This window comes from Phycicoccus ginsengisoli (genome assembly GCF_054779295.1).
Genome location: NZ_BAAGYN010000010.1, coordinates 1 through 187,702, shown reverse-complemented (window position 1 = coordinate 187,702; position 187,702 = coordinate 1). Strand labels below are relative to the sequence as shown.

The following is a 187,702-nucleotide window of genomic DNA, read 5'->3' as shown; positions in this document are numbered from 1 at the left end:
ACAACCGCGGCCGGTGCCCGTTGCGTTCGGCCGTGCGCGCCTCGGTCCGCTCGTACCGGCCCGCGCCGATCACCTCGGCCGCCTCGGCCTCGATCAACTCCTGCAACACGGTACGGACCGACTCACGTGTCCCGCGTCAAGAACATGGCAGGGATTTCTCTGTTTGAAAGGTGGGGATCGTCGGGTCGGCGATTCCTAGGTGCACGTCCAGGGGCCGGTTCCATGCCAGGGCTTCGGGTGGCCTGATCGTGTTGTACTCGATCCGGTATTCCTCGGCGTGCTTGGCGAGCATGAGGGCGTCGTCGATCTCGTCGATGTAGAGCCGTTCGTACTTCAAGGTCCCGAACCCGCGTTCGCGTGACCCGTTCTGGCCGGGTGTCTTCACCCTTGTGCGGACGTGGTGCAGCTCAGGATGGTCGAAGATGAACCTCTCGAACCTGAAGGATCGGAACGGGCCGCCGTTGTCGGTCACGATCGTGACCACCGGCAGGATCTCGCCGGTCTCGACATCGACCTGGCACTCGTCGACGAGCGGGTGGCCGAACATCGCCTCGTAGTCGGCCAGGGCGAGCTCGACCGCGTCGATCGCGTCGTGCTGGTTCGCGGTCGGGGAGACGTGGAACGGGTGCTCGTACTTGCTCCAGTAGTCCCGGCAGCCGGCAAGCCGCCACGTTCCGCCGGTGGTGGTCTCGAACTCGGAGAAGTCCAGCTGCCAGACCTGGTTCGGCCCGGTCGGCTCGTTGGCGAACGCAGCCTTCCTCCGCTCGGCCAGCTTCCTGCGTTCCCGCTGGTAGTGCGCCGGCAGGATCAGACCCTCGTCGCGAAGCACCCGCAGCACGGTGGCCTCGGAAACGATGTGGCCCTCGTGGCGGACCATTGCCCAGATCTTGCGGTGGCCCCACGCCGAGTGCTTCGTGGCGTGCTTGAGGACCAGCTCACGGGCCTCGTCACGAGCCGGCTGCGGCCAGGGACCCTTCGGGCGACCACCGGCACGAGCCTTGGCCTGCCAGCGTCGCCATGTCCTCTCGGGCATGTCGATGAGCCGGCAGAACCTCGTGGTCGACATGCCCGCCTCGATGCGGATCACCTCGAGGTCCTCGAAGGGCCCAGTCTGCCCTCGGCTGACTTCTTCCAGACCCGCAGCTCGACCGCGGCCTCACCGAGGGCCTGGGTCAGGTCCGCGACCTCTGCTTCGAGCTGCTGCTCCCTCGTCGACGGGCCCGAGCGGCCAGCTGCCAGGGCGGTCTTGCCGGCTTCGAGGAAGTCGGCCTTCCACCGGCCGATGGACTGCTCGGACACCTTCTCCTTGCGGGCGGCCTGAGCGATCGTCATCTCGCCGGCCAGCACGCTCATCACGATCCGCGACTTCTGCTCGGCCGGGATCACAGGGGGTCTACCCATGGCTCAGATTCTCCTTCAGGACTGACTCAACGGTCCTGCCAGGAATCTTGACGCGCGACACACGGATCAAATCCACGCCATCGCCAGCGCGGAACGCCTTTAACAGCTCGGACAGGGCAGACTGGGACAGGGCCATCGGTGAGATCTCCTTCGATGAGTACTTGGCGGTACACACCGAGAATCACGCCGATGGCCCCCCTACACCCGGAGCCACTCCGCTACCCCAAACCCCACCACTCCTTGGGACGCTCGCTCGTGTCCCCCACCGTGTCTGCCCGTTCTCCTACGCAGTCGTTCCGGTCAAGCGCAACAGCGCCTTTACCCAGAACTCTAGGAGGGGGAACCGACACTCTGCGCCTCGACCTCACGCGCCGGCCAGGCGGCGCAATCCGTCCACCTGAGCGATTCGTCCACTTCAAGACCTGCGTCAATCCGCCGCGTGAAGACGTCCAGGAGCGTCGGGAGATGCGGGCGGCGACGCCGCGCCCTCGCGCGCCAGCGGATGATGGTGATGTGGACTCAGACTCGATCCCGTTGGTCAGGCATATCGTGCCGGGTGATCTCGACTGGGTTGCGGAGGTGTTGCTGAAGGAGTGGACGTCGACTTCGGTCGCGCGGCGTGGTCAACTCATCGAAGCGCCCGGCTTACCGGGCTACCTGGCTACGCTCGGTGGGCAGCGCATCGGGCTGGTGCTGGTCGACGTCAAGGGACGGGAGTTCGAGGTCGTGGCCATCGGCACCACGCGGCCACGGCGTGGCGTGGGGCGGGCGCTGATGGAGCGCTGTTTCGCTGAGGCGCGAGCTACGGGCTGCCGGCGGGTGTGGCTCGTGACCACGAACAACAACATCGCCGCGATCGCCTTCTACCAACGCATGGGGATGGATCTTCTGGCGCTGCACCGGAATGCGGTACGAGTGTCCAGGGAGCTCAAGCCGTCCATCCCGGTTCGGGACGACACCGGAGTACGGATCGACCACGAACTCGAGTTCGAGCTGCTCCTCGAAACCTGACCTCGATGTCGGCGCCCGGCGGCGACGGGGAGAACTTCGGAGACCCGCGACATAGCCGCGAGCTCGGTACCCCACGAGGCGCGGCTCGCCTGAGGCTCAGGCTGTGCCGTGGCCACCGCTCGAAGGCGCCGCACCGGCGGCCTCCATGGCGCGCTCGAGGGCACTCGGGAAGCGGGTCTCGAAGTCGAGCAGTCCGACCCATGTCGGGCTGATGTAGACCCGCGCCATACGTGGACAGATCGGTGCCAAGTTGGTGAGCCAGGCGTGCCCGGCCTCATCCCCCAGCGTTCGGAGCGTCATCAGCTCGTACGCGGGGGCGATTCCCTGGACTTCGTCCAACCGCACTCGTCCCCGTATCTCCAGAACCTTGTACGGCATCGAGTCGGTGTCGATGCACAGGGCGACGTGCTGGCCGTCTCGAAGGGCCTTGAGCTTGGGTGCGTCCACTGGGGTGCCGAGGACGAGTTCCTCGCCGTTCCAGTGGAAGCCGATGGGGACCACCCGAGGGGTACCGTCGATCCACTGGTAGGCGAAGCAGGCCGGAGTCTTGGATTGGAGCAAGGTCTGGGCGACGGGTTCCTTGAGTAGGTCAAGGCTGCCCTGTTGGCTGGTCATGGCGTCTCCTCTCGCCGTGCCCACACCGACCGGTTCCTTACACCGTCCGCCCATAGGCAGCAGTCGTCCTCGTGCATTTGCACGAAGTGGCGGAAAGCATCCCTGGGCAGGTTTGACGAGTTCTGCGTCCTAGATACCTGCGTCTCACCACCGCCGCCAGCCGGACGCCCTGTCCTGCCGAGCACTGGCTGGCGCCACCTCCTCCGCGGCCAGGCTGCGGCAACGCGCCTACTGGGCGAGCACCCAGCTGGTGGTGTTGGGCCTCGGCATCGAAGCTGTCATCCGCGCAGTCGGGTCTGATCGACTCGAAGTTGCTCGGCGCCGTTGTCTTTGTGGCCTGGGCGTTCGGGAAACAGTCCCAGATGCGTCACACCCGTCGATGTCAGAAGCCAGTCACGACCTCGCCGACATTTCGCTCACGCCCGGACCTCCCGCAGTCGGTCGTGGAGATGAGCGGTTGACACGTCCCGAACCACATCCTGGAGACGGCCGGAATGCTGAGCGGCCGGATCATCCCCCAGTCCCCGTGAGACACGCGTCGGGGTCGTCCGGTGTAGTGGTCCGCCCGTGCTCGTGCGGCCCGTGGAAGGCGAGCACCTCGCCGGGACCGTCCGGGATGAGCACGCTCCCGGCGCCCGAGTTCTGCGCCAGCCACCGGCGAGTGCTGGACCGGGCGCGCCGCATCAAGACCTCCGCGTGGCCGAAGTCGGCTGCGGGGACGGCCAGCGGGCACAACGGCGGGGCGACGTGCAGCCGCGCTGTGCCCGTGTATGCCTTCACCTGTCCGATCAGCTGCCGGTGCAGGAGCAGGTTCAAGGCCGTGAGGACCGCTCCCAGGGCGGTGGTGGGCGGTGGCGCCGCGCACGGGTAACCGGCCGGAAGCAGGTAGACGTCCTCGACGCCATACGCGTCGGCCAGCTCGAGGACCCCCGGGTTGCCCACCGCGCCGTCAACGACGCTGCGCCCACCCCACGACACTGCTGGCAACAGTCCGGGCACGGTGGCGCTCGCGGTCGCGGCGTCGACGACGGATCCGCTCGTCAAGAACAGGGCCGATCCCGTGACGATGTCGGTAGCGGTGACCGCCAGTTCCAAGCGGGCTTCGTCGAAGACTCCGTAGCCCAGCTGTGTCGCGAGGAGCTCGCGAAGAGGGCGGGAGGAGAACACCGACGGCACGCCGCCCAGGGCTGCGTGCACCCAGCGCTTGGGGTTGGCGACGAACACGTCTTTGCGGCGCATCTGAGTCCACAGGTCTGACAGTGCGGCCAGCCTTCCTTCGGTCGTACCTGGACCGGCGAGGTAGGCGGCGTTCACGGCCCCGACGGACGTGCCGACCACCACGTGCGGGTCGATTCCGTGTTCGTGCAGTGCCGCCATCATGCCGACCTGGACAGCACCGAGGCTGCCACCACCCGTGAGGACGAAGGCGGTCCTGCGCGCCCCTTCAGTGCTGCTCGTGCTCATTGCGGTCTCCAGGCGGACGTGGGTGCTCCCGCTGCCCCCGGCCGAGGGTCGTTGGCGGGGAGCCGGATACTGGCACCCTGTTAGCAGCGTCGCGCAGGCCGCGTCATACCACCGCCTGGTGGTCGTGCAGCTGTGCGCGCCACATCTCTTCTCGAGGGCGCTTCGGAGTCGTTATCAGTGCCGTCACTGGGGATCCGGGAAGTCGGCGGCAGGCCCTTCGTTGTGGTCCTGATCGCGTTGACCATTGGTTTCGCCCTACCGCCTTTGCGCCGCCGGCCGGCGCGGCTCTCGCGGCGTCGTCATGCCGGCGTCGAGCTCACCAGCAGGGCTCGTTGCGCACTTGGCGCGGGTCAGAGTGCTGGCAGCGTGAACTGCTATTCGGCGTGCTGGGTGACGTTGATGATCGCGCCGTTGGGGTCGCGCACGAAGAACCGTCGTAGCCCCCAGTCCTCGTCGGTGAGCGGGTAGGTAGGTGATCTGTGCGCCAGCGTCGACGGCCCGCTCGTAGACATCATCCACATCGTCGACCTCGATGGAGACGTCGGGATGTTGGTGTGCCTTGATGTCCAGAGCCATGACGCTGAGCTGGACCTCACGCTTGTCGGCGCCGAAGAAGAGGATCCAGTCGAGCCCATGTCCCCCATCGAGACCGATGACATCGTTGTAGAACCTGCGACTTGCCTCGAAGTCGCTCGCCAGGATGTTCGGCTTGATGCGCTTCACCGTCATGGCCCGACCATACGACGCGACCAGGGCATTTCTCCGGAGCCGCACCTCAACCTCGGCCGGTGCCATGAACGCGACCTCACGAACATGAGGCTCAACCGTATGGATCAGGCCCGCTCAGAGGCGATCGGGGCCGAACCGGCACGGTTCGGCCCCGATCCCTATGGGCTCAGCCGTTCGAGCGGTGGTTCGTCACGGCATTGAGGGCGTCAGCCTCACCGTTGCCGTACCACGACGTGTGGCCGACACCCGAGCCGGTGCACTGCTGCGGGGCACCACTTTGCGACCCGAGCCAGGTGGCATACGGACGACCCGCCTGCGAGCCCGAGGTGGCGTTGGGCAGCGTCTGCGGGCACGCCTGCGGATCCGCGGTCTGGGTGACGAACTGCTCGACCTGGCTCGGCCGCATCTTGCCGTTCTGCGGCGTCCTCAGGTCGCCGTACCGGCTGATCACCAGGGCCGCGACACCGGCGACGTGCGGGCTGGCCATCGACGTGCCCTGCAGGTAGCAGTAGACGGCCGTCGGGTACGTGACGTCGCCGGTCGGTTCCTTCACGTTGCGGCCGCACGGCAGGGTCGCCGGCCAGGTCGACAGGATCAGCCCGTTGACCGCCGCCGCCGGGTCTGTCACGTCGCGGAAGTAGAAGTCTCCGCCGGGTGCGGCGACGTCAGCAGTGCTGACGCCGTACGAGGAGTAGTAGGACTTCAGGTGGTCCGGGTAGGCCCCGGCCGACGTGCCCTGGCGGAAGCTGCCCGTGGCGGTGACGCCGATGACACCGGGGATCTCGGTCGGGATGACGACGCACGCGTTGGTCACGTCCCGGGACTGCGCGGTGTTCGGTGGGTAGTCAGGGCTGCTCTGGTCCATGGTCGGGTGGGAGAGGTCCTCGCTCTCGTTGCCCTCGGCCGCGACGACGGTGACGCCCTGCCCCATCGCGTACCGGATGGCGCGCTGCAGGGCCGTCCAGATGACGCGCTGGGTCGCGTCGTTGCGGCAGTTGAAGAGGTACGGGTCGACGTAGTAGCTGTTGTTCGTCACGTCGAGGTGCCGGTCGCCTGCCCACATGAACGCGCACACGACGGCCTCAGGGAAGAAGTACCCGTCGGCGTTGCCCGCCTTGATGCCCGCGACGCGCACGTTCGGCGCAACACCCACGATCCCGACGCCGTTGGCGGCCGCTGCGATCGTGCCGGCGGTGTGCGTGCCGTGACCGTTGTCGTCGTTCGCTGCGACGGCACCGGGTACCGCGGCGCCGCTGAGGCAGTTGGCGCTGTCGGCGTCCGAGACGTTCTGGCGCAGGTCGGGGTGTCGGTAGTCCAGGCCCGTGTCGATGTCTCCGACCACGACGGTCGGGCTGCCGCCGGTGATGGCGTGGGCCTGCGGTGTGTGCATCTGCCGCATGTCCCACTGCAAACCGGACAGCGAGTCGCTGTCGGCCGCCGGCGCGTTCGGCAGGTCTCCGGGCTGTGTAGCCGACTCGCCCCCGAGGGCACTGCCGTCGTCGCGCAAACGCGTGGCGTAGTCAGCCGTGGGTTGCGCCCCCTCGACCGACGCGTTGCGGCTGATGGTCGCGCCGAACATCGTGTTGCTGCTGCGTGCCACCACTACTCCGATGCGGCTGTAGTTCGCCACGACCGACCCGCCTGCGGCGGCCACCAGGTCCGTGGCGTTGGACGGGCTCGACGATCCGTTGAACAGCACGAGGTACGTGTCGGACTGACCGTCGGCAGACGCGGTGGCGGTCAGCCCCGGCGTCGTCACCGCCATCCCCAGCCCGGCCAGCGCCACGGTCAGCGCGACCCTGAGCTTTCGTCCTCGCGAGAATGATCCCTTCATCGCGGTTCCCTTCGCCCTTCGAATCTCCCGCCCCACGGCGGAGGCCGGGGACGCCGAGGCGTGCGCGAACAGCCTCATCGCGGTGGTCTACTCCTCGCCCTGTTCGGGGTCAATGGGGCAAGACGCGTATGCCGGCCTTGCCGGCCACCCGTGTCGGGACCTCGCTGAGGCGCCGCGCGCTACTGCCGCGATGTGCGCGGCTGTTCGTCAATCTCCCCGAATCGCTGCAACGACAACCGCGACCGCCGCGGGATCGGCAGTCGCGTCGTGGGTGAGGCCCACGTCGACGACCCCCTCGTCCTCCTGGTACAGCGAGAGGCGAGCACCGATCCCGGGCAGGAAGAAGGTCCTGCGGCCCTCGAGCTCGACCACATGGGAGTGCACGCCAAGGGCAGCAATCGCCTGCGCGGCATGAGCCAGGTCTCGCCCGTCGAGGGTCTGCCTGACCTCGGCACGCTCGGCCGAAGCCTCGAATGTCCAGCCCTCCACCCATGGGTTGAGCGCACCGGACAGCATCCACTCCACGGCAGCGGTGAACCCGGGCCCGACGCGTCGGGCGACGTCCTCGTCGCGAGGCAGGATGAACAGCGTCTCCGGATCGGCGGGGTCGAAGCACAGCTCATCGCCGTCGAACGTGTCCGCCACCACGACGCCGCTCTTCTGGAGTGCTTCCCGCGAGACCCCCGCCTCGCTGGTGTCCCAGAACCAGTACTCCGTGATGCGCTGGCGCCACTCCACCGTGAGATCGGGGAGTCTGGCCGGTTCGTGGACGCGAACGAAATGCCCGAGGACTCCCGGGCCGAGTCGTTCCACGTAGGCGGCGTACCCCGACGGCAGGCGGACACCGAGCGCAGCCTCGGCCCGGGAAGTCTCATCGGGCGGCGTGGGGCGAAGCTCCGAAGGGTTGACGAGCAGGACGTCATCCAAAGTGGTGCCGGGCATGGACGCAGTCTCCCAAACAGCGGACCTGCACAAGGGCGAATCGGCCGTTTCGCCTCACCCGTGCTGCGAGACCACCCCAGCCTTCCGACCAAAGCAGTGACAGGCCCCGATCCTCACGACGAACCCAAGTCAGGAGTCCGTGTCACGCCGCCACGAGCCGGCCCGGCTCGTGACACCACTGTCATAGCCGATGAGATGGCGTGCAGCCGCGCAGGCCGGGATGGCTCAAGGCGCTGGCGTCCATGAGGTCGCAAACAGAAGCGGGGTCATCCGCTCAGGCACTCGTGATAGCCGCAGGTGAACGCCACTTTCGTCCCGCGGTAAGCCACCCGCGATCGCTTGTGGGCGTCCGTGCGCGAGTTGAGGACGGGCACTCGAGTCTCCACCCAGTAGAGCTGGCCGAGTTTGGGATCTGGTGCCGGCGAGAGGTGAGCGGTGAGGTCGCCGAGTTCGGTACGGACCACAACTTTGGTGACATCGCTGGCAACCGCACCTGCGATGAACTCGTTGGCCCGGGCGCCGTCGGGGAGGTCGCCCTCCATGCTCCAGGCGTAGCCAGGACCGAACGCATTCGAGGGTGGCGCATCGGCGCGTCGGCATACCGACGGCGCCACCTCGCCGAGAGTGTCGACAGTGCCGATGCACAGCATGCGGCTCCGCGTCAGGTACAGCACCGGCCGCCCACCCGCACGGTTGCGCTGCTGGGACATGAGGTGTACCGCGCCCCACGTCTGCGACTCGTCGCTCTCGTAGGTCGGGTTGGAGGTAGGAGTTGCTGTCGGCGACGACGGCCGTGCTGGTGACTCGAGCGAGTGGCCTGACGGAACAGCCTCAAGGGCACGTGGCCCCCAACCCGTCAGCACCGAAGTGCCGGCGAGGGCCAGCACGGCGAGTGCGCCGGTGGCGATGGTGATCGCGCGGCGGCGGCGCCTGGTGGGCTGGGCGCTGGCGATGATGGGTCCGGGGTCCAGGTGCATCGCGGGTTCGGGGGCGCGCTCGATGAGGTCGAGGAGGTCATCGGACATGGGAGCCCTCCTGGGCGTGTAGACCGCGCAGCCGCGCCAAGCCCCGGGAAGCCGAGGACTTCACGGTGCCCACGCTCACCCCAAGGGTGATGGCAGCTTGGGCCTCGGACTCTCCGACGTGGTACCTCAACACGACCGCTTGCCGCTCACGCAGGGGCAGCTGGCGCAGCAGGTGCATGAGGTAGTCGCCCTCCTCCGGGCCGGCAACAGCGGGCGCGGGCCGCTCCGGCATGGCGTCCGTGAGATGCTCCCGGCGGGTGCGGCGGACATGGTCAACGTGCAGGTTCAGCACGATGCGGCGGGTGTAAGCAAGCGGCTCGCCTTCACGCACGCGCCCCCACTTCAGGTACACCCTCTCCAAGGACGCTTGCACGAGCTCCTCGGCGTGTACGGGATCTCCGCACAGCAGCCAGGCAGTACGCAGCAGGCGCGAGGACGCTCCCAGCACGAAGTCGGAGAACTCCTCGTCTTCCACCCTGCCCACCTACGCCCCCTCCAACTCTCAGCGACCCACCCCTTGCATCTTCAACGGTGCAGTCAAGCGAAACGTTGAGTGGCCCAGGAAACGTATCGCGCGAGTCGAGGAACTGAGTGGCACATCAATCACGGTCGAACAGCGGGACCGATCCAAGTAGCCGCGCCACCACCATGTAGTCCTCGGCGTTCGGGTCGAAGGTGCTTCTCTCGACAGTGAGCCCGACGCCCTGCAACGCCGACACGAGGTCGTCATACCGATATGGCCACGACGACAGCAGCTCAGAGCAGACATCGACCGATCCATCGGCCCCAAGCCTCGCCACGGCTATCTCGATACGGTGCTCCTGCTCCCAGTGCTCGGGGATCTCCCAGCGGTAGGCGACTACAGCATCGCGGCCGTTCCTGCGGACCAGTCGATCCCGGATGTCCAGCCGGGACCCGCCAGCGCGCACACGCTCCCAGTTGCGTGACGTGAGAACCAGCCGTCCGCCAGGACGCAGGACCCGCGACATCGCCTTCAGTGCGGCTGACCTGCCAGGCGCACCCTCTGCATGGTGCAGCGAGTTGCCGACGCAGAACACTATGTCGAAGCTTGCGACGTCGAAGTGAGCGGGCAACTCATCCCAGCCGGCTCGAACCGTCTGCAATGACGCACCGAGCTCTCCAGCCAACTCTGCAGTGCGCCGAACCATCGCGGCGCTGGCGTCGGTCGCCACAACCTGCAGGCCCCGGCCGGCGAGGCCGACCGCAAGCTGCCCGGTGCCGCACGAGCTGTCGAGCACGCGGGCGTTGGGCGGAAGGAGCGCGACCACGTCATCGAAGGCAGCAGCGAATGCGGCCGGTGTTGCCTTCGCATCGGAGATGAGCCACTCGTAGACCTCTGCGAGCGCGCCGTACCCCGCCACAACGACCACCTCCCTGAGCTCGGCAGATTCGGGACAGCGCCTCCAGTGCATCAGCGGCGCCCCCTCCGTCGCGATCGGATTCCCGTGAGAGCAGACGTCCGACCACGCACAGATCCGGCGTCGTGAGGTGCTACCGGTCGACCTGCCACGACGCATCGCTGGGAGGAACGCCATCGGAGACGAGGTGGCCCACAATCCTCAGCGCCTCACCCATGGGCACGGTGTCTCGGTCGGGATACTCGTCGACCTGACCGTTCTCGAGGACGAACCCACCGCTCGATCCGGCCCCGCCGTCGGGGTCGATCGCGTGCTCACCGGGGTCGCCGTCATCGTGCTCGAGGAGTAGCACCATGGCTCGTGAACCATTGCTCACGAGGGCGATCCGCCTGCCGAGGGAGCTCTCCAGCCAGGTGGTCATCGTGCCCGTTGCGACCCGGCGCTCGACCACCTCGGCCAGCGTGGTCGATTCGACCGTGAGGCCAGGTCGGTCCGAGATCCTCCATTGCTCCCGCACCAGGGGGACGCTACCCACGATTCAGCCGGTCCGACGCCACCCGCGTCCGACTGTCGCCCTCGTGGGGCCAGGCAAACACCTGTTTGTCGGCCGCTGGGTCTCACGAGGAACCGATCGACATGTCCAGTCGTCTGCGCACGACGCGGCGGCGCAGGGTGGGTGAGGCGACCACCTCGTAACCCGCCTCGAGGAAGACCTGCAGCAGCCCGACCGACGCCTCGTCCCAGATCACCGTCTTGCCCGGCGGCGGTTCCATCGGGTACCCCTCCAGGACCCGGGCGCCGACCTGTTCGCCGTACTCCACGGTGGCCGCGGCGAGCTCGTAGGTCAGCCCCGCCTGGCGCCAGCCCTTGCGCACGACGAAACAGGTCACCGACCAGACGCCCTCGAGCTCGGGGTCCATCCGCATCCACGGCTGTTTTCGGCTCCAGAGCCTGGGGTAGTTCTCGCGGGGCTCGACGGCGACCCAGCCGGCCGGCTCACCGTCGACGTACCCGATCAGCCCAGACGTCGGCCCGGCGGTGCCGCAGGCGGTCTGCTCGACCAGCGCGTCGTCCCTCTGCTCCTGTGTGGTGTCGCGCCAGATCCAGCCGGGCACCTTCAACGCCTGGCACCGGCACTTGCGCGCGCCCCCCGAGGCGAACACCGCCTCCACGTGCTCGGGTGCGGCTGCGTTCGCGGGCCGCCACGTGAACTCAGGCATGTGTTCCCCCTGTCGGTGACCCGAGCCAGCCCCTCGGCCTCGAGCCTGGATGTGCGTGATCAGCGTGCGTGGTTGCGCGGGTGGTTTCGGGCCGCGCGCTCGTTGCCCCGTCGGTAGTTGCCGGTGAGCCGGGCCATCAGCTCCTGTGGGTCCTCCCGCTCGACGTCGTCGAGGAACGCGATGGCGCGCTGACCGCGCAGCGTCGTGGCGTGTCTGCCGCGGTGAGTGATGAGGACGTCCTCGCCGCGCACCGTGTAGTCGAATCCGTGAGGGTCGGGCACCGGCTCACCGTAGCGAGCGGACACGGCGACGCCTACCGAGTTCCGGAACGCCGGGGTGGCGGGACCGGCCGACGGTTGAGGGCCTCTCGCCGGCGGCCCTAGTCCGTGACGAGCCGGATGGCATCGAGTATGCCGGGCAGGCTCGCCGGGTCGGCCAGCGTCAGACCTGCCAGGTCGCTGGGACGGAACCACTGGAGATCGTCGTGCTCCTCGGGGGCCGCGTTGACGGGTTCTCCTTCCCAGCGCGTGACGAGGAACGCGTACATGTCGAGGGTGGGGTCACTCACCTCTGCCGAGAAAGGGAGGGGGTCCTGGATGCGGACACCGAGCTCCTCGAGGCACTCCCGGACGATCGTCTGGTCGGGCCGCTCCCCCGGCTCGATGTGACCGCCCACGAGGTCCCAGCAGTCCGGATACCACCGGCGGGACGGGTGGCGGTGGACCAGGAGCACGAGCCCGTCGCGCACGAGGGCGGCGACCGCGATCGGGATGCGGGTGATCATGACGGCAGACTACGAAGCGCGGTGGGACAGCTTGTCCAGGTCGCGGAAGGCGAACCGGTGGTGGGCCCATTCCTCGTCGAGGACGGTGCCGAGGCACTGCCGCACGGTCCGGCCCCGGGCGTACGGCGGCCACCGGTCGTCGCCGGGGACCGGCGCGGTCTGAGCGAGATCCTCGGGCGTGACCCTCGCCAACCAGGCCTCGAGCTCCACGGCCTGTCGGGCTCGGACGGCGAGCACCTCGTCGAGGCCCGGTCGCGCGGAGGGGTCGAGCTCAGGCTCCCGTTCCATGACGCCCGTCGGACCGAGTCCCATGGCCGTGAACGGCTCGGTGACCCCGAGCACGCAGCGCCGGAACCAGGAGTCGTGCACGAAGACGAGGTGGCGCAGCGTCTCGACCACCGACCACTCCCCGTCGATGCCCTCGTGCTCGCTGCCCGCGGGCAGCGAGCAGACCCGGTGGGTGGTGGCCGCCCACTCGGCCGCCAGCCGCCGCCAGGCTTCGCGCAGGTCGTCGGGGTCGTCCGAGCGGATCAGCAGCCGCACGGGGTGTCGTCGGTCGAGCTCGGCCTCGACGTACGGCATGACGTCGACGCCGTTGACGACGAGGTGGGTGACCAGGCCGTCGATCTCGGCGTCCCGCATGACCACCCCGACCATCCGCGTCCTGCTCAGGTCGCACTCGCGGAACTCCGCGCCGGTGAGGTCCTCGTCCTGGAAGCGTCGCATCCGGACAGGCTAGGTCGCACCGCCGACGCCGCCCCGGGAGCTGCCGCCGATGCGCACCACCGGCTACGCAGCCGCGCGGGTGAGGGCGAGGAACTCGGCCCGGGTCCGGGGGTCGTCGCGAAGTACCCCGAGCAGGCTCGAGGTGACGGTCGTCGCGCCGGGCGCCTGGACCCCGCGGAGGGTCATGCACAGGTGCTCCGCCTCGATCACCACTCCCACACCCGAGGCCCCGAGCTGGTCACGCAACCAGGTCGACACCTGGGTCGTGAGGCGCTCCTGGACCTGCGGCCGCCGGGAGAAGTGCTCCATCACCCGGGCCAGCTTGGACAGCCCGACGATGCGCTCCCCGGGCAGGTAGCCGATGTGCGCGGTGCCGACGAACGGCAGCATGTGGTGCTCGCACAGGGACCTGACGGGGATGCTGCGGGCGACGATGAGCTCGTCGTAGCCGCCGTCGTTGGGGAAGGTCGTCATCTGGAAGGGCCGCGGGGTGAGCATCTCGGCCAGCGCCGACACCATCCGCTCGGGCGTGCGCAGCAGTGACTCGCTGTCCACGTCGATGCCGAGGCAGCTCAACATCACCAGCGCCGCAGCGGTCGCGCCGGGCAGGTCGACCTCCTCGACCGCCCCGGTCCCGGACCAGGCGCCACGACGGTGGCGTGGACCTGGTTCCGGGAGCGCGGGCAGGCTCATCAGGCCGCCCCACCGTGCTGCGGCGTGGCGCCTTCGCCACCGACGGCCGCCCCACCGACGGCAGCGCCACCGACGGCACCCGGGGCTCCGAGGCCACCCTCGGCTGCGGCCTCGGCAGAGGCCGGCTCCGTGGCCGGGCGTCGCAGCGGCCAGAGCACCGGTCGCGCGTCGTACATGGTCGCGAGTCGTTGCAGCGCAACGGCGGCCAGCAGAAGGCCGAAGTCGCGCAGTGCCACGTCGTAGTAGCCGGGGATGAGCAGCAGGTTGGCGATGATCCCGGCGAGCCAGGCCGCGACCACCAGGCCTCCGAGCCGGGGGTGGAGAAGCACCACCAGGCCGGCGATGACCTCGACCACGCCCACGGCATACATCGCCTGGTGCGGTGAGACGGGCAGCGGGTCGGACAGGACGGGAGCCAGGTAGCGGTCCCAATGGACCAGCAGGTTGGTGAACTTGTCCAGGCCGAAGACGATCGGCGCGATGGTGAACGCACCGCGCAGCACGGCATACGCCTGGTAGGAGGCGTCCCGGCCCACGCGGGGGTCGCGCATCCGGTGCTGCTGGGGGGTCCTGGGTGTGTACGTGGTCGCCACGGCTTGCTCCTTGCCTTGAGCGGTTTCCTCCCGCTCGCCACGGCGTCGAGGGCGCAGGACCCGCTGACACCGCCTCGAGGTGGTGGGAGGCTGACAGCGTGTTAGTCGCGCGGCCGCCCGGGTGTCATACCGACGTCGGTGTGGCCGGTAAGACGAGCGGCCCAGCCGGCAGCAAACAGGGCATGACCACCCATCCGAGCCACCCGACCTACAGGTGCTCCTCCCCCGGCCCGCCGGTCGACGTCCGGGCCTGGCGCACCTGCCGCCTCCTCGAGGCAGGCTTCCCCAGGGAGCTGGCCACGTCGCTCGCCGGCGGCCACGTCGACCTGCACGCCCTCCTGCAGCTCATCGACGCCGGCTGCCCGCCGGAGCTGGCCGCGCGCATCCTCTCGCCGCTCGACGAACCCGCGGTTCTCCCGTGAGCGCGCCCGGTCGCGACGGCTCGACCGAGCTGGGGACGACCCGCCTCCCGGAGTCGGCCGCCCGCGACGAACCGGCGGACTGGGTGCGCGCCCTGAGCGGCACCGGTGCCGAGCAGGACAGGGCCCTGAGGCAGCTGCACTCGCTGATGCTGCGCGCGGCCGGCCACCAGGTGAACCGCATGCGCAGCGCCCTGCCCGACGGCTCACCGGCGGCGGTCGACGTCATCGTCAACCAGGCGGCTGACGAGGCCATGACGGCCCTCCTCGGCAAGCTGCACACCTTCGAGGGGCGCAGCCGGTTCACCACGTGGGCCTTCAAGTTCGCGATCCTGCAGGTCGCCACCGACGTGCGCCGGCTCCAGTGGCAGCACCGCGAGGTGGAGCTGCGCGACCTCGACCTCGCGACCACGCCGGCGGGCGACCACCACAGCCCCGAGCGGCTCGCCGAGGGGAACGACCTCGCCTCGGCGGTGGCCCGGTCGATGCTGTCGGTGCTCACGCCGCACCAACGCCGCGTCGCCATCGCCCTCCTCGTCGACGGCGTGCCGATCGACGTCCTCGCCGAACGTCTCGGCACCAGTCGCGGCGCCCTGTACAAGACCGTCCACGACGCCCGGTGCCGGCTCCGCGCCGACCTGACGAGCAGGGGCTTCCTCCCGCCCGCCGCGTCGGCTCCCGAGTCCCCCGCCACCCGACCCCTGGCAGGCAGGCCATGACCACCACCCCACCGCCCGCTGGACAACCGCTCGCGCCGTATGCCGTGGAGGCGCTCCTCCTCGACACCACCCCGTGGCTGTCGTGCGACGAGTGCTTCGAGCGGATGGACACGTACGTCGAGTCCCTGCTGCGCACGGGAACCGGGACGGACCCCGCCATGGACCGGCACCTCCTGGGGTGCGTCGCCTGCAACGACGAGGCCCAGTCGCTGATCGACCTCCTGCGCAGCGACTCCCGCTGAGCCACGCGCCGCGGCGTCCCGTGAGGTGCCGGGGCTGCGATGAGTTCCGGTGGTGCGGCACAGTCTGTTCCTGCGCGGGTCCACCCACGGCGACAGGAGCTCAGACGTGACCAGACCGTTCCGGTTCGGGGTCGTTGCCCCCGTCCTCACCGACATGGCGACCTGGCGCGATCGCGTGCGCCGGATCGCCGACCACGGCTACTCGACGCTGCTGATGCCCGACGTCCCGCTGTGGCAGCCCGCACCGGCGCCCACCCTTGCGCTGGCGGCCGCCGAGACCAGCCTGCGCATCGGGACGTGGGTGTATGCCAGTCCCTTCCGGCCGGCGTGGAGCACGGCGTGGGAGGCCCACTCCCTCTCGGTCCTCACCGAGGGGCGGTTCGAGATGGGGATCGGGACCGGGCGGCCGGGGATCGAGGACGAGCTGCGGGATCGCGGCCTGCCCGCGCTCTCACCGGCGGAGCGCCTGGCCGCGGTGCGGGACACCGTGGCTGCCCTTCGTGACCTCGACGGCCCCGACCTGCACACGCCGGTGGTGATGGCAGTGCGGGGGCCCAGGGCCCGCGCGGTGGCGCTGGAGCTCGCCGACACGATCACCTTCGCCACCCTGGCGACCGACCGCCGCGAGGATGTCACGGACATGGCACGTGACGTGATGGCCCTGCGCGATGTGGAGCTCGCGTTGCACGTGCCGGTGGTCGGCGACGGGGTCGCACCGTTCATGGCGTCCCTCGCGGACACCGACGTGGCCGCCATGCGCGAGGCCGACTCCCTGGCGGTGCTGCCGGCGGACCCGACAGCCGCGGTCGAGGAGGTCCTGCGCCGGCGCGAGGAGATCGGCTACTCGTACTTCGTCATCGGTGCCGACTTCGCCGAGCTCCTGGCTCCGGTCGTGGCCGAGCTGTCCGGCCGGTGACACCCGCGCTGTGAGCGCCTCCGCACCGGACGGTGGCAGGCTGGTGGCGTGATCCTCCCTGCCGTCCGTGACCCCCGCCTGGTCACGATCCGCCGTGGCGGGACGCTCACCGACGAGGACCACCAGCTGCTGGCGACGTGGGCCGCACGCTGTGCTGAGCACGTGCTGCCCCTGTTCGAGGAGCACGTGCCCTCCGACCCTCGCCCGCGGGACGCGATCGAGGCGGCGCGGGCGTGGGCGAGCGGCCGGATGCGGATGATGGAGGCCCGGGCCCGCGGCGGCCACGCGATGGCGGCCGCCCGGCCGCTGCGAGGGGCAGCGAGGTTCGCCGCGTATGCTGCGGGCCAGGCGGCCTGCGTGGGCCACGTCGCGGAACACGACCTCGGCGCGGCGGCATACGCGATCAAGGCCGTTCAGGACGCGCACTCGACGGCCGCTGGGCGGCTCGAGCGCGACTGGCAGCGCGCCCAGCTCGACGACCGCGTCCGCGGCCTGGTCCTGGAGGACCAGGCCCGCCGCAACGCCATCTGCTGGGGTGTCTTCGCGGACTGACCATCCCACTCCCCACGGCAGCCGGCCCTGGACGTCCTAGACCGTCGTGCGAGGGGTGGGCCCACGGTCGGGGGCTGGACCGGCGTCGCGATGAGTTTCGGCAGCGCGCGCGGTCAGTCCTGCCATGGCAACCGTGATCATGCATGCAGTGGTGTCGTTGGACGGCTTCATCGCGGACCAGAACGACGAGGTGGGGCCGCTGTTCGACTGGTACTTCAACGGTGACCAGCCCCTGTCCGACGCGACGGGTGAGCAGCGGCACGCCGCGTTCCGCGTGAGCAGGCGGTCCGTCGAATACGTCAGCGGGTTCTGGCGCAGCATCGGCGCCACAATCCAGGGACGGCACCTGTTCGACCTCACCAACGGCTGGGAGGCGCAGCCGCCGGCCGGCGACAACCTGCTCGTCGTCTCGCACCGGCCCAAGCCCGACGGCTGGCACCCCGAGGCGGATGTCCCGTTCTTCGACGACGTCGCCGCCGCGGTCGACGAGGCGAGGCGCCGCGCGGGTGACCGCGTGGTCGCGCTGTGTGCCGGGGACGTCGGCGGGCAGGCGCTCGCGCTGGGGCTCGTGGACGAGGTGGCGATGGACGTGGTGCCGGTGGTCTTCGGCACGGGCAAGAGGTACTTCGGCCCGGTGGACTCACAGCACCTGCTCGACGACCCGGACGTCGTCATCCAGGGCGACCGGGTCCTCCACCTGCGCTACCGCGTCCGCCGCTGAGGGCTTGCCGTGGCCCCGGGGTGAGCCCCGCTGCTCCGTCACGGTGCGCGCGCCTGGGCCTGTCGATCGGGTGTGTCAGCCCTGGGAGGCAGCAGACGTGTCGGCGCAGACGACGCCTCGGTTGCCGTCCTGGTCGGCGATGACGGTGAGTGCGGGTGCATCGCTGTCGTCGACGACGGTCCCGCCGGCTGCGACGGCAGCGGTGATGCGCGCCTCGACCACCTCCGGTGGCACGTACACCTCGACGTGGAACCGCTGCGCCGGAGTCCCGTCCTCGTCGACATCGCCGAACCACAGGTTCGGCACGCGCACCGTGGCGTCCCGGATCTCGTCGCCGGGGGTCCCGCGGCCCTGGGACCCGGCGCTGCCGGTCAGCAGGACGGCCCACACGGGAGCGATGGTCGCGGAGCGTCCCGTGTCGAGCCCGAGCTCGACCTCGCTGACGGACGCGGGGTCGGCGGCGAGCCGGTGGTCGGCGGCGATCCGGGTGATCCGTCGGGCGAGGTCGACGTCCTGCTGCGTCACCCACTCGACGACGTGCTCGGCACCCTCGCCGTCGCGGTAGATGGCGTCGTCGGTGACGAGCTCGAGGTCCACGCACCCCGTGCCGATCGTCACGCGCGGGTGGTGTCCGAGCGCGTCACCCGCCTCCCCCACCGCGGCGACGAACCGGACAGCCGCGCCGAACTCGTCCACCAGGTAGCGCGCGTGCAGCCCCTGGGCCAGCTTGCGCCAGTCGGTGAGCCCGGCCTCGGCGATCTGTTCTCCCCTCAGAATGTCCATGCACCGGGAGCCTATGCCCCGCCCCCGTCACGGGCGGTGCTGGAAGAGCAGCCCTTCCGGTCGTCCCGGGGCCGCCACGGCTCGTGCGCGTGCGAGAGCCAGACGGCCGAGGGCTCCAGAGCACGGACCAGTCGTTGGCCCTCGGTGCGCGGCTCATCGAGCTCGGCGAAGAACACCGCCGTGTCACCGGCGATGATGACCGGACCGTCGTCGCCGGTCTCGACGACGACCACCTGCGAGCCCGGCGTGTGGCCAGGCGTCGGGACCAGCCGCACCCCCGGCAGCAGCTCGACCTCGCCGTCGACGGGCGCGTACTCCACGCCCGGCGCGTCGACCCACTCCCGGATCGTGTAGTCGTCTCGGCTGCGGGCCTCGTCGAGCTCCCGGCGCTGGACGCGGATGGGCCGGCCGGTGAAGAGGTGGTTGCCGCCGCAGTGGTCGTAGTGCAGGTGCGTGTTGACGACGATGTCGATGCCAGCCGGCTCGAAGCCGGCGTTGGTGCTCAGTGGCACCAGCTGAGGATCCATGTCGGCCACCAGCGGGTGCAGCTGCGTGATCCCGGTGTCGACCAGGACGCGAGCGTCGGGATGGTCGATGACGTGCACGTAGACCGGCATACGCTCGCCCTCTGCCAGCAGCTCGGCCACGAGCACCGGCGTGACGGTCGGTGCGGATGGAGCCATGGTTCTCGCCTTTCGGAGGAATGGTGCGGCCGCTGGGCTGCTCATGACGACTGTGACTTCAGCTCTGCCCAGAACTCATCGGGGTGGTCCGGAGCGCACTCGGCGCACGAGGTCCTCGGCGGCCTCCGGCCAGCGCGGGTGCTCGAACTCGAAGCCGGCGTCGAGCAGCCGGCCCGGGACCACCCGCCGGCTCTTGAGCAGCAGCAGCTCGGTGTCGGTGCGGAGCACGAGGGCCCCGATCTCCGCGATCCAGGCCGTGGCCGGCAGGCCGAGGCGCCGACCCCACGCCCGGCGCAGGTCGCGCATGAGGTCGCGCTGCGGGAGCGGCCCGGGCGCAGCCAGGTTGACCGGTCCCTCGAGGTCCTCCCGGTCCAGCAGCAGCTCGACGGCACGCGCGAAGTCGTGGTCGTGGATCCACGAGACGTACTGACCACCGCCGGCCACCGCGCCCCCGAGGCCGAGCCGAGCCATACGCAGCAGCACGTCGAACACGCCGCCACGGTCGGGGCTCATCACCATCGCTGCCCGCAGCGCCACCCGCCGCGTCCGCGGCAGGTCGGCCTCCAGCTGGGCCGCCTCCCAGCAGCGGGCGATCCGGACGCTGAACTCCCAGTAGTCGGGGACGCCCGCCTCGTGGCCGCCGATGACCCCGGTCGCCTCGTCGTGGGGGGCGTCGCGTCGGTCGGAGTAGATGGTGGCCGTGCTCATCTGCAGCCACACCCCCGGCGGGCGCGCGGACTGTGCGATGGCCGCACCGACCACGCGGGTGGAGTCGACGCGCGAGTCCATCATCTGCTTCAGGTTCTCGCTGGTGTACCGGCAGCTCACGGTGCGCCCGGCGAGGTTGACGACGGCGTCCGCACCGTCGACCTCCGCCGCCCACTCCCCCAGGCTGCGGCCGTCCCAGCCGAGGTGCCTCACGCCGGGCTCGAGCTCGCCCGGGTGCCTGCTGAGCACCACGACCTCGTCCCCGCGCGCCACGAGCGCCCGTCGCAGGATCCCACCGACCTGACCGGTTCCCCCCGGAATGACCACCTTCACGGCGCCGAGCATAGGGACCCGGCCGGCCGCGAGACCTGCCGGCACGCAGGGACGTTCGCCCCTCCCTCCGATCCGGGCGATCTGCTTGCGTGCTGATGGAGGGGTATGCCGATGGGCGCGCCCGGGTGGGACCGAGACCCGGTCGCCGGGAGAGAAGAAGGTGCCTGATGAGCGTGGACAGGGCTACGAGGACCTCCCCGAACATCCGCACGCCCGCCGAGCGCGGCGGTCACCGACCGGCGGTGAGCGCCACCGGGACCCGCGGGGTGACGTGGACCGTCCTGTGCGCGGTGACGGCGCTGGTGGCCTCCGTCAGCGGGCTGCTCATGCGCGGCGCCTACACCGACGCGCCCTCCACCGTGGAGATGCTGCGCGCCTACGACCTCGTCACGGCCGCCCTCGTCGTGCCGGCCCTGGCCCTCGCGTGCTGGCACGCCGCGCGGGGCTCGGAACGGGCGCGGGTGGTGTCGGCGGGTCTGCTCACCGGCCTGCTCTACACCTACGCCTACCACGCCTTCGGGACCCGCTTCGGCGACCTGTTCCTGCTCCACGCCGCCGTCATGGCCACCGGTGCGGTCGCCCTGGTCGTGACCCTGCGTGGCATCGACCTGGGCTGGTGTGCCGACCAGCTGCCCGGGCGCGCCCCCTCCCGGGTGGTGGCTGCCCTCCTCGGGCTGCTGGTGCTCGGCCTCGGCGGCATGTGGGTCTACGTCGCGCTGGACGAGGTGCTGACCGGGCGGACCCCGACCGGCAGCCAGCTGGTGGAGACCGACGCGGCCGTGCACCTGGGCATGGCGCTCGACCTCACCCTGCTCGTGCCGCTCTACGCGGCGGCCTCCGTGCAGCTGTGGCAGCGGACCGGCCTGGGCTACCTGCTCGGGGCGGTCGCCCTGGTGTCGGGGATCCTGCACCAGGTGGGCTACCTCGTGGGCATGCCGTTCCAGGTGGCGGCCGGGGTCCCGGGAGCGGTCTCCTTCGACCCCGGTGAGCCCGTGGTCGTGCTGGCGTATGTGGTGGGCCTGGCCCTGCTCCTCGCACCCGGCCGGCGCCGCACGGGTGGGGACGACTGACCGGCCGAGGAGGCCAGCGCCTTCAGCGGTGGCCGTCACCCTGGCCGGGGGTGACGAAACCAGCCTCGTACGCGAGCACGACCGCCTGCACCCGGTCGCGGACGCCGAGCTTGGCGAGGAGGTGGGTGATGTGGGTCCGGGTGGTGCCCTCCGAGATGAACAGGTGCCGAGCGATCTCCGCGTTGCTCTGCCCTCGCGCCATGGCGAGGAGGACGTCGGTCTCCCGGTCCGTCAGCAGGCTCAGCCCAGGATGCGCCCGCGGGGCACCGCGTCGCGCGAACTCGGCGATGAGCTTCCGGGTCACCGACGGTGAGACGAGCGCGTCCCCTGCCGCGGCTGCGCGGACTGCCCTCACGATGTCGTCGGCCGGGGAGTCCTTGAGCACGAACCCTGTTGCGCCCGCGCGAAGGGCGCCGTAGACGTACTCGTCGAGGTCGAACGTCGTGAGGACGACGACACGGGTCCCGGGCTGCTCCTCACGGATCGTGCGGGTGGCGGACAAGCCGTCGACGACCGGCATCCGGATGTCCATCAGGACGACGTCAGGCACCAGCCGCCTGCTGACGCGGACCGCCTCGTCCCCGTTGGCGCACTGGCCCACGACCTCGACCCCGTCCTCGAGGTCGAGGATCCGGGACAGGCCGGCACGCACCACCTCCTGGTCGTCGGCCACCACGACCCGGATGCCGCTCACGCGTCCTCCAGGGGGAAGCTCGCGTGCACTCGGAACCCGCCATCGGTCGCTCCCGCGTCCAGCACGCCGCCGTAGGCCTCCACCCGCTCCGCCATGCCCTTCAGCCCGTATCCGCCCGGCGAGGGGGACCCCGAGTGCCCGGCGAAGCGGCCACGACTCAGCACCTCGACGGCCAGACGGTCCTGGCTCCAGCGCAGCTGGACGTCCGCCCGGGCGGACACCAGGTGCTTGGCGGCGTTGGTGAGCGACTCCTGCACCACCCGGTAGACGACGAGGGCCAGTCCCTCGCCCACCCTTCGCTCACCCCCCTCGACCGTCAGGGTCGCGGGGACGCCTCGGGCACCTGAGCCGCTCACCAGCTCGCCGAGCTCGGTCAGACCCGGCTGCGGCATGACCGGCACGGCCGAGGTGTCGTCCACCCGCAGGACACCCAGGAGGCGACGCAGCTCCTGCAACGTCTCCCTGCCTTCGCGTTCGACGTCCTCGAGCACCTGGGCCGTCGCGGTGTCCCCCATCGAGCGGCGCTCGGCGGATGCGCGGACGACGATGGCGGTGACGTGGTGGGACACCACGTCGTGCAGCTCGCCGGCGATGCGGCTGCGCTCCTGCATCGCCTTCCGCTCCGCGAGGAGGGCGCTGCGCTCGCCCGCGAGCCGGACCGCTCGACCGGCGAGCCACGCCGCGAGGACGACGCAGCCGGCATACACGAAGTTGCCCGGACGAGCGTCCCCGCTGAGGGTCACGATGGCACCCACTGCCAGCATCGATGCCGCGAGGGCCGTCAGGGCCGTCGGGAGCGGGGTGTACGCGGCGGCCGTGCAGACCGCGAGCACCACCGTCAGGAAGCCTGAGAGACCCCCTGGCAACCCCGAGCCGAGACCGGCCTGGAGCAGCTGGGCGAGGAGGACCGACGCCAACACCGACAAGGGGTAGGTGCGCCGCACCGCCAACGGGGCCGCCACCAGCAGGGCAGTCGCTGCCAGGGGCGCCGGCTCCGCGGGGGTGGTCAACCCGAGGAACGCCTCGAGGAAGCCGACGACGGCCAGCGCTGCCGCCAGGGCCAGGTCCGCGGCCGGGATGCGGGTCACGCCACCCGACGATAGTGGCGGCCGGGTGGGCGCACATCAGCGTTTCCGCGGACTCCTGGAGCAGGTCCCTCCACCCTCGCGCGGACCCCGGAGTGGAGTCTGCACCGATGTGCGGTACCTGCCCGCGCGCCTAGCGTCGTCGTCACACCGACTCGACGTTCGACGGAGGACGCCATGACAGCCCGGACCCGAAACCGACTCTGCGCGCTCGCGCTCCTCATCGCCCCGGGGCTCATGCTCGCCGGCCACCTCCTGCAGGCGACGCCAGCACAGCACGACACCGCCTCGGAGCTCGCGGCGATCGCTGCGCACACGGGTCGGGCAGACGCCTCCGCCGCCGTGGGGTTCGCCGGCCTCCTCCTGTACCTGCCCGGGATCATGGGCGTCGCCCGGCCCCTGGTCGACCGCGGTGGCCGCCTCGCGGCCACCGCACGCGCCATGAGCATCGCCGGCCTGCTGGCGCTGGTCGCCCTCATCGGCTCGTCGCCGGTCACCTCGGCCATGGTGGCGCCGACCGCGGACCGGCAGCAGATGATCGCGCTCACCGACCGGTACGAGTCGGCGCCACTCGTCGGCGCGTGGGTGGCCCTGATGGTCGTCGGCTGGTCGCTGGGCCTCGTGCTCCTCGGCGTCGCCCTGTGGCGGGGTGGGTGGACCATCGCCATTCCGTTGGCCCTGGCCGCCGGACTGGCGCTCATGGTCGCCGATGCCGGACGCTGGCCCCTCGCAGCAGGTTTCGCGTGCACCTGGGTCGGGATGGGCCTGGCAGCGCACCGGCTCGCCACGACGGACACCGACGTCGCCCCGGACCCCGCCCCTGCCCTCGTCGCCTCGTGAGCGGGTGCGGCGCTGCTCCGGGAGCCGGGGCCGGGCGGTGACCCGGCGACCCGGCGACCCGGCGACCGGCTACCGGCGGCCCATGCCCAGCGGCCTGGTGAACACCTGCTCGCGTTCGGTCGCCTCGGTCAGGTCGTGCCTGCGCGCTGCCAGCAGGGACTGGACGTCGATGTAGCCCAGGACCTCGTCGTCCTCACCGGTGACGGCGGCCCCGTCGTGGCCGTGCTCGGCGAACACGTAGGCGACGTGGCGCAGGGTGTCACCCGCACCCACGACGTGGTGCGCGGCACCGGTCGCGAGCTCCCGGGCCCGGGCCATCGCCTCCGGCGTGGTGTGCATGGCATCGCTGGCGAAGAACGTCTCGAGCGGGTCCGTGGAGTAGTCGCGGGTGAGGTGCAGCCCCCGGCGTGCGATCTTCTCGGTGAGCACCGAGCGCTGGAGCACCAGCACCGACACGGCATACGCCGTCGAGGAGGCGATGAGCAGCGGTAGCAACGCATCCCACGCGTGCGTGAGCTCGAGCGTGAAGACGACGCCGGTGAGCGGCGAGCGCATGACGCCCCCGACGACGGCGGCCAGGCCGAGCATGGCCCAGAACCCGGGGAACACTCCCGGCAGCACGAGGCCGAGCGCAGCTCCCAGCGCCCCGCCGATCATGAACACCGGTGCCAGCACGCCACCCGAGGTCCCCGAACCCAGCGACAGCGACCAGATCAGCGTCTTGACGACGAGGATCCCGACGATGAGCCCGGTGGTCGCGCGGCCGGTGAGCAGCTCGTCGATGACGTCGTAGCCGACGCCGAGGGCCCGGGGCTCGACGAGCCCACCCAGGCCGATGACGAGACCGCCGATGGCGGGCCACCACATCCAGTGGATGGGGAGCCGCCTGAACAGGTCCTCGGCGAAGTAGACGAGCCAGGTGGCGCCCAGGGCCACGAGCGCACCGCTCACGCCGACGACGGCGCTGAGCGTCTGGGCCGTCCAGGCGATGTGCACGTCCGCGTGGGGCACCGGGAAGATCGGGCCCGAGCCGATGAGCGCACCGCGGACGACCGTCGCGACGGCCACCGAGGCGACGACGGGGACGAAGCTCCGGGGCCGCCACTCGAACAGCAGCAGCTCCACCGCGAGGAGCACGGCCGCGAGGGGTGAGTTGAAGGTGGCGGCCATGCCGGCGGCGGCGCCCGCGACGAGCAGGGTCTTGCGCTCGTCCGCCGTGAGCCGCAGGTGCTGCGCGAGGATCGAGCCGATGGCGCCACCGGTCATGATGATCGGCCCCTCGGCCCCGAACGGACCACCGGAGCCGATGCTGATGGCGGCCGAGATCGGTTTGAGCACAGCGACCTTCGGCTCGACCCTGCTGCCGCCGATGAGGATGGCCTCGATCGCCTCCGGCATGCCGTGACCCCGGATCTTCTCCGAGCCGTAGCGCGCCATCAGGCCGATGACCAGGCCGCCCACCACCGGCGCGAGCAGCACCAGCAGCCACGGGTGGTGCGTCGCGCCCGGCGCGACGAGGGACGTCTCGAAACGTTGGTAGAACACGAGGTTCGTCGTGAGCCCGATGAGCTTGAGGAGCACGTATGCCGCGCCCGCACCGAGGGCGCCCACCGGGAGCGCCCAGGCGGCGATGAGCAGCATCCGGGGCTGGACGTTGAAGTCGCCGAGCTCGGCCCGCCTCGTCGCGCTCACAGCGGCACCGGCCCGGTGAGGTCGTGGTGCCGGCGCCCGACCGCCCCGTGCAGGACGGTGAGGGCCTCGGTGAGAGCGGCGAGGGCAGGGGCGTCCAGGCTGCGCAGCGCGCGGCTCAGCTCCCGGGAGCGCCACGCCAGCACCGCGTCGATGACCTCGGCGCCGTGGTCCGTCAGCGCGAGGAGCACGCGGCTGCGGCTCTGGGGGTCGCCGGCCCGGGTGACGTGGCCGGAGGCCACGAGCCGGTCGGCCAGCCGCGTCACCGACGACCCGCTCACCCCGAGCATTTGGGCGAGGTGCGTGCAGGAGGTCTGGCCCTCGTCCCGCAGGGCGAAGAGCAACCGCATCTGGGGCAGCGACACCTCCCCCACCTCGTCGACGCTGCGCACGGCGAGGCCGAGCAGGTCGCGGGTGACCTGCTGGAGTGCCTCCACCGCGGTGGGAAAGGAACGCGATGCTTGCATGCGACAAGTCTTGCATGCGACAAGGCTGCCGTCGGAACCCGGCCGAGGGATGGACACGCGCCTCCCACCGGGAGGAGCCCCCGTGACATAGGTCCCTGTGCCCCGGCCGCGACCACTGCGACCCTCAGTGTCGCGGGGGCGTGCCGGAGCCCGGGCACCGAGCCCGGGCGGCGGGGGTGGTGCCATGGTTTCCTCGATGGGCGGGGTGGCAGCCGCGCTCGTCGCAGCGCTGCTGGGGGCCGGCGCAGCGCTGGCCGCGGGGACGCGTCGATGGCGTCCCTGGCTCGTCGTGCTCTACGAGATCAACGCCGGACGCAGGGGCTCCACGCTCGACTCGTTGCGCGGGGTGCGACCGGTCGACGTCACCCTGCTGGTGCTCGCGGCCGCCGCCTATGCGGGCTTCTGGCCGCGGCTCGGCACCGACCACCCGGTGTGGATGGCGCTCGCGATCGCGCAGCCGGTGCTCGGCGTCCCCCTGCTGTTGGCCACGCGGCACATCGGCCGGTCGGGGCTGATGGGTGGCGCCCTCGTCGTCGCGGTCCTCCTGGTCGTGGACGACGTGTGGCCCCTCGCCGGGTGGGTGGGGGCGGTGGGCAGCTGCGCCCTGCTCGTGGGTGACTTCGGGACGACCCCCCGCAGCAACCGCCTGCTGGCCTGGGCGATCGCCGGGGGTTACGGCGCGCTGTTCGTGTGGTTCTGGCTGGTGTCGTTCCTCCTCACCTGAGACCGCTGCCGGTGCCTCCAGGACCGGGCTCCACGTCAGCCGGTGAGGTCGGCGAAGAACACGGCCCCGGCGAAGGCGAGGTAGAGGCCGAGCAGCATGACGCCCTCGAGCCAGTTGGCCTTGCCGTCGTCGAGCAGGCTGCGGGTCAGGAGGGTGCCGATGATCAGGGCGCTGAGCTCGAGCGGGCTGAAGGCCAGGTCGAAGGGGTGGCCGGTCACCGCCCCCAGCAGCACGAGGACCGGCACGACGAACATCGCCAGCTGCATGCTGGCCCCGACGGCGATCTCGCTCGCGACCCCCAGCCGGTCCTTGGCCGCCAGGCCGAGCGCACTGAACTGCTCCGCCGCGTTGCCGACCAGCGGCAGGATGACGAAGCCGATGAAGCCGCTGTGCAGTCCGAGCGACGTGCCCGCCTCCTCGACGCTGCTCGCGACGATCTCCGCCGCGACTGCCACGAGGGCGGTGGCGACGGCGAGGACCACGACGGCCCCCTTGACCGACCACGTATGCCGCGAGGGCGCCTCGCCGCCCTCCTCGCCGCCGCGCGGCTCCGGGCCACGCGCTCCGCCGCCACGCGCCTCACCCTCCGGGGCCGGAGCCGCTCCCGTGTCGGCGGGCCCTTCACCGGGGGGCCCTTCGCCGGCGGACTCGTTCGCGCGGAACTGGTCCCGGTTGGTGCGCAGCATGAAGAGCATCGAGAGCGCGTACACGACGAACAGGATCAGGGCCACCAGCGCACTGACCTCGTCCAGCCGAGCGGTGGAGCTCTCGGGCCGGAACGAGAAGACCGTGGGCAGGAGCAAGATCCCCATGGCCAGGAAGAGCATGGTGGCCTGCACCCGGGACGTGACCGTGATGGGCACCTCGCTCTTGTCGTGGGCCGCCACGATCATCGAGACCCCGAGCAGCAGGAGCAGGTTGCCGATGATCGAGCCGGTGATCGAGGCCTTGAGCACCGCGATCTCCCCGTTGACCACGAGCAGGGCCGCGATGAGCAGCTCGGCGATGTTGCCGAACGTCGCGTTGAGCAGTGCGCCCTTGCTGCCGCCCACCCGCTCCGCCAGCACCTCCGTGGAGCGACCGACCAGACCGGCGAGCGGGATCACCGCCAGCGCGGCCAGCACGAAGAGCACGGGCGCGCCCAGGCCCAGCACCTCCGCGACGACGGCTGCCGGCAGGGCCACCACCATCAGGTCCAGGACCCGCCAGGGGCCCAGGGCGGCCTTCACGCCCTGCACCCGGTGTCCGGGGCGAACCGCATGGTCGCGTCCCGGCCGAACCGCCCGGTCGTCTCCCGGCCGAACGGTCCGATGGTCTCCCGGCTGAGCCCTCGCTCCGTCACGTGCTGCCGCCCTCCTCGGTCCGGTGATCCAGCGGCAGGGTCGGACGCCGGCGTCCTCACGCCGTGACCCGCTCGCCGGGTCATGCTCGCAGCGCTGGGACCACCTCGCGAGTCCGCCGAGGGCTCAGCGGTCGAGCTGGGCCACGAAGTCCTCGGCGAACCGCTTCACGGCATCCCACTCCGTGTAGACGTAGTCGCGGGACACGTCCACGCCGAGCTGTCCCGGCTTGTCCGCGGCGATCTTCCTCATGACGTGGCGCTTGACGAACCCGTACTGCGTGTACAGGAGGGCACCACCGAACAGCGCCACCTGGTCGGGCCGCCACCCCGTCTCCTCCTCGAACTGCTCGACGTAGCCGTGCGCCTCGTCGAGGTCGCCGTGCGCGGCGAGGCTGACCGAGAAGAAGGCGGAGGCCACCTGGTTGAGGCCGTCCCGGTTCGCCTGGACGAACTCCACGACGTGCCGGTCGTGCTTGCCCATGTGGATCGAGGCGCCGATCACCACCCCGCCGTAGGCCCCCGGGTCAAGGCCGTCCAGCCGCCGGACGTCGGTGAGCTCGACGTCGTGGCCCCGGTCGCGCACGACGTCGGCGATGACCTCGGAGATCTTGGCGGTCTGTCCCTCGGTCGTTCCGTAGGCGATGAGGACTGTGGACATGGTGGTCCCCCTAGGACTCGGGTCTCGATCGGAAGGCACCCACCCTCCCCGGCCGGCGGGCTCGCCGGCAGAGCCGGAGGTCCTCGCCAGCGCCCCGCCGACGGACGCCCGGCCGTCGGGCGCCGCGTGGCCGGGCAGGCGGCAGGGCTCCACCTGCCGGAACCGGCACGAATCGCCCCGCCACGACGACCGGTAGGACGACAACTGCCCGAAACGGCACGAGTCGCCCCTGGCGGGGCGCCGGACGGGACGCTCGCCGGGGGGCACGAGTCCTCGCGGCGCCGTGAGGTCGCGTGACTGGTGCCCGGCGTATGCCAGTCAGCCGGCCAGGTGAGCCGCGAACCGCTCCACGGTGCCGTCGACGTCGGTGAGCTTGTCGAGGCCGAACAGCCCCACCCGGAAGGTGGAGAAGTCGTCCCGCTCGCCGCACATCAGCGGGACGCCGGCGGCCACCTGCATACCGCCCCGCTTGAACTTCGCGCCGCTGCGGACCTCGGGGTCGTCGGTGAACGACACCACGACGCTCGGCGCCGCGAACCCCTCGGCCGCGACCGACGGGAACCCGCGCTCCGCGAGCAGCTCGCGCACCCGCGTGCCGAGGGCGACCTGGGCCTTGCGCAGGGTCGCGAGCCCGGCGTCCCGGGTCTCGAGCATGATGGCGGCATCCCGGGCGAGGGAGTCGGTGGGCATCGTGGCGTGGTACGGCGTCTGGCCCTGCGTGTAGGCCTCGGTGACCGTCAGCCACTTCTGCAGGTCGACGGCGAAGCTGGTGGAGGTCGTCGCCATCACCTGCGCCCGGCCGGCCTCGCCCAGCATGACGAAACCCGCACAGGGAGAACCGCTCCAGCCCTTCTGCGGCGCGCTCAGCAGGACGTCGACCCCGAGGTCGGTCATGTCCACCCACATCGCGCCCGAGGCGATGCAGTCGAGGACGAACAGCCCTCCGGCGGCGTGCGTGGCCGCCGCGATCGTGCGCACGTAGTCGTCCGGCAGCAGGATGCCCGCCGCGGTCTCCACGTGGGCGGCGAAGACGACCTCGGGGCGGTCGCGCTCGATGGCCGCGACCACCTCCTCGACCGGTGCCGGGGCCCACGGCGCCTGGGGCTCGTCGGACGCGGGCCGGGCCCGGCACACGGTCGTCTCGGCGGCCACGGAACCGGCGTCCAGGATCTGCGACCACCGGTAGGAGAACAGACCGTTGCGCACGACCAGGCACCGCCGCCCCGTCGCCAGCTGTCGGGCGACGGCCTCCATGGCGTAGGTGCCGCCACCGGGGACGACCGCCACCGTGTGGGCGGAGTAGGTCGAGCGCAGCACGTCGATGACGTCCTGCATCACGCGCACGAAGCGCTGGGACATGTGGTTCAGTGAGCGGTCGGTGAACACCACCGAGTACTCGAGGAGTCCGTCGGGATCGATGTCGGCGCGCGGGAGGCTCACCCCAGCAGGTTGCCACAGGACTCCCCCGCCCGCGGCCCGGGGCTGGCTCAGTCCGCTGACCGGAACGACGCCGCGTCGGCCGCGCGAGCCCGGCACCGCGATGAGTTCTGCGCGGGGGCGCGGGTCTGCCACCCTGTTCCCCCACACCCGACTGGACCGGAGGACCGCGTGCGCAAGGTCGTGCTCTACACCCTGATGTCCCTCGACGGTGCCGTCGACCACCCCGACCGCTACTTCGCGCCGGCGGGGGACGACGTCGACGTCCCGCAGTTCGACGACGAGATGGAGGCCAACGAGGCGCAGGTCATCGGCACCCAGGACGCGGTCCTGCTCGGACGGGGGATGTACGACCAGTGGGCGGGCTTTTGGCCCACGGCCGACTACCAGCCCTTCGCCGACTTCATCAACGGCGTCCGGAAGTACGTGCTGACCTCCACCCCGCTGACCACGCAGTGGCACGGCGCCGAAGCGGTGCACCGGCCGGTCGCCGACCTGGTCCGTGAGCTCAAGTCGTCCCCGGGCGGCGACATCGGCGTCCACGGGAGCATCGAGCTGGCCCGGTCCATGCTCGCGCAAGACCTGGTGGACGAGCTGCAGCTGGTGGTCGGCCCGACGATCGGCTGCGGCGGCCGTCGCCTCTTCGCCGACGGCGACGCCCCCCGGCGCATCGAGCTGGTCGGTGCGCAGTCCACACCCAGCTCGACCCTGCTTCTCGCGTACCGCGTGGCGAACCCCGGGGGGAGGGACGCGTGACCCACATCTAGCGCTTCGACCACGTCGGCGTCACATCGCCGACCTCGACCGGGCATCGAGTTCTTCACCGGCCTCGGGCTCGGGCTCGAGGCCGGATGCCCATCGAGGGAGACTTCCTCGACACCGTCATCGGGATGAGCGGCGCCCGTACCGAGATCGCGGACTGGTCGGTGACGTCGGTCAGTTCGAGAACGTCTGGCGGATGGCGTCCGTCCGCGGGCCCGAGGGCATCGTCGTCTCCCTGGCCGAGCGGGTGTCCTGACCCCGCGACGCCGTGCTCAGAGAGGACGCACCAGGACCAGCGTCGTCCCGTGCACGGGGTCGACCTCGGTGCTCCCCGTCTCGGTGAACCCCAGCTTCGCAAGCACCCGGCGCGAGGGGGCGTTCCAGTCCCACACGGTGGCCCAGATCCGTTGGTGGCCCACGGCCTTCGCCCGCCGCAGCACCGCCGACGAGGCCTCCGTCGCGTAACCGTGGCCCTGCGCGCGGCGCAGCAGCTCGAACGCGATCTCTGGCTCGCCCGGCGTTCCCCGGTCGCTGTCGACGAGCCCGCAGCAGCCGATGACGTCTCGGTCGCTCCTGCGCTCGACGGCGAGGAGCCCAGCCTTCCACCGGGGCTCGGCTTGGATGGCGTGCTCGAGCTCCTGGAGCGTGGGGCGACCCTCGGCGTCGATCCGGCGGTGCAGCGGCACCCGGCCGTCGCGCTCGGTCCACAGCTCCCGGAGGACGGACGCCTCGTCGGGGCGCCACGGCCGCAGCAGCAGGCGCTCGGTCCCCAGGACGACGTCGGGTCCGGGGGTCGCATCGGCCGTCATGCCCAGGACCCTCCCACACCACCCTGACGCGCCCCTCGCCCCGAGGGAGGCCGGGCAGGCGCGCGCTTGCCGATGACTTCAGGCCCCTGGCGGGGTCATGGTGGTATGCCGTGCAGCGTGAAAGCCTTCGACGTCACCACGGCGGCCGTGGACGGCACGACGGCAGGAGGGGCGCGTGGCCAGCATCGAGGACGTCCTGCCGCTGGGCAGCGAGCTCGAGCGCTCGTACCCCGTCCACGTGCTGGGAAGACTCAAGTTCCGGGTGGGCCAGATCGTCTACGTGGCGTTCTCCCGGGACGAGACAGTCATGGGCTTCGCGTTCCCCAAGGAGGAGCGCGCAGCCCTCGTCGCGAGCGACCCGCGGCGGTTCTCGATGCCGTCCACCTCGGACCTGCGGTTCAACTGGGTCCACGCCGAGCTGGGCACCCTGGAACCCGCCGAGGCGCGTGAGCTCGTCGTCGACGCCTGGCGCATGGTGGTGCCGCAGAAGCTGTCCCGCGCCTACGACCTGGCGCACCCGGAGGGGCCGGGCTGACGGTCACCGCACACCACCGGGAACGCCCGGGATGGGGCTCGCCGCACGCACCCGGCGCTCCCGGGTGCGTGCGGATGCCCTGGCAGGGCCCGGCACCTCAGCCGAGGACGACGACCGTGTACCCGCCGAAGACCTGGCCCTGCTGGCTCGCCGTCACGCGATAGACGTGCGCCGAGCCCGGTGGCGGCGGCTCGTCGGTCGTCGTCAGCCCGACCTGCTGGTGGTCGGAGGTGACCTCGTGCGTGGTGGCTCCGCCGATGGCGACTCCCCCGCCCCCGATGTCCCTCGGTGGCGTGAGCAGGACGTCGCCCGTCGGCGGCGCGCCGGCCGGGAACTGCCCCCGCACGCCCGTGCGCAGCTGGAGCCACGGCATACCCACTGGGACGACGCGCTCGACGGCCACGGTCGCCGGCTCGTCGTACAGCGGGCCCACCCGCAGCATGAGCGGCGCGTCCACGAGGGCGGCGGCAGCGACCGCCTCCAGGCCACCGCCTGCCCTGAGCCCCTGCCCCGCGCCGGTGGCGATGACGTGGATGTTGCGTTGCGCCACATGGCGGTTCAGCGCGGCGTCCCAAGGCGGCGTGCCCAGCCCGTCCGAGGTCTCGTCCCACACCCGCACGACGAGGCACTCGTGGCCCCCGTTGACGAAGGTCGGCACCCACACGGTCGGGCACTTGACCACCCGGTGGCTGCGGCCGCTGTCACGGGCGCCGAGCGAGACGATGGTCTCGCCGATCAGGTTGGCGCTTCCCGGGCCGATCCCGAGCGACGGGTCGCACCAGAAGAACTGGACGATGACGTTCGGCGCCTGCGCCCGGCCGAAGTTCCAGACGTGGGCGTAGAGCGTGTTGGGCATGCCGGCGAGTGCCGTCTGCCCGAGGTCGGGCGGCACCTCGGGAGCGAAGGCCGGCTCCACACCCGCGAGCAGCAGGATGTCCGGGCTCTCCCAGAAGGGACCGACGACCGGCCGCGCGCCCAGGTCGCCCGGGTTGGCGCGCATGAGGAGGAACGGCAGGTACATCTGGTCCCGTGGTCCGGGCCACTGGTTCGGCGGGTGGTGGTCGAAGTTGCCGGGCTGCACCACGCCACCGGGCAGCTGTCCGGTCGACGTCCCGCAGTGGTGACCGGGGCGCTTGGGGTTCTTCCACCCGACTGTCGTGCCGTCGTCACCGTGTCCGTCGTCACCGTGTCCGTGGTCCCCGTGTCCGTGGTCGCCGTGTCCGTGGTCGCCGTGTCCGTGGTCGCCGTGTCCGTGGTCGCCGTGTCCATGGTCGCCGTGTCCGTGGTCGCCGTGGTCGTGGTCGCAACCCCGGTGGTCGTGGTCGCCGTGGTGCCCGTGGGCGCCACCGCCCGCGTGGCAGGAGCACCGGCACCCGCAGCAGCAACAGCCGTGCTTCTCGTCGTCGTGGTGGTGACCGGCGTGGCCGCAGCAGTCGTGGCTCATCGCGGTTCGCCTCCCCCGTGGGTGCCCGGCCCGTGGTTCCCCGGCCCGTGGGTGGACGGGCCGTCGTGGGTGCCGGTGCTGGGGACGTCCGACCCCGGAGGGTCGACGTAGTGCAGCTTCATCGCCGGCTGCGGCCGCCACTTCGTGTGGGCCCCGTCGTAGAGCTGTGGCTCGACCAGGGGTGTGCGGTAAGGGATCCCGAGGTCGGTCTTGTCCGTCTGCTCACCGCGGATCCAGTCCCAGGTGAGGTACGCGTACGCGCGGTCGGCGTCGAGGTTGAACTGCGTGGAGTAGCCGGTCGGGTTCGCCAGCTGCCCGATGAGGTAGGCGGAGAACGGCACCGGGTCCCCGAGCGGGCTCTGCCGCACCCGCGCCTTGCCGATGAACGCCTCGTTGAGCTGGTCTGTCTGCCACGGCGTCTGCGCCCGCTCGTACCGGTACCGCGCCTCGCGGTCCGGTGCCGCCGTGGTCCGGAAGAACACCTCGTCCGGCCGCGTCCCCTCGGCATACGGTCCCGGTCGCATCGGCTTGTATGCCGTGGCCGGCCCCTTGGGGTCAGCGGCGCTCGGGTCGTAGGTCTCCGTGGGTGTCGTGATCTTGGTGTCGGAGCTGCCGCCCGTGTCGAGCAGGCTGGTGCTCGGGTACGCCCACGGGCGCCGGAACTCCCAGTCCTCCCAGTCCGACCCGACCGTGCCGTGGTAGCGCAGCACCGGGTAGTACGGGTAGTTCGGGTCGCGCGTCGAGTGGCTGACGATGACCGACGGGTCGGAGTCGAGGTGGCCCAGGGGGTCGATGGCGTCGGCGAGTGCCTGCTGGAAGGCACCGTCGACCGTGGCCCCGAGGGTGATGAGCGGCAGGTCGATCTCGTTCGGCAGTCGCAGCTCGCCGTCCTCGTACCGCTGCTCGCCGTGCGGCATGAGGATGCCCGTGTGGGCCATGACGTCGTGGGTCTTGGCCGCGATGTCCCAGATCTTCATGGCGAGCTCGTAGATGCCGAGCCGCACCGGGTAGGTCAGCGGGCTGAGAGCCATCTTGATGAGGTCGCCGACGAGCTTGATCGCGTCCTCGATCTCCTTGATCGCCCACTCGATCAGCGCGACGAACACCTCGCACACGTCCACGATCGGGTTCGAGGAGTCGACGCCGGAGAAGTCCGGTGGCTGGGCCAGGTTGGTGAAGTCGGAGGCCGGCGGCACGATGACGAAGTCGGGCTTGCGCGGCTTCTCCAGCTCCCAGGACCCGCTGAAGTTCAGCTTGTACAGCGTGATCATCAGCCGGTACATCGTCTGCACCTGCCAGGGCATCGGGAACCCCTGCGGCACAGGGAATCCCGGTGGTGGGGCGATGCCGTCGAGGATCTCCTGGAACGGCTTGTCGAGGCCGTGCCCCGTGACGTCCTTGACGACGGTCGTCAGCAGGCCGCTGTCGATCGTCTGCTGGAAGGCATCGCCCTGGTAGATCTTCGGGTGCGGGTGGTCCTGGAACGTCTCGAGCATCGCCTTGACGATCGCGTCGGCCATCCACCCCGGCATCTCGCCGTCGACGTCGAGCTGCTCCTTGCGGGTGTCGGGGTCGTCCGACAGCGGCGACGGGCGCTGGGCGCCACGTGGGTCGTCGGGCGTGAGCTGGACGAGGAACCACAGGGCGGACATCGACAGCTCGGGGTAGTCGTCGGTCTTGCCCCACGGGTCCTGCGGGATCGTGCCGCCCTCACCGGACTGCTGGTAGTTCCACGCGTCGATGTGGTTCTCGATGAGGTGGTGCCGGGTCGGGTGGTCGCGGTACGGGCCGCCGCACTGCTCGTTGACGAAGCTGTGGGCGATCGTGTCCGTGCCGACGTGGACGATGTAGCCCATCGCGAAGGCGAGGAACTGGTCGGACCGCTGCCTGCCCTCGTCCGTGCCGTCGTCGAGGGCCTGCGCCTGTCGGACGAGGGCCTGGCACATGGCCGAGGTGCGCCGGTAGTGCGCCATGTCGCTCCAGAGGAAGTCCTCCTCGGGCCAGCCCTTCTGGATCACCGTGTTCATCAGTCCCCAGATGTCCGCGAAGGAGGTGAGCTCCTCGAGGCCGATCTGCTTGATCGCGACGAGCAGCTCCTCCAGACCGGTCTGGATCTCGCCGAGGATGCCGCCGGTGAGGTCGTCGGCCAGCTCGCCCACGGTGTCGACGAGCGGGCCGAGGGTCTTGTCCCACCACTTCGTGAAGTCCTGCCAGATCTTGTCGAGCTTGATGAGGAAGCGGATGATCCCGGCCAGGGTGGAGTTCACCTCCTCCAGGATCACCAGAAGCGGCTCCCAGTCGTCCTCCTTGGCGGCGCAGAAGTAGTAGTACGTCGCCAGCGCCAGCATGATGAGGTCCGAGCGCGGCCCCAGGACGTCGTTGCTCCAGTCCTGGGAGAAGAAGTACAGGTCCGGGCCGATGGCCCCGACGGCCGTGAACTTCTCCCAGTCGTGCATGACCTGGGCGCACTTCTGCGGGCTGAAGGCCGAGGGGACGTCGTCACCGCCTCCCAGCCCCGGCCAGTCGTTGAAGTCACCGCTCGCCAGCAGGTCTGCGACCCGGCGCGCCGTGTAGATGTGGGTGAAGTGACCAGGCATGGCTGACCTCGGCTCGGCCGGTGCTGCGAACGGTGTCGGAAGTGCGGGAGATGCCCCGTTGAGTCGCCTCGTGCTGCGTTTGACTGTGGCAGCCCGAGTTGACCCTGTCCTCCACCGTTTGAGTGAGACGGCGTGCGGTCAGCCCGCCGGCTCCGACAGCCGCCGGAACACCAGTCCGCGGTCGAGCAGGAGCGGCAGCCCGCGCTCGTACCCGGCGGCAGTCCCGCCGCGCGGGTGGTTGACGTGCGAGATCACCACCGAGCCCGGGCGCGCGGTTGCCAGCTGGGAGGCCACCTGCGCGGGTGAGAACGTCGCCCCCGCGTCGCCGTTGACGTCGAAGCCGGCGACCTCCGCCCCCAGGTCGCGCACCACCCGCAGCGCGACGTCGTCGTAGTGCGCCGTGCCGGAGCGGAACCACCGCGGGGTACGGCCGGTGACCGCCTCGACCGCGTCGACGCCGCCGCTCACCTCGTCCCACACCTCCCCCACGTCGGCAGTCCCGCGGATCCCGTATGCCGCGCGTCCGGTGACGGAGAGCGGCACGTGGCGGACGCCGTGGCTCCCGACCTCGAACAGGGGGTCGCTCGCCAGCTCGGCCGCCACAGCGCGGTTGGCGCGGACCCACCGGGCGTTGAGGAAGAACGTCGCGGGCACGCGGTGGCGCCGCAGCAGGTCGACCAGACGCGCGTCGTACCCGCTGCCGTGCGGCCCACCGCACGCGTCGAACGTCAACGCCACCGAGCGCGCCGGGGCAAGGTCACTCGTGATCCCCGGGAGGTCCATCCCCCACGCGCGGGGCGACATCCCGGCATACCGGCGCACCTCGGTCGCGCGTCCGGGGCGGCTGAGCTGCGGAGCCGAGGGACGTGCTGCCGCTGCCCTGGCGGTCTGGCGCGGGTGCGCCACCTCAGCCGCCGCCGGCTGCCCACCGGCGGGGGGCGAGGACGTCGGCACCACCGATGCCTCCCGCTCCTCGAGTGCCCGGACGACGGTCGCGGCCACGCCGGCGGCGCCGCCGGCGAGCAGCAGTCGCCGGCCGATCCGAGAAGTCATCGGGCCTCGATTCCGTGGGACGGCGACGGTCAGGACGGACCGCGATCCCACGATGACAAGGGTGGCTGGGAGCGACCTCAAGACACGCCCGCGCCGTGATGAACCGTCCGTTCGGATGAGTCGATGTCGCACTCCGCCTGTCGCCCGCGACGGGGCTGCCCTACTCGAGTGGCAGGTCGAAGGTCTCCGTCCGCTCGGCGTCCGTGCGCGGTCCGAAGATCCGGCGCTCGTCCTCGGAGATGCGCAGGTCGTTGATCGACGCCTCCCGCCGGCGCATGAGCCCGTTGTCGTCGAACTCCCACAGCTCGTTGCCGTAGCTGCGGTACCACTGGCCGGCTGCGTCGTGGCACTCGTACTGGAAGCGGACGGCGATCCTGTTGCCGCTGAAGCTCCACAGGCTCTTGCGCAGGGCGTAGTCCAGCTCGCGTTCCCACTTCGCGGTGAGGAAGGCGACGATGTCCTCGCGGCCCGTGACGAAGGTGTCGCGGTTGCGCCACACCGAGTCGGGTGTGTACGCGAGGCTGACCCGGCGCGGGTCGCGCGTGTTCCAGGCGTCCTCCGCAGCCTGGACCTTCTGGCGTGCGCTCTCCTCGTCGAAGGGCGGGTACGGCGGGCGGCCCTCGGTCATCGGTCCACCTTTCTCTGCGTCGAGATCCTCTGCGTCCGGGACCCTCATCATCCACCCCAGGGCCGCGGCAGTGCCCCCGTGCGCACGCGGTCGTAGTGTGCTGGAAGGCCGGTCCACCCGTCCCGGACCCAGACCGCCCGCCCGACCAGGAGGAACGCCCATGTCCGCGAGGACGCTCGGCAACCAGCTCACCGTCTCTGCCATCGGCCTCGGCTGCATGGGGATCAGCCAGAGCTTCGGGCCCTCCCCCGAGCGGCCCGCCATGGTCGACTTCCTGCGCTCGGCCGTGGACCACGGCGTCACGTTCTTCGACACCGCCGAGGTCTACGGCCCCTACGACAACGAGGAGGTGGTCGGCGAGGCGCTGGAGCCCGTGCGCGACTCGGTCGTGATCGCCACGAAGTTCGGTTTCGCCTTCGACGAGAACGGCACCCAGAGCGGCGTCGACAGTCGGCCCGAGCACATCCGCGCGGCCGTGGACGGGTCGCTCCGCCGCCTGCGGACCGACGTCATCGACCTGCTCTACCAGCACCGCGTCGACCCCGACGTGCCCATCGAGGACGTCGCCGGCACGGTCAAGGAGCTCATCGACGCCGGCAAGGTCCGTCACTTCGGGCTGTCCGAGGCCGGCCCGACCACGATCCGACGAGCCCACGCGGTGCAGCCCGTGACCGCACTGCAGAGCGAGTACTCGCTCTTCTGGCGCGAACCCGAGGAGTCGGTGCTGCCCGCGCTGGAGGAGCTCGGCATCGGGTTCGTGCCGTTCAGCCCGCTCGGCCGCGGGCTGCTCACCGGGCAGGTCACCCGCGGCTCGACGTTCGGCGAGGGCGACATCCGGGCCACCCTGCCCCGGTTCAGCGGTGTGGCGCTCGACCACAACCTGGCCCTCGTCGACAGGGTGACGGCGGTCGCCGACCGGGTCGGCGCCACTCCCGGGCAGGTGGCGCTCGCCTGGCTCCTCTCCCGTCGGCCGTGGATCGTGCCCATCCCGGGCACCCGCCGGCTCGAGCGCCTCGACGAGAACCTCGCGGCGGCCGACCTCGAGCTGGGCGAGGACGACCTCGCGGAGCTGACCCGCGCCTCCGACACCGCCGACGTGCAGGGCGATCGCTACCCCGCCGCCATGCAGGCCATGATCGACCGCTCCTGAGCCTGGCGCGCTCACCGATGGCGACCGGCCCCGACCTCGTCCTTTCGTCCCGGGCAGGGCCGCCGCCGGCTGGCTACGATCCCAGCGTGGATCTCGCCGAGTGGTTCCTCAGCCCGGCCGAACGCGGCAACCCCGCGACCCGGCTGGACACCCGGCACCACCCGGCCACCGGCTGGACCGAGGGCAACCTGGTCCGGCCGCTCGTGCACGGGGCCACGTACTTCGCCGAGCTGGTCGACCGGGTGGACGCCATGGTCGAGGGCGACCTCCTCCTGTTCGTCGACTGGCGCGGCGACCCGGACGAGCGCCTCACCGGCGAGGCCGGCAGCGAGGTCGCGGCCGTCTTCGCGCGCGCTGCCCGGCGTGGCGTGGACGTCCGCGGGCTCGTGTGGCGGTCGCACTGGGACCGGCTCGCCTTCTCCAGCGCGGAGAATCGCACCCTGCAGCAGGACGTGAACGCCGCCGGCGGCCAGTGCCTGCTCGACATGCGGGTGCGCACGGGCGGCTCGCACCACCAGAAGTTCGTCGTCCTGCGGCACCCGGGGCGGCCCGAGCGCGACGCGGCGTTCCTCGGTGGGATCGACCTGTGCCACAGCCGCAGGGACGACGCCGCCCACGGCGGTGACCCGCAACGCCAGCCGATGGCCGCGGCATACGGCCCGCGCCCGCCCTGGCACGACGTCCAGCTGTGCCTGACCGGTCCGGTCGTGGGCGACGTCGAGACCGTCTTCCGGGAGCGCTGGGAGGACCCGCAGCGGACCAGCCGCTCGCCGCTGCGCTGGGCCGATGACGCACTGCACCACGACCGCATGCAGCCGACGCCGCTGCCGCCCCAGCTTCCCGACCCGGAGCCGACGGGACCGCACCCCGTCCAGCTGCTGCGCACCTACCCCCGGCGGGCCGGCGGCTACCCCTTCGCCCCGAAGGGCGAGCGCAGCGTGGCCCGCGGAGTCGCCAAGGCGATGCGGCGGGCGCGCCGGCTGGTCTACCTCGAGGACCAGTACCTCTGGTCGCCGCAGGTGGCCACGGTCCTGGCAGATGCGTTGCGCCGCAACCCGATCCTGCGCCTGGTGGCGGTCCTGCCGCACCGGCCGGACCAGGACGGCCGGGTCTCGATGCCTCCCAACCTCGTCGGCCGCGACCGGGTGATCCGGCACCTCCGGGACGTCGCGCCGGGACGCGTCGCCTGCTACGGCATCGAGAATGCCGAGGGCACGCCGGTGTACGTCCACGCCAAGGTGTGCGTCGTGGACGACGCGTGGGCCAGCGTCGGCTCGGACAACTTCAACCGGCGCTCGTGGACCCACGACTCGGAGGTGTCGGCGGCCGTCGTGCACGAGGAGTATGCGCGGGGCCTGCGGGACGAGCTGGTGCGCGAGCACCTCGGCCTCGGCCCCGACGACCCTGCCCCCGGGCTCGACGAGGTCTTCGACGCCTTCGCCGACCGGGCCCGTGCCCTCGAGGGCTGGCACCGCTCGGGGCGTGCGGGCGACCGGCCGCCGGGCCAGGTGAGTCCCGTGCACGACCCGCACCTGGGCCCGCGCACCTGCGCCTGGGCAGAGGTCGCCTACCGCTACGTCTACGACCCCGACGGCCGGCCGCTGTCGATGCGGCTCCGCCGAGGGATGTGACACCGCCGAGGGATGTGACTCCGCCGAGCGATGTGACTCTGGCGGGGGCTGTGGAGGGTCGGACGCGCGCGAGGAGCGAGGGCGCTCAGAAGCCCCAGGCGACCAGGTGCCAGGCCCCCAGCTGCACGGACAGGGCCGCCAGCCCGGCGACCAGCACGACGTCCCGGACGCGGACCCGGGTGCCCCACCAGCCCCGGCGCGCACCGAGGGCCACGAGTGCTGCGAGCGCCACGGTGAGGAGCGCCACCGCCAGGGGGAGGTGGAACGCCAGGCGCAGCGGGAGTGCGACGGCCGCCCACCCGAGGAAGCCGACGTCCACCAGCCCCGGGACCACCACGATCGCAGCCACTGACGCGAGGGCGGCGAGCGCCCCGACGACCGCGACGGCACCGGTGAGGCGCCGACCTCCACGGTGGCCCGGGGCGCCTGGGGCCGCCGGCGCCGACACCGGCGCTCCCCGCCTGCGCCCCCCGACCGACCCGACGGCTGCGACGAGCAGCCACCCCATGGCGACCAGGCCGGTCACGGCGAGCAGGGCCCACTGCCACGCCACGGGACCGTTGGTGACCGCGTGCAGCTCCAGGCCGTGCCAGGTCCGCGTCGCCGCGCGCAGGTCGAGGGTCTCGCCGTCGTCGGCGAGGAACACGCCCGGCTCGACCTCCGTCAGCCGGTTCCTCACCAGCGCCCCGTCCTCCCCTGCCTCGAAGTAGGGCACACCGGCCTCGACATGGAACCGTGAGGCCGGCTTCGTCGGGTCCATGGCACCCAGCTCGCCGGCGCGGTAGAACTCCGGGTATGCCGCCCAGCGCGCGGTCTGCTGCGCCGACGCCGGCAGGGCGAGCGCATGGATCCGCCGGCCCAGGTCGGCGGGCGGCACGAAGTCGCCGCCGTCCGGGAGGACGGCAGCCTGCGTCGGCAGGCTGCGCAGCCGCGCGGCATACGGGCTGTCCGGTGCGACCACGAGGTCGTTCATGATCCCCATCGCCAGGGACCCCTGCAGGGTGTTGTCGCTGGAGTTGGTGAGCACCGCGATCCCCAGGCCCACCTGCGGGGCGAACCACAGGTCCGAGAGGAACCCCTCCCCGCCACCGCCGTGGGTGAGGAGGTCGAGGTACTGGGCGGCCTGCCAGCGGGTCCTGGCTATCCCCAGGGCATAGCCGGCGGTGGTGCTCGGCGCGGTTGCCGGCACCGTGCGCATCCGCCGCACCAGGGACGCATCGAGGACGGTGCGGCCGTCGACGGTGCCGTTCCCGAGCTGGAACCGCAGGAACCTGGCCAGGTCGGCGGCGCTGGTCCAGAGCCCGCCGGCGCCCGTCATCGGGCTGTCGACGCGTGGGGGCACCGCATCCGGCTTGTGCCCGACGGCGCGGTCGGTGATGGCGTGCACCGTCGCCCGGTCGAAGGAGCTGTGGTCCATGCCCAACGGCGCCAGGACCAGGTCGTGCATGACGAGCGGGAACCTCGTGCCGTAGACCCTCTCGAGGAGGTAGCCGGCGAGGTCGAAACCCTCGTTGGAGTAGGCGAACCCGGTCCCCACGGGGAACCGCAGCCAGGTGTCGGAGATGCTCCGGACGTGGGCGTCGAAGGTGCCCACGGTGGCGGTGTAGTTGTTGCCGAGGGGTGGGTCGTGGGTGAACCCGGCGGTGCAGTCCAGCAGCATCCGCACGGTGATCCGCCGTTCGGGGTGCTGTTCGAAGGCGCTGTGGACGGTGAACCCCGGCAGGTAGGTCGTGACGGGCGCGTCGAGGTCCAGCCGCCCCGCCTGCACCGCCTCGAGGACGGCCGTCGTGGTGAACGTCTTGGACATCGACTGGACGCTGAAGACGGTGTCGGGGGTGATCGGCGTCCGCCCGTCCGTGTCGGTGGAGCCGAAGCCCTGCTGCCACAGCACGCGATCGCGGTCGACGAGGGCCACCGCGAGCCCGGGCACGTGCTGCTCGGCCATGAGCTGCGGGATCCTCGTCCGGTAGGCCTCGATGACGGCCGCGACGCCGCTCGCAGAAGGACCCCGGGAACCTGCCGCGGTGGCACCGCCGACCGAGACCCCGGCGAGCGTGGCGAAGGCGGCGAGGGCGGCGGCCGCGACCGTCGCCAGGACGGACCTGACCCCTGTGCGGGTGGGCATGGCAACCTCCCTCGCCCGTCCCCCCGCGAGACGGGCTGCGCTCCGACTGCGCCTCGCGCGCGTCCCGGCTCGACGTCACCGTCGCGCCGCGCGAGCCTGCCTCGCCAGAGCCCAACGTCCCACTCCCGGGCGTTCGAACCGCTACTTCGCCAGCCCGGCGACGAGGTTCACCGTGACGCCGATGACCACCGCACCGAGCAGGTACGACAGCAGCATGTGGCGCAGGATCGTGGCCCGGATGTCCTGGCGGCTGATGTCGGTGTCGGAGATCTGGAAGGTCATGCCCACCGTGAAGGCGAGGTAGGCGAAGTCGCTGTAGCGCGGGTCCTCCTCCTGGTTGAAGTCGATGCCGTGCCGCGAGTGCGCGTAGTACATCCGCGCGTAGCGCACGGTGAACAGCGTGTGCACCATCGCCCACGCCAGCGCCACGCTCACCACGGTGAGGACGGCCTCGACCACCTTCGCCGACCCGCTGCCCGAGGAACCCGTCCCGAGGAACAGGCCGACCGCACCCAGGCTCGCGACCGCCGCAGTGAGGACCGCGACGTCGACCGTCGCCTGGCCGGGGTCCTCGCGCAACGCGTGCTCCCGGGTCGCGGCGCCCGCCAACGGCCAGATCGTGGCCCACATCCAGGCCAGGTAGAGGGCGGAACCAGCCATCCACCCGACCAGCATCCCCAGCTGCCAGCCGGCCGGGGTCGCGGCCGTCCCGACGCCGACGACCGCGCCGACGAGCACCGCGGTGACGAGCCGGGTGCGAGCCCCGGCGCCGCGGATCCCTCGCCTCGGCGGCGTCGTCACGCGTGACGCCTGGGGCGGTGGGGACGGGTGCAGGCCGGCGGGGCGTCGAGGCGCATGCGCGCAACCTACAACGGGGCCGCGGCCACCGACCCGTGCCAGATGTCATCCGCGCCCGCGTCCCCCCGGGACGAGTCGCAGGTCGCTGCCGACGATCGCGGCCAGCCTCGCCACCTCGTCCTCGAGGCCGGGGACGGGTGGCGGCCGCTCGTCCATCCACGTGACCACCAGCTCCCCGCCCGTGCGCCGCCAGGTCCCGCACACCACTCCACCCACGACGACCGGGTTCGCCTTGCGGGTCACCGGTTCGCGGCGCGCAGCCGGGGTGACGTCGACGTCCTTGGTGCCGGGCCCCATGACCCACTGGTCGTGACCGGGGAGGAAGCGCACCGCCGCCGAGGGGCGGGCGGCCAGGAGCGGTTCGACGTCCTCGCGCAGGACGAGGGCGCGGGTGCCCTCCACGTCCACCGCGACCAGCCGGTCCCCGAGCGCCGCCATCCACCCGTCGAGGCGACGACGTCCCGCGCTGAGGCCGTTGCCGAGCCAGTAGTGGACCTGGTCGGCGGTCGCGGGCCCGTAGGTGCGCAGGTAGCTCGAGACGGCGTGCGGCCCCGCCACGTCGAGCTCCGGTATGCCGCGCCAGTGCGGGCTCGCGTCGAGTCGCTGGAAGGTCGCCTTCCCCTCGCGCGGCGGCCCGAACCCCATGTCCCCCTGCCACGTGAGCGGCTTGACGAGGGTGCCGGCACCCTCGTCGAAGACCGGCCGGAGGTGCCGGTATGCCGTGTGCCGCGTCACCGCCGCCCCCAGCTCCGCGACGGTCAGGGGTCCCTCGGCGAGCGCCTCCCGGACCGCCGTCCTGAAGCCGGGCCAGTCCGCAGCAGCCAGCCGGTAGTGCTCGACCCAGCTCGGGAGCTCCCACTGGCGGCCCGCTGCGCGGAGGGCGAGGTACGCGCCCCCGTCCCGTGCCGACAGGTAGTGCACCGCTCCGCGGAAGGCGAAGGCCTTGACCACGGTCCCCTCCACGAGCGCCGCGGCGAGCTCGCCCGGTGCCGACGTGGTGCGGCGGGTCCGGACGGCGAGCTCGGCAAGGGACTCATCCATCGACGGCACCGCGCCCAGCCGGCGGACCACCTCGGCCACCGGCTCGGAGCCCACGGGGTCGAGCAGGTGCCGCTGCAGGCGCCATCCCAGCGCCTGCGCCCACGTGGCCGTGGCCTCAGTCGTCCTGCTCCCGGTCGTCGCACCCATGACGGCAGGCTGTCACGGGTCCCGGACGTTCCGCGTCCCCATCGGCAGGAGCCGCGGGGCACGTCGCGATCCGAACCACAGGCGCGACACAGCGAGGACTGGCAGGCTGACCTCGTGCGATTCGTCACGGAGGAGTCGTGGGGTGCCCTCCAGCGGGCGGTCGCCGACACCCTCGCGGAGGCGACCGGCCAGGACACCCGGGAGAACCCGGTGCTCCCCGCCACGGGCGGTCCGGCCGGCAACGCGCTGCTGACCGCGTGGACGGCGCTCGTCCTGCTCGGGCTCTCCGTGGCCGAGCTGCTGACCCTCTTCGACGTGCGCGGCCTGATCTCTTGGCACGTCGCGCTCGGCGCTCTCCTGATCCCCCCGGCCGTCCTGAAGACCGCGAGCACCGGCTGGCGCATGCTCAGCTACTACGTCGGACGCACCCCCTACCAGCAGGCCGGTCCCCCGCCGCTGCTCATGCGCCTCCTCGGTCCCCTCGTCGTCGTGTCCACCCTGGGCCTGCTCGCGACCGGCGTGCTGCTGATCCTGCTGGGCCAGACGCAGGCGCAGCAGGACCTCGTCAGCCTCCTCGGCTTCCGCGTGAGCTGGGTGACCCTCCACCAGGGCTTCTTCGCCGTCTGGGCGGGCGCCGTCGGGCTGCACCTGCTCGGGCGGATCGTGCCGGCCCTGCGGACGACGCTGCTGCGGGGCCCCGGGCGCGACCGGTCGGTGCCCGGCCGGTGGGCGCGGGGCCTGTACTTCCTCGTCATGGTCGTCGGCGCCGCCGCGCTGGCCGTCGTGCTGGTCCACGCCGACACCAGCTGGGCGTCCCAGGGTTTCGGCGACCGTCCGTTCGGTCCCGGCGAGGGCGGCGAGCACTGACCTCGTAAGCCGGCGGGCATGGTCGCCGGCGGCCCCCTCAGCGGCGGGGCTCGGCCCGCCGCCCGCCGGCCCCGTCAGCCGCGCCCCCGGCCCGCCGCCCGCTGGGCTCGACGCGGCGGATGTTGGTCCAGCCGGTCCAGCCTCGCTCCTCGAACCGGTCGAGGATCCGCTGCGCTCCCGGGACCGAGGTCAGGAACACCCCGTCGAGCAGGGCCGCGAGGTCGTCGGGCAGGGGCTCGTCGTCCCACCCGTCCGCGGGGACCGCCTCGAACTGGGTGATGAGCCGGTCGGCCACCCTCACCAGCCGGGGGTCGTCGGCCGGCCAGCGGGCGACGTCGGCCAGCTCCCGGTAGAGGTCCCGGGTGCCGGCGTCGTCGAGCTGGGCCTGCTTGACCTGCATGTAGAACGGCATCCGCTCCGGCAGCTGGGCCGCCACCAGGATCCAGGCGTCCCGCTCGGCCTCGACCACCTCCTCCGGGACCTCGAGCCCGCGGAGCCGCTCGAGGTAGGCCACCGCCTCGGGCGGCAGCGCAAGGCTGTCACCGGCGGCCAGCCGCGCGATCCGCTCGCGGTGCCGCTGCCGCTCGCGGATCTCCGCCCGCAGCCTGCGGTCGATCTCCTCGACCGCCGCCGCGAACTCCTCGTCCCCGGCCGCCAGGAGCTCGCGCACCCGCGACAACGGGACGCCGGCATCCGCCAGCACGCGGATCCTAACCAGCTCCACGACCGACGTGGCGTCGTAGCGCCGGTAGCCGGAGGCGTCGCGCTCGGGCTCGGGCAGCAGCCCCTTGGCGTGGTAGTGCCGCACCGCGCGCACCGTCACCCCGGCATACGCCGCGAGCTCGCTGATGGTCAGCATGGCCCTATTCTCCCCACTGGGTTCCGCGGCGCCGCCCACCCGGGCGGGCGGCCGGCACCGTGTGTGGTATGCCGGGTCACGCGACCTTCGTGCGGTAGGTGCGCATCGCGAGCGCCCAGGCGACCAGGAGCAGGCCCACGCACCACCCGAGCGCGACCCAGCCGTCGCTCCCGACCGGCTGCCCGGCATACAGGGCCCGGATGGTGTCGACGATCGAGGTGACCGGCTGGTGCTCGGCGAACCACCGCACCGGCCCGGGCATCCCCGCGGTCGGGACGAACGCCGAGCTGAGGAACGGCAGGAAGATCAGCGGGTAGGAGAAGCCGCTGACCCCGTCGACGGTCTTCGCGGTGAGCCCAGGGATGACCGCGAGCCAGGTGAGCGCGAGGGTGAAGAGCACGAGGATTCCGAGGACGGCCAGCCACGCGAGGATGCCTGCCCCTGAACGGAATCCCATGACGAGCGCCACTGCCACGACGAGGACCAACGAGGTCAGGTTCGCGAGGAGCGAGGTGAGGACATGGCTCCAGAGGACGGCCGACCTCGTGATGGGCATCGACTGGAACCGCTCGAAGATGCCGCCCGAGACGTCGGTGAACAGCCGGAAGGCCGTGTAGGCGATGCCCGACGCCACCGTGATGAGCAGGATGCCGGGCAGCAGGTAGTCGACGTAGCTGCCGGAGCCGCCGATGTCGATCGCGCTGCCGAAGACGTAGACGAACAGCAGGAGCATGGCGATCGGGGTCACCGCGGTGGTGACGATGGTGTCGGGGCTGCGCAGGATGTGGCGCAGCGAGCGCTTCGTCAGGACCGTGGTGTCGTGGAGGAAGTCGGTCATCGGGCGTCCTTCGTGGTGAGGTCGTGGGCGGCGTCGTCGGACGCGCGCCCGGCCGTGGCCCGGTCCCTTGCTGGCCGCTGCGGGCCCCGGTCGTGGCCGACGATGGCGAGGAAGACGTCCTCGAGCGAGGGCTGCTTCTCGACGTACTCGACCTCGACCGGCGGCAGCAGGGCCTTGAGCTCGGCGAGGGTGCCGTCGGCGATGATCCGCCCCTCGTGCAGGACCGCGATCCGGTCGGCGAGCTGCTCGGCCTCGTCGAGGTACTGGGTGGTGAGCAGGATCGTCGTGCCGCGGCCCGAGAGCTCGCGGATCGTGGCCCAGACCTCGAGCCGCGACTGGGGGTCGAGCCCCGTCGTCGGCTCGTCGAGGAACAGGACCGCCGGGTCGCCGATGAGGCTCATCGCGATGTCGAGCCGGCGCCGCATACCGCCGGAGTAGGTGGCAGCGCGGCGCCCACCCGCCTCGCTGAGGTCGAAACGGGCGAGCAGCTCGTCGGCCACGCGTCCGGGGTCGCGCTCGCGGCGCAGCTGCGCGACGAGGACGAGGTTCTCGCGCCCGGTGAGGACCTCGTCGATGGCGGCGAACTGACCGGTGAGGCTGATCGACTCGCGGACCTTCGCGGGCTGGGTGGAGACGTCGTGCCCGTGGACCGAGGCGGTGCCGCCGTCGGCCCGCAGCAGGGTCGAGAGGATCCGCACGGCGGTGGTCTTGCCGGCGCCGTTCGAGCCGAGCAGCGCCTGGATCGAGCCGGCCGGGACACTGAGGTCCAGGCCCGTCAGGACCGCCTGGTCGCCGTAGGACTTCGTGAGCCCGACGATCTCGATGGCCGGGCGGGTGCCGTTGCCACGCGCTGGTGCGGGTGCTGGTGTGGTGGTCATGCGGCAAGCGTGCAGGCCTGACGCAGGGTCAAGGTCAAGCCGGAATCGCCGGGGTTTCTCGCACGGCCCTCGCCGGTGCACGTCGGGCCCCTCGGTCACATGGACGACGCCCCGGACGTCAGGAGGGAGAAGGCCCACGGGTGCACGATGTGCACGACAGCGGGCACGCCACCGGGCCACCGTGTCCGCCAGAACCAGGAGGAACCATGTCGTACACCGTCGACTTCGAGACCGTCTCCACCACCGGGCTGGAGACCTCGCCCGTGGCCCAGGCCCTCGCCGGCCTGCGGGCCAACGAGGCCCGCTACTTCCGGAACAAGTACGACCACACGTTCACCGTCGAGCCCGCCGGGGAGGCCGCCGACGTCGTCGACTGGGTCCACGGCATCCTGCTCAAGGAGCGCGACCTGGTCATCGCCGCCCGGCCGCTCGAGGCGACCGAGTTCGAGGTCGACGGCATCCGCTGGGCCTACGTCTTCTACGAGGACGGCCTGGCCGTCAACGTGTTGTACACGCTGGCCGACGAGGGGAAGCGCGCCGTCGGGTTCAAGCTGTCGGACGGCATGGAGGTGCCCGAGGAGCTCGCGAGCCGGTTCAAGTTCGCCCGGCAGAAGTCCAAGCTGGCCGGCACCATCCGTGGGTCCTTCTTCGTCGTCAAGGGCACGTACTGAGGCGGTGACGGGCGCGCTGCGAGCTGGGGAGCGGTCGAGCCGGGCAGCGGTGCGAGCCGGGCAGCGGTGCGAGCCGGGCAGCAGTGCGAGCCGGGCGGCTGTCAGCGGCGGGTGAGAGGCTGTCTGCCTGATGGCAGCAGACGTCCTCGACCGGTTCTCCCCGGCCACCCGCGCGTGGTTCACGGGTTCGTTCAGCGAGCCCACCCGGGCCCAGGCCGGCGCCTGGGACGCGATCAGCTCCGGCCAGCACGCCCTCGTCGTCGCGCCCACCGGCTCGGGCAAGACGCTCTCGGCCTTCCTCTGGGCCCTCGACCGGCTCGCGAGCGAGCCGAAGCCGCAGGAGAAGATCCGGCGCTGCCGCGTCCTCTACGTCTCGCCGATGAAGGCGCTGGCCGTCGACGTCGAGCGCAACCTGCGCTCCCCGCTCGTCGGCATCGGCCACGCCGCCACCCGGCTCGGGCTCACGCCGCCCGACATCACGGTCTCCGTGCGCTCGGGCGACACCCCTGCGAACGAGCGGCGCGCCTTCGCCCGCACGCCCACCGACGTCCTGATCACGACGCCGGAGTCGCTCTTCCTCATCCTCACCTCCCAGGCCCGCGACGCCCTGGCCGGCGTCGAGACGGTCATCCTCGACGAGGTCCACGCTGTCGCCGGCACCAAGCGGGGCGCGCACCTGGCGCTGTCGCTCGAGCGGCTCGACGCCCTGCTCGAGCGCCCCGCGCAGCGGATCGGCCTCTCCGCGACGGTCGAGCCGGTCGAGGAGGTGGCCCGCTACCTCGCCGGTGGCCGCCCGGTCGAGGTTGTCCGTCCGGAGTCCACCAAGGAGTGGGAGCTCGACGTCGTCGTCCCCATCCCCGACATGAGCCAGCTCGGCGAGGTCATCGAGGACGACCTGTCCGGACCGGCGGCCGGGGCGGAGCGCCGGGCCTCGATCTGGCCGCACGTCGAGGAGCGGATCGTCGACCTCGTCTCCTCGCACCGCTCGACCCTGGTCTTCGCCAACTCCCGCCGGCTGGCCGAGCGGCTCACCTCCCGGCTCAACGAGATCTGGGAGGACCGGCTCGAGACCATGGCCGAGCTGCGCGAGAAGGCCGGTGGGAGTGACGCTGCCACCGGCGGTGACCCAGCGACCGGAGCTGGGGCAGCGGCCGGGGGCGACAGCCGCGGCGCGGCGGCCACGCGGCATACCGGCGCCCCGCGCACGCCGGCCCAGCTCATGGCGCAGGCGGGCACGTCCGCCGGGGCTCCCCCGGTGCTCGCCCGAGCCCACCACGGCTCGGTGAGCAAGGAGCACCGCCAGCTCATCGAGGAGGACCTCAAGGCCGGGCGGCTGCCCGCGGTGGTCGCCACCTCGAGCCTCGAGCTCGGCATCGACATGGGGGCGGTCGACCTCGTGGTGCAGGTCGAGTCGCCGCCGTCCGTCGCCTCCGGCCTCCAGCGGGTCGGGCGCGCGGGGCACCAGGTCGGCGCGGTCTCCCGGGGCGTGTTGTTCCCGAAGTTCCGCGGCGACCTGGTGCAGACGGCCGTCGTCGTCGAGCGGATGCGCGCCGGCGCGATCGAGTCGCTGCGCATCCCCGCCAACCCGGTCGACGTCCTGGCCCAGCAGGTCGTGGCGATGTGCGCGCTCGACGAGTGGACCGTCGACGACCTCGAGAAGGTCGTCCGGCGGGCCACGCCGTTCGCCGGCCTGCCGCGGTCGATCCTCGAGTCGGTGCTCGACATGCTGTCGGGGCGCTACCCCAGCGACGAGTTCGCCGAGCTGCGCCCGCGCATCGTCTGGGACCGCGTCACCGGCACCCTCACCGGGCGCCCGGGTGCCCAGCGCCTCGCCGTCACCTCCGGCGGCACCATCCCCGACCGCGGCCTGTATGCCGTGTTCCTCGCGTCCGCCGAGGGCGCCGGCCGGCGGGTCGGCGAGCTCGACGAGGAGATGGTCTACGAGTCGCGGGTCGGCGACGTCTTCACCCTCGGCACCTCCACGTGGCGGATCGAGGACATCACCCACGACCGCGTCCTGGTCACGCCCGCCCCGGGGCTGCCCGGCAAGCTGCCGTTCTGGAAGGGCGACCAGCAGGGCCGTCCCGCCGAGCTGGGCAGGGCCGTCGGCGCGTTCGTCCGCGAGGTGGTGGGGCTCTCACCCGCCAAGGCGCGCGCTCGGGTGGAGAAGGCCGGCCTCGACGAGTGGGCGGCCGACAACCTGCTCGCCTACCTCGCGGAGCAGAGGGAGGCCACCCGCCACGTGCCCGACGACCGCACCATCGTCGTCGAGCGCTTCCGCGACGAGATCGGCGACTGGCGGGTGGCGGTGCACAGCCCGTTCGGCGGCCAGGTGCACGCTCCGTGGGCCCTGTGCGTCTCGGCCCGGATGCGCGAGCGTTTCGGGGTCGACGTCCAGGCGATGCACGGCGACGACGGCATCGTGTTCCGGCTGCCCGACCTCGAGTTCGAGGACGAGCCGGCGGACGGCGGCCCCGGCCGGTCGGGACGGTCCCGCGGCATCGGCGCCGAGCTGCTCGAGCTCGTCACGCTCGACCCGCAGGACGTCCACGACCTCGTGACGGCCGAGATCGGGGGCTCGGCCCTGTTCGCGGCGCGGTTCCGCGAGTGTGCGTCGAGGGCGCTGCTGCTCCCCCGCCGCCGGCCCGACCGCCGGCAGCCGCTGTGGCAGCAGCGGCAGCGGGCGGCCCAGCTGCTCGAGGTGGCCTCACAGTACGCGTCGTTCCCGATCGTCCTGGAGACCGTGCGCGAGTGCGTGCAGGACGTGTTCGACGTGCCCGGGCTGGAGGCCCTCATGCGCTCGGTGGCCTCGCGCGAGGTCACGATGGTCGACGTCGAGTCGCGCCAGCCGTCGCCGTTCGCCCGGTCGCTGATGTTCGGGTACGTCGCCCAGTTCCTCTACGAGGGCGACTCCCCCCTGGCCGAGAAGCGGGCCGCCGCCCTCGCCCTCGACCCCTCCCTGCTCGCCGAGCTGCTCGGCCGCGGTGAGGGGCTGTCGCTGCGTGACCTGCTCGACCCCGAGCAGGTGAGCCGCACCGAGTCCGAGCTCCAGCGACTGGTGCCCGAGCGGGCCTGCCGTGACGCCGAGGACGTCGCCGACCTGCTCCGCGTCCTCGGCCCGCTGCCGTTGGCCGCGATCCAGCAGCGGTCCCGAGAAGGCCTGTCGCACACCGAGATCGGCACGTGGCTGGTCGACCTCGAGGGTGCCCGACGCGTCATCCGGGTCCGGGTCGCCGGCGAGGAGCGCTGGGCCGCCATCGAGGACGCCGGCCGGCTGCGCGACGCCCTCGGCGCCTCGCTCCCCGTCGGCGTGCCGCAGGCCTTCCTCGAGCCCGTGCCCGACCCCCTCGGTGACCTCGTGGCCCGGTACGCCCGCACGCACGGACCCTTCCCCGCCGCCGACGTCGCAGCGTGGTGGGGCATCGGTCCGGCCGTGGCCCTCGACGCCCTGCGCCGGCTGGTGTCGGCCGGCCGGCTGGTCGAGGGAGAGCTGCTGCCGGTCGAGAACGGCGGCGGGCGGCACGGCATGGACTACTGCGACGCCGAGGTGCTGCGGATGCTGCGCCGCCGCTCGCTGGCCGCGCTGCGCGCCGAGGTCGAGCCGGTCGACGCCGTCGAGCTCGCCCGGTTCCTGCCGTCGTGGCAGGGCGTCGGCGGCGGCCTGCGTGGGCGCGAGGGCCTGGTCCGGGCGATCGAGCAGCTCGCCGGGGCGGTCCTGCCCGCCAGCGCGCTCGAGACGCTGGTGCTGCCCGCCCGGGTCGTCGGCTACTCCCCCGCCCTGCTCGACGAGCTGACGTCGAGCGGCGAGGTGCTCTGGCGCGGCCACGGGTCGCTGCCCGGCGACGACGGCTGGGTCTCGCTCCACCTGGCCGACACCGCGCACCTGACCCTCGCGCCCCCCGAGGACCGCGAGCTGACCGACGGCGAGCGAGTCGTCCTCGACGCGCTGTCCGGCGGGGGTGCCTATTTCTTCCGCACCCTGTCCGACGCGGCGGGCAGCACCGACGACCAGCAGCTGCTCACCGACCTGTGGTCGCTCGTCTGGTCCGGCCACGTCACCGGCGACACGCTCGCGCCCGTGCGGGCGCTGCTCAGCGGCGGCCGCACCGCCCACCGCCGCACCACGTCGGCTCCGCGGACCACCCGGTATGCCGGTCGCCGGGGTGCGCTCGGGACCCTGTCGGGCGGTCGGTCGCTGGGTCGGCCCCCTCTGCCGACCCGCGGCGGGCCCCCGACCGGGGCCGGTCGCTGGTCCCTGCTGCCCGAGGTCGAGGCCGACGCCACCGTCCGCGCGTACGCCACGGCGGAGGTGCTGCTCGACCGGTACGGCGTCGTCACCCGGGGATCCGTCGTGGCCGAGGACGTCCCGGGCGGGTTCGCCGGGGTCTACCGCGTGCTCGCCGCCGCGGAGGAGTCCGGCCGCGTGCGCCGGGGCTACTTCGTCGAGACGCTGGGCGCCGCGCAGTTCTCCACCACCGGCGCGGTCGACCGGCTCCGGGCCGGTGCCCGGCAGGCCGGCGACGACCCCGACACCGCGAGCCGGGCCGCTGTCGTGCTCGCCGCGACCGACCCGGCCAACGCGTGGGGCGCCGCGCTGCCCTGGCCTGACCGCGCCGGCCACGGCGGGCCGGACGGCGAGTCCCCGGCCGGGAACTCGGCGGGGGCGACCGGCAGCGGCTCCGGAGCGACGAGCGGCGGGTCCGGCGCGGGTGCCGACGGCAGCGTGGGCGGCAGGCGGGGGCACCAGCCGGGGCGCAAGGCGGGCTCGCTCGTCGTCCTGGTCGACGGCGACCTGGTGCTCTACGTCGAGCGAGGCGGCAAGACCCTGCTGTCCTGGACCGACGACGAGTCCCGGCTCCAAGCGGCGGCCGACGCGCTCGCCCTCGCCGTCCGCGAAGGCGCCCTGGGCCGGCTCACGGTCGAGAAGGCCGACGGCGGTCTGTTGCTCGGCTCCGAGCACCCCCTCGTGCAGGCGCTGGCCAACGCCGGGTTCCACGCGACCCCGCGCGGGCTGCGGCTGCGGCGCTGAGGGGGCCGGCCGTGCCCGAGGGCGACACCGTGTGGCGGACCGCGCACCGGCTGCACCAGGCACTGGCCGGTGAGGTCCTGGTGCTGTGCGACCTGCGCTTCCCCGAGATCGCGACGGTCGACCTCGCCGGGGCCACCACGACCGAGGTGGTCAGCCGCGGCAAGCACGTGCTGCACCGGCTCGACACCGGCGTCACGGTCCACTCGCACCTGCGGATGGAGGGCCAGTGGCGGGTCGAGCACGCCGACGCGGCCTCGCGCTGGCTGCGCCGGGCCGACCTCCGCGCGGCCCTGGGGACGTCCCGGTGGGCGGCGCTCGGCCTGCGGCTCGGGATGCTCGAGGTGGTGCCCACGGCGCGAGAGGGCGACGTGGTCGGGCACCTGGGCCCGGACGTGCTCGGCCCGGACTGGGACCCCGAGCGCGCCGTCGCGAACCTGGCAGCCGACCCGCAACCCATCGGCAGCGCGCTGCTCGACCAGCGCAACCTCGCTGGTGTCGGCACCCTCTGGGCCTCGGAGTCGCTGTTCCTCGAGCGGCTCAACCCCTGGACTGCCGCGTCGGAGGTGCCACGCGACCGCCTGACCTCGCTCGTCGAGCGGATCTTCCGCCTCCTCGACGTGTCCAGGCTGCACGCGGTGCAGTCGAGCACCGGGTCACGGCGCCGTGGGGACGAGCACTTCGTCCACGCCCGCTCCGGCCGTCCGTGCCGCCGCTGCGGTGGCACGGTCAGGGTGGCGATGACCGGCCCCCCGACCCGGGAGCGGACGATGTTCTACTGCCCCACCTGCCAAGAGGGCTTCGGGCCCACGGACGACCGCCGCCCGCAGCGGCCCATGGGCTCCTCGGGCGGCCGGGCGAACCCGTACCGCAGGACCTGACCCGGCCCGGGTCCGGTGGGTCCGCCACCGCGCCGCGCCGGCCGCGCCGGCTCACGGAGCGGGTGGCGCCGGCTCACGAAGCGGGCGGCGCCCCTGCCCTGGCGAGGATGGCCTCGACCACCTCGGACTTGGCGTTTGCGTAGTCCTGCACGTACCGCCACCGGCGGGTGGCCAGCTCGCGCTTGGTCGTGGCATACAGCTGCCGGTCCTGCGGGTGCGTGCGGAGCCGGTCGCGGAACATCCGCATCCGCGCCACCTCGGCGTCGGCCCGCCCCGGTGAGAAGACGTGCACGTTCACGTTGTGCGCGCTGCCGTCCTCCACCCGGCGGTAGAGGACGCGGTGCTCGAGCCAGTCGGGCTCACGGATGCGCAGGGTGTACCCGGCGGCCTCGAGCGCGGGCACGTACGCCGGCTCGTCCGCCGAGTCGGGGACCAGCAGGAGGACGTCGATGACCGGCTTCGCCGGCAGTCCCGGCACCGAGGTCGACCCGACGTGCTCCACGGTCAGGGCGGCAGGGCCCAGAGCAGCACGGATTGCGAGGCGCTCCTGCTCGAAGAGGCCCGGCCAGGCAGGGTCGTGGTCCTCGACGACCACGGCCACGGCATACGGCCGCACCTCCCCGACGATCGCCGCAGGGGGCGGGGGTCCGTCGTCGGCCACCGGGAGCTCCCGGAGCAGCGGGTCAGGCGGCGGAGGCGGAGACGACCTGCGCCGACGGCAGCGGCAGGGCGAGCGGCGCACTGAGCGCCTCGGTCTCCGCGACCCGCTCGGAGACCGAGCTGAGCACCTCGGACAGCGGCAGCCGCAGGGCTCCGCAGATGGAGGCCAGCAGCTCGGAGGAGGCCTCCTTCTCGCCGCGTTCGACCTCGCTGAGGTAACCCAACGACACCGATGCGGCAGCCGACACCTCACGCAGCGTGCGCCCCTGGGACTGGCGCTGCTCACGGAGGACGTCCCCGAGCTCGCGACGGAGCAGGATCATGGGCGCCTCCTTCGGTGGTCGTGCGGTGGTGCTGTGGAGTCCCACGTTACCCCGTGGGCTGCCCGCGGCGCGCGCGGGATTGGCCAATCGGCTCGACACGTCGAGGTCAACGGTCGCGCGGCCCCGCTTCTTCCACGCCGCCTTCCACGGCGTCGGCAGGCGACCCTGCCGACGGTTCGGCAGAGGGTTCCGCAGGGGGTTCGGCGGCCGGCGCGGACGCCCCCGCGGCCGGCGCGGACGAACCCGCGGCCGGTTCGGCCAGCAGCTCGGCGAGCAGCCCCAGCACTCCCGCCACGCTCCCGGTCCGGACGGCGGCCCGGTCACCGGGCAGGTCCAGGCGGCGCACCAGGGTGCGCGTGCCGCTCGCCACCGCCACGTACACCGTCCCGACCGGCTGGCCGTCCTGCGGGTCGGGGCCGGCCACCCCGGTGGTCGCCACGCCGACGTCCACGCCCAGGACGGTGCGGACCCCGCGGGCCATCTGCTCGGCGACCTCGGGCTGGACGGCCCCACCGCGGGCGAGGAGCTCGGCATCGACGCCGAGGACCGCGGCCTTGAGGTCCGTGGCGTACGCGACGACGGCACCGCGGACCGTGGCCGACGCCCCCGGGACGTCCGTCAGCGCCCCGCAGACCAGGCCGCCGGTGAGGGACTCGGCCGTCCCGACCGTCAGGTGCGCAGACCGCAGCGCCGCCACCACCTCGGCGGCGCGCGAGGGTAGGGCGGCGGTCACCGGGTCACCGGCTCGCCCGCTCCTGCCGGGCCGCGGCGCGCCGGGCCCGCTTCAGGGCGGAGCGTTCGCTCGTCTGCCGCATGCGCAGCGCCTTGACGAGGATGTCGACGCCCGTCACCACGGTGACCACGACCGCGAGCCCGATGACGATGCGGGCGGCGAGGACCCAGCCGTCGGCGCCCGGGAACGAGGACAGGGGCAGGGTCAAGAGCAGCAGCCCGAAGAACTGCAGGGTCGTCTTGACCTTGCCGCCGCGGCCGGCCGGCATCACGCCGTGACGGATCACCCAGAACCTCAGCACCGTGACGCCCCACTCCCGCACGAGCACGAGCACCGTGATCCACCACGGCAGCTCGCCCAACACGGACAGGCCGACGAACGCCATGCCCATGAGGGTCTTGTCCGCGATCGGGTCGGCGATCTTGCCGAAGTTGGTGATGAGGCCGCGCCGGCGGGCCAGGTCGCCGTCCACCCGGTCGGTCGCGGTGGCGACGACGAACACCGCCGTCGCCCACCAGCGCAGGGTGGTGTCGTCACCGCCGTGGGCGAGCAGCAGCCAGCCGTAGACGGGGACGAGCAGGATGCGGGCGACGGTGAGCGCGTTGGGCAGGTTCCACGAGCTCGGTGCCGGTGAGGCGACCGGGGTGGCTGCCGGGTCGGGAGCCGGGTGCGACTCGCTCAGCACGGCTCGGCCACGAGGTCGATGCCCTGCGTCCCGACCACGACGGCACGGACGACCGACCCCACCCGGGCGCCCGGCAGGAGGGCCGGGTCGACCAGGGTGACGCCGTCGACGTCCGGTCCCTGGTGCGCCGCGCGCCCGACGACGTACGCGTCGTCCTCGCTGTCCTCGTCGTACGCCGCGCCGGCCTCGTCCTCGCCGGTCCCGGCCGCCGGCACCGACTCCACGAGCACCTCGACGACCTCGCCGACCCGCTCCTCGGCGCGCTGGGCGGTGAGCTCCTCGATGAGCGCGGTGAACCGAGCGACGCGGGTCGCCACCTCGTCCTCCGGCACCTTCGCGGCATACCCCTCCGCCTCGGTGCCGTCCTCGTCGGAGTAGCCGAACACGCCCACGACGTCGAGCCGGGCGGCGACGAGGAAGGCCTCGAGCTCGTCGAGGTCGGCCTCCGTCTCGCCGGGGAAGCCGACGATGACGTTGCTGCGGATCCCGGCCTCGGGGGCCAGCGCCCGCACCTGCTCCACGAGCCCGAGGAACGCCTCACGGCCGCCGAACCGGCGCATCGAGCGCAGCAGCGGCGCCGAGGCGTGCTGGAAGGAGATGTCGAAGTAGGGGACGACCCCGGGCACGGACGTCATCGCCTCGAGCAGGCCCGGGCGGATCTCGGCGGGCTGCAGGTAGGACACGCGCACCCGCTCGATCCCCGGGACGGCCGTCAGCTCGGGCAGGAGCTTCTCCAGCAGGCCGAGGTCGCCGAGGTCCTTGCCGTAGGACGTGGAGTTCTCCGAGACGAGGAACAGCTCGCGCACACCGCGCTCCCCCAGCCAGCGGGCCTCGGCGATGATGTCGTGCGGACGGCGCGAGACGAACGCGCCGCGGAACATCGGGATGGCGCAGAACGCACACCGGCGGTCGCACCCGCTCGCGATCTTCAGCGGCGCCCACGGCCGGCCGTCGAGCCGGGCCCGGATCACCCTCGGACCGGACGCCGGGGCCAGGCCGTCGGGCAGGTCAGCCACGTCCGCCGCGCCGGGCGCGGCACCGGCGGCACCGGCACCGGCCTGCTCCGGTGACGTCGGGTCACCGGTCGTGCCGTGGCCGGGCAGCGCCACGCCGGCGGCGCCACCCTGGCGCTGCACCGGCGACAGCGGCAGCAGCCGGCGCCGGTCGGACGGCGTGTGGGAGGCGGGGGCGTGCCCGTCCAGCACCGCCCGCAGGTGGGTGGACATGTCGGCGTAGGAGTCGAAGCCGAGCACGGCGTCGGCCTCGGGGAGCTCGTCGGCGAGCTGCTGGCCGTACCGCTCGGCGAGGCACCCGACCGCCACCACGGCCTGGGTGCGCCCCTGCCCCTTGCGCGAGGACGCCTCGAGCAGCACGTCGATGGAGTCCTTCTTGGCCTGCTCGACGAACCCGCACGTGTTGACCACGGCGACGTCCGCGTCGTCCGCGTCGTCGACGAGGAGCCACCCCTCGGCGGCGAGGCGGCCGGCCAGCTCCTCGGAGTCGACCTCGTTGCGGGTGCACCCCAGGGTGACCAGGGCGACGCTGCGCTGTGCGGTCGTACTCATGCCGCCCACTCTAGGGGCGGCCCAGCCGTGCGAAGGCATCGGTAGCGTGGCCGTTATGACCTCCACCGCAGACCGCGTCGCCGCCCTGCTCGCCCGCCGGCCCGTCCTCGACGGGCACAACGACCTGCTGTGGGAGGCCAGGCAGCAGGTCGGCTACGACTTCGACCGGCTCGACGTCGGCGCCGGCGGGACCCCCACCCACACCGACCTCCCCCGGCTGCGCCGGGGCGGTGTGGGGGCGCAGTTCTGGTCGGTCTTCGTCCCGGCGAGCCTCGCCGGTGACGACGCGGTCAGCGCGACCCTCGAGCAGGTCGACGCCGGCCACCAGCTCGTGGCGAGGTATGCCGACGAGCTCGCGTTCGCGCGCACCGCCGCCGACGTGCGCGCGGCCTGGGACTCGGGGCGGATCGCCTCCCTGCTCGGGGCGGAAGGCGGCCACTCGATCAACAACTCCCTCGCGACCCTGCGGATGCTGCGGGTGCTGGGCGTCGGGTACCTGACGCTCACCCACAACAGCAACGTCGACTGGGCGGACTCGGCCACGGACGAACCGGTCCACGGCGGCCTGAGCGCGTTCGGCGTCGAGGTGGTGCGTGAGATGAACCGCATCGGCATGCTCGTCGACCTCTCCCACGTCTCGGCCGACACCATGCGCGACGCGTTGCGGGTGGCCGAGGTGCCGGCGATCTTCAGCCACTCCTCCGCCAGGGCGGTCTGCGACAGCCCGCGCAATGCCCCGGACGACGTCCTCGAGGCGCTGCGCGACAACGGCGGCGTCTGCATGGTCACCTTCGTCCCCACCTTCGTGAACCCGTTCGCGGCCGCCTGGCGCCAGGAGCTCAACGCCGTCGCCGCCGAGCAGGGGGTCACGCCCGCTGACGCCGACGGCTACACGGCCTTCTACGACGCGTACAAGGCGGAGCACCCGACGCCGAAGGCCACGCTCGCGGACGTCGTCGCCCACGTCGAGCACGTCCGCGAGGTCGCGGGCGTCGACCACGTGGGGCTCGGCGGCGACTACGACGGGGTGGCCGAGCTGCCCGAGGGCCTCGAGGACGTGACCGGCTACCCGCGGCTGCTCGAGGCGCTCGCCGACCGTGGCTGGTCCGACGAGGACCTGGGCAAGCTCACCAGCGGAAACATCCTGCGGGTGATGGAGCAGGCCGAGGAGGGGGCGCGGGCGCTGCAGGAGCAGCGCGGCCCCAGCCTCGCCACCATCGCCGAGCTCGACGGGGCGGCGGTCAGGTCCTCCGGCGCATGACCGTCAGGCCGACGACCCGGGCGATGAGCAGCGCGACGTACATGACGCCGGCCACCTGCTCGAGGATCACGACGGCCCGGGCGTGCGGCAGCACTGCGACGACGTCCGACAGCCCCACACTCGTCAGGTTGGCGAACGACAGGTAGAGCAGCTCCAGGAACGTCCGGGTGCCCTCGCCCTGGTAGGCGACGAACGACCCCGGGGACAGGACCTGCAGGGCCATGTACACGTACGCGAACATCCACGACACGACCGTGAAGTTCGCGCCCACCGCGAAGATCTCGTCCCGCGTCACCCAGGAGTCGTCGAACAGGTACCGGATCAGGCCGTAGGCGGTGTAGGCGTAGAACGCGGCGTGCAGCAGGGCGGACCACAGCCGCACCGCGTCGTTGTCCGGGGCGAAGCCCTCGGCGACGGTGAGGGCGACGACGGGGGCGCCGATCACCACCGCGACCCAGGTGAGCGCCGGGGTGGCGCGCACGGCATACAGGGCCACCAGCATGACGAGCACCCCGAAGACGCCGATGGCCGTGCGGCCACCCGGGTTGTCCCCGAAGAAGGGGTAGGCGAGCACCGCCACCAGCTGGGCTGCGAGCAGCACCCCGCTCGGGTGGCCCTTGACCGTCTCGACCCACGCGCGCATGGGGCCCACCCTAGGCACTGCGCTCGCGCGCCGCGTGGAGCGGTCAGGCGCCGGGGTCGACGAGCCGGTAGCCCTGGCCCGGCTCGGTGAGCAGGTACCGGGGGGCCGCCGGGTCTGGCTCGAGCTTGCGGCGCAGCTGGTTGGCGTAGACGCGCAGGTAGTTGGACTCGCGGCCGTAGCCCGGCCCCCACACCTCGCGCAGCAGGTCGCGCTGCGGCACCAGGTGGCCGGCGTGCCGCGCGAGGACCTCGAGCAGGCTCCACTCGGTGGGCGTCAGCCGCACCGGGGCGCCGCCCGCGACGGCGCGGCGCTCGGCGAAGTCGAGCTCGAAGTGGGACGTGCGGAACGCCGGCAGGGTCGACGGAGCCCCGCCCTCGGTCCGGCGCAGGGCGACCCTGATGCGCGCGAGCAGCTCGTCCATGGCGAACGGCTTGGTGACGTAGTCGTCGGCACCGAGGTCGAGCGCCTCCACCTTGTCGACCGAGTCGGTCCGGGCCGAGAGCACGATGACGGGCACGTCGAACGCCTCGCGGATGCGCCGCAGCACCTCCACGCCGTCGAGGTCGGGCAGCCCGAGGTCGAGGATGACGACGTCGACCGCGTCCTCGTGCAGCGCCTGCAGGGCGCTGCGGCCGTCGCCGGCGGTCACGACGGCGTGGTCGCGGGCGCGCAGGTTGATCGCCAGGGTGCGCAGCAGGTGCGGCTCGTCGTCGACCACGAGGACCCGGCTCACGCCTCCATCCTGTCAGGGCGCGGCCGTGCCGGGACGCCCTCGTCGCGGGACCGCGGCAGCTCCACGACGACGGTGAGGCCGCCCCCCGGGGTGTCCTCGGCGCCGATCATCCCGCCCATCGCCTCCACCAGCCCGCGCGCGACCGCGAGCCCGAGCCCGACCCCGGTCCCCCGCGGCGCGTCGCCGTACCGCTGGAACGGCGCGAAGATCGACTCCTTGGCCCCCTCGGGCACGCCGACCCCCCGGTCGACGACCCGCAGCAGCACCCGGTCCGCGGTCGCGGACAGGGCGACGACGACCTCGCCGCCGGAGTGGCGCAGGGCGTTCTCCAGCACGTTGGCGAGCACGCGGTCGAGCAGGCCGGGGTCGGCGAGGGCGGCAGGCATCCCCGGGTCCGCCGTGACCCGGATCCGCTGACCCTCCGGCAGGCCCGCGGCTGCCGTGGCGACCGCGGCGTCGAGCAGCACCGGACCGTGGCGTGGGACCACCGCCCCGCTCTGCAGGCGCGACAGGTCGAGCAGGTTCGTGACGAGCCCGGTCAGCCGGTCGGTCGACTCCTCGATCGTCTCGAGCAGGTCGGCCCGGTCGTCCTCGCCGAACACGACGTCCGGCTGGCGCAGGCTCGAGGCGGCCGCCTTGATGCTGGCGAGCGGGGTCCGCAGGTCGTGCGACACAGCCGCGAGCAGGGCGGTCCGCGTGCGGTTGTCCTTCGCCAGCGCCCGCCCCTCGTCGGCCAGCCGGACCAGCTCCTCGCGCCGCAGGATCGTGCCCGCCCGCTCGGCGAAGGCCGACACCAGGCGCCGGTCCTGCGACGACACCACGCGCCCGACGAGCACGAGCGACGTCGTGTCGTCCACGGGTGCCCGCACGGACGCGTCCCGGACCGCCTCGACCTCGAAGCCGCTGGTCGACGCGAGCACCTGCCACGGGTCGCGCACCGTCGGGCGGCGCACCACCGCGGCGGAGTCGACCCCGAAGAACTCCACGACCTGCCGCAGCACGGCGGGCAGCTGGTCGCGCTCCCCCAGGAGGGACTCGGCGGATGCCGCGAGCGCCGCCGCCTCCCGCTGCGCCTCTCGCGCGGCGGCGGCCCGGCGCTCGCTGACGTGGACCACCGAGGACACCGCCACGGCGACGAGCAGGAACACCGCGAGGGCGACCAGGTTCTGGGGGTCCGAGATCGTCAGCGTGTGCAGGGGCGGGGTGAAGAACCAGTTGATGGCGGCGCTGCCCAGGACGGCGGCGGCCAGCGCCGGCCAGACCCCTCCCACCAGGGCCGTGAGGACGGTGAGGAGGAGGAAGAGCAGCACCTCGAGCGGCAGGTCGTACCAGCCCGGGGTGAGGTGCAGGATCCCGGTCAGCCCCGCCGTCCCCGCCACCGCGAGCGTCCAGCCGAGGGCGGTGCGGCGACGCCCCAGCTCGGGGCCGAAGCGCCAGGGGGCCCGGACCGAGCGGGTGAGCTCGTGGGTGACGAGGTGGACGTCGATGTCCCCGGAGCGCTCGACCACCTCCTGGCCCACCCCCGGCGACAGCACCTCCTGCCAGCGTCTGCGGCGGGAGGCGCCGATGACGATCTGCCGGGCGTTGACCCCGCGCGCGAAGTCCAGCAGGGCGGTCGCGATGTCGTCGCCCTTGACGGTGTGGAACGTGCCACCGAGCTCGACCGTCAGCCGCCGCAGCTCCTCGAGCTGCTCGAGCCTGGCGTCGACGAGGCCGTCGGGCGGGGTGACGTAGACGGCGAGCAGCTCGCCCCCGGCACCGCGAGAGGCGATCTGGGCGGCGCGCCGCAGGAGCGTCCGGCCCTCCGCGTCCCCGGTGAGCGCCACCACCACCCGCTCGCGCGTCGGCCAGGAGTCGGTGATGCCGCGGTCGGTGCGGTACCGGTCGAGCCCCTCCTCGACCCGGTCGGCGAGCCACAGCAGCGACAGCTCGCGCAGGGCCGTGAGGTTGCCCTCGCGGAAGTAGTTGGCCAGCGCCGCGTCGACCCGTTCGGCGGCGTACACGTTGCCGTGCGCGAGCCGCCGGCGCAGGGCCTGCGGCGACATGTCGACGAGCTCGATCTGGTCGGCCCGGCGCACCACGTCGTCGGGGACGGTCTCCTGCTGGCGCACCCCCGTGATCGACTCGACGACGTCGTTGAGCGACTCCAGGTGCTGGATGTTGACCGTGGAGATGACGTCGATCCCGGCCGCGACGATCTCCTCGACGTCCTCCCAGCGCTTGGCGTGCGGGCTCCCCGGCACGTTGGTGTGTGCGAGCTCGTCGACGAGCACGACCTGCGGCCGCCGGGCGAGGACGGCGCCGACGTCGAGCTCGCTGAGCACAGCACCGCGGTGCTCGACCGTGCGTCGCGGGACCTGCTCGAGCCCCTCCAGCAGCGCCGCGGTGTACGCCCGGCCGTGGCTCTCGCAGATGCCGATGACGACGTCGGTGCCGCGCCCGCGCCGCCGGTGTCCCTCGGAGAGCATGGCGACGGTCTTCCCGACGCCCGGTGCGGCGCCGAGGTAGACCCGCAGCACTCCCCTGCTCACCTGCTGATTCTCTCCAATGCGAGGTTCAGCTCGAGCACGTTGACCCGCGGCTCGCCGAGGAAGCCCAGCGTGCGGCCCTGCGTCTGCTGCTCGACCAGCTGCGCGACCGTGGCGTCGGGGAGCCCTCGCGCGGCGGCGACGCGGTGCACCTGCGCCGACGCGTTGGCCGGGGAGATGTGCGGGTCCAGCCCGCTGGCCGAGGCGGTGAGGGCGTCGGCAGGGGCGAGCGCGCCGTAGGCCGCGCGGTACGACGCTGCGCGGTCACGCACCGCCTTCACCTGCTGGGCCGAGGAGGCGGCGAGGTTCGAGCCGCCGCTGGTGCCACCGGCATACGCACTGGTCGAGGGACGGCCGGTGAACCAGCGGTCGCCTCGGAAGTCCTGCCCCAGCAGGCTGGAGCCGACGACGACCCCGTCGCGCCGGATTAGCGAGCCGTCCGCCTGGCCGGAGAGGCCGATCCTGCCGACGGCCCACACGGCGGCCGGGTAGAGGACCCCGAGCAGGACGGTGAGGACGAGCAGCATCCGGGCGGACGCGAGCAGCTGGCGAGTGGTCGAGGACATGGTCAGGCCAATCCGGGAAGGAGGGAGACGACCAGGTCGATCGCCTTGATGCCGACGAAGGGGACGACGACCCCACCCACGCCGTAGACGAGCAGGTTGCGTCGCAGCAGGGCCGCCGCACTGGCGGGGGTATAGCGAACTCCCCTGAGCGCCAAGGGGATCAGCGCGACGATCACCAGGGCGTTGAAGATCACCGCCGACAGCATGGCCGACTCCGGGGAGTGCAGCCGCATGACGTTGAGCGCGTCGAGGCCGGGGAACAGCCCCACGAACATCGCCGGGATGATCGCGAAGTACTTGGCGATGTCGTTGGCGATCGAGAACGTCGTCAGCGCGCCCCGGGTGATGAGCAGCTGCTTGCCGATCTCGACCACCTCGATCAGCTTGGTGGGGTCGGAGTCGAGGTCGACCATGTTGCCGGCCTCCTTGGCCGCGGCGGTGCCGGAGTTCATCGCGACGCCGACGTCGGCCTGGGCGAGCGCGGGCGCGTCGTTGGTGCCGTCGCCGGTCATCGCGACGAGCCGCCCACCCTCCTGCTCGGCCCGGATGAGGTGCATCTTGTCCTCGGGCGTGGCCTCGGCCAGGAAGTCGTCCACCCCTGCCTCGGCCGCGATCGACTTGGCCGTGAGCGCGTTGTCGCCGGTGATCATCACGGTGCGGATCCCCATGCGGCGCATGACCTCGAAGCGCTCGCGCATCCCCGGCTTGACGACGTCCTTGAGGTGCACCACGCCCAGCGCCACCGCTGGCTGCGACCCGTGCTGCCGGGCCACGACGAGCGGGGTGCCGCCGTCGCCGCTGATCGCGTCGACCACGACCTGCGCCTCGGCCGGCACGCCGCCGCCCGTCTCCTCGACCCAGGCCCGCACCGCCGACCCGGCGCCCTTGCGGATGCGGGTGCCGTCGGGCAGGTCCACCCCGGACATGCGTGTCATCGCACTGAACTCCACGAACTCGGCACCCTCGCGCCCCAGGACCGCGGCCGTCCGGTCGCCGTCGACGCCGTATGCCGTGTGGGCCAGCTCGACGATCGACTTCCCCTCCGGGGTGGCGTCGGCGAGCGAGGACAAGTGCGCGGCGTCGGCGAGGTCGTGCGCCGTGGTGCCGGCCAGGGGGCGCAGGTCGGTGGCGCGGCGGTTGCCGAACGTGATGGTGCCGGTCTTGTCCAGCAGCAGGGTGGACACGTCACCGGCCGCCTCGACGGCGCGGCCCGACATGGCGAGCACGTTGCGCTGGACGAGCCGGTCCATGCCGGCGATGCCGATGGCCGACAGCAGCGCGCCGATGGTCGTGGGGATGAGGCACACCAGCAGCGCGACCAGGACGACGACCGGCTGGGCGCGGCCGGAGTAGGCCGCGAGCGGCTGGATCGCCATGACGGTGACGAGGAAGACGATCGTCAGGGTGGTGAGCAGGATCGTCAGCGCGATCTCGTTGGGGGTCTTCTGCCGCTCCGCGCCCTCCACCAGCGCGATCATCCGGTCGATGAAGCTCTCCCCCGGCCGGGTGGTGATCCGCACGACGACCTCGTCGGACAGGACGGTCGTCCCACCGGTGACGGCGCTGCGGTCGCCGCCGGACTCGCGGACCACGGGCGCGGACTCGCCCGTGATGGCGGACTCGTCCACCGTGGCCACGCCCTCGACGACCTCGCCGTCGCCCGGGACGACCTCGCCGGCGCCGACCAGCACGAGGTCGCCGATCCCGAGGTCGCTGCCGGGCACGGTCTCGACCGAGCCGTCCGGGCGGCGCCGGCGTGCGGTCGTCTCCTGCTTGGTGGCGCGCAGGCTCGCGGCCTGTGCCTTGCCCCGGCCCTCGGCGACGGCCTCCGCGGCATTCGCGAAGAGCACCGTGGCACACAGCCAGGCGGCGACGGACCACGCGAAGGTGCTGGGGTGCAGGGCGGCCAGGACGGTGGTGAGCACCGACCCCACCCAGACGACGAAGATCACGGGCGCGCGCCACAGGTGGCGGGGGTCGAGCTTGGCGAAGGCCTGCGCGGCCACGGTGGACAGGGGGACGGTCATGACAGGGCCTCCGCGACGGGACCGAGGGCGAGCGCCGGGAAGAACGTGAGCCCGGCGACGACGACGGCGATGCCGGACAGCAGCACGACGAACAGGGGGGTGTGGGTCGGCATGGTCCCGGCGGTGGCCGGTCGCGTGCGCTGCTCGACGAGCAGGCCGGCGAGCCGCAGCACGAGCAGCATCGGGAGGAACCGGCCGAGCAGCATGCAGGTCGCGAGCGTGAGGTTGTACCAGGGGGTGTCGGCCGTCAGGCCGGCGAACGCGCTGCCGTTGTTGTTGGCGGCCGACGCGTAGGCGTACAGCACCTCCGTCAGCCCGTGCGGGCCGGCGGCCAGCATCGTCGACCGTGGACCCGTCATGGCCAGCGACAGGCCGGCGAAGACGAGCACCAGCACCGGCATCACCAGCACGTAGAGCGCGGCGCAGGTCATCTCCCGCCGCCCGACGGTCTTGCCCAGGTACTCCGGGGTGCGGCCCACCATGAGCCCCGCGACGAACACGGCGATCAGGGCGAGCACGACGATGCCGTACAGGCCCGACCCCACGCCGCCGGGCGACACCTCGCCGAGCACCATGTTCGTGAGCACCACCCCGCCGCCGAGCGGGCTGTAGCTCTCGTGCATCGAGTTGACCGCGCCCGTCGAGGTGCTCGTCGTCGAGGCCGCGAAGAGGGTCGAGGCCCAGACCCCGAACCGCTGCTCCTTGCCCTCCATCGAGCCCGTCGCGGCGCTGCTCGCGTGCACCTCGGCCCACGTCGTCAGCGCGACACCCGCCCCCCAGAGGGTCGCGGCGAAGCCGCCCAGCGCCCAGCCCTGGCGGCGGTCGCCCACCATGAGGCCGTACGTGCGGGTGAGGGCGAACGGGATGACGAGGAGGAGGAACACCTCGAGCAGGTTGGTGAGCGGGTTCGGGTTCTCGAACGGGTGGGCCGAGTTCGCGTTGAAGAAGCCGCCACCGTTGGTGCCCAGCTCCTTGACCGCCTCCTGCGAGGCGACCAGGCCGCCGCGGACGACCTGCGCCACGCCGGACAGCCCGGTCACCGTCGTGGGCGCGGCGAGGTTCTGGACGACCCCACCGGCGAGCAGGACCACGGCCGCGACGAAGGCCCCCGGCAGGAGGACCCGGACGACCCCGCGCACCAGGTCCACCCAGAAGTTGCCCAGGTCGTGGCCGGACTGCCGCGCGAGTGCCCGGATGAGGGCGACGGCGACCGCGAGCCCCACCGCGGCCGAGACGAAGTTCTGCACGGTGAGCCCCACGGCCTGGACGAGCGGGGTCGCACCCACCTCACCGGCATACGACTGCCAGTTGGTGTTGGTGACGAACGAGACCGCGGTGTTCGCCGCGGTGGTCACGCCCATGCCGGCGGCTCCCTGGCGCAGCGGCAGGTGGGTCTGGGCGAGGACGAGCGCGAACAGGGCCGCGATGCCCACGACGGAGAACGCGACCACGCTCGTCGCGTACGCACGCCACCCCTGCTGGGAGTCCGGGTCGACCCGCACAAGGCGGTAGACCACCCGCTCGACCCGCCAGTGGTGTGTGTCCGTGAAGACGCGCGCCATCCAGGCCCCCAGCGGGTGGTAGGCCGCGGCGAGGAGCACGAGGAGCAGCGCGATGGTCAGCAGCCCGCTGACGGTCGCGGACATCAGAAGCGGTCCGGTCGGACGAGCGCGTAGACGAGGTACGCGAGGAGGGCGGTGCCGACGACCGCGGCCACGAGGTTCTCGATCACGGTGCCAGTCAACGACCGGGCCCCGGCGCCGCCGCGTCCCTTGACGGCGTGCTGACGGGCGTTGACGGCTTCTTGACGCGGGCCGGCGGCTGGCCGGCCCGGCGGGCCGGCGCGGCGGGCCTGCGCGTGGCATCAGGAAGGCGTCAAGACCCTTGACCCGCAACGGCGGACCGGCGCGTCATGGAGCTGTGCAGCTCGACGAGATCCTCACGAGGCGACGCTGGGTCGTCGCCACCGTCGCCCTGGTGGTGCCCTTCCTCGGGTGCGCCCTGCTGGCAGCCGCCGGCCGGCCCGTCCCCGACGCGAGCGCGGTCGTCGGGCTCGCCCTGCTCATCGTGGCTGCGTCGGCGACGGGGCTGCGCTCCGCGGGGCTGTGCGCCTCCGTCTCCAGCGCGGTCGGCTTCGACTACTTCCTGACCCGGCCCTACGAGAGCCTCGCGATCCACGACGCCGAGGACGTCCAGGTGGCCGTCCTGCTCCTGCTGGTCGGCCTCGCCGTGAACGAGCTGGCCCTGTGGGGCCAGCGCCAGCGCGCCGAGCTGGGCCGTGAGCGCGGCTACCTCGACGGGGTCATGGCGACGGCCGAGTCGGTCGCGGCCACGGATGGCGACCCCCTGCACGTCACCGCCGCGGTGGCGGCACGGATCCGCGACGTCCTGCGGGTGGACTCGTGCGAGTACCACGTGTCGGAGCACCTGCCGGGAGGGCCGGTGCTGGGCCGCGACGGCTCGGTGAGCCGGTCGGGCCTCGCCCTCGACGTCGACCGTGCCGGCCTGCCCGTCGACGAGGTGGTCCTGCTGCCCGTGCACGCGGGCGGGCGCCAGCGCGGCTACTTCGCCCTCACCGCCGCCTCACGCGTGTCCCGCCCGACGCCACAGCAGCGGAGGGTCGCCGTGCTGCTGGCCGACCAGCTCTCCGGGCTGCTCGCCGTCAGCCGCTGACGGCGGCCCGTCCGCGCAGCGTCAGCGCGGCAGTGACGGCGGCCAGCGAGGCGGTGACCGCCATGACCAGCGCCATCGGCACCGCCGAGCCGGAGCCCAGGAGGCCGATCAGCGGTGCGGCCGCGCCACCGATGACGAACTGGGCGGCCCCCAGCATCGCGGCCGCCGTGCCCGCCGCCTCGCCGTGCCGCGTCAGCGCCAGGGCGGGGGTGTGGGGCAGCGTCAGGCCACAGGCGAAGAGGAGGAACCACAGGGGCACCAGCACGCCCACGAGACCGCCCACCCCGGTCACGGCACCCGCCAGCAGGGCCAGGGCCGCGACGGTCGCGATGCCCACGCCGACCCGGACCAGCAGCTGCGGGTCGTACCGGCGCAGCAGGACGGGGTTGAGCTGCGAGCCCGTCAGGAAGCCGAGCGAGTTGAGGCCGAAGGCGAGCCCGAACTGCGCCACCGAGAGCCCGTAGATGTCCTGCAGGACGAACGACGAGCCGCCGATGTAGGAGAACAGGGTCGCGAACATCAGCCCGCTGATGAGCGTGAGCCCGACGAACGTCCGGTCCCGCAGCAGCGAGCCGTAGGTGCGCAGCACCGCGCGGGGCGCCAGCGGCCCACGCCGCTCCGGCGGCAGCGTCTCGCGCAGCGCCAGGGCCGCGATGGTGACGAGCACGACGCCCGCGATCGCGAGCAGCACGAACACCCCGCGCCACGACGTCCGCTGCAGGATGGCCCCGCCGAGCGTGGGCGCGAGCACCGGCGCGAGCCCCATGACCAGCATCAGCCGCGAGAGCATGGTCGCCGCGGCGTTCCCCTCGAACCGGTCGCGCACGATCGCCATGGACACGACGGCCACCGAGGCGTTGCCCAGCCCCTGCAGCACCCGCCCGACGGTGAGCAGCTGGATGGTGGGCGCGAAGGCGGAGAAGAGCGAGGCGGCGATGTGCAGCGCGATGCCGGCGATGAGCGGGCGACGCCGGCCCACGGCGTCCGACAGCGGCCCGATGAGCAGCTGCCCCAGGCCCATGCCGAGCAGGATGCCGGTGAGCGTGGCCTGGACCGCCGACTCGGACGCCGACAGGTCACGGGTGATCGACGGCAGCGCCGGCAGGTAGGTGTCGATGGTGAGCGGCCCGATGGCGATGAGCGCGCCGAGCACGAGCACGAAGCGCACGTATGCCGCGCCGGTGGGCGCCTCCTCGACGGCGCTCTCCGCCGTGCCGGCCGCAGCCGTGGCCGCGGTGGCGGCGGCGGTGGAGGCAGGAGGGGTCGGCTCGAGGGCGGCGGGGACGGCGACGGCCGGGGTGGTGGCGGTCTCGGGGGTCGAGGGGTCGAGGGCGGCGTCGGTCAGGGTCTCTGGCGCTGCGGTCACAGGGGGCGCAACAAGGGGTGCCCCTCGATCCATTCCGGAGCCGGCCTCCGTCTCACGCCGCGAGCAGGAAGTGCCAGCCCAGCCACCACCACACGAGGAGCAGGAGCAGCTGGCCGGCCCGGGTGCGTGCCGCACTGCGCACCACGTCCGGCACGGTCGTCACCAGGTCCGGCCGGCGCCGCGCCACCACGGCAGCGACGAGCAGGCCCACCAGCAGGATCCCGTACACCGCGACGGTCACCGCCCGGCTGCTCACCGCGACCCACCGGCGCGCTCGACCAGCACGCGCACGAGCCACCAGCCGGCCAGCACCCAGACGACCGCGACCACCGTCCTGCTCGGGTGGCCACCGAGCATCGGGTCCACGATCGCGCTGATGGTCGGGTGGTCCGGGTTGTCGGTCTGGGCGTCCGGCTGGGCGAGGAAGTTCGCGAGCTCCACCACGCTCCCGACGAGCAGGAGCGACACCCACACCCACGAGCGAGCCGCCGGCGTGGCCTCGAGGGCGGGCGCCCCGGCGCCAGCCCGCAGCACGAGGACGAGGGCGACCACCCCGGCCGCGGCCAGCGCGAGCTGCACGGTGACCGAGTCACGCGTCTGGGTGGCCACCGCGAGGCCGACGACCGAGGCCGCGCCCACCGCCGGCCACCGCGCGGAGAGCCACGACGGACCGCCACGGGTGGGCAGGTCCCGGCGCAGCAGCACGAGCATGAGCAGGCCCGTCCCGAGGAAGACGGCCACGTCGACGACGTTCTCCCGCACGACGTGGACCACGCCGGCGCACATGACGATCCCGAGCGCCGGACCGGGCCGTGCCCGGCGGTGCCCCGGTGGACGCTCAGTCCCGGCCGGTGAGCTCCCAGGCGTCCTGCGACTCCTCGACTTCCTCCACCCCGGCATACTGCGCCGCCACGGGGTCGTTCGCATAGCGCGGGTCGCCGCCCCCGGCATACGCCCGGGTGGGCACCTCGCCCGTCACCTCGGCGGCGTCCTGCTCTGCCGCAACGTCGAAGACGGGCTCGGGGTCCGGCACCTCGTCGCCGCGCATGAGCGCCAGCGTGGTCGGCAGGTCGTCGGGCTTCACGAGCACGTCGCGGGCCTTGGAGCCCTCGGACGGGCCCACGACGCCGCGCGACTCGAGCAGGTCCATGAGCCGGCCGGCCTTGGCGAACCCGACCCGCAGCTTGCGCTGGAGCATCGAGGTCGAGCCGAACTGCGTCGTGACGACCAGCTCGGTCGCCTGCAGCAGCAGGTCGAGGTCGTCGCCGATGTCGTCGTCGACCTGCTTCTTGGCCGCGACCACCGTGACGTCGTCGCGGTAGTTGGGCTTGAGCTGGTCGGTGACGTGCTTGACCACCTGCTGGATCTCGGACTCGGTGACCCACGCGCCCTGCACGCGCATCGGCTTGCTCGAACCCATCGGCAGGAACAGCGCGTCACCCTGGCCGATGAGCTTCTCGGCACCCGGCTGGTCGAGCACGACGCGGCTGTCGGCGAGGCTCGAGGTCGCGAAGGCCATCCGGCTCGGCACGTTGGCCTTGATGAGACCGGTGACGACGTCGACCGACGGGCGCTGGGTCGCGAGCACGAGGTGGATGCCGGCGGCCCGGGCGAGCTGGGTGATGCGGACGATCGACTCCTCGACGTCGCGCGGGGCGACCATCATGAGGTCGGCGAGCTCGTCGACGATGACCAGCAGGTAGGGGTACGGGTGGATGACGCGCTCGCTGCCCGGCAGCGGCTTGACCTTGCCGGCCTTGACGGCCTTGTTGAAGTCGTCGACGTGCTTGAACCCGAACTGCGCGAGGTCGTCGTACCGCGTGTCCATCTCGCGCACGACCCACTGCAGGGCCTCGGCGGCCTTCTTCGGGTTCGTGATGATCGGCGTGATGAGGTGCGGGATGCCCTCGTAGCCGTTGAGCTCGACCCGCTTGGGGTCGACGAGGACCATGCGGACCTCGTCCGGCGTGGAGCGCATGAGGATCGAGGTGATCATCGAGTTGACGAAGGACGACTTGCCGGCGCCGGTCGCCCCCGCGACGAGCAGGTGCGGCATCTTCGCCAGGTTGGCGACGACGTAGCCGCCCTCGACGTCCTTGCCGACGCCCATGACCATCGGGTGCTCGTTGCTGCGGGCCGCCTGGCTGCGCAGGACGTCGCCGAGGCTGACCTTCTCGCGGTCGGTGTTGGGGATCTCGATGCCGATCGCGGACTTGCCCGGGATCGGCGAGAGGATGCGCACGTCGGCCGAGGCGACGGCATACGCGATGTTCTTGGAGAGGGCCGTGACGCGCTCGACCTTGGTGCCGCGGCCGAGCTCGACCTCGTAGCGGGTGACGGTCGGGCCACGGGTGAAGCCGGTGACCTGGGCGTCGATGTCGAACTGCTCCATGACCTGGGTCAGGGCCTCGACGACCCGGTCGTTGGCGGCACTGCGGGTCTTGTGCGGCGAGCCGGGCTCGAGGATCGCGTTGTCGGGCAGCGTGTAGGTGACGTCGCCGGCCAGCGCGAGCTGCTCGACCCGCTGCGGCAGCGGCGTGGTCGGGGGCGCCTCCAGCGGCGCCTTGACCTCCACGGCCGGGCTCTGCGACGCGGCACCGGGCGTCCTGTCGCCGGCAGGCGGGAGGACGCCCGGCGCGGTGGGCCGCTTCTGGCCCGGGCGCAGGCGCTTGCCGTCCTTGTCCACGAGCGCGGCCTGCTCGAACGCCTCGTCGCCCACCAGCGGGCCCTCGGTCTCGGGCCGACGCGGGCGACGCGGCTTCTCGGCGACCGGCTCCGAGGCGGGCTCCTCGCGGTGCTCGCGGTGCAGCAGGTGGTCGCGCAGCTCGGCGAGCCGCTCGGGGATCAGGTGGACCGGGGTGGCAGTCATGACCAGCAGCCCGAAGAAGCCCAGCATGAGCAGGATCGGGACCGTGCCGTAGACGGAGACCGCGGCCTCGAGCGGGCTGGAGGCCAGGAAGCCGATGATGCCTCCGCCGTCGCGCATCGCGTCGGCGCCCTGGGGGGGCTCGGGTATGCCGGCCGCCACGTGCGTCAGGCCGGAGGCCGCGAAGGCGAGGGCGCCCAGGCCGATGCCGATGCGCGAGTTCGTCGCGTCCTCCTGCGGTGCCCGCAGGAGCCGGACGCCGAGGAAGAGCAGGGCCAGCGGCACGGCATACGCGACGCGGCCGAAGGTGCCCGCCACGACGGCGTGGATGACGTCTCCCACCGGCCCCTGGAAGGACCACCACTCACGGGCGGCGACGACGATGGCCAGGCCGAGCAGGAGGAAGCCGAACCCGTCGCGACGGTGCTCGGGCTCGAGGTCACGGGCGCTGGTCCCGACCCGGCGGACCGCGCCGCCGGCGACGTGCGCCATGCCCATCCAGGTGCCCCGCAGCGCCCGCAGCGGCAGCGGCAGGCCGCCGCCCTTGGCCCCCTTGGCCTTCCCGCGCGTGGCGGACGTGCGCGGCGCGGTCCCCCGGCGGTTCGCCGGACGGGTCGCGGTGCCACGGCCGCTCGAGGAGCGCGTGGAGGTGGACGGACGTGTCGCCATGGTCCGCAGGGTACGCGAACGCCACAAGCGACACACGCGTCACACGCCTCCCGCGAGTGAGACATTCCGCCTGCGGCCCTCCCCCGAACGGGTGAGCCGGCCGTCTCCACTTCGGTCCGCAGGTGGGTCCGGCCATTCCACCGGCGGCGGACCCGGTGCGACGCTAGGCCTTGCGTCTGGCGGGGCCTGCGCCGGCGAACCGACCACGAGTTCGTCGGCGCAGGGGTGCGCACGCACTCGCACGCAGGCGACACCGACCGACCAGCGGACGTCGCGTCTCGCATCGCGGGAAGGTCACCGCCGCGGTGGCCGGCCGCCGGCCGCCACCGCTACCGTCGACGCCAAGGTCATGAGTGTCAGCGTCAAGCCCCGGCTCGCTGACCAGCAACCCTCCTCCGCGGTGGGGTGCTCCGGGTGACGACCGGGCCGGCTGCGCCCGCTGCCGGCAAGCGCGGACCCTGCGAACGCCGGGTCCCCACCGGACCCAGGAGGCCCTCGCATGTCGATCGCGACCACCGACACCCACCGTGACGCGGACGCCGTCACCCGCCGCAGCGCGCCCCTCGCCCACGCCCGTGGCCAGCACCTCCGGCCGGTGCCGGACGTCCGCCCGGCGGGAGGTCGGCTGCTCGGGGAGGTGACCGCACTGCCGGCGGTGGTGTCGGAGCGGCTGCTCGTGCCGACGCTGACCGGTGTCGTCGACTACGCCAACTTCGACCACGCGGCCTCGACCCCGGCCCTGGTCAGCGTCAAGCAGGCCGTCGACACCGCCCTGCGGACCTACTCCTCGGTGCACCGGGGCAACGGCTGGGCCTCGCGCGTGACGTCCTCGTGGTACGAGCAGGCCCGGGCGGAGGTGGGGTCGTTCGTGGGGGCCCGCGACGGCGACGAGGTCGTCTTCACCCGCAACAGCACCGACTCCTTCAACCTCCTGGCACGCTCCCTGCCGCGGGACACCTCCGTCTTCGTCTTCGAGTCCGAGCACCACGCGGCCCTGCTGCCCTGGCCGGCCCGGCGCACGCACCGCCTGCCGGTGCCGGGCAGCGCCGCCGACGCCGCCGTGCTGCTGCGCGCAGCCCTGCGCGAGCACCCCGGCCGTCACCGGCTCGTCGTCCTCGCGGGGGCCTCGAACGTCACCGGCGAGGTCTGGCCGGTCGCCGAGCTGGTCCGGGTCGCCCGCCGGGCGGGCGCGCGCGTGGTCCTCGACGCCGCCCAGTACGCCCCGCACCGCTCCGTCGACCTGGCCAACCTCGACGTCGACTGGGTCGTCCTGTCGGGACACAAGCTGTACGCGCCCTTCGGGACCGGGGTGCTGGCCGGTCGCGCGGACTGGCTGGACGCGGCCGCCCCCTACCTCGCAGGCGGGGGCGCCACCAGGGCCGTCACCGAGCGCGGGGTGGTCTGGCAGGACGGCGCGGCCCGGCACGAGGCGGGGAGCCCGAACGTCATCGGGGCCGTCGCCCTGGCCGCTGCCTGTCACGCCCTGCGGACCCACCGCGAGGCCGTCGAGGCGCACGAGACGACACTCGGCCGACGGCTGCTCGAGGGCCTCGCGGCGATCGACGGCGTACAGACCTACTCCCTCTTCGGCCCGGACCACGACCGGGTCGCGGTGGCGACCTTCACCGTCGACGGCCTGGACCCCGCCCTGGTGTCCACGGCCCTGTCGGCCGAGCACGGCATCGGGGTGCGGGACGGCAAGTTCTGCGCCCACCTGTGCGTCGACGCCCTGCTCGACGACGTCGACGAGGACGCGCCGACGACCGCGGTGCGGGCGAGCGTCGGCCTCGCGACGACGGCCGCGCACGTCGAGCGGCTGCTCGCCGCCGTCGCTGACCTGGCCGCGAACGGTCCGGCCGCCGAGTACGTCCACGGCGCCTCGGGCTGGGCCCCCGTCGAGGACCCGCGCGCGCTCGACCTCGCCCGCCCCTGGTAGCCGCCCGCCGGCATACCCCCGGCGCCCCGCCGAGCACCCGCAAAACAACGGTTGCTCGACAACACGCGGGATGTTGAGGCGACCTATGTCGAGCAACCGTTGTTTTGCGGGCGCGGCGAGGCCGGGGAGCCGGGGCGGGTATGCCGGGTGCTCCCGTGGGTGCGCCTAGTGCGAGGGGGCGTCAGGCCTGGATGACGACCGGGATGATCATCGGGCGGCGGCGGATCTTGCCGCCGACCCAGCCGCCGACCGCACGACGCACGACCTGCTCGAGCTGGTAGGAGTCGGTCACGCCGTTGCCGGTCGCGTCCGCCAGCGCCTGCTCGATCTTGGGCCGCACCTGCTTGAAGATCTCGTCGTCCTCGGCGAAGCCGCGGGCCTGGATCTCCGGCCCCGCCGCGACCTTGCCCGTCGCGGCGTCCATCACGACGATCACCGAGATGAAGCCCTCGTCCCGCAGGATGCGCCGGTCCTTGAGCAGCGCCTCGTCGAACTCGCCCACCGACGAGCCGTCGACGTAGACGTAGCCGCACGGGACCGATCCCACGATCCGGGCCCGGCCGTCGACGAGGTCGACCACGACGCCGTCCTCGGCCACGACGATGTGGTCGCGGTCGACGCCGGTCTGCTCGGCGAGGGCGGCGTTGGCGACGAGGTGACGCCACTCGCCGTGCACCGGCATGACGTTGCGGGGCTTGACGATGTTGTAGCAGTAGAGCAGCTCACCGGCGCTGGCGTGGCCCGAGACGTGCACCTTGGCGTTGCCCTTGTGCACGACGTTCGCCCCGAGGCGCATGAGGCCGTTGATGACCCGGTAGACGGCGTTCTCGTTGCCCGGGATGAGCGACGACGCGAGGAGCACCGTGTCGCCGACGCCGACGTCGATCCGGTGGTCGCGGTTGGCCATGCGGGACAGGGCCGCCATCGGCTCCCCCTGCGACCCGGTGCAGACGAGCACCACCCGGTCGTCGGGCAGGTCGTTGAGCTTCTTGATGTCGACGAGCACGTTGTCGGGCACGTGCAGGTAGCCGAGGTCGGCGGCGATCCCCATGTTGCGGACCATCGAACGCCCGACCATCGCCACCTTGCGACCCGACTTCTCGGCCGCGTCGAGGACCTGCTGCACCCGGTGTACGTGCGAGGAGAAGCAGGCGACGATGATGCGGCGCTCCGCGTGCCGGAAGACCTTGTCGATCGCCGGGGCGATGTCGCGCTCGGGCGTCGTGAACCCGGGGACCTCGGCGTTGGTCGAGTCGGTCATGAACAGGTCGACGCCCTCCTCCCCCAGCCGGGCGAACGCCCGCAGGTCGGTGAGCCGTCGGTCCAGCGGCAGCTGGTCCATCTTGAAGTCGCCGGTGTGCAGGATGGTCCCGCCCGGGGTGCGCACGAAGACGGCGAGCGCGTCCGGGATCGAGTGGTTGACGGCCACGAACTCGCAGTCGAAGACCCCGAGCCGCTCGCGCATCCCCTCCTTGACGCCGAGCGTGTACGGCGTGATCCGGTGCTCCTTGAGCTTGGCCTCGACCAGCGCCAGCGTCAGCATCGAGCCGACCAGCGGGATGTCGGGCTTGCGCTTGAGCAGGTACGGGACCGCGCCGATGTGGTCCTCGTGGCCGTGGGTGAGCACGATCGCCTGGATGTCGTCGAGCCGGTCCTCGATGTACTCGAAGTCGGGCAGGATCAGGTCGACGCCCGGGTGGTGGTCCTCGGGGAACAGCACGCCGCAGTCGATGACGAGCAGCTGCCCGGCGTGCTCGATGACGGCCATGTTGCGTCCGACCTCACCGAGGCCACCGAGGGCCACGATGCGGACGCCGCCGGCGACGAGGGGGGCGGGGGTGGTCAGCTCGGGGTGGGGGTGGCTCACAGGAGACCCGACTCCTTGAGCCCGGCGCGCAGCGCCTCGAGGTGCTCGGGTGGCGACTCGACCAGTGGCAGCCGGACGGTGGCGTGCTCGATCACCCCGAGCTCCACCAGCGCGGCCTTGGCCATGATCGCGCCCTGCGAGGGCGTCATGATCGCCTCGACGGCGGGGATGAGGCGCGCGTGCACCGAGCGGGCCGCGGCGAGGTCTCCGGCGTCGACGGCGGCCAGCATCGCGGCATACTCGCGCCCGGCCACGTGGCCCACGACGCTGACGGTGCCGACCGCACCCAGGGCCAGCCACGGCAGCGTGGTGGCGTCGTCGCCGGAGAAGTAGAGCAGGTCGGTGGCGGCGAGGACCTTGCTCGTCGCGAAGGCGTTGCCCTTGGCGTCCTTGACGGCGCGGATCGTCGGCACCTGGGCCAGCTCGAGGAGCGTGGCGGTCTCGAACGGGGTGGCCGTGCGTCCGGGGATGTCGTAGAGCATCACCGGCAGCTCGGTGGCGGCGGCGACGGCCTTGCAGTGCGCGACGAGGCCGGCCTGGGTGGGCTTGTTGTAGTAGGGGCTCACGAGGAGCAGGCCGGTCGCTCCGGCCTCCCGGGCGCGGGGCGCCATCTCCACACTGTGGGCGGTGTTGTTCGACCCGACCCCGGCGACGACCTGGGCGCGGTCCCCCACCGTCTCGGCGACGATCCGCACGACGGCGATGCTCTCCTCGTCGGTCAGCGTGGCCGACTCCCCCGTCGTGCCGTTGACGACGATGCCGTCGTGACCGGTGTCGACGAGGTGGGTCGCGACCCGGCGGGCGCCCTCCTCGTCGAGGCTGCCGTCCGGGCGCATCGGGGTGACCATGGCCGTCAGGAGGCGGCCGAACGGGCTCTGCGTACTCATGCCTGCAGGCTATCGCCCCGCCGGGGCCGCCCGGTCCCCGCGCCGTGGCCGGGGACACGAGATCGGCCGGATCCGGGCGCCCGTTGGCGCTCTCCCCGCGGTGTTAGCGTTCCTCCGTGCAGCAGTACCTCGACCTCCTCGACCACGTCCTCACCACCGGCGTGGACAAGTCCGACCGCACCGGCACGGGCACGCGCTCGGTCTTCGGCTACCAGATGCGGTTCGACCTGGCCGAGGGCTTCCCGGTCCTGACCACCAAGAAACTGCACCTCAAGTCGATCATCGGCGAGCTCATCTGGTTCCTGCGCGGCGACTCCAACGTGCGCTGGCTGCAGGAGCGCGGCATCACGATCTGGGACGAGTGGGCCGACGAGAACGGCGACCTCGGGCCCGTCTACGGCTACCAGTGGCGGTCCTGGCCCACCCCCGACGGCCGGCATGTCGACCAGATCGCCAAGGTGATCGAGTCGATCCGCACGAACCCCGACAGCCGGCGTCACATCGTGAGCGCCTGGAACGTCGCCGACGTCGACGACATGGCGCTGCCGCCGTGCCACACGATGTTCCAGTTCTACGTCACCCCGGCGACCGAGGGCCGCCGCGCCCGGCTGTCGTGCCAGCTCTACCAGCGCTCGGCCGACGTCTTCCTCGGCGTCCCGTTCAACATCGCGTCCTACGCCCTGCTCACGATGGTGATCGCGCAGCTCACCGACCTCGAGCCGGGCGAGTTCGTGCACACCCTCGGCGACGCCCACCTGTACTCCAACCACGTCGAGCAGGCGCGGCTCCAGCTGACCCGCGAGCCGCTCCCCCTGCCGACCATGCGGATCACCCCGCACCCCTCGATCGACGACTACGACCTCGGCGACTTCGAGCTCGTGGGCTACGAGGCGCACCCCTCGATCAAGGCACCGATCGCCGTATGACCCGGGTCACCCTGCTCGCCGCCGTCGGCCGCAACCTCGTGATCGGGCGCGAAGGCCGGATGCCTTGGCACCTGCCGGCGGACCTGCGGCACTTCAAGGCCACCACCATGGGGCACCCGATGGTGATGGGGCGCAAGACCTTCGACTCGATCGGGCGCGCGTTGCCCGGCCGCCGCACCATCGTGGTCACCCGCCAGCAGGGGTGGTCCCACCCGGACGTCGAGACCGCCCACTCGCTCGCCGACGCGCTCGCCCTGGCCGGGCCGGCCGACGAGGTGTTCGTCGTGGGAGGCGGGCAGGTGTACGCCGAGGCGATGCCGTTCGCCCAGCGGATGATCCTGTCCGAGGTCCCGGACTCCCCCGAGGGCGATGCCTGGTTCCCCGAGTGGGTCACGTCCGACTGGCGCGAGGTGAGCCGCGAGCACGAGGACGGCTTCGACATCGCCACCTACGAACGGGCCTGAGGAAGCCTCGGCCTGGGAGGATGGGGGCCATGGCCCACGACCACTCGCACCCGCCCGGACCGCTCGCCGACGCGAGCGTGCGCACCGCCCGGGAGAGCGACGCACCCGCCGTCGGGCTCGTGCAGGCCACCGTCTTCCGCGAGGCGTATGCCGGGGTGCTGCCGGCCGAGGTCGTCGACGGCTTCCAGCCGCAGGCCTTCGCCAGCGCCTGGCGGCACTCGCTGGCCGCGCCGCCCGCCGGCGTCTACCGGCTGCTCGTCGCGTGTGCCGGAGACCAGGTGGTCGGCTTCGCCTCGATCGGCCCGAGCCAGGACCCCGACGCCTCCCCCGAGACCGGTGAGCTCAGCGTCCTGGGGGTCCACCCGCAGGCCCGGCGCAGCGGCCACGGATCGCGCCTGCTGAACGCGGCGGTCGACACCCTGCGGGGCGCCGGGGCAGAGGCCCTGAGCACGTGGGTGCTGGCCACCGACGAGCCCACGCGCGCGTTCCTGGTCGCCTCGGGCCTGCACCCGGACGGCGCCTTCCGGGACCGCGTCGTCTCCGCCGAGGGCGCCACGGCGCGCGAGGTGCGGCTCGTCGCCGACATCACGCCACCGCCACCCGCATGAGCGGTGCCGCACCAGCCGCCGGGCGCCGCCATGAGGTGCTGCGGCAGGCGGTGTCGGTCTCGGTGGCCACCGGGGCGTACGGCATCAGCTTCGGCGCGCTGTCGGTGGCCGCGGGACTCGGCATCTGGCAGACCCAGGTGCTCTCGCTGCTCATGTTCACGGGCGGGTCGCAGTTCGCCTTCGTCGGCATCCTCGCGAGTGCGCCGACCGGTGGCGTCGCAGCAGTCGCCACGGCCACGCTGCTGGGCATCCGCAACGGGCTCTACGGCCTGCAGGTGTCGCAGCTGCTGGGGGCACGCGGCCCACGTCGCCTGCTGGCCGCCCACCTCACCATCGACGAGTCGACCGCCGTCGGGGTCGGGCAGCCGGACGCCGACGCCGGACGGCTGGGGTTCTGGGCCACCGGAGCCGGGGTGTTCGTCTGTTGGAACGCCATGACCCTGGTCGGGGCCGTCGTCGGCGACCGGCTCGGGGACCCGCGCACCTACGGCCTGGACGCTGCGGCCGCCGCCGCCTTCTGCGCCCTGTTGTGGCCGCGGCTGAAGTCATGGGACGCGTTCGCGATCGCTGCCCTGGCCGCGCTCGTCGCGGTGCTCGTGGCCCCGCACGCCCCGGCCGGGGTGCCGGTCCTCGTCGCCGCCCTCACCGCCCTGCTCGCCGGCGCCTGGCGCCGGGCCCACCAGGACCCGCGGCCGCCGCACCACTGGGCCGGCGAGGAGGCGGCGCCGTGAGCCTGTGGGGCGCCGTCCTGCTCGGGTGCGCGCTGGCATACCTGCTCAAGCTCCTCGGCCACGTCGTGCCGGTGCGCTGGCTCGAGGGCCGGCGGACCGCCCGGGTCACCTCCGCCCTGCCCGTGGCCCTGCTGGCCGCGCTGGTCGCGGTGCAGACATTCACCGGGCCGGGCGGCGGCCTGGTCCTCGACGCGCGCGCCGCGGCAGTCGGCGTCGCGATCCTGGCGCTCCTGGCGCGGGCGCCCTTCCTCGTCGTCGTGGTGCTGGCGGCACTCACCGCGGCGCTGCTGCGCCTGGCCGGGATGGCCTGACCGGACGGGGCCGCTGGGCGGTTCGTGCCGGTTAGGCCACGAACCGTCCCCGGATCGACGGCGTCCGGGCCGTACGCACCGCTTCCGCCACGAATCGCCCCCGACCCCACCCGGTCCCGACCGAACGGGCGGGTCGGACGGCCCTCACGGCGTGGAGCGGACCGCCCTCAGCGCCACTCGAGCGCGTCCTCGACGAACCGGTCCCCCGTCTGGACCGGCACCACGCAGAAGAGCAGGTCGCCCGGGTCGGCCATCACCACGTAGCCCTCGTGCCGCTGGACCACCCGCGCACCGAGGGCCTCGAGCCGCGCCACCTCGGCCGGGACGTCGTCGGTCTCGATGTCGAGGTGGATCCGGGACGGGCCCTGCTGCAGGCGCTGGGTCTCAAGGCTCAACGTGCCGACCTCTCCCACCGAGGCGTACTCGCCGTCGGGGCGGGGCAGCACGCCCTGGACCCCCGCCCAGAACCTGGTCCCGGCGTCGTAGTGCTCGGGGTCGTGGTCGATCAGGACGAGGCCGATGCGCGAGCGGTGCATGCCAGCCACCGTATGCCGCGACGGCACCTGCGCGCGCCCCCTCGACGCCCGCGCCCGAGGGCTGACCCGCCTGCCGTCGCCCGCGTCAGGGGCGCTGGGCCCGCCAGGCCCGCACGGCCGCCCGGTAGTGCCGCTGCTCCCCCGCCCGGTCCTTGCCGACCCGGCACTCCTCCGCGCGCTCGAGCTCCTGCACCACCTGCGGCGTGGCGTTCCCGGCGTGCGCCTCGGCCAGCATCCGCGACCCGTCCCGGGCCAGCCGCACGAGCGGCACCATGGCCAGCAGGGCCACCACGGGCACGAGGACGACCGCCAGCCCCAGCAGCACCGGCACGAGCCGGCCGTCGCCGATGAGCGCGAACCCGCGCCAGCCGATGGTCGCGCAGTAGAAGACGAGGACGACCAGCAGGACGACCGCGGTGACCCGCTCGCGCACTCAGTCCCCCAGGCCGAGGTAGTGCTCGAGGCCCACGGTGAGCCCGGGGTGCGCGGCGACGGCGCGCACCCCCGCGAGGACTCCCGGCATGAACGACTCGCGGTCGAAGGAGTCGTGCCGGATCGTGAGGAGCTCGCCGGGGCCGCCGAGCAGCACCTCCTGGTGCGCGACGAGCCCACGCAGACGCACGGAGTGCACCGGTATGCCGTCGACGCGCGCCCCCCTCGCACCGTCCGGGTCGTGCGTGGTGGCGTCCGGCACGTCCCCGAGGCCGGCCTCCCGGCGCGCCTCGGCGATCATGCGGGCGGTGCGAGCCGCGGTCCCGGAGGGGGCGTCGACCTTGGCCGGGTGGTGCAGCTCGACGACCTCGACCGACTCGAAGAACCGCGCCGCCTGCGCCGCGAACCGCATCATGAGGATCGCGCCGATGGCGAAGTTGGGGGCGATGAGCACTCCCACGCCGGGGTGGTCGGCGAGCTGCTCCCGCAGCGTGGCCAGCCGCTCGTCGTCCCAGCCGGTGGTGCCGACGACGACGTGCACGTCGCGCTCGACGCAGTGGGCGACCACGTCCGGCGAGGAGTCGGGCACGGTCAGGTCGACGACGACCTGCGCGCCGCCCAGGTCGCCGAGCTCGTCGCCCCGGCCGTAGCGACCCACGAGCTCGAGGTCGCCGGCGGCCTCGACCGCCCGGCAGGCCTGCTTCCCCATTCGGCCGTTGGCACCGACCACCGCCACCCGGGTCGTGCCGCCCTGCGTCGTCTCGCTCACCGGCCCAGCCTAACGACGCGCGCCGAGCCCGGACGGTGCGGCCCGGAGTCACGGGGGACGCCGGCTGCGGCCCCACACGATGGACGGGCCCGCCCCCACCGTGGGGACGGGCCCGCCGTACCGCGCACGCGGCGTACCGCTCGCCAGGTCACGAACGGCTCTCGCTACTTCACGAAGGCCTTGAGGCCCAGCACGACCGGGTCGTGGTCCGAGGACCGGTAGGGGCTCGCGTCGTGGAAGTCGGTCGCGTGGTAGTTGAACCGGCTGTACTCCAGGGCCACCGACTCACCGGAGTTGATGTTCCAGTGGTCCGCGCCCGTCGACATCCTCAGGCCGTAGTCGTTGACGAGGATGTGGTCCAGCGAACCGGACAGGCCGCTGAAGGAGTACGAGTAGCTGCCCGGGTCGAAGGTCGAGCCGACGTCGGTGTAGCCGGCCCTGTACAGCACGTCCAGCGGGTCCTCCTTGGTGTAGGAGTTGTAGTCGCCGGCCATGACGACGGCCTTGGCGCCGTACTCGGCCGCCACGCCGGGGACCCAGTCGCGCAGGGCCTGCGCCTGCAGGATGCGGCTGGTGACCGAGGAGCCCTGCCCGTCGCCCGTGTCCTCGTCCCCGGGGAACGGGCCGGGCGAGCCCTTGGACTTGAAGTGGTTGACGACGAACAGGAACTTGTCACCCTTGCCGTACTTCGCCTTGAAGGTCTGGGCGATCGGCTCGCGGGCGTTGACGAACGCCTGGCCCGTGCCGCTCTGGTCGCCCAGCGCCCGGGACCGGTCGACCCGCATCACGGAGGCCGGCTTGTAGATCATGGCCGAGGTGATGACGTCCTGCTGGTCCAGGGGCGGCAGGTCCGTCGAGGACGGCACGAACGCCCAGGTGCCGGCGCCGGCCTTGGCGTTCAGGCTGCCCACGAGGGAGGCGAGCGCCGCGTCCCGGTCGTGGCCGAACTGCGCCGAGTTCTCGATCTCCATCAGCCCCACGACGTCGGCGTCGAGCGCGTTGATGGCCGACACCTCCTTCTCGGTCTGACGGGCGAGGTCCGCGCTGTCCCAGGCGCCGCGCTGGTCGCAGCCCGTGCGCACGCTGTCACCGTTGTCGTCCCGGTCGTAGTACGCCTGGCAGCTGGGGTCCTGGTCGCCGAGGTCGGTGAAGTAGTTCAGCACGTTGAACGAGGCGACCTTGAGGTCGGCCGTCCCCCGCTGGTTGATGTCCCCGGCGTCCGGGGCCGCGGTGCGTGTGGCGGCGAAGGACGCCGGCGAGGCCGCGTTGTCCGGGCCGACGACCTGCTCGGTCGGCTGGAACCGCCACAGGTCGTACCGGTAGTCGACGACCACCGGCTTGGTGAAGGTGGCGAGGGCGCCGACCCGCACCGGCTTCGTCGTGGAGACGTAGGCCGGGGTGAGGTCGCCGTTGAGCAGGCACGGGACCGGGCGGGTGTGGCAGTCCGAGACCTTGTAGCTGCTCGCCGTGAAGTTGCTCGACGAGCCGTCGTCCAGGGTCACCTTGCGCTCGGCGTTGTCCGCGACCACCGCTGCGGCCTCGGGGCTGCCGGGCGCGGCCACCTCGGTGTTCTGCAGGAGCGGGTGGTCGCCGACGGCCAGGCCCACCTCGCCGTACTGGTTGGTGCTGTACGTGTTGGTGACGGTGTAGTCGCCCGTGGGCTGGAACAGCATGCCCTCGAGGGACTCCCGGGCGGCGTCGGTCTTCGGCCACGGCACGGTCAGGGGCTGGACCGGGCTGAACTCCCGTCCCGCGTCGACGATGTCGGCGGCTGCCGCGGCGACCTCGGTGTGGCCGCTGAACTCGCTGACCTTCCCGGTCACCTGCACGTAGTTGCCGACGACCGCGTCGGCGTCCAGCGGTGTGCTGAAGCCGGACTGGAAGACGAAGACGCCGTCGGAGGCGCCGCTCGGGTCCGGCTCAGGACCGGTGCCCTGCGTCTGCAGGAAGAACCCGTGGAAGCCGCCCGTCGGGTAGGCCGCGGTGACCACGCCCTTGAGGATGACGTTCTGGCCCACCAGGGGTGACGTGTCGCCCGTGCCCTGCACCTCGGCGATGGTCTTCTCCACCGGCGTGCCGGGCGGCGGCGTCCCCCCGGCTCCTGGCGTGGGTGTACCCGCCTTGAAGTCGGCGGCGTTGTCGGCCGTGTTGGTGCTGGTGGCGTTGCGGGAGACCGAGGTCGCGTTGGAGGTGCCCGGCGCTGCGCCGGAACCCGCCCAGTCGCTCGCCGAGCCCCAGCCGACGAAGTCGACCACCTGGGGCAGGTTCGAGCAGGAGCCGGCCCCCTTGGCCGGTGCGCAGACGGTGGACGTCAGCAGGGTCTGGGTGCTGACGAGGGCGACCTTGCCGGTGCTCCCGCTCATCGCGATCGAGCCGTTGACGTCCGGGGTGATCCCGGGGAGCGTCTGGTCTGCCCCGTAGGCCTCGCCGACCAGGAGGCGACCGCCCGCCGGGATGGTGTCGGTGTCGCTGAAGTCGGTCTTGCCGGAGAACGAGCCGCTCGCCGAGGCGTACTGGACGGACCAGCCCTTCAGCGAGACGGGCGCCGAGGTCTTGTTGACCAGCTCGATGAAGTCACGGTTGAAGGCGGCTCCTCCGTTGCCGCCACCTCCGTAGACCTCGTTGACGACGACGGCCGCCGACGGGGACGGCGCCGCCTGGGCGCTCGTCCCGGCCGTCGTCACGACCCCTGCGGCGAGGGCTGCTGCCCCCACCGCTCCCCACACTTGCCTGCGATGTACGCGCACAGCACTCCTCCAGAAGCCCACACGGACGGCCGAGGACGGTGGTCCGGGCCGGAAGGGGCATCGAACCACGCGGACGGCGAACGCGGAACGTCCGGGAAGAGGAGGAAAGGTAAAGGTCAGGTCAGGTTTTCGAGCGCGACCGCCGGGTCCGCGAGGCGGTCGGGGTCCACGGCCTTCCTCGAACGGATCAGCGCCTCCACCGCGTCGCCGACGTCCCACACGTTGACGTTCATCCCGGCGGTGACCACGCCGTCGTGGAGCCAGAAGGCGAGGAACTCCCGCCCCGGCAGGTCGCCCCGCACCACCACGTCGTCGCCCGGGTCCCCCAGCCCCCGGTACTCCAGACCGAGGTCGTACTGGTCGCTGAAGAAGAACGGCAGCTCGGGCTCGGGGCCGTCCTGGTCGAGCATCGCGGCGACGACGACCTGGGGCTGGTTGAGCGCGTTCGCCCAGTGCTCGACCCGCACGCGCCGGCCGAGGAACGGGTGCTCGACGTTGGCGACGTCACCGACGACGAAGATGTCCGGGTCGCTCGTGCGTCCCACCGCGTCGGCCGTGACGCCGTTGTCCACGGCGAGGCCGGCCTGCTGCGCGAGCCCGACGTTCGGGGCCGCGCCCACCCCGACGACCACCACGTCCGCGTCGACGACGCTGCCGTCGCCGAGCCGCACGCCGCTCACGCGTCCGCCGTCGCCGAGGATCGCGTCGACGGTGACGCCGGTGCGCAGGTCGACACCGTGGTCGCGGTGCAGGTCGGCGAAGACGTGGGCGATGCGCTGGCCCAGCACCCGCACGAGCGGCAGGTCCAGCGCCTCCAGGACGGTCACCTCCGCCCCGGCCTCCCGGGCCGCCGAGGCGACCTCGAGCCCGATCCAGCCGCCGCCGACGAGCACGACCCGGCGGCCCTGCCTGAGCTCGGCGCGCAGCCGGTCACTGTCCTCGATGGTGCGCAGGGTGAGGACTCCGTCGAGGTCGACCCCGGGCAGGTCGAGGTGGCGCGGGCTGCTGCCGGTGGCGAGCAGGAGCCGCTCGTACCCGAGCCGCTCGCCCCCGTCGAGCTCGACCTCGTGGGCGTCGCGGTCGATCGCGCTCACCCGGGTGCCGGTGCGCACCTGCACGTCGTGACCGGCATACCAGTCCTCGTCGTGGACGAACGCGTCGTCGAGGCCCTCACCGGTCTTGAGGTAGTCCTTGGACAGCGGCGGCCGCTCGTAGGGCAGGTGCGGCTCACCGGCGATGAGCACGACCCGACCCTCGAAGCCGCGCCCGCGCAGCTCCTCCACCGACTTGGCGCCTGCGAGGCCGCCACCCACCACCACGAACGTCCTGTCGTCAGCCATGGGCCCATCCTTGGGGTCGAGCGCGCTCTCGGCAACGGGGAGACCACCCGACATGCCAGCGGGCCGGCACACCATGTGGTGTGCCGGCCCGCTGGTCGGATGGTGCGGGGGTCAGCCCGCGGCGTCCTCCGAGGTCGCGGGGGCCGCTGCCGGCTCCTCGCCACCCTCGGCGGAGTCGCCACGACCGCGACGACGGCGGTTGCGGCTGCGGCCGCCCTCGCGACGCTCACCACGGTCCTCGGAACGACCCTCGCCGCCCTCGGCGTCGGACTCGTCGTCGGAACCAGCGTCGGACCCTGCGTGGGACGCAGCGGCGGCCTCGGAGGCGGCGCTGTCGGACGCGGCACCGTCGGAGGCCACACCATCGGACGCAGCGGCAGCGTCGCCGCCCTGGCCCTCGGGGAGCACCGCAGCCAGCGAGAGCTTGCCGCGCGGGTCGATCTCCTTGAGCTCGACCTGGACCTTCTGGCCGACGGCCAGGACGTCCTCGACGGCGTCGATCCGCTTGCCACCGACGAGCTTGCGCACCTCGGAGATGTGCAGCAGGCCGTCCTTGCCGGGCAGCAGGGAGATGAACGCACCGAAGGTCGTCGTCTTGACGACCGTCCCGAGGAAGCGCTCGCCGATCTCCGGCATCTGCGGGTTCGCGATGGCGTTGACCATGGCGCGAGCCGCCTCCGCCGACGGACCGTCGGTGGCGCCGATGTAGACCGTGCCGTCGTCCTCGATCGAGATGTCGGCGCCGGTCTCGTCCTGGATCTGGTTGATCATCTTGCCCTTCGGCCCGATGACCTCGCCGATCTTGTCGACCGGGACCTGCACGCTGATGACGCGAGGAGCGAAGGGGCTCATCTCGTCGGGCGTGTCGATGGCCTCGTTCATGACGTCGAGGATGTGCAGGCGGGCGTCGCGGGCCTGGGTCAGCGCGCCGCCCAGCACCGAGGCGGGGATGCCGTCGAGCTTGGTGTCGAGCTGGATGGCCGTGACGAACTCGCGGGTGCCGGCGACCTTGAAGTCCATGTCGCCGAACGCGTCCTCGGCGCCGAGGATGTCGGTGAGCGCGGCGTACTGCGTCTCACCGTCGACCTCCTCGGAGATCAGGCCCATCGCGATGCCGGCGACCGGGGCGCGCAGCGGCACACCGGCGTTGAGCAGCGACAGGGTGGAGGCGCAGACCGAGCCCATGGACGTCGAGCCGTTGGAGCCGAGGGCCTCGGACACCTGGCGGATCGCGTAGGGGAACTCTTCGCGCGTCGGCAGCACGGGCATGAGCGCCCGCTCGGCGAGCGCGCCGTGGCCGATCTCGCGGCGCTTGGGCGAGCCCACGCGACCGGTCTCACCGGTGGAGAACGGCGGGAAGTTGTAGTTGTGCATGTAGCGCTTGCGCGTCACCGGGGAGAGGGTGTCGAGCTGCTGCTCCATGCGCAGCATGTTCAGCGTGGTGACACCCATGATCTGGGTCTCGCCGCGCTCGAACAGCGCCGAGCCGTGCACGCGCGGCAGGACCTCGACCTCGGCGCCGAGGGCGCGGATGTCGGCGAGGCCACGGCCGTCGATGCGGACCTTGTCGCGCAGGATGCGCTGGCGGATGAGCTTCTTCTGCACGGAGCGGTAGGCCGCGGAGACTTCCTTCTCCCTGCCCTCGAACTCCTTGCCCTCACCGGCGAGGGACCCCTTGACGGCGTCCTTGATCTCGTCGATGCGCTCCTCGCGCTCCTGCTTGCCGGCGATGGTGAGCGCCTGCGCCAGGTCGGCGGAGGTGGCGGCCTCGACCGCGGCGTACACGTCGTCCTCGTAGTCGAGGAAGATCGGGAACTCCTGGACGGGCTTGGCAGCCTTGCTCGCCAGCTCGGCCTGCGCCTCGCAGAGGACCTTGATGAACTTCTTGGCGGCCTCGAGGCCCTCGGCCACGACCTCCTCGGTCGGAGCCTGCTTGCCCTCGTTCTTCACGAGGTCCCAGGTCGACTCGGTGGACTCGGCCTCGACCATCATGATGGCGACGTCGCCATCGTGGGTCATCCGGCCGGCGACGACCATGTCGAAGGTCGAGCGCTCGATGTCGCTGAAGTTCGGGAACGCGACCCACTGGCCGTCGATGAGGCTGACCCGGACACCACCGACCGGGCCGCTGAACGGCAGGCCCGAGATCTGGGTCGAGGCGCTGGCCGCGTTGATGGCGAGCACGTCGTACTGGTGGTCGGGGTTGAGCGCCAGGACCGTGATGACGACCTGGACCTCGTTGCGCAGGCCCTTGGTGAAGGTCGGGCGCAGCGGCCGGTCGATCAGGCGGCAGGTGAGGATGGCGTCGGTCGACGGGCGACCCTCACGACGGAAGAACGAGCCGGGGATCTTGCCCGCGGCGTACATCCGCTCCTCGACGTCGACGGTCAGGGGGAAGAAGTCGAAACCCTCGCGCGGGTGCTTCCCGGCGGTGGTGGTGGAGAGGAGCATCGTGTCCTCGTCCAGGTACGCGGCGACGGCGCCGCCGGCCTGCTTGGCCAGTCGTCCGGTCTCGAACCGGACCGTGCGGGTGCCGAACTTGCCGTTGTCGATCGTGGCTTCGGCGACAGTGATCTCTGGACCCTCCATGGGCCCTCCGTTCTGTTCTCTCAACGAACCTCGCGCATCGTCGTTGTGCGCGGGCTTCCTTCTGTGGTTCCCGTATTCAGTTGTCCATGCGAAAAGGACGGCCCCCGTGCGGAGGCCGTCCCAGTCGGATGCTTATCGGCGCAGGCCGAGGCGCTTGATCAGCGAGCGGTAGCGCTCGATGTCGACGCTCTCCAGGTAACGCAGGAGGCGGCGGCGACGGCCCACGAGGAGGAGGAGCCCGCGGCGGCTGTGGTGGTCGTGCTTGTGCGTCCGCGAGTGCTCGGTGAGGTCTTTGATGCGCTGCGTGAGCAGGGCGATCTGGACCTCCGGCGAGCCGGTGTCGCCCTCGGCGGTGGCGTACTCGGCCATGATCTTCTTCTTGACGTCGGCTTCCAACGACATGGGGCGACACTCTCCTTCTCAGGGTTGTTGCGCGGTGCGCCGGGGCTTGATCCACCGGGCTCTCTCGATCCGCGGCCGTTCTACGGCAGTGCTCAGGCTACCAGCGGGCCGATGGGGTCCCTAATCGGTGAGGTCCACGCGCCGAGCCGCCCCGCGCGCCTGGTCCCAGCCGTCGGGGGTCGGGTCGGTGGCCCTGGCCACGTCCGCGGGGACGCCCAGCTCGCGCACGAACGCCTCTCGCCGGGCCCAGTATGCCGGCTGGCGCCCGTAGCGCCGGTCGAGCCGGCGGAGCTCGACCTCACCGGCCGTGACGTGCCGCCCCGGGGTCCGGCCCAGGCGCTCGCGCCGCACGTCGCGCGCCCGGCGCCACTCGAACCCCGCCTTGCGCCGGGCAGTCGGGCGGTCGTAACGGGGGCGGCTCACGTAGGGGTCGACCTCGTCGGGGTGGGCAGCGTCGAGGTGTGCCGGGAACCGGCGGCCGGCGTTGTCCCGGGCGGCCCTGCTGTCGAAGGGCAGCATCTCGTTCCCCTCCGCGTCGAGGACCGCAAGGCGCAGGCCTGCGGCGTCGAGCAGGCGCACCAGGCTCGCCACCTGGAGTGAGCGCGCTCCCGACTCGGCCGCAGCGACGGTGGACTGGGGGATGCCGGTGAGGGCCGCGAGGTCTCGCTGGCTGAGGTCGGCCCGGCGACGGGCCGTCGCCACCGTCCCCGAGAGGTCGAAGTCGCTCATGGTTCCCCCTGCGTCCTGTTTCGCTGCGTCGTCACGGGGGCGCTCCCCCGCGTCGACGACACTGTGGCAGGGGGCTCGGACAGCCGGTCGGCGGTGGGGCGCGCAGGGTCGGCGCCGGCACGAGGGACCTGAGGTGCTTCGCTGCTGCTACGTCACTGACCACAGTGCGGATCAGGGACGTAGCAGGTGACACATCGATCCGGATCCGTGCTACGTCACTGACCACAGTGCGGATCAGGGACGTAGCACGCGCAACACCCGTCGGCAGGTGGGTTTGGCCGCCCGCAGGCCCAGGGGTGGCCCACCGTCAGGTCGGGGTCGGGTCAGGGCGCGGGCAGTGCGCCGGTGAGGGTGGCGTGCAGGTCCGCAGGGAGCTGCACGCCGAGGCCGCGGGCCGCGAGCCAGGCCGCGCCCCCGACACCCGAGCCGCAGCGAGTCATCCGGGCGCCCGGCCACCGCTCGGCAATCCTGTCCTCCACGAGCGAGTGCAGGCGCGGCGTGCCGAGCATGCCGCCCCCGAGCACGACGACGCCCTCGTCGCCCGCGTCGCGCACCTGCCCCAACGTGGCGACGAGCTCGTCCGCCGCCGCCACGAGGATCCCCGTCGCCGCCGCCGACCCGGCCTCGGCGCACTCGACCACGACGCGGGCCAACTCGGAGATGCGGACCGGCTCCACGGCATACGCGGCGCCGACGACGGCCTGGCGGTCCACCTCCGCGCGGCCGGTGAGGTGCTGGGCGACCGCCTCCGCCAGCGGGTCGCCCGGGCTCGGGACCGGCGCGCAGGCGTGCCGCACCGCCGCCCGGCCGATCCAGAACCCCGAGCCGTGGTCGCCGAGCAGCCAACCCAACCCGTCGGCCACCCGTCCCGCGCGGCCGCCGACGAACTCCCCCGCGATCGCACCGGTCCCGCTGATCAGCACCGACCCGTCCGGCTCGGGCGTCCCCGACGCGAACGCCACGTCGATGTCGCCGATGAGGACCGGCCCCCCGGGCAGCCCCAGCTCGTGCCACACCTGCGCGAGCGCCTCGTGCGCGCCCGTCTCCGAGCCGAAGCCGGCCGCCCCGATGACGTTGCCCCGCACGAGCGACCGGTCCACCCCCTCGAGCGCCTGCTCGAGGGCGGACCGGATCGCGGCCATGGCCGGGCCGACCCCGCGCGCGACCGGGTTGCCGCCCCCGGCGAGCCCGGTGCCCAGGACGTTCCCGTGGAGGTCGGCGACGAGGGCGCGGCTGCTGGTCCCCCCGACGTCCATGCCGGCGACGAGGGTCACAGCAGGCGACGGAGGCGACCGGCGTACCGCGCCTCGAGCGCGTTGTTGTGCTCGTCCCCCTCGGGGATGTTCGCCGACAGGTAGACGGGCGGGGTCTCACCCCTGGCCACGAGCCGCGCCAGCGTCTCGGCCACCATCATCTGAGCCAGCAGCGCCGCCGTGATCGACGACAGGCCGCAGGCCGTCCCGCCACCGGGCAGCGGCAGCACCGCGTCGCCGTACGGCGCGCCGTTGTCGAGCACGATGTCCGCCACCTCGTAGAGCCGCAGCCCGCTCGGGTGCCGCGAGGTCACCTGCGTCGTGTGCGCGAGCGACGTGACCGCGATGAGCGGGTGCCCCTTCTCCTTCACCAGGCGCGCGAACTCGACGATGCTGCCGTTGCCACCGGAGTTCGAGGCGATCAGGAAGACGTCCTGCGGCTGGGCGTCGAGGGCCAGGTCGTAGATGTACCGCGCGAGCGAGGGCTCGCGCTCCAGCAGTCCGGCCCGCTCCGGGTCGCCGGCCGCGTCGTCCGCGCCGTCCGCGCCGGCAGCCGCCACCGCATCACGCAGGGCCAGCCGGTTCGTGGGGATGAACCCGCCGGCGCGCCCCGCGATCTCCATCGCGAACGCCTCGGAGTGACCCGTGCCGAACGCCTGCAGGACGCCGTTGCCGGCGACGCAGTCGGCCATGAGGTCGGCCGCCGCGGCGATCCCCTCCGCCTGCGACGTCGCCACCGCCTGGATCGCCTCGGCCGCGACGGCCGCGTATGCCGCGCCGCTCAGCTCACGGCCGGTCGGGACGGAAGCTGCGACGGGTTCGAGGGTCGGTGCCATGGAGGTTTCCTCTCGGTGGGGTGCTCAGCGTGCGGTGCTCGGGGTGGCTTAGTCGGGCCGGGGGCCGCGCCGGTCAGCCGGGTGGCCAGCCGCGCCACTCGTCGGCACGGATCGCGTAGACGGCCAGGTCGGTCCACTGGTCCTTGAACCACGAGGCGCGCTCGAAGTAGGCCTCCCGGCGCATGCCCAGGCGCTCGCAGATGCGTGCCGAGGCGTCGTTCTGGCCGTCGAGCCTGGCCCAGACCCGGTGGACCTCCAGCTCGTCGAACGCCACCCGGAGCAGCGCGCGGGCGGCCTCGGTCGCGTAGCCCTGACCCTGCATGTCCGGTGCGAGCACCCAGCCGATCTCGGCCTGCCGTCCGTCGGCGCCCTCCGGGCCGTCCAGGTGCAGCAGCACGTCGCCGATGACGCGGCCGTTCAGCTCGACCGCGAGCGTGCAGGCCGGGTGCGCGGGCTCGACCCGACCGGCCGTGGCGCGCTCGGCCACCATGTCCTGCACCTGCTCGAACGTCTTCGGCGGGCCCGGGATGTACCGGACGACGTCCGGCACGGAGCGGTAGGCGAACACGTGCCGCTCGTCCCCGGGGCGCAGGCTGCGCAGCACGAGGCGCTCGGTCGTGATCGGGAGCCGCACGCGCGGCATACCTGCTCCTGCCTCCGGGCCTGGCGCGGACCGGACGGGTCGACGCGGACTAGAGGTTGATCATGTGCCCGGCGATGCCCTCGATGGCCTCCTTGACCGCCTCGGACAGGGTCGGGTGCGCGAACACGTTGCGGGCGACCTCGTCGGCCGTGAGGTCCCACTGCTGGGCCAGCGTCAGCGCCGGCAGCAGCTCCGTGACCTCCGGGCCGATCAGGTGCGCACCGAGGAGCTCGTTGTGCTTGGCGTCGGCGACGATCTTGACGAAGCCGACGCCCTCGGCCATCCCCCGCGCCTTGCCGTTGGCGGAGAACGGGAACGAGGCGGTCTTCACGTCGTAGCCGCGCTCCTTCGCCTGCTCCTCGGAGTACCCGAACGAGGCGATCTGCGGCTGGCAGAACGTCGCGCGCGGGATCATGTCGAAGTTGATCTCCATGGTCTCGGCGCCGGCGATCGTCTCGGCCGCCACGACGCCCATCGCCTCGGCGGTGTGGGCGAGCATGAGCTTGCCGGTGACATCACCGATGGCGTACACGTTCGGGACGTTGGTGCGGCCGCGCTCGTCGACGGCGATGGCCCCACGGTCGGTGAGCTGCACGCCGGTGCTCTCCAGGCCGTAGCCCTCGAGGCGTGGGGCGAACCCGATGGCCTGCAGCACCTTGTCGGTCTCGAGCACGGTCGACTCGCCACCGGCCGCGGGCGACACGGTGACCTTGACCTTCTCGCCGCTGTCGTCGATCGACTCGACCTTGGTCGACAGCAGGACCTTGACCCCGAGCTTCTTGTACTGCTTGAGCAGCTCCTTGGACACGTCGGCGTCCTCGGTCGGCACCATGCGGTCGAGGAACTCCACGATCGTCACGTCGACCCCGAAGTTCTTCATCACGTAGGCGAACTCGACACCGATGGCGCCCGAGCCGGCGATCACGATCGACTCCGGGAGCTGGTCGGTGAGGATCTGCTCCTCGTAGGTGACGACGCGGTCCGAGAGCTTCGTGCCCGGGATGAGCCGGGTCGTCGCGCCGGTCCCGATGATGAGGTTGTCGAACGTGATCGAGCGCCGCTCGCCGGACGTCAGCGCGACGTCCATCGAGGTCGGGCCGGTCAGGGTGCCCCAGCCCTCGAGCTCCTCGATCGTGTTCTTCTTCATGAGGTAGTGGACGCCCTTGGCGCTGGCCTCGGCGACCTTGCGGCTGCGGGAGTGCGTGACGGTGAAGTCCATCCTCGCCTCGCCGGTGATGCCGAAGGTGGCCTTCTCCTGCGTGATGATGTGGGCGATCTCCGCGTTGCGCAGCAACGCCTTGGAGGGGATGCAGCCGACGTTGAGGCAGACCCCGCCCCAGTACTTCGACTCGACGATCCCCACCTTCTTCCCGAGCTGCGAGGCGCGGATCGCCGCGACGTACCCGCCGGGACCGGCACCGAGGACAACGACGTCGAAGTCAGCCATGACGGCAAGCCTACTGACTGTCCGCGGACTCGCCGCCGAGGGTCACCCCTCGGGCGCCGAGGGTCACCCTCAGGCTCCGAGGGTGACCCTCAGGCTCCGAGGGTGACCCTCACCCTCCGAGGGTCACCGCTCAGGCGGCGAGCGCGGCCTCGGGTGCCGGGGCCGGCGCGGCGCGACGTCCACGCAGCACGGCCCGCAGCCGCCAGGCCCCGAAGACGGCGAGCAGGCTGATGGCCACGTGCGCGCCGATGAAGACGCTGCCGAGCCCGGCACCCAGGAGCAGGCCGGCGACGAGCGGCCCGACGGCCGAGAACCCGGTCTGCAGGGCGGTGAAGAGGCCAAGGGTCGTCCCGACCAGCCCCGAGGGGGCGAGGCTCGCCGTGAGCGGGTTGAGCACCGGGGCATACATCGTCTCGCCCACGGCGAAGATCCCGAACGTCGTCACGAACAGGGTCGCGGCCAGCTCGGGGGACGACCCGGCGACCACCGACGCTCCGGCGAGCACCAGCCAGGACACGGTCCAGATGGCGCCGACGGCCACGAGCAGCGCGGGCCCGCTGCGCCGCGCGGTCAGGCGCACGACCACCATCTGCAGGGCGATGATGACGACGCAGTTGACCGCGGCCGCGAGGCCGATGGTCGTCTCGTGGACGTCCAGGACAGTGAGGGCGTATGCCGGGAGGCCGGACTCGAACTGCGCGTAGAAGCCGAGGGCGAGCGTCACGGTCACCAGGGCGGTCCAGCGCAGCGCCGGCACCGCCCAGATGAGGCGCCACGCCTGCCGCACGCCGGGAGCCCCGACCTCCTCGACCCTGCCCGCACCGGTGTCGACCGTCCCGGTGTCGATCGCCCCGAGACCGGCCGGCTCGACCGGCTCGAGGGCGGAGCCGGTGGTCGCGGACCCCCAGCGGCGCGAGCCCGCGAGCAGGATCAGGCCCGAGGAGACGGCGAAGCCGGCCGCCGCGGTCGCGAACGCGGGCCACATGCCCGACTCCCGGTCGAGGTCGACGACGTAGCCGGCCGCGAACGCGCCGACGGCCATGCCGAGGGCCTGTCCGGTGAACTGCCAGGCGAAGACCGTGCGCCGGTCGCCGCCACCCACCCAGCGCAGGACGAGGACGGCCTGGGCCGGGGCGGCCGCCGTGATCCCCAGGCCAAAGACGAACATCCCGGCCAGGAACGCGCCGGGCGAGTCGGCGAACCCGAGCCCGATGGCCCCGGCGGCGGCGACCACCTTGGAGGCGACGGCCACGAGCACCGGGGAGACGCGGTCCGCGAGCCGGCCGCCGAGGGGTGCCGCGAGCAGCGCGCCGACCGAGAACAGGCTCGAGGCCGCGGCGGCGGCGAGCGAGCCCCAGCCGCGCGTGGTCGCGGCATACGCGTACTGGTAGGGCAGGACAGTGCCCCAGCCGAGCATGGCGACGGCGGAGGCGAGGATGAGCAGGCGGGCACGCATGGAGGGGTCAACGTTTCTTCGATAACGAATATTTCGATTTCGAAAGATAGCATGCGAGGATGCCCCCATGACACCGAGGTCGAAGGCCCGGCGCAGCGCCCAGGAGCAGTACCGCGACGCCGTGGCCAGCTATGTCGCCGCTGGCGGCGAGGAGTCGGTCCAGCGCGTGATCACGGCCGTGAACTCCCTCAGCCACAAGCTCGAGCAGTGGTACACCCGCCAGCTCGCGGACCTCGACCTGTCCCACGGCGAGTGGTCGGTCATCGCGCTGCTCGCCACCTCGGAGGGGCACCCCGTGACCCCCACCCGCCTCGCCGACGCCGGCAACGTGGCCCCGTCCTCGATGACCCACCGGCTCGACAAGATGACCGAGCGTGGGCTCGTCCGGCGCTCCCCCGACCCCGAGAACCGCACCCGGGTGCTGGTCGAGCTGACGACCCGTGGGTGGGAGCTGTTCGAGGCGGCCGTGCGCGAGGCGAACGTGGTCGAGTCAGACGTGCTCGCGCCGCTGACGCGCGAGGAGCGCGACCAGCTGGCCGCGCTCCTCGAGGTCGTGATCACCGGGCTCGACGAGATCGACCCGGCCTAGGTTCGCTCCTCAGCCGGCGAGCTCGGGGAACCAGATGGCGATCTCGCGCTGCGCCGACTCCGGCGAGTCCGAGCCGTGGACGATGTTCTTCTGGACCTTCTCGCCCCAGTCGCGGCCGAGGTCGCCGCGGATCGAGCCGGGGGCGGCCTCGGTCGGGTTGGTCGCGCCGGCGAGGGAGCGGAAGCCCGGGATGCAGCCCTGCCCCTCGATGACGACTGCAGCCACCGAGCCGCTGCTCATGAACTCGACGAGCGGCTCGTAGAACGGCTTGCCCTCGTGCTCGGCGTAGTGGGCGGCCAGGCGGTCCCGCGTCGGGGTGGTCACCGCGAGCGCGACCAGGGTGTAGCCCTTGGCCTCGATGCGGCGCAGCACCTCCCCCGTGAGGCCTCGGGCGAACCCGTCGGGCTTGACCAGGACGAGCGAACGTTCGATCTGCGCAGTCACGGCCGCCACCCTACCCAGCGGCGCGGGTGGACCACCCGGCGGTGCGGCGACCTACCCGGCGGCGCGGGTGGCCCACCCGGCGGCGCGGCGACCTACCCGGCAGCGTGGTCGGCGCCGTGCACGCGGTCGCGCTCGGCCACCTGCTGCTCGACGCGGTGGCACAGGACGAGCGAACCCACCCACAGCAGGGTGAAGATCAGGCCGACGCCGAGCATGGCCGGCACGACGACCGCGCTGAGGAACGTCAGGACCTGGATGAGCCACCCGAGGCTCACGCCCCACGGTCGGCGCATGGCCCCGGCGGCGAGGAAGCACAGCACCGCCAGACCGATGCCGACCCACAGCCAGGCATGGGCGTTGTCGTCGCCCTGCGCGAGTCCCACGCCCCGGGCCACCAGGGCGCCGAGGAAGAAGACGACACCCTGGGCGGCGAGCACCGTGGCGAGCATCCGCCAGGTGAACTTGCCGAGCGCGCCGTAGAGGACGATGCCCTTCATCGCCGGCCGCGGCCGTTCTCGCGCCAGCGCACGAGCAGGAGGAACGCCACCACCACGAGCAGCACGACGACGAGCACCTTCATGCGACGAGCGTATGCCGTGTGCCGGCCCCTCGTGCGCGGCGGCCGGTCCGGGCGAGCCCCCGGCTCCCGGGCCACCCGGTAGGTTGCGCGGGTGCGCTGGCCCCTCGCCGTGTCGAGCCTCGGGATGCCGGAGGCCGACCTCACGACCTTCCTCGGCCTTGCCGTGCGCCACGGGTGCACCGGGGTGGAGCTGCGGGCCGCGCCCGACCAGCCCGTGCACGTCGGCCTGTCCCCCGCCGACCGGGCGTCGGTGAGGACCGCCCTGGCCGACCACGGCCTCACCGCCCTCGACGTGTCCTCCTACGTCCGCGTCTGCCCGCCCGGCGACGACTCCGCCGTGGTCGCGGACCTGCGGGCGCACCTGAGGCTGGCCGCCGACATCGGGGCCCTGGGGGTGCGGGTCTTCCCGGGCGGGGTGGGCGACGGCCACGACGACGAGCGCGCCCGGGGGCGGCTGCGCTCCGTCCTGGACGAGGCGCGCGACCTCGGCGCCGACGTCCTCGTGGAGACGCACGACAGCCATCCCACCGGGGCAGCGGTCGCGCGCCTGCTGGAGCCGCTGCCGGGGGCCGGGGTGGTCTGGGACGTCCTGCACACCTGGCGCAGCGGCGAGGCGCCGGCCGACACCGTGGCCGCGCTGGGCGGCTTGCTGCGGCTGGTCCAGGTCAAGGACGCCGCCGGTCCGGGTCCCCGGGACCCGCTCACCCTGCCGGGCGAGGGGGTGCTGCCCGTCGCCGACGTGCTGGCGCAGCTGCCCCGCACCGGGTATGCCGGGTGGCTGAGCCTGGAGTGGGAGAAGTCCTGGCATCCCGGTCTGCCCGACCTCGACGCGGCCCTCGCGGCCACCGGGCCCTGGCTCGAGGCGGCGCAGGCACAGGACCAATGGAAGGACCAGGCGTGAGTCGGTCGACCTTGACGGTGGCGTTCGGGATGCGGGACGGCCTGCGCGAGCGGCTGTTCACGCCGGACGCGCTCAGCCGGCTGGAGCGCGTCGCCGACGTGCGGTCCGACGTCTGGAACGGTGGCGCCCCGTCCGACGCCGAGGTCCTCGTCACCGGGTGGGGCTGTCCGCCGCTCGACGAGGCCGCGTTGGAGGCCCTGCCGTCCCTGCGGGCGGTGGCCCACTGCGCCGGGTCGGTCAAGCACCACGTCACCCCGGCCGCCTGGGCCCGCGGCATCCAGGTCACCAGCGCCACGGCCGCCAACGCGCTGCCCGTCGCCGAGTACACGGTGGCGGTCGTCCTGCTCGCCGGCAAGGCGGTGTTCGAGGTCGCCGAGGAGTTCCGGCGCACCCGCACGCCGGTCGACTGGTCCACCTCCTTCCACCACATCGGCAACGTCGGCAAGCGGGTCGGCATCGTGGGCGCGTCCACGATCGGCCGCAGGGTGATCGAGCTGCTGGCCCCGTTCGACCTCGAGGTCGTCGTGTCCGACCCCTACCTCGACGACGCGGGCGCTGCCGCCCTCGGCGTGTCGCGGGTCGAGCTGGACGAGCTCGTCGCCACCAGCGACGTCGTCTCGCTGCACGCCCCGGACCTGCCCGAGACCCGCCACCTGCTCGACCGGCGGCGGATCGCCTCGATGCGGACCGGGGCCACCGTGGTGAACACCGCCCGCGGCGCCCTGGTCGACACGGCTGCCCTCACGCAGGCCGTGCTGGACGGACGGATCCGGGCCGTGCTCGACGTGACGGACCCCGAGCCGCTGCCGGCCGACTCGCCGCTGTGGGACCACCCGGGCGCGCTGCTGACCCCGCACGTGGCGGGATCGCTCGGCACCGAGCTCACCCGGCTCGGGGACCTCACCGTCGCCGAGGTCGAGCGGTTCGCCGCCGGCCTGCCGTTCGCCCACCCGGTCAGCCCCGAGGAGCTCGCCCGCCGGGCCTGACCCCTCCGGGTCCGGCTCAGACCTCGGTGCCCTCCGGGTCCGGCTCAGACCTCGGTGGTGCCGAGCAGCATCCGCACCTCGGCCGCCGTGGTGACGGACCCGGTGGCGAGAACGCCCCCGGAGACGCCACCCTCGTCGGCGAGGCCGGCCGCGGTGTCGAGGGCGTCCGGCAGGTTGCGCACGACCGTCACGCGGTCCTCACCGAAGACGTCGACCGCGAGCTCGCCGAGCTCGTCGGGGTCCATCGCCCGGGGTGAGGTCGTCCGCGACACGACGACGTGGTCGAGCACGGGCTCGAGCACCTCGAGGATCTCGGTGGCGTCCTTGTCCTTGAGGATCGCGATGACGCCGACGAGGCGGGCGAAGTTGAACGACTGCTCGAGCGCCTGCCGCAGGGCGACCGCCCCGGCCGGGTTGTGCGCAGCGTCGACGACGACGGTCGGCGACCGGCGCACCACCTCGAGGCGCCCGGGCGACGCGGCCTTGGCCAGGGCCGACCGCACGACGTCGGGGTCGAGCCTTGTCTCGCCCCCACCGACGAACGCCTCCACCGCCGCGACCGCGCTCATGGCGTTCTGCATCTGGTGCGGGCCGAACAGCGGCAGGAACAGGTCGTCGTAGTCGCCGGCGAGCCCCTGCATCGAGAACTGCTGGCCGCCGACGGCGACGTCGCTGGCCTTGAAGCCGAAGTCGACGCCCTCGACGGCGAGCCGGGCACCGACCTCCAGGGCGCGCTCGCGCAGGATCTCGACGACCTCGGGGTGCGGCTGCAGGGCGGAGACCGCGATCGCGCCCTCCTTGATGATCCCGGACTTCTCGGTGGCGATGAGCTCGACCGTGTCGCCGAGGAAGTGCTGGTGGTCCAGGTCCACCGGCGTCACGACCGCCACCGAGCCGTCGGCGACGTTGGTCGCGTCCCAGCGACCGCCCATGCCCACCTCGACGACGGCGACGTCGACCGGCGCGTCGGCGAACGCGGCATACGCCACGGCCACGAGCACCTCGAAGTAGGTCATCCGCGGGCCGCCCTCGGCGACCGACCGGGCGTCGACCAGCTCGATGAAGGGGATGACCTCGTCGTACGCGGCGAGGAACTTCTCCGCGCTGATCGGCTGGCCCGACAACGCGATCCGCTCCCGCATGGAGTGCAGGTGCGGGGACGTGAACCGGCCGGTCTTGAGGCCCAGCTCCAGCAGCAGCGTCTCGACCACCCGGGTCGTCGACGTCTTGCCGTTGGTGCCGGTGAGGTGGATGACGGGGTACCCGCGCTGCGGGTCCCCGAGCAGCTCCATCACCGCGGCGATGCGGTCCAGGCTCGGCTCGAGGTCGTGCTCGGGGGCGCGGGCGAGGATCGCCTCCTCCACCTCGCGCATCCTCTTGGTGACCTCGAGCTTGTGCGCGGCCTCCAGCTGGGCGGCGTCGGGCCGGCCGGAACGCCCCGGGTTCGTCGAGCCGGCCATCAGAGCTTCATCACCTTGATGCGCACGGGCTCGCCGTCGCCGACGAGCGCCTCTGCGACGTCGGCGCGCTGCGGGAGCGCGTCGAGCTGGGGCGCCGACCCGAACTGGCCGGCCAGTGTCTCCTCGACGATCAGCGACTGGTGGGCCACGGTGGCCTCCCAGACCGCCTGCGAGCCGGTGACGGTCAGGGAGATCCGGTCGGAGACCTCGAGCCCGGCGTCACGCCGGGCCTGCTGGACCGCCCGCACGACGTCGCGCGCGAGCCCCTCCTGGGCCAGCTCGGGAGTCACCACCGTGTCGAGCACCACGAAGCCGCCACCGGGCAGCATCGCGGTCGCGGTGGACCCACCCTCGGCATCGTCGACGACCGTCTCGAGGGTGTACTCCCCCTCGACGAGCTCGAGCCCACCGGACGTGACCGTCCCGTCGGGTGCCACCGACCAGTCGCCGGACTTGCTGCCCTTGATGGCCTGCTGCACGTCGCGACCCAGGCGCGGACCCGCCGCACGGGCGTTGACCGTGAGCTTCTGCGAGATGCCGAAGTCGGCCTCGCTCGCCTCGCGGATGTCGCGCAGGACGACCTCGCGGACGTTGACCTCGTCGGCCACGATCGCACCGAAGCCCTTGAGCGACAACGCATCCGGGACGACGACCGTCAGCCGGGCGAGCGGCAGCCGAACGCGCAGGCCCCCCGCCTTGCGCAGCGACGACGCCACCGAGCAGACCTCGCGGGCCCGGTCCATACCGGCGACCAGCGCGTGGTCGGACGGAAGATCCGAGGCCTCCGGCCAGTCGGTGAGGTGCACCGAGCGGCCGCCGGTCAGGCCGCGCCAGACCTCCTCGGTGACCAGCGGCAGCAGGGGTGCCGTCACGCGGCTCACGACCTCGAGGGCCGTGTAGAGCGTGTCGAACGCCTGCTCGGCGCCCGCGCCGCCGGCCTGGCCGCCGGTGTCCCAGAACCGCTCGCGCGAGCGGCGGACGTACCAGTTGGTCAGGACGTCGACGAAACCGCGGGTGGTCTCGCAGGCGCTCGCCACCTCGTACGCGTCGAGCTGGCTCGTCATCGTCTCGACGTACTCGCGCAGCTTGGCGAGCAGGTAGCGGTCCAGCGGGTCGGTCGAGGCGGTCGACCACTTCGCGGCATACCCCTCACCACCCCTGAACGCGTTGGCGTACAACGAGAAGAAGTACCACGTGTTCCACAGCGGGATGATCACCTGGCGCACGCCGTCGCGGATCCCCTGCTCGGTGACGACGAGGTTGCCGCCGCGCAGGATCGGGCTCGACATGAGGAACCAGCGCATCGCGTCGGCCCCGTCGCGGTCGAAGACCTCGCGCACGTCGGGGTAGTTGCGCAGCGACTTGGACATCTTCTGGCCGTCGGAGCCGAGCACGATGCCGTGGCAGATGACCGAGCTGAACGCGGGCCGGTCGAACAGCGCCGTCGCGAGGATGTGCAGCGTGTAGAACCAGCCGCGCGTTTGCCCGATGTACTCGACGATGAAGTCGGCCGGGAAGTGGTGCTCGAACCAGGCGGCGTTGTCGAACGGGTAGTGCACCTGGGCGTAGCTCATCGACCCCGAGTCGAACCACACGTCGAGGACGTCCTCGACCCGGCGCATGGTGGACTTCCCGGTCGGGTCGTCGGGGTTCGGGCGGGTCAGCTCGTCGACGAACGGCCGGTGCAGGTCGACCTCGCCGTCACCGTTGCGCGGCAGCCGGCCGAAGTCGCGCTCGAGCTCCTCGAAGGAGCCGTAGACGTCGATCCTGGGGTACTGCGGGTCGTCTGAGCGCCACACGGGCACGGGGCTGCCCCAGAACCGGTTGCGCGTGATCGACCAGTCGCGGGCGTTCTCCAGCCACTTGCCGAACTGGCCGTGCTTGGTGTGTTCCGGCGTCCAGGCGATCTGCTCGTTGAGCTCGAGCATGCGCTGCTTGAACTTGGTCACCTCGACGAACCAGCTCGAGACGGCCTTGTAGATCAGCGGCTGCCGGCACCGCCAGCAGTGCGGGTAGGAGTGCGCGTAGGACTCCCGGCGCAGCAGCACCGTGCCCTCGGTGGTGGAGCCGTAGAGCTCGTGGCGGACGCTGTCCTCGTCCTGGCCTGCTGACGCGACCACCGCGTCCGGGGTGATGTTCGTGCGGTTCTTGAGGTGCTCGATGATCGGGGCGTTCGCGTCGAAGACGAGCATCCCCTCGTACTCGCTCACCGGGAAGGTGAAGCAGCCGTCGGGCCCGACCGGCATGACCGGCTCGATGCCCTCGCGGTCGGTGACCACCTTGTCGTCCTCGCCGAACGCGCCGGCGCTGTGGACCAGGCCGGTGCCGTCGCTGGTCGTGACGAAGTCGGCCTCGACGACGCGGTGGGCGTTCTCGTGGCCCTCGTAGTAGGAGAACGGCGGCGTGTACGAGCGCCCCAGCAGGTCACGGCCGGTGAGCCGCTCCACGACGTACGGCTCGACGTCCGCCTTGGGGTCCCCGAAGAGGTCACGCGCGTAGGCGACGAGCCGCTCGGCCCCGATGACGTACCGCTCCGTGCGGCCGGTGGGGACGTCGGTCTCGACCACGACGTAGTCGATGTCCGGGTGGACCATGACCGCGAGGTTGCTCGGCAGCGTCCACGGGGTGGTCGTCCAGACCAGCGCCAGCTCGCCGGTCTCGAGCCGCACGCCCACGGTGACTGCCGGGTCCTGGCGGACCTGGTAGACGTCGTCGTCCATCCGCAGCTCGTGGTTGGACAGCGGCGTCTGGTCGTTCCAGCAGTAGGGCAGGACGCGGAAACCCTCGTAGACGAGGCCCTTGTCGTGCAGCGACTTGAACGCCCACATCACCGACTCCATGTAGTCGGGGTTGAGCGTCTTGTAGTCGTGGTCGAAGTCGACCCAGCGGGCCTGGCGGGTGACGTAGTCGCGCCACTCGTCGGTGTACTTCAGCACCGAGCTGCGGCACGCCGCGTTGAACTTCTCGATGCCGAGCTCGACGATCTCGTCCTTGGTCTTGATGCCGAGCTGGCTCATCGCCTCGAGCTCGGCGGGCAGGCCGTGGGTGTCCCACCCGAACCGTCGCTCGACCCGGCGCCCGCGCATCGTCTGGTAGCGCGGGATGAGGTCCTTGACGTAGCCGGTCAGGAGGTGGCCGTAGTGCGGCAGGCCGTTGGCGAAGGGCGGCCCGTCGTAGAAGACGAACTCGTTGTCGCCGTCCTCGCCGGCCGGGCGGTTCTCGACCGATGCCTGGAAGGTGCCGTCCTCGTCCCAGTAGCGCAGGATGCGCTCCTCGATCTCGGGGAAGCGCGGGGAGGCGGGGACACCCGCGGTGGCGGGCTGGTCGGCGCTGTCGTTGGGGACCTTCGGGTAGGCCATGGGGTCCGGGTCCTTCGTGGTCGTCGCTCTCGTGTCACGAGGACGACGTCGCCGGGACTCCCCGGCTCCACCGCGGTACCACCTCGCTTGCCGCAGCCGGTCCGCACGAGGTGCGTCCGCGGCATACGACCGCTCTTGCCCAAGGCCGTGACGTGGCCCTGACGTCCGGTTCTAGTGAGCACCACCCGGTGTGCAGGGTGCCGCCGTTCTTCCGGAGGCTCGCCGGTGATGGCCGGGTCGACGCCTGTCCGCACAGTCTAGCCGCAGTGGCGAGGGTCTCGTCGCGGGCGTCCCAGCAGGTCGCGGGCCGGGTGTAGGGTGACGCCGTCGCCCTCGGGTGACACCACGACGCCTTTCCAGGGGAAGCCGGTCCAACTCCGGCGCTGACCCGCAACCGTAGGCCACCGCGAGGTGGCGAGCCGGAATGCCTGGAAGCGCGGAGCGGCTCCATTTCCGTCGAGGTACGCGGGGCGGAGCCCGGACCCAGTCCGAGCTGCCCCCGGTTGTCCGCGCGAGCGCGGCACCGGGGTTTGTCACGTCTGGTGCCGGTGCCCGTTGCGCCACCTCTCCTTCCGAGAGGCACCATGCAGCTCCTTCCCACCAGCAGCCGCGCGGTCGGCGTGCTGACCCTCGCCGTCGCGGCGGCCCTGCTCACCCCGGGCTCCGCCCTGGCCGCGACCACGCCGTCCCCGACGACGACCACGACGTCGGCAGCCACCGCCACGGGCACGTCGAGCCCCACCACGGCTCCCACCACCGCGACCACGGCGGCCCCGACCACGAGCGGGCCGACCACCACCACACCGTCGGCCACGACGAGCACCACGACGGCGGCGGGTTCCCCGACGACGTCGCCGACCGGCGCCGGCCCCACGGCGACCACCGCCCCGACCACCGCGCCCACCACCGCGACCGGCGGCCGGCTCGTCCGCGGGGGTGACAGCACCCGCTACGGGCTGGCGGCCCCCGCCGGCCCCGCGACCTCCACGGACCCGACGCTGGTCGCAGCCGGCTTCATCGACCGGGAGCTTCGCGCCAAGGGCCACCACTTCGCCCTCACCTTCGACGGGGTCGACTACCCCGACTACGGCGTGACCCTGGACGCCGTCCTCGCGCTCGACGCCGCCGGGGCGGGCCAGGCCGAGGCAGCCGCTGCCACCGCGTACGTGGCGGACCACCTCATGGACTACATCTCCTCGACCCAGTACGACCCCACGGGCCTCTACGCGGGCGCCACCGGGAAGACGCTGCTCGCAGCCGTGGCACAGGGTGTGGACCCGCGGTCCTTCGGCGGCGTGGACCTCATCGCCACGCTGACCTCCCTCGAGACGCCGTCGGGCCGCTTCTCGGACAAGTCCGCCTTCGGCGACAACTCCAACCTCATCGGCCAGTCCTTCGACGTGCTGGCCCTGCGCCGCGCCGGCGTCGCCGTCTCGCCCGCCTCGGTCGACATCCTGCGGGCCAACCAGTGCGCCGACGGCGGCTTCCGCCTCCAGTTCGACAAGGCCCCGTGCTCCAGCGACCCGGATGTCACGGCCTTCGCCGTGCAGGCGCTCATCGCCACGAGCGGCACGGGGGACGCGGACGCAGCCCGGGGGCTGGACTACCTCGCCGGTGTCCAGCTCGCGAACGGCGGGGTCGGGGGCACGGGTCCGACGGCCGGTGCCAACGCCAACACCACGGGTCTTGCGGGACAGGCCTTCCTCGCCGGCGGCCGCACTGCCCAGGCGCGCTCCGCCCAGGCCTTCCTGCGCGGCCTCCAGTACGGGTGCACGGCACCGGTGGCACTGCGCGGTGGCATCGCCTATGACGCCGCCTCGAAGGCCGGGGCGACCGCGGTGACCGACCAGGACCGGCGCTCGACCACCCAGGCGATCCTCGCCCTGGCGGGCACTCCTCTCTCGGCCGTCTCCGCTGCCGGCGCCGTCGCGAACGCCCCCGCCCTGAGCTGCACGGCGGGTCCGACCACCAGCACCGGCTCCCCCCGGCCGACGACCACGACCACGGCGCCTGCAGGGAGCCCGGCCTCGTCCGGCAACGCCGCGTCCGGCGGCGCCGGGTCGGGCGGCACCGCCGGCCCCGCCCCTGTCGCGGCCTCCGCCACCCCGGGCTCTCTGGCCTTCACGGGCAGCGACATCGTCGCGATGACGGCGCTGGCCCTGGTCCTGCTCGCCGCCGGTGGCCTGGCCATCGGGCTCGCCCGCCGCAAGGGGGCCCACGCCTGATGCGCCGTGCGGCTCGCCTCCTCGCCGCGGCCCTGCTGGTCGCCGCCGGCGGCCTCGCCCTCCCGGGCGAGGCCGCCGAGGCGGCCGCGTGCTCGGGGAGCACCGGCGTCACGGTCGTCATCGACTACGGCTCGTCGTCCACCACCTCGTGCGCGAGCTCGGGTGGGTCCGCCATGACCGTCCTCAAGCGGGTGGCGTCGGTGGTCAGCCCACAGCGGTACCCCGGCAGCGTGGTGTGCCGGATCAACGGCATCCCCTCGAGCGACCCCTGCGTCACCATGCCGCCGGGGGACGCCTACTGGGCCTTCTTCCATGCCTCTCGGGGTGGTGCGTGGGTCTACAGCACCGCCGGCGTCGCCGCGTACACCCCGGCGCCCGGGACCGTGATCGGCTTCGCCTTCGGCGCCGGGGGCGCACCCAGCTCGGCGCCCCCGGCGGCCGCGCCCAGGCCGGCCCCGAAGCCCACCCCCTCCTCCACGTCGAGCACGCCCCGAGGCACCGGCACCTCGTCCTCGCCCCGGCCCCCGAGCTCCTCGCGCCCGTCGACCCGGACGACCGTGCTGCCCAACGGCAGCACCGCGACCGTGCCGGCCACGCCGAGGACGACGACCCCGGCGTCGAGCCCAGCGACCACCACCGCGACCGGCTCGGCGACCAGCCCGACCAGCCCGACGAGCGCCGAGCCGACCCCGACCAGCGGCGCCAGCGAGCAGACCGCCGCCTCGGCGGCCACCCAGCCGGCCGGCGGCTCCGGCACGCCCACCACGCTGCTCGCCGGCGTGGGCCTGGTGACGCTGGTCGGCGCCGCGGCGGCATACCTCGCCCTGCGCCGGCGCGCGCAGCACGACTGAGGCACGCATGAGCAGGTTCGGCACCCCCCTCCCCCGCCACCTCCACCCGGTCGCCTGGTGGGTGTGGGCGGTGGGGCTGGCCGTCGCCTGCTCGCGCACGACCAACCCCCTGCTGGTCCTGCTCGCCGTGGGCGTCGCCGCGTTGGTGGTCGTCGCCAAGCGCGGCAGCTCGCCGTGGGCGCGGGCCTTCCGGCTGTACCTCTGGCTCGGCCTGTTCGTGGTCCTGGTCCGGGTGGGTCTGTACGTGCTGGTGGGCTACAAGTTCGGGGAGCACCGGATCTGGACGCTCCCCAGCGTGGACCTGCCCGGCATCACCCTGCTGGGGCCGCTCTACGTCGAAGGGTTGCTGGCCGCCGCGGTGGAGGGGCTGCGGCTGGCCGGCATCATCGCCTGCATCGGTGCGGCCAACGCGCTGGCCAACCCCAAGCGGCTGCTGCGCGCGGTGCCTGCCGCCCTGCACGAGGTGGGGACCGCGGTCGTCATCGCCGTCACGGTGGCCCCCCAGCTCGCCGAGAGCGTGCAGCGGGTGCGCCGGGCACGCGCGCTTCGCGGCGAGGGGGGCACCGGGATCCGCGCCGTCGGCCGGGTGGCGCTCCCCGTCCTGCAGGACACCCTCGACCGCTCGCTGGTGCTCGCCTCGGCGATGGACTCGCGCGGGTACGGCCGCCGCGTGGACCAGCGGCCCTGGGCGCGCCGGACGACGGCCACCCTCACCCTGGTCGGGCTGCTCGGGGCCGCCGTCGGGACCTACGGGCTGCTCGATGCCACCACCCCCTCCCTCGCGGGGGCGCCGATGCTCGTCGCCGGGCTCGCGCTGTGCGCAGCCGGCCTCGTGGTCGGGGGTCGCTCCGTGCACCGGACGGTGTACCGGCCGGACCCGTGGTCGGTCGCCGAGTGGGTCGTGGCCGGCAGCGGCGTCGTGGCCGCGGTCGCGATGCTCGTGCAGGCCGAGCGCGACCCGTCGGTGCTCACCCTGCCCCTCACCCCCCTGGCGCCGCCGGCCCTGCCGCTGCTCGCCGTCGCCGGGCTGCTCGTCGCGGCCGTGCCGGCGTTCCTGGCCCCCTCCCCGCCCGTCCCCAGGCGGGAGAGGACGTCGTGAGCGCGCCCGTCGTCGTCCTCGACGACGTCACCGTGCGGTATGCCGGCGCGCCGGCTCCCACCCTGCGCGCGGCGTCCGCGGTAGTACGCGAGGGCGAGCTCGCCCTGGTGGTGGGCCGCACCGGGTCGGGCAAGTCCACCCTGCTGGGCGCCGTGACCGGCCGGGTCCCCCACTTCACCGGCGGCCACCTCTCCGGGCGGGTGACCGTCGCGGGGCTCGACACCCGGACCCACCGGCCGCGCGACCTGGCCGGCACCGTCGGCGTGGTCGCCCAGGACCCGCTCGCCGGCTTCGTCACCGACACCGTCGAGGAGGAGCTCGCCTACACGCTCGAACAGCTCGGGGTGGGCCCCTCCGCGATGCGCCGGCGGGTCGAGGAGGTCCTCGACCTGCTCGGCATCGCCGAGCTGCGCGACGCGCCCCTGCGCGACCTGTCCGGCGGGCAGCAGCAGCGGGTGGCGATCGGGGCGGTGCTGACGGCCGGCCCTCGGCTGCTGGTCCTCGACGAGCCGACCTCGGCGCTCGACCCGGCAGGGGCGGAAGAGGTGCTGGCCACCGTGAGCCGGCTGGTCCACGACCTCGGCCTGACCGTCGTGATGTCCGAGCACCGTCTCGAGCGGGTGGTCGGCGCTGCCGACGTCGTCCTCGCCGTCGGGCCGCACGGGTCGGTGCGGCAAGGGTCGCCGCGCGAGGTGATGGCCGACTCCGCCCTCGTGCCACCGGTGGTCGAGCTGGGCCGGTGGGCGGGCTGGGACCCGTTGCCGCTCACCGTGCGCGACGCCCGGAGGGCCGCCGCCGCCCTGCGGCAGGAGCTCGGCCGACGGCCCGCGCCCCGCACGGACGAGGCTGCGCCCGCAGCCGCCGTCCTGGTGCGGTCCCGGGCGGTCGAGGTGCGGCACGGGCGCGTCGAGGCCGTCCGCGGCGTGGACCTCGACCTGCGCGCCGGTGAGGTCGCGGCCCTGATGGGACGCAACGGGTCGGGCAAGTCCTCGCTGCTCTGGGCCCTGCACGGCACCGGTCGTCGCAGCGCCGGGGCGGTCAGCGTGGGCGCTCCGGACGGCCCGGGCACCGACCCCTCGACCGTGTCACCGCGCACCCGCAGACGCCTCGTGGGCCTCGTGCCGCAGAGCGCGCCCGACCTGCTCTACCTCGACACCGTGGCCGCGGAGTGCGCCCAGGCCGACCACGAGTCCGGCGCCCCTCCTGGGACGACGCGTGGGCTGCTCGACCGGCTCGCACCCGGCGTCCACGACGGCACCCACCCCCGGGACCTGTCCGAGGGCCAGCAGCTCGCGCTCGCGGTGGCGGTCCAGCTGGCCGCGGCACCACGCGTGGTGCTGCTCGACGAGCCCACGCGCGGACTGGACCACCCCGGCAAGGAGGCACTCGTCGAGCACCTGCGCTCGCTGGCGGCGGACGGCCGCGCCGTCGTGGTCGCCACCCACGACGTGGAGTTCGCGGCCGACGTCGCGGACCGCGTCGTCGTGCTCGGCCAAGGCCGGGTGGTCGCCGACGGGACCGCCCGGGACGTCCTGGCCGACTCCCCCGAGTTCGCCCCCCAGGTCGCCAAGGTCCTGGCGCCGGTCCGCCTGCTCACCGTGGCCGAGGCCGTGGCGGCCGTCGCCACCCTGCAGCGGCAGGAGGTGGCGCCGTGAGCCGGCGGACCGGGATGACGCAGCCCGCCTCGGCCGCGCCGCCGGGTGGGCAGCAGGCCCTGACCGGGCGGGTCCGCGCCGCCGTGGTCCTGCGCCCCCGCGCGACCGCCGCCCTGGCGCTGGTGTCGGTCGCCGGCCTGCTGGCGTTCCTCTGGCCCCTGGTCGTGACCGCCGGCTCGGGGCTGGCGCGCGGTGCCGACGCCCCCCTCGTGTTCGCCCTGCTCCTCCCGCTGCTGCTCGCCGTCGTGCTCGCCGAGATCTCCGAGGGGGGCCTGGACGTCAAGGCCGTCGCGATGCTCGGGGTCCTGTCGGCCGTCGGCGCCGCCCTGCGACCCCTCGGGGCCGGGACCGCCGGGTTGGAGACGGTGTTCTTCCTGCTCGTGCTGGGAGGCCGGGTCTTCGGGCCGGGCTTCGGGTTCGTCCTCGGGTCGACCACGCTCTTCGCGTCCGCCCTGGTGACCGGCGGGGTGGGTCCCTGGCTGCCCTACCAGATGCTCGGCGCGGCCTGGGTCGGCCTCGGCGCGGGGCTGCTGCCGCGCGTACGCCCGCGGTGGGAGGTGCCGCTGTTGTGTGCCTACGGTGCGGTCGCGGGCCTGCTGTACGGCGTGGCCCTCGACTTCTCGTTCTGGCCCTTCGCGACCGGGCTCGACAGCCACCTGTCGTTCGTGGCCGGGGCGCCACCGTGGGAGAACCTGCGCAGGTTCGCGGTCTTCTCCGTCGCCACCAGCCTCTGGTGGGACCTGGGCCGCGCCCTCACGAACGTGGCGCTCATCGCGGTGACCGGCCGTGCGGTCCTGGGCACCCTGCGGCGGGCCGCGCGCCGGGCCGCCTTCGACGCAGAGGCCGGCTTCGACGCAGAGGCCGGCTTCACGGCCGGGCCCGGCACGGGGGCTGCCCCGGCCCCTCAGCCGGCCGCCCGGCATACGCTGCAGGGATGACGACCACCACCGACCTGGCTGTCGACACGGTCACGGACCCCGACGTCAAGGCGGGCTTCGGCACCGACGAGTCCGTGGGTGCCACCGCGCCCGGCGACTTCGAGGTCGTGCGCGCGCGAGACCTCGCCGACGTCGTGGAGGTGATGCGGTGGGCGCACGAGACCGGCACGCCCGTGGTGCCGCAGGGTGCGCGCAGCAGCCTCACCGGCAGCTCGGTCGCCATCGAGGGCGGCATCGTCCTCAACACCGAGCGAATGGCCTCGATCACCATGATCGACCCGCTGGAGGGCCTGGCCGTGTGCGGCCCCGGGGTCCTGAACAAGCAGCTCAAGGACGCGGTGGCCGAGCACGGCCTGTTCTACCCGCCCGACCCGGCCTCCTCGGCGTTCTGCACCATCGGCGGCAACGTCGCCACCAACGCCGGCGGCCTGTGCTGCGTCAAGTACGGCGTCACCGCCGACTACGTCCGCTCGCTGCAGGTCGTGCTGGCCGGCGGCGAGGTCATCCGCACCGGCCACCGCACGGCCAAGGGGACGGCGGGGCTCGACCTCACCGGCCTGTTCGTCGGGTCCGAGGGCACGCTCGGCGTCGTCACCGAGGTCACGACCCGGCTGCTCCCCGCGCCCGACCCGGCGCTCACCGTGCTCGCGACCTTCGACTCCCTCGACGGGGCGAGCGCCGCCATCGTCGCGCTGCGGCGTGAGCGCCACGTGCCGAGCCTGGTCGAGCTGATGGACCGCGCCGCCGTCGCCGCGGTGCAGGCGCTGGCCGACTACGGCTTCCCCGGCGACTGCGAGGCGGTGCTGCTCGTGCAGTCCGACCGGCCCGGACACACGGGCGAGGACGTGCAGCGGTATGCCGGGCTGCTCACCGATGCGGGAGCGAGCGAGGTCGCGGTGGCCGACGACCCGGCCGAGGCGGACCTGCTGCTCGCCGGGCGCCGGGCACTGAGCCCCGCCCTCGAGGCCAAGGGGCCGCGGTACCTCGAGGACGTGTGCGTCCCGGTGGGCCGCCTCACCGACCTCATCCGCGAGGGGCAGCGCATCGCCGCCGACCACGGGCTCGAGATCGTCATGGCGGGGCACGCCGGCGACGGCAACCTGCACCCGAGCATCTTCTTCTCGGCCGACGACCCCTCGAGCCGAGCGCGGGCGCACACGGCGTTCAGCCAGGTCGTGACGGCCGCGCTCGGCATGGGCGGCACGATCACCGGCGAGCACGGGGTGGGGACGCTCAAGGCGCCGTGGCTGGCCGAGGAGCTCGGCACCGCCGAGCTGGAGCGGCAGCGGGCGGTCAAGGCGCTCTTCGACCCCCGCGGCGTGCTCAACCCCGGGCGCGTGTACTGGTCCTGAGTGCGTCGTGGACGGTGGACCGACCGTGGGCTGGGTGCGGGCGGCTGGTAGAAACGGGTCATGAGTCCGCTCGAGCTCGACCGCAGTGAGTCCTGGCTGTCCCGCGAGGACCTGACGCAGCGCGGCAGCGGCTTCCCATCCTCTATGTCGACGCCGTGCCGGTGCGCGTCGACGAGCGCGGTGCCGTGACGGCCCTCGGGCTGCTGCTGCGGGCCTCCGACGGGAAGGTCAACCGCGAGCTCGTCTCCGGCCGGGTGCTCTACCACGAGCGGGTGCGCGACGCGCTGATCCGTCACCTGGAGAAGGACCTCGGCCCGATGGCCCTGCCCCGGGTCCCGGCCAGCCCCCAGCCCTTCACCGTGGCCGAGTACTTCCCCACCCCCGGCGTCACGCCGTTCCACGACTCGCGCCAGCACGCCGTCTCGCTGGCCTTCGTGGTGCCCGTCGCGGGCGACTGCCAGCCCCAGCAGGACGCGCTCGACCTTGCCTGGCTCAGCCCCGAGGAGGCCCTGCAGCCGTCGGTCGTCGAGGAGATGGCCGGTGGCCACGGGGTGCTGCTGCGCCAGGCCCTGGCCCACCTCGGGCACGCGATCTGAGCGGCCCGCAGCGGAATCCGTCCATCATCAACCGAACGGCTGAGGTGCCACACCGATGAGCCGAGGGACACTGGGTGACGTGCCGGGGGAAATCGCCACATACCTCCTCGGCGCCCAAGGGGGCGACGAGGAGGCTTTTGCGCGCCTGTACGCCGGCACGAACCCCGTGCTCGTCCGCTACCTGCGTTCGGTGGGCGTCGAGGACGCCGCAGGCGTGGCCCTCGCGACCTGGCCCACCCTGCTGAACCGGCTGCCCACCTGCCCCGCCGACGACGACGACTGGTTCGAGCTGGCCGTCGGCGCCGCGCGCGAGACGTCGCGGGCCGGCGCCTCCCCGGCTATCGGGACCTCCGCGACGCCCGGTGACTCCTTCCGGGCGCCTAGCACCTCCACGACGCACGGTGAGTCCTCGCCCGGCAACGACCCGGTCCCTTCCCATTCCCCCGCTCCGCCCCCCGGAGATGCCGTCGACCACGCGGTCGCGGTCCTGCGGGCGTGCGGTCGGGACGCCGCCGACGTGCTCGCGATGGCCCTCGTCGCCGGGCTGGGACGGGACTCCATGGCGCGGCTGACCGGCGAGGACCCGGCCGCCGTGCTCGCCCTCGTCCGCCGTGGGCAGTACCGCCTCACCGTGCCGCTCGAGGAGCTGTACGCCGCGATGGCGGCACCTGCGCGCCCGGACGAGCTCGCCGACGCGGCGGTCGTGCAGCGCCTCTTCGGTGACGACGCCGGTGCAGCCGTACCGCAGGGCCCTGCCCCGGTCGCCCTGGCCGGGGGCGGTGCAGCGGCCGCCGCCGGCGCCGCGGTCAGCCAGCCCTCCGTCGTCGACCTGCTCACCTGGCAGCCGACGGCGACGGCCGCGCCCACCATCGTGCGCCGACTGCCCCGGCCGGGCGAGTCCTCCCGTGGTGCCCGCGCCGGCGCCGGCGCAGCCGCCTGGGTGATCGCCCTCGGCGGCGTCGGTGCCGCCGCGGCGATGAGCGGCTTGCTGCCGGCCGTCGTCGACAACCTCTTCCGCGGGCCCGGCGCCGGGCCCGTCGTCACCGCCCAGGGGCCTGTCGTGCCGGGGCCGAGTGTCTCCGGGGAGGGCCCGGCGGTGACTCCCCCCGGCGTCGGACCCGTGGGCCCGGGCACCCGACCCGCGACCGAGCCCGGGCAACCGCCCGTCGGGGGCGGGACGGTGGAGCCGGTGGCGCTGCCCGGTTCGGGCAGCGGCGGCCTCGTGGTGATCAGTACGGCCGCCCTCACCACCCCGGCCGACGCACGCAACCCCACCGTGCCCTCCGGGGGCTCCACGAAGCCCGGTTCGCCGAGCACTCCCCCGCCCGCCACCGGGGGCGGCACCGTGGTCGGGGGCGGCACCGTGGTCGGGGGCGGCACCGTGACCGGGTCGGGGCGGGGTTCGGTCCGGGGCCAGGGCGGCACGACGACCAAGGCCCAGAGCAAGGCCGTGAAGGCCCAGGCCAAGGCCGCTGCCGCTCAGGCCCGGGCGCAGGCCAAGGCGGCCAAGGCGGCCGCGAAGGCCAGGGCAGCGCAGGCGAAGGCCGCGAAGGCGAGCGCCGTCAAGGCCAAGGCCGCGAAGGAGAAGGCCGCCAAGGCGAACGCTGCCAAGGCCACGGTGGCGAAGGCTGCCAAGGGTGCGACCACCAAGGGCAAGGCCACCAAGAAGGCCTGAGTCGGTCAGCGGGCCGAGCGTCGGGCCCGCCGGTCCGCCACGTCCATGGCGTCCGCCTCGGCCAGGGTGGGCGCGGTGCCACCGAGCCGCGCGGGCAGCAGGTCACGCTCGGCGTCCGGCCACGCGGGGTACGCGCGCTGGTCCGCCTCGAGCTGGGCCTGCATGCGGTCCTTGACCCGTGCCGTCGCCTCGGCGGCGTCCTCCTCGGGGGACACTGAGACGGGCTCCCCCACCGTGATGAACAGCGGGACGTGGTGGCGCCCCATCCGCTTCGGGCGGCCCTTGGTCCAGATCCGCTGGGAGCCCCAAATCGTCACGGGCAGCACCGGGACCCCGGCCTGCTGCGCCAGCCGCACCGCCCCCGACTTGAACTCCTTGAGCTCGAACGAGCGGCTGATCGTCGCCTCGGGGAACACCCCCACGATCTCGCCGGCGCGCAGCGCCGCCAGGGCGGTCCCGAAGGACTCCTGCCCGGCCTCCCGGTCGACGGGGATGTGGTGCATCCCCGTCATGAGCGGGCGGGCCACCGGGTTGCCCCAGATCGACTTCTTCGCCATGAACCGCACGAGGCGTCCGGCCTCGACACCGGCCAGGCCGGCATACGTGAAGTCGAAGTAACCCGTGTGGTTGATGACCATCACGGCCCCGCCGGTGCGCGGCACGTGGTCCAGCCCGCGGAGGCGGATCTTCAGCCCCTGGAAGGCGAACAACGCGCGGGCGACACCGATCACTGACGAGTAGACCGGCTCCATGGCCACAGCCTAGGGGTCAGCCGTGGCGCGACGGCGTCCAGGCCACCTGCACGACGTTGTTGCCTGTCTCACGTGAGACGAGCCGACCACGACCCGGGACCGCCGGCACCGGCTTGACGTTGCCGATGAGCGGCCCCTCGTCCGGGCTCCCGGAGAGCAGGATGCCGGGGCTGGCGAGGTCGCGCAGGGTCTGCATCACCGACTCGTACGACGCGCGGCTGGCCCCCCCGGTCCGGCGGGTGACGACGAGGTGCAGGCCGACGTCGCCCGCCTGGGCCAGCAGCGGCACGAGGGCTGCCAGCGGGCTGCCCGCCGACGTCACCACCAGGTCGTAGTCGTCGACGAGGACGAAGACCTCTGCGCCCGTCCACCAGTTGCGGTTGCGCAGCTGCTCCGGCGTGACGTCCGGCCCGGGGAGGCGGGAGCGCAGGTAGGCCGCGAGCTCGGGGATGTTCTGCGCCACCTGGTCCTCGGTGGTGAAGTACTCGCGCAGGTACTCGTCGGGGATCTCGCCCAGCAGGCCGCGGCGGTAGTCGACCGCGAAGATCTGTGCCTCCTGCGGGGTGTACAGCCGCATGACCTCGCTGGCGTAGGTGCGCAGCATGGCGGTCTTGCCCGAGTCGCTGTCGCCGAAGAGGTAGAGGTGCGGTTCCTCCGTGGGGTCCACGCCGATGGGCGCCAGGTTGCCCTCGTCGATGCCCAGCAGGATGCGCCGGTCCGCGGGTCGCGTCTGGGCGCGCACCTGCTCGAGGTCGATCCGGTCGGGCAGCAGCCGCAGCTTGGGACCGGTCGGCCCCTGCCACGCGGCGTTGACCCGCTCGACGAGGTCGTCGACACCGGCGCCGAGGCTGCCTGCGTCGCCGCTGCCGTCGATGCGCGGGATCCCGGCGAGAAAGTGGTGCCGGGTCGCCTCGATGCCGCGCCCGGGACGGCCTTTGGGCACGTTGGCCGCGAGCTTGCGGTCGATCTCGGAGTCGCTGGTGTCGCCGAGCCGCAGCTCCAGCCGGGTGCCGAAGACGTCCTTGACCGCGCTGCGGAAGTCCATCCAGCGGTTGCTCGTGGCCACGAGGTGCAGGCCGAAGGTCAGGCCGCGACCGGCCAGCTCCTGGATCTGAAGCTCGAGCTCGTCGAACTCGGCTCGCAGGGTCGGCCAGCCGTCGACCACGAGGAACACGTCGCCGTATCCGTCGTCGGCGAGCCCTTCGGCCCGGCGGCGGCGGTAGGTCTCGATCGAGTCGATGCCCTGGGCCCGGAAGTACGCCTCGCGCTTGTCGACGATGCCGCGCAGCTCGGCGAACATGCGGCGCACCACGTCCGGCTCGTTGCGGCTGGCCACCCCCGCGACGTGGGCCAGCTTGACCAGGGGCGAGAACGTGCCGCCGCCGAAGTCCATGACGTAGAACTGCGACTCGAGCGGCGTGGTGGTGAGGGCGAGGGCGCTGACCAGGGTGCGCGCGAGCGTGCTCTTGCCGCTGCGCGGTCCACCGACGATCGCGACGTGGCCGGCGGCGCCCCCGAGGGCCACGGACAGCACGTCACGGCGCTGCTCGAGCGGCCGGTCCACGATCCCGAGCGGGACGACGAGGGAGCCCGCCGCACGCCACGAGCGCGAGACGAGGCCGAGCCGGTCGTCGGTCGCGAGGTCGCCGAAGAGGCGGTCGAGGGAGTCCGGGACGTCCAGCGGCGGCAGCCAGACCTGGTGGGCGGGCCGGCCCTTGCCGCGCATCGCGGCCACGGCGATGTCGAACGTGGCGCGGTCCTCGCGGGGACCCTCGTCGAGGACCGGGGCCTCGGTCTGGGTGCTCAACCGCAGCACGGGCGCGGCGGAGAAGGGGACGATCTCGCCAGTCGTCCCGGTGTTGCCCGTGTGGGCGCGGCGTCGGGCCGGGGGTGGCCCGGAGACGTAGGCGGCCTTGAACTTCAGCAGGGTCGTCTGGTCCGGCTTGAGGAAACCCAGGCCCGGCACCGCCGGCAGCTCGTACGCGTCGGGCACGCCGATCACGGTCCGCGACTCCGAGGCCGAGAACGTGCGCAGGCCGATGCGGTACGACAGGTGCGACTCCAGGCCGCGCAGCCGCCCCTCCTCCAGCCGCTGCGAGGCCAGCAGCAGGTGCATCGACAGCGACCGGCCGAGCCGGCCGATCGCCACGAACAGCTCGACGAACTCGGGCCGGGCGGCGAGCAGCTCGGAGAACTCGTCGGCGACGATGACCAGGGCCGGCAGCGGCTCGAGGTCGGCCCCGGCCGCCCTGGCCTTCTCGTAGTCGGTGACGTTGGCGAAGTTGCCCGCCGCGCGCAGCAGCTCCTGGCGGCGCACCATCTCGCCGTGCAGCGCGTCCTGCATGCGGTCGACGAGGCTGAGCTCCTGGCCGAGGTTGGTGATGACGGCCGAGACGTGCGGCATGTCGGCCATGCCGGCGAACGTCGCACCACCCTTGAAGTCGACGAGGACGAAGTTCAGCGCCTCGGAGGAGTGGGTCATCGCGAGGGCAAGCACGAGCGTGCGCAGCACCTCGGACTTGCCCGAGCCGGTGGCGCCGATCACCAGGCCGTGCGGGCCCATGCCCTGCTGGGCCGACTCCTTGATGTCGAGCGAGACCACCTGCCCCTGCGCGCCCACCCCGATCGGGACCCGGAGCCGGTCGCGCTGCAGCCGGGGCCGCCACGCCGCCTCCGGGTCGTAGTCGCGCACGTCGCCGAGCCCGAGCAGGTCCACGAGCTCGGTGGTGCTGGTCATGGCGTCGCGGCGCTCGGGCTCGGCACCGGCATACAGCGGCGCCAGCCGGCGCGCCGCCGCCTCGGCCTGCACGAGCGACATCTGGTCGGCGAACCCGCGAGCGGGCTCGCTGGCGAGGGTGAGGATCTGCATCGGCACCCGTCCGGCCCAGGGGCCGGAGGTCGCGGCCTGGCCCAGGGCCAGGCGCATCCGGCTGTCGACCGAGAGCTCGTCCCACCGCTCCGGCAGGTGCAGCACCGTGACGCCGAGGACGCCGTCCTCGGTGACGATCGGGTTGCCCGGCGGCACCTCGCCACCGTCGACGACGACGAGCACGTGCGGCAGCGTCACGGTCTCGGAGAACCCGAACCGCGGTCGCTCGCGCAGCTCCGCGGGCAGCATCGGCTCGAGGTCGGCCAGCGACGACGCGACCATGCGCGCCGGGCCCACGCCGTCGCGCTCGCGCTGGCTGTGGGCGTGCGGCAGCCACTTGACCCACTCCCACTCCGGGAGGGCCTCGGACCCGGCGACGACCGCGACCTGGAGCTGGTCGGGCGCGTGCTGCGCGGTCACGGCCGCGATGATGCTGCGGGCCAGGGCCCGCGCGGGCTCGGCGTCACCGGTGACCTCGATGCGCGAGAAGTACGGCAGGCTCACCGATGCCGGGAGGTCGGGCTGGACGCGGTGGGTGGACAGCAGGCGGTGCAGCGCGGACGCCGCCACCGGGTCGAGCTGGGCCATCGGTGGGGTGTCCGGGGCCTCGAGGGTGATGCACAGCGGCTGGTTGGTGCGCCCGAAGCGGACCCGCAGGAAGTCGTCGTCGCCCGTCGAGCGCTCCCAGACGCGGGTGCGCTCCTCGCACAGCGCGGGCAGCGCCTCCGGGGCCGGGCTGTTCCACAGGGCCGCCGCGCGCTGGCGGTTGGCGGCCTCCCGGACCGTCTGGCGGACCTCCCCGAGGTAGGCGAGGTACTCGCGCCGCGCCTCGCTGACACCGGCCACGTGCTGCTGACGCTGCTTCCAGCCGTTGACGCCGACGAAGCCGAGCGACGCGACGAGGAACATGCCACCCGCGATGTAGCCCTTGATCCCGGGCTGGGACAGCGCCACGAAGGCGATCGACCCGACGCTGCCGAGCATCGGCACGGCATTCATCAGCAGCGAGCTCGCGCCCTCGCTCGGCGTGATCTCCGGTGGGGGCTGCAGGACGATCCGGCCGGACGGCACCTCTGGGGCCTGCTCGCGCGGCCCCCTCCGCAACGTCACTGCCATCTGGTGTGCGCCCTCCTCGACGACCGACTGTCCCCACCGCGCGGTCCACCGCCTCCCCCGAGACGGGCGGCACCCCTGCACGTGCGCGCCCAACCTACCCTCTCGCGTCAGGTGCGGCGCGCGGACGTGCGGTCCCGCCGCGGTCAGGCACTATTGTTCCCGGGAGCCGTGGGGGCAGCAGCGAGGTACGCAGCGAGGGGAGGCAGGGTGTCCGGCGAGGAGTTCGCGCACCGGGTGTCCCTGCTCGCCGACGACCGGCGGTACGACCTCGTGGCGCCGGCGAGCGCCCAGGTCGGGGACCTGCTCGCCGCCCTCGGGATCGCCCCCCGCAACAGCCCGTATGCCGTCGCCACGCCGGCGGGCCGGGTCATCGCCCTGCACGAGGTGCTCGGGGACGCCGTCCCGGAGGGCGCGCTGCTGACCGTCATCAGGGCCACGACCCACGAGGTGACCCGGGACGTCCGCAACCTCGACCCGTCCTCGGTGTCGGCCGGCGCGCGGTCGCCGGAGGGGCAGGGCGGCCGGTACGTGCCGCCCTCCGAGGCCACGATCGCGCGCACCCAGCTCTCCGAGGTCACGCGCCGCCGCGGCGACCTGCCCGTGGAGGTCGGTGGGGTGGGCGGCTCGACGGCGGCGACCGCCGCGGCCGCTCCGGAGTCCTCGGCGGGCGCGACCTCCTGGCTGCGGCCCGCGGTGCTGGCCCGGTGGGCGGCAGCGGGTGTCGCCGGCGCGGCCGCCCTCGTCCTCGGGCTGGGCGCCTTCGCCGGCCGTGCGCACGCGGGGACGACGTGGTCCGCGGTGTGCGCCGTGCTGCTCCTCGTGCCCGGGCTCGCGCTCGCCCTCGACGCCTCCGAGGAGGGCCGGCTGTCGCGGCTGGTGGCACCGGTGTTCGGCTTCGCCGCCGGACTGGCGCTCCCGGTGCCGGACTCCCCCGGTGCCGGACGGGTCGCCGTCGTCGCGGGCTGCGTCCTGGCCACCGCCCTGGCCGGAGTCTCCCGCGTCGTCGGGGGTCCCTCGGACCGCGCCTCGCGCGCCGCGATGACCGCCTTCGCCGCGGCGGGAGGCCTGTCGGTCGTCGGGATCCTCCTCGGCTGGCCGTCGTTCGCCGTGGCGGCCGTCCTCGCCGGCCTCGTGCCGACCGTCGTGCGCCTGCTGCCCTCGCTCGGCTTCGAGCTGCCCGACGAGCAGCTCGTCGACGTCGACCGGCTGGCCACCACGATCTGGACCGCGCGAGTGCAGCAGGTCCGGCGGTTCAGGCGGCTGCGCCCACGCGAGGTCGACGGCGCGTTCCACGAGGCCCGTCAGGCGGTCGCCGCGGGGACCGTGTGGAGCTGCCTGGTCGTGACGGTCGCCCTCACGGTGCTCGTCGCGACGCCCGGCCGGTCGGCCCTCGCCGCGTGGGGCGCCGTGGGGCTGTGCGCAGCGGTGACCCTCGCACTCGGGTACCAGTCCCGCGCGGTGCGGGACCGGCTGCCCCGCACCGCCATGCTCGCCGCCGCGGGCGTCGCCGCGCTGCTGGGGACGTATGCCGCCGGCGCCCGGCTCGGGGACGCCTGGGGTTTCGCGCTCCTCGCCCTCGCCACCCTGCTGGGGCTCGTCGCCGTGGGCAGTGCCGTCGCCCTGTCCCGGGGCTGGCACTCGACGCGCCTGTCGCGCCTGGCCGACCTGCTGGAGTCGTTCGCCGTCGTGCTGAGCCTGCCGCTGTCCGTCGTCGCGGCCGACGGGATCGAGGCGTTCCGGCGCCTCACCTCGGGGTGACCGGCGAGCGTTCCCGACGACGCGATCCCGACGACCCGACACTGACGGCCCCTCCTCGAAAGGCGAGTACCTCGTGACCACCACGGCGAAGAGCAAGGCCCGCGCGGGACGGCGCGAGGACGGCATGCGGTGGTGGGGGCGCGTCCTCCTCGTCCTCGTCGCGCACCTGGTCCTGCTGGCGTGCGTGTGGTGGTCGTGGCACCCCAGGCTCGGAGACCACAACACGACGCCCGGTCTCTACCCGAAGACCTTCGGCATGGCCGTGGCCTGCGGATTCCTGCTCGTCCTGCTCCAGGTGACGGACAAGATCTCGTTCAAGGGTCTCTGCGCCATGTTCCTCCTCGTACCGTTCGCGACCTTCTTCCTGCAGTACGGCGGGTACCACGTCTGGACCACCGCGGTCATGCAACCGACGAGCGACGTCACCGTGACCCGGGCCGAGCACCTGTTCAACGGCGGCTACCGGGTCCGGGTCACCGGGGCCGGTCCCGGCGAGACGGTCGCCTACTCCACCCTGGGGCGTCGCACGACCACCACGTACGAGTTCGACCGCATCCTGCCGGGCCAGACGGTGGACCTCATAACGGACCCCACGGGGTTGTCGGTCCCGATGCTGCGACCGCAGGGCTGGGCCGGCTCCGCCGACTCACAGACCTCAGCCGTCTGGGCGACCGTGACGCTCGCGTCCCTCGCCTACCTCGAGCTCATCTGCCTCTCGGCCCTCACCCGGCGACGCAGCCAGATCATGGCGGTCGACGACAAGGGCCGCTTCGGCGGGAGGTCGAAGAAGTCCCGGCGCGGGGCTGGCACCGCCTCGGATGGCGACCGGGCCGCGGAGTCCTGACCCGACCTCAGTCGACGTCCGGCAGGGGCATCCGACGGATCCGCTCCATCTGCTCCTGCATCTCCCGCAGGTTGCGTCGGGCTGCGCCGACCGAGGCCTGCAGCTCCGTGGACGGGTCCTCGGACCCCATCGCCTCCTCCTGCGCCCGCAGGACCTCCCGGGCGTTCTCGGCGGCCGTCCGACGGACGTTCTCGGCGGCCGGCGAGTCGTCGATGCCTGCGACGACGGCGGTGGTGCTGGTCTCGTCGAGGTCGATCCGGCGCTGCAGCCTCTGCCAGTCCGGGCCGAGCTCACCGCCGCGGGCCTTGCGGGCGCGCTCCTCGTCCTCCGGCTCGACCTGCGCGAGGTAGGCCTCGTGCTCCTCGATCGCCTCGCGGGTGTCGCGCTCGATGTCGGCCTGGATGCTGCGGATCTCCCCCAGCAGGGCCTGGACCTCGGCGATCGCGCGGTCTGCCTCGCTCATGTCCTCACGCTCCGAAAGTGTTCTGGGCGGCCTCGTCGATCCGCGAACCGTTGTACATCGCCAGGCCGCCGGCGACACTCGTCATCGCGAGCTTCAGCGCATGCATGACGTTGATGACCGCGTAGATGGCCTTGACGAACTTCTCGATGGCGTCGAGCACCTGGCGGATGAGGCTGATGGCCCGGTCGAACTTCTGCCAGAAGCTGCGGATGTGGATGGCGATGTCGGCCGCTCCCACCAGCCACCCCACCACCGGCACCGACGCCTCGATGATGAGCCGCTCGAGGATGTCACCGATGAACGAGATCAGCGTGCCGATCCCGAGGCACGCCGACTTGGCCACCTGGATGAGGCTGCCGGTGAGCTCACCGGTGAGCTCGCACCCCTTCGCGTACGTGCGGTAGGTGTCACCGAGGGAGTCCATCCGCCGGCGGAAGGCTGTCGCTGCTTCGCCCTCCCACACGTCGGCGGTGCCGGCGTCGAGGGCTGTGAAGTTCTCGCCGACCGCGGCGCAGATCTTCCCTGCGTCACCCCACCCCTGCTGCGCCACGCCCATCAGGCCCCAGTCACCGCACAGCGGCTTGACCAGCTCGAGCATGGGGTCGGTGCCGAAGGCCTCCCGGCAGAAGCCGAGGAGGTGGCCGATGAGGAAGCCACAGCTGGACTCGAAGTCCTTGGCGAACTCATCGTCCGACGCGACGGCCACGCACTGCGTGGCGTAGGCAGAGGGGTCGACCTTCTCGTAGACGCTCACCAGGTGCCTCCCTTGTGGTTCTTGGCCCAGGTGACGCCGCCGTCGTTCTTCGGGCCGTCCACGGCGGCGTCCACCCGCTGCGTCTGGTCGACGGTGTCGCCGAGCCGGCCCGCGGCGTCGACCAGGTCCTTGCCCTCGCTGAGGAGGGCAGTGGGGGCCTGCAGCCCCTTGCTGAACGTGTCCAGGCGGCCGGCGTCGGACGCGGTGAACGCTCCCGCGGCAGGGGCCCGCGAGGCGGAGTCGTTGTCCAGGAGAGGGTGCCTGCGCGCGAAGTCCTGGCCGCGCGTGTAGTAGTCCCGCTCACGGTTGCGCAGGTACGTGCCGAGCTCCGTCGGGGACATGCCGTCGATCCTCTTCGTCAGGGCGTTGAACTGTCTGTCGAGCCCGCGCTGGATCCAGTACTTGGGGTCGGTGCGCTGGGTCGCGTCGAAGTTGCGCTGCTGGATGCGCCAGAGCTCCCTGGGGTTCTGCCACCCCGGCTTGGACAAGTGCGTGGCGTTCTCGACCCAGTTCTTCCACTGCTTCATGCCGTCGAGGAACGGGCCGCCGGTGGGCTTGGGCAGGCCCGTCCCCACGGGCGCGCCGGTGCGCACCGTGCCTCCCGCGGGGGCTTGGTACGGCGGCAGGTTGGTGCCCTTCCTCGCCATGGCCTCGTACGCGGCCCGGTCCCGCGCGATGAACTCCTTGCGGGTGCCGTTCGTCAGCGTGGCGCACGTGTCGGCGATGGTCGAGCCGTTCGCCATGCCGCGGCTCCCCGCCTCGTAGGCGCGCGCGTAGTGGCCCTCCAGCAGGCCCAGGACGCCGGTGAAGGCGCCACTGGCCCGGCAGGTGGACTGCACGACCCTGCCCGCGAGGTCCATGTGCGTCTTCTGCCGGTCCAGGACCTGCTCGACGAGGTCCAGCTGTGCGATCTCGACCTTGATCTTCGGTGCCACGGTGGTTCCCCCCTCTCGGTGCGGCTACTCCCAGACGGAGTCGCTCGCCTCAGCGTCGTCGTACCAGTTCTCCTCGTCCTCGTGGGTGAGGAAGTCCTTGCCCTTCTTCTTGTCGCCGCTGCCACCGGCGCCACCGGCGCCGCCGCCCCCGCCGGCGACCGCGCTGCTGCCGCGGCTGCCCGCGCCCTGGCCGGAGGCCACCGCCGTGGACCCTCCTGAGCCGGTGCCGCGACCGGACGCGCCGTCGAGCTTGGGGACGCCGTACTTGCCCCCGGCCGAGGCCCCGCGGACCGACGAGCCGCCCCCGGATCCGGCACCGCCCCCACCTGCGGGGACCATGCCCCCGCTCCGTCCGCCGGCCGCCCCGGCGGCTCCCGTGGTGCCGCCACCCGACGCGCTGCCCCCGGGCACCGCCGCGGTGCCGGTGAGGTTGCCCAGGGCGCCACGGGCCGATCCGCCGGCCGCGCGGCTCAGCCCGGACAGGGAGCCACCTGCCTCGCGGCCGAGCCCTGACAGGAGGCCGCCCGCGGAGCCACCGGCACCACGGACCAGGCCGGCGGCGCCTCCCGCGACCATGCCGATCCCGCCGACCGCGCCGGCCAGCCCGCCGACGCCACCGAGGGAGGGGCCGCCGAGGTTGCCGCTCGAGCCGGTCGTGCCACTGACGCCGGTGAAGCCGGGAACCGTCCCGGACACCACCCCGTCTGCCGTCGTGCCCGAGTCGTCGATGAGGCCGCTCGTGGTGACCGTGGTGGGGATGGTCGGGTCGATGCCGGGGTGGTACACGCCGCCCGACGGGACGAAGCCGCTCGTGGAGCCGACCGTGGGGACGGCGCCGGTGTGGCCCCCGGAGTACCCGGTCGGGGTGCTCCCCCCGCCGGTCGGGGTGCTCCCCCCGCCCCCACCAGTGGGCAGGTTCGAGCCCCCGTCCTTGCGGTGCGGGGTCGCGTCGATCGGCAGCTCGGTCGTCGCAGTCGCCATGTCGGTGCTGAGCTGGCGGAGCGCGGCGGCCGCCGCGGCCTCGCGCTGCTGCTGCTGGTGGGCGACCGCCGCGTCGTAGGCGGCCTGGTCGAACTTCTTGCCCACCGGCTCGGTGCTGCCCGGCTCCAGGCCCGTCTGGCGCACGTAGCCGCTGCGGTCGGGACTCGTGTCGACCGTCTCGACCGTGGTGGCCAGCGCCGTCTGCGCCGCCGACACCGCGCCGTCTGCGACGTCGAGGGCCGCCTTGACCTGGCGCAGGGCCTTGGCGTGCTCGCCCAGGCTGGTCGTGAGCCGGTCCATGGCCGCGAACGCCGCGTCGGCGCCCTCGCCCTCCCAGTCCAGGCCGAGGTCGTTCTTGGTGCTCTTGACACTCGTGATCAGGGTGTCGATCCGGGCGGCGGCAGCCTCCCAGTCCTCACCCTGCGCCTTGATGTCGGACGCCGCGTCGCGGATCTTCGCGAGCTCGCTCTCCTTGGGTCCCACTGTCAGCTCCCCTCCCCTGGTTGTGCGGCCGGACGCGTGCCCGAGCCCCTGCGCATGAACGTGAAGGCACCACCCGCGAGGAGCAGCACCAGGACCGCCACCGCAACAAAGACCCAGACCGGGATGCCTGCCGAGCTCGAGGAGACGGGCCCCGTGGACCCGCCCGCCGAGCCGCCTGAGGGACGTGGGGCCGCAGTCGCGGTCGGTGTCAAAGTGGTCGTCGTCGACGACGACGACGAGCCGGAACCGGTGAGCAGGCGTCCGGCGGCGATCTCCTGGGGCGTGGGCCCGTCGATGGACTGGTCCCGTACGAGCGGGTTGACGTCGGGGTACGTGGTCGGGTCCACCGTCATGAGGTCGGCGGCGTCGAAGATCCCCCAGCCGTAGCCCGTCCGCGACGCATCGACGATCTTAGGGAACCCGCTGCCCTCGCGGCGGTACCACCAGATCCAGCCCTTCTTGCCGGTCACGCTCGTGCCCTGCTTCATGCCGGGGTTGTGCACGGCCGCCTGGAGCACCTGGTTGGCGGTCGCCCTGGGGTACTTCGACCAGTACGCCGCCAGACCACCGGCGACGAGCGGGGCGGCATACGAGGATCCGTCGACAAGCATCCCCTGAGGCAGCCAGCGCCCCTGCTTGTCGTGGTTCCCGAGCGCCATGCCGACTCCGGGGGCGCAGAAACCGATGCCGTAGCCACGAGGGGTCGCCGCGAACGAGGAGATCTTCCCCTCCCGGTCGCAGGCGTTGACGGCGACCACACCGTTGTACCCGGAGGGGAGGTCGAGGACCTTGTCCCCGGTCGCGCCGACGAGGATGGCCCCGGCGTGCAGTGCCTCGGCCACGGCGCGCTTCACGTCGTCGTCCTGCCCCGGCTTCCCGTAGCTCATCGAGATGATCTTGGCGCCGTCCTTGAGCGCCTTGGTGATCGCTGCATCGGTGGTGTTGATGTGCTTCTCGTCCCCGGGCGTGCACCGCAGGTGCTCTCCGTAGCCGATGGTGTAGTGGCGCAGCGTCGCCTGGGGCGCGATTCCCCTGACCCCGGGCATGCCGTTGGCCGACGTGCCCGTGCCGACGAGCAGCTGGGCGATCTCGGTCGCGTGGTCCGCCTCCGGCCCGGTCCCGGTGCTCTCCTTCTCCCAGCAGACGCTCTCCGTGGAGGCCACTCGGCCCCGGATGTCCGCCGCCTTCGGGTCGATCACGTCGTCGAGCACCGCGATGGTGATGCCCTTGCCCGTGCCACCGGCCCGGTGCAGGTCGTCGAAGCCCATCGCCGCCGGCCACCAGGGACGCTGGACGGCCTGCGCTGCCGGCAGGGTGGCCGCCCCGCCCAGCACGGGCAGCAACCCCGTGAGCGCGCCGAGCGCGGCCACGGGGAGCAGACGGCGTAGTCGGCGTCCGGATCCGCGTTCCATCGGAGGTGGGTCTCCTTCGTCGGCCACGCGCTCAGCGCGAGGCCCTGACCTGGGTCTGGCCGTCGTCGGTCTGCGTGGTGGTCGAGGGTCCCCCGATGGAGTTGTCCGGCGGTGCGTCCACCGGGGCGACGGGGGCGTTGTCGCCGCCCTGACCGGTCGGCTGACCGCTGTCGCCCTGGTGCTCCTTGACCCGCGCCTGCAACGACTCGGCGTCCTCGGCCTCCTCGGTGCTGTTGGCCTGCTTGTTCTTGACGTCGGCGTTGAGGTCCTGGCGCGAGCCGGAGTGCGTACCGGCGAGGCCGGCGAAGACGTCACTGGCGCGGTTGTCCCGGTCCTCGAGGTGCTTGGCGACCTGGAGCAGCTTGTCCTGGTAGTCCTTGACGTCCTGCTCGACGCCCTTGAGCGTGTCCTCGTAGATCTTCTTGGCCGCCGCGTAGACGGTGCCGAACTCCTTGCAGGAGTCGATCCCGGAGAACGAGCTCGCGGTGAGGGTGGTGCTCGCGACCTTGGTGTGGCTCTCGGTCGCCTTCTCCGTCCACGTCGCACCCCGGTTGTGCGCCAGGGTGCGGATGATCTCGAAGTCCGCCTTGAGCTTGCCGTTGGTGTAGCGGTACCCGGTCGGCTTGTCCTCGTCGGGAAGTCCCATGGTCGTGCGTCCCCCTGCTGTGTGTGGTCGGTCGTCCTCGCCCAGTCCTCACGGCACGTGCCGGAGCCGAGGCCCCGGCACGACCGTGACGACTAGCCGCCGAACAGGCCGGCCGACTTCTGGTCGCCGTCCCGGTAGTCCTGGTTGCTGGTGTCGACGGCGGCGCCGATCTCAGCAAGGCGGATCTTCATGTCGGTGAGCGCCTGCGTCCACTTCTTCTTGGCCTCGTGGTAGGCGGCCTTGGCCGTACCGTCCCACTCGCTCTGCAGCGGCGCGAGCGCCGAGTCCATCTCGGCCAGCTTGGCCTCGATCTTGCCCGCGGACTGGGCGAGGTCGCCGGCCGCCTGGCTCAGTCCACCGTGGTCGACGAGCATGGTCACATCCCCCCGTACTTGTTGCTGATCGCCTGGGCCGCGTTCTCGTCCCGCTCCCGGAAGGTGCGGTCGGTCTCGCGGAGGTTGGCCTCGAACGTGTCGAGCGCCGAGATGATCTTCTTCGAGTCGTCCTTCCAGAGGTTGAAGGTGCGGTCGAAGCCCGCCGCGCCCTGCCCCTGCCACATCGACTTCAGTCCAGCCAGCCGACCCTCCAGAGCGGCGAGCTCGCCATCGAGCTGCCCCTTGTAGTCAGCGACGACTGCGGCGCCCTTTTGGAGTACGCCATCACCAGCTGCAAGCATCAGTGCCTCCCAACTTCCACGCGTCTGGCCCCCCTCGGGGCACTCGGAATCCCTGCGTCTGTCGCACGGAGCGGACCCCAAGATTCCGATCTCCCCCGAGGTCCGGTGCCCGACATTAGCAACGATGTCCGAAGTGCGACATGGGGAGCACTCCCCTCTATGCTGCGTTCGACCGTGGGGTGGCTCAGGGTCGATTCGTCCATCGGGAGGGGACTCGTGACGCAGGCGAGCACGTCCGCATCGCTCATCCGCGTGTCGGTGACCGCGGGAACGCGCCGGGCGGACCTGGGGGTCCCCGGTGGCATCCCGGTCGCCGAGCTGCTGCCGGAGCTGGCTCGCGAGCTCGGGCAGCTCGACCCCGCGACGGCCAGCCGCGGCTTCCGCCTGGTGCGCCACGACGGCCTGGCCGTCGAGCCCGACCGGAGCCTCGCGGCGCAGGGCGTGGAGGACGGCTTCGTCCTGGCCCTCGAGCCGGCCGGCGACCCGGTCGAGCTCAAGGTCTACGACGACGTCGTCGAGGCCGTGGCCGACCTGGTCGAGTCCTCCTTCGCTCCGTGGACCCCCGAGCACAGCGCCCGCACCGCCCTCGGCGCCGCCGTCGTCCTGTTCCTGTCCGGCGCGGTCGCGCTGTTCACGGCGCGCACCCACGGCGCCCTCGTGGTCGGCCTCGCGGCCGTGGTCGCCGTCCTGCTGGTCGTCGCCGCCGCGGTCCTCTCGCGCGCGCGGCGCGAGGCCGTGCCGGGTGCCGCCCTGGCCGTCACCGCAGGGGTCTACGCGGCCGTGGCCGGCTTCGCCGTGAGCACCGACGGCACGATCTGGGGGCTGCCCCTGCTGTATGCCGGCGCCACCACGGCCGTGGTCGGCGTCGCCGGCGCGCTCGTCGTCACGGCCCACCGTCCCGTCGTGGGGGCGGTGGCCGTGGTCGGGCTCGCGATGGCCGTGACCGGGACCCTCGTCCACTTCGCGCAGTGGTCGGTGGGCTCCGTCGCCGGCTGCGTCCTCGCCGTGGCCGTCCTGGCGGGCGGCCTGTTGCCGTGGTTCGCGCTCTCCTCCAGCCGGCTCACGACGCACCCGCCCCGGACCGAGGGCGAGATCTTCGCGGACCCGCCCCCGGTCGACAACCGGGCTGTGCGGCGCCAGGTCCTCGCCGGCCACGACCTCATGCTCGGGCTCTCCGTCGCCACCGGGGCGGTGGCCCTGCTCGCAGCGCCCTTCGCCGCGGCGACCGGCGTCCTCGGGACCGTCCTGGGTGCCGTCGGTTTCGTGGCCGTCCTCCTGCGCACGCGCCACAGCCGCACCCGGGCCACCGTGCTGGTGGCCATGGTCGCCGGTGTCACGGGGCTGGCCGTCGTGGGCGTCGCGGCTGCCGTCACCCACCCCGGTTGGCGCTCGCTGCTCGGCGTGGGGATGGCCGCAGCCGCCGCCCTCGTCGTCGCGCTCGCCCTCATCGCACCGAGGGCGCGGGTCCGCCTGGGCAGGGCAGCCGACGCCGTCGACGGCGCCTGCCTGGTCGCCGTGCTCCCGCTCGCCGTCGCCGCAGCCGGGGTGTTCTGACCCGGTTCGCTCCCTGGCGTGCAGATCGCGAGGGACGTCCCCTATGCTCTGACCCGCCCGGCGTCCTCGTGACGCGGGAGCCGGGGGAGCACCAGAAGTCGGAACCGTCCAGGGGGGACATCTCATCGTGAGCACCATCCGTCGTGCGTCCGCACTCACCGCCGCAGCGCTGCTCGGGGCAGGCCTGCTCGCCATCGGCCAACAGTCGGCGCAGGCCGAGGACCTGCTGCCGACCTCCAGTCCTACGACCGGGTTGGCCGTCGCAGCCGACGCACCCGGCGTGCAGGCAGACCTGCCCGACGCGGTCTGCACGGCGGTCCCGCTCCCCGACCCCCTGCCGCTGATCTGCGACGCGTCGCCGACCACCGTGGTGCCCGACCCGACCACGAGCACCGACACGTCGACGACCGGGACGACCGATCCCACGGACGCACCCACAGACGAGCCCACCACGCCGCCGACGAGCATCACGCCCACGGTTCCCACCACGACCACCTCGACCACCGGCAACGGCGGTGGGAACGGCAACGGCAACGGTGGCGGTGCCGGCACCGGCACCGGCAACAACCCTGGCACGCCCGGCACCGGCACCGGTGGCAGCAGCATCCCGACCGGCACGCTCGGCACCGAGCCGGTCGCGGTCGAGGGCAACGTCGGCCGGGGTGACTGCGGCCTGTTCTGCGCCGGCTCCTACGCCGAGGCCACCGCCACCGCGAGCACGGCCCGGTCGAACGCAGCCGGGTCCTTCGCCGGAGCAGCCAGCGACCCGGCCGCGGCCGCGCCGGCCGTCCTGGCTCGCACCGGCTCGCCGCTCGGGTCGATGACCACCCTGGCCGGCGTGCTCCTGCTCGCGGGCGCCCTCGCCCTGGCGGGCCGGCAGCGTCTCGCCCCGGCATACCGTCGGCGGCACTGACCCCCGCACCCCCACGCCGCCGCCCCGTAGGGTGGCCGTCGACCCAGCACCCAGCAGGAGAGGCAGGACCCGGTGGCAACCAAGAAGGATCTGGTCGAAGCCCAGGCCTTCAGCCGCCGCAGGTTGGCCACCGCCTTCGTGGCCGGCGCGCCCGGGGGGCGCGAGGTGGAGCCGCAGCGTCCGTGGCGGGCGATCATCGGCGGCCTCGCGGTCACCGCGCTCGTGGCCGTGGGCGGGCTCGTCACCGGGGTGCTCAACCCGGGCCTGCCGTCAGGGTGGGACGACAACCGGCTGGTGATCGCCAAGAAGAGCGGTGCCCGGTACGTCGCCATCAAGAAGACGCTCTACCCGGTCATCAACACCACCAGCGCCCGGTTGCTCATCCCCGCCGACGAGTTCAAGGTCGTGACCGTCAACGACGACAAGATCGCCACGACACCGCGGGGCGCGGCCATCGGGATCCTGGGGGCCCCGGACTCGCTCACCCCGCCGGGCCGGCTCTCGCGCAGCGGCTGGGTCTCGTGCGTCTCCCAGTCCGGCGCCCAGCGCACCGTCGTCGGGCAGCGTGCCGCGAGCACCCCCGCCACCGGCAGCGCTGCCGTCGTCCGCACGGCCCAGGGCCTCTTCGTCGTCACCGGCGGCTTCCGGCTACCGGTCAAGGCCGACGAGGCAGCCGCCGTCCTGCGCCAGCTGCGCCTCGAGTCGGTCACGCCGGTCCCCGCTCCCGCTGCCTGGACCAGCCTGTTCGCCCAGGGGCCGACCCTGGGGGCGCTGCGGATCCCCGACGCCGGGAAGGCGCGCCCTGGGCTGCCGCCGGGGGCCGTCGTCGGCTCGGTGCTCGCCGTCAAGGACACGGGGACCTCGACCCCACGCCGGTACGTCGTCCTCACGACCGGCGAGCTCGCCGTGCTGCCGCCCTTCGCCTACGCCCTCTACCAGCTCGGCTCGGGGCGCACCGTGGGGGCCGACATCCAGGTCACCCCGGCGGAGATCGCGGGCCTGCGGACCACCGACCGGCAGGTGGTGCCGGCGCAGTGGCCCGAGCAGATCCCGCAGGCGCTCGACGCGCCGCCGTGTGCCACCCTCACGGCCGGGCCCAACACGCTGCCGACCACGACCCTGTCGAGCTCGACCACCGCCAAGGCCACCGAGGGACAGGTCACCGAGGTGGAGGCGGGGTCGGGTGCCCTGGTGCGCTCGATCGGCGACAACATCATCAACCGGGGACCGGTGCTCGTGATCGACCAGACCGCCACCGCCTACAGCGTGGTCGGGGGCGACGACGTGCTGGCCCGGCTCGGTTACGCCAAGGATGACGTCGTGCCCGTGCCGCAGGCGTGGGTCGGCCTCTTCGCCTCAGGCCCCGCGCTGAGCACCGCTGCGGCGCAGAACGCCGTCAGCACCGCGAAGAGATGACCCGGCGCCGGACCGCCGCCGCGGGCGTGCTGGGCCTCGTCCTGGGGTTGGGCGGGGCGGTCGCGACCGCTACCCCGGCCGCCGCCGCGCAGTGCGAGCCCGGGAAGGTCCAGTACGTCCCCGAGGAGCCGCCGGCCCTGCAACGCCTCAACGCCCGCTTCGCCTGGACGCTGGCCACCGGCCGCGGCGTCGTCGTCGCCGTCGTCGACTCGGGGGTCGACGCGCGCAACGCCCACTTCAAGGGGGCGCTCGTCGCCGGTCGGTCCTTCGTCCCGAAGCTGCCTGCCGACCGTGACGACCTCGGCCACGGGACCGCGGTCGCGGGCGAGATCGTGGCCCGCGGCGTGAAGGGCTCGGGCCTCGTGGGCCTGGCGCCCGAGGCGAAGGTCATGCCGGTGCGCGTCTTCTACTCCGACGACGAGACGTCCCGCAGCAAGGGGGTCGGTCCCCGTCCGGACCGGATCGCGGCCGGCATCCGGTATGCCGCGGACCACGGGGCCAAGGTCGTCAACGTCTCCATGAGCACGCCCACCGACAACGCTGGCCTGCGCGACGCCGTCGCCTACGCCACGTCCAGGGGCGCGCTCGTCGTCGCCTCGGCCGGCAACCGCAACGTCTCGGAGAACAAGAACGACTCACTGCGCTACCCCGCGGCATACCCCCAGGCCGTTGCCGTCGCCGCGGTCGACGCCTCGGACACCGTCGGCGAGGGGTCGATCCACGGTCCCCACGTCGACGTGGCCGCCCCCGGCACGCGCATCCTCACGACGTACCTCGACGCCGGGGACTGCCTGCTCGAGCAGGAGGAGGAGTCGACCAGCTTCGCCACGGCCTACGTCAGCGCCGCGGCCGCCCTGCTGGCCCAGCGGTTCCCCGACGAGGGGCCGGCCGGCTGGAAGCACCGGCTGGAGTCCACGGCCTCGCGCGACCGCCGCGACCAGCGCACGGACGCTGCCGGCTGGGGCCTCGTCCAGCCGTACGAGGCGCTGACCGCCCTGACCGACGCCAGCGTGGGGGGGCCACTGGCTCCCGGGGAGAAGCCGCGGCCGGTGGTGGCAGCGCCGGCGGAGCGGATCGACCTCAGCGCCCGACCCGACCCCCACGCCCCCGAGCGCACCGCCGCCCTGTGGTGGAGCCTGCTCGGCGGCGGTGCCGTGATCGCCCTCGCCCTGGGCGGCGCGCTGCGCGCCGGCCGGACGCGCCGGCAGGCCGCCTGAGCCACGGCCCCGGGAGGCAGCGGCTCCCGTGCCGCCGCGGGGCCTGCGCCGCCGCGGGCCAACCGGTTGGAAACGGCGCCCGCACGGATGGGAGGATTCGCTGCATGACCGACGCCCTCATGACGCCTCGCGCCGCCACGATCCCCGATCGCCCCACCATCGACGGGCTCGAGGACAAGTGGACGCAGGTATGGCGCGAGCAGGGCACCTACACGTTCGACCGCGAGGCCGCGGCCGCGGCCGGCCGCGAGAGCGTCTTCTCGATCGACACCCCTCCGCCGACGGCCTCCGGCTCGCTGCACATCGGGCACGTGTTCTCCTACACGCACACCGACTGCATGGCCCGCTACAAGCGGATGGCGGGCTTCCACGTCTTCTACCCGATCGGGTGGGACGACAACGGCCTGCCCACCGAGAAGCGCGTCCAGAACTACTACGGCGTGCGCGGTGACGCCTCGCTCCCCCACGACCCCGGCTTCACGCCCTCCCACCGCGGCGACGTCAAGAGCACCAAGGCCGCTGACGCCCAGCCGATCTCGCGGCAGAACTTCATCGAGCTGTGCGACGAGCTGACCGTCAAGGACGAGGAGGCCTTCGAGAGCCTCTTCCGCAGGCTCGGCCTCTCCTTCGACTGGGGCATCTCCTACCGCACCATCGACGACCGCTCGCGGGCGACCGCCCAGCAGGGATTCCTGCGCAACCTCGCCCGCGGCGAGGCGTACCAGTCCGAGGCGCCGGGCCTGTGGGACGTGACGTTCCAGACCGCGGTGGCGCAGGCCGAGCTCGAGGCGAAGGACTATCCCGGCCACTACCACCGGGTCGCGTTCCACCCCACCGCCGAGGGCGCCGCGCCGGTGTACATCGAGACCACGCGTCCCGAGCTCATCCCCGCCGTGGTCGCCCTCATCGCCCACCCCGACGACGAGCGGTATGCCGGCCTGTTCGGCACCACGGTCCGCTCACCGCTGTTCGGGGTCGAGGTGCCGGTGCTGGCGCACCCCGCGGCCGAGCCCGACAAGGGCGCCGGCATCGCGATGTGCTGCACCTTCGGCGACCTCACCGACGTGCTGTGGTGGCGCGAGCTGCAGCTGCCCACCCGGTCGGTCATCACGCGCAGCGGCCGGATCCAGGCGGAGGTGCCCGAGTGGCTGGTCGGCGGGCCCGGCGAGGCGCTGTTCACCGAGCAGGTCGCCGGCAAGTCCACCTTCGGCGCGCGCGAGGCGATCGTCGCGGCCCTGCGCGAGTCGGGTGACCTCGACGGCGAGCCCACGCCGACCCAGCGCAAGGCCAACTTCTACGAGCGGGGCGAGAAGCCGCTCGAGATCGTGACCTCCCGGCAGTGGTACATCCGCAACGGCGGCCGCGATGCCGAGCTCAACGCCGCCCTCATCGAGCGGGGTCGCGAGGTCGAGTGGCACCCGGCGTTCATGCGCTCGCGCTACGAGAACTGGGTGAGCGGGCTCAACGGCGACTGGCTGGTCTCGCGCCAGCGGTTCTTCGGCGTGCCGATCCCCGTCTGGTACCCCCTCGACGCGGACGGCGAGCCGGTCTACGACACCCCGCTGGTGCCGTCGGAGGACCAGCTGCCCGTGGACCCGGCCGCGCAGGCACCAGCCGGGTACGACGAGTCGCAGCGCGGCGAGCCCGGCGGCTTCGTCGGCGACCCCGACATCATGGACACCTGGGCGACCTCCTCGCTCACGCCGCAGATCGCCGGGGGCTGGCGCGGCGACGAGGCCCTCATGGACCTCGTCTTCCCCATGGACCTGCGCCCGCAGGGGCACGACATCATCCGCACCTGGCTGTTCTCCACGGTCGTGCGCTCGCACTTCGAGTTCGGCTCGGTGCCGTGGCGCAACGCCGCGCTCTCCGGGTGGATCCTGGACCCCGACCGCAAGAAGATGAGCAAGTCCAAGGGCAACGTCGTCACCCCCGAGGACGTCGTCAAGGAGCACTCCGCGGACGCCGTGCGCTACTGGGCGGCCAGCGGCCGGCTCGGGGCCGACGCGGCCTACGACACCGGCCAGATGAAGGTCGGCCGCCGGCTGGCGATCAAGGTCCTCAACGCCACCAAGTTCGCCCTGTCCTTCGGGGAGGTCGAGGGGGACCTCGCGAGCGCGGTGACCAACCGGCTGGATCGCTCGATGCTCGCCGCGCTCGGTGACGTCGTGGCCAAGGCCACCGCCGGCTTCGAGGGCTGGGACCACACCCGCGCGCTCGAGGTGACCGAGTCCTTCTTCTGGACCTTCTGCGACGACTACCTCGAGCTCGTCAAGGATCGCGCCTACGGCGGCCAGGGCGACGCCGAGGCGGCCTCGGCCAGGGCGGCGCTGCGGATCGCGCTCGACGTGCTGCTGCGCCTGTTCGCGCCGATGCTGCCGTACGTCACCGAGGAGGTCTGGTCCTGGTGGCACGACGGCTCGGTGCACCACGCCGCCTGGCCCACCACGGACGACGTGGCCGCCGGGGTGGGCGGTGACCCCGCCGTGATGACCGCGGTGGGCGAGGCACTGGCCGGCATCCGCAAGGCCAAGTCCGAGGCCAAGGTCGGCATGCGCGCCGAGGTCGCCGCCATCACCCTGGCCGGGCCGGACACGTGGGCGCAGCGGGTCCAGTCCGCCGAGGCCGACCTGCGGGCCGCGGGGCGGGTCACCGGCACCATCGGCTACGCCGAGGCGGAGACCCCCGAGGCGCGCGACGCCGAGCTGATCCCGGTGGAGAAGCCGAAGGCCTGAACCCGGCGCGCCCCGTCGGGCTGGACCGTCAGCCACGGCACGTCCCACCCGGCGATGCCGAGGCTGCGGGTGGTGAACCGAGCCTCCTCCAGCAGCGTCACCTCGCCGGTGGCGGGGTCGTAGAGGTCGAGCAGGCGGTCGCCGTCGCCGGGCAGCACCAGCGTCACGTGGCGGGGAAGGGTCGCCGAGCCGAGGTAGAGCAGGGCGGGCTCGCCGTCCGCGACGACGTCGAGCAGGCGCGCGTGCGCGGACGCCAGCCTCTCCGGGCCGAGCTGGCGCAGCGAGCGGACCTGGTAGGTCGTGCCGCGACGGGCGGCTCCGAACTCGAGTTCCTTGAGGGCGCCCCACGGCGGGGTGCCGAGGGCACGCGGCCACGGGAGGTTGAGCCTGCCGCCGGCGCCGACCAGCCGGTTGGTGCGGCGCATGACCACCCGCTCGTACGCCGCGAACCGCTCCTGCTCGGTGTCCCCCGGCGGCGCGTCCGACCGCGGACCCTCCCCCGTGGTGATCCACCGGGCGAAGTTCGGGTTGACGAGCATCCGGGCCACGGTGAGGCAGGCCGACCCGCAGGTGACGGGGCTCTGCTGGACCGGGCCGACGTCACCGTTGCGCAGCCGGTAGCCCGTGGTCATGTGTCCCATCCTTCCCGGTACGGGTGGGACCGTCCACCACGTGGCGTCAGCAGCGACCCGCGTGGGCGAGCAGCCGGTGCTGGGGGGCGGCCCAGTCCGGCACGTCGAGCACGGGACCGAACCGGACCGGCCGGTCCGCCTCGGTGATGTGGTCGCGCGCGAGCGGCCACAGGTCCATGGCGAGGGCCGGTGGGATGGGCCGGGGCCGGTCGAGCGACTGGGCCACGTCCCAGCCGTGGAGGGTGATCTCCAGCGCGCCCACGGACCCCAGGAGCTCCCGGGGCAGGCTCAGCGCGCCGAGGGCGACGTCGCCCCCGGCGACGCGGTGCCAGTGGCCCAGCAGGGCGCGGGCCCGCGCACAGATCCGGTCCAGCAGCGCGCGGCCGTCGCCCTCCACCGCCGGTGGCGCCAGCGCGAGGCGGGGGCCGCACGCCGCCACGGCCATGGCGTCGAGCGAGTCGTCCATGTGCCGCAGCAGGGCGCGCAGGTCCCAGTCCGCGCAGGGCGTGCGGTTGCCCAGGTCCGCCTCGGTGACCAGCAGGAGGCTGCCGCGGGTGTAGGCCACGGCGCGCTCGAGCAGCTCGACGGCACCCGGCGGCCGGCCCACGCCGGTCGCGGTCGTCATCGCCGTGCTCACATGGTGCTCATGTGGTCCGCGGGCAGCACCGCGGGCAGGCCGAACGTCTCGAAGAGCCGCGTGTCGAAGAACGCGGCCACGTGGCTGACGCGCCCCTCCGTGAGCGTGAGGACCTGCAGGTGGAACGGCGTGAACGTGCCGTCGGGCTGGCGCATGTACAGGCCGAACGCCGGCTGGCCGTTCGCCGTCGTCGCCAGCATGGGCATCTCGTGCACCCCGCCGGGGCACTGGGTGTCGATGAGCCGGCCGATGGCCTCGGCGCCGGTGTACCAACCGGTGAAGGGCGGCATCTCCCAGACCGCGTCGGCGGTGAGCATGCTGACGATCGAGCTGATGTCCTTGTCCCAGAACGCCTGCACGTAGCGGTCGAGCAGCGCGCGTTGGCCGTCGTCGAGCCGGTCCTCGACCGTGTCGGCGGTGACGTTGACCCTGGCGAGCTGGGCGTGGGCGCGCTGCAGCGCGCTGTTCACGGCGGCCTCGGTCGTGTCGAGCGCCTCGGCGACCTCGGCCGCCCGCCACCGCAGCACGTCACGCAGGATGAGCACCGCCCGCTGGCGGGCGGGCAGGTGCTGCAGGGCCGCGACGAACGCGAGCCGGATGCTGTCGCGCTCGGCCACGATGCTGGCCGGGTCGGCCGTGTCGCTGGCGACGAGGGGGTCGGGCGCCGGCTCGAGCCAGGCCACCTCGCTCGAGGCCACCACCTGCTCCCCCGGGTCGCTGGCCGGTGTCCCCAGTCCGGTGGGGAGCGGGCGGCGGTCCTTGCCCTCGAGCGAGGACAGGCACACGTTCGTGGCGATGCGGTACAGCCAGGTCCGCACCGACGAGCGGCCCTCGAACGCGCCGTACGCCCGCCAGGCCCGGATGTAGGTCTCCTGGACCAGGTCCTCGGCGTCGTGGATCGACCCCGTCATGCGGTAGCAGTGGGCGGTCAGCTCACGCCGGTAGGTGTCGGACAGCTGCGGGAAGTCCTCTGTCGCCGCCCGCTCGTGCACCTCGGTCATGCCGTCTCCTCCGTGGTCCCCACCCCAGCCTAGGCACCCGGGGCCTGTCGCAGGAACAGACCGGACCACCTCCGCAAACTCATCGCTGTCGGCCCGGCCAGTTTGCAGGTCCTGCTCGCGGGCGTCCCCCGCACCGAGGTTCTGTAACGAATCGTGCCCGGTGGACGGCAAATGGTTTCCGGTTTCCGACGCCCTTCCCTAGGGTCGGGTGCGTGACGCGGAGGGGATGGGGGTTGCTGGCCGGGACGGTGGCCACGCTGCTGCTGGCGGCGTGGGTGTCGGCGGCGGGTCCGGTGGGCGTCTTCGCGCGACAGGACTTCAACGGCCCGGGGTCCAAGGCACCCGGCGAGGAGTACGGCTCGCCGGCCCCCGTCGCCCAGGGCGAGATCGGTGAGCGCGGCCGCGGGGCCGCACCGCCGGGCACGCCGTTCGCCGACGCCATCGCCTGGGGCATGAAGATCGTCCTCGCCCTCGTCGTGCTCGCGGTCGTCGCGGCCATCGCCCGGGCCGTGGTCGAGCAGCTCCGCACGACGTCCGCCCGCGAGGAGCGCACCGAGGTCTCGGCCGAGGTCACCCCTGACGTGATGCTGGCGGCAGCCCGCCAGGGCGAGGAGCTGCTCGCGACCGGCACCCCGGCCAACGCGGTCGTGGCCGCCTGGGTGGCCCTCGAGGACGCCGTGCGGTCGGCGGGCATCGGCGACGACCGCTCCCGCACCTCCGCCGAGCTGGTGACGAGTGTCCTGCGCCGGTTCGACGTCGACGCCGCCGCGCTCGACCGGCTCGGTGCGCTCTACCGGGAGGCGCGCTTCTCCCGGCACGAGATCGGCGAGGACCTCCGCACCCAGGCCAGGGCCGCGCTCCAGCAGGTCCAGGCCGACATCGCCCGCGGGCTGCCGCCGCGTCCGGCCCGCGAGCGCCTGGCCGGGGCCCGCCGGTGATCGCCCGGCTCCGCGCCCTGCCGACCGGCGGCCAGCTGGCCGTCGCCCTCGTCCTCGCCGCGGTCGTCGGCGCCGTGCTCGCCCTGGTGCCCGCCCTGGTGAACCCGGCGATCCTGCTCGCCTGCGCCGCCGTGGTGGCGACGTTCGGCGTGCTGGTCCAGTGGCTCTGGCAGCACCAGCACGCGACCGACTGGGCCAACACCTTCACCGGCAGCGCCCCGGTCCGCGGCAGCGACGTGCGGGTGACCCGGCTCGCGGAGACCGTCGACGCGGCCGTCGCCGGCGACGCCGTCGCCCAGACCCAGCTGCACGAGACCATCCGCGCCATCACCGAGGAGCGGCTGCGGCGCCGTCGCGGCCTGGCGCTCACCGGCGACGACGTCGCCGACGTGCGCGCCGCCCTCGGCCCGGACCTCACGGCATACCTCGCCAACCCGCCCACTGGCCGGCTGACCGCCGCGCGCGTGGACGCCTACGTCACCACCCTCGAGGAGATCTGAGTGAACCCCACCACCCTGTCCCTGACCCAGGTCTCCGAGCGAGCCGGCGCCATCCTCGCCGAGGTCGAGCGAGCCGTCGTCGGCAAGCGGCACAGCCTCGAGCTGGTCCTGGCCGGGGTCCTCGCCGGCGGGCACGTGCTCATGGAGGACTTCCCCGGGCTCGGCAAGACGCTCGCCGCGCGCTCGTTCGCCCAGGCCCTCGGGCTGGAGTTCGCCCGCGCCCAGTTCACCCCGGACCTGCTCCCGAGCGACCTCACCGGCTCGTTCCTGTACGACCAGCGCAGCCACGAGTTCACCTTCCGCAAGGGCCCGGTGTTCACCGGTCTGCTGCTCGCCGACGAGATCAACCGCACGCCCCCCAAGACGCAGTCCGCACTGCTCGAGGCGATGCAGGAGGGCCAGGCCACCGTCGAGGGCGAGACCTTCCGGCTGCCCCGTCCGTTCCACGTGCTCGCGACCGCCAACCCGGTGGAGTACGAGGGCACGTACCCGCTGCCGGAGGCCCAGCTCGACCGCTTCCTCCTGAGGGTGTCCTTCGGCTACCCCAGCGCCTCGGACGAGTGGGAGGTGCTGCAGCGTCGCATGGGGCGCCGCCAGGAGGAGCAGCAGGTCGCCCAGGTCACCGACGCGGAGGGCCTGCTCGCCATGCAGGCGGCCGTCGAGACGGTCACCGTCGACGAGGGCGTCGGCCAATACTGCGTCAGGCTCGTCGGCGCGACCCGCAGCCACCAGAGCCTGCTCATGGGCTCCTCGCCGCGTGGCTCGCTCGCGCTGCTGCTCACGGCGCGGGCGTATGCCGTGCTGCGCGGCCGCGACTACGTCACCCCCGAGGACGTCAAGGCGGTCGCCCACGCCGCCCTCGACCACCGCGTCTCGGTGCGGCCCGAGCTGTGGATGAACGACGTGTCCGCGGCCAGCGTGGTCGACTCGGTGCTGACGTCGGTGCCCACCCCGGCCGCCACCGGCTCGGGGGCGCGGACCGGGTTCGAGCGCCCGTGAGCCGACCCGTCGGCAGGCGGCTGGAGGCGCGCTGGCGGGCCACGCCGGCGCACGTCCGCGCCACCCTGCTCGGCTTCCTGCTCCTTGCTGTCGGCGTCCTGCTCCGCAGGCCCGACGCGGTGGCGCTGGGGGCGCCCCTGGTCGTCGTGGCGGTCTGGGCGCTGGCCGCCCGGCCGGCGCGCTCTCCCGAGGTCCACGCCGGCGTGCGCCACCCGGTGCTGCGCGAGGGGCAGACCACGGCGTGGACGACGACCGTGGACCCCGCCCCCGGTGTCGAGGACCTGGGCGTCGCCCTGCTGCCCAGCCCGCACACCAGCTACACGCCGGCGAGCCGCGCCCAGGCGGCAGCGCTCGCACCGGGCGGCGAGCCGGCCCGGCTGGACGTGCTCTGCCAGAGCACCCGGTGGGGCCACCGCACCCTGGGGCCGGCCACCATCGCCCTCGGCAGCGCCTTCGGAGGCTTCACCTGGGAGCCGGAGCCCGTGACGTCCGACCCCGTGTCGACGGTGCCCCTGCCCGACCACTTCGCCGCCCGGACGCCGGTGCCGCACCCCGATGGCCTCGTGGGCCGCAGCCGGTCGGCCCACCTCGGCGACGGTGGCGAGCTGGCCGACATCCGTCCCTTCCGCTTCGGCGACCGGCTGCGCCGGGTGCACTGGCCGGTCTCCGTCCGCACGGGCACCCTGCACGTCACGGCCACCCACGCCGACCAGGACAGCGAGATCCTTCTGCTCGTCGACGCCATGCACGACCTGGGCCACAGCAGCGGGCCCAGTGGATCGAGCAGCAGCCTGGACAACGCGGCCCGGGCTGCGGGGGCCATCGCAGAGCACTACCTGCGCACCGGCGACCGGGTCGGCCTGCTCGTCCTGGGCGCGCGCGACCTGCCCCGGGTCCAGGCCGCGGCCGGCAACAACCACCTGCGCCGGCTGCTCGACGTGCTCTCGCGCGTCCGCGTGGCCGACAGCACCGTGAGCGACGAGCGCCGCCTGCAGACGCAGCTGCGCCACCACGTGGGCGCGGGCACCCTGGTCATCGTGCTCACCCCCGCGGTGTCGGTCGACGTGCTGGCCCATGCCGTGTCGCTCGCGCGCCGTGGCGTCTCGGTGGTGGCCATCGACACGCTGCCGCCGGACTTCACCCGACCGGACCTGCCTGCGGACCGGCTGGCCGAGCTCACGTCGGTCGAGGACCACCCCGCCGGCGCTGCCCTGGCCTGGCGGCTGCGCCTGATGGAGCGGGAGCGCGAGATGCTCCGGGCCCGCGACGCCGGCGTCCCGATCGTGCCCTGGTCGGGCCCCGGCACGCTCGACCTCGTCCTGCGCGACCTGGGCCGTCGCTCCCGCGCCCCCCGGGTGGTGAGTCGCTGATGTCCCGCTCCCAGGTCGTCCTGCGCGTCGTGCTCGGCGCTGCGTCCGTGGCCCTCGCCGCCGTGACCGCGGTGGCTGCCGTCAGCCCCCTGTGGGTCGCGGTCCTGCTCCTCGTCGCCTTCACCGCCTACGCCGCCGTGCGACCCGGGACGCACGCCGTGACCGTCCTGCTGGGCGGGCACGTCCTGCACTGGCTCGCCACCGTTCCCACGCCCGTGGGTGGCTCGGCGTGGCTGCTCACGGTCGTCGCTGCCCTGCTCGGACTCCTCGTGCACACCAGCGCCGCCCTGGCAGCCGCCTACCCGGACGGCGCGCCGGTACCGCCCGCGGCGCTGCGCCGCTGGAGCCGTCGCGCGGCGCTCGTCGTGGCTGCGTGCGTGCCCGTCTGGGCGGTCACCGGCGTGGTCAGCGGCAGCGGCACACCGGGCGAGGGCACCCTGACGTATGCCGCGATCATCGGCACCGCGCTGCTCGCCCTGGCGGTCTGGCTGGTCGCCCGCGAACCGCAGCACTGACCCGCACCCCTGCCGCGGACACGACGACCCCGGACACGACGACCCCGGACGACCACGCCCGCCCGCCGCCCTTGGGACACGCGGGCCCCGGACGCGCCAGCCCCGGCGGCAACGGGCCGTCGGGGCTGGGCTGTGCGACGGGACGGAGCCCGCCGGGGGGTCAGGCGGAGCGCTTGCGGGTGCGCTTGGGCTCCTCGTCGCGGCGCACGATCGTCGGCAGGACGTTCTCGCGCACGACCTCGCGGGTGACGACGACCTTGGCGATGCCGTCGTCGCTCGGCACGTCGAACATCACCGGGAGGAGCACCTCCTCCATGATCGCGCGCAGCCCGCGGGCGCCGGTGCCGCGGTTGAGGGCGGAGTCGGCGATGGCCTCGAGGGCGTCGTCGGTGAACTCGAGCTCGACCCCGTCGATCTCGAACATCTTCTTGTACTGCTTGACCAGCGCGTTGCGCGGCTCGGACAGGATCGTCACGAGCGCGTCACGGTCGAGCGGGCTGACCGTGGTGATGACGGGCAGCCGGCCGATGAACTCGGGGATGAGCCCGAACTTCATGAGGTCCTCGGGCATGGCCTCGTGGATCGACTCGGCGAGGTCCTTGGGCGTGTGCAGCTCGGAGCCGAAGCCCAGGCCCTTCTTGCCGTTGCGCGACTCGATGAGCTTCTCCAGGCCGGCGAACGCCCCGCCCACGATGAAGAGGACGTTCGTCGTGTCGATCTGGATGAACTCCTGGTGCGGGTGCTTGCGGCCACCCTGCGGCGGCACCGACGCGGTCGTGCCCTCGAGGATCTTGAGCAGCGCCTGCTGGACGCCCTCCCCGGACACGTCGCGGGTGATCGACGGGTTCTCGCTCTTGCGGGCGATCTTGTCGACCTCGTCGATGTAGATGATCCCGGTCTCGGCCTTCTTGACGTCGTAGTCGGCGGCCTGGATCAGCTTGAGCAGGATGTTCTCGACGTCCTCACCGACGTAGCCGGCCTCGGTGAGCGCGGTGGCGTCGGCGATGGCGAAGGGGACGTTGAGCATCTTGGCCAGCGTCTGGGCGAGGTAGGTCTTGCCGCAGCCGGTGGGGCCGATGAGCAGGATGTTCGACTTGGCGATGTCGACCGACTCGGCGTCCTTCTTGCCGCTGCTGTGCTCACCCGCCTGGATGCGCTTGTAGTGGTTGTAGACGGCGACGGCCAACGCCTTCTTGGCGACGTCCTGCCCCACCACGTAGTTCTCCAGGAAGTCGAAGATCTCGCGCGGCTTGGGCAGCTCGTCCAGGCCCAGCTCGGAGGACTCGGCGAGCTCCTCCTCGATGATCTCGTTGCACAGGTCGATGCACTCGTCGCAGATGTACACGCCCGGACCGGCGATGAGCTTCTTGACCTGCTTCTGGCTCTTCCCGCAGAACGAGCACTTCAGCAGGTCGCCGCTCTCTCCCATGCGTGCCACGCGACGTCCTCCGTGTGTTGGTCCAGGCGCGCTGCCTGCCTTCCGGTGCTGCCCGGTCTGCCGGGGCAGCAAGTCCGACGGTACCCGCCGGACCCCTCCATTCTCCCCATTGAATCGCCGGGACGGGCCCGGGGTGGGCCTTGTCCGCTCACAGCGGACAACCGGCGGCCGATCCCGTAGAATCGTCAACGAGGGGAGTACTTCCCAAGCCCGGCCCGGTCAGTACGAGCGCTCCACGGCGTTCCCGGCCCGGCACCGCCTCGCGGTGAAGGAGACCTCGGACCACGATCCGAGGACGACCATGACCGCTTCCCTGACCGCTGCCGGCGACCCCGCCGGCGCGACCACCTCCGTCGCCACGCCCCTGTTGTGGGGCCTCACCCTTGCCGCCGTGCTCGCGCTGGTGGTGCTCGACTTCCTGCTGACTCGCCGGCCCCACCGCGTGACGATGCGCGAGGCCGCCGCGTGGTCGGCCTTCTACATCGCCCTCCCCCTGGCGTTGGGTGCCTGGATCTGGAGCCGTTTCGGCAGCCAGACGGGCCTGGAGTACTACACGGGGTACCTCGTCGAGAAGTCGCTGTCCGTCGACAACCTCTTCGTCTTCATGCTCGTGCTCGCCGGGTTCGCGGTGCCGCGCGAGCTGCAGCAGCGGGTCTTGCTCATCGGCGTGGTCGGCGCGCTCGTGCTCCGCGGTGTGTTCATCGCGCTCGGGGCGCAGATGCTGGCCCGCTTCGACTGGACGTTCCTGCTCTTCGGGCTCGTCCTGCTGGCGACCGGTGTCAAGCTGCTGCGCGACGCCCTGCGCGGGGCGGCCCACGAGGTCGACACCGCGAACCTGCGCAGCGTCCGCCTGATGCGTCGGGTCCTGCCCGTGACCGACGACTACCGCGGCACGCGGATGACCGTCCGCGAGGCCGGCCGCCGGGCCCTCACCCCGCTCGCGCTGGTGACCGTCGCGATCCTCGGCACGGACATCGTCTTCGCGATCGACTCCGTGCCCGCCGTCTACGGCATCACCGGCGACCCGTACCTCGTGTTCGCCACCAACGCGTTCGCCCTGCTCGGCCTGCGGGCGCTGTACTTCGTGCTCGAGGGCGCGCTCGCCAAGCTCGTCCACCTCGGCTACGGGCTCGCCGCGATCCTCGGCTTCATCGGCGTCAAGCTCGTCCTGCACTGGGCGCACGGCACCTGGCCCGCGGTCCCGGTCGTCCCGACGCTCGCCTCGCTGGCGGTCATCGTGGGCGTCCTGGCCCTGGTCACCGTGACCAGCCTGGTCTCCTCTCGCCGCGCCGAGGCTGCAGCCGGGGAGACCGACCGCGAGCCCCAGTTGCAGTCCTGACCCCTGACACGGGTATGCCGCCCGCTCGAGGTGAGCGGGCGGCATACCGGGTCGTGCGCGAGGAGAGGGTCCTCGGGGCGTGCTCAGTCCTCGAACGAGGCCTTGCGGGAGGCGAGCACCTCGTCGATGAGGCCGTACTCCTTGGCCTCCTCGGCGGACAGGATCTTGTCGCGCTCGATGTCGCTGCGGACCTGCTCGACGGTGCGGCCCGAGTGCCCGGCCCAGGTCTCCTCGAGCCAGCTGCGCATGCGCAGCACCTCGTTGGCCTGGATCTCGATGTCCGAGGCCTGGCCGTAGTCGCCACCGGCGAGCGCCGGCTGGTGGATGAGGATGCGGGCGTTCGGCAGGGCGAACCGCTTGCCCTTGGCGCCCGCCGACAGCAGCACCGCCGCGGCCGAGGCCGCCTGGCCGACGACGAAGGTCTGCACGTCGGGGCGGATGTACTGCATGGTGTCGTAGATCGCGGTCATCGCAGTGAACGAGCCACCGGGGCTGTTGATGTACATGAGGATGTCGCGGTCGGGGTCCTGCGACTCCAGCACGATCAGCTGGGCGATGACGTCGTCGGCGGACGCGTCGTCGACCTGCACGCCGAGGAAGATGATGCGGTCCTCGAAGAGCTTCGTGTAGGGGTCGAGCCGCTTCATGCCGTAGGAGGTGCGCTCCTCGAACTGCGGCAGGATGTAACGGCTGGACGGGCCCGGGACGTGCAGGCCGCCGTGCATGCGGGGGTTGATGTTGGCGTTCACGTCGTTCCTCACTTGTCCCCGGTGACGGGGTTGTCGTCGTCGCTGCCGCTGCGGCCACCGGCCTGGGCGGCGCTGCTGAACACGTGGTCGACGAAGCCGTAGTCCTTGGCCTCCTCGGCACTGAACCAGCGGTCGCGGTCGGAGTCCTTCTCGATCTGCTCCAGCGGCTGACCGGTGTGCTCGGCGATGAGCTCGGCCATCTGCTTCTTCACGAAGAGCATCTGCTCGGCCTGGATCTTGATGTCCGAGGCGGTGCCGCCGATGCCGCCGGACGGCTGGTGCATCATCACGCGGGCGTGGGGCGTGGCGTAGCGCTTGCCCTTGGTGCCCGCGGACAGCAGGAACTGGCCCATCGAGGCCGCCATGCCCATGGCCACGGTCGCCACGTCGTTGGGGATCCACTTCATCGTGTCGTAGATCGCCATGCCCGCGGAGATCGAGCCGCCGGGGCTGTTGATGTAGAGCCAGATGTCCTTGCCCGGGTCCTCGGCCGCCAGGAGCAGCAGCTGGGCGCAGATCGCGTTCGCGTTGTCGTCGCGCACGTCCGAGCCGAGGAAGATGATCCGCTCCTTGAGCAGACGGTTGTAGATGTGGTCGTCCAGACCACCCTGCGGCCGCTCGTCCTGAGCGACACCGAGTTGATTTCCTACTGCAGCACTGCTGGTCACGCTCGTCTCCATCACTCGCCGGTTCCAACCTGTCGATGACCCTAACGTGGGCCCCTGCCGCCACAGTCCCCGAATCCCCCCGTGTTCGCCCTGAGCGCAGAGGGCTCAAGGCGCAGGCGGCCCCGGTGGCCGTGGTGGTCCGCCCCCGGGACGGACCGTGACGCAGCATGGCGGCGGCCTGGCCCAGGCTGAGCACGACGACCCCGGCCGCGACCAGCTCGGCCGGCACGGACGGGCTCCCCGCCGCGGCCGACGCGAGCGGCACGAGCAGGACCAGCACCGTCCCCCGGCCGACGATGGCCAGCGCCGAGACCACCCACTCCTCGCGGCGGTGGCCCGGGTCGCCGGCCAGGACCCGGAGCAGGTGCAGGGCTGCGAGGGTCCCCAGCACCGTGCCGACGACGGTCGTCGTCGTGCGGTGGGGCGACCGGACGAGCGCGAGCACCGACGCGGCGACCCAGCAGGCGGCGCTCACCCCGCAGGTGACGACCCGCCCGTGGCGCACGAGGAACGTCCGCTTGCCGAACAGCGTGTCACCGCGCACGTCGCGGAAGTCCTTGAGCAGGATCCGCCCGATGAACCCGACGTAGAGCGCCCCGAGGAAGGGCAGGTCGACGGTGCGCACCGCGCCCCGCGCGGCGAGCAGCCCCAGCAGGTAGGGCGCCGCGACGTAGAGCGCCGGCAGCGTGAGCGACGCGAGCGCGCCCCGTTCGGCCAGGCGCACTGGGCCGGCGGAGTATGCCGTGCTCACGGCCAGGCCGGCGGCCGTCACCAGGGCCGCGCCGGGGCCGAGCCATGCCGCGGCACCGAGCGTCCCGACGAGCGCGGTGGCGGCGACCGTGCGCAGCTGCGCACGGTGGACCCGACCGCCGACCAGCACCCTGCGCGCGTCGTCAGGGAGGTTGACGGCGTCGATGCGGGCGTCGGCCAGGTCGTTGACGACAGCCGAGTAGACCAGGAACGGCACGAGCACGAGCACCACCCGCAGCAGGGCCCACGACGAGGCGGAGCCGGCCACGGTGAGTCCGCACGCGGCATACAGCACCAGGAGCAGGAGCACGGGCGGGCGGACCATCGCCCACGCGACCCGCGCGTACGCCGTCACTTGTTGCTCCCGTAGGAGCCCATGGCCACGACGACGAAGACCAGGAAGCCCACCCAGGCGAGGCCCGCGGCCAGGGCGAGCGCGACCACGGTGACGGCGACGACGGTCAGGACGCGGCCCCCGGAGGAGCCAGGGGGTCTCGGCGGCGGTTTCTCCATGGCGGGACGGTAGGGGCGTGTCCGGTCGGAGGACATCCGTCCTGCTACTCAGCCGCGGCAGGCTCCCGGGCGTCCGGCACGAGGGCCTCGCTCTCGCGGGTGGCGGGGATGACGAGCATCGCCAGGAACACCATGGCCGTGACGACGAGCAGGGCCTTGAGCACCGTGAAGTGGTCGCCGAGGAAGCCCAGCAGCGGCGGGCCGGCGAGGAAGGCGGTGTAACCGATCGTGGCCACGACGGACATCCGGGCACCCGCCCGGGCCGGGTCGTCGGCCGAGGCGCTCATGCCGACGGGGAAGCCGAGGGACGCGCCCACACCCCAGACCGCGGTCCCGAGGTAGGCCAGCACCGGGTTGCCGAAGATGACCATCAAAGAGCCGACCGCCGCCAGTGCGAACGTCGCGCGCAGGACGGGCACCCGGCCGTGGCGGTCGAGCAGGCCGGTGCCGAGGATCCGGCCCAGCGTCATGAGGCTGAGGAACACCGCGAACGCGAGCACGCCGGCCCACGCGGGCAGGCCGTGGCCCTCGACGAAGCCGACGGCGATCCAGTCGTTGGCCGTGCCCTCGGTGAAGGCCGCAGCGAGGACGACCATGCCGATCATCAGGGTGCGCGGCTCCAGCCAGGCCGAACGCGGCTTGACCGGCGCGGCGGCACGGCCGCCGTCCCCCGTCACCGCGGGGTCCTCCTCGACCACCCTCGGCAGGAACGCGCGGACACCCCACCAGCCGAGCACCGCGGTCACGACGAGCGCGCCCAGGAAGTGCGGCACGAGGGGCACACCGGCCCACGACATGAACGACCCGGCCAGCGCGGCCACCACCGTGCCGCCGGAGAAGGCGGCGTGGAAGTGCGGCATGACCGTGCGACCCAGGAGCCGCTCGACGGCCGCCCCCTCGAGGTTCATGGCGACGTCCCACAGCCCGACGGCCATGCCGAGGAGGAAGAGCCCCACGGCCATGAGCGGGCGCGAGCGCGCCACGTCGACGGCTACACCGACCGTGACCAGCCCCACCCCCGCGACCACCATGCCGGCCACCACCGTGCGCGCCGCGCCGATCCGGTCCGCGACCCGGCCCGCGAAGGGCAGGGCCAGCACCGACCCGCAGGACGCCGCGACGAGCGTGAGGCCCAGCTGGCCGGCACTGAGGCCGAGCTCGGCCTTGCTGTCGGCGATGCGCGAGGCGAAGGAGGAGAACACGACGCCGGCGAGGGCGAAGACGACGAAGACCGCGTTGCGGGCGGTGCGGACGCGGGCGAGGTCGGGGGCGAGGGTCTGGGTCACTGGGGCTTTTCGGGAGTTCGGGTCGGGGCGGGAGGTCTGTGGTCGAAGGCGGATGCCTGCGGTGGAAGGCGCAGATCCTGCGGCGGAAGGCAGGGAAACTGCGGTCGAATCGTTTTGATCGAATCGATTCGATAGTCTGTCCCCCATGACCGGTCCCCGTCAACCGCGCGTGACCCTGCGCGCGGTCGCCGACGCCGCCGGGGTCTCCACCTCCACGGCCTCGCTGGCCTTCAGCGGCAAGGGCCCGGTCGCGCCCGAGACCGTGGAGCGGGTCCTCGCGGCGGCGGCCGAGCTGGGCTACACCGGCCCGGACCCGCTCGCCTCCTCGCTGCGGCAGGGCCGGTCCGGCGTGGTGGGCGTCGTCGTCGAGGGCCGGCTGGGGCACGCCTTCCGCGACCCGTTCGCGGTGTCCGTGCTCGACGGCCTGTCCCAGGTCCTCGACGAGGTCCCCGCAGGCATGCTCCTCATCGCCCAGCCGGCGGGCGACCCGGACCGGGCCGTCGCCCACCTCGGGTCGGCCGCCCTGGACGCGGTCGTCTTCTCACTCTGCGGCCCCGACACCAACCCTGCGGTCGACCACCTCGCCGCACGCGGCATCCCCATGATCGGCGACGGCTCCCCCGCCGACCCGCGGGTCGTCAACCTCTCCCTCGACAACCGTGGGGCGTCGGCCGAGGTGTCCCGCCTGGTCCACGACCTCGGCCACCGCCGGGTCGCGCACCTGCTCATGCCGCTGGGGCCCGACTCCGCGACCGGCCCCGCCACGCTCACGGACGTCGCGGCCGGTGTCTTCGTCGACACCCGCGACCGGGCCCTGGGCTTCGTCGACGTGTTCGGGCCCGACTTGCCCCTCGTGCAGACCTCGATGCCCGACGTCGAGCAGGCTGCGCTCGCGGTGCGTCCCCTGCTGGCGCTGCCACCCGGGCAGCGACCGACCGCGGTCGTCGCGCAGTCCGACCTGCTCGCGATGGGCGTGGTCCGGGCCGCCGCGGACGTGGGCCTGCGCGTGCCCGAGGACCTCAGCGTCACCGGGTTCGACGGTGTCGACCTGCCGTGGTTCGACGGTGTCCTGACGACCGTCGACCAGCAGGGCGAGGCCAAGGGCCGCCGGCTCGGTGCGATGGTCCGCGAGCTGCTCGACGACCGGCAGCCGAAGGCGGCCGTCCACCCCACCACCCTGCGCGTGGGATCGACGACCGCTCCCCCGCCGGACGCGTCCCCGTCGCCCTCCGGCTCCTAGGCCCGGGCCCCTGCCGCGTCCGCCCCGTTGACGGCCCCCGTCGTGGTCGTCGGCGACGGCGCCGCGACGAGCGGGGGCTCGGCGACCACCTGCAGCGTGACGTAGCTGCCGCTGTCGTCGACCGTGAAGGCTCCCTCGAACTCCATGATGCTCTCGGTGCACGCCACCGCGTGGGCCTCCCAGCGGGCGTCCACGACGGCCGTCATCCAGATCCGTTCGAGGGCCATCCCGGCCTCCCACGGCAGCACGTCGGCCGCGCACCGGCACACGCCGATGACGAGCCGGTCGACGTCGTCGGTGCGCCCGAGCTCGACCTCGGCGAAGAGGCCGCTCTCCTCCAGGGCCGACTCGACGAACCGCTTGAGCTGGCGGGCGTGCAGGGCCTCGGCCGGGTGGGCGTTCTCCTGCACGGCCAGCCGCAACTTGTGGAAGGCAGCTTGGTCCATGGCTCATGGTCGGGCGCCGGGGCGCCCCCAGCCATCAGGCCAATGACGTATGCCGTGCACCCGCGACGGGTGCACGGCATACGTTTGCGTGCGGTTGGGACGCCGTGGTCACCGGCGCCCGTGGGGCTCAGGCGTGGTCGTGGCCCTCGTGGTCGTCGTCGTCACCCTCGACGAGCTCGGAGGCGACATCCGTCGCGGTGACCTCGTTGAGGTCGATCTGGGTGCCGGCGGTGTCGACGACGGTGGCCTTCTCCAGCACCGCGGCGAGCGCCTTGCGGCGGGCGACCTCGGCGACCATGGCCGGGACCTGGCCCTGCTGGTCGATGGCCTGCGCGAACTGGTTGGGGTCCATGCCGTACTGCTGGGCCGACATGACGAGGTACTCGATCAGCTCGGGCTGCTCGACGCTGACCTCCTCGCGCTCCGCGATGGCGTCGAGCAGGAACTGGGCCCTGAGAGCCTTGCGGGTGCTGGCGTCGACCTCGGCGCGGTGCTCGTCATCCTCGAGCCGGCTCTCGCCCTCGAGGTGGGCGTGCACCTCGGCCTCGACGATGGCGTCGGGCACGGGGATGTCGAGGGTGTCGAGCAGGTGCTCCAGCACCTTGTCCCGGGCCTGGACCCCCTGCTCGAACTTCTTGGCGCGCTCGGCCTGCTTGGTGACGTCCTCGCGCAGCTCGCGCAGGGTGTCGAACTCCGAGGCCAGCTGGGCGAAGTCGTCGTCGAGCGCCGGGAGCTCGCGCACCTTGACCGACTGCACGGTCACGGTCACCTCGGCGTCCTCGCCCTCCCGGTCACCGCCGGCCAGCGGCGCGGTGAAGTTCTTGGTCTCGCCGGACTCCATGCCGACGAGGGCCTCGTCGAGGCCGTCGAGCATGTTCTTGCTGCCGACCTCGTAGGAGATGCCGGTGACCGAGTCGATCTCGTCGTCGCCGATGACGGCGCGCAGGTCGATCGAGACGAAGTCGCCGTCCTCGACCGCGCGCTCGACGCCCTTGAGGGTGCCGAACCGCTCCTGCAGGGCGACCAGCCGCTCCTCGACGTCCTCGTCGGAGGCCTTGGCCTCGTCGACCTCGACGGTGATGGTGCTGAAGTCCTCGGGCAGCGTGACCTCGGGGCGCACGTCGACCTCGACGGTGAACTTGAGCTCCTGGCCCTCCTCGGCCGGGACCTCGGTCACGTCCACCTCCGGCTGGCCGATCGGGCGGACCTTGTTCTCCTCCACGGCCTGGCCGTAGAACTGCGGAAGCGCCTCGTTGACGGCCTCCTGCAGGACGGCACCGCGGCCGACGCGCTGGTCGATGATGCGGCTGGGGACCTTGCCCTTGCGGAAGCCGGGGACCTGGATCTGGCTGCCGATCGTCGCGTACGCCGCGTCGAGGCTCGGCTTGAGCTCCTCGAACGGGACCTCGACGGTCAGCTTGACCCGGGTCGGGTTGAGGGTCTCGACGGCACTCTTCACTGCGCGGTACTCCATGCTCGTGGGGCAAAGGGAAGGACCCGGGGTTCGCGGCACGTGCTCTCACGGTCGACCGGGCCACCGCTCATGCTAGCCGTCCACGAGCGCTGAGCCGAACCCGCCGTCGAGCGCGGTCCGCACCTTCCCTCCTAGGGTGGCGACCATGACGATCCCCGCCACGACGCCCGGCACGCCGCTGCGGGCCCTGCAGACGACCGTCGCCGCCGTGCTGGGCGGCCTGGTCGTCCTCGCCGTGCTGTTCGGGGGCGTCGTGCTCGGCCTGCACGGCTACCCGCCCACCTGGGTGCCGTGGCTGCTCGGCGCCCTCGCGGTGGTGGCCCACCTGCTGTGCACGGCCGTCGGGTACCGGGTCCCCGCGATCGCCCCCGCGACCCCTGCCCGGGAGGCGGCGACGGCGGGGCGGCTGGCGATGCAGCAGTCGACCTTCGTGCGGCTCGCCCTCTGCGAGGCGGTCGCCGTGGTCGGCATCGTCCTCGGCTTCGTCGTGACGCCGCAGACCGGCATGACGGTCGTCATCGGGGTCGTGCTCAGCCTCGCGCTCCTGCTGCTGCACGTGTGGCCGGGGGCGCGGGTCCTCGGGCGCGTCGAGCGGGCCCTGGACCGTGACGGCGGCCGGTCCTTCCTCACCGACACCATGCACGGCCGCGAGCCCGGCCAGAACGGAGCACTCCTGTCATGAGCGACGAGTACGACGTCATCGTCATCGGCGCGGGACCGGTCGGTGAGAACGCCGCCGACCGCGCGCGCAAGGGCGGCCTGACGGTCGCGATCGTGGAGAAGCACCTCGTGGGTGGGGAGTGCAGCTTCTACGCCTGCTCCCCCAGCAAGGCGCTCCTGCGCCCCATCCACGCCACCCACGCGTCCCAGCGCGTGCAGGGCTCCGAGGGCGCGCGGATCGACCGCGACGGCGTGCTCGCGCGTCGCGACGCCTGGGTGAACCGGGTCGGCACGAGCGATACGTTCGACGACTCGGGCCAGGTCGGCTGGCTCGACCACGCGGGGATCGACCTCGTGCGCGGTGAGGCCCGGGTCACCGGCGTGCGCACCGTCGAGGTGGGGGAACGCTCGCTGCGCGCCAGGCACGCCGTCATCCTGGCGACGGGCAGCGCCCCGGCGGTCCCGGACCTGCCCGGGCTGCGGGCCGCGAACCCGTGGACCAACCGCGAGGCCACCACGTCGCGTACCGTCCCGGACCGCCTGGCCATCCTCGGTGGCGGCGTCGTCGCGGCCGAGCTGGCCCAGGTGTACGCCGCCCTGGGCTCCAGGGTGACGGTGGTCGAGCAGGCCCCTGGCCTGCTCGGCCGGCACGAGGCGTTCGCCGGTGAGGCCGTGGCCGCGGCCCTCGAGGCCGAGGGGGTCGACGTGCGGCTCTCCACCAAGGCCGAGTCGGTCGACCGACCCGGAGGATCCGGCGAGGTGACGGTGGCCCTGTCCGACGGCTCGAGCGTCGTCGCCGACGAGCTGCTGGTGGCGGTCGGCCGCACCCCCGCGACGCGCGGGCTCGGGCTCGACACCGTGGGGGCCCGAACCTCGAAGGCGGGCTACGTCGAGGTCAGCGAGCGCCTGGAGGTGCAGGGCCCCGAGGGCGACCCGTGGCTCTATGCCGTCGGAGACGTCACCGGGATCGCGCTGCTCACGCACATGGGCAAGTACCAGGGGCGGGCCGTCGGCGACCTCGTCGCGGCCCGCGCCACCGGACGGCCGGACGACGGGCCCGGGATGACGCCGTACGCTGCCTCGCTCGGTTCGCCGCAGGTCGTCTTCACCGATCCCGAGGTGGCGGCTGCGGGCCTGACGGAGGCCGAAGCGCGCGAACGGGGTCTGCGGGTGCGGGTGGTCGACGTCCCCATGGACAGCGCCGCGGGCGCCGGTTTGCAGGCCGAGGGCTACCAGGGACAGGCGCGGATGGTCGTCGACGAGGACCGGGGCATGGTGGTCGGTGCCACCTTCGTGGGACAGGACACCGCGGAGCTGGTGCACTCCGCCACGGTCGCGATCGTCGGTGAGGTGCCGCTCGAGCGGCTGTGGCACGCGGTGCCGTCGTACCCCACGATGAGCGAGATCTGGCTGCGACTGCTCGAGGAGTACGGGCTCTGACCTGCGGCGACGCCGTGTCGTCGGGGGGTTCCGCCGCAGCCACGGCCCGGGTAGCGTCCGCGACGAGCCCCTCCGCACGGGGACCGGAACAGAAGGGACCACCCATGCCCGTCCGCACACCACTACGCCTCTGCGCCCTGGCCGCCACCGCGGCCCTGGCCCTGCTCGGCTCCGGCAGCGCAGCCTCCGTGAGCGCAGCCGCCACCCCCTCTCCCGGAGTCGCCGCGTGCGACGGGGCCGGCAGCGCAGCGCGCGTGAAGCCCGGGGCGACCGCCGCGGAGCCCGAGCTCTACCCCAGGAACCAGGCCAACGCGTACGGCGTGCTCAAGGACCGTCCGACGCTGCCGGCGGGCTCGGTGACCGTGCCGGTCGTGTTCCACATGGTCTCCGACCACGAGAACTCACCGGCCGAGAAGGCCCGCTGGCAGTCGCTGATCTCCGCGCAGATGAAGGTGCTGAACGACTCCTACTCCGGGGCCACGGCTGCGGACGCGGCCGACACCCCGTTCCGCTTCTCGCTGTCGAAGGTGACCTGGTCGGTGAACCCGGCCTGGTACACCGTCGTCCCGAGCAAGCAGGGCGTCGAGAAGGAGATGAAGGCGGCCCTGTACGAGGGTGACGCCCGGACCCTCAACGTGTATGCCGGGAACATCGGGGGCGGGCTGCTCGGCTGGGCCTACTTCCCCAAGGGGTACAACAACGGCCGCGACTACATCGACGGGGTCGTCATGCTCGACGAGTCGATGCCCGGTGGCGTGAACCCTGACGACCCGACGAAGGCCTGGAAGTACGGCGAGGGCGACACGCTCACCCACGAGGTGGGGCACTGGCTGATGCTCGAGCACACCTTCGCCCACGGGTGTGCCGCGAACGGCGACTGGGTCGCCGACACGGCCCCGGAGGCGATGCCCCAGTTCAACTGCCCCGAGGGGGCCGACACCTGCCCTGCGCCCGGGCTGGACCCGATCCACAACTTCATGGACTACACGCAGGACTCCTGCATGAACATGTTCACCCCCGGCCAGGCCGACCGGATGAGCGACGCGTGGCAGCAGTTCCGCGCCGGCGGCGGCAAGGGCAGCTGACACCACGCCGGACACGGACGCGCCGCGGGGAGCAGCTGCTCCCCGCGGCGCGGCCTCGTCCGCGGCCTTTTCGCAGGTCAGAGGGGGTGCGGGCACTGCGCCACGATGCGCTCCCACGCCAATGACATCCGTCACGAACCCGGGCCATTTCTGGGAAAAGGGCGGGCCAAGTTCTGACAAGTCCTTCCGGACTTGTCGAGAAGCCTTGTGTCGCATGGGGATCCCGCACAGATTCGGCCCGGGACGACAGCCGTCGCCCCTGCCCCCATGCAGGAGAAGACCATGCGCAAGCAGCTCCTCGCCGTGGCGCTCGCCGCCACGGCGACCACGGGCCTGGCCGCCACCGCGGCCACGTCCGCCTCGGCCGTCCCACCCCGCGCCCACGCGGCGCGAGTGTGCAGTGCACCGACGTCCCCCACCGTCGCCGCGTGCGACGCCCTCAAGCTCGTCGACGACCACGGCACGCCCGTGGGCCCCAGTGGCAGGACCGTGACCCCGGCCGCCATCTCGGGCAAGACGCCCGCGGACATCCAGGCGGCGTACAAGCTGACGGGGCTGTCGTCCGGTGGTCGCACCGTCGCCATCGTCGACGCCTACGGCTACGCCAAGGCCGAGCAGGACCTTGGCGTCTACCGGTCCCAGTTTGGACTCTCCGCCTGCACCACCGCCAACGGCTGCCTGAGGATCATGAACCAGACCGGTGGCACGAGCCTGCCCCGCTACGACAACGGCTGGGCCCAGGAGCAGGCGCTCGACCTCGACGCGGTGTCGGCTGCGTGCCCGAGCTGCAGGATCGTCCTCGTCCAGGCCTCGTCGTCGAGCCTCACCAACCTGGGCGCCGCGGTGAACACGGCCGCCAAGCAGCCCGGCGTCGTGGCGATCTCCAACTCCTACGGCGGCGGCGACCTCGCCGACAGCAGCTACGGCAGCTACTACAACCACCCGGGTGTCGCCGTGACGGCCTCCACCGGTGACAACGGCTACCAGGGCGGCAGCTTCCCGGCGTCGTCGCACTACGTGACCGCGGTGGGCGGGACGTCGCTGTTTGCCGCGTCGAACGCCCGTGGGTGGACCGAGTCCGCCTGGAGCGGTGCCGGCTCCGGCTGCACCACCCTCAACGCCGCCCCGAGCGGCCAGACCAGCGCCATGACGAGCTGCTCCGGGCGCGCCATCGCGGACGTGTCCGCGGTCGCCGACCCGAACACCGGTCTCGCGGTCTACGCACCGTCGAGCAGGTCCAGCTCGGGGTGGGCGCAGTACGGCGGGACCAGCCTCTCCTCGCCGATCGTGGCCTCGGTCTACGCCCTGTCCGGCAACACGGCCGGCTACGCGAACACCCTCCCGTACGCCAACTCCGCGGGCCTGTTCGACGTGACATCGGGCAGCAACGGCAGCTGCGCCTCGTGGTGCACGGCAGGCAGTGGCTGGGACGGCCCGACCGGCCTGGGCACCCCGAACGGCACCAGCGCCTTCTGAGGACCGCCTGACCCGTCAGGGCCGTCCCGGGCCCTGACCGACGGGACGACCACGGCCCGCCACCGACCCGGTGGCGGGCCGTGCTGCCGTGACGCCGGGACGTCGTGCCGCCGACGTCGTGCGGTCTCGGCAGCGGCCCGTCGGCAGCGCCGGTCGCGCCCACCGGGCCTTCCGGCCCTGTCGGCGCCGTCAGCCCGACCTAGGTTCGAGTCGGGGAGCCTGCACGCAGGCGATGGGGCGCATGGCGCGGCCGGGTGGGACGACGACAGGAGGATTTCCATGGCGACGGTCAAGCAGCTGCACACGCGAAGCATCGACATCGATGCGCCCGTGAAGAAGGTCTTCGGCTACGTCCAGGACCCGCACCACTTCTTGGAGGCGTTCGACGAGGAGTGGCGGCGCCACATGGCCCTGGCGGAGGTGCACCAGACCCCGGACGGGGTGGGGTCCACCTTCCGGATGATGGGCCGGATGCTCCTGCTGTTCCACGTGGAGTGGGTGTTCACCCGTCAGGAGTACGTGCCGACGAGCGCATCGTCGACCACGCGAACACCGGTGGGGTCTGGACCTCGACCGTCGAGCCCGAGGACGGTGGGACGAAGCTGACGATGTCCTTTGGCTGGACCTTGAGCGTCCCCTTCGTCGGCGAGCTGATGGACCACGTCGGCTGGAACGGCGACCGGGACCTCGACACGGTGCTGGCCAACCTCAAGAAGGCGATCGAGTCCTGACCCGGAGGGCGGCGCCCCACCTGGGGCGGCCGGCTCCTGTGGGGGATGTGGAGCGGGTGACGAGAATCGAACTCGCGTAGCCAGTTTGGAAGACTGGGGCTCTACCATTGAGCTACACCCGCGCGGCCCCGCGACGGCGTCGCGAATCCGAGGCGTTAGCCTAATGGCCGCGCTCCGCTGGGATGAAATCGACACCTGCGAGCGACGGGGTATGGCGCAGGTTGGTAGCGCGTCCGCTTTGGGAGCGGAAGGCCGCCGGTTCAAATCCGGCTACCCCGACACGACAACGGAGCTTGCGACGCTGTGTGGCGGGGAAGCCGGATGCAGGGAGCCGGAGCGGCGCGCCGAGGAACGAGGCGCGACCGCGACGGCGGCTCCGGCTACCCCGACACGACAGCGGAGCTTGCGACGCTGTGTGGCGGGGAAGCCGGATGCAGGGAGCCGGAGCGGCGCGCCGAGGAACGAGGCGCGACCGCGACGGCGGCTCCGGCTACCCCGACGGCCGCCGGGCAGTTCAGACGAGGTCGGCGCGGAGCTCGGTGACCCGTCTCCCGGCGGCCAGGCCCTTGGCCTCGAACCCGTCCCGCGGCCGCCAGGCTGGCCGCTCCCCCTCGGTCACCCGGAACCGCGGATGGGCCGCGAGCTCAGCCCGGGCGTGCCCGGCATACACCTCGTGGTCGGTGGCCACGAGCAGGTGTCCGCCGGGTTCGAGCCGGGAGGCGACCAGGTCGAGGGTGTAGGGCGCGACGAACCGGCGCTTGGCGTGCTTGGCCTTGGGCCACGGGTCGGGGAAGAACAGGTGCACGGCGGCGAGCGACCCGGGGGTGACACGGTCGCGCAGCAGCGCGACGGCGTCGCCCTGGTGCAGCCACAGGTTGCCGACCCCGCGGCGGTCCGCCTCCGCGAGCATGCGCGCGAGCGCAGGGGTGAACACGTCGACCGCCAGCAGGTCGTGCTCGGGGTGGGTCTCGGCATACGCGACCGCCGCCGCACCGTGCCCACAGCCGATCTCGAGCACCACCGGCGCCACGCGGCCGAAGGCGACAGCCGGCTGCAGCGGCCCGTCGGGGATCTGGTGGCGCGGGAACAGTGCCTCCACGCGCTCGAGCGTCAGCGCCGACAGCCGCCCGCGTCGTGCGTTGTAGCTGCGCACGTGCCCCGTCTCGTCCACGTCCCCAGCGTGGCAGACCACTGCGGGCGCCCTGGTCGCAGCCCCGGGGAGACGAGCCCGTCCGCGTGACGGACCCCACGTGATAACCATTCGTTATCTGATCCATAATGGGAGTATGCGCATCTCCCGGTTCCCCAACATCGTCGACGACGTCACCGTCCGGCTCATCGCCGGTGTCGTGCTCGTCCTGGGCGTCCTCGCGCTGGCCGCGCACCAGTGGTGGCTGTATGCGGTGCTGGCCGCCGACTTCGTGCTGCGGGCCGGCTGGGGTCCCTCCGCCAGCCCGGTCGCCCGGTTCGTCGGCCGCTTCGTCCGCCCGCGCGTGGCTGCCGCGCCGCGCTACACGGCTGGTCCGCCGAAGCGGTTCGCGGCCACCATCGGCGCCGTGCTGACCCTGGCCGCAACCGGGTCCTGGCTCGCCGGCGAGGCCGTCCCCGTCGTCGTCATCGGCGTTGTCATGGTGGTCTTCCCCGCGCTCGAGGCGCTCGCGGGCATCTGCGTGGGCTGCCTGGCCTTCGCCGGCCTCATGCGGCTCGGGCTCATCCCCGAGTCGGTCTGCGTCGAGTGCGCCAACATCGGGCGCCGGGCGGCAGCACGCACCACGGCCCAGCCCACCCCCACCGCCTGAGCACCAGCCCCCGGAGGGTCAGCGGCGCCAGACCAGCACGGCCGCACGGTCGTCGGTCTCGCCGGCCCGGGCTGCCGCGCACATCCGGGCGACCATGCCCTCGAACCCTCCGGAGATCATCCGCTCGGCCGTCCCGAGCATGCGGTCGATGCCGTCGCGCAGGTCGCGGTCACGCACCTCGATGACCCCGTCGGTGTAGAGCAGCAGCGCGTCGCCGCGACCCAGCCGGCCCTGGATGCGCGGGAAGCTCAGCCCCTCGGTGACGCCGAGCACCGGCCCCTCGTCGCCCTCGAGCACCTCCCAGCGCCCGGACCCGGCGTTGAACCGCACGGCCGGCGGGTGACCGGCCGACCCGACGCTGAACTCCCCGGTCGCCAGGTCGATCATGGCGTGGGCAGCGGTGGCGAAGCCCTCGTCCCAGGACTGGCGCAACAGGTAGGAGTTGGCCGCGGGCAGGAAGCGCTCGACCGGCATCGAGCCCAGCAGCCCCCCGAACGCCCCGGACAGCAGCAGCGACCGGGTGCCCGCCCCGACCCCCTTGCCGGAGACGTCCACGAGGACGAGCTCGAGCACCGAGTCGGTCTTGCTCGTGACCAGGAAGTCGCCCGAGAACGAGTCGCCGTAGGCGGAGAGCACCGCGAGCTCGGCCCCCCAGCCCTGCGGCAGCGGCGGCAGCTCGCCCTGGGTGCGCAGCCGGTCCCGCAGGTCGACCAGCATCGACTCTCCGAGGGTGCCCTGCACCCCCAACCGGGCCCGGGAGGCGGCCACCCAGAACATCAGGACCATCATGACCACCAGTACCACGAGGGCGCCCACGAGCGTGGTCGGGGCGTCCCGCTGGACGACCGTCACGGCGGCCAGGGCCAGCACGCCCACGTCGACGACCGCGAGCAGGCGCGGCGGCAGGAAGAGCCCCGCCACGACCGCCACCGGCACGTACCCGGTGAACGGCACCACCGACGGCCAGCGGGACATCGACCAGAACAACGCGACGGCAGCGAGCAGCAGGACGGCCATGGTCCCGGTGTTCCCCCAGCGCAGCCACCGGGCGCGGCCGCGCTGGACCCGGGACGCGAGCGCCCGGCGTACGAGCAGCGTCCGGTCGACGTCCACGTGTTGAGGTCCTTCGGCCAGGCGGGGGCGGCGGCCCCGCGACGTCGCGGCTGGGGTGGCCCCTTCCAGCCCCGAGCCACACAGTAGTGGCGCGCTCAGCGCGCCAGCAGCATTTCCACAGATCAGGAGAGCGGCGGAAGCGTCCCCGACGCCTCGTACTCGGACACCATCTCGATCCGGCGCTCGTGCCGCGGAGCCTTCGAGAACGGGGTCGCGAGGAAGGTGCGGACCATGTCCTTGGCCTCCTCCACGGTGTTCATCCGGCCGCCGATCGAGATGACCTGCGCGTTGTTGTGCTCGCGCGCCAGCTGGGCCAGCTCGGTGTTGTAGCACAGGGCCGCCCGGATGCCGGCGACCTTGTTGGCCGCCATCTGCTCACCGTTGCCCGAGCCGCCGAGCACCACGCCCAGCGACTCGGGGTCGGCCGCCACCGCCTCGGCCGCGCGCAGCACGAAGACCGGGTAGTCGTCCTCGGCGTCGTAGGAGTGGGCGCCGTGGTTGGTCACCTCGTGCCCCTCCGCCTCCAGGAACGCGACGAGCTCGTTCAGCAGGTCGTAGGCCGCGTGGTCGCCGCCGATGTGGACGCGCATGGGTTTCTCCTGGTCTCAGCCTGTACTTGTGCGCCTGACTCCTCGGCGCTCCGGTCCTCGCTCGCTGGCGCTCGCTGCGATCCTCGCGCTGTCGTCGTCAGTCGAAGATCGGGCCGACGGTGCGGCTGCGCTTGAGCTCGTAGAAGCCCGGGGTGCCGGCGACGAGGACGCAGCCGTCCCACAGCTTCCCGGCTGCCTCCCCCTTGGGGGCCGGGGTCACGACCGGGCCGAAGAACGCCTCGCCGTTGACCGCGACGACCGGCGTGCCCACGTCGTCGCCGACGAGGTCGATCGCGCGCTGGTGGCTGGCCCGCAGGTCCGCGTCGAAGTCGTCCTTGTCGGCGTACTCCGCGAGCTCCACCGGCAGGCCGACCTCCTCGAGGGCGGGGACGATGACCGTGCTGAAGTCCTTCTCGCCGCCGAGGTGGATCCGGGTCCCCATGGCGTCGTAGAGCGGCTTGGTGACCTCCTCGCCGTGGAGCTTGCGGGCGGCCATGACCACGCGGACGGGACCCCAGCCCTTGTCCATCATCGCCCGGTACTCCTCGGGCAGGTCGCGGCCCTCGTTGAGGACGGACAGGCTCATCACCGACCAGGTCACGTCCACGGGGCGGACCTTCTCGACCTCCATCATCCAGCGAGAGGTCATCCACGCCCACGGACACAGCGGGTCGAACCAGAACTCGGCGGCGGAACGGGTGGTCGATACGTCGGTCTCAACACTCACACCGCAATCCTGCCACTGGCCCCGCGCCGGGTCGCGGCGGGTGGCGGGTGGTCCGGGTGCGCCCCCGACGGGTCGGTCTGCCGTGACAGGATGGGCCGACCCCTGGACACCCACCGCAGGAGCTGTTTGTGCCTGGCAAGAACCTGACCCGCGACGAGGCGACCACCCGCGCCGGCCTCGTGCACGTCGACCACTACGACATCGCCCTCGACCTCACCACGTCCGAGACGACGTTCCGCAGCACGACGACGGTCACCTTCACGAGCGCCCGGCCCGGCGAGGGCACGTTCATCGACCTCATCGCGCCGTCGGTCGAGGCGATCACCCTCAACGGCGAGGCGCTCGACCCGGGCACCCACTTCGACGGCGTGCGGGTCACGATCCCGACCACCGCGGAGCAGAACACGCTGACGGTCGACGCGACCGCGGCATACATGAACACCGGTGAGGGGCTGCACCGCCTCGTCGACCCGGTGGACGGCGAGGTCTACCTCTACTCCCAGTTCGAGGTGGCCGACTGCCGCCGCGTGTTCGCGGTGTTCGAGCAGCCCGACCTCAAGGCGACCTACGGCTTCACCGTCACCGCCCCCGACCACTGGCAGGTCGTGTCCAACTCCCCCTCGCCCGAGCCGGCGCCCGTGCGTGACGGCGTGGCGACCTGGGCGTTCGCCCCGACCGCGCGGATGTCCTGCTACATCACCGCCCTCGTCGCCGGACCGTATGCCGTGGTGCGCGACGAGGTGCAAACGCGCAAGGGCTCGGTGCCGCTGGGCATCTTCTGCCGCCGCTCGATGCTCGAGTTCCTCGACGCCGACAACGTCTTCGACCTCACCAAGAAGGGGTTCGCCTTCTTCGAGGAGGAGTTCGACTGCGAGTACCCCTTCGAGAAGTACGACCAGCTCTTCACGCCCGAGTACAACATGGGCGCGATGGAGAACGCCGGCGCGGTCACCATCAGCGAGATCTACGTCTTCCGGTCCAAGGTGACCGAGGCGATGGTCGAGCGCCGCGGCGTGACGATCCTGCACGAGCTCGCGCACATGTGGTTCGGCGACCTCGTCACCATGAAGTGGTGGAACGACCTGTGGCTCAACGAGTCGTTCGCCGAGTGGGCGTCGACCACCTGCCAGGCCGAGGCCACCGAGTGGGAGAGCGCCTGGACCACCTTCGGCATCGCCGAGAAGGCGTGGGCGTACCGCCAGGACCAGCTGTCCTCGACGCACCCGATCGTGGCGCCGATCCGCGACCTGCAGGACGTCGAGGTCAACTTCGACGGCATCACCTACGCCAAGGGCGCGTCGGTGCTCAAGCAGCTGGTCGCCTACGTCGGCCGCGAGCCGTTCCGCGACGGCCTCCGGGCGTACTTCGCCAAGCACGCCTGGGGGAACACCACGCTCGACGACCTGCTCTCCGAGCTCGAGGCCACCTCCGGCCGTGACCTCGGCGCCTGGTCCAAGCTCTGGCTCGAGACCGCCGGCGTCAACACCCTGCGCCCCGTCGTCGGGACCGACGACCAGGGCCTGCTGTCCTCGGTCGTCATCGAGCAGACCGCGGTGGAGGAGTACCCCACGCTGCGCCCGCACCGCCTCGCCGTGGGCCTCTACGACGTGCAGACCGCCGAGGACGGCACGACCTCCCTCGTGCGCACGTACCGGGTGGAGCTCGACGTCGACGGGGAACGCACCGAGGTGCCGGACCTCGTGGGTCGCCCGGCCCCCGACCTGCTGCTGGTCAACGACGACGACCTCGCCTACGCCAAGATCCGCCTCGACGAGCGCTCGCTCGCCACGGCCCTGGCGCACACCCGCTCGTTCGTCGACAGCCTTCCCCGGGCCCTCGTCCTCGGGGCCGCGTGGGACATGACCCGAGACGCCGAGATGGCCGGCCGCGACTTCGTCGACCTCGTGCTCACCACCCTCGCGGGCGAGAGCAACTCGACCATGCTGCGCACGCTGCTCGGCCAGCTGCGCACCACCTTGGAGATGTACGTCGCCCCCGACCACAGGTCCGAGGCGGTGTCGACCGCCTCCGCACGGCTGCGCGCCCTCGCCGAGGCGGCGACGCCCGGCAGCGACGCCCAGCTCCAGCTGGTGACGACGTATGCCGGGGTGCAGCCGGGCGGGGACCACGCCGTGTGGCTGCGTGGCCTCTACGAAGGCTCCCAGGTCCTCGAGGGCCTTGCCGTCGACACCGACATGCGCTGGACGCTGCTGACCGCGCTGGCCGGCGTCGGCGCCGCCAACGAGGACGAGGTCGACGCCGAGAAGGAGCGCGACAACACCGCCACCGGACGCGAGCGTTGGGCCCGCGCCCTCGCGGCGATCCCCACCCCCGAGATGAAGGCCGCCGCGTGGCGGCGCGCGGTCGAGGAGGAGGGTCTGCCCAACTCGGTGATCGAGGCGATCGCCCTGGGCTTCGGCACGGTGCACGACCTGTCCCTGCTCGAGCCCTACGTCGCGCGCTACCACGAGATGCTCGACACCGTGGAGTCCAAGGGGTCGCACGCCATCATCGAGATCCTCGTGACCGGCTTCTACCCGATGGCGCTGGCCAGCCAGGAGCTGCACGACGCGACCCAGCAGTGGCTGGACAGCCACCCCGACGCCCCCGCCGCCCTGCGCCGCCTCGTGGTCGAGAACCGCGACCCGGTCGCCCGCGCCCTGCGGGCCCAGGCCCGGGACGCCGATGCTTGAGCAGTTCGTCCACGAGCTGACCCGGCTGACCTGGCAGGGGACCCTGGACTGGTTCCTCGGCACGCCGCTGCAGATCGTCGTCGTCATCCTCCTCGCCCTGGTGGCGCGGTGGGTGCTGCTGCGCTCGATCAGCCGGACCGTGCAGGTGACCCTCGCCCGGGCGGACGCCCGCCGGGAGCAGGAACCGGGCCGGACGCGCCGCGCCATCGCCTCGGCGACCGGGACGGCCCTCGAGCGGCACCGCCAGCGGACGCTGACGATGGGGTCGCTGCTGCGCAGCATCGTCACCTTCGTGATCGCGCTGATCACCATCCTCACCGTGATGCAGATGGTGAACATCCCGCTCGGGCCGGTGCTGGCCTCGGCCGGGGTCGGCGGCGTCGCGCTGGGCTTCGGCGCGCAGAGCCTGGTCAAGGACTTCCTGTCCGGCGTCTTCATGATCCTCGAGGACCAGTACGGCGTGGGTGACGTCATCGACACCGGTGAGGCGATCGGCACCGTCGAGGAGGTCTCGCTGCGCGTCACGCGGCTGCGCGACGGCCAGGGCGTCGTCTGGTACATCCGCAACGGCGAGGTCGTGCGGATCGGCAACAAGAGCCAGGGCTGGTCGACGGCGCTGGTCGACATCCCGGTGAGCTACTCCGAGAACCTCGAGAGGGTGATCCCCCTCATCCGCGACGTCCTGCACCGGCTGGACGCCGACCCGGCCTGGCAGGACAACCTGCTCGAGGAGCCGCAGGTGCTCGGCGTGGAGTCCGTGGTCGGCGCCACGGTCACCATCCGGGTGCTGGCCAAGACCGCGCCGATGCAGCAGTTCGGGGTCTCGCGCGAGATCCGCGAGCGGGTCAAGGCCGCCTTCGACGAGGCGGGCGTCAAGGGACCGCCGATGGCGCCCTTCGCCCCACCTCCGGCCTGAGCCGCGGCGGGTGGGTGACACACTGTGCCGATGATTCCCGCGGGACGGCCGACGAGCTTCTACGACCAGGTGGGCGGCCACGAGACCTTCCGCAAGCTGGTCCACGAGTTCTACCGGGGCGTGGCCGAGGACGAGCCGCTGAGGGCGCTGTACCCGGAGGAGGACCTGGGCCCGGCCGAGGACCGGCTGCGGCTGTTCCTCGAGCAGTACTGGGGCGGGCCGACGACCTACTCCGAGCAGCGCGGTCACCCACGCCTGCGGATGCGGCACCACCCGTTCAAGGTCACCGCGGCCCAGCGCGACCGGTGGCTGCGGCACATGATGGCCGCGGTGGACACCCTCGACCTGGCCCCGGCCGACGACCTGCTCCTGCGCGACTACCTCGAGCGCGCTGCCCACTCGCTGGTGAACTCGCTCGACGACGAGTAGGGGCACGCGCCCGCCCGGCTGACCGGCATACGGCCACGGTGCGCGCCCGATTTCGTCCGGTGGCAGCCATGCGGGAGCATGGTCCCCCGTGACTGACACGCTCTCCACGGACCTCGTCCACCCCGCCGACTCCGCCGACGCCGCCTGGTGGCGGCACGCCGTGATCTACCAGATCTACCCGCGGTCCTGGGCCGACTCCGACGGTGACGGCGTGGGCGACCTGCCCGGCGTGACCGCCCGCCTGGAGCACCTGCGCGACCTCGGCGTCGACGCGGTGTGGTTCAGCCCCTTCTACACCTCCCCCCAGGCGGACGCCGGCTACGACGTCGCCGACTACCGCGAGGTCGACCGGCTCTTCGGGACCCTCGCGGACGCGGACGCCATGGTGGCGCGCGCCCACGAGCTCGGCCTCAAGGTGATCGTCGACCTCGTGCCCAACCACACCTCCGACGAGCACGTGTGGTTCCGGGCGGCCCTCGCCTCCGCCCCCGGCTCCCCCGAGCGCAACCGCTACATGTTCCGCGACGGCCGCGGCCCGGCCGGGGAGCAGCCGCCCAACGACTGGCACTCCGTCTTCGGCGGGGCCGGCTGGACCCGGGTCACCGAGGCGGACGGCACGCCCGGCCAGTGGTACCTCCACCTGTTCGACTCCAAGCAGCCAGACCTCAACTGGGACAACGAGGAGGTGCGCGCCGAGTTCGAGTCGATCCTGCGCTTCTGGCTCGACCGGGGCATCGACGGCTTCCGCGTCGACGTGGCCCACGGCCTCGTCAAGGAGCCCGGGCTGCCGGACTACGACGCCGAGCTGCACATCCTCGACGGCGAGCTGAAGCCCGGCGCGCCCAAGCCCCCGATGTGGGACCAGGACGGCGTGCACGAGATCTACCGCGACTGGCGCAAGATCCTCGACGGCTACGGCTCGCCCGACCGGATCCTGTGCGCGGAGGCCTGGGTGCGCCCGCAGGAGCGCGCCGTCCGCTACGTCCGCGGCGACGAGATGCACCAGACCTTCAACTTCGACTTCCTGCAGTCGCAGTGGCGCGCGGCCGACCTGCGCGCCGTCATCGACTCCTCGCTGGAGGCGGCCGACTCCGTCGGGGCCCCGAGCACCTGGGTGCTGTCGAACCACGACACGGTCCGCCACGCGTCCCGGCTCGGCCTGGCGGTCGGCGACCGCCGCCCCAACGGCATCAGCGCCGAGGACCCGCAGCCCGACCGCGAGCTCGGCCTGCGCCGCGCCCGCGCGGCGACGACGCTGATGCTCGCCCTGCCGGGCAGCTCCTACCTCTACCAGGGCGAGGAGCTCGGCCTGCCGGACTCCACCGACATGCCGGCCGAGTTCCGCCAGGACCCCACCTTCATCCGCACCCACGGCAAGGAGATCGGGCGCGACGGGTGCCGCGTGCCGATGCCGTGGGTGAAGGACGCGCCGTCGTTCGGCTTCGGACCGTCCGCGGCGACGTGGCTGCCCCAGCCGGAGGTCTACGGCGAGTACGCCGTGGACCAGCAGGTGGGCGTGGAGGGCTCGACCCTCGAGCTGTACCGCGCCCTGCTGCGCGTGCGGCGTGAGCGCGAGCTGGGCACCGGTGGGCTGCTCGACGTCGCCGGCTACGGCGACGACGTCGTGGCGCTGGTCAACACCGGCCAGGGCGAGCGCACTCTGGTGCTCGCCAACCTCGGCGCCGAGGCGGTGGCGCTGCCCGAGGGCGCGACGGTCCTGGTCGCCTCCGGGCCCCTGACCGACGACGGCCGCGTGCCCACCGACACCACCGTGTGGGCCACCGCCTCCTGACCCAACCCGCGGGGATGGCGCCAGCCGCACTCCGTCTCCTGAGCCGGGCGGCGGCTCGCACGGCAGACTGACGTCGTGCGAGCCGCCGACTTCGCGTACTTCGACGCCCCCACGCCGGTCGGTCTCGCCCACCGGGGTGGGGCCAAGCTCGCCGAGAACGTGCGCCTCGAGAACACCCTGGCGGCGTTCCGGCGAGCCGTGGACCTCGGCTACCGCTACCTGGAGACCGACGTCCACGCCACGGCCGACGGTGTCCTGCTCGCCTTCCACGACGCCGTCCTCGACCGCGTCACCGACCGGTCCGGGCGGATCGCCGACCTGCCCTGGTCCGAGGTGCGCTCGGCCCGGATCGACGGCACCGAGCCGATCCCCCTCCTCTCGGACCTGCTGGAGGAGCTGCCCACCACCCGGCTCAACATCGACGTCAAGGCTCCCGGCGCGATCGCCCCGCTCGCCGAGGTGATCCGGCGCCACGACGCCGTCGACCGGGTCTGCGTGGGGTCGTTCTCCGACCGCCGGCTGCGGGCCGTGCGCCGGCTCGTGGGACCGCGGCTGGCCACCTCCGCGGGGCCGGCGGAGGTGGCGGCCCTGCGGTTCGCGCCGTCGCGCGTCAGTTCCTGGCTCCGCTCCCCGGCCGCGGCACTGCAGGTCCCCACCGGCCACGTCGTCGGCGGCCGACGCGTCGAGCTGGTCACCCCCGAGCTGCTCGAGCGTGCCCACGGCCTGGGCAAGCACGTCCACGTCTGGACCGTCGACGACGCGAGCGAGATGCACCGGCTGTTCGACCTGGGCGTCGACGGGATCGTCTCCGACCGCATCGACACCCTTGCCCTCGTGCTGGCCGAGCGCGGCGTACCCTTGACCCGGTGACCAGCCCCGCACCGACTGCGCGCAGGACGACGGACGGCGACGGTCGCGCGGGGGTGTTCGGGCCGGCATACGCCCTCGTCTCGGTCGCCCTGGTGGCCCTCATCACCGTCATCGCCTTCGAGGGCATGGCCGTCTCCACCGCCATGCCGCAGGCCGCGCGCGAGCTCGACGCCGTGCGGTCCTATGGCCTCGCCTTCTCGGTGATGCTCACCACCCAGCTGCTCGGCATCGTGCTCGCCGGCGTCTGGTGCGACCGTGCCGGCCCGCTGCTCTCGCTGTATGCCGGCCAGCTGCTGTTCGCCGCCGGGTGCGCCGTGTGCGGGGCGTCCGGGTCGTTCGGGGTGTTCCTGCTCGGGCGCGGGGTCGGGGGCCTGGGGGCGGGCCTGATCATCGTCGCGGGGTACGTCGTGATCGGACGGGTCTACCCGGAGTCGTTGCGCCCCAAGGTCTTCAGCGTGATCTCCGCCGCCTGGGTCCTCCCGTCGCTGCTCGGGCCGCCCATCGCGGCCTGGGTGACCACGACGTGGTCGTGGCGCTGGGTCTTCTGGCTCGTCGTGGTCCCGGTGGTCGTCGCCACGGCGATGGTGCTCAGCCGCCGGGCGCAGATCGCCGCGGCCGACGCGGGGGTGGAGGAGTCGAGCCGCGACCACCGGGCGCACACCCGCGCGGCGTGGTTCGGGCTGCTCATCGCCGCGTCCGCCGGCGCCCTGCAATGGGGCACCCACGACCTGTCCGAGCCGCGGCCGGCACAGACCCTCGTGGCCGTCGTGGGGCTGGTCGGCATCGCCGTCGCGGCGCCGCTGCTGCTGCCCGCCGGGACGTGGCTGGCCCGGCGGGGGCTGCCGTCCGTGATGCTGGCCCGGTTCCTGCTCACCTGCTCGTTCTTCGGCACGATCACCTACATCCCGCTCATGCTCGTGAACGAGCGCGGCCAGTCGCTCGGCACCGCCGGGACCATCCTGGCCGTCGGCTCGCTGGGCTGGTCGGCCGGTTCCTGGGTCCAGGGCCGCGACCGCTGGGCGGGACGACGCGACCGGCTCGTCGTCGCCGGCGGGGTGCTGCTCACGGCCGGCCTGCTCGGCGTCGTGGCGGTCACCCACTTCGACTGGCACCCGTGGCTGGTCGCCGTGGCCCTCGTCTCGTGCGGCAGCGGCATGGGGCTGGGCACCGCCAGCCTGTCGGTCCTGTCGCTCACCCTCACGCCGGCCGCCGACCACGGCGCCACCTCGTCGTCGCTGCAGCTGGCCGACGTCCTGGGCTCGGTGATCGGGATCGCGGCGGCCGGGGCCGTGTTCGCCGCGCTGCACACCCGCGCCGGGCAGGACGTGCCGGTCTTCGTCGCCATGTGGCTCGGGCTCAGCGTCGTGGCGGCCTGCGTGGCGCTCGCCGGCTCGCGCATCCGCGCCCGCTGACGGCGCGGGCACGACGTCGCGGGGGCCGGCCGACGACCAGTTCAGGTGGCCGATCGGCGTGTCGGGCCCGCCACGCCGACGACCCGCGCGAGCTGGTCGTCCGACCGCCGCGGGCGACGCAGCCCAGGAGGGCTGCCCCACCCGTGGCCCGCGACCTCTCCCGCACCGCCTCGAGCGGCCGGTGGGTCAGCGGACGAGGACGTGGCCGGCGGGGGTGCTCAGCCGGGTCCAGCGGCCGTGCGTCCACACCACCACCTCGGCGCCGGGCGCACTGAAGCCCAGCGCGTATGCCGCGAACGCGCCCCCCGCGGGCACGGGCGGGGTCGTGGTGGTCGTCCGACCCCACACCTGCCTGCGCAGTGCGCTGACCGCATGACCACCGGCGTCCGCCGGAGCGCCTTCGGCGATCTCCGAGATGCCCTGTCGTGCAATGGCATTCACCTCGTCAGCCGGCACGACGCCGACGCGCTCCCACCCCGACCGCGGCGGCGACAACGCCGCCCACGGCACGCGCACCGTGGTGGGTGGCACCTGCAGCTCGCTGGCCGCACCGTCGCGAGCGACCCGGTCGAGGATGCCGGCAAGGGGCACGGTCGTGTCGAGCTCGGCCGGCTCGGCCAGCGGCATGGCGCGCAGCCCCAGGACGGTCCCCTCACCCATGAGACCGGCGCCCGGGAGCACCGAGACGTAGCCCGCGAGGGTCGTGCCGGAGGCCTGCAGCCGGATGGCTCCGTCCTCGTCGGCGACCTTGGCACGTCGGACGAACGACGCGAGGTCGGACAGGCCCCGGGCGTCGGGGAACCGCAGGCTCGTCATCGACGCCGCCAGCGGAACGGGGTCGGATCGCCGGCGTGCGCCTGCAGCACCGCGCGCAGCGTGTCGTCCATGCGGCGCGGCCGTGCGGTGGCGAAGTCGTAGAGGACCAGCGTCGTCTCGGCGCGAGCGAACACCGTCTGCCCGTCGGCGCCGTCGCGCCCGTCCCGGACCTCGTACCCGAGGTCGAACCCGGCTCCCCCGATCCGGGTGGGCCACATCTCGACGACGATCGGCGCCACCCGGAACTGCAGCGGCGCCAGGTACTCGATCTCGTGCCGCGCGACGAGGATGCCCTCGGACAGCACCGACCGGTCCTGCCCGAACCACTCCTCGAACCCGATCACGCGGGCGTCCTCGAGCAGCCGCAGGAACTGCACGTTGTTGACGTGGCCGTAGGCGTCCATGTCGCTCCAGCGCAGCGGCACGTTGACGCGGTAGCGCTCCGGTGGGGGCGTCGCCTGGTCCTCGGACATGGGGACATCCTCGCAGGGGTGTCGGGCGGGCGGCCTACGGTGGTCGGCATGCAGACCACCACCGACGTCGACCTGACCACGCGCGCGACCACCGTCCTGCGGCGGCTGGTCGGGCGCGAGGACGCCGACTTCCGCGACGGGCAGCTCGAGGCGGTGCTCGCGATCGTCGAGAGTCGCCAGCGGGTGCTGGTGGTGCAGCGCACCGGGTGGGGCAAGTCGGCCGTCTACTTCGTCTCGACGGTGCTGCGGCGCGAGCAGGGGTCCGGTCCGACCGTCATCGTCTCGCCGCTGCTCGCACTCATGCGCGACCAGATCGCGGCCGCCCAGCGGGCCGGCATCCGCGCGGTGTCGATGAACTCGGCGAACGCCCAGGAGTGGGGTGAGGTGTCGGCCGCCCTCGCCCGCGACGAGGTCGACGTGCTGCTGGTGAGCCCGGAGCGGCTCAACAACCCGCGCTTCCGCGACGAGCAGCTGCCCGACCTCGCCCGGCGGTGCGGCCTGCTCGTGGTCGACGAGGCCCACTGCGTCTCGGACTGGGGTCACGACTTCCGACCCGACTACCGCCGCATCCGCGACCTGCTCCAGACCCTGCCGACCGGCACCCCGGTGCTCGCGACGACCGCGACGGCGAACGCCCGGGTCGTCACCGACGTCGTCGAGCAGCTCGGGGTGGGCGGCCACGACGTCCTCACCCTGCGCGGCGGCCTGGCCCGCGACTCGCTGCGGCTCGGCGTGATGCGCCAGACCTCGCCGGAGCAACGGCTGGCATGGCTGCTGGCGCACCTCGACGGCCTGCCCGGCTCCGGGATCATCTACGCCCTGACGGTGTCCGGGGCCGAGGACGTGGCAGCCGCCCTCCGCGAGGCCGGGCACGAGGTACGCGCCTACACCGGGCGCACCGATCCGGCGGACCGCGAGCAGCTCGAGACCATGCTGCGCGACAACCGGGTCAAGGCCCTGGTGGCCACATCAGCGCTCGGCATGGGGTTCGACAAGCCCGACCTGGGGTTCGTGCTCCACCTGGGGGCGCCGTCGTCGCCGGTCGCCTACTACCAGCAGGTCGGCCGCGCGGGCCGTGCCACCGACCGCGCCGACGTGCTGCTGCTGCCCGGGCCGGAGGACAAGGAGGTGTGGGCCTACTTCGCGTCCGCGTCGATGCCGCGCCAGGAGCAGGCCGACGCCGTCCTGCGAGCCCTCGGCGAGAGCGGCCGGCCCCTGTCGACCGCGGCCCTGGAGACCATCGTCGACATCCGCCGCACCCGGCTCGAGCTGCTGCTCAAGGTCCTCGACGTCGACGGCGCGGTGCAGCGCGTGTCCGGCGGGTGGGCCTCCACCGGCCAGCCCTGGACCTACGACGCCGAGCGCTACGAGCGGGTCGCGCAGGCGCGGGTCCGCGAGCAGGAGCTGATGGTCGCCTACGAGCGCACCGGTGAGTGCCGCATGGCGTTCCTGCAGGAGTCGCTGGACGACGACAGCGCGGCCCCCTGCGGGCGCTGCGACGGCTGCGCCGGCCCGTGGTTCCCCACGGAGGTGCCCGACACCGCCGTCACCACGGCCCGGGGGCGGCTCGAGCGCGCCGGCGTCGAGCTCGAGCCCCGAGCCCAGTGGCCGACGGGGATGGACCGGCTCGGCGTGCCCGTCAAGGGCCGGATCCCCGCAGAGGAGTCCATGCAGGCGGGGTATGCCGTGGCGCGGCTGACAGACCTCGGGTGGGGCCAGCGGCTGCGCGAGCTGCTCCGCTCGCCCGACGCGCCGGTCGACCCGGCCCTGCTCCGGTCCTGCGTGCCGATCCTGCGGGACTGGGGCTGGCAGGAGCGCCCCGTGGCGGTGGCGGCGGTCCCCTCGCGGACGCGCCCGCAGCTGGTCGAGTCCTTCGGCCATGGCCTGGCCGAGATGGGCCGGCTCCAGTGGCTCGGCCCGCTGCAGCTGGTCGACGGCGGCCCGGTGGGCGAGGCCGGCGGGAACAGCGCCTTCCGGCTGGCGAACGTCTGGGAGCGGCTGGGCCTCGACGCCCAGCAGCACCGGGCGGTGAGCGAGCTCACCGGTCCGGTGCTGCTGGTGGACGACCTCGCGTCGTCGCGGTGGACGCTCACCGTCGCGGCGCAGGTCCTGCGTCGCGCGGGTGCGTCCGGGGTGCTGCCCTTCGTCCTCGCCCTGGAGGGCTGAGGCAGGGCGGCCACGACCCGGGTCTCAGGCGGCCTGGGCCTCGGGGTTCAGGGCCACGAGCGCCTCGACGGCGGCGAGCAGGCGGCCCACCACCTCCTCGTCGCCGAGCACGTCGACGTCGATCGAGGTCTGGGAGAAGGCGATGTCCTCGGGGGCGATGGCCCCGGCGATGGTGGCCGAGCGACGGGCGTGCTCGTGCGCCCACCGGCCGCCGTACGGGGTCGGGGTGACTCCCACCACAGCGAAGGGCTTGCCCTTGATGGCGCCGACGCCGTAGGGCCGCGACAGCCAGTCGATGGCGTTGTTCAGCACCGCGGGCATCGTGCCGTTGTACTCGGGTGTCACCGCGAGGACCCGGTCGGCGCCGGCCACGAGGTCCCTGAGGGCCTGGGCCGGAGCCGGGACGGCACTGCCGTCGAGGTCCTCGTTGTAGAACGGGATCTCGCCGAGGCCGTCGGCGATCTGGACGACCGCGCCCTCGGGCGCGCGCTCGACGACCTTCTCGGCGATCCGGCGGTTGAGGGAGTTGGCACGAAGCGAACCGACCAGGACGACGACGCGGGTGCTGGGCATGAGGGGCCTTTCAGGTGGGGGGGAATCCTGCACCCCACCACAACCGGACCGCGGTCCGGTTTATTTCCCGCCCGGGTCCGGCAGTCGCCACCCTAGGATCTGGCGCATGAGCCAGGTGCCGCTCCCCCTGCTCGAGGGGCCGCCCGTCGAGCGGCGCGACGCCGCGCGCAACCGCGAGGCCCTGCTCGTGGCGGCCCGCGAGCTCATCGAGCGGTGCGGGGTCGACGCGGTCACGATGGAGGCCGTCGCCCAGGCCGCGGGCGTGGGCAAGGGCACGGTCTTCCGCCGGTTCGAGAGCCGTGCCGGCCTGATGGGGGCGATGCTCAACTTCCGCGAGCAGGAGTTCCAGGGCCGGGTCGTGTCAGGACCGCCTCCCCTCGGCCCCGGGGCCCCGGCCATGGAGCGGCTCGTCGCCTTCGGCCGCGAGCGCCTGGCCTACAACGTCGAAGCGGCCCGCCTCATCGAGGCAGCCGGACGGATCGGCCGGCACGCGGCCGGGGTGCGCTCGTTCAGCGCGCTCCACCTGGCCCACCTGCTCGGCGAGCTCGGGGTCACCGGGGACCGGGGCTTCCTCGCCCTAGCCCTGCTGGCACCCCTCGAGGCAGCCGCCCTCGACCGCCCTGGCGGCACCGAGTCCCTGGACGACCTGTCCGTCGACGACTTCGCGCGGGCCTGGGTGGACCTCGTCCACCGGGTCGTCACCGGGGACCCCGCTCCTGCCTGACCTGCTGGACCCGGGTGCCGACCCGCCGGACTCGAGGGCTGCTCCGCCGGCCGGGACGGGCAGCGGGACGGTGAGGAGGGGCAGGAACAGCTGCACGACCGGCCCGATCGCCAGGGCGTAGAGGATGGTGCCCACGCCCACCACCCCACCCATCCCCCACCCCACGGCGAGGACGGTGAGCTCCAGGGAGGTGCGCACCAGGCGCACGCTCCGGCCGGTCCGCAGCACCAGGCCCGTCATCAGCCCGTCCCGTGGGCCGGGTCCGAACTGGCTGCCGATGTAGAGCGCGCCGGCCAACCCGTTGAGCACGATGCCCCCGAGCAGCAGGGCCACCCGCCAGCCGAGAGCCTGCGGACGCTGCAGCACGGCCAGCGCCGCGTCGGTCGCGAGGCCGATCACGACCACGTTCGCGATGGTCCCGAGGCCGGGCCACTGCCGCAGCGGCACCCAGGCCAGCAGGGCGACGGCCCCGACGACGATGACGACGGTGCCGAAGCTCAGGGACACGTGCCGGACGATTCCGGAGTGGAACACGTCCCAGGGGTCGAGCCCCAGCCCGGCGCGGATCATCATCGCCATCGAGACCCCGTAGAGCACCAGCCCCGTGGACAGCTGGGTGAGCCGGCGGGTCAGGCGCCCGGCGGCGAGCTGCTGGAGCGGGGAGAGCGGGGCGAGCGAGGTGCGGGTCACGGCCCAAGACTGGCCTCAACTGGCCTGTTTCGACAGAGCCAATTCTGGCAAAGTGGCATGCATGGCCTCCCGCACTCTCTCCGCGCGCCGTCTCGTCCCGCTCCTCGGGACCGCCCTGGAGGCCACCCCGGCCTACCGCGGGCTCGCGGACGCGCTGCGCCTGCTCGTGGCGGACGGGCGAATCCCGGTGGACAGCCGGCTGCCGAGCGAGCGCGAGCTGTCCGCCGTGCTCGGGGTGAGCCGGACCACCGTGACCCGCGCGTATGCCGAGCTGCGCGACCGCGGCTACCTCACCTCCCGGCAGGGCTCCGGCAGCGTGACCGCCCTCCCCGACGACCTGCCCAGCCCGCGGCAGGGCACGGCGCTGCACCCCCACGACGAGCAGACCTCGGGTGGCGTCATCGACCTGACCTGCGCCTCCATGAGCGCCCCGCCCGGCACCGTCGCGGCCTACGAGACCGCAGTCGCCGAGCTCCCCCGCTACCTCGCAGGCACGGGGTACCACCCGCTCGGCGTCGCCCGGCTGCGCGAGGCGATCGCGCGGCGGTACACCGAGCGCGGGGTCGCCACGACCGCGGACCAGGTCATCGTCACCAACGGGGCCCTCGCCGGCCTGGCCCTCGCCTGCCGCGCCCTGCTGGCCCCGGGCGACCGCGTCGTGCTCGAGAACCCGACCTACCCCAACGCCATCGAGGCAGTCCGGCACGCGGGGGCCCGGCCCGTGGCGCACCCGGTGTCGCCGGGCAGCTGGGACGTCCCCGCCTTCGAGGCGACCCTGAGGCAGACGGCGCCGCGCGCGGCATACCTGCTCCCGGACTTCCACAACCCCACCGGCACCCTCCTGGGTGAGGAGCACCGGGCCGCGGTGGGTGCGGCGCTCGCCCGGACCCACACCGTCGCCGTGGTCGACGAGACGCTCGCCGAGCTGGCCCACGACCCGGCCCTGGAGATGCCGCGGCCCTTCGCGGCACACCACGCGCGGACCGTCACCCTGGGCAGCGCCAGCAAGGCGTTCTGGGGCGGCCTGCGGATCGGCTGGGTCCGCGCGCCGCGCGACCTCGTCGCTCCGCTGCTCAGCGCCCGCCTGACCCTCGACCTCGGCGCCCCGGTGCTCGAGCAGCTCGTGCTGGCCGAGCTGCTGACCCGCCGCGAGGAGGTCCTGGCCCACCGTCGGGCGGCCGTGGTCGGGACCCGGGACGCGCTCGTGTCCGCCCTGCGGGACCGGTTGCCGCAGTGGCGGTTCCGCGTGCCCCAAGGGGGTCTGTGCCTCTGGGTCGAGCTGCCCGAGGCCCTGTCCACGCCGCTGTGCGCCGCGGCCGACCGCCGGGGACTGGTCCTCGCACCGGGCTCGCAGTTCGGCGTCGACGGGGGCATGGACCGCTGGCTCCGGCTCCCCTTCACCGGGCACGCGCCGGACGTCGTCGCCGAGGCCGTGGACCGGCTGGCCGCCGCCTGGGACGAGGCGGCAGCGGGACGGGTCGGCCGCGTGAACCGGTCGCCGCTGGTGGCCTGACGGCCCGCTAGGGTCGGCCTGTGACGGAGCAGAGCCCCCCTGACCTCGACCCGCTCGCCGACCTCCTGCAGACCCTCGACCTCCAGGAGCTCGGGACCGCCAGGATCACGGTGGAGGGCGTCGGCGACACGACGACCGACCTCGGCGAGTCGGGCGCGACGGTCTTCCTCGGGCGCAGCCAGAAGATGCCGCACGGTCGCGTCTTCGGCGGCCAGGTGCTCGCGCAGTGCATCATCGCGGCCGGCCGCACCATGGACACCGTCGACGACGGCGGGGGCCCCCGGCACATCCACTCGCTGCACGGCTACTTCATGCGGCCCGGCGACGACACGAAGCCGATCCGCTTCGCCGTGGAGCGGATGCGCGACGGCAACTCGTTCTCGACCCGCCGCGTGCATGCCCTCCAGGACGGGTTGCCGATCCTGTCGATGATCACCTCCTTCCAGCGGGACGCCGGCGGCCTGGACCACCAGGACGTCATGCCGCGGGTCCCTGCGCCGCAGGAGCTGCCGTCGCTCGCGGACCGGTTCGGTGGCGTCGACCACCCCGCGGCGAGGCACCTGCTCCGCCGCCCGGTCGAGCTGCGCCACGTCCAGGGTGACGTCTTCGCCGAGCCGAGCGCCGACCGGGTGGCCCGCCAGGACGTGTGGATGAAGGCGGTCGGGCGCCTGCCCGCCGACCCGCTGGTCCACGCGGCCGTGCTGGCGTACGCCAGCGACTACACGCTGCTGGAGTCGGTGCTCCGCCGGCACGGCCTGGCCTGGTCGGACCGCCGGCTCCGTCCCGCCAGCCTCGACCACGCGATGTGGTTCCACCGCCCGGTGCGGACCGACGAGTGGATGCTCTACAGCCAGGAGTCGCCGTCCGCGTCGGGCGGCCGGGGGCTGGGCCTGGGGCGGATCTTCGCGGCCGACGGCACCCTCGTGGCGACCGTGGCCCAGGAGGGCATGGTGCGCGTCAAGGAGTCCTGACGCCCCTCGCCCGACGACTCGCCCCGGGGCGATTCGTGACACTTCGGTCACCTTCCGCCGCACCGCGTGGAAGCCGAGGGCGGCGCGTGACACTTCTGGCACGTATCGCCCCCGGGACAGGACAGGACCACGGCAGCCGCGCGTCAGGTCCCGTTGCCGTTGTGGCCGATCCGCACGATCGCGGCCGTGCCGGGCGGCAGGTGCAGGCCGCCGGGGCGGGCCTTGGTCTGCTCCGGCTCCCAGGCGAGGACCACCTCGTCCGGGGTCGCGTCGAGCGGCACCGTCCACCGGGACTCGGAGAGGTTGACCACGACCCGCAGCGGCCCACGGCGCACCACCAGCCAGCCGTCGCGCTCGTCGGCGTCGACCTCGACGAGGTCGAGCCGGCCGTCGCCGAGCTCGGCCCGGTCGCGGCGCAGGGCGATGAGGTCGCGGTACCACTGCAGCAGCCTCGCGTGGTCGCTCTCGTGCGGCTCGGCCCAGTCGAGCTGCGAGCGCCGGAAGGTGCGCTCGTCCTGCGGGTCAGGGACATCCTCGGCGGCCCAGCCGTGCTCGGCGAACTCGGCCCGGCGCCCTTCGGTGACCGCCTCCCCGAGGGCCGCGTCCTCGAAGTCGGTGAAGAACTGGAACGGCGTCGTGGCGCCCCACTCCTCCCCCATGAACACCATGGGCGTGTAGGGCGAGGTGAGGTAGATGGCCGCGCCCGCCGCCTGCCGCGACAGTGGGATCGTGGCCGAGATCCGGTCCCCCACGGCGCGGTTGCCGACCTGGTCGTGGGTCTGCAGGTAGGCGAGGAACCGGCGTCCGTCGGTGTGGGCGCGGTCCACCGGTGCACCCCACCGCTCGCCACGGAAGGTGGAGTAGCAGCCGTCGTGCAGGAACGCCCGGGTCAGCGTCTTGGCGAGGACGTCGAGCGGGCCGCCCTCGGGCATCGCGGGGCTGTTGCCGGCGAAGTCGCGGTAGTAGCCCTGCGTCTCCCCGGTGAGCGTCACGTGCAGCGCGTGGTGCACGTCGTCGTCCCACTGGGCCGTCATGCCCAGGCCACCCTCGGCGGTCGGCGTGACCATGACCGGGTCGTTGAGGTCGCTCTCGGCGATGAGGGCGAGCGGACGCCCCAGCCGCTGCGACAGGTCAGCGACCTCGTCGGACAGCTGGGCCAGGAGGTGCCGGTCGGAGTCGTCGTGCAGCTCGTGCACGGCGTCCAGGCGCAGGGCGTCGACGTGGAAGTCGGCGAACCAGCGCAGCGCGTTGTCGACGATCCACCGCCGGACGTGGAAGCTGCCCTCCCCGTCGAGGTTGAGGCCCTGACCCCACGGCGTCTCGTGGCGGTCGGCGAAGTACGGCCCGAACTGCGACAGGTAGTTGCCGACCGGGCCCAGGTGGTTGTAGACGACGTCGAGGCAGACGCCCAGTCCGACCGCGTGGCACGCGTCGACGAACCGCTGCAGCGCCACGGGTCCCTCGTAGACGTCGTGCACCGACCACGGCCCGACGCCGTCGTAGCCCCAGTTCCAGCGCCCCGGGAAGGCGGCGAGCGGCATCAGCTCGACGACGTCCACGCCGAGCTCGACGAGGTGGCCCAGGCGGCGCTGGGCGGCGTCGAGCGTGCCCTCCGGGGTGAAGGTGCCCACGTGCAGCTCGTAGACCACGCCCCCGAGGATCCCGTCGCCCTGCAGCGGCCCGGCCCAGGTGGCGTCGCGCCACTCGTGGGCGGACGCGTCGAACCACCGGCTGGGCCCGTGCACGCCGTGCGGCTGCCAGGCGGACCGCGGGTCGGGCAGCGCGTCGCCGTCGTCGAGCCGGAACGCGTAGTCGAGCGGGGCACCCTCGGGCAGCCCCGGGCCGAGCCAGCACCACCAGCCGTCGCCCTTGGCCTGCATGGGGTCGGTGGCGCCTGCGCCGGTCGTCGCCCACTCGATCTGCACGCCCTGGGCCCACGGCGCCCACACGGTGATCTCGGGACGGCTCAGCGCCTCGCGCGTCTCATGAGTGGTCATCGCGCCCAAGGCTGCCATGCCGCACGAGCAGCGCGACCGGGAGGTCGGCGAGCACGCGGGACAGACGCACGCGGCCCGCACCGTCGGCACCGGCAGCCTCCCCTGCGGCCACGACCACCCGGCCGGTGACGGCGTCCTGCCACTCGCCCGCCGGCAGCGAGAGGGTCGCCTCTCCCCAACCACCGGAGGCGGCGAGGCGCCCGGCGAGCCGGGTCGCGACCGCGACCGCCCCCGCACCGTCGTGGTCACCACGGGCGAAGGCGACGGCGTGCGGGCTGGACGCGGGCACGGCGGCATACGTGCTGTCGGGGCCGGTGAACCACCCGGGCCGCTCGCGGCGCAGCCGCAGGGCGGTGGAGGTGACGAGCAGCTTCTCGGCGTCGAGGTCGTCGGGTCGCTCGCCGCGGTCGAGCCGCGACAGCAGGTCGGCGCGGCGCGCGTAGTCGATGGGCCGCCGGTTGTCGGGGTCGACGAGCGAGAGGTCGACGAGCTCGCTGCCCTGGTAGACGTCGGGGACGCCGGGCATGGCGAGCTGGACCAGCTTCTGGCCCAGGACGTTGGCGCGGAACGACTCCGCCGTGGCCGCGACCCAGGACTCGACGTGCCGGACCACCGTGGGGTCGCGCGTCACCCCGTCGACGAAGCGCCCGACGGCCTGCTCGTATGCCGGGTCCTGGGCGGTCCACGTCGTGTGCAGCTTGGCCTCGCGCACCGCCTTGGTGGCGTACTCGGCGAGCCGCTCGGTGCTGACCGGCCACGCGCCGACGAGGGTCTGCCACAGGAGGTACTCGGTCGCGGCGTCGAGCCGCGCCCCGCGGTGGTCCGCGGCCAGCTCGCGGGCGGTGCGCACCCACGAGGCCCAGCCGTCGGGGTCCTCGGAGAGCACGGCCAACCGGGCCCGCACGTCCTCGCTGCGCTTGGTGTCGTGGGTCGACAGGGTGGTCATGGTCAGCGGCCAGGTCGCCAACCGGTGGGTGGCGTAGTCGTGGAACGCTCGTGGCGGTGCCCCGACCTCGCCGGGGTCGCCACCGACCTCGTTGAGGCCGGTCAGCCGGACGTACCGGTAGAACGCGGTGTCCTCGATGCCCTTGGCCATCACCGGCCCGGTGGTCTGCTGGAACCGTTGGACGAACTCGTGCCGCGCCTCGTCGGAGTCGGCGTACGCCTCCTGCAGCCGGCCGCCCCGCGCGAGCTGGGCGATGACGCGCAGGTTGAGGTGGTCGCGCTCGGCGAGGAGCTCGAGCGCCCGCTCCTCCGCGGCGGTCACCACGTGCGCCTGGCCCAGGTCGGCGGGGACGCCGTCGCCGAGGTAGGCGCGGTAGCGGTCCATCGCCACGAGCAGGGCCCCGAGCGCCCGGCGGAGCGACTCGACGTCGTCCCACGGCAGGGCGCTCTCGACCAGCCGCATCAGCCGGTTGACCTCGGCGGCCTGGACCTCGGCGACGACCTGCTGCTTGGCGGCGGTCACCATGGCGCCGAGGTCCTGGGGCCGGCCGAGCAGCTCGGTCGACAGCGCGGAGAGCCGCTCGCCCGCACCCGGGTCGTGGAACAGCTGGGCGACCCGGAGCAGGGCGTCGTACCCGGTGGTGCCGGCGCAGCGCCAGTACCCGGGGAGCTCCTCCTCTCCCTCGAGGATCTTCTCGGCGACCACCCAGGCGTCGCCGGTCGCGTCGGCGAGGCGCTCGAGGTAGCCGGCGGGGTCCGCGAGCCCGTCGGGGTGGTCGATCCGGAACCCGTCGACGTGGCCCGCGGCGAAGGCGTCCAGCAGCAGCCGGTGGGTCGCGTCGAAGACGTCCGGGTCCTCGACCCTGATCGCAGCCAGCGACGTCACGTCGAAGAAGCGCCGGTAGTTGAGCCTGGTGCCGCCCTCGCGCCAGTCCGCCAGCCGGTAGTGCTGGGCGGCGAGCAGCTCGGGCAGGTCGAGCTCCTCGGTGCCCTCGGCGACCGGGAAGGCGTGGTCGTGGTAGCGGACGACCCACTCGTCCCCGTGGGGGCCGCCGTCACGGCTGACCGTGAGCTCGCCCGAGGCGAGTACCTCCGCGAGCGGGGCGCCGAGCACCGGCACCAGGACCCGCCCGTCCTCGGCCTCCCAGTCCACGTCGAACCAGTGCGCGTGCGGCGACCCCTGGCCACCGGAGAGCAGCGACCACCACGGGGCGTTGAGCCACGCCGGGGTCGGGGTGGCCATGTGGTTGGGGACGACGTCGACGATGATGCCCAGGCCGAACAGCGCCAGGGTGCGGCTCAGCCGGACGAACTCGCTGCCCCCGGCCTCCTGGTTGTACCGGGTGTGGTCGACGACGTCGTAGCCGTGCGTCGAACCGGGTGCCGGCTGCAGGATCGGCGACAGGTAGGCGTGCGAGACGCCGAGGTCGGCGAGGTACCGCGCCTGCTCGGCGGCCTGGTCGAAGGTGAACCCCGAGTGGACCTGCAGGCGGTACGTGGCTGTGGGGATGATGCGGCCCGCCCCCGGCCGGTGACGCGGGGCATGGCCGGGGTCGTCGCCTGGGGCATGGCCGGGGTCGTGACCGGGGGCGTTCGCCCCGTCGGCCTGCGCCCCCGGCTGGTGGCCGCCGTTCGCGTCACCCACCGTCATCGCCGGATCACCGAGGCTCCCGCCGGCGCACCCGCCTCCACCTCGTGGGGGCAGCACAGCACGACCACACTGCGGCCCTGCGCCGTCACCGTGTCGCCCGGGTCGAACACCGACTCGTCGACCGTCTGCGCCGCCGTGTCGATCACGGTGGTCCAGTGCTCGCCGTAGTCCGCATCCGGCAGCGTGAAGGCGATCGGGTCGTCGGAGCCGTTGAACATGACGACGAAGTGGTCGTCGACGATCGGACGGCCACGCACGTCGGGTTCGGGGATCGCCTGGCCGTTGAGGAAGACGGACATCGCCTGGGCGTAGCCGTTGCTCCACGACGACTCGTCCATGTGCTGGCCGCCGGGCTCGAACCAGGCGATGTCGCCCACCTCGCTCTCGCCGCCGTGGTCGGCCGAACCGGCGAAGAACCGGCGCCGGCGGAAGACGGGGTGGTCCGCGCGCAGTTGCACGAGCCGGCGGGTGAAGGCGAGGAGGTCGAGCTGCTCCTCGCCGAGGTCCCAGTCGACCCAGGTCAGCTCGTTGTCCTGGCAGTACCCGTTGTTGTTGCCCTGCTGGGTCCGGCCGAGCTCGTCGCCGTGCAGGAGCATCGGCACCCCCTGCGAGAGCAGCAGGGTGGTGAGGAAGTTGCGCTGCTGCCGCAGCCGGAGGGCCACGACGTCCGGGTCGTCGGTCGGCCCCTCGACGCCGCAGTTCCACGAGCGGTTGTGGCTCTCGCCGTCGTTGTTGTCCTCGCCGTTGGCCTCGTTGTGCTTCTCGTTGTAGGACACCAGGTCCCGCAGGGTGAAGCCGTCGTGGGCGGTGGCGAAGTTGATCGAGGCGATGGGCTTGCGGCTGTTGTGCTCGTACAGGTCGCTCGACCCGGTGATGCGCGACGCGAACTCGCCGAGGGTCGACGGCTCACCCCGCCAGAAGTCGCGGACGGTGTCGCGGTACTTGCCGTTCCACTCGGTCCACAGCGGAGGGAAGTTGCCGACCTGGTAGCCGCCGTCACCGACGTCCCAGGGCTCGGCGATGAGCTTGACCTGGCTGACCACCGGGTCCTGCTGCACCAGGTCGAAGAAGGCCGACAGCTTGTCGACCTCGTGGAACTGGCGCGCCAGGGTCGCGGCGAGGTCGAAGCGGAAGCCGTCGACGTGCATCTCGGTGACCCAGTAGCGCAGCGAGTCCATGATCAGCTGCAGCACGTGCGGGTGGCGCATCAGCAGGCTGTTGCCGGTGCCGGTCGTGTCGTAGTAGTGCGACGCGTCGCCGTCGACGAGCCGGTAGTAGGCGGCGTTGTCGATGCCCCGGAAGCACAGCGTCGGCCCGAGCTGGTTGCCCTCGGCGGTGTGGTTGTAGACGACGTCGAGGATCACCTCGATGTCGGCCTCGTGCAGCGCCTTGACCATGCCCTTGAACTCGGCCACCTGCTCGCCGCGGGTGCCGTATGCCGCGTAGCCGTTGTGCGGCGCGAGGAACCCGATGGTGTTGTAGCCCCAGTAGTTGTGCAGGCCCTTGTCGCGCAGGGTGAAGTCGTCGACGAACTGGTGCACGGGCATGAGCTCGACCGCGGTGACCCCGAGGTCCTTGAGGTGCTGGATCGTCACGGGGTGGGCCATGCCGGCATACGTGCCGCGGATCTCCTCGGGCACCTCCGGGTGGAGCTCGGTGAGCCCCTTGACGTGCGCCTCGTAGATGACCGTGTCGTGGTACTCGTGGCGCGGCTGGCGGTCCTGGCCCCAGTCGAAGAACGGGTTGATCACCACGGAGTACATGGTGTGGGCGCCGCTGTCCTGGGTGTTGGCCTTCTCGGGCTCGTCGCTCGGGTCGTCGAAGTCGTAGGAGAACAGCGACTGGTCGCCGTCGGCCATGCCGTCGATGGCCTTGGCGTAGGGGTCGAGCAGCAGCTTGGCGGGGTTGCAGCGGTGGCCGGCGGCCGGGTCGTAGGGGCCGTGCACGCGGTAGCCGTACCGCTGTCCCGGCTGCAGGCCGGACAGGTAGCCGTGCCAGACGAAGCCGTCCACCTCCGGCAGGTCGACGCGGGTCTCGGTGCCGTCGTCCTCGACGAGGCACAGCTCGACGCGGGTCGCCACCTCAGAGAAGAGGGCGAAGTTGACGCCGGTGCCGTCGTACGTCGCCCCCAGCGGGTAGGCCTTGCCTGGCCAGATCTCCATGTGTTTCCTTGCTGTGGGTCATGCGGTGGTGGTCGGTCCGTCCCCCGGAAACCCTAGTCGCGAACCGCGGCGCCGCCACCGACGCCCACCCTGCGCAGGTAAGCGGCCGCTCAGTAGAGTGCAGCCAGGTCCGGGCGCGGTCGTCGCGCCGACCACCGACCCATCACGACGGAGGACCCATGAGCACCCAGCGCGTCGCAGTCGTCAGCGGAGCAGCCCGCGGCATCGGGGCGGCCACCGCCCTGCGCCTGGCCAAGGACGGCAACGCCGTCGCGGTGCTCGACCTCGACGAAGGGGCCTGCGCCGGCACGGTCGAGGCGATCACCGCAGCGGGTGGGCGAGCGATCGCGGTCGGGGCCGACGTGAGCAGGGCCGACCAGGTCGAGGCGGCCGTGAAGCGTGTGGCCGAGGAGCTCGGGGCACCGACGATCCTGGTCAACAACGCCGGCATCATCCGCGACAACCTGATCTTCAAGATGACCGAGGAGGACTGGGACGCCGTCATCGCCGTCCACCTCAAGGGGGCCTTCCTGCTCACCCGGGCCGTGCAGGCGTACATGACGCAGGAGAAGTACGGACGCATCGTCAACCTGTCCTCGTCCTCGGCCCAGGGCAACCGCGGGCAGGCCAACTACTCGGCCGCCAAGGCGGGGCTGCAGGGCTTCACCAAGACCCTGGCCATCGAGCTCGGCCGGTTCGGGGTGACCGCGAACGCCGTGGCGCCGGGCTTCATCCAGACCGACATGACCGCCTCGACGGCGGAGCGGATCGGCGTGCCGTTCGAGGACTTCATCAAGCACTCGGCCTCCCAGATCCCGGTGCAGCGGGTGGGGCAGCCGGAGGACATCGCCGCCACGATCTCGTTCCTCTGCTCGGAGGAGGCCGGCTTCGTCTCCGGCCAGGTCATCTACGTCGCCGGCGGACCGCTCGACTGATATGTAGTCGCATCCTGTCAAGTGGGCAGGGTGAGGCGCCGCCGGCTGGGTTGTCGGCGGCGCCTCTGCGTTCACGCGGGTTGGGTGTCCGGGGCGGCGTGTCAGGTCGACGCGCGGTC

Annotated in this window: 171 protein-coding genes, 2 tRNA genes, 4 pseudogenes and 1 riboswitch; of the genes and pseudogenes, 69 read left to right on the top strand and 108 right to left on the bottom strand. The window is 72.8% G+C overall.

Annotation, left to right across the window (positions count from 1 at the left end):
* From ACYVDO_RS16725 to ACYVDO_RS16715, 3 genes and pseudogenes are all read right to left on the bottom strand, one after another.
* Nucleotides 1–127, bottom strand: a pseudogene (locus ACYVDO_RS16725) (transposase); the annotation flags it as partial.
* A 9-nt stretch (nucleotides 128–136) separates the two neighbouring features.
* A complete protein-coding gene (locus ACYVDO_RS16720) occupies nucleotides 137–1,087 on the bottom strand; it encodes a transposase (protein WP_460937973.1) in 951 nt (316 codons plus the stop codon).
* Complete coding sequence (locus ACYVDO_RS16715) at nucleotides 1,084–1,401, bottom strand: transposase (RefSeq protein ID WP_460937971.1); 318 nt, start codon at nucleotides 1,399–1,401, stop codon at nucleotides 1,084–1,086. The genes ACYVDO_RS16720 and ACYVDO_RS16715 overlap by 4 nt, the downstream gene beginning before the upstream one ends.
* A 513-nt stretch (nucleotides 1,402–1,914) precedes the next feature.
* Here ACYVDO_RS16715 and ACYVDO_RS16710 point away from each other — a divergent pair.
* Nucleotides 1,915–2,412 carry a GNAT family N-acetyltransferase gene (locus tag ACYVDO_RS16710; RefSeq protein ID WP_460937969.1) on the top strand — a complete coding sequence of 166 codons (498 nt, stop codon included), beginning with the start codon at nucleotides 1,915–1,917 and terminating at the stop codon, nucleotides 2,410–2,412.
* 96 nt (nucleotides 2,413–2,508) lie between these two features.
* Here the strand turns inward: ACYVDO_RS16710 and ACYVDO_RS16705 are convergent, their stop codons facing one another.
* The 15 genes from ACYVDO_RS16705 to ACYVDO_RS16635 form a co-directional block, all read right to left on the bottom strand.
* Complete coding sequence (locus ACYVDO_RS16705; RefSeq protein WP_460937967.1) at nucleotides 2,509–3,027, bottom strand: pyridoxamine 5'-phosphate oxidase family protein; 519 nt, start codon at nucleotides 3,025–3,027, stop codon at nucleotides 2,509–2,511.
* A 510-nt stretch (nucleotides 3,028–3,537) separates the two neighbouring features.
* Nucleotides 3,538–4,491 carry a patatin-like phospholipase family protein gene (locus ACYVDO_RS16700; protein WP_460937965.1) on the bottom strand — a complete coding sequence of 318 codons (954 nt, stop codon included), beginning with the start codon at nucleotides 4,489–4,491 and terminating at the stop codon, nucleotides 3,538–3,540.
* A gap of 255 nt (nucleotides 4,492–4,746) precedes the next feature.
* On the bottom strand, nucleotides 4,747–5,220 hold the full coding sequence (locus ACYVDO_RS16695; protein WP_460937963.1) for a VOC family protein: 474 nt from the start codon (nucleotides 5,218–5,220) through the stop codon (nucleotides 4,747–4,749).
* Nucleotides 5,221–5,386: 166 nt separating this feature from the next.
* Nucleotides 5,387–7,054 carry a S8 family serine peptidase gene (locus ACYVDO_RS16690; protein WP_460937961.1) on the bottom strand — a complete coding sequence of 556 codons (1,668 nt, stop codon included), beginning with the start codon at nucleotides 7,052–7,054 and terminating at the stop codon, nucleotides 5,387–5,389.
* A 207-nt stretch (nucleotides 7,055–7,261) separates the two neighbouring features.
* Nucleotides 7,262–7,996, bottom strand: a complete 735-nt coding sequence (locus ACYVDO_RS16685) for an SMI1/KNR4 family protein (RefSeq protein WP_460937959.1) — start codon at nucleotides 7,994–7,996, stop codon at nucleotides 7,262–7,264.
* A 266-nt stretch (nucleotides 7,997–8,262) separates the two neighbouring features.
* Entirely contained in the window at nucleotides 8,263–9,021 is a 759-nt protein-coding gene (locus ACYVDO_RS16680; protein ID WP_460937957.1) for a hypothetical protein, read from the bottom strand.
* Complete coding sequence (locus ACYVDO_RS16675; protein ID WP_460937956.1) at nucleotides 9,011–9,496, bottom strand: SigE family RNA polymerase sigma factor; 486 nt, start codon at nucleotides 9,494–9,496, stop codon at nucleotides 9,011–9,013. The genes ACYVDO_RS16680 and ACYVDO_RS16675 overlap by 11 nt, the downstream gene beginning before the upstream one ends.
* A 124-nt stretch (nucleotides 9,497–9,620) precedes the next feature.
* Nucleotides 9,621–10,454, bottom strand: coding sequence for a class I SAM-dependent methyltransferase (locus ACYVDO_RS16670; protein ID WP_460937954.1), 834 nt, complete (start codon nucleotides 10,452–10,454; stop codon nucleotides 9,621–9,623).
* 79 nt (nucleotides 10,455–10,533) lie between these two features.
* Nucleotides 10,534–10,917: a hypothetical protein gene (locus ACYVDO_RS16665; RefSeq protein ID WP_460937952.1), complete on the bottom strand. Its 384-nt coding sequence runs from the start codon at nucleotides 10,915–10,917 to the stop codon at nucleotides 10,534–10,536.
* Nucleotides 10,918–11,017: 100 nt separating this feature from the next.
* Nucleotides 11,018–11,620: a GNAT family N-acetyltransferase gene (locus ACYVDO_RS16660; protein WP_460937950.1), complete on the bottom strand. Its 603-nt coding sequence runs from the start codon at nucleotides 11,618–11,620 to the stop codon at nucleotides 11,018–11,020.
* A 59-nt stretch (nucleotides 11,621–11,679) separates the two neighbouring features.
* Complete coding sequence (locus ACYVDO_RS16655) at nucleotides 11,680–11,901, bottom strand: hypothetical protein (RefSeq protein ID WP_460937948.1); 222 nt, start codon at nucleotides 11,899–11,901, stop codon at nucleotides 11,680–11,682.
* 98 nt (nucleotides 11,902–11,999) lie between these two features.
* Nucleotides 12,000–12,404: an NUDIX domain-containing protein gene (locus ACYVDO_RS16650; RefSeq protein WP_460937946.1), complete on the bottom strand. Its 405-nt coding sequence runs from the start codon at nucleotides 12,402–12,404 to the stop codon at nucleotides 12,000–12,002.
* A 9-nt stretch (nucleotides 12,405–12,413) separates the two neighbouring features.
* Complete coding sequence (locus ACYVDO_RS16645; protein WP_460937944.1) at nucleotides 12,414–13,130, bottom strand: DinB family protein; 717 nt, start codon at nucleotides 13,128–13,130, stop codon at nucleotides 12,414–12,416.
* 63 nt (nucleotides 13,131–13,193) lie between these two features.
* On the bottom strand, nucleotides 13,194–13,823 hold the full coding sequence (gene folE, locus ACYVDO_RS16640) for a GTP cyclohydrolase I FolE (RefSeq protein ID WP_460937942.1): 630 nt from the start codon (nucleotides 13,821–13,823) through the stop codon (nucleotides 13,194–13,196).
* Nucleotides 13,823–14,416: a hypothetical protein gene (locus tag ACYVDO_RS16635; protein ID WP_460937940.1), complete on the bottom strand. Its 594-nt coding sequence runs from the start codon at nucleotides 14,414–14,416 to the stop codon at nucleotides 13,823–13,825. The genes folE and ACYVDO_RS16635 overlap by 1 nt, the downstream gene beginning before the upstream one ends.
* A gap of 182 nt (nucleotides 14,417–14,598) precedes the next feature.
* Here ACYVDO_RS16635 and ACYVDO_RS16630 point away from each other — a divergent pair, with 182 nt between their 5' ends.
* The 6 genes from ACYVDO_RS16630 to ACYVDO_RS16605 all read left to right on the top strand — a co-directional run bounded on the left by ACYVDO_RS16630 (nucleotide 14,599) and on the right by ACYVDO_RS16605 (nucleotide 17,985).
* Nucleotides 14,599–14,838 carry a hypothetical protein gene (locus ACYVDO_RS16630; protein WP_460937938.1) on the top strand — a complete coding sequence of 80 codons (240 nt, stop codon included), beginning with the start codon at nucleotides 14,599–14,601 and terminating at the stop codon, nucleotides 14,836–14,838.
* The gene (locus ACYVDO_RS16625) at nucleotides 14,835–15,554 is read left to right on the top strand and encodes an RNA polymerase sigma factor (RefSeq protein WP_460937936.1); all 720 of its coding nucleotides are present in this window, start codon (nucleotides 14,835–14,837) and stop codon (nucleotides 15,552–15,554) included. The genes ACYVDO_RS16630 and ACYVDO_RS16625 overlap by 4 nt, the downstream gene beginning before the upstream one ends.
* Nucleotides 15,551–15,796: a hypothetical protein gene (locus ACYVDO_RS16620; RefSeq protein WP_460937934.1), complete on the top strand. Its 246-nt coding sequence runs from the start codon at nucleotides 15,551–15,553 to the stop codon at nucleotides 15,794–15,796. Before ACYVDO_RS16625 ends, ACYVDO_RS16620 begins: the two co-directional genes overlap by 4 nt.
* Before the next feature lie 106 nt (nucleotides 15,797–15,902).
* Nucleotides 15,903–16,712: an LLM class flavin-dependent oxidoreductase gene (locus ACYVDO_RS16615; protein ID WP_460937932.1), complete on the top strand. Its 810-nt coding sequence runs from the start codon at nucleotides 15,903–15,905 to the stop codon at nucleotides 16,710–16,712.
* Between the two features lie 48 nt (nucleotides 16,713–16,760).
* The gene (locus ACYVDO_RS16610) at nucleotides 16,761–17,264 is read left to right on the top strand and encodes a putative immunity protein (protein WP_460937930.1); all 504 of its coding nucleotides are present in this window, start codon (nucleotides 16,761–16,763) and stop codon (nucleotides 17,262–17,264) included.
* Between the two features lie 124 nt (nucleotides 17,265–17,388).
* Entirely contained in the window at nucleotides 17,389–17,985 is a 597-nt protein-coding gene (locus ACYVDO_RS16605) for a dihydrofolate reductase family protein (RefSeq protein ID WP_460937928.1), read from the top strand.
* Between the two features lie 75 nt (nucleotides 17,986–18,060).
* On the opposite strand, the gene ACYVDO_RS16600 is transcribed toward ACYVDO_RS16605, so the two are convergent.
* The 3 genes from ACYVDO_RS16600 to ACYVDO_RS16590 all read right to left on the bottom strand — a co-directional run bounded on the left by ACYVDO_RS16600 (nucleotide 18,061) and on the right by ACYVDO_RS16590 (nucleotide 20,492).
* A complete protein-coding gene (locus tag ACYVDO_RS16600; protein ID WP_460937926.1) occupies nucleotides 18,061–18,768 on the bottom strand; it encodes a 4a-hydroxytetrahydrobiopterin dehydratase in 708 nt (235 codons plus the stop codon).
* An 11-nt stretch (nucleotides 18,769–18,779) separates the two neighbouring features.
* The gene (locus ACYVDO_RS16595) at nucleotides 18,780–19,451 is read right to left on the bottom strand and encodes an N-acyl homoserine lactonase family protein (RefSeq protein WP_460937924.1); all 672 of its coding nucleotides are present in this window, start codon (nucleotides 19,449–19,451) and stop codon (nucleotides 18,780–18,782) included.
* 75 nt (nucleotides 19,452–19,526) lie between these two features.
* Nucleotides 19,527–20,492 (bottom strand): epimerase, encoded by a 966-nt coding sequence (locus ACYVDO_RS16590; RefSeq protein WP_460937922.1) that lies wholly within the window; start codon nucleotides 20,490–20,492, stop codon nucleotides 19,527–19,529.
* A 167-nt stretch (nucleotides 20,493–20,659) separates the two neighbouring features.
* On the opposite strand from ACYVDO_RS16590, the gene ACYVDO_RS16585 reads away from it, so the two are divergent.
* Entirely contained in the window at nucleotides 20,660–21,562 is a 903-nt protein-coding gene (locus ACYVDO_RS16585; protein WP_460937920.1) for a hypothetical protein, read from the top strand.
* Nucleotides 21,563–21,584: 22 nt separating this feature from the next.
* Here ACYVDO_RS16585 and ACYVDO_RS16580 read toward each other — a convergent pair whose 3' ends face one another.
* Entirely contained in the window at nucleotides 21,585–22,256 is a 672-nt protein-coding gene (locus ACYVDO_RS16580) for a response regulator transcription factor (protein ID WP_460937918.1), read from the bottom strand.
* Entirely contained in the window at nucleotides 22,253–23,344 is a 1,092-nt protein-coding gene (locus tag ACYVDO_RS16575; RefSeq protein ID WP_460937916.1) for a sensor histidine kinase, read from the bottom strand. The genes ACYVDO_RS16580 and ACYVDO_RS16575 overlap by 4 nt, the downstream gene beginning before the upstream one ends.
* A 174-nt stretch (nucleotides 23,345–23,518) precedes the next feature.
* On the opposite strand from ACYVDO_RS16575, the gene ACYVDO_RS16570 reads away from it, so the two are divergent.
* Nucleotides 23,519–24,181, top strand: coding sequence for a hypothetical protein (locus tag ACYVDO_RS16570; protein ID WP_460937914.1), 663 nt, complete (start codon nucleotides 23,519–23,521; stop codon nucleotides 24,179–24,181).
* A gap of 69 nt (nucleotides 24,182–24,250) precedes the next feature.
* Here ACYVDO_RS16570 and ACYVDO_RS16565 read toward each other — a convergent pair whose 3' ends face one another.
* Together ACYVDO_RS16565 and ACYVDO_RS16560 are read right to left on the bottom strand one after the other, a co-directional pair.
* The gene (locus ACYVDO_RS16565) at nucleotides 24,251–25,873 is read right to left on the bottom strand and encodes a chloride channel protein (RefSeq protein WP_460937912.1); all 1,623 of its coding nucleotides are present in this window, start codon (nucleotides 25,871–25,873) and stop codon (nucleotides 24,251–24,253) included.
* Nucleotides 25,870–26,337 carry a MarR family winged helix-turn-helix transcriptional regulator gene (locus ACYVDO_RS16560; RefSeq protein ID WP_460937910.1) on the bottom strand — a complete coding sequence of 156 codons (468 nt, stop codon included), beginning with the start codon at nucleotides 26,335–26,337 and terminating at the stop codon, nucleotides 25,870–25,872. The genes ACYVDO_RS16565 and ACYVDO_RS16560 overlap by 4 nt, the downstream gene beginning before the upstream one ends.
* A gap of 184 nt (nucleotides 26,338–26,521) precedes the next feature.
* Here ACYVDO_RS16560 and ACYVDO_RS16555 point away from each other — a divergent pair, with 184 nt between their 5' ends.
* Nucleotides 26,522–27,061: a hypothetical protein gene (locus ACYVDO_RS16555; protein ID WP_460937908.1), complete on the top strand. Its 540-nt coding sequence runs from the start codon at nucleotides 26,522–26,524 to the stop codon at nucleotides 27,059–27,061.
* Nucleotides 27,062–27,096: 35 nt separating this feature from the next.
* On the opposite strand, the gene ACYVDO_RS16550 is transcribed toward ACYVDO_RS16555, so the two are convergent.
* The 3 genes from ACYVDO_RS16550 to ACYVDO_RS16540 all read right to left on the bottom strand — a co-directional run bounded on the left by ACYVDO_RS16550 (nucleotide 27,097) and on the right by ACYVDO_RS16540 (nucleotide 30,501).
* Nucleotides 27,097–28,290 (bottom strand): calcium:cation antiporter, encoded by a 1,194-nt coding sequence (locus tag ACYVDO_RS16550; RefSeq protein WP_460937906.1) that lies wholly within the window; start codon nucleotides 28,288–28,290, stop codon nucleotides 27,097–27,099.
* A 237-nt stretch (nucleotides 28,291–28,527) separates the two neighbouring features.
* Nucleotides 28,528–29,061 (bottom strand): flavodoxin domain-containing protein, encoded by a 534-nt coding sequence (locus tag ACYVDO_RS16545; RefSeq protein ID WP_460937904.1) that lies wholly within the window; start codon nucleotides 29,059–29,061, stop codon nucleotides 28,528–28,530.
* 318 nt (nucleotides 29,062–29,379) lie between these two features.
* Nucleotides 29,380–30,501, bottom strand: coding sequence for an aminotransferase class V-fold PLP-dependent enzyme (locus ACYVDO_RS16540; protein WP_460937902.1), 1,122 nt, complete (start codon nucleotides 30,499–30,501; stop codon nucleotides 29,380–29,382).
* A 168-nt stretch (nucleotides 30,502–30,669) separates the two neighbouring features.
* Here ACYVDO_RS16540 and ACYVDO_RS16535 point away from each other — a divergent pair, with 168 nt between their 5' ends.
* Nucleotides 30,670–31,254: a dihydrofolate reductase family protein gene (locus ACYVDO_RS16535; protein WP_460937900.1), complete on the top strand. Its 585-nt coding sequence runs from the start codon at nucleotides 30,670–30,672 to the stop codon at nucleotides 31,252–31,254.
* 278 nt (nucleotides 31,255–31,532) lie between these two features.
* On the opposite strand, the gene ACYVDO_RS16530 is transcribed toward ACYVDO_RS16535, so the two are convergent.
* Nucleotides 31,533–32,069, bottom strand: a complete 537-nt coding sequence (locus tag ACYVDO_RS16530; RefSeq protein WP_460937898.1) for a GNAT family N-acetyltransferase — start codon at nucleotides 32,067–32,069, stop codon at nucleotides 31,533–31,535.
* A 175-nt stretch (nucleotides 32,070–32,244) separates the two neighbouring features.
* Here ACYVDO_RS16530 and ACYVDO_RS16525 point away from each other — a divergent pair, with 175 nt between their 5' ends.
* Nucleotides 32,245–32,604, top strand: coding sequence for an MmcQ/YjbR family DNA-binding protein (locus tag ACYVDO_RS16525; protein ID WP_460937896.1), 360 nt, complete (start codon nucleotides 32,245–32,247; stop codon nucleotides 32,602–32,604).
* A 97-nt stretch (nucleotides 32,605–32,701) separates the two neighbouring features.
* Here ACYVDO_RS16525 and ACYVDO_RS16520 read toward each other — a convergent pair whose 3' ends face one another.
* The 4 genes from ACYVDO_RS16520 to ACYVDO_RS16505 form a co-directional block, all read right to left on the bottom strand.
* Entirely contained in the window at nucleotides 32,702–34,048 is a 1,347-nt protein-coding gene (locus tag ACYVDO_RS16520; protein WP_460937894.1) for a hypothetical protein, read from the bottom strand.
* Entirely contained in the window at nucleotides 34,045–36,645 is a 2,601-nt protein-coding gene (locus ACYVDO_RS16515) for a zinc dependent phospholipase C family protein (RefSeq protein WP_460937892.1), read from the bottom strand. The genes ACYVDO_RS16520 and ACYVDO_RS16515 overlap by 4 nt, the downstream gene beginning before the upstream one ends.
* A 138-nt stretch (nucleotides 36,646–36,783) precedes the next feature.
* Nucleotides 36,784–37,698, bottom strand: a complete 915-nt coding sequence (locus ACYVDO_RS16510) for a polysaccharide deacetylase family protein (RefSeq protein WP_460937890.1) — start codon at nucleotides 37,696–37,698, stop codon at nucleotides 36,784–36,786.
* A 160-nt stretch (nucleotides 37,699–37,858) separates the two neighbouring features.
* The gene (locus ACYVDO_RS16505; RefSeq protein ID WP_460937888.1) at nucleotides 37,859–38,326 is read right to left on the bottom strand and encodes a nuclear transport factor 2 family protein; all 468 of its coding nucleotides are present in this window, start codon (nucleotides 38,324–38,326) and stop codon (nucleotides 37,859–37,861) included.
* Nucleotides 38,327–38,486: 160 nt separating this feature from the next.
* Here ACYVDO_RS16505 and ACYVDO_RS16500 point away from each other — a divergent pair, with 160 nt between their 5' ends.
* Nucleotides 38,487–39,476: an aldo/keto reductase gene (locus ACYVDO_RS16500; protein WP_460937886.1), complete on the top strand. Its 990-nt coding sequence runs from the start codon at nucleotides 38,487–38,489 to the stop codon at nucleotides 39,474–39,476.
* 86 nt (nucleotides 39,477–39,562) lie between these two features.
* Complete coding sequence (locus tag ACYVDO_RS16495; RefSeq protein ID WP_460937884.1) at nucleotides 39,563–41,107, top strand: phospholipase D family protein; 1,545 nt, start codon at nucleotides 39,563–39,565, stop codon at nucleotides 41,105–41,107.
* Nucleotides 41,108–41,192: 85 nt separating this feature from the next.
* Here ACYVDO_RS16495 and ACYVDO_RS16490 read toward each other — a convergent pair whose 3' ends face one another.
* The 3 genes from ACYVDO_RS16490 to ACYVDO_RS16480 form a co-directional block, all read right to left on the bottom strand.
* Nucleotides 41,193–43,232, bottom strand: a complete 2,040-nt coding sequence (locus ACYVDO_RS16490) for a serine hydrolase domain-containing protein (RefSeq protein ID WP_460937882.1) — start codon at nucleotides 43,230–43,232, stop codon at nucleotides 41,193–41,195.
* A 141-nt stretch (nucleotides 43,233–43,373) separates the two neighbouring features.
* Nucleotides 43,374–44,033, bottom strand: coding sequence for a DUF1345 domain-containing protein (locus ACYVDO_RS16485; RefSeq protein ID WP_460937880.1), 660 nt, complete (start codon nucleotides 44,031–44,033; stop codon nucleotides 43,374–43,376).
* A gap of 102 nt (nucleotides 44,034–44,135) precedes the next feature.
* Nucleotides 44,136–45,278: a DNA glycosylase AlkZ-like family protein gene (locus ACYVDO_RS16480; RefSeq protein WP_460937878.1), complete on the bottom strand. Its 1,143-nt coding sequence runs from the start codon at nucleotides 45,276–45,278 to the stop codon at nucleotides 44,136–44,138.
* A gap of 114 nt (nucleotides 45,279–45,392) precedes the next feature.
* Between ACYVDO_RS16480 and ACYVDO_RS16475 the strand changes: the two genes are divergently transcribed.
* A complete protein-coding gene (locus ACYVDO_RS16475; protein ID WP_460937876.1) occupies nucleotides 45,393–46,145 on the top strand; it encodes a hypothetical protein in 753 nt (250 codons plus the stop codon).
* Nucleotides 46,146–46,182: 37 nt separating this feature from the next.
* On the opposite strand, the gene ACYVDO_RS16470 is transcribed toward ACYVDO_RS16475, so the two are convergent.
* The 3 genes from ACYVDO_RS16470 to ACYVDO_RS16460 all read right to left on the bottom strand — a co-directional run bounded on the left by ACYVDO_RS16470 (nucleotide 46,183) and on the right by ACYVDO_RS16460 (nucleotide 48,720).
* A complete protein-coding gene (locus ACYVDO_RS16470; protein WP_460937874.1) occupies nucleotides 46,183–47,004 on the bottom strand; it encodes a MerR family transcriptional regulator in 822 nt (273 codons plus the stop codon).
* Nucleotides 47,005–47,080: 76 nt separating this feature from the next.
* The gene (locus tag ACYVDO_RS16465) at nucleotides 47,081–47,842 is read right to left on the bottom strand and encodes an ABC transporter permease (RefSeq protein WP_460937872.1); all 762 of its coding nucleotides are present in this window, start codon (nucleotides 47,840–47,842) and stop codon (nucleotides 47,081–47,083) included.
* The gene (locus ACYVDO_RS16460; RefSeq protein WP_460937870.1) at nucleotides 47,839–48,720 is read right to left on the bottom strand and encodes an ABC transporter ATP-binding protein; all 882 of its coding nucleotides are present in this window, start codon (nucleotides 48,718–48,720) and stop codon (nucleotides 47,839–47,841) included. The genes ACYVDO_RS16465 and ACYVDO_RS16460 overlap by 4 nt, the downstream gene beginning before the upstream one ends.
* Nucleotides 48,721–48,926: 206 nt before the next feature.
* On the opposite strand from ACYVDO_RS16460, the gene ACYVDO_RS16455 reads away from it, so the two are divergent.
* From ACYVDO_RS16455 to ACYVDO_RS16445, 3 genes are all read left to right on the top strand, one after another.
* Nucleotides 48,927–49,391, top strand: a complete 465-nt coding sequence (locus tag ACYVDO_RS16455; RefSeq protein ID WP_460937868.1) for a phage tail protein — start codon at nucleotides 48,927–48,929, stop codon at nucleotides 49,389–49,391.
* A 130-nt stretch (nucleotides 49,392–49,521) separates the two neighbouring features.
* Nucleotides 49,522–54,420, top strand: coding sequence for an ATP-dependent helicase (locus ACYVDO_RS16450; RefSeq protein WP_460937866.1), 4,899 nt, complete (start codon nucleotides 49,522–49,524; stop codon nucleotides 54,418–54,420).
* An 11-nt stretch (nucleotides 54,421–54,431) separates the two neighbouring features.
* On the top strand, nucleotides 54,432–55,298 hold the full coding sequence (locus ACYVDO_RS16445) for a DNA-formamidopyrimidine glycosylase family protein (protein WP_460937864.1): 867 nt from the start codon (nucleotides 54,432–54,434) through the stop codon (nucleotides 55,296–55,298).
* A gap of 73 nt (nucleotides 55,299–55,371) precedes the next feature.
* Here ACYVDO_RS16445 and ACYVDO_RS16440 read toward each other — a convergent pair whose 3' ends face one another.
* The 5 genes from ACYVDO_RS16440 to ACYVDO_RS16420 all read right to left on the bottom strand — a co-directional run bounded on the left by ACYVDO_RS16440 (nucleotide 55,372) and on the right by ACYVDO_RS16420 (nucleotide 59,264).
* On the bottom strand, nucleotides 55,372–55,959 hold the full coding sequence (locus ACYVDO_RS16440) for a GrpB family protein (RefSeq protein WP_460937862.1): 588 nt from the start codon (nucleotides 55,957–55,959) through the stop codon (nucleotides 55,372–55,374).
* A gap of 22 nt (nucleotides 55,960–55,981) precedes the next feature.
* Nucleotides 55,982–56,281: a helix-turn-helix domain-containing protein gene (locus tag ACYVDO_RS16435; protein WP_460937860.1), complete on the bottom strand. Its 300-nt coding sequence runs from the start codon at nucleotides 56,279–56,281 to the stop codon at nucleotides 55,982–55,984.
* Between the two features lie 106 nt (nucleotides 56,282–56,387).
* Complete coding sequence (locus ACYVDO_RS16430) at nucleotides 56,388–57,014, bottom strand: CinA family protein (RefSeq protein WP_460937858.1); 627 nt, start codon at nucleotides 57,012–57,014, stop codon at nucleotides 56,388–56,390.
* 4 nt (nucleotides 57,015–57,018) lie between these two features.
* Complete coding sequence (pgsA, locus tag ACYVDO_RS16425; RefSeq protein ID WP_460937979.1) at nucleotides 57,019–57,696, bottom strand: CDP-diacylglycerol--glycerol-3-phosphate 3-phosphatidyltransferase; 678 nt, start codon at nucleotides 57,694–57,696, stop codon at nucleotides 57,019–57,021.
* Nucleotides 57,693–59,264, bottom strand: a complete 1,572-nt coding sequence (locus ACYVDO_RS16420; protein ID WP_460937856.1) for a radical SAM protein — start codon at nucleotides 59,262–59,264, stop codon at nucleotides 57,693–57,695. The genes pgsA and ACYVDO_RS16420 overlap by 4 nt, the downstream gene beginning before the upstream one ends.
* A 55-nt stretch (nucleotides 59,265–59,319) precedes the next feature.
* Between ACYVDO_RS16420 and ACYVDO_RS16415 the strand changes: the two genes are divergently transcribed.
* A complete protein-coding gene (locus ACYVDO_RS16415; RefSeq protein WP_460937854.1) occupies nucleotides 59,320–60,525 on the top strand; it encodes a dipeptidase in 1,206 nt (401 codons plus the stop codon).
* On the opposite strand, the gene ACYVDO_RS16410 is transcribed toward ACYVDO_RS16415, so the two are convergent.
* Genes ACYVDO_RS16410 through kdpF form a run of 7 tightly spaced genes read right to left on the bottom strand, consistent with a single transcriptional unit; the run spans nucleotide 60,506 to nucleotide 68,766 of the window.
* The gene (locus ACYVDO_RS16410; protein WP_460937852.1) at nucleotides 60,506–61,168 is read right to left on the bottom strand and encodes an ion channel; all 663 of its coding nucleotides are present in this window, start codon (nucleotides 61,166–61,168) and stop codon (nucleotides 60,506–60,508) included. The genes ACYVDO_RS16415 and ACYVDO_RS16410 overlap by 20 nt on opposite strands.
* A gap of 43 nt (nucleotides 61,169–61,211) precedes the next feature.
* Nucleotides 61,212–61,901: a response regulator transcription factor gene (locus tag ACYVDO_RS16405; RefSeq protein WP_460937850.1), complete on the bottom strand. Its 690-nt coding sequence runs from the start codon at nucleotides 61,899–61,901 to the stop codon at nucleotides 61,212–61,214.
* On the bottom strand, nucleotides 61,898–64,432 hold the full coding sequence (locus ACYVDO_RS16400) for a DUF4118 domain-containing protein (RefSeq protein ID WP_460937848.1): 2,535 nt from the start codon (nucleotides 64,430–64,432) through the stop codon (nucleotides 61,898–61,900). Before ACYVDO_RS16400 ends, ACYVDO_RS16405 begins: the two co-directional genes overlap by 4 nt.
* Nucleotides 64,429–64,995 carry a potassium-transporting ATPase subunit KdpC gene (kdpC, locus tag ACYVDO_RS16395; protein ID WP_460937846.1) on the bottom strand — a complete coding sequence of 189 codons (567 nt, stop codon included), beginning with the start codon at nucleotides 64,993–64,995 and terminating at the stop codon, nucleotides 64,429–64,431. Before kdpC ends, ACYVDO_RS16400 begins: the two co-directional genes overlap by 4 nt.
* A 2-nt stretch (nucleotides 64,996–64,997) precedes the next feature.
* Complete coding sequence (gene kdpB, locus ACYVDO_RS16390; RefSeq protein WP_460937844.1) at nucleotides 64,998–67,022, bottom strand: potassium-transporting ATPase subunit KdpB; 2,025 nt, start codon at nucleotides 67,020–67,022, stop codon at nucleotides 64,998–65,000.
* On the bottom strand, nucleotides 67,019–68,668 hold the full coding sequence (gene kdpA / locus ACYVDO_RS16385; RefSeq protein ID WP_460937842.1) for a potassium-transporting ATPase subunit KdpA: 1,650 nt from the start codon (nucleotides 68,666–68,668) through the stop codon (nucleotides 67,019–67,021). Before kdpA ends, kdpB begins: the two co-directional genes overlap by 4 nt.
* The gene (gene kdpF, locus ACYVDO_RS16380; RefSeq protein ID WP_460937840.1) at nucleotides 68,668–68,766 is read right to left on the bottom strand and encodes a K(+)-transporting ATPase subunit F; all 99 of its coding nucleotides are present in this window, start codon (nucleotides 68,764–68,766) and stop codon (nucleotides 68,668–68,670) included. Before kdpF ends, kdpA begins: the two co-directional genes overlap by 1 nt.
* Nucleotides 68,767–68,942: 176 nt before the next feature.
* Between kdpF and ACYVDO_RS16375 the strand changes: the two genes are divergently transcribed.
* The gene (locus tag ACYVDO_RS16375; RefSeq protein ID WP_460937838.1) at nucleotides 68,943–69,695 is read left to right on the top strand and encodes a DUF4118 domain-containing protein; all 753 of its coding nucleotides are present in this window, start codon (nucleotides 68,943–68,945) and stop codon (nucleotides 69,693–69,695) included.
* Here the strand turns inward: ACYVDO_RS16375 and ACYVDO_RS16370 are convergent.
* The 4 genes from ACYVDO_RS16370 to ACYVDO_RS16355 are packed head-to-tail and all read right to left on the bottom strand — an operon-like array spanning nucleotide 69,685 to nucleotide 74,596.
* Nucleotides 69,685–71,061 carry a multidrug effflux MFS transporter gene (locus ACYVDO_RS16370; RefSeq protein WP_460937836.1) on the bottom strand — a complete coding sequence of 459 codons (1,377 nt, stop codon included), beginning with the start codon at nucleotides 71,059–71,061 and terminating at the stop codon, nucleotides 69,685–69,687. The genes ACYVDO_RS16375 and ACYVDO_RS16370 overlap by 11 nt on opposite strands.
* Nucleotides 71,062–71,113: 52 nt before the next feature.
* Nucleotides 71,114–71,302 (bottom strand): DUF6186 family protein, encoded by a 189-nt coding sequence (locus ACYVDO_RS16365; protein ID WP_460937834.1) that lies wholly within the window; start codon nucleotides 71,300–71,302, stop codon nucleotides 71,114–71,116.
* A gap of 11 nt (nucleotides 71,303–71,313) precedes the next feature.
* Nucleotides 71,314–71,847 carry a hypothetical protein gene (locus tag ACYVDO_RS16360; protein ID WP_460937832.1) on the bottom strand — a complete coding sequence of 178 codons (534 nt, stop codon included), beginning with the start codon at nucleotides 71,845–71,847 and terminating at the stop codon, nucleotides 71,314–71,316.
* Between the two features lie 52 nt (nucleotides 71,848–71,899).
* A complete protein-coding gene (locus ACYVDO_RS16355; RefSeq protein WP_460937830.1) occupies nucleotides 71,900–74,596 on the bottom strand; it encodes an FtsK/SpoIIIE family DNA translocase in 2,697 nt (898 codons plus the stop codon).
* Between the two features lie 345 nt (nucleotides 74,597–74,941).
* Nucleotides 74,942–75,054: riboswitch (SAM riboswitch) on the top strand.
* A gap of 41 nt (nucleotides 75,055–75,095) precedes the next feature.
* On the opposite strand from ACYVDO_RS16355, the gene ACYVDO_RS16350 reads away from it, so the two are divergent.
* Entirely contained in the window at nucleotides 75,096–76,532 is a 1,437-nt protein-coding gene (locus ACYVDO_RS16350; RefSeq protein ID WP_460937828.1) for an aminotransferase class V-fold PLP-dependent enzyme, read from the top strand.
* A gap of 181 nt (nucleotides 76,533–76,713) precedes the next feature.
* On the opposite strand, the gene ACYVDO_RS16345 is transcribed toward ACYVDO_RS16350, so the two are convergent.
* Both ACYVDO_RS16345 and dapA read right to left on the bottom strand, forming a co-directional pair.
* Nucleotides 76,714–78,399: a ribonuclease J gene (locus tag ACYVDO_RS16345; protein WP_460937826.1), complete on the bottom strand. Its 1,686-nt coding sequence runs from the start codon at nucleotides 78,397–78,399 to the stop codon at nucleotides 76,714–76,716.
* Nucleotides 78,396–79,286 (bottom strand): 4-hydroxy-tetrahydrodipicolinate synthase, encoded by an 891-nt coding sequence (dapA, locus tag ACYVDO_RS16340; protein ID WP_460937824.1) that lies wholly within the window; start codon nucleotides 79,284–79,286, stop codon nucleotides 78,396–78,398. Before dapA ends, ACYVDO_RS16345 begins: the two co-directional genes overlap by 4 nt.
* Nucleotides 79,287–79,402: 116 nt before the next feature.
* On the opposite strand from dapA, the gene ACYVDO_RS16335 reads away from it, so the two are divergent.
* From ACYVDO_RS16335 to ACYVDO_RS16315, 5 genes are read left to right on the top strand one after another with little or no spacing between them, the layout of a single operon-like run.
* Nucleotides 79,403–80,212: a thymidylate synthase gene (locus tag ACYVDO_RS16335; protein WP_460937822.1), complete on the top strand. Its 810-nt coding sequence runs from the start codon at nucleotides 79,403–79,405 to the stop codon at nucleotides 80,210–80,212.
* Nucleotides 80,209–80,676 (top strand): dihydrofolate reductase, encoded by a 468-nt coding sequence (locus ACYVDO_RS16330; protein WP_460937820.1) that lies wholly within the window; start codon nucleotides 80,209–80,211, stop codon nucleotides 80,674–80,676. The genes ACYVDO_RS16335 and ACYVDO_RS16330 overlap by 4 nt, the downstream gene beginning before the upstream one ends.
* Nucleotides 80,677–80,705: 29 nt before the next feature.
* Entirely contained in the window at nucleotides 80,706–81,284 is a 579-nt protein-coding gene (locus ACYVDO_RS16325; protein ID WP_460937818.1) for a GNAT family N-acetyltransferase, read from the top strand.
* Nucleotides 81,281–82,015: an AzlC family ABC transporter permease gene (locus tag ACYVDO_RS16320; protein ID WP_460937816.1), complete on the top strand. Its 735-nt coding sequence runs from the start codon at nucleotides 81,281–81,283 to the stop codon at nucleotides 82,013–82,015. Before ACYVDO_RS16325 ends, ACYVDO_RS16320 begins: the two co-directional genes overlap by 4 nt.
* Nucleotides 82,012–82,326 carry an AzlD domain-containing protein gene (locus tag ACYVDO_RS16315; protein ID WP_460937814.1) on the top strand — a complete coding sequence of 105 codons (315 nt, stop codon included), beginning with the start codon at nucleotides 82,012–82,014 and terminating at the stop codon, nucleotides 82,324–82,326. The genes ACYVDO_RS16320 and ACYVDO_RS16315 overlap by 4 nt, the downstream gene beginning before the upstream one ends.
* Before the next feature lie 167 nt (nucleotides 82,327–82,493).
* Here ACYVDO_RS16315 and ACYVDO_RS16310 read toward each other — a convergent pair whose 3' ends face one another.
* The 13 genes from ACYVDO_RS16310 to ACYVDO_RS16250 all read right to left on the bottom strand — a co-directional run bounded on the left by ACYVDO_RS16310 (nucleotide 82,494) and on the right by ACYVDO_RS16250 (nucleotide 97,505).
* A complete protein-coding gene (locus tag ACYVDO_RS16310; protein ID WP_460937811.1) occupies nucleotides 82,494–82,862 on the bottom strand; it encodes a VOC family protein in 369 nt (122 codons plus the stop codon).
* A gap of 85 nt (nucleotides 82,863–82,947) precedes the next feature.
* The gene (locus ACYVDO_RS16305; protein WP_460937809.1) at nucleotides 82,948–83,295 is read right to left on the bottom strand and encodes a hypothetical protein; all 348 of its coding nucleotides are present in this window, start codon (nucleotides 83,293–83,295) and stop codon (nucleotides 82,948–82,950) included.
* Complete coding sequence (gene dapB / locus ACYVDO_RS16300) at nucleotides 83,296–84,063, bottom strand: 4-hydroxy-tetrahydrodipicolinate reductase (RefSeq protein WP_460937807.1); 768 nt, start codon at nucleotides 84,061–84,063, stop codon at nucleotides 83,296–83,298.
* Nucleotides 84,064–84,227: 164 nt separating this feature from the next.
* Nucleotides 84,228–86,777 (bottom strand): ExeM/NucH family extracellular endonuclease, encoded by a 2,550-nt coding sequence (locus ACYVDO_RS16295; RefSeq protein ID WP_460937805.1) that lies wholly within the window; start codon nucleotides 86,775–86,777, stop codon nucleotides 84,228–84,230.
* A 149-nt stretch (nucleotides 86,778–86,926) separates the two neighbouring features.
* A complete protein-coding gene (locus tag ACYVDO_RS16290) occupies nucleotides 86,927–88,150 on the bottom strand; it encodes an NAD(P)/FAD-dependent oxidoreductase (RefSeq protein ID WP_460937803.1) in 1,224 nt (407 codons plus the stop codon).
* 111 nt (nucleotides 88,151–88,261) lie between these two features.
* Complete coding sequence (locus ACYVDO_RS16285) at nucleotides 88,262–90,739, bottom strand: polyribonucleotide nucleotidyltransferase (protein WP_460937801.1); 2,478 nt, start codon at nucleotides 90,737–90,739, stop codon at nucleotides 88,262–88,264.
* Between the two features lie 132 nt (nucleotides 90,740–90,871).
* Entirely contained in the window at nucleotides 90,872–91,141 is a 270-nt protein-coding gene (gene rpsO, locus ACYVDO_RS16280; protein WP_460937799.1) for a 30S ribosomal protein S15, read from the bottom strand.
* Between the two features lie 120 nt (nucleotides 91,142–91,261).
* Entirely contained in the window at nucleotides 91,262–91,870 is a 609-nt protein-coding gene (locus tag ACYVDO_RS16275) for a helix-turn-helix domain-containing protein (RefSeq protein WP_460937797.1), read from the bottom strand.
* 323 nt (nucleotides 91,871–92,193) lie between these two features.
* A complete protein-coding gene (locus ACYVDO_RS16270; protein ID WP_460937795.1) occupies nucleotides 92,194–93,144 on the bottom strand; it encodes an N-acetylglucosamine kinase in 951 nt (316 codons plus the stop codon).
* Entirely contained in the window at nucleotides 93,141–93,959 is an 819-nt protein-coding gene (locus ACYVDO_RS16265) for a sugar isomerase domain-containing protein (protein WP_460937793.1), read from the bottom strand. Before ACYVDO_RS16265 ends, ACYVDO_RS16270 begins: the two co-directional genes overlap by 4 nt.
* Before the next feature lie 73 nt (nucleotides 93,960–94,032).
* A complete protein-coding gene (locus tag ACYVDO_RS16260; RefSeq protein WP_460937791.1) occupies nucleotides 94,033–94,602 on the bottom strand; it encodes a GNAT family N-acetyltransferase in 570 nt (189 codons plus the stop codon).
* Between the two features lie 49 nt (nucleotides 94,603–94,651).
* Nucleotides 94,652–96,049 (bottom strand): dihydrolipoyl dehydrogenase, encoded by a 1,398-nt coding sequence (lpdA, locus tag ACYVDO_RS16255; protein ID WP_460937789.1) that lies wholly within the window; start codon nucleotides 96,047–96,049, stop codon nucleotides 94,652–94,654.
* 130 nt (nucleotides 96,050–96,179) lie between these two features.
* A complete protein-coding gene (locus ACYVDO_RS16250; protein ID WP_460937787.1) occupies nucleotides 96,180–97,505 on the bottom strand; it encodes an MFS transporter in 1,326 nt (441 codons plus the stop codon).
* A gap of 67 nt (nucleotides 97,506–97,572) precedes the next feature.
* Here ACYVDO_RS16250 and ACYVDO_RS16245 point away from each other — a divergent pair, with 67 nt between their 5' ends.
* Nucleotides 97,573–98,094, top strand: coding sequence for a MarR family winged helix-turn-helix transcriptional regulator (locus ACYVDO_RS16245; RefSeq protein ID WP_460937786.1), 522 nt, complete (start codon nucleotides 97,573–97,575; stop codon nucleotides 98,092–98,094).
* Between the two features lie 9 nt (nucleotides 98,095–98,103).
* Here ACYVDO_RS16245 and ndk read toward each other — a convergent pair whose 3' ends face one another.
* The 3 genes from ndk to ACYVDO_RS16230 form a co-directional block, all read right to left on the bottom strand.
* Nucleotides 98,104–98,538 carry a nucleoside-diphosphate kinase gene (ndk, locus tag ACYVDO_RS16240; protein WP_460937784.1) on the bottom strand — a complete coding sequence of 145 codons (435 nt, stop codon included), beginning with the start codon at nucleotides 98,536–98,538 and terminating at the stop codon, nucleotides 98,104–98,106.
* A gap of 92 nt (nucleotides 98,539–98,630) precedes the next feature.
* Entirely contained in the window at nucleotides 98,631–99,035 is a 405-nt protein-coding gene (locus ACYVDO_RS16235; protein ID WP_460937782.1) for a DUF4233 domain-containing protein, read from the bottom strand.
* Nucleotides 99,032–99,193: a hypothetical protein gene (locus ACYVDO_RS16230; protein WP_460937780.1), complete on the bottom strand. Its 162-nt coding sequence runs from the start codon at nucleotides 99,191–99,193 to the stop codon at nucleotides 99,032–99,034. The genes ACYVDO_RS16235 and ACYVDO_RS16230 overlap by 4 nt, the downstream gene beginning before the upstream one ends.
* A 16-nt stretch (nucleotides 99,194–99,209) precedes the next feature.
* Between ACYVDO_RS16230 and ACYVDO_RS16225 the strand changes: the two genes are divergently transcribed.
* Nucleotides 99,210–100,019 (top strand): sugar phosphate isomerase/epimerase family protein, encoded by an 810-nt coding sequence (locus ACYVDO_RS16225; RefSeq protein ID WP_460937778.1) that lies wholly within the window; start codon nucleotides 99,210–99,212, stop codon nucleotides 100,017–100,019.
* Nucleotides 100,016–101,005: a hydroxyacid dehydrogenase gene (locus ACYVDO_RS16220; RefSeq protein ID WP_460937776.1), complete on the top strand. Its 990-nt coding sequence runs from the start codon at nucleotides 100,016–100,018 to the stop codon at nucleotides 101,003–101,005. The genes ACYVDO_RS16225 and ACYVDO_RS16220 overlap by 4 nt, the downstream gene beginning before the upstream one ends.
* 44 nt (nucleotides 101,006–101,049) lie before the next feature.
* On the opposite strand, the gene ACYVDO_RS16215 is transcribed toward ACYVDO_RS16220, so the two are convergent.
* Nucleotides 101,050–102,465 carry a bifunctional folylpolyglutamate synthase/dihydrofolate synthase gene (locus ACYVDO_RS16215; protein WP_460937774.1) on the bottom strand — a complete coding sequence of 472 codons (1,416 nt, stop codon included), beginning with the start codon at nucleotides 102,463–102,465 and terminating at the stop codon, nucleotides 101,050–101,052.
* Nucleotides 102,465–105,824, bottom strand: a complete 3,360-nt coding sequence (gene ileS, locus ACYVDO_RS16210; protein ID WP_460937773.1) for an isoleucine--tRNA ligase — start codon at nucleotides 105,822–105,824, stop codon at nucleotides 102,465–102,467. The genes ACYVDO_RS16215 and ileS overlap by 1 nt, the downstream gene beginning before the upstream one ends.
* A 584-nt stretch (nucleotides 105,825–106,408) precedes the next feature.
* Between ileS and ACYVDO_RS16205 the strand changes: the two genes are divergently transcribed.
* The 8 genes and pseudogenes from ACYVDO_RS16205 (at nucleotide 106,409) to ACYVDO_RS16170 (ending at nucleotide 116,215) form a co-directional block, all read left to right on the top strand.
* Entirely contained in the window at nucleotides 106,409–108,049 is a 1,641-nt protein-coding gene (locus ACYVDO_RS16205) for a hypothetical protein (RefSeq protein ID WP_460937771.1), read from the top strand.
* Entirely contained in the window at nucleotides 108,049–108,900 is an 852-nt protein-coding gene (locus ACYVDO_RS16200; protein ID WP_460937769.1) for a hypothetical protein, read from the top strand. The genes ACYVDO_RS16205 and ACYVDO_RS16200 overlap by 1 nt, the downstream gene beginning before the upstream one ends.
* A 7-nt stretch (nucleotides 108,901–108,907) precedes the next feature.
* Nucleotides 108,908–109,999 carry an energy-coupling factor transporter transmembrane component T gene (locus tag ACYVDO_RS16195; protein WP_460937768.1) on the top strand — a complete coding sequence of 364 codons (1,092 nt, stop codon included), beginning with the start codon at nucleotides 108,908–108,910 and terminating at the stop codon, nucleotides 109,997–109,999.
* On the top strand, nucleotides 109,996–111,654 hold the full coding sequence (locus ACYVDO_RS16190) for an ABC transporter ATP-binding protein (RefSeq protein WP_460937766.1): 1,659 nt from the start codon (nucleotides 109,996–109,998) through the stop codon (nucleotides 111,652–111,654). The genes ACYVDO_RS16195 and ACYVDO_RS16190 overlap by 4 nt, the downstream gene beginning before the upstream one ends.
* Complete coding sequence (locus ACYVDO_RS16185; protein WP_460937764.1) at nucleotides 111,651–112,592, top strand: ECF transporter S component; 942 nt, start codon at nucleotides 111,651–111,653, stop codon at nucleotides 112,590–112,592. The genes ACYVDO_RS16190 and ACYVDO_RS16185 overlap by 4 nt, the downstream gene beginning before the upstream one ends.
* Nucleotides 112,589–113,944, top strand: coding sequence for an FAD-binding oxidoreductase (locus ACYVDO_RS16180; protein ID WP_460937762.1), 1,356 nt, complete (start codon nucleotides 112,589–112,591; stop codon nucleotides 113,942–113,944). The genes ACYVDO_RS16185 and ACYVDO_RS16180 overlap by 4 nt, the downstream gene beginning before the upstream one ends.
* Nucleotides 113,945–114,004: 60 nt before the next feature.
* Nucleotides 114,005–114,540 (top strand): annotated as a pseudogene (locus tag ACYVDO_RS16175) (NUDIX hydrolase family protein).
* Nucleotides 114,541–114,619: 79 nt separating this feature from the next.
* Complete coding sequence (locus ACYVDO_RS16170) at nucleotides 114,620–116,215, top strand: DNA polymerase III subunit gamma/tau domain-containing protein (protein WP_460937760.1); 1,596 nt, start codon at nucleotides 114,620–114,622, stop codon at nucleotides 116,213–116,215.
* Between the two features lie 5 nt (nucleotides 116,216–116,220).
* Here the strand turns inward: ACYVDO_RS16170 and ACYVDO_RS16165 are convergent, their stop codons facing one another.
* Entirely contained in the window at nucleotides 116,221–116,967 is a 747-nt protein-coding gene (locus ACYVDO_RS16165) for a lysophospholipid acyltransferase family protein (RefSeq protein ID WP_460937758.1), read from the bottom strand.
* A gap of 16 nt (nucleotides 116,968–116,983) precedes the next feature.
* The gene (gene eccCa / locus ACYVDO_RS16160; RefSeq protein ID WP_460937756.1) at nucleotides 116,984–120,952 is read right to left on the bottom strand and encodes a type VII secretion protein EccCa; all 3,969 of its coding nucleotides are present in this window, start codon (nucleotides 120,950–120,952) and stop codon (nucleotides 116,984–116,986) included.
* Between the two features lie 207 nt (nucleotides 120,953–121,159).
* Between eccCa and ACYVDO_RS16155 the strand changes: the two genes are divergently transcribed.
* On the top strand, nucleotides 121,160–122,710 hold the full coding sequence (locus tag ACYVDO_RS16155) for a ubiquitin family protein (RefSeq protein ID WP_460937754.1): 1,551 nt from the start codon (nucleotides 121,160–121,162) through the stop codon (nucleotides 122,708–122,710).
* Nucleotides 122,711–122,783: 73 nt separating this feature from the next.
* A complete protein-coding gene (locus ACYVDO_RS16150) occupies nucleotides 122,784–123,554 on the top strand; it encodes a hypothetical protein (protein WP_460937752.1) in 771 nt (256 codons plus the stop codon).
* Between the two features lie 7 nt (nucleotides 123,555–123,561).
* On the opposite strand, the gene ACYVDO_RS16145 is transcribed toward ACYVDO_RS16150, so the two are convergent.
* The 8 genes from ACYVDO_RS16145 to ACYVDO_RS16110 form a co-directional block, all read right to left on the bottom strand.
* On the bottom strand, nucleotides 123,562–124,017 hold the full coding sequence (locus ACYVDO_RS16145) for a hypothetical protein (RefSeq protein WP_460937750.1): 456 nt from the start codon (nucleotides 124,015–124,017) through the stop codon (nucleotides 123,562–123,564).
* Between the two features lie 4 nt (nucleotides 124,018–124,021).
* On the bottom strand, nucleotides 124,022–124,771 hold the full coding sequence (locus ACYVDO_RS16140; protein WP_460937748.1) for a hypothetical protein: 750 nt from the start codon (nucleotides 124,769–124,771) through the stop codon (nucleotides 124,022–124,024).
* Nucleotides 124,768–125,706 carry a hypothetical protein gene (locus ACYVDO_RS16135; RefSeq protein WP_460937746.1) on the bottom strand — a complete coding sequence of 313 codons (939 nt, stop codon included), beginning with the start codon at nucleotides 125,704–125,706 and terminating at the stop codon, nucleotides 124,768–124,770. Before ACYVDO_RS16135 ends, ACYVDO_RS16140 begins: the two co-directional genes overlap by 4 nt.
* A gap of 24 nt (nucleotides 125,707–125,730) precedes the next feature.
* Complete coding sequence (locus ACYVDO_RS16130; RefSeq protein WP_460937744.1) at nucleotides 125,731–127,170, bottom strand: WXG100 family type VII secretion target; 1,440 nt, start codon at nucleotides 127,168–127,170, stop codon at nucleotides 125,731–125,733.
* Nucleotides 127,171–127,172: 2 nt separating this feature from the next.
* Nucleotides 127,173–128,582, bottom strand: coding sequence for a S8 family peptidase (locus ACYVDO_RS16125; protein ID WP_460937742.1), 1,410 nt, complete (start codon nucleotides 128,580–128,582; stop codon nucleotides 127,173–127,175).
* Nucleotides 128,583–128,613: 31 nt separating this feature from the next.
* Nucleotides 128,614–129,228 (bottom strand): hypothetical protein, encoded by a 615-nt coding sequence (locus ACYVDO_RS16120; RefSeq protein ID WP_460937740.1) that lies wholly within the window; start codon nucleotides 129,226–129,228, stop codon nucleotides 128,614–128,616.
* A gap of 92 nt (nucleotides 129,229–129,320) precedes the next feature.
* Nucleotides 129,321–129,602, bottom strand: a complete 282-nt coding sequence (locus ACYVDO_RS16115; RefSeq protein ID WP_460937738.1) for a WXG100 family type VII secretion target — start codon at nucleotides 129,600–129,602, stop codon at nucleotides 129,321–129,323.
* Between the two features lie 2 nt (nucleotides 129,603–129,604).
* Complete coding sequence (locus ACYVDO_RS16110) at nucleotides 129,605–129,904, bottom strand: WXG100 family type VII secretion target (protein WP_460937736.1); 300 nt, start codon at nucleotides 129,902–129,904, stop codon at nucleotides 129,605–129,607.
* A gap of 216 nt (nucleotides 129,905–130,120) precedes the next feature.
* Between ACYVDO_RS16110 and eccD the strand changes: the two genes are divergently transcribed.
* From eccD to valS, 5 genes are all read left to right on the top strand, one after another.
* A complete protein-coding gene (eccD, locus tag ACYVDO_RS16105) occupies nucleotides 130,121–131,458 on the top strand; it encodes a type VII secretion integral membrane protein EccD (RefSeq protein WP_460937734.1) in 1,338 nt (445 codons plus the stop codon).
* 127 nt (nucleotides 131,459–131,585) lie between these two features.
* The gene (locus ACYVDO_RS16100) at nucleotides 131,586–132,371 is read left to right on the top strand and encodes a hypothetical protein (RefSeq protein WP_460937732.1); all 786 of its coding nucleotides are present in this window, start codon (nucleotides 131,586–131,588) and stop codon (nucleotides 132,369–132,371) included.
* A 72-nt stretch (nucleotides 132,372–132,443) separates the two neighbouring features.
* A complete protein-coding gene (gene eccB, locus ACYVDO_RS16095; protein ID WP_460937730.1) occupies nucleotides 132,444–133,787 on the top strand; it encodes a type VII secretion protein EccB in 1,344 nt (447 codons plus the stop codon).
* Nucleotides 133,784–135,004 (top strand): S8 family serine peptidase, encoded by a 1,221-nt coding sequence (locus ACYVDO_RS16090; protein ID WP_460937728.1) that lies wholly within the window; start codon nucleotides 133,784–133,786, stop codon nucleotides 135,002–135,004. Before eccB ends, ACYVDO_RS16090 begins: the two co-directional genes overlap by 4 nt.
* A gap of 104 nt (nucleotides 135,005–135,108) precedes the next feature.
* Nucleotides 135,109–137,739, top strand: coding sequence for a valine--tRNA ligase (gene valS, locus ACYVDO_RS16085; protein WP_460937726.1), 2,631 nt, complete (start codon nucleotides 135,109–135,111; stop codon nucleotides 137,737–137,739).
* Here the strand turns inward: valS and ACYVDO_RS16080 are convergent.
* The 3 genes from ACYVDO_RS16080 to ACYVDO_RS16070 are packed head-to-tail and all read right to left on the bottom strand — an operon-like array spanning nucleotide 137,670 to nucleotide 140,009.
* Nucleotides 137,670–138,371 (bottom strand): hypothetical protein, encoded by a 702-nt coding sequence (locus ACYVDO_RS16080; protein WP_460937724.1) that lies wholly within the window; start codon nucleotides 138,369–138,371, stop codon nucleotides 137,670–137,672. The genes valS and ACYVDO_RS16080 overlap by 70 nt on opposite strands.
* A 46-nt stretch (nucleotides 138,372–138,417) precedes the next feature.
* Nucleotides 138,418–139,008, bottom strand: a complete 591-nt coding sequence (locus ACYVDO_RS16075; RefSeq protein WP_460937722.1) for a TIGR03086 family metal-binding protein — start codon at nucleotides 139,006–139,008, stop codon at nucleotides 138,418–138,420.
* On the bottom strand, nucleotides 139,005–140,009 hold the full coding sequence (locus tag ACYVDO_RS16070) for a sigma-70 family RNA polymerase sigma factor (RefSeq protein WP_460937720.1): 1,005 nt from the start codon (nucleotides 140,007–140,009) through the stop codon (nucleotides 139,005–139,007). Before ACYVDO_RS16070 ends, ACYVDO_RS16075 begins: the two co-directional genes overlap by 4 nt.
* A 212-nt stretch (nucleotides 140,010–140,221) precedes the next feature.
* On the opposite strand from ACYVDO_RS16070, the gene ACYVDO_RS16065 reads away from it, so the two are divergent.
* Genes ACYVDO_RS16065 through ACYVDO_RS16045 form a run of 5 tightly spaced genes read left to right on the top strand, consistent with a single transcriptional unit; the run spans nucleotide 140,222 to nucleotide 144,331 of the window.
* Complete coding sequence (locus tag ACYVDO_RS16065; protein WP_460937718.1) at nucleotides 140,222–140,947, top strand: DUF4129 domain-containing protein; 726 nt, start codon at nucleotides 140,222–140,224, stop codon at nucleotides 140,945–140,947.
* Nucleotides 140,944–141,447: a hypothetical protein gene (locus tag ACYVDO_RS16060; RefSeq protein WP_460937716.1), complete on the top strand. Its 504-nt coding sequence runs from the start codon at nucleotides 140,944–140,946 to the stop codon at nucleotides 141,445–141,447. Before ACYVDO_RS16065 ends, ACYVDO_RS16060 begins: the two co-directional genes overlap by 4 nt.
* On the top strand, nucleotides 141,448–142,446 hold the full coding sequence (locus ACYVDO_RS16055) for an AAA family ATPase (RefSeq protein WP_460937714.1): 999 nt from the start codon (nucleotides 141,448–141,450) through the stop codon (nucleotides 142,444–142,446).
* Complete coding sequence (locus tag ACYVDO_RS16050; protein WP_460937712.1) at nucleotides 142,443–143,816, top strand: DUF58 domain-containing protein; 1,374 nt, start codon at nucleotides 142,443–142,445, stop codon at nucleotides 143,814–143,816. Before ACYVDO_RS16055 ends, ACYVDO_RS16050 begins: the two co-directional genes overlap by 4 nt.
* The gene (locus tag ACYVDO_RS16045) at nucleotides 143,816–144,331 is read left to right on the top strand and encodes a hypothetical protein (RefSeq protein ID WP_460937710.1); all 516 of its coding nucleotides are present in this window, start codon (nucleotides 143,816–143,818) and stop codon (nucleotides 144,329–144,331) included. The genes ACYVDO_RS16050 and ACYVDO_RS16045 overlap by 1 nt, the downstream gene beginning before the upstream one ends.
* Nucleotides 144,332–144,491: 160 nt before the next feature.
* On the opposite strand, the gene clpX is transcribed toward ACYVDO_RS16045, so the two are convergent.
* The gene (clpX, locus tag ACYVDO_RS16040) at nucleotides 144,492–145,769 is read right to left on the bottom strand and encodes an ATP-dependent Clp protease ATP-binding subunit ClpX (protein WP_460937708.1); all 1,278 of its coding nucleotides are present in this window, start codon (nucleotides 145,767–145,769) and stop codon (nucleotides 144,492–144,494) included.
* A 301-nt stretch (nucleotides 145,770–146,070) separates the two neighbouring features.
* On the opposite strand from clpX, the gene ACYVDO_RS16035 reads away from it, so the two are divergent.
* Complete coding sequence (locus tag ACYVDO_RS16035) at nucleotides 146,071–147,108, top strand: TerC family protein (protein WP_460937706.1); 1,038 nt, start codon at nucleotides 146,071–146,073, stop codon at nucleotides 147,106–147,108.
* A gap of 83 nt (nucleotides 147,109–147,191) precedes the next feature.
* On the opposite strand, the gene ACYVDO_RS16030 is transcribed toward ACYVDO_RS16035, so the two are convergent.
* The 5 genes and pseudogenes from ACYVDO_RS16030 to ACYVDO_RS16010 all read right to left on the bottom strand — a co-directional run bounded on the left by ACYVDO_RS16030 (nucleotide 147,192) and on the right by ACYVDO_RS16010 (nucleotide 151,074).
* Nucleotides 147,192–147,833: an ATP-dependent Clp protease proteolytic subunit gene (locus ACYVDO_RS16030; RefSeq protein WP_460937977.1), complete on the bottom strand. Its 642-nt coding sequence runs from the start codon at nucleotides 147,831–147,833 to the stop codon at nucleotides 147,192–147,194.
* A 32-nt stretch (nucleotides 147,834–147,865) separates the two neighbouring features.
* Nucleotides 147,866–148,537 carry an ATP-dependent Clp protease proteolytic subunit gene (locus ACYVDO_RS16025; protein WP_460937704.1) on the bottom strand — a complete coding sequence of 224 codons (672 nt, stop codon included), beginning with the start codon at nucleotides 148,535–148,537 and terminating at the stop codon, nucleotides 147,866–147,868.
* A 376-nt stretch (nucleotides 148,538–148,913) separates the two neighbouring features.
* Nucleotides 148,914–149,600 (bottom strand): annotated as a pseudogene (locus tag ACYVDO_RS16020) (UbiA family prenyltransferase); the annotation flags it as partial.
* A gap of 26 nt (nucleotides 149,601–149,626) precedes the next feature.
* A complete protein-coding gene (locus tag ACYVDO_RS16015; RefSeq protein ID WP_460937702.1) occupies nucleotides 149,627–149,788 on the bottom strand; it encodes a hypothetical protein in 162 nt (53 codons plus the stop codon).
* A 44-nt stretch (nucleotides 149,789–149,832) separates the two neighbouring features.
* Nucleotides 149,833–151,074: an MFS transporter gene (locus ACYVDO_RS16010; RefSeq protein ID WP_460937700.1), complete on the bottom strand. Its 1,242-nt coding sequence runs from the start codon at nucleotides 151,072–151,074 to the stop codon at nucleotides 149,833–149,835.
* 145 nt (nucleotides 151,075–151,219) lie between these two features.
* On the opposite strand from ACYVDO_RS16010, the gene ACYVDO_RS16005 reads away from it, so the two are divergent.
* Nucleotides 151,220–152,314, top strand: coding sequence for a LacI family DNA-binding transcriptional regulator (locus ACYVDO_RS16005; RefSeq protein WP_460937698.1), 1,095 nt, complete (start codon nucleotides 151,220–151,222; stop codon nucleotides 152,312–152,314).
* Here the strand turns inward: ACYVDO_RS16005 and ACYVDO_RS16000 are convergent.
* Entirely contained in the window at nucleotides 152,311–152,760 is a 450-nt protein-coding gene (locus ACYVDO_RS16000) for a hypothetical protein (protein WP_460937696.1), read from the bottom strand. The genes ACYVDO_RS16005 and ACYVDO_RS16000 overlap by 4 nt on opposite strands.
* A gap of 127 nt (nucleotides 152,761–152,887) precedes the next feature.
* A complete protein-coding gene (tig, locus tag ACYVDO_RS15995; RefSeq protein WP_460937975.1) occupies nucleotides 152,888–154,219 on the bottom strand; it encodes a trigger factor in 1,332 nt (443 codons plus the stop codon).
* Between the two features lie 160 nt (nucleotides 154,220–154,379).
* On the opposite strand from tig, the gene ACYVDO_RS15990 reads away from it, so the two are divergent.
* From ACYVDO_RS15990 to ACYVDO_RS15970, 5 genes are all read left to right on the top strand, one after another.
* Entirely contained in the window at nucleotides 154,380–154,916 is a 537-nt protein-coding gene (locus ACYVDO_RS15990) for a hypothetical protein (RefSeq protein WP_460937694.1), read from the top strand.
* Nucleotides 154,913–156,334 carry a dihydrolipoyl dehydrogenase family protein gene (locus tag ACYVDO_RS15985; protein WP_460937692.1) on the top strand — a complete coding sequence of 474 codons (1,422 nt, stop codon included), beginning with the start codon at nucleotides 154,913–154,915 and terminating at the stop codon, nucleotides 156,332–156,334. Before ACYVDO_RS15990 ends, ACYVDO_RS15985 begins: the two co-directional genes overlap by 4 nt.
* 104 nt (nucleotides 156,335–156,438) lie before the next feature.
* A complete protein-coding gene (locus tag ACYVDO_RS15980; RefSeq protein ID WP_460937690.1) occupies nucleotides 156,439–157,419 on the top strand; it encodes a zinc metalloprotease in 981 nt (326 codons plus the stop codon).
* A gap of 282 nt (nucleotides 157,420–157,701) precedes the next feature.
* Nucleotides 157,702–158,895: a S53 family peptidase gene (locus tag ACYVDO_RS15975; protein ID WP_460937688.1), complete on the top strand. Its 1,194-nt coding sequence runs from the start codon at nucleotides 157,702–157,704 to the stop codon at nucleotides 158,893–158,895.
* 279 nt (nucleotides 158,896–159,174) lie between these two features.
* A complete protein-coding gene (locus tag ACYVDO_RS15970) occupies nucleotides 159,175–159,501 on the top strand; it encodes an SRPBCC family protein (RefSeq protein ID WP_460937686.1) in 327 nt (108 codons plus the stop codon).
* A 173-nt stretch (nucleotides 159,502–159,674) separates the two neighbouring features.
* On the opposite strand, the gene ACYVDO_RS15965 is transcribed toward ACYVDO_RS15970, so the two are convergent.
* Nucleotides 159,675–159,748: transfer RNA gene (locus ACYVDO_RS15965), tRNA-Gly, on the bottom strand.
* A gap of 83 nt (nucleotides 159,749–159,831) precedes the next feature.
* Between ACYVDO_RS15965 and ACYVDO_RS15960 the strand changes: the two genes are divergently transcribed.
* Nucleotides 159,832–159,905 (top strand) — tRNA-Pro (locus ACYVDO_RS15960).
* Between the two features lie 235 nt (nucleotides 159,906–160,140).
* Here ACYVDO_RS15960 and trmB read toward each other — a convergent pair.
* Entirely contained in the window at nucleotides 160,141–160,797 is a 657-nt protein-coding gene (gene trmB / locus ACYVDO_RS15955; RefSeq protein WP_460937684.1) for a tRNA (guanosine(46)-N7)-methyltransferase TrmB, read from the bottom strand.
* Nucleotides 160,798–160,912: 115 nt separating this feature from the next.
* On the opposite strand from trmB, the gene ACYVDO_RS15950 reads away from it, so the two are divergent.
* Nucleotides 160,913–161,425 carry a DUF4395 domain-containing protein gene (locus ACYVDO_RS15950; RefSeq protein ID WP_460937682.1) on the top strand — a complete coding sequence of 171 codons (513 nt, stop codon included), beginning with the start codon at nucleotides 160,913–160,915 and terminating at the stop codon, nucleotides 161,423–161,425.
* An 18-nt stretch (nucleotides 161,426–161,443) separates the two neighbouring features.
* Here the strand turns inward: ACYVDO_RS15950 and ACYVDO_RS15945 are convergent, their stop codons facing one another.
* The 3 genes from ACYVDO_RS15945 to ACYVDO_RS15935 form a co-directional block, all read right to left on the bottom strand.
* On the bottom strand, nucleotides 161,444–162,538 hold the full coding sequence (locus tag ACYVDO_RS15945; protein ID WP_460937680.1) for a SpoIIE family protein phosphatase: 1,095 nt from the start codon (nucleotides 162,536–162,538) through the stop codon (nucleotides 161,444–161,446).
* Between the two features lie 122 nt (nucleotides 162,539–162,660).
* Entirely contained in the window at nucleotides 162,661–163,128 is a 468-nt protein-coding gene (locus ACYVDO_RS15940; RefSeq protein WP_460937678.1) for a ribose-5-phosphate isomerase, read from the bottom strand.
* A 97-nt stretch (nucleotides 163,129–163,225) separates the two neighbouring features.
* Nucleotides 163,226–163,855 (bottom strand): mycothiol-dependent nitroreductase Rv2466c family protein, encoded by a 630-nt coding sequence (locus ACYVDO_RS15935; RefSeq protein ID WP_460937676.1) that lies wholly within the window; start codon nucleotides 163,853–163,855, stop codon nucleotides 163,226–163,228.
* A 128-nt stretch (nucleotides 163,856–163,983) separates the two neighbouring features.
* On the opposite strand from ACYVDO_RS15935, the gene pepN reads away from it, so the two are divergent.
* From pepN to ACYVDO_RS15905, 6 genes are all read left to right on the top strand, one after another.
* The gene (pepN, locus tag ACYVDO_RS15930; RefSeq protein ID WP_460937674.1) at nucleotides 163,984–166,548 is read left to right on the top strand and encodes an aminopeptidase N; all 2,565 of its coding nucleotides are present in this window, start codon (nucleotides 163,984–163,986) and stop codon (nucleotides 166,546–166,548) included.
* Nucleotides 166,541–167,464: a mechanosensitive ion channel family protein gene (locus tag ACYVDO_RS15925; protein ID WP_460937672.1), complete on the top strand. Its 924-nt coding sequence runs from the start codon at nucleotides 166,541–166,543 to the stop codon at nucleotides 167,462–167,464. The genes pepN and ACYVDO_RS15925 overlap by 8 nt, the downstream gene beginning before the upstream one ends.
* A gap of 30 nt (nucleotides 167,465–167,494) precedes the next feature.
* Nucleotides 167,495–167,893 carry a globin gene (locus ACYVDO_RS15920; RefSeq protein ID WP_460937670.1) on the top strand — a complete coding sequence of 133 codons (399 nt, stop codon included), beginning with the start codon at nucleotides 167,495–167,497 and terminating at the stop codon, nucleotides 167,891–167,893.
* Nucleotides 167,894–167,981: 88 nt separating this feature from the next.
* Nucleotides 167,982–169,685: a glycoside hydrolase family 13 protein gene (locus tag ACYVDO_RS15915; RefSeq protein ID WP_460937668.1), complete on the top strand. Its 1,704-nt coding sequence runs from the start codon at nucleotides 167,982–167,984 to the stop codon at nucleotides 169,683–169,685.
* A 75-nt stretch (nucleotides 169,686–169,760) separates the two neighbouring features.
* The gene (locus ACYVDO_RS15910) at nucleotides 169,761–170,555 is read left to right on the top strand and encodes a glycerophosphodiester phosphodiesterase (protein WP_460937666.1); all 795 of its coding nucleotides are present in this window, start codon (nucleotides 169,761–169,763) and stop codon (nucleotides 170,553–170,555) included.
* A complete protein-coding gene (locus ACYVDO_RS15905) occupies nucleotides 170,552–171,967 on the top strand; it encodes an MFS transporter (protein ID WP_460937664.1) in 1,416 nt (471 codons plus the stop codon). The genes ACYVDO_RS15910 and ACYVDO_RS15905 overlap by 4 nt, the downstream gene beginning before the upstream one ends.
* Nucleotides 171,968–172,153: 186 nt before the next feature.
* Here the strand turns inward: ACYVDO_RS15905 and ACYVDO_RS15900 are convergent, their stop codons facing one another.
* Nucleotides 172,154–172,783 (bottom strand): hypothetical protein, encoded by a 630-nt coding sequence (locus tag ACYVDO_RS15900; protein WP_460937662.1) that lies wholly within the window; start codon nucleotides 172,781–172,783, stop codon nucleotides 172,154–172,156.
* Entirely contained in the window at nucleotides 172,780–173,256 is a 477-nt protein-coding gene (locus ACYVDO_RS15895) for an acyl-CoA thioesterase (RefSeq protein WP_460937660.1), read from the bottom strand. Before ACYVDO_RS15895 ends, ACYVDO_RS15900 begins: the two co-directional genes overlap by 4 nt.
* 48 nt (nucleotides 173,257–173,304) lie before the next feature.
* Between ACYVDO_RS15895 and ACYVDO_RS15890 the strand changes: the two genes are divergently transcribed.
* Nucleotides 173,305–175,422: a RecQ family ATP-dependent DNA helicase gene (locus ACYVDO_RS15890; protein ID WP_460937658.1), complete on the top strand. Its 2,118-nt coding sequence runs from the start codon at nucleotides 173,305–173,307 to the stop codon at nucleotides 175,420–175,422.
* 24 nt (nucleotides 175,423–175,446) lie between these two features.
* Here the strand turns inward: ACYVDO_RS15890 and ACYVDO_RS15885 are convergent, their stop codons facing one another.
* Complete coding sequence (locus ACYVDO_RS15885; protein ID WP_460937656.1) at nucleotides 175,447–175,995, bottom strand: NADPH-dependent FMN reductase; 549 nt, start codon at nucleotides 175,993–175,995, stop codon at nucleotides 175,447–175,449.
* On the opposite strand from ACYVDO_RS15885, the pseudogene ACYVDO_RS15880 reads away from it, so the two are divergent.
* Nucleotides 175,994–176,305 (top strand): annotated as a pseudogene (locus ACYVDO_RS15880) (TetR/AcrR family transcriptional regulator); the annotation flags it as partial. The gene ACYVDO_RS15885 and the pseudogene ACYVDO_RS15880 overlap by 2 nt on opposite strands.
* 267 nt (nucleotides 176,306–176,572) lie before the next feature.
* Here the strand turns inward: ACYVDO_RS15880 and yczE are convergent.
* The gene (gene yczE, locus ACYVDO_RS15875; protein WP_460937654.1) at nucleotides 176,573–177,409 is read right to left on the bottom strand and encodes a membrane protein YczE; all 837 of its coding nucleotides are present in this window, start codon (nucleotides 177,407–177,409) and stop codon (nucleotides 176,573–176,575) included.
* A gap of 61 nt (nucleotides 177,410–177,470) precedes the next feature.
* Between yczE and yczR the strand changes: the two genes are divergently transcribed.
* Complete coding sequence (gene yczR, locus ACYVDO_RS15870; RefSeq protein WP_460937652.1) at nucleotides 177,471–178,922, top strand: MocR-like transcription factor YczR; 1,452 nt, start codon at nucleotides 177,471–177,473, stop codon at nucleotides 178,920–178,922.
* Nucleotides 178,923–178,942: 20 nt separating this feature from the next.
* Nucleotides 178,943–179,893, top strand: coding sequence for an acyl-CoA thioesterase (locus ACYVDO_RS15865; protein ID WP_460937650.1), 951 nt, complete (start codon nucleotides 178,943–178,945; stop codon nucleotides 179,891–179,893).
* 143 nt (nucleotides 179,894–180,036) lie between these two features.
* Here the strand turns inward: ACYVDO_RS15865 and treZ are convergent, their stop codons facing one another.
* The 3 genes from treZ to glgX are packed head-to-tail and all read right to left on the bottom strand — an operon-like array spanning nucleotide 180,037 to nucleotide 186,648.
* Nucleotides 180,037–181,890, bottom strand: a complete 1,854-nt coding sequence (treZ, locus tag ACYVDO_RS15860) for a malto-oligosyltrehalose trehalohydrolase (RefSeq protein ID WP_460937648.1) — start codon at nucleotides 181,888–181,890, stop codon at nucleotides 180,037–180,039.
* Complete coding sequence (gene treY, locus ACYVDO_RS15855; protein WP_460937646.1) at nucleotides 181,877–184,486, bottom strand: malto-oligosyltrehalose synthase; 2,610 nt, start codon at nucleotides 184,484–184,486, stop codon at nucleotides 181,877–181,879. Before treY ends, treZ begins: the two co-directional genes overlap by 14 nt.
* Nucleotides 184,483–186,648 carry a glycogen debranching protein GlgX gene (gene glgX, locus ACYVDO_RS15850; protein WP_460937644.1) on the bottom strand — a complete coding sequence of 722 codons (2,166 nt, stop codon included), beginning with the start codon at nucleotides 186,646–186,648 and terminating at the stop codon, nucleotides 184,483–184,485. Before glgX ends, treY begins: the two co-directional genes overlap by 4 nt.
* Before the next feature lie 179 nt (nucleotides 186,649–186,827).
* On the opposite strand from glgX, the gene fabG reads away from it, so the two are divergent.
* Nucleotides 186,828–187,583 carry a 3-oxoacyl-ACP reductase FabG gene (fabG, locus tag ACYVDO_RS15845; protein ID WP_460937642.1) on the top strand — a complete coding sequence of 252 codons (756 nt, stop codon included), beginning with the start codon at nucleotides 186,828–186,830 and terminating at the stop codon, nucleotides 187,581–187,583.
* The last annotated feature ends 119 nt before the right edge of the window (nucleotides 187,584–187,702 follow it).

Excerpts from the sequence above, each read along its gene's own strand:
- ACYVDO_RS16410 (WP_460937852.1), bottom strand. The coding sequence starts at position 61,168 with ATGCGCGCGTGGGTCGAGACGGTCAAGGGCCACCCGAGCGGGGTGCTG.
- valS (WP_460937726.1), top strand. The coding sequence starts at position 135,109 with ATGACCGACGCCCTCATGACGCCTCGCGCCGCCACGATCCCCGATCGC.
- ACYVDO_RS16510 (WP_460937890.1), bottom strand. The coding sequence starts at position 37,698 with ATGACTTCTCGGATCGGCCGGCGACTGCTGCTCGCCGGCGGCGCCGCC.
- ACYVDO_RS15885 (WP_460937656.1), bottom strand. The coding sequence starts at position 175,995 with ATGCCCAGCACCCGCGTCGTCGTCCTGGTCGGTTCGCTTCGTGCCAAC.
- fabG (WP_460937642.1), top strand. The coding sequence starts at position 186,828 with ATGAGCACCCAGCGCGTCGCAGTCGTCAGCGGAGCAGCCCGCGGCATC.
- ACYVDO_RS16200 (WP_460937769.1), top strand. The coding sequence starts at position 108,049 with ATGCGCCGTGCGGCTCGCCTCCTCGCCGCGGCCCTGCTGGTCGCCGCC.
- ACYVDO_RS16630 (WP_460937938.1), top strand. The coding sequence starts at position 14,599 with ATGACCACCCATCCGAGCCACCCGACCTACAGGTGCTCCTCCCCCGGC.
- ACYVDO_RS16455 (WP_460937868.1), top strand. The coding sequence starts at position 48,927 with ATGTCGTACACCGTCGACTTCGAGACCGTCTCCACCACCGGGCTGGAG.
- ACYVDO_RS16330 (WP_460937820.1), top strand. The coding sequence starts at position 80,209 with ATGACCCGGGTCACCCTGCTCGCCGCCGTCGGCCGCAACCTCGTGATC.
- ACYVDO_RS16605 (WP_460937928.1), top strand. The coding sequence starts at position 17,389 with ATGGCAACCGTGATCATGCATGCAGTGGTGTCGTTGGACGGCTTCATC.
- kdpB (WP_460937844.1), bottom strand. The coding sequence starts at position 67,022 with ATGACCGTCCCCCTGTCCACCGTGGCCGCGCAGGCCTTCGCCAAGCTC.
- ileS (WP_460937773.1), bottom strand. The coding sequence starts at position 105,824 with ATGGCCTACCCGAAGGTCCCCAACGACAGCGCCGACCAGCCCGCCACC.
- ACYVDO_RS16450 (WP_460937866.1), top strand. The coding sequence starts at position 49,522 with ATGGCAGCAGACGTCCTCGACCGGTTCTCCCCGGCCACCCGCGCGTGG.
- ACYVDO_RS16215 (WP_460937774.1), bottom strand. The coding sequence starts at position 102,465 with ATGGCCGGCTCGACGAACCCGGGGCGTTCCGGCCGGCCCGACGCCGCC.
- dapA (WP_460937824.1), bottom strand. The coding sequence starts at position 79,286 with ATGAGTACGCAGAGCCCGTTCGGCCGCCTCCTGACGGCCATGGTCACC.
- ACYVDO_RS16570 (WP_460937914.1), top strand. The coding sequence starts at position 23,519 with ATGACAGCCCGGACCCGAAACCGACTCTGCGCGCTCGCGCTCCTCATC.
- ACYVDO_RS16070 (WP_460937720.1), bottom strand. The coding sequence starts at position 140,009 with ATGACCGAGGTGCACGAGCGGGCGGCGACAGAGGACTTCCCGCAGCTG.
- ACYVDO_RS16595 (WP_460937924.1), bottom strand. The coding sequence starts at position 19,451 with ATGGCTCCATCCGCACCGACCGTCACGCCGGTGCTCGTGGCCGAGCTG.
- ACYVDO_RS15980 (WP_460937690.1), top strand. The coding sequence starts at position 156,439 with ATGCCCGTCCGCACACCACTACGCCTCTGCGCCCTGGCCGCCACCGCG.
- ACYVDO_RS16715 (WP_460937971.1), bottom strand. The coding sequence starts at position 1,401 with ATGGGTAGACCCCCTGTGATCCCGGCCGAGCAGAAGTCGCGGATCGTG.
- ACYVDO_RS16030 (WP_460937977.1), bottom strand. The coding sequence starts at position 147,833 with ATGCACGGCGGCCTGCACGTCCCGGGCCCGTCCAGCCGTTACATCCTG.
- ACYVDO_RS16125 (WP_460937742.1), bottom strand. The coding sequence starts at position 128,582 with ATGGAACGCGGATCCGGACGCCGACTACGCCGTCTGCTCCCCGTGGCC.
- yczR (WP_460937652.1), top strand. The coding sequence starts at position 177,471 with ATGGCCTCCCGCACTCTCTCCGCGCGCCGTCTCGTCCCGCTCCTCGGG.
- ACYVDO_RS16435 (WP_460937860.1), bottom strand. The coding sequence starts at position 56,281 with ATGATCCTGCTCCGTCGCGAGCTCGGGGACGTCCTCCGTGAGCAGCGC.
- lpdA (WP_460937789.1), bottom strand. The coding sequence starts at position 96,049 with ATGGCTGACTTCGACGTCGTTGTCCTCGGTGCCGGTCCCGGCGGGTAC.
- ACYVDO_RS16545 (WP_460937904.1), bottom strand. The coding sequence starts at position 29,061 with ATGTCCACAGTCCTCATCGCCTACGGAACGACCGAGGGACAGACCGCC.
- ACYVDO_RS16460 (WP_460937870.1), bottom strand. The coding sequence starts at position 48,720 with ATGACCACCACACCAGCACCCGCACCAGCGCGTGGCAACGGCACCCGC.
- ACYVDO_RS16195 (WP_460937768.1), top strand. The coding sequence starts at position 108,908 with ATGAGCAGGTTCGGCACCCCCCTCCCCCGCCACCTCCACCCGGTCGCC.
- ACYVDO_RS16645 (WP_460937944.1), bottom strand. The coding sequence starts at position 13,130 with ATGCGACGCTTCCAGGACGAGGACCTCACCGGCGCGGAGTTCCGCGAG.
- ACYVDO_RS16620 (WP_460937934.1), top strand. The coding sequence starts at position 15,551 with ATGACCACCACCCCACCGCCCGCTGGACAACCGCTCGCGCCGTATGCC.
- ACYVDO_RS16420 (WP_460937856.1), bottom strand. The coding sequence starts at position 59,264 with ATGAGTACGACCGCACAGCGCAGCGTCGCCCTGGTCACCCTGGGGTGC.
- ACYVDO_RS16680 (WP_460937957.1), bottom strand. The coding sequence starts at position 9,021 with ATGTCCGATGACCTCCTCGACCTCATCGAGCGCGCCCCCGAACCCGCG.
- folE (WP_460937942.1), bottom strand. The coding sequence starts at position 13,823 with ATGAGCCTGCCCGCGCTCCCGGAACCAGGTCCACGCCACCGTCGTGGC.
- ACYVDO_RS16045 (WP_460937710.1), top strand. The coding sequence starts at position 143,816 with ATGTCCCGCTCCCAGGTCGTCCTGCGCGTCGTGCTCGGCGCTGCGTCC.
- ACYVDO_RS16355 (WP_460937830.1), bottom strand. The coding sequence starts at position 74,596 with ATGGCGACACGTCCGTCCACCTCCACGCGCTCCTCGAGCGGCCGTGGC.
- ACYVDO_RS15970 (WP_460937686.1), top strand. The coding sequence starts at position 159,175 with ATGGCGACGGTCAAGCAGCTGCACACGCGAAGCATCGACATCGATGCG.
- ACYVDO_RS16490 (WP_460937882.1), bottom strand. The coding sequence starts at position 43,232 with ATGCCCACCCGCACAGGGGTCAGGTCCGTCCTGGCGACGGTCGCGGCC.
- ACYVDO_RS16205 (WP_460937771.1), top strand. The coding sequence starts at position 106,409 with ATGCAGCTCCTTCCCACCAGCAGCCGCGCGGTCGGCGTGCTGACCCTC.
- kdpC (WP_460937846.1), bottom strand. The coding sequence starts at position 64,995 with ATGTCCTCGACCACTCGCCAGCTGCTCGCGTCCGCCCGGATGCTGCTC.
- ACYVDO_RS16700 (WP_460937965.1), bottom strand. The coding sequence starts at position 4,491 with ATGAGCACGAGCAGCACTGAAGGGGCGCGCAGGACCGCCTTCGTCCTC.
- ACYVDO_RS16560 (WP_460937910.1), bottom strand. The coding sequence starts at position 26,337 with ATGCAAGCATCGCGTTCCTTTCCCACCGCGGTGGAGGCACTCCAGCAG.
- ACYVDO_RS16320 (WP_460937816.1), top strand. The coding sequence starts at position 81,281 with ATGAGCGGTGCCGCACCAGCCGCCGGGCGCCGCCATGAGGTGCTGCGG.
- treY (WP_460937646.1), bottom strand. The coding sequence starts at position 184,486 with ATGACGGTGGGTGACGCGAACGGCGGCCACCAGCCGGGGGCGCAGGCC.
- ACYVDO_RS16025 (WP_460937704.1), bottom strand. The coding sequence starts at position 148,537 with ATGGAGACGAGCGTGACCAGCAGTGCTGCAGTAGGAAATCAACTCGGT.
- ACYVDO_RS16235 (WP_460937782.1), bottom strand. The coding sequence starts at position 99,035 with ATGAAGGGCATCGTCCTCTACGGCGCGCTCGGCAAGTTCACCTGGCGG.
- ACYVDO_RS16670 (WP_460937954.1), bottom strand. The coding sequence starts at position 10,454 with ATGCACTGGAGGCGCTGTCCCGAATCTGCCGAGCTCAGGGAGGTGGTC.
- ACYVDO_RS16705 (WP_460937967.1), bottom strand. The coding sequence starts at position 3,027 with ATGACCAGCCAACAGGGCAGCCTTGACCTACTCAAGGAACCCGTCGCC.
- ACYVDO_RS15975 (WP_460937688.1), top strand. The coding sequence starts at position 157,702 with ATGCGCAAGCAGCTCCTCGCCGTGGCGCTCGCCGCCACGGCGACCACG.
- ACYVDO_RS16285 (WP_460937801.1), bottom strand. The coding sequence starts at position 90,739 with ATGGAGGGTCCAGAGATCACTGTCGCCGAAGCCACGATCGACAACGGC.
- kdpA (WP_460937842.1), bottom strand. The coding sequence starts at position 68,668 with ATGTCCGCGACCGTCAGCGGGCTGCTGACCATCGCGCTGCTCCTCGTG.
- ACYVDO_RS15890 (WP_460937658.1), top strand. The coding sequence starts at position 173,305 with ATGCAGACCACCACCGACGTCGACCTGACCACGCGCGCGACCACCGTC.
- ACYVDO_RS15895 (WP_460937660.1), bottom strand. The coding sequence starts at position 173,256 with ATGTCCGAGGACCAGGCGACGCCCCCACCGGAGCGCTACCGCGTCAAC.
- ACYVDO_RS16180 (WP_460937762.1), top strand. The coding sequence starts at position 112,589 with ATGACGACCACCACCGACCTGGCTGTCGACACGGTCACGGACCCCGAC.
- ACYVDO_RS16000 (WP_460937696.1), bottom strand. The coding sequence starts at position 152,760 with ATGGACCAAGCTGCCTTCCACAAGTTGCGGCTGGCCGTGCAGGAGAAC.
- ACYVDO_RS15920 (WP_460937670.1), top strand. The coding sequence starts at position 167,495 with ATGATTCCCGCGGGACGGCCGACGAGCTTCTACGACCAGGTGGGCGGC.
- ACYVDO_RS16685 (WP_460937959.1), bottom strand. The coding sequence starts at position 7,996 with ATGCCCGGCACCACTTTGGATGACGTCCTGCTCGTCAACCCTTCGGAG.
- ACYVDO_RS16500 (WP_460937886.1), top strand. The coding sequence starts at position 38,487 with ATGTCCGCGAGGACGCTCGGCAACCAGCTCACCGTCTCTGCCATCGGC.
- ACYVDO_RS15925 (WP_460937672.1), top strand. The coding sequence starts at position 166,541 with ATGCTTGAGCAGTTCGTCCACGAGCTGACCCGGCTGACCTGGCAGGGG.
- ACYVDO_RS16005 (WP_460937698.1), top strand. The coding sequence starts at position 151,220 with ATGACCGGTCCCCGTCAACCGCGCGTGACCCTGCGCGCGGTCGCCGAC.
- ACYVDO_RS16245 (WP_460937786.1), top strand. The coding sequence starts at position 97,573 with ATGACACCGAGGTCGAAGGCCCGGCGCAGCGCCCAGGAGCAGTACCGC.
- ACYVDO_RS16600 (WP_460937926.1), bottom strand. The coding sequence starts at position 18,768 with ATGGACATTCTGAGGGGAGAACAGATCGCCGAGGCCGGGCTCACCGAC.
- ACYVDO_RS16165 (WP_460937758.1), bottom strand. The coding sequence starts at position 116,967 with ATGGAGCCGGTCTACTCGTCAGTGATCGGTGTCGCCCGCGCGTTGTTC.
- ACYVDO_RS16110 (WP_460937736.1), bottom strand. The coding sequence starts at position 129,904 with ATGCTTGCAGCTGGTGATGGCGTACTCCAAAAGGGCGCCGCAGTCGTC.
- ACYVDO_RS16360 (WP_460937832.1), bottom strand. The coding sequence starts at position 71,847 with ATGTGCGCCGGCGTGGTCCACGTCGTGCGGGAGAACGTCGTCGACGTG.
- glgX (WP_460937644.1), bottom strand. The coding sequence starts at position 186,648 with ATGGAGATCTGGCCAGGCAAGGCCTACCCGCTGGGGGCGACGTACGAC.
- ACYVDO_RS16090 (WP_460937728.1), top strand. The coding sequence starts at position 133,784 with ATGACCCGGCGCCGGACCGCCGCCGCGGGCGTGCTGGGCCTCGTCCTG.
- ACYVDO_RS16520 (WP_460937894.1), bottom strand. The coding sequence starts at position 34,048 with ATGAGCCACGACTGCTGCGGCCACGCCGGTCACCACCACGACGACGAG.
- ACYVDO_RS16035 (WP_460937706.1), top strand. The coding sequence starts at position 146,071 with ATGACCGCTTCCCTGACCGCTGCCGGCGACCCCGCCGGCGCGACCACC.
- rpsO (WP_460937799.1), bottom strand. The coding sequence starts at position 91,141 with ATGTCGTTGGAAGCCGACGTCAAGAAGAAGATCATGGCCGAGTACGCC.
- ACYVDO_RS16290 (WP_460937803.1), bottom strand. The coding sequence starts at position 88,150 with ATGGCTGACGACAGGACGTTCGTGGTGGTGGGTGGCGGCCTCGCAGGC.
- ACYVDO_RS16310 (WP_460937811.1), bottom strand. The coding sequence starts at position 82,862 with ATGCACCGCTCGCGCATCGGCCTCGTCCTGATCGACCACGACCCCGAG.
- ACYVDO_RS16465 (WP_460937872.1), bottom strand. The coding sequence starts at position 47,842 with ATGACCGACTTCCTCCACGACACCACGGTCCTGACGAAGCGCTCGCTG.
- ACYVDO_RS16505 (WP_460937888.1), bottom strand. The coding sequence starts at position 38,326 with ATGACCGAGGGCCGCCCGCCGTACCCGCCCTTCGACGAGGAGAGCGCA.
- eccCa (WP_460937756.1), bottom strand. The coding sequence starts at position 120,952 with ATGGCAGTGACGTTGCGGAGGGGGCCGCGCGAGCAGGCCCCAGAGGTG.
- ACYVDO_RS16260 (WP_460937791.1), bottom strand. The coding sequence starts at position 94,602 with ATGCCGCGCGTGCGGCTCCCGATCACGACCGAGCGCCTCGTGCTGCGC.
- ACYVDO_RS16120 (WP_460937740.1), bottom strand. The coding sequence starts at position 129,228 with ATGGGACTTCCCGACGAGGACAAGCCGACCGGGTACCGCTACACCAAC.
- ACYVDO_RS16650 (WP_460937946.1), bottom strand. The coding sequence starts at position 12,404 with ATGATCACCCGCATCCCGATCGCGGTCGCCGCCCTCGTGCGCGACGGG.
- ACYVDO_RS16660 (WP_460937950.1), bottom strand. The coding sequence starts at position 11,620 with ATGCCTGAGTTCACGTGGCGGCCCGCGAACGCAGCCGCACCCGAGCAC.
- ACYVDO_RS16585 (WP_460937920.1), top strand. The coding sequence starts at position 20,660 with ATGAGCGTGGACAGGGCTACGAGGACCTCCCCGAACATCCGCACGCCC.
- ACYVDO_RS15900 (WP_460937662.1), bottom strand. The coding sequence starts at position 172,783 with ATGACGAGCCTGCGGTTCCCCGACGCCCGGGGCCTGTCCGACCTCGCG.
- ACYVDO_RS16530 (WP_460937898.1), bottom strand. The coding sequence starts at position 32,069 with ATGACGGCCGATGCGACCCCCGGACCCGACGTCGTCCTGGGGACCGAG.
- ACYVDO_RS16145 (WP_460937750.1), bottom strand. The coding sequence starts at position 124,017 with ATGAGCGAGGCAGACCGCGCGATCGCCGAGGTCCAGGCCCTGCTGGGG.
- ACYVDO_RS16415 (WP_460937854.1), top strand. The coding sequence starts at position 59,320 with ATGACCTCCACCGCAGACCGCGTCGCCGCCCTGCTCGCCCGCCGGCCC.
- ACYVDO_RS16690 (WP_460937961.1), bottom strand. The coding sequence starts at position 7,054 with ATGAAGGGATCATTCTCGCGAGGACGAAAGCTCAGGGTCGCGCTGACC.
- ACYVDO_RS16115 (WP_460937738.1), bottom strand. The coding sequence starts at position 129,602 with ATGCTCGTCGACCACGGTGGACTGAGCCAGGCGGCCGGCGACCTCGCC.
- ACYVDO_RS16555 (WP_460937908.1), top strand. The coding sequence starts at position 26,522 with ATGGTTTCCTCGATGGGCGGGGTGGCAGCCGCGCTCGTCGCAGCGCTG.
- ACYVDO_RS16695 (WP_460937963.1), bottom strand. The coding sequence starts at position 5,220 with ATGACGGTGAAGCGCATCAAGCCGAACATCCTGGCGAGCGACTTCGAG.
- ACYVDO_RS16080 (WP_460937724.1), bottom strand. The coding sequence starts at position 138,371 with ATGACCACGGGCTACCGGCTGCGCAACGGTGACGTCGGCCCGGTCCAG.
- ACYVDO_RS16480 (WP_460937878.1), bottom strand. The coding sequence starts at position 45,278 with ATGGGTGCGACGACCGGGAGCAGGACGACTGAGGCCACGGCCACGTGG.
- ACYVDO_RS16470 (WP_460937874.1), bottom strand. The coding sequence starts at position 47,004 with ATGCTGACCATCAGCGAGCTCGCGGCGTATGCCGGGGTGACGGTGCGC.
- ACYVDO_RS15950 (WP_460937682.1), top strand. The coding sequence starts at position 160,913 with ATGCGCATCTCCCGGTTCCCCAACATCGTCGACGACGTCACCGTCCGG.
- ACYVDO_RS16515 (WP_460937892.1), bottom strand. The coding sequence starts at position 36,645 with ATGCCTGGTCACTTCACCCACATCTACACGGCGCGCCGGGTCGCAGAC.
- ACYVDO_RS16350 (WP_460937828.1), top strand. The coding sequence starts at position 75,096 with ATGTCGATCGCGACCACCGACACCCACCGTGACGCGGACGCCGTCACC.
- ACYVDO_RS15940 (WP_460937678.1), bottom strand. The coding sequence starts at position 163,128 with ATGCGCGTCCACATCGGCGGCGACCACGCGGCCTACGACCTGCTGAAC.
- ACYVDO_RS15985 (WP_460937692.1), top strand. The coding sequence starts at position 154,913 with ATGAGCGACGAGTACGACGTCATCGTCATCGGCGCGGGACCGGTCGGT.
- ACYVDO_RS15990 (WP_460937694.1), top strand. The coding sequence starts at position 154,380 with ATGACGATCCCCGCCACGACGCCCGGCACGCCGCTGCGGGCCCTGCAG.
- ACYVDO_RS16265 (WP_460937793.1), bottom strand. The coding sequence starts at position 93,959 with ATGGCACCGACCCTCGAACCCGTCGCAGCTTCCGTCCCGACCGGCCGT.
- ACYVDO_RS16015 (WP_460937702.1), bottom strand. The coding sequence starts at position 149,788 with ATGGAGAAACCGCCGCCGAGACCCCCTGGCTCCTCCGGGGGCCGCGTC.
- ACYVDO_RS16275 (WP_460937797.1), bottom strand. The coding sequence starts at position 91,870 with ATGAGCGACTTCGACCTCTCGGGGACGGTGGCGACGGCCCGTCGCCGG.
- ACYVDO_RS16325 (WP_460937818.1), top strand. The coding sequence starts at position 80,706 with ATGGCCCACGACCACTCGCACCCGCCCGGACCGCTCGCCGACGCGAGC.
- treZ (WP_460937648.1), bottom strand. The coding sequence starts at position 181,890 with ATGACCACTCATGAGACGCGCGAGGCGCTGAGCCGTCCCGAGATCACC.
- ACYVDO_RS16250 (WP_460937787.1), bottom strand. The coding sequence starts at position 97,505 with ATGCGTGCCCGCCTGCTCATCCTCGCCTCCGCCGTCGCCATGCTCGGC.